Source organism: Citrobacter sp. VF227 (assembly GCF_052950715.1).
This window is the reverse complement of record NZ_JBRFVF010000001.1, coordinates 1,029,081-1,259,766: the sequence shown is the minus strand read 5'-3', so window position 1 is coordinate 1,259,766 and position 230,686 is coordinate 1,029,081. Positions and strand designations below refer to the sequence as shown.

Genomic DNA, 230,686 nt, shown 5'->3' with positions numbered 1-230,686 from the left:
AGCAAATGCTGGCTGGATGTACCCACGCTTCACTGGTTCCCACACAGCTGTGGCGCTTGCTGGTCAACAACACGCCGGTATCGCTTAAAGCTGTACTATTAGGTGGCGCGGCAATTCCTGTGGAATTGACCGAACAAGCGCGCAAACAGGGGATTCGTTGCTGGTGCGGTTACGGCCTGACGGAGTTTGCTTCTACGGTCTGTGCGAAAGAAGCGGATGGCCGGGCGGATGTGGGCTCTGCTTTACCGGGGCGGGAAGTCAGGATCGTTAACGACGAGGTCTGGTTGCGAGCCGCCAGCATGGCGCAAGGTTACTGGCGTAATGAGCAGCTTATTCCATTAGTGAACGCGGAAGGCTGGTTTGCCACCCGCGATCGCGGTGTGTTAATGGACGGCAAGTTAACGATTGTCGGTCGTATGGACAATCTGTTCTTTAGCGGTGGGGAAGGCATCCAGCCGGAAGAAGTGGAACGCGTGATTGCAGCGCATCCGCATGTTCTGCAAGCTTTTATTGTGCCGATAGAAGATAAAGAGTTTGGGCATCGTCCGGTAGCAGTCGTTGAATATGACGCCAGCGCAGGTGATACCAATCTGGCTGAGTGGGTTAAAGATAAGTTGGCCCGCTTTCAACAACCGGTGTGCTGGCTGACATTACCACCCGAACTCAAAGCCGGAGGGATTAAAATCTCCCGTCGCGCACTGTCGGATTGGGTAGGTGCTTCGTCGTTAACATTAAGAAAACATTAATTACATTTCTCATTTTTGCCATTCCGTCGCTATTGTCGTTTTGTTTATCAGCTAAAGTGTAACCTGATGTGAAATTTATTAACAAAAGGTGCGTTATGGAATGGCATGTGAAGAAGTCTTGCTGTCTCAAAAAAGCAAGGAGGCTTTATATCGTACTTTGCGATAGCGGCGGTTCGCTGAAGATGCTGGCCGAGGCGCAATCTACCGAGTCGCTTAAGCCCGGAGACCTCCTTTCACCCCTGAAAGATGCCCAATATTGTATTAATCGCGATAAGGCCCGAATGATTAAAATCATTGATGCCAGACAGTATATTTGTGACGAATGGGAACGCCTGTTACGACAGTCCGAAGATAAATAATTAGGGCTGACACTTGCGTGAAGGCAGAAAAATCGTCATTAGCCCTGCCATGATGCATAGCACTCCAGCGAGCGCCTTTACTGAAAATGATCCCTGCCAGCCGGGCAGGATCATGGATGCAACCCACACTAACACATAGCTCAGGCTGAGCAGGGCATAGGCCTTGCTGAGCGCAAGCTGGTGCAGGGCTTTATGCCAGCAAATAACCGATAGTAAATAGCCTGCCAGCCCGGCATACAGGGAAAACGCGCCGATGCTAAGAGAAAATACGGCAGAGATGAATGCCAGCGGTTGCAGCATTGGCGGCAGATTATCCATCGCAAAGCCGAGGCTCAACTGGGCGACTGAAGTGATAATCACGCTACATAATCCCCAAAATAGGCCCATTACACCGCACTCCCAAGAATAAAGATGCCGGTGATGATTAGCCCAACCCCCAGCCAGTGACGCGTGGTGACTGGTTCGCGCCAGATTTTCCATGCGGCCAGTGTCACCCATACAAAGTTAAGACTAAGCATGGGATAGGCGATACCGACAGGAATGTTCTGCAGTACCGCCAGCCACAGCAGCATGGCCAGACCGAGGCTTGCCAGAGCAAGCCCTATCCATTGCGTAACATGGCGTTTCCGCACACGAACGGAGACGGGGCGGGTCGCCTGCTTCTGGCATAACTGACCGCAGACGCTGAGCAGACTGGCGAGAACTAAGGCTATCCAGATCATTTAGGCCGATACTGAATCAGAACCAAACGCCCCTGATTATCAATGTAGTCAGCGGGAGGGATGGCAAATTGATTAATATCTTCATCCTTATCAATTGTGAGCACGAGCGTAATATTTCCTTGCTGACGATGTTGCGCTAACCAGTCGGCAAAGTCTTCCCGACTGACAAAGCGCCCCTGCGCATCCGGGTAGTTGAGGCCATATTTTAACTCGCCCGTTTGGCTGTACATCATGATGTCGTCACGCTTCAGGCTCCAGGCCAGCCCTGCGGCAACACCAACGTTGTCGGCGAGAATGTAACGGCTCGACTCCAGCGACTCTTTGGTCATCTCGACAAAAAACTGCGGCTGTTTAGACTCCATCACCCGGTCAGGGACTGAGAAGCCAAACAGCAGCGCGAGTCCCAGCGGGCACAGCGCGGCAAATTCCCAGTTCTTCTCGCTGTTATTTAGCGTATACCAGCCGAACAGTGCCCAGGTGATAAAAATGCCCCACGCGCAAAACACCTTATACGTTTCGATATACGACCAGACCGGCGTCTTTAACGGACCCAATGTGGACACAATAAATGTGGCAACAATACCGATCACACCGAACAGCACGTTGATCCAACTATTCACGCGCAGCGCGGCTGAGCCTTTTTCCGCGGCCTGCAGGCCGAAACGCGCCGTTAATATCGCCAGCGGCGCGAAGCAGGAAAGAATATAGGTCGGAAGTTTTCCTTTGGCGATGCTGAAAAACAGGATTGGCATAATAATCCAGCTTAACAGGTACAGTGCGCTGCGCGGAACATCCCGCTCACGCCAGCCCGTACGCAGCGCGCCGGGGAGCAGTCCGAGCCATGGTAGTGCACCAACCACAAATACCGGAATGTAGTACCAGATGGGGGCCTTGTGTTGGGCATCATCCTGCGCGAAGCGTTGAATATGTTCAACCCAGAAGAAGTAATGCCAGAAATCCGGCTCACGCTGGGCAATCGCTATTCCCCAGGGCAGCACAATCATGACGCAGCCGACCACTGCCAGCAGACCGTAGATAATGAGGTCTTTCCAACGCTTTTGCATGAAAACCCACGGCAGTACGCTGAGCACAGGAACAGCTAGCGCCAGGAAGCCCTTGGTCATCACGCCCATGCCGCAGGTTAACCCTAGCAACAAAAAGGCGATAATTTTGCGCGTTCGGGTGGTGGCCTGCATCCCCTCCCAAAAGCAGCACATGCCAGCCATTAGCCAGAGAGCAATGATGGGATCAAGTACCGCGTAGGTGCCGATGCTGTAAACCGAGAAAAACGTTAAAAAGATTACTGAAGAGAGTACGGCGGTCCGCTTATCCTGCCATAACCGCATGGCAAGCCAGGCAACCAGTAGTGCCGTCAGCAGGGTGGCAAAAATGGCCCCCGCTCTGACGCCAAAATTATTGGTGCCAAACACCCATTGCCCGATGCTGTTTAACCAGTATCCGGCAATGGGTTTTTCGAAGTAACGGAGTCCTAAAAAGTGCGGCACGATCCAGTCGCCGGACGTCAGCATTTCCCGGCTGATTTCGGCATAGCGCGTTTCATCAGGTTGCCAGAGCAGGCGGCTGTTAATGGGGAGAATGAAATACAGCGCAATAAACGCGATAAAGGCCAGAGTGTAGCGGGCAGCAGGTTTCATTGTGTTGCACTCACCGATTGTTGGCAGCCGAGCCATCCCTCTCTGCCGGGTATTTTTCCACGTACGATCTGCCCTGTTGGCAGCGAACTGACATCGTCAGGTAACAGATCGCCGAGCGGGCAAAATGTAATCCCCATGTCGGCGGCTCGAGTCAGCAGCTCGTCAAAATTCTGATGAAAAGCGATGCCTTCAACTTCCGCATGAATGGTATACACCGGAGTTCCTCTGCTCATCTGGATGTGGGAGAGAATATAAGCGTTGAAGTCCACCGCCTGGACCTCCTGACCAACCACTTCATCCCATGTTGGTAACGTGACAGGAATTTGCGGTGTACCTGCTTTCCCTGACGCCAGTACAGGACGAAATAACGACGTTCCCCGACAGTCGCTGTTATAGCGCAGATGGAACGTTTCTTTTGCGTCGACGACGCGGTTGTCGGCACGCCATCCGGCAACGGCAGAACAGGTAACAGGTTGTCCGATGATGGTTTCAAGAGCGGTGATGCCTCGTGAAATATCATCAATCAGCTGTTTATCATTCCAGGTTCCGCTACGCGCCTGCCAGGCATGATGATCCCAGGCATGCAAACCGGTTTCATGAATCAGGGCGGTTTGCGCGATGATTGCCGCATTGGCCTGGCCGATCTCTTTTCCCGGCCACGCGGTTCCCGCGAGCAATATATCCCAGCCGTAGAGTGATGCTGCGTTTGAGCGCAGCATCTTCCACAGAAATTTCGGCTTCACAAGACGCCAGAGATGGCGTCCCATGTTGTCCGGTCCAACGCTAAAGAAAAAACTTGCCCGAATGTTATGTCGGTTCAATGTCTCTAACAGGCGGGGCACGCCTTCGCGCGTCCCCCTGAACGTATCGACATCAATGCGCAAGCCTACTTTGGTCATGATGTGTGTTCCGTGATATCCACACTGCGTAAGAAGAAGTCCAGCGTCTCTTCTACTGTTTCCTGCATCTCAATGGTGGGCTCCCAGTTCAGGCAGCGTTTTGCATTACGAATGTTGGGCTTACGATGCTCAACGTCCTGATAACCTTTACCATAGTAGCTGCTGCTTTCGACGTTACGGAAACCGGCAAACGGCGGGAAGTGGTTGCGTAATGGATGTTTTTCAAAACAGGTAAGCAGCATTTCTGCCAATTCCTGAATACTGGCTTCGTTCTCCGGGTTACCGATGTTGATAATTTCGCCGTCACAGCGTCCGTCTTCGTTTTCAATGATGCGGTACAGAGCTTCAATACCATCGCGAATATCAGTAAAGCAGCGTTTTTGCTTGCCGCCTTCAATCAGCTTAATCGGTGAACCTTCCACCAGATTGAGAATAAGTTGGGTAATGGCGCGTGAGCTGCCGATACGTGCGGCGTTAAGGCTGTCCAGACGCGGCCCCATCCAGTTAAATGGACGGAACAGGGTGAAGCGCAATCCCTCTTTTTCGCCGTATGCCCAGATTACGCGGTCCAGTAACTGCTTGGAAACGGAGTAGATCCAGCGTGGTTTATTCACCGGGCCGACGATCAGATTCGAGCTGTCCTCATCGAAGACTTTGTCGGTACACATGCCGTAGACTTCAGATGTTGACGGGAAAATGATGCGCTTACGGTATTTCACACAGTAGCGAATGATTTTCAGGTTCTCTTCAAAATCGAGCTCAAACACGCGCAGCGGGTTGCGGGTATATTCGATTGGTGTGGCGATTGCTACCAGCGGTAGTACGACGTCGCATTTTTTCACATGATATTCAATCCATTCGGAGTGAATGCTGATGTCACCCTCGACGAAGTGGAATCGCGGGTGCTGCAGAAAACGACTAATGGCGTCGCTGCCAATGTCAAGTCCATACACTTCGTAATTGTCTTCTTGTAACAGGCGTTCAGTCAGATGGTTACCAATGAAGCCATTGACGCCAAGGATCAGCACGCGAGTACGGCGTTTAGTGGTGGTAACTGACTGGCTGTTCAGGCGGGAACCCGGCACCAGACCCAGAACCTGCGCCAGCTGTGATCCCTGCATGGCAATACCATCGCCAGCTTGTCCGGTGATAATTTCTAGTGCGCCATCGACACAGGCGATCAGCAAAGGCGAAATGGAGATGACGGTTCCTGGTTGGGCAGCGAGGTCATTTGTGCAAACGCGTGACGACCAAACGGTGAATTTTTGCGTACCAACATAGCTAAACGCGCCCGGCCAAGGATCGCTGACGGCGCGTACCTGGTTATGCAACTCTGCAGCTGGCTTGTTCCAGTCGAGGAAGCTATCTTCTGGCGCACGGCGACCAAAACAGGTCGCTTCTTCTTCCTGTTGGGGACGTTCTGCATAATCTCCCGTTTTAATTGCGGGTAGTGTTTGTTCCAGTAACTGACGCGCAGCCTGGCATAATTTATGGTGCAGCGTTAATGCCACATCATCCGGCGAAATAGCAACCCGTTGCTGGGCGATAATGGCACCTGCATCCGCACGTTTGACCATCCGATGAAGCGTGACGCCGGTTTCGGTTTCGCCATTGACCAATACCCAGTTCAGCGGCGCGCGACCGCGATATTTCGGCAGCAGCGAGCCGTGCAGATTAAATGCACCCTTAGGGGCAAGGCTGAGGATCTCGTCACTCAGCAAATGACGATAGTAGAACGAGAAAATAACATCCGGTGCCAGTTGGCTGATGCGCTCAATCCATAAGGGATGGTTGACCTCGTCCGGGGCGTAAACCGGAATACCAGCGCTGGCGGCGAGGCGGGAAACAGATCCAAAAAACGCTTTTTCACCTGGGTTATCGGTGTGCGTAAAAATTGCAGCGATTTCATAACCTGCATCCAACAAGGCCTGGACACCCTGACATCCCATATCGTGATAGGCAAATACGACGGCTTTCATGCGTGGTTTTCCTCGGTTGACTGCGTGGTTTGTGGGCGTATAACGTGTTGAACAAAATAGCGGGGGCGGGCACGGACATCGTTATAGATGCGACCGATATATTCCCCGAGTAAACCCATGCCAATAAACTGTGCGCCGATAAAGGTAAACAGAACGGCAAACAGCATGAATACCCCTTCTGCAGCCCACTGCGGACCGAGCGTCAGGCGCAGAACAACAAGCAGAACGGATATGGTAAAGCCCGTGGCTGCAATTACGCTGCCCAACAGGCTCAACATACGAAGCGGCGTTGTGGTCAGACAGGTCACCAGGTCATACATCAGGTTGATCAGACGCATGAAGCTGTATTTGGAGTCACCAAATTCACGTTCTGCATGGTGTACCGGGATTTCCGTAGCGCGACGGGCAAAAATATTGGCCAGAATCGGGATAAAAGTGCTGCGCTCCTGGCAATGCAGCATGGCATCGACGATGTGGCGGCGATAGGCGCGTAACATACAACCGTAGTCACCCATCGCTTTACCGGTGGTGCGCTGAATCAGATGGTTGATCATGCGTGAGGCGGTCTTACGAAATACGCTGTCCTGACGATTCTGACGTACCGTTCCTACCACATCGAACCCCTCATCTGCGGTGGCGACCAGCCGTGGGATCTCCTCCGGCGGGTTCTGCAAATCGGCATCCAGTGTGATGATCAAGTCGCCAGTGACATGGCTGAAACCGGCCATAATCGCCGAGTGTTGCCCGTAATTGCGATTCAGCAAAATAGAAACAATATGGCTGTTTGGTGCCTGGGAGGCGTTCATCATCAACTGAGCGGAATTGTCACTGCTGCCGTCATCGATCAGCAGGATTTCATAGTCCTTGCCCAACTTTTCGCAGGCGGCGCTGGTACGTCTGATTAGTTCAGGCAGGCTTTCCTGTTCATTAAAAACGGGAATGACCACCGAGACTTTTTTGATCGGTGCTGCTTCAAACATATTTATTGTCCTGCAATCTCGCGAAGTGCCGTTATGACCCGCTGGGTGTCAGCGGCGGTCATATCGGGGAATAACGGCAGCGAGCAGATGCGTGCGCTATTCCATTCTGTATTTGGGAGCGAAAGGGTAGTGAAGCGTTCGCGGTAGTATTTTTGCGTGTGGGCTGCACGAAAATGCAGACCAGTGCCGATATCTTTAGCCTTCAGTGCTTCCATCAGAGCATCTCTGCTCAGGCCACAGCGCGCTTCGTCAACGCGAATGATGAACAGATGCCAGGCATGAACATGCGACCACTGAGGCAGGCTCAGCGGTTGAAATGGCGTATCGGCTAGCGCCTGTTGATATTCATGGGCAATTTGCGCCCGCCGTGAGTTCAGCTGTTGTAGTTTATTCAGCTGTACCAGCGCGATGGCAGCATTGATATCGGTAAGGTTGTATTTGTAGCCTGGCGCAAGCACTTCGGCCTGCGGCGCCCGGCCATAGGTTTGTCGATCGTAAGCATCAACGCCCAGACCGTGAAACTTCAGACTGCGAAGCCGCTGAGCAAGCTGACTATCGTCAGTAACAATCAGCCCACCTTCTGCGCAGGTGATATTTTTGATGGCGTGAAATGAGAAGATTGCCGTGCCGCGCGCGCCGACATGGCGGCCTTTATACTGCGTTCCTACGGCATGGGCTGCATCTTCTATGACCGGAATACCATACCGCTCGCCAATCGCATAAATCGCGTCAAGGTCGGCTGGAGCGCCAGCGTAATGTACCGGAATAATGGCCTTGGTGCGTGGCGTGATAGCGGCTTCAATTTGCTCTGGTGTGACCATCAGCGTATCGCGGTCGACATCGATCATCACGGGGGTCGCACCCAGCAGGACAATCATGTTGAGGGTAGAAACCCACGTCATTGACGGCGTAATGACCTCATCGCCTGCACCTATGTTCAGCGCCATTAGCGTGATATGCATACCTGCCGTGGCGGAACAGACAGCGACGGCGTGTTGATTTCCTGTCAACTGGCAGAAGGCTTCTTCCAGCTGTTGATTCTTCGGGCCAGTGGTTATCCATCCAGAGTCCAGCACTGCTTTCACGGCTGCAAGCTCTTCAGCACCCATTGCCGGGCGAGAGAAAGGCAAAAAGTCAGGCATCATTATTCCTTCAAGCCATTTAACGCTACCGAAGTTTTATTTTTAGGACTAAACAGGGGCGTCGTTAATTATTTCATCAGGCTACAAAGGTTAATGGCCAAAGGTTAATTTATCCTTAAGAGTTTAAGGTTTGGGATGTCAAGATAAAGACAAGAGGGAGGTGATTTATTTGTTTGAATATAAAATATTTTTATACAACGTGGCGGCATTGGCTTCTGTGCTGAATGTTGAAAACAATACCGCTATTGTGAACATTGTTTATATTACGTTTAAACTCGTTAGACTTACAGTAGTCCTTTCAAGGTTAACGTTTTTCGCGTGGCGATATTTAAGTCGTAGGTACCAAGATCTTCCGCTTTAACCCACGCGAAATCTTGAAACTCTTCGTTAATGTTCACTTCACGATTAGCTGCCACGCAATCGAAGATGAGATAAATCATATAAATCTCTTCCCGACTGCCATCGGCATAGGTTTTGGTGCGAATATCATCGCTGAAGGTCCACGGAGTAATTTCTGATAATACCAGTTGTTCACCCAGCTCCTCCCTCACTTCCCGACGCAAAGCCTCTTCGATGCGCTCACCCGGCTCAACGCCACCACCAGAAAGCGCCCACTGACCGGGAAACACGCCGCGGTCATCTGCCATTTTACACAGTAAATAGCAGCCATCGTTTTGAATTAAGGGGCAAACAATTGTTCTTTGGCGCATAGGTCAAGTCCTTCCAGGGGATTGATAATTCCATCATTCACCTATCTTACCTTTTGCTGGCTGGAGAAAAAACGCTTCATCGACGATTAAGTCCGTGTGACCGGGGAAAAATTGATAGTTGTTGAAAATGGCATTCAGGGGTACACAACGATACGTTTCATACAAAAATTTAACATTATCTCGTCTCATTAAGTAGTATTTAGTTACAATATGGCAGTGCATCGCTTTTTTAGTTCATTGATTCCTCGCCATCTGGCAGTACAATCCCTCGGTTTTGGGGCTATGTTTTGATTTTTGCTTGAAAGGATAGAAAATGAAAAAAAGTTTAATGTTGGGTTTTGCCGGCATGCTGTTTGTTTCTGCGTCGGCGAGCGCAATTAGCATTAGTGGCCAGGCTGGCGAAGATTACACCAACCTTGGGTTCGGTATGGGCACCGAGACTACGGGGCTGGCCGTCAGTGGTAACTGGATGCATAACGATGACGACGGCGATGCAGCTGGTCTGGGGTTAGGTTTGAATGTTCCACTCGGTCCGCTGTTGGCAACGGTGGGTGGGAAAGGCATTTATACTAACCCGAATGATGGTGATGAGGGTTACGCGGCGGCGGTCGGTGGTGGTTTACAGTGGCCGATTGGCGACAGCATCCGCCTGTTTGGCGAGTATTATTATTCTCCCGATTCGCTTTCCAGCGGTATCGACAGCTATGAAGAGGCTAATGCCGGTGCACGTCTGACCATTATGCGTCCGCTGAGTATTGAAGCCGGTTATCGCTACCTGAACCTTGCTGGCAAAGACGGCAACCGCGATAACGCGATTGCTGATGGCCCGTACGTTGGGGTTAACGCGAGTTTCTGATTTTTCCGGCGCGGCGTTCAGTCGCGCCTTCCCCCCTCCATGCGTTATAGTGTTTTCATCATAAAAGCAGGAGAACACGATGTTAAACGTGGAGATGCTATCCACCGGGGATGAGGTGTTGCACGGACAAATTGTCGACACCAATGCCGCCTGGCTGGCCGATTTTTTCTTTCATCAGGGTTTACCGTTAACACGTCGCAACACAGTAGGTGACAATCTTGACGATTTGGTCGCCGTTTTGCGTGAGCGTAGCGAACACGCCGACGTACTGATCGTTAACGGCGGTCTGGGGCCGACCAGCGATGATTTGAGCGCGCTGGCGGCGGCAACGGCAAAAGGCGAAGGGCTGGTGTTGCATGAAGCCTGGCTCGCCGAGATGGAACGTTATTTCCGTGAACGCGGCCGCGTGATGGCACCAAGCAACCGCAAACAGGCTGAGCTTCCCGCCAGCGCGGAGTTTATCAATAATCCAGTAGGTACTGCATGCGGGTTTGCCCTGAGGCTTAACCGCTGCCTGATGTTCTTTACGCCGGGCGTACCATCAGAATTTAAAGTCATGGTTGAGCATGAGATCCTGCCGCGTTTGCGTGAGCGCTTTTCACTGTCTCAACCCCCGCTATGCCTGCGATTAACCACCTTTGGCCGCTCTGAAAGCGAGTTGGCACAAAGCCTGGATCTGCTGACTTTGCCACCGGGCGTAACAATGGGGTATCGCTCGTCGATGCCGATTATTGAGCTGAAACTGACCGGTCCGGATTCCCAACGTGAAGCGATGCTGGCGCTGTGGCCTGAGGTGAAAAAGGTTGCCGGGCAAAACATGATTTTCGAAGGCACGGAAGGCTTGCCTGCGCAAATTGCCCGCACGTTACAGGAACGGCAATACAGCCTGACGCTGAGCGAACAATTCACCAGTGGTCTGGTGGCGCTGCAGCTTTCGCGCGCAAATGCTCCGCTGCTCGCGAGCGAAGTGGTTCCGCCCCAGGAAGAAACGCTGGCGCAAACAGCGCACTGGGTAACCGAGCGACGCGGCAACCATTATGCGGGGCTGGCACTGGCGATATCCGCGTTCGAAAACGAACATATTAACTTTGCGCTGGCAACACCTGATGGAACGCATGCCTTACGCGTCCGGCTGAATGCTAATCGCTACAGCTTGGCGATTCACCAGGAAGTGTGCGCGATGATGGCACTGAATATGCTGCGCCGTTGGCTTAACGGACAGGATATTGCCAACGAACATGGCTGGATCGACGTGGTGGAATCCCTGACGCTGCCTGCCTGATTTATTCTCTCTCTTCTTTTTGTTATGGGAAGGTGCCCTGGCCTTCCCATTATCAGTCCAACCTGTTGTACTCCCAACAAAAAAATCTGTGCGTTAGTTCACAGTTGTACTCGATTTTTCTCCAGCCTACTGGAAGAACGAGAGGATTTGATGCGCTTCACAATTTTAACCACTTTAACCTACCACACTGATTCCAGTATCTCAGACTGGAGTCCAGTATGTTGGAATCAAGTAAAGTTCCCGCGCTCACCAGGGCGATCGAAATTCTCAATCTCATTGCGCGTATCGGCCCATGCAGTGCTGCTACGATCATAGAGACGCTGGGTATACCAAAAAGTACCGCTTACCTGTTACTCAACGAACTTAAACGTCAGCGTTTTATCAGCATTGATCATCAGGAGAATTACTGCCTGTGGACCAAGTTGGTTGAGCTGTCGGGGCACGCTCTGAGTAAGATGGATTTACGTGAACTGGCGCGTCCACGGTTGACACAACTGATGGATGAGACCGGGTTACTTTGCCATCTGGGGATCATTGACCACGAAAGCGCGTATTACATCCTGAAAGTGGAGTCGTCATCCACTATTAGCGTGCGCTCCCACGAGGGGAAAAGTCTTTCGCTCTATCGCTCTGGGATCGGCAAGTGTCTGCTAGCCTGGCAACCTGCCGCCGTACGTAAAGCCATTATTGAACAACTGATATGGGAACAGGCAACGCCAACCACTATCACCAGACCACAGCAGTTGAATGACGAGCTTGAGCGTATTCGTCAGCGTGGATGGAGCTTTGATAATGGCGAAGATTACCCCGATGTTCGCTGCGTCGCAGCGCCTGTTTTTAACGCTAACAATGAACTGACCGCAGCAATTTCGGTGGTCGGCACGCGTCTGCAAATTAACGAAGAGAATCGTGACTATCTGGCCGGGAAAGCAATTGCCTGCGCCAGGGATATTTCGCGCCTGCTGGGATGGAAAAGTCCCTTCGACTCACTCGCTTCATAAAAAGGAGAACATCATGACCCTACCTAAAATTAAACATGTCCGTGCCTGGTTTACCGGTGGCGCTACAGCAGATAAAGGCGCAGGCGGTGGTGATTATCACGATCAGGGCGCTAACCACTGGATTGACGATCATATCGCCACGCCAATGAGTAAATATCGTGAATACGAGCAATCACGTCAGTCTTTTGGCATCAACGTGTTAGGAACGTTGATTGTTGAAGTAGAGGCTGAGAGCGGGCAGACCGGTTTTGCCGTTTCGACGGCAGGGGAGATGGGCTGCTTTATTGTGGAAAAGCATCTCAATCGTTTTATCGAAGGTAAATGCGTTAGCGATATCAAACTCATTCATGACCAGATGCTCGGTGCAACAATGTATTACTTCGGCTCTGGTGGTCTGGTAATGAACACCATCTCGTGCGTAGATCTGGCGTTGTGGGATCTGTTTGGCAAAGTGGTGGGGTTACCGGTCTATAAGTTGCTGGGTGGTGCGGTACGAGACGAAATTCAATTCTACGCGACGGGCGCGCGTCCGGATCTGGCGAAGGAGATGGGTTTTATTGGCGGTAAAATGCCAACCCACTGGGGACCGCATGACGGGGATGCCGGGATCCGCAAAGATTCGGCAATGGTTGCTGATATGCGCGAGAAATGCGGTCCTGATTTCTGGCTGATGCTCGACTGCTGGATGAGTCAGGACGTGAACTATGCCACCAAACTGGCTCATGCCTGTGCGCCACACAATCTGAAGTGGATCGAAGAGTGTCTGCCTCCGCAACAGTATGAAGGCTATCGCGAACTGAAACGCAACGCTCCGGCGGGGATGATGGTCACCAGCGGTGAACATCACGGAACGCTGCAATCCTTCCGCACGCTGTCTGAAACTGGCATCGATATTATGCAGCCGGATGTAGGCTGGTGCGGTGGGTTAACCACGTTAGTAGAAATTGCCGCTATTGCGAAATCGCGTGGCCAACTGGTGGTGCCACATGGCTCATCAGTTTACTCACACCATGCGGTGATCACGTTCACCAACACCCCGTTCAGCGAATTCCTGATGACCAGCCCGGATTGCTCAACGATGCGTCCGCAGTTTGACCCTATCCTTCTTGACGAACCCGTGCCCGTCAATGGCCGCATTCATAAGTCAGTGCTGGATAAACCGGGATTTGGCGTCGAGCTTAACCGCGACTGCAATCTGAAGCGCCCTTATAGCCACTAATGACCTGTGCGTTGCCTTTTTCACGGCAACGCCCTCATTTTTTTGAGGATTTTGCTATGAGTACCACGTTACTTGACGGTGTGGTGAAGAAAAACCGTGCCCGTTTGATTCCCTTTATGCTGGCGCTGTATGTGCTGGCGTTTCTTGACCGCTCGAACATCGGGTTTGCCAAAGAGACCTATCAGATTGATACCGGCCTGAGCAATGAAGCTTATGCATTGGGAGCAGGAATTTTCTTTGTGGTTTACGCCTTTCTGGGCGTTCCTGCCAACTTGTTGATGCGTAAATTTGGCGCCAGAACCTGGATTGGTACCACCACGTTGCTGTGGGGATTTCTCTCTGCGGCGATGGCATGGGCGGATACGGAAGCGAAGTTTCTGATTATCCGTACTCTGCTGGGTGCGGCAGAGGCGGGCTTCTTCCCCGGTATGATTTACCTGACATCGCAGTGGTTCCCCCAGCGCAATCGCGCCAGCATTATGGGCCTGTTCTATATGGGGGCGCCGCTGGCATTAACCCTGGGATCGCCGCTGTCTGGCGCGCTGCTTGAGATGCACGGTTTTATGGGACATCCGGGGTGGTTTTGGATGTTTGTTATCGAAGGTTTATTGGCGGTAGGCGCAGGGGTTTTCACCTTCTTCTGGCTTGACGACACGCCGCAGCAGGCGCGTTTCCTGAGCGCTGAGGAAAAGGCTGCGCTCATTAGCCAACTGGCGAGTGAAGAGGAGAAAAAGGTTACGTCGCGACTGTCGGATGCACTGCGTAATGGTCGTGTCTGGCAACTGGCGATTATCTATCTGACGATTCAGGTCGCAGTGTATGGCTTGATCTTCTTCTTGCCCACTCAGGTTGCGGCATTGTTAGGGACAAAAGTTGGCTTTACGGCTTCAGTCGTGACGGCGATACCGTGGGTCGCGGCGCTGTTTGGCACCTGGCTTATTCCCCGCTACTCCGATCGCACTGGCGACCGACGTAACGTTGCTGCGCTTACGCTGCTGGCGGCCGGGATTGGCATTGGCCTGTCCGGGCTGGTTTCACCAATACTGGCGATCGTGGCGCTCTGCGTCGCGGCGGTCGGTTTCATCGCCGTACAGCCGGTGTTCTGGACGATGCCAACGCAACTTCTTTCCGGCACAGCGCTGGCGGCAGGGATTGGTTTCGTCAACCTGTTTGGTGCCGTAGGCGGTTTTATTGCTCCAATTTTGCGCGTCAAAGCCGAAACGTTGTTTGCCAGCGATGCGGCTGGTCTGTTGGTCCTGGCGGGCGTTGCAATGATTGGCTCGCTTATCATCTTTACGCTGAGTGTGAACCGTTCGGTTTCACAAACCGGCGCTGCGCATCATTAATCTTATCTACGTTGTAAGGATCGTTATGAACGCATTGTTATCAAACTCTTTCAAAGAAGGATTGTTGAGAGGAGAGGTCCAGGTTGGCCTGTGGCTCAGTTCGACCACCTCCTATATGGCGGAGATTGCCGCTACATCAGGCTATGACTGGTTATTGATTGATGGTGAACATGCGCCGAATACGGTGCAAGATCTCTACCACCAACTCCAGGCGATTGCGCCTTATTCCAGTCAACCGGTGGTACGTCCCGTTGAGGGCAGTAAAGCGTTGATTAAGCAGGTACTGGATATTGGTGCGCAGACGCTGCTGATCCCAATGGTCGACAGTGCAGAGCAGGCGCGTCAGGTGGTTTCCGCCACTCGTTATCCTCCGCTCGGCGAGCGTGGCGTTGGTGCCAGCGTGGCGCGAGCGGCGCGCTGGGGGCGTATCGACAAGTATATGGAACGGGCCAATGAATCACTCTGTCTGCTGGTGCAGGTCGAGAGTAAAGCAGCCCTGGATGATCTGGATGCGATTCTGGACGTTGAAGGTATTGACGGTGTCTTTATTGGTCCGGCGGATCTTTCTGCATCACTGGGCTATCCGGATAACGCCGGACACCCAGTGGTGCAGCGGATCATTGAGCAGTGCATCCGCCGTATCCGCGCAGCCGGTAAAGCCGCAGGATTCCTCGCGGTTGACCCGGCAATGGCGCAAAAATGTCTGCACTGGGGCGCGAACTTTGTCGCTGTAGGCGTTGATACCATGCTTTATACCGAAGCGCTGGATCGCCGGTTGGCAATATTTAAGCCGGAGAAGCCTGCACAAACGTTAAAAAGCAGTTACTAATATCAGGCCCGATGGTGTAAGGCTATCGGGCCTGATACAGCGCTTAACTTAGCGCTTTTGCTAACAGGGTAATGGGATGCTCACAACGAAGGCTTGTCGACATCTCAATCTGCCATTTACAGGTTTCGCAGTCGGTGACGACGATATCCGCGCCGCTTTCTTCAATCTGACGGAATAACGGTGCGCCAATAGACTGTGAAGTCGGGTAGTTTTCCTTTTTAAAGCCGTAAGTCCCGGCAATCCCGCAGCATTGAGAATCCAGCACCGTCAGCTCCAGCCCCGGAATTTTTCGCAGCAGTTCCAACGTGTAGAGTGTCCAGCCCATTTTCTCCATGTGGCATGGCGTGTGGTAGACCACTTTCAGCGGCAGTGTTTTCAGCGGTAGCGTTTTGCCTTCATCCAGCTTGCGCCACAGCCAGCGGGTTGCCAGCTCAATGTGTTCGCGTAGGCCTGCGTTATCGACGTCCAGCACTTCCGGATATTCATCGCGTAGCGCAAAGGTGCAGGTTGATGAAGTGGCGATCACTGGAATGCCTTTGCCGTCAATCGCTTCCCGGAGCGAGGCCACGTTGCTCACCGCCTGTTTACGTGCTTTATCGGTAAAGCCGTTGGCAATCAGCGGTACGCCGCAGCACTTCTCTTTGCTCAGCAGTTGAACGCCGGTTCCCATGGCGTTGAGCACCTTGATCAGATCTTTACCGAGCTGCGGATGGTTGTAATTTACAAAACAGCCGTGGAAAAAGGCGACCTGATCCTGATACTGCGCTTGCTGGGCGGCAACGCTGCGATACCAGCGGCGGAAGGTGCCAAAAGAGTATTTCGGTAGCGTACGGCGATGATCGATTTTTAGCGCGTAATCCAGCAGCTGGCGTACCGGTTTCAGTGACGTAGCCGTGTTCACTATCGGGGCGAAGGGTGTGGATACGCTACCCATTAAATCGGTATGGCTTAAGACAAAGTTACGTATAGACGGACGCGTCGCGTCGTATTTGGCGCGTGCGCGTTGGATGATATCGCCAATTTTCACATCTGACGGACAAGCCACTTCGCAGCGCTTACAGTTGATACAGTATTTCAGCGCATCGTCATATAACGCGCCATCTTTCAGACGCAGACGTTCTCCGTCCGGGCCAGCCTGTTTAGGGCCAGGGTAGTTTGGATTGACGCGACTAACCGGGCAGGCGGTGGTGCACACCGTACATTTGATACAACTTTCAAAACGTGTGTCGCTCATTGCTCACCTCCTGCACGTTTCGCAATATGATGTGCGGCATGTAAGGCGCTTACTGCGCACACGCCGCCTCCGCAACCCTGGGCGATGGGATCGAATCCGCCAAGAACGGAGCCGATGGCATACATATTATCTATCGTTTTTCCCGCCAGTGACGGGCGTAGGGCGGCATCGGTTGTGACGCCAAACTGTTGCCATGGCTGTGGGTCGAAGACATCACGTTGATACCATTCGGCGCGGGTGGCAGTTTGCTGCACATCCAGTCCGAGGATCGGTTCGTAGATAGCCTCTCGGGTGGCGACCAGTCCGCTGCTGAAGAAACTGCCGCTGGCGAGCACGGCAAAACGTGGTCGCAAGGGAATATCGGCATGGTTACGGGTCCAGATTTCGCTGACTACGCCATCCTGACAGGTTATTTTTTTCACTTCATCGCCTGGCATCCAGACGCCGCCCTGACGCACAAACTGGCGCTGTAATTTGTTGTGCAAACGCATGCCCAGTACCGAAGGTGGTAGGGTCGGTAACAGCGACAGCGAGCAGGGAAGGCGTTCATTCAGCCACTGCCAGAGCCGCTCATCTGCCAGACCGAAGCAGGCTGGCATGATTATCATGTCGCAGGTTTTTGCTATTGGCAGCAGTGCGTCATAGAGTAGCGACCATTTATCGTCGTTATCCAGCAGACGCGCAATGTTGACGGCGCGAAACTCGGTCGGGTTATCACGCAGGACATCCAGCTCAGGGAGATCGATTTCTGCCGTTTCGACGCTGAGATTGCGTTGGCGCAGTGAGGCTGCGGCGAGATGCGCCTGAAAATCCAGTAAACCGCTAATACCCACAACGCAGATACGATCTGCGGACAGTGGCCAGACCGGAACTTCTGGTGAGCTTAACCAGGTTGAGCGCAGGGTTCCCAACGGGGTTACGCGCTGATGTGACTGAAGTACCTTGCCCTGCAAATGCGTGCCGCAATCTTCCAGCAGATTTTGCGCCTGCTGGGCCAGGTCCAGGACATTGTTCGTGCCGATGATGCTATATGGATGCGCGGGTGCCTGAGTGCGCAGCGTATTCAGACCCACTTCTATGTCGGTCACGGGTTGGCCATCGGGCAAGTTGCTGAGCAAATCCAGTGAGCCGGAGGAAAAATGCAGGGCGCTTTGGCCGCGAGTGACGATCGTGCAGCGCAAACCGCTTTTTTGCAGTTGCAGGCCGCACAGCAGGCCGGCCAGGCCGCCGCCGATAATGACGGAATCAAATTTCATCCTGGTGCTCCTTTTCCAGACCGCACAATCCCTGATAGACCCAGCGCGTGAATTCGCTTTCGCGCAGCGCATCTCCCCAGGCAATAGGTTGCACGCCTTTCCAGCGTTCGTTGAGGAAATCGGAAAGCTGGGTAATAGATTGTGCAGCGGTGGTGACATTAAAACGTTGCAGCAAACCTGCGGCGCGGCAGGCACACAATTCGCCCTGGCAGGTCCCCATTCCTACACGGGTACGGCGACGCAAATCCAGCAGGCTGTTGACGGTTAAATTTTCGACGGCGTATTGCACTTCGCCCGCGGTGACCGCTTCACATTCACAAACCAGGCTGCGGTGTTGGCGACCTTCGCTTAGCCACGCCGGGGTACGATCGCCATGACGATAGACCGCCGATCCGCGCAGTGGTGCTGGTAACGAAATGACGCGTTTAAGCGTATGCTCGGTAGATTCCTGTGAGCCAGGTAACGCGGTGGCTGCCGTTGTGCAAGGTTCGGTATTACCCAGCTTGCGGCAAACGGCATCTGTAGCCCACTCCGCCATCAGGCGGTAGGTCATCAGTTTGCCGCCGGTAATGGTGATAAACCCCTCCAGTCCGTCACGCTGTGCGTGATCGAACAGGACAATCCCACGGCTGACGTTACGACCGGTCGGATCGTCGTCACTTGCCACCAGCGGACGCACGCCGGAGTAGGCGCGTAAAATGCGCGTTTTCGCCATAATCGGCGCCAGTTTCTCGCCTTCACGCAGCAGAATGTCGACTTCTTCTGCGGTAACGCGGTTGCTGTCGATATCGTCGTAATCAATGTGCTGTGAGGTGGTACCGATCAATGAGATGGTATCGCCTGGCACCAGAATATCGGCGTCAGAGGGTTTACGACAGCGGTTGATGACATGCTGGTTAATCCGATGATCCATAATCAGCAGCGAACCTTTCGCCGGGAACATACGGATACTCAGATCGGCATATTCCGCAATGCGCTGACCCCAGATCCCGGCAGCGTTCACTACAACTGGCGCATGCAGAGACTGCATCTCACCCGTCAGATGATTGCGCACGTTAACGCCGCACACCGTCGTGCCTTCGCGAATCAGTCCTGTCACTTCATGCGCTGTCAAGATAACCGCACCATGCTCGCGCGCATCCAGCATATTGGCAGCGGTTAAGCGGAAAGGATCGACTGTGCCGTCCGGTACTTTTACTGCACCAATCAGCTGTGGATTGACTGAAGGTTCGATAATGCGCGCCTGTTTAGGGTCGATCGCTTCGGCGCGGATACCGGCCTCTTCACAGGCGCGAATAAAGGTTGCCTGAAAGGAGAGTTCATCTTCCGGCAGGGTAATAAACAGACCGTCCGTCGGCTCAACGCAATGGCGGGCGATACGTTTCAGGATTTGGTTTTCGCTGATGCACTCACGGGCAGATTCAGCGTCGGTGACGGCATAACGCGCACCGCTGTGCAGCAGGCCGTGATTACGTCCGGTCGCACCTGTGGCGATATCGTGGCGCTCCACTAAGATGACGCGCAACCCGCGCAGCGCACAATCGCGTGCGATCCCTGCACCTGTTGCTCCTCCACCAATGATAATCACGTCACTTGTTTGCGAGTCGCGAGTTTTCATTGTTTTTCCTCACAGTTCGTTTTTTATCATTTAGCCACATAAAAAACATGGATTGTTTGATTTCGCGCATAATCGCTCATTATTCGAAAATGAAACGTGATTTCGTGCGCCTTTATGAACATTTGTCATAAATCTGTAACAATATGTGCTGCGTTTCACATTTTTGTTATGTATCTTTCCTTAACATCGCGGCCACACTGGGAGCGGTAGGGTAGTAATGACGAACTGCAGTGTTTACTTCGAATGAGAGACGGCCACGGAGGCTACACTATGTTGAGTATTTTTAAACCAGCGTCACACACGGCGCGTTTGCCTGCAGCGGAGATCGACCCGACATATCGTCGATTACGTTGGCAGATTTTTCTGGGGATTTTCTTTGGTTATGCCGCGTACTATCTGGTACGTAAGAACTTTGCCCTTGCGATGCCGTATCTGGTTGAGCAGGGGTTCTCGCGTGGCGATCTGGGTTTTGCATTGTCCGGTATCTCCATTGCTTACGGATTTTCGAAATTCATCATGGGGTCCGTTTCGGATCGCTCGAATCCGCGCGTTTTCCTGCCAGCGGGTCTGATACTGGCTGCGGCAGTGATGTTGTTTATGGGCTTTGTGCCGTGGGCGACATCGAGCATTGCGATTATGTTTGTGCTGCTGTTCCTCTGCGGATGGTTCCAGGGGATGGGGTGGCCGCCGTGTGGTCGTACCATGGTGCACTGGTGGTCGCAGAAAGAGCGTGGGAGCATTGTTTCCGTCTGGAACTGTGCGCACAACGTGGGCGGCGGTCTGCCTCCTCTGTTGTTCCTGCTCGGTATGGCCTGGTTCAATGACTGGAAAGCGGCGCTGTACATGCCTGCTTTCGGTGCGATCGTCGTCGCGCTGTTTGCTTTTGCTATGATGCGTGATACGCCGCAGTCCTGTGGCCTGCCGCCTATCGAAGAGTACAAGAACGACTACCCGGATGATTACAACGAGAAAGCGGAAGAAGAGCTGACTGCGAAGCAGATCTTCATGCAATACGTACTGCCGAACAAACTGTTGTGGTACATCGCTATCGCTAACGTGTTTGTTTATCTGCTGCGCTACGGCATCCTGGACTGGTCACCAACCTACCTGAAAGAAGTGAAACATTTCGCACTGGATAAATCATCCTGGGCGTACTTCCTGTATGAATATGCGGGGATTCCTGGCACGCTGCTGTGTGGCTGGATGTCGGATAAAGTCTTCCGTGGAAACCGTGGCGCGACCGGTGTGTTCTTTATGACGCTGGTAACGATTGCGACCATCGTCTACTGGATGAACCCGGCAGGTAATCCGAACGTGGATATGGCTTGTATGATTATCATCGGCTTCCTGATCTACGGCCCGGTCATGTTGATTGGTCTGCACGCGCTGGAACTGGCGCCGAAAAAAGCGGCGGGGACGGCGGCTGGCTTTACCGGTCTGTTCGGTTATCTCGGCGGTTCTGTGGCCGCGAGCGCCATTGTCGGCTACACCGTTGACTTCTTCGGTTGGGACGGCGGCTTTATGGTGATGATTGGCGGTAGCGTGCTGGCGGTTATTCTGCTGGTAGTCGTCATGATTGGCGAAAAACGCCACCACGAAGAGATGCAGCTCAAGCGTAACGGGGGCTAATAGATGAAAACCGCATTGAAAAGTCTCAGCGTGGCGCTGATGCTGGCAGGTATGGTTGTGAGCAGCGCGGCAGTTGCCGCAGATAAAATTGTGATTGCGCACCGTGGTGCCAGTGGTTATCTGCCAGAGCATACGTTACCTGCGAAAGCGATGGCCTATGCTCAGGGAGCGGATTACCTGGAGCAGGATTTGGTGATGACCAAGGACGACCATCTGGTCGTCCTGCATGACCACTATCTTGACCGTGTCACCGATGTTGCCGAGCGTTTCCCGGATCGTGCGCGTAAAGATGGGCGTTACTACGCTATCGACTTTACGCTGGATGAGATTAAATCGCTGAAATTTACCGAAGGCTTTGATATCGAAAATGGCAAAAAGGTCCAGACCTACCCAGGGCGTTTCCCGATGGGTAAATCTGATTTCCGTGTGCACACTTTCGAAGAAGAGATTGAGTTCGTTCAGGGATTAAATCATTCAACCGGTAAAAATATCGGCATTTACCCGGAAATGAAAGCGCCGTGGTTCCATCATCAGGAAGGGAAGGACATTGCGGCTAAGACGCTGGAAGTACTGAAAAAGTACGGATACACCAACAAGAACGACAAGGTTTATCTGCAGTGTTTTGATGTCGCAGAGTTAAAACGTATTAAGAATGAACTGGAACCGAAGATGGGGATGGATCTCAATCTGGTACAGTTAATTGCATATACAGACTGGAATGAAACTCAGGAGAAAAAGCCGGACGGCAGTTGGGTTAATTACAACTACGACTGGATGTTTAAACCGGGTGCCATGAAGCAGGTTGCACAGTATGCGGATGGCATTGGGCCGGACTACCATATGCTGGTTGATGAGAAGTCGAAGAAAGGCAATATCTCATTAACTGGCATGGTACAGGATGCGCATCAGAACAAGATGGTGGTGCATCCGTATACCGTTCGTGCCGATCAGTTGCCGGATTACACCACTGACGTAAACCAACTGTATGACATTCTGTATAACAAGGCGGGCGTTGACGGGCTGTTCACCGACTTTCCCGACAAAGCAGTGAAATTCCTGAATAAAGAGTAATGGCATAAGGCCTGTGATGCACCTCCGGTCACAGGCCTTATTGGACGAAACGTTATTAACTGCTAGATAAGGCCGTCTGCTGTTAACGTTTCCCTACATGCCTGCAGGAGAAATAAAGAGCTGCCGTTCATCGGCGGCTCTTTTGCCAGTAACAATTTTTACCCCGCCTTGCGTTACAGCTCTATTTCAATATCGCCTTTTGCCCGGCAACAACAGGGCAAAATTTCACCCGGTTGAATGAAGGCCAGAGGTTCGGCAATCCAGTCGACCTGTCCCGCCACCAGGCGGGTACGGCAGGAGCCGCAATAACCAGCGCGACATTGGTATTCAACTTCAACATTGTGCGATTCAAGCGCGGCAAGCAGGGAAGGATGTTCATCCTGGCACAGCAGTTGTGTGCCAGAGATGCGCAAAGTAACGCGGCCCATCAGAGCTGGAAATTACTCAGGTCGTCGGTATCGACTTCCGAATCGATCTGGCCGACCAGATAAGAGCTGACTTCTACTTCCTGCGGTGCGACCTGCACGTTATCAGACACCAGCCAGGTGTTGATCCACGGGATCGGGTTGGAGCGGGTCTGGAAAGGCAGATCGAGTCCGACAGCCTGCATACGGATGTTGGTGATGTACTCGACGTACTGGCACAGAATGTCTTTGTTCAGGCCGATCATTGAGCCGTCACGGAACAGATAATCCGCCCACTCTTTTTCCTGCAGCGCGGCCTGTACAAACAGGTCGTAGCACTCTTGTTTGCACTCTTCGGCGATTTCCGCCATTTCCGGATCGTCCACACCGCTGCGCAGCAAGTTCAGCATATGCTGGGTACCGGTCAGATGCAGGGCTTCATCGCGGGCAATCAGGCGAATGATTTTGGCGTTACCTTCCATCAGTTCACGTTCTGCAAACGCGAAAGAGCAGGCAAAGCTGACGTAAAAACGAATCGCTTCCAGCGCGTTAACGCTCATCAGGCACAGATATAGCTTTTTCTTCAGTTCACGCAGATTTACGACAACCGTTTTACCATTCACGGTATGCGTGCCTTCGCCGAGCAAGTGCCAGTAGCTGGTTATCTCGATCAACTCGTCGTAGTAGCTGGAAATACCTTCGGCGCGTTTCTGGATCTGTTCGTTAGTGACAATATCGTCAAACACTACCGCCGGATCGTTCACGATGTTACGAATGATGTGGGTGTAGGAACGCGAGTGGATCGTTTCAGAAAACGCCCACGTTTCTACCCAGGTTTCCAGCTCAGGGATCGAGATTAACGGCAGCAGCGCCACGTTCGGGCTGCGTCCCTGAATGGAGTCCAGCAGCGTCTGATACTTCAGGTTGCTGATGAAGATATGTTTTTCATGTTCCGGCAGTGCCTGGAAGTCGATGCGATCGCGAGAAACATCGACCTCTTCCGGACGCCAGAAGAAAGAGAGCTGCTTTTCGATCAACTTTTCGAAGATGTCATATTTTTGCTGATCGTAGCGGGCGACGTTCACCGGCTGGCCGAAGAACATCGGTTCCAGAAGTTGGTTATTTTTCGTCTGTGAAAAAGTGGTGTATGCCATTGATGTGTCCTGTTTGGAGTTTTATGCCGGATAGCGCCGCGCTAATCCGGCCTACAACACCGATGCTTTTGTAGGCCGGATAAGGCTTTTACACCGCCATCCGGCATCACAATATCAGATCTTACATGCGCCGCTTTCGCAACCGTCATCCTGAATAGACGGCGCCAGATCGTCCTGAGAATCTTCTGCACCATCGCGGGTGTTCTGATAATACAGCGTCTTGACACCAAATTTGTAGGCGGTGAGCAGGTCTTTCAGCAACTGCTGCATCGGGACTTTTCCGGATGGGAAGCGCGATGGATCGTAGTTGGTGTTGGCAGAAATCGACTGATCGATAAATTTCTGCATGATGCCTACCAACTGCAGATAGCCGTCATTGTTCGGCATTTCCCACAGCAGTTCATACGCGTCGTGCAGGTGTTCGTAGTCCGGTACGACCTGGCGCAGAATACCGTCTTTCGACGCTTTGATACTCACGTAGCCGCGCGGTGGTTCAATGCCGTTGGTGGCGTTGGAAATCTGCGAAGAGGTTTCCGATGGCATCAGGGCAGACAGCGTGGAGTTACGCAGGCCGTGCGTCTTGATGGATTCACGCAGTTGTTCCCAATCCAGATGCAGCGGCTCGTTGGCGATCGCATCGAGATCTTTTTTATAGGTATCGATCGGCAGAATACCCTGTGAGTAGGTCGTTTCGTTAAACCACGGGCACGCGCCTTGCTCTTTTGCCAGCTCGTTAGACGCTTTCAGCAGGTAATACTGAATAGCTTCAAAGGTCTTGTGAGTCAGGTTATTCGCGCTGCCGTCAGAATAACGCTTACCGTTTTTCGCCAGCCAGTAGGCGTAGTTGATCACGCCAATACCCAGCGTACGACGGCCCATTGCGCCGCGTTTGGCGGCTGGAATCGGATAATCCTGGTAGTCGAGCAATGCATCCAGCGCACGTACCGCCAGTACGGCCAGCTCTTCCAGCTCGCTCAGATCTTTGATTGCACCCAGGTTGAAGGCGGATAGCGTACACAGCGCGATTTCACCGTTTTCGTCGTTAACGTCGGTCAGCGGTTTGGTCGGCAGAGCGATTTCCAGGCACAGGTTGGACTGGCGCACCGGGGCAACAACCGGATCGAAGGGGCTGTGAGTGTTGCAGTGATCCACGTTCTGAATGTAAATACGGCCGGTAGAGGCACGTTCCTGCATCATCAGTGAGAACAGCTCAACCGCTTTCACGCGCTGTTTGCGGATGCTATCGTCGTTTTCATATTGGGTATACAGACGTTCGAATTCGTCCTGATCGGCGAAGAACGCATCATACAGCCCCGGAACGTCGGACGGACTGAACAGCGTGATGTCGCCGCCTTTCAGTAGACGGGTGTACATCAGTTTGTTGATCTGTACACCGTAGTCCATGTGACGCACGCGGTTGCCTTCGACGCCGCGGTTGTTTTTCAGCACCAGCAGGCTTTCAACTTCCAGATGCCACATTGGGTAGAACAGGGTCGCAGCACCGCCGCGCACGCCGCCCTGGGAGCAGGATTTCACCGCCGTCTGGAAGTGCTTATAGAACGGGATACAGCCGGTGTGGAAGGCTTCACCGCCGCGAATCGGGCTGCCCAGCGCGCGAATACGACCGGCGTTAATGCCGATACCGGCACGCTGGGAAACGTATTTCACAATCGCGCTGGAGGTGGCGTTGATAGAATCCAGGCTGTCGCCACACTCGATCAGTACGCAGGAGCTGAACTGACGGGTAGGGGTACGTACGCCGGACATAATCGGCGTCGGCAGCGAAATTTTAAACGTAGAAACGGCGTCGTAAAAACGCTTTACATATTGCAGACGCGTTTCGCGTGGATAGTTGGAGAACAGGCAGGCAGCGACCAGAATGTAAAGGAACTGCGCGCTTTCATAAATCTCACCGGTAACACGGTTTTGCACCAGGTATTTACCTTCCAGCTGCTTCACGGCAGCGTAGGAGAAGGTCATGTCACGGTCGTGAACGATAAACGAGTCCATCTGCTTGAACTCTTCTTCCGTATAGTCTTCCAGCAGATGATTGTCGTATTTGCCCATTTCAACCATTTTCACCACATGGTCGAACAGTTTCGGCGGCTCAAACTCGCCGTAGGCTTTTTTGCGCAGATGGAAAATCGCCAGGCGAGCAGCCAGATATTGATAATCCGGCGCTTCACTGGAGATCAGGTCGGCGGCAGCTTTGATGATTGTTTCATGGATATCGGAGGTCTTGATACCGTCATAAAACTGAATGTGGGAGCGTAGCTCGACCTGAGAAATCGATACGTTATTCAGTCCTTCTGCCGCCCAATCCAGAACTCGGTGGATTTTGTCGAGATTGATGCGCTCTGTACTACCATCACGCTTTGTCACCAGCAGACTCTGATTCATGTGGTTTTTTACCTGTCCGTGAAAGAAAAAATATCCCCCATATTATCCACAAAGTCATGTTGTGACTAAGTCTGTGGATAAATACTATATGTAGGGGTTGTTTGATAAAATAGACGCTATATGGTGAGTATTCTAGTAGGGATTCTTTTCAGCACAAGAGTTGATTTTGAGGTTAAATTGAGGTTGCAAAAGGGTAAGAATCGCTAAGTGCGCGTCTTATAAGGCCTGGCGGGGATGTCAATAATTGAGAAAAAAAATAGAAATTTTGATCGAGTGCTGATTTCTTCATCTAAGGTAAGGAAAGTTCTTATGATCTGGCGCAAAAATTGCTGTGTCGGTACTACTCAGGATTGGTAGGCCTGATAAGCGAAGCGCCATCAGGCATTGTTCCCATTAGCATGCCGGATGGCGGCGTTGAACGCCTGATCCGGCCTACTGAAGCGCTTAATCAATCCTGGCGGTGGTATGCACCATATAGTTCACATCTACGCCCGGGCCGAGTTTGAAGGTGTTGGTGATGGGGTTGTAGTGCAGGCCAGTCATATGACGCTCTTTCAGCACGGTCTGGTCAACCCACTCTAATAGTTCAGCAGGCTTAATAAATTTTTTCACATCATGCGTGCCTTTCGGCACCATCCGCAGAATATATTCCGCGCCGACCACCGCCATCAGCCAGGATTTGCCGTTGCGGTTAAGCGTGGAGAAAAACACTTCGCCGCCTGGTTTAACCAGTCTGGCGCAGGCTCTGACCACCGACTGCGGGTCCGGTACGTGCTCCAGCATTTCCATGCAGGTCACAACGTCATACTGATGCGCATGCTTATCCGCATGTTCTTCGACAGTTTCTTGTATGTACTCCACCTGGATGCCGCTTTCTAATGCATGCAGTTTTGCTACCTGTAACGGTTCAAAGCCCATGTCCAGCCCGGTGACGGTTGCGCCTTCGCGCGCCATGCTTTCCGCCAGAATGCCGCCGCCGCAGCCGACGTCGAGTACTTTTTTACCAAACAGGCCGCCTGAGCGTTCAGTAATGTAGCCCAGGCGCAGTGGGTTTATACGGTGTAGTGGCTTAAATTCACCCTCAAGATCCCACCAGCGCGACGCGACTGCTTCAAATTTGGCAATTTCTTCATGGTCAACGTTGTGAGTAACCGGGGGTTTTTCGGCATTCATTGGGGCTTCTACTCCTAAATTTGCGATGCAAATGAGTATATCAGCCTGACAGGATGAATAAAGCCTCTGTCAGGGGGAATCCATTTACCTGAATCTTCACGTATGTGTTATAATTTGCGACCTTTGAATCCGGGATACAGTAGAGGGATAGCGGTTAGATGAGCGACCTTGCGAGAGAAATTACACCGGTCAACATTGAGGAAGAGCTGAAGAGCTCCTATCTGGATTATGCGATGTCGGTCATTGTTGGCCGTGCGCTGCCAGACGTCCGAGATGGCCTGAAGCCGGTTCACCGTCGCGTACTTTACGCCATGAACGTATTGGGCAACGACTGGAATAAAGCCTATAAAAAATCTGCCCGTGTCGTTGGTGATGTAATCGGTAAATACCACCCTCATGGTGATACCGCCGTTTACGACACCATTGTTCGTATGGCGCAGCCATTCTCCTTGCGTTACATGCTGGTAGATGGTCAGGGTAACTTTGGTTCTGTCGATGGCGACTCCGCAGCGGCGATGCGTTATACGGAAATCCGTATGTCGAAAATCGCCCATGAGCTGATGGCTGACCTGGAAAAAGAAACGGTTGATTTCGTCGATAACTACGACGGCACCGAACAAATTCCTGATGTCATGCCGACCAAAATTCCTAACCTGCTGGTGAACGGTTCGTCCGGTATCGCGGTAGGTATGGCCACCAACATTCCGCCGCACAACCTGACGGAAGTGATCAACGGCTGTCTGGCATACATTGACGATGAAGACATCAGCATTGAAGGGCTGATGGAACATATTCCGGGTCCGGACTTCCCGACCGCCGCTATCATCAACGGTCGTCGTGGTATTGAAGAAGCCTACCGTACCGGTCGTGGCAAAGTGTACATTCGCGCCCGTGCGGAAGTCGAAGTGGATGCCAAAACAGGCCGTGAAACCATCATCGTTCATGAAATTCCGTATCAGGTGAACAAAGCGCGCCTGATCGAGAAAATCGCTGAGCTGGTAAAAGACAAACGCGTTGAGGGTATCAGCGCGCTGCGTGATGAGTCTGACAAAGACGGTATGCGCATCGTGATTGAAGTCAAACGCGACGCGGTCGGGGAAGTGGTTCTGAACAACCTTTACTCCCAGACCCAGCTGCAGGTTTCCTTTGGTATCAACATGGTTGCATTGCATCATGGCCAGCCGAAGATCATGAACCTGAAAGATATTATTGCTGCGTTTGTACGTCACCGCCGTGAAGTCGTAACTCGCCGTACTATCTTTGAACTGCGTAAAGCCCGCGACCGTGCCCACATCCTTGAAGCGCTGGCGATTGCGCTGGCGAACATCGATCCGATCATCGAGCTGATCCGCCGTGCGCCAACCCCGGCAGAAGCGAAAGCCGCGCTGGTCGCGCGTTCGTGGGAGCTGGGCAACGTTTCTGCCATGCTGGAACGTGCCGGTGATGACGCCGCGCGTCCTGAGTGGCTGGAGCCAGAATTTGGTGTGCGTGACGGTCAGTACTACCTGACTGAACAGCAGGCTCAGGCCATTCTGGATCTGCGTTTGCAGAAACTGACCGGCCTTGAGCACGAAAAACTGCTCGACGAATACAAAGAGCTGCTGGAGCAGATCGCTGAACTGCTGCATATTCTGGGCAGTGCCGATCGTCTGATGGAAGTCATCCGTGAAGAGATGGAGCTGATTCGTGAACAGTTCGGTGACGCTCGTCGTACCGAAATCACCGCGAACAGCGCTGACATCAACATCGAAGATCTGATTAGCCAGGAAGATGTTGTCGTGACCTTGTCTCATCAGGGCTACGTGAAATATCAGCCGTTAACCGATTACGAAGCACAGCGTCGTGGGGGTAAAGGCAAATCTGCAGCACGAATTAAAGAAGAAGACTTTATTGACCGCCTGCTGGTGGCCAACACCCATGACACAATCCTCTGCTTCTCCAGCCGCGGTCGTTTGTACTGGATGAAGGTTTATCAGTTGCCAGAAGCCAGTCGTGGCGCGCGTGGACGTCCAATCGTCAACCTGCTGCCGCTGGAAGCTAACGAGCGTATTACCGCGATTCTGCCGGTACGTGAGTACGAAGAGGGCGTAAACGTCTTCATGGCAACTGCCAGCGGTACCGTGAAGAAAACGGCGCTGACCGAGTTCAGCCGTCCGCGTTCAGCCGGTATCATTGCGGTTAACCTGAACGAAGGCGATGAACTGATTGGCGTTGATCTGACGTCTGGCTCCGACGAAGTCATGTTGTTCTCTGCTGCCGGTAAAGTGGTGCGCTTTAAAGAAGATGCCGTTCGTGCGATGGGGCGTACCGCGACCGGCGTACGCGGTATCAAACTGGCGGAAAGCGATAGCGTTGTCTCGCTGATCGTTCCGCGCGGTGAAGGCGCTATCCTGACCGTGACCCAGAACGGCTACGGCAAACGTACGGCGGCGGAAGAATATCCGACCAAGTCTCGTGCGACCCAGGGCGTTATCTCCATCAAAGTCACCGAGCGCAACGGTTCCGTTGTGGGCGCAGTGCAGGTTGAGGATACCGACCAGATCATGATGATCACCGATGCAGGTACGCTGGTGCGTACACGCGTGTCGGAAATCAGCGTGGTAGGGCGTAACACTCAGGGCGTGATCCTCATCCGTACTGCGGAAGATGAAAACGTTGTGGGTCTGCAACGCGTTGCTGAGCCGGTTGATGATGAAGAGCTCGACTCCATCGACGGCAGCGCTGCTGAAGGGGACGATGATATCGCACCTGAAGCGGAAAGCGATGACGATGCAGCGGACGACGCTGAAGAGTAATTAAAACGTTATAAAAAGGGCCGGAGAAATCCGGCCCTTTTTTTAGTTCATACGTTCCACAATCATCGCGATTCCTTGACCGCCGCCAATGCACAGCGTGGCAAGTCCAAGCGTTTGATCCCGTGCCTGTAGCGCATGCAGCAGCGTCACCAGAATTCGCGCACCGCTGGCACCAATGGGATGTCCTAGCGCAATTGCCCCGCCGTTGACGTTAACCTTTTGCGGATCGAACCCCAGCGTTTTGCCGACGGCAAGAAACTGCGCGGCAAAGGCTTCGTTGGCTTCAATAAGATCGATATCGGACAGTTGCAGTCCGCTCAGCTGTAACGTTTTTTGTGTGGCTGGAACCGGCCCCATTCCCATCATAGCCGGTGCCACGCCGCCGCTGGCCCAGGCTTTGATCCGCGCCAGCGGTTTTAGCCCAGCCGCCAGTGCCGCAGACTCTTCCATTACCACTAATGCCGCCGCGCCGTCGTTGATCCCTGAGGCGTTACCTGCGGTAACAGTTCCTGTTTTATCGAAGGCTGGCCGCAACGCGGCGAGACCTTCTGCCGTCGAGTCAGCTTTGGGGAATTCATCACGATCAAAAATGATGGTTTTCTTCCGTGATGACACGCTCACGGGCACGATTTCAGCCTGAAATGCGCCAGATTCAATTGCGGAAACGGCTTTACGCTGTGATTGCAGAGCCAGCTCATCCTGCATTTCGCGGCTGATACCATACTCTTTGGCGACATTTTCTGCAGTGATCCCCATATGGTAACCATGCTCGGCGCAGATCAGGCCATCGCGCAGAATGACGTCAGACAATTGCCCGTCACCGAGGCGATATCCCCAACGGGCTTTCGCGTCTAACAGGTAGGGAGCCAGGCTCATATTTTCCATACCCCCCGCGACGATCGCCTGGGCTTGTCCCGCTTTGATTGCCTGGGCGGCAAGTGCCACGCTTTTCAGGCCAGAGCCGCACACTTTGTTGACGGTAAAGCCGCAAACGGTGTCGGACAAGCCGCTTTTTAATAATGCCTGACGCGCCGGGTTTTGGCCGAGCCCTGACTGCAACACGTTGCCCATAATCACCTCGTCCACGCGCAGTGGGTCAAGGTGAGCGCGCTCAAGAGCGGCTCTAATGACGGTTGCTCCAAGCTCGACGGCTCCCGTAGTTGCCAGTGCGCCGTTAAAACTGCCGATTGCGGTACGAGCCGCGCTGACGATGACACAGTTTTTCATTTTTCAGTTCCTTTAAATAAGAGGTTGCCGTCAGAACAAGGTCAATCCAATAACAAAAATGATGCCGGAGAAGAGCAGGGCGGTGATGCAGTACCCCATGATGTCGCGTACCCCCAATCCGGCGATGGCCAGAGCAGGGAGTGCCCAGAACGGTTGTGCCATGTTCATCCATTGCTCACCGTAGGCGATGGCCATGACAGATTTGCCAAGATCGGCACCCAGCGCTTGAGCAGCAGGCATAACGAACGGTCCCTGAATAACCCAATGGCCACCGCCGGATGGCACGGCGAAGTTAATCAGTGCTGAACTGAAGAAGGTCATCAGCGGGAAGGTATCTTTGTTGGCAACGTTGATGAAAAACTCGGTAATGAGCCCACCGAGACCGGAGTGCTCCATCATCAGCTGAATGCCCGCGTAGAAGGGGAATTGCACCAGAATACCGGCTGTGCTCCGTGCGGCAGCGCTGACCGCGCGCATATAGGCCATCGGTGTTTTGTGCAGCAGTAAACCGGCAATCATAAACATCAGGTTGACGGTATTGATGGTGATGTTGAAACCCTTCTCGGCAAAATAGATGCCCAGATAGGTAATCCCTAATGCGCCGATAATCAGTGCCAGAATGCGGCTCTCTTCCAGTTTTTCAGATGGCGGCGCATCTGGCGGCAGTTTCTTCTGAAAATCAGCCTCTTCCAGTAACAGTTTCGGATCGATGCTCACCACATCTGAAGGTTTTGGCGTCATCATGCGTGTGATGAACGGCATCACCACAATCAGTGCCACGGTGATGAAGATATTGAAACCGGTGAACAAGGTATCCGCGACAGGAATCAGCCCCGCAATGTGCTCGACCGGGTTGCCAGGCGTTGCCGCCAGCAAAGGCATTGAGCCGGAGAAACCACCACCCCAGGTCAAGAACCCAATATAAGCGCAAGCAATCAGTAACGGATAATCGGAACCCGGTACCCGACGGGCGACTTCGCGGGCAAACATCGCCCCGACCACCAGACCAAATCCCCAGTTAATAACGCAGGCCACCGAACCAAAAAAAGTGACCAACATTACGCCCTGAGCAGGGGTTTTGGCGGCGGATGCCGCCGTACGCAGCAGGCTTTTCACCGGCCCGGAACTGGCTAATGCATGGCCGGTTACGATGATCAGCGCCATCTGCATACCAAACGCCAGCAGGTTCCAAAAACCGTCCCCCCAGAATTTCACCATGCTGATGGGCGTCTGAGGCGTTAACCATAATGCGATGCCAAAAGTCAGCAACGTTAATAACATGGCGAAAATGAGCGGGTCGGGCAGCCAGCGGCTGACCACCCGTGTCATAAAGCGAGCGATGCGGCCAATCATGCGTCACCTCGCTGGATGCGAAGATCGTCGGCAATATCAAAATGGGCTTCGGTTTTTTCACGCAGCGTAGCGATGTCGCAACCTTCGACGATTTCAGTCAGCCACATTTTGCCGTCAATAAAGCGAAATACGGCAAGCTCAGTGACCAGCATGTGCACAGCATGTTGCGCAGTAAGTGGCATGGTGCATTGGCGCAGGATTTTCGCAGAGCCGTCTTTCGCGCAATGTTCCATGGCGATAATGACTTTACGCGCACCGGTCACCAGATCCATCGCGCCACCCATGCCGGGCACCATTTTTCCGGGAACCACCCAGTTGGCGAGGTTGGCCTGCTCATCGACCTGCAACCCGCCAAGCACACAAGCATCAACGTGACCGCCGCGAATAAGCGCAAATGACATGGCGCTATCAAACATCGCCGCGCCCGGCAAAATACCGCACGGTTGGCCGCCCGCGTTAACCAGGTCAGGATGCGCGGCGGTCACCGGGCCCAGTCCCAGAAAACCGTTCTCGGATTGCAGCGTAATGTGAATATCAGCGGGCAAGTAATTGGCTACCATGGTTGGCAGGCCGATACCTAAGTTGACGATATCGCCATCGCGAAGCTCTTGCGCCACACGGCGCGCAATACGTTGTTTAGCATCCATGATTAGCTCTCCTGTGGAATGACGATATGGTCGATAACGGCGCCCGGGGTAACAATCTGGTCAGGCTGCAGCTCACCTGTTTCCACCATTTCATCCGGTTCAACCAGCGTGATGTCAGCGGCAAGGGCAATCAACGGGTTAAAGTTACGGGCGCTGAGCTGGTAGGTGAGGTTGCCAAGCATGTCAGCGCGGTGGGCACGAATAAGCGCTAAATCGGCGCGCAATGGACGTTCAAGCAGCCAGGTTTTACCCTCGAGCGTCATGGTCTGTTTGCCATCTTCCACGATGGTGCCGACGCCAGTGGGCGTCAGAAAGCCGCCAAGACCCGCGCCGCCGCAGCGGATTTGCTCGATCAGGGTACCTTGCGGAACCAGTTGAACGTCCATCTCGCCGGCGATCATGCGGCGACCCGTTTCCGGGTTGGTACCAATGTGCGAAGCGATCACTTTGCTTACCCGCCCATTGACGATCAGGGGGCCGATACCGGTATCGACAAAGGCGGTATCGTTAGCGATTAGCGTCAGATCTCTGACGCCGGATTCAAGCAGGGCTTCAACCAGACGAGGTGGTGTGCCAACCCCCATAAAACCACCGACCATGATGGTCATGCCGTCACGAAAGAAGCCCGCAGCGTCTTGTAAGGTAATCAGTTTTGTTTTCATTATGTTTCCCTTTTTGCATACTCCATTTTGGGTACGCTTAGGGAATTGCAAGCAGGGTGCCAGAATGAAAAAGGTGAAGTGAAATTAATTAACCTATTGAAATTATGCGGTTATTTATCTTGTGTTTTTGAAGGAAGGATGGAGAAACTATGCAGAGTTTTGCGCAGTGTGCAAAATTCTGCATAGCAAATTTACGTATCAGGAACCGGATGGATCGATGTCGTACTCTTGTAATTTATACATCAGAGCGCGGCGGCTAATGCCCAGCATCAACGCCGTGCGGGTGCGATTGCCGTCCTGACTATCGAGGACTTCAAGGATAATGCGTTTTTCCTCACGCTTAATCTCTTCTTTCAGATTGCGTTCCCCGGAATAAGTCGGTTTTGTCTCTGTCGTAGCGCTAACCAGGTTGCGGAACGGGTCGGGGAGATCGTCGGCAAAGATCACTGCGCCGGTATTCATTACGACTGCGCGTTCGATGACGTTTGACAGTTCGCGAATATTACCCGGCCAGGGCCAGGCGGTGAGGAGCGACAGCGCCGTTGAGTCGATCTCAATAATATCTCGCTGATTTTCAGAGCTAAATTTTTGTAAAAAATGGTTTGCTAATAAGGCAATATCTTCACGACGCTCGCGTAAGGGAGGCAAAGTCAAATGGATAACGTTGAGCCGGTAAAACAGGTCTTCGCGAAATGTTCCTTCTTTCACCATCGTTTGCAGACAGCGGTTGGTGGCAGCGACGATGCGAATATCAACGCGAATGGTCTGGTGTCCGCCGATGCGTTCAAACTCTCTCTCCTGCAAAATACGCAGCAGTTTAGCCTGCAGCACCAGCGGCATCTCACCAATTTCATCAAGCAATAACGTTCCCTGATGAGCGCGTTCGAACAACCCCTGGCGCAACGTCTGTGCCCCGGTAAACGCACCTTTTTCGTGACCAAATAGCTCGCTTTCCAGCAGCGACTCAGGCAGAGCCGCGCAGTTAACTTTAATAAACGGGCCGTTGGCGCGTGTGCTGTTGTAGTGAATGGCGCGCGCGATCAGCTCTTTTCCTGTACCACTTTCACCGCTTATCAGGACATTTGCTTGTGAGAGGGCGATTTTCGCCGTGTCTTTACAGATATCCATCATTCGTGGGCTGTTGGTCAGAATATGCCCCCACTGCCAACTGGTGCTCAACGCTTTATGCAGATTACGGATTTCCTGTTTCATTTCCTGCAATTGCAACGCGCGTTGAATCACCATGCTTAGCTCGTCGAGATCAAAGGGCTTAATCACGTAGTCGAATGCGCCGCTACGTAGAGCTTCTACTGCAGTTTCTACTTCGGCATAGGCGGTCATCAAAATGACGGGGATGCGTGGTTGCTGCGTGCGCATGACTTTCAGCGCGTCGATGCCATCCATCTCCGGCATGCGAATGTCCATCAGCACCACGTCGGGCTGAATTTCGCTAAACAGGCTCAGGGCGGCTTTCCCGTCGCTGGCGTCATGCGTTTCATGTCCCTGCAGGGAAAATGCGGTGGCAAGCATACGGCGAACATTTTCTTCATCATCTACGATGAGAATACGGTAGGTCGTTTTCATTCTGACGGATTTCCCTGCGGGTTAAGAGGTAAAATTAGGGTGAATATCGCCCCGCAGCCTGGCTGGCTGGTGACGCGGATATCCCCTTGATGCGCGTTAATGATGCGCTGGCTCAGCGCCAGTCCAAGGCCGGTGCCTGATGCTTTTGTAGTAAAAAAGGGACCGAATATTTTCTTCTGGATGGCGAGATCGATCCCGTTGCCATTATCTTCAATCGTCACGGCCTGTTGCGAGGCCGAGTATTGCCAGGTGCGAATGCGAATCTCGCCACGCGCAGCTATAGCCTGTACCGCATTGATTAAAATATTGAGGATCACCTGTTTGAGAAGTTCGCGATCGGCGACGATTGGCGGCAGTCTGGGATCTAATTCCGTGGTAAAGGCGATCCGAGCCTGAAGGCCAGCGGTTTGCACCAGGATTAGCGTTTCTTCAATTAGCGCATTGAGCTGAATCTGTTGCCATTGGCTTTGTCGGGGACGTGAGAAATCTAACAGCTGTTGAATAACTTTATTAATGGAATCAATTTCATTTAGCACAACAGATAAATATTCTTGATGCTCCGGTAGAGAGGTTTGCTGGCGGATGATTTGGACGTAGCCACGAATTGCGGTCAGCGGATTTCGCACTTCATGCGCGACTCCGGCCATCAGTTCACCTAAGGTGGCAAGCCTTTCGGTTTGCGCCAGCCGACGCTGGGCCTCTTTACGCGCGGTTAAATCGGAGAAAATAACCAGTGCGCCAATCAGCTCGCCGTGGGCGTTATGGATCCTGCTCGTGGTGACGCTGATTTCAATGGTGCGTTCACGTCCCGGAAAGCTAATCTCCTGGGCTACATGTTCTGTGCCGTGTTCAAGAGTGTCCAGTACCGGACTATAAAATTGTGTGTTGGCAAAGAGCGTCGCGTAGGACTGTCCAACCAGCTCATGCAGCGTATAGCCGGTTATCTGCTCTGCCGCAGGGTTCATGGTGGTGACGTCACCCTGCCTGTCGATGGCGATCACTCCATCGGCAGCATTTTCAATAATCAGATCGTTAAGGGTTTTGGTTTCTCGTAGCGTTTGCGCCAGCGCATTGACGCTATGGCTGATTTGTCCCAACTCACCGGGGAGTTCAGGCAATCTGGCGGGCGTTTTTTGTGCCAACGTTGAGAGTCCATCGGTGATAATGTCAATATTCGCACTGAGGCGGCGTGAAAAGTGTACGATGAGTAGCAGGCTACAGATAAGGCCGGCAACCAGGACAGCAATAATCCTGACGTCCATTTTCCAGGCCTGCTGGCGGATATCTTCAGTTAGCTCATTGGCCCAGATATAGCCAATAACCTTACCCTGGCGCTCTATGGGGATCATGGAGTTGAGTATATCGCCGCGTACCTGTCGTCCTGAATAGACCACAGGCAAGTTGCTACTCATCACTTCGCGTCCGGGATGATCTTCGGTGATAGTAATACCTACGTTGCTTTGGTAGAGCGCAGAGGGGGCGTAAGTGATAATGGCATCCAGTTCTTTGTTATAATACCCAGCACCAATGCCGGGAAACGCCTGCGTAATCCGTTCGGTGACGGGGGCTAACTCATGATTAAGTGCGCGAATACGCGCTTCACGCGGCAGATTTGGGTAGTGACTGAAGCTGTCGCCTAACGCATCGTTTAGCAGGGTTATCACCGATGACAGTTTTTTCTCTTTTTCAGATAAGACTGCTGAACGGCCTTCAGTTTCTACGATATAACCTATAGATATCGTCGGAATGATGACCATCAGAATTGCCATCATGATCATTTGGTTGCGTAATCGCCGTGGGTATAACCGACGAGCCAGCCATCTCAGGTCGCGCATTCTGACATCCGTGCAGTATTTTTCAGGCAAACGATGATTATCACGGGTTAAGACAATGGTTTCAGAGCGGTGTATCATATTCCCGTAAAGAGAGGGCATTGCGACGCCGGACATTTACCGCTACCTTAACCACACTCTATTAATGCCCTGAGGCGGAGCTTCGCCCCTTTGAAATACCTTGCTTCCGTTCATTCAACGCTAAAAGTCTCTCGCTATCTGTTCAGGGCGTTGGCGCTCCTGATTTGGTGTCTAATCGCGTTTGCCTCCGTTTTCTACATCGTGAATGCGTTGCACCAGAGAGAGTCTGAGATTCACCAGGAGCTTAATCTCAGCTCCGATCAGGCGCAACGTTACATTCAGCGCACCTCTGATGTGATTAAAGAACTGAAATATATCGCGGAGAATCGCTTAACGGCGGAAAACGGCGTGATGTCGTTGCGGGCGCGGGATGATAAAACCGTCGTGCCAAACTTTGAGCCGCTGTTTGCCGACTCTGACTGCTCGGTGATGGGCAATACCTGGCGAGGTTCGCTGGAATCACTGGCGTGGTTTATGCGCTACTGGCGTGACAACTTTTCCGCGGCCTATGATTTGAACCGCGTGTTTCTGATTGGCAGCGACAACCTTTGTATGGCTAATTTCGGCTTGCGTGATACGCCGGTTGAACGTGACGGGGCGCTGAAGGCGCTGCATGAGCGCATTATTAAGTATCGCAATGCGCCGCAGGACGAAAACGGTAACAACCTGTTCTGGATTAGCCAGGGGCCGCGGCCAGGAGTCGGCTATTTCTATGCGCTGACGCCGGTATATCTTGCCAACCGACTGCAGGCGCTATTGGGTGTGGAACAGCCTATTCGCATGGAGAACTTTTTCACGCCGGGCAGTTTGCCGATGGGAGTGACAATTCTTGATGAAAATGGTCATGCGCTAATTTCGCTTACCGGTCCCGAGAGTAATATTAAGGCTGAACCTCGCTGGATGCAGGAGCGTTCCTGGTTTGGCTATACGTCGGGTTTTCACGAACTGGTGCTGAAGAAAAATCTGCCGCCGTCAGCGCTGAGCATTGTGTATTCCGTGCCGGTCGACCTGGTGCTGGAGCGGATCCGCATGATGATCCTGAATGCTATCCTGCTGAATGTGCTGGTTGGCGCGGCGTTATTTATGCTCACGCGCATGTATGAGCGGCGCATTTTTATTCCTGCGGAAAGCGATGCTCAGCGGCTGGAAGAGCACGAGCAGTTTAACCGTAAAATCGTGGCTTCCGCGCCGGTTGGCATTTGTATTCTGCGCACGATGGATGGCATTAATATCCTGAGTAATGAGCTGGCGCATACCTATCTCAATATGCTGACCCATGAAGACCGGCAACGGTTAACGCAAATTATCTGCGGTCAGCAGGTCAATTTTGTTGATGTGCTGACCAGCAACAATACCAATCTGCAAATCAGCTTTGTACACTCGCGCTATCGTAATGAAAACGTAGCAATTTGCGTGCTGGTTGACGTCAGCGCGCGCGTTAAAATGGAAGAGTCATTGCAGGAGATGGCGCAAGCGGCGGAGCAGGCGAGCCAGTCCAAATCGATGTTCCTTGCGACCGTGAGCCACGAGCTACGCACGCCATTGTACGGTATTATTGGTAACCTTGATTTGTTGCAAACCAAAGAGTTACCCAACGGAGTGGATCGCCTGGTGACGGCGATGAACAACTCTTCCAGCCTGCTGTTGAAGATTATTAGCGATATTCTCGATTTCTCGAAAATTGAATCTGAACAGTTGAAAATTGAACCGCGCGAGTTTTCACCGCGTGAAGTAATGAATCATATTACGGCTAACTATCTGCCGCTGGTGGTTCGCAAACAACTGGGGTTGTACTGCTTTATCGACCCGAATGTCCCGGTTGCGCTTAATGGCGATCCGATGCGTTTACAGCAGGTGATTTCTAATCTGCTGAGTAATGCTATCAAGTTTACCGATACCGGCTGCATTGTGCTCCACGTGCAATGTAACGGCGACTATCTAAGTATTCGCGTACGTGATACCGGGGTCGGGATCCCAGCCAAGGAAGTCGTCCGGCTATTTGATCCTTTCTTCCAGGTAGGTACTGGCGTTCAGCGTAATTTCCAGGGAACCGGGCTCGGTTTGGCTATCTGTGAAAAACTGATCAGCATGATGGATGGGGATATTTCCGTCGATTCAGAACCGGGAATGGGTAGCCAGTTTATGCTGCGTATTCCGCTGTATGGCGCGCAGTATCCGCTGAACAAAGGTATCGATGGGCTTGTCGGCAAACGTTGCTGGCTGGCGGTGCGCAACGCGTCGCTGTATCAGTTTGTTGAATCCAGTCTGACACGTAACGGGATGACGGTGCTGCGTTATGAAGGGCAGCAACCGGATGCAGATGACCTGCTGATTGCCGACGATGTGCTGGACCAGGAGTGGCAGGGACGGGCTGCGGTAATTTTCTGCCGCCGTCATATCGGTATTCCGCTGGAAAGAGTGCCGGGGGAGTGGGTACACAGCGTGGCATCACCGCATGAACTGCCTGCGCTGCTGGCGCATATTTACAGCGTTGAGCTGAGCAGTGAAGAGCTTTCCACGGCGCTGCCAGTCCCGGATAAAGTGGGGGCGACCAACGATGACATGATGATCCTGGTGGTCGACGATCATCCTATCAATCGGCGTTTACTGGCCGATCAGTTGGGATCGTTGGGATATCAGTGTAAAACGGCGAATGACGGGGTGGACGCGCTTAATGTGCTGAGCAAAAACCATATCGACATTGTGTTGAGCGACGTCAACATGCCAAATATGGATGGTTATCGCCTGACGCAGCGTATCCGTCAGTTAGGGTTGACGCTGCCGGTTGTCGGGGTGACGGCAAACGCGCTGGCCGAAGAGAAGCAGCGTTGCCTGGAATCAGGTATGGATAGCTGTTTGTCTAAGCCAGTGACATTAGATGTATTAAAGCAAACGCTGACGGTTTACGCGGAAAGAGTGAGAAAGACGCGGGGATAAAAAAAACCTGATGGCGTTATGCACATCAGGCTTTTTTGGATACAGAGAATTACTCTTTGTCTGACGGGCTCAACGTGACAGAGGAGAGGTAATTCAACAGGGCGATATCGTTTTCCACACCGAGCTTCATCATTGCCGACTTTTTCTGGCTGCTGATGGTTTTAATACTGCGGTTGAGTTTTTTCGCGATTTCGGTGACCAGGAAACCTTCGGCAAACAGACGCAGAACTTCGCTCTCTTTCGGTGACAGACGTTTGTCGCCGTAGCCGCTGGCGCTGATTTTTTCCAGCAGGCGAGAAACGCTTTCCGGAGTGAATTTCTTACCCTTTTGCAGCGCGGCAAGCGCTTTCGGCAGATCGGTTGGCGCGCCTTGCTTCAGAACAATCCCTTCAATATCGAGATCCAGTACCGCGCTCAGGATAGCCGGGTTATTATTCATGGTCAGAACGATAATCGACAGGCTCGGGAAATGGCGCTTGATATACTTAATTAACGTGATCCCATCACCGTATTTATCTCCCGGCATAGAGAGGTCGGTAATCAACACATGAGCATCTAACTTAGGCAAATTGTTGATCAGTGCAGTGGAGTCTTCAAATTCGCCGACAACGTTTACCCACTCGATTTGTTCAAGTGATTTACGAATACCGAACAGTACAATCGGATGGTCATCGGCAATAATTACGTTCATAGTGTTCATGTAGTGGGCTACCTTGCTACAGCAAGCTCTTGACGTAATTGTCAATGTCGCTGATGTATTTTTCTATACCTGGAGCATCTTTCTCTTGGATAAGATGTTCCAGCGCTTCACATAACTGCTTGCCGGGTACCAGATTAAGCATGGCAAACACGCCTTTCAGGCGATGGGCCGTTTGGGCTAACGCAGCGAAATCACTGGTTGCTGCCTCAGTATACAACCTCTTAACATCATCCGGTACTGTGTCAACAAAGAGTGCATAGTAGCCGCTGGCATGAAGTTCGACGTTTTCATCTCCGCCAGGGGGAAGATCCTGGAGTTCTTCTTGTGCCAGTTGCTCTTCTATCAGCTCGAGGACAGCTTCCTGCATAGCATTGCTCATATTAAAGTTGACGCGCAGCTGACCAGGGCCAATTTTTCGCACGCCAGACTCATCATCGCTTAAAAGAAGGCCTGAGGCAGTAAGATTAGACGGATTATCCGTTAAAAAGAGATCATATTCTTGACTATTCAACCGCTCATCGGGCGTGATGCACGTTGCCCCCCAGTTCTCCAGCTGGCGCAATACAATGCTGCGTACGTCATTAGAGGTGACATCAACCATTACGCAGACGTCATCTAACAAACGTTCTTCACTTTCAGTATGCTGATCGTGAAGGGGCATTTTAACATGGACTATATAACGTGTTCCAAGTTCTTCCCGCGCTTTAATATTCAGATGTCCACCCAACTTGCGGGCGAGCTGATCGCATAACCAGAACGTTAGCGGATTGGCTTTGCCATACCGATCGCCTTGCGTATCATTGATGAACGGGAAATGCAGGTTATCTACTTCATTCAGCGTGACGCCTTCCCCGGTATCCAGAATACGGAAGGTCAGGCGCTCAGCTTCCGACTCATCCTGGTCGACTTCCAGCGTGATTTTGCCAATTTGCGTGGTGGTTACCGCATATTGGATCAGTAACAGCAAAATACGGCGCAGAGCATCCCGGTCGCCACGGCGTTCATCCTGCGCGCTAAGGTGATTTTTAATCAATAGCTGCAGCCCTTTACGTTTAATGGCTGGCAGAAGCTCCGGAACCACGTCATCAATTAACGCCTGTATAGAAAACAGCGTCGATTCACCCTTCCAGTTGTCGCTTTCCAGCAAGTTGGCCAACTGGATTTCGTCTATCATACGCACCAGCACGTCTGCCTGATTTGCCAGTTTCTGGCTGTCAGGGGTATCGAGCGCGGCGGCATTAGCTGCCAGTGTTTTAGCCGGATCTTTCAGCGCGCTGCCAATATTCTGCATAAAGGCCGCGCGGGCCTGCTGGTTTTTTTCATACAGTCGTTGCGCCTGCTTCAGCTTCTTATTCACCAGCACTTCGCGGTCCTGGTCACGAATGATAAAGATCTGCGTTCTCGATGAGATCTGGCTGCGGAATAGTCTGATTTCATACAGCTCATTGTTGATGGTGGCCTGAATGACTCCCTGATGCTGTTCCGCCATACTGGTAATATTTTGCAGATTTAAATGCGGCAGCAGGTGGTCGGCAATTTTATTGCTGATAACCGTGCGGTTTGCTTCCTGATCGTGTACCAGCAAGCCCAGCGGGAGCAAAGACACAATCTCTTCATTGATGGCGCGCAGAACACGCAGTTCATTATTTGCCGTAAGGTTTGGCGCCACTTCGGTGGAACGGGCGGGGAGGTGGCGAAAGGTGGTATAGCCAAACAGTGCCAGGGCCAGCAACGCAATGTTCAGTAACAGCGGTAGCAGAATACTTTGCAGCGTGTCGACCAGCAATGAGCCAAACGGTACTTGCCACACCAGCCGCATACCCGTTGAATTTAACGCCGAAGAGATCTCAATTTTACTGTTGTTGAAATTAATACTGACGCTGTCAGGCGACTCTTTTTCATTCAGGTGTTCGGTCGTGGAGGCGGCGTCAGGTTCCAGATGGAAACTGTCAAGTTGCATGCCGGGTGGGATCAAGTCATTAATCGGCAGGTCAAAAGCGACGACCGTTGCCAGATGTCCAGGCTGATTAAAGGTCGTGCGTAGCGTGAAGTAATGCCCGTTTTGCCAGGCCAGACGGCGCAGTGAAGAGAAGCTTTCACGTTCATCCAACGCATTGGCTTGTTGCAGCATTTCCGCACGTCGTGAATCGACAATATTACCGATGGTCGATTCTTTAAAACCGGAGGTGAGATCTTTTAGCGGCAACGTTGAGATAAGGATCAGGCTATTGTCCTGACCATTCAGGTAATACATTGACCACGGAACATTTTCCGCGCCCCACAGCGTATCGAGATAGGTGGAGATGCGCTGGGTCATCTCCAGTGTCGAACTGTCATGAGAACCGAAAATCAGCGCCTCGGTCTTTCTGCGGGGTTTCTCAAGATAATAGACGTCTTGTTTCAGACGCGTTTCCTGTAGCCCTTCTGCACCGGACGAACTGGTCGCGGCGGCAATATTGTCATAGATTTGCCAGGTCACGTATCGCCAGGTATCGACTCTTTTATGAATCGCATGGGTGATATCGACAATCTGATAACTCTTATCCTTTAACCAGGTATTGACGGCGCTCTGAACCATCACGCCCATCATCACTAACAGCACAACGATCAGTAATAAGAAGAAACGGGTAATACTTCCCGGTAGCAGGGAGAATCGGGTAGAAACCGTTGTGTCAGACTGACTCATTCGTGTTTATGACCTGTTAAACGACGCGAAAGATGAAGGGGCAGTATAAAGGGTAATGTATGAATTGCCACACTTACACCATACTGCATAGCCCGTATTTTTTATGCTTCATATCGTTGCAGCCATTACGCTGCAAAGGTGTACAGTGGATAACGGTCGGTACATATATTTGTACGGAATGCATACGTTTAGCATTAAATAACAAGAAATTATTTATCAATCTTATATCTGTACACGTTGCGATGAGATAGTTAATAGTCGTTATAGTTTTGCATTGGTAGCACAGAATGGTAAGTTTTGTGTAAAGAAGGGTAAAAAAAAACCGAACGCGAAGCATTCGGTTGAAATAGGGGTAAACAGACATTCATAAATGAATGACGGTAATAAATAAAGTTAATGATGATAGCGGGTCTATTTTAGTTGCGAGTGAAGATTTTGTTTTGTCATTCAGTGCTATAGGTTTTTATAATGTAATTGCATGTTTTATATGAATAAATTAATAATTCTTGATTATTTGTGCTTATTCTGCGCTATTTTTGAATTAAAAAAAGTTCCCGGCTATTAACATCTGGAAACATGTATGTGGACAAATGAAACATCTTTAAAGTATTAGTATCATATTCGTGTTGGATTATTCTGTGTTTTTGCGGAGAATGAAGTTGCCGACTGGTTAATCACCTTAATCAGTATGCAGTGGCATAAAAAAGCAATAAAGGCATATAACAGAGGGTTAATAACATGAAAGTTAAAGTACTGTCCCTCCTGGTACCAGCACTGCTGGTAGCAGGCGCAGCGAATGCGGCTGAAATTTATAACAAAGACGGCAACAAATTAGACCTGTACGGCAAAGTCGACGGTCTGCACTATTTCTCCGATGATAAAAGCGCTGACGGTGACCAAACCTATATGCGTATCGGCTTCAAAGGCGAAACCCAGGTTAACGACCAACTGACCGGTTACGGCCAGTGGGAATACCAGATTCAGGGTAACTCCGCAGAAAATGAAAACAACGCCTGGACCCGTGTGGCGTTTGCTGGTCTGAAATTTGCAGACGTGGGTTCATTCGACTACGGTCGTAACTACGGCGTAGTTTACGACGTAACGTCCTGGACCGACGTTCTGCCGGAATTCGGCGGCGACACCTACGGTTCTGACAACTTCATGCAGCAGCGTGGTAACGGCTTCGCGACCTACCGTAACACCGACTTCTTCGGTCTGGTTGATGGCCTGAACTTTGCCATTCAGTACCAGGGTAAAAACGGTAGCGTGAGTGGCGAAGACGATACCGGCAGAACTTTCACTGGCGTAACCAACAACGGTCGTGACGCGCTGCGCCAAAACGGCGACGGCGTTGGCGGATCTATCACTTATGATATCGGCGAAGGCTTCTCTCTGGGTACTGCAGTCACCAGTTCCAAACGTACCGACGAACAGAACCGTTTGAACTTCGGTACCGGCGACCGTGCTGAAACCTATACCGGTGGTATTAAATACGACGCCAACAACTTCTACTTTGCAACTCAGTACACTCAGACCTACAACGCAACGCGTGCAGGCTCCCTGGGTTGGGCTAACAAAGCACAGAACTTCGAAGCTGTTGCTCAGTACCAGTTCGACTTCGGTCTGCGTCCGTCCGTGGCTTACCTGCAGTCGAAAGGCAAAGACCTGGGCCGTGGCTATGGCGACCAGGACATCGTGAAATATGTTGATGTTGGCGCGACTTACTACTTCAACAAAAACATGTCCACCTATGTTGATTACAAAATCAACCTGCTGGATGACAATCAGTTCACCCGTGACGCAGGTATCGGTACCGATGATATCGTAGCGCTGGGTCTGGTTTACCAGTTCTAATCTGCATTTATTGTTATCAAAGGCCCTGCGGGGCCTTTTTTAATGCCGTTTTTCCGCCGTACAAACAATGATTTTTGGTGTACTCTTGCGCCCGTTCGCATGAGGATAATTACGTATGGAAATGAAATTTTATCGCGCAGCGCTGCTGACGGTGACGATTTTTTTTGTCGGGTGCGATGAAGCCCCGAAACCTGCTCAGACCACAGTACCTGCCACCGTTCTGGAAGGTAAAACCATGGGCACTTTCTGGCGGGTCAGTGCCGTTGGCGTCGATGCAAAACGCGCTGCAGAACTACAGGTGAAGATCCAGACTCAGCTCGATGCTGACGATCAGCTTCTCTCAACCTATAAAAACGACTCTGCGTTGATGCGCTTTAACTTATCGAATAGTTTGTCACCATGGCCGGTTAATGACGCGATGGCGGATATTGTGACCTTGGCGTTACGCATTGGCGCAAAAACTGATGGGGCCATGGATATCACCGTAGGACCGTTGGTTAATCTGTGGGGGTTTGGCCCGGATCAGCAACCGTTGCATATTCCCACTCAGGCGCAAATTGACGCCGCAAAAGCACAAACCGGACTTTCACATCTGAAGGTTGTTAATGAGGCACACCGGAACTACTTGCAGAAAGATCTGCCGGAGCTGTACGTGGATCTCTCAACCGTCGGTGAAGGTTATGCCGCCGATCATCTGGCCCGTTTGATGGAGCAGGAAGGGGTCGCCCGTTATCTGGTTTCCGTTGGCGGTGCGCTCAACAGCCGCGGTATGAATGCAGAAGGGCATCCGTGGCGAGTCGCGATTCAGAAACCGACCGATCGTGAAAACGCGGTACAGGCAATTGTCGACATTAACGGGCATGGCATTAGTACCTCCGGCAGCTACCGTAACTATTATGAGCTGAATGGCAAGCGTCTTTCCCATGTTATCGATCCGCAAACCGGTCGTCCGATTGAACACAACCTGGTGTCCGTGACAGTCATTGCGCCAACCGCGCTGGAAGCTGACGGCTGGGATACCGGATTGATGGTACTCGGTCCGGAAAAGGCCCAGGAGGTAGTGCGTCGGGAAGGGCTTGCGGTCTATATGATTATGAAAGAAGGTGAGGGATTTAAAACCTGGATGTCGCCGCAGTTTAAAAGCTTCCTGGTCAGCGAAAATAATTAAAAAGCAAGATTGCAGGTTTTTGTATCCAGCTATGGGGACACACTGACGCTAAGCGCTATGCTTAACAAAGGAGTCCATAATGAAAAATCGTTTACAGATAACTGATGATGACCGCTGGCAGTCCGTCGTGAATCGCGATGTCGATGCCGACGGTCAGTTTGTTTTCGCCGTTCAGACTACCGGCATTTTTTGCCGTCCGTCCTGTCGTGCAAAACATGCACTGCGCAAAAATGTCCGTTTCTTTGCCGATGCTCGTCAGGCGCTGGCTGCGGGTTTTCGCCCCTGTAAACGCTGCCAACCGGATAAAGACAGCGCGCAGCAGCATCGCATGGAGAAAATAGCCCATGCCTGCCAGTTACTGGAGCAAGAGTTACCACTTACGCTCGAGGAACTGTCGCGGCAGGTGGCGATGAGCCCGTATCACTTCCATCGCTTGTTCAAAGCCACGACGGGCATGACCCCGAAAGCGTGGCAGCAGTCCTGGCGCGCTCGCCGTCTGCGTGATGCCCTGGCGAAAGGCGTTCCGGTAACGCAGGCGATCCTCAACGCCGGATTCCCCGACAGTAGCAGCTACTACCGCAAAGCGGATGAGACTTTGGGCATGACCGCAAAGCAGTTTCGCAAAGGTGGCGACAACGTTTCTGTGCGCTATACCCTGGCAGATTGCGACCTGGGCCGTTGCCTGGTGGCGGAAAGCGAACGCGGGATCTGTGCGATCTTGCTTGGCGATGATGATGCCAGATTGGCTGCGGATCTGCATGAGCTGTTTCCCGCCGCTCAGGACGTACCTGCAGATGCCGAGTTTCAGCAGCGTGTGCGCGAAGTGATCGCCGCGATCAACTCGCGCGATACGCCGCTATCGTTACCACTGGATATCCGGGGAACTGCATTTCAGCAGCAGGTGTGGCAGGCGCTGCGGGCAATTCCGTGTGGTGAAACAGTCAGCTATCAACAACTGGCCAACGCCATCGGCAAACCGAAAGCGGTGCGTGCAGTGGCCAGTGCTTGTGGAGCCAATAAACTGGCGATAGTCATCCCGTGTCACCGCGTAATCCGTGGCGATGGCGCGCTTTCTGGCTATCGGTGGGGGATTGGGCGCAAGGCACAGTTACTACAGCGTGAAACGACGCGCGAGGAACCATAATGCTCGATCTCTTTGCGGATACGAAACCCTGGCAAGAACCGCTGGCGTCCGGTGCGGTTATTTTGCGACGTTTTGCTTTTGACCGCACACCGTCTTTACTGCAAGCAATAGCCGCTGTCGCCAGGCACTCGCCATTTCGCCAGATGGTGACGCCGGGCGGCTACACGATGTCGGTGGCAATGACCAACTGCGGCTATCTGGGCTGGACGACGGATCAACATGGCTACTTGTATTCACCCTGCGACCCGTTAACCGGCGTACACTGGCCGCCACTACCGGACGTCTTTGCTGACCTTTGCCAACAGGCGGCAACGGCGGCGGGCTATGCTGACTTTCAACCCGATGCCTGCCTTATCAACCGTTACACGCCAGGGTCAAAACTGTCATTACATCAGGATAAAGACGAGTCTGATCTGCGGGCACCGATTGTCTCGGTGTCGCTGGGGTTACCGGCTATCTTTCAATTTGGCGGCTTGCGCCGTAATGACCCCTTAAAGCGTTTGTTGCTTGAACATGGTGATGTGGTGGTATGGGGCGGCAATTCGCGGCTGTTTTATCATGGGATCCAGCCGCTTAAGACGGGGTATCATCCGTTGACCGGAGACTGTCGCTATAACCTGACGTTTCGCCAGGCAGGTAAAAAAGAATAAAAATAAGAATTATTATTGCTGTCAGCGAAGAGATGTTTAAACTGCGGGCTGTTATTACTTGCCCGGGTTGTTCGCATGGAACTTTTACTTCTTGTCTGGCGGCAGTATCGCTGGCCATTTATCAGCGTCATGGCGCTCAGCCTCGCCAGCGCCGCGTTGGGGATTGGGCTGATTGCGTTTATCAACCAGCGTCTGATTGAAACGGTCGACACCACGCTGATGGTGCTACCGGAGTTTCTTGGCCTGCTGCTGTTACTGATGGTCGTCACCCTCGGTTCACAGTTGGCACTCACCACGCTGGGCCACCACTTTGTCTATCGTCTGCGCAGTGAATTTATCAAACGTATTCTTGATACCCACGTCGAACGCATCGAACAACTTGGCAGCGCCTCGCTGCTGGCCGGATTAACCAGCGACATCCGCAACATCACCATTGCCTTTGTCCGCCTGCCTGAACTGGTGCAGGGGATTATCCTGACCGTCGGGTCTGCGGCGTATCTGGCGATGTTGTCGACTAAAATGTTGCTGGTGACGGCTATCTGGATGGCACTCACCATCTGGGGCGGATTTGTGCTGGTGGCGCGAGTGTATAAACACATGGCGACCCTGCGTGAAACCGAAGACAAACTGTACAACGATTATCAGACGGTACTGGAAGGGCGCAAGGAGCTGACGCTCAACCGTGAGCGTGCCGAGCATATCTTTAATCAGATGTACGTCCCGGATGCCAAAGAGTACCGTCACCATATTATTCGTGCCGATACTTTCCACCTGAGCGCGGTCAACTGGTCGAACATTATGATGCTGGGCGCCATTGGCCTGGTGTTCTGGATGGCCAACAGTCTGGGCTGGGCGGATACCGCCGTGGCGGCGACCTATTCTCTGACGCTGTTATTCCTGCGCACGCCGCTGCTCTCTGCCGTTGGCGCGCTACCGACGCTGCTCACTGCGCAGGTGGCCTTCAACAAGTTGAATAAGTTCGACCTGGCACCCTTTAAGGCCGAATTCCCGCGACCAAATGCGTTTCCGAACTGGCAAACGCTGGAGTTGCGTAACGTGGTTTTCCACTATCAGGATAACGCCTTCTCCGTTGGACCAGTGAATCTGACGATTCATCGCGGTGAACTGATCTTTCTTATTGGCGGTAATGGTAGCGGGAAGTCTACGCTGGCGATGTTACTGACCGGGCTTTACCAGCCGCAGTCAGGCGAGATATTGCTTGATGGCAAAACGGTTGCCGTTGAAAAGCCGGAAGACTATCGCAAGCTGTTCTCCGCCGTATTTACCGACGTCTGGCTATTCGACAAACTGCTGGGGCCGGAAGGTAAAGAAGCCAATCCGCAGCTGGTGGCGAAGTGGCTGGAATATCTGAAAATGGGACACAAGCTGGAGCTGAGCGAGGGGCGCATCCTCAATCTGAAGCTGTCGAAGGGGCAGAAGAAACGCGTGGCGCTACTGCTGGCTCTGGCGGAGGAGCGCGATATCATTTTGCTGGATGAATGGGCTGCGGATCAGGATCCCCATTTCCGTCGTGACTTCTATCAGGTCCTGTTACCTTTGATGCAAGAAATGGGCAAAACTATTTTCGCCATCAGCCACGACGATCACTATTTTATTCATGCCGACAGGCTGCTGGAAATGCGTAATGGACAGCTCAATGAACTGCTGGGCGATGAGCGTGATGCCGCCTCGCGTGATGCTGTGGCTCGCACCGCATAATCTCACGTGCCGCCGGTTTTTTATCCGTCTGGCGGCGCTGTTTGTTGTTATTTATATAAATCAGCATCATGATTAATGATATTTCATATCATGGATTTATGATTAATGTCCGTTACAAACAAAAATAGCGCCAGACTGCGTGATGAAGAGCGTGCGCGTCTTATCTGGTTGCTGACCACTGATAAAGCCATTGTTTCAACACTGTTGGGCAAGCTTACCCTGGCTGAGCAATATGACGTCGGTACGTTAGCCGACGATATTGCTGAGGTAGGGGCGCTGGTTGCCCATCTGCCGCCGCCCGATTTAGCCGATACCCTCGAAGCATTACCTTCAGAAGAGCGTCACGCCTTGTGGCGACTGGTCGAAAGTGAAAAGCGTGGTAACGTCTTGCTTGAGGCGTCAGAAAACGTCTGGGACGACCTGATCGATGAGATGAGCGACCGCGAAATACTGGACGCGCTGCAATATCTCGATATCGACGAACAGATTTATCTGGTGCAGCATCTCCCGCGTAACCTCACTGGACGACTGCTGGCGACGTTACCGGCCGAAGAGCGGGCGCGTGTCCGCCAGGTAATGCATTACGAGAAGAATCGCGTCGGCGCGATTATGGAGTTCGAAGTCATCACCGTGCGTCCGGACGTGACGCTGGAAGTGGTGCAACGCTACCTGCGACGGTTGGGCAAAATGCCGGAGAACACCGATAAACTCTTCGTGACCGATCGCAATAAAGTGCTGGTTGGCGAACTGACGTTAACCTGCATTCTGCTTAATGATGTGCAACGCAAAGTCAGCGAGGTGATGGAAGATGACCCGCTCACCTTTTCTCCGGACGATATCGCTGAAAACGCTGCACGTACCTTCGAACGTGACGACCTGGTCAGTGCCGCGGTCGTTGACCCTTCAGGCAAGCTGATGGGCCGCTTAACCATCGATGAGATCGTCGATGTGGTCTATGAAGAAACTGATACCGATTTGCGTCGAATGGGGGGCTTAAGCGCCGGAGAGGACGTGTTTGCGCCCGTTACCAAAGCGGTAAAAACGCGTTGGGCGTGGCTGGCCGTTAACCTCTGTACCGCCTTCATCGCCTCGCGGGTGATCGACGGTTTTGAACACACGATTTCGCAACTGGTGGCGCTGGCCTCACTGATGCCAATTGTGGCGGGAATTGGCGGCAATACCGGGAATCAAACCATCACCATGATCGTTCGTGCGCTGGCGCTACAAAATATTCAACCGGGGAACCTGACGTTTTTGATCCTGCGTGAAATGGGCGTGGCGGTGATTAATGGCCTCGTATGGGGCGGAATTATGGGCGGTATTACCTGGTGGCTGTATGATGACATGGCGCTCGGCGGCGTGATGACCCTGGCGATGATGCTTAATTTGTTGATGGCAGCATTAATGGGGGTCATCATTCCGATGACGATGGTGAAGCTCGGGCGTGACCCGGCGGTCGGCTCGAGCGTGATGATTACGGCTATCACCGATACCGGGGGATTCTTTATTTTTCTCGGTCTGGCAACGCTGTTTCTGATGTAGCCGCGCGTTTGCCTCTGACGATACGCGGCAGAATGAGCATTGCCATTACGCCGGCAACCACGCCAATAGCCAGGTTGCCGGTCGACACCGTCGCGGCGACGGTCAGTAGCATCACCAGCGTTTCAGTCACAGGGAGTTTCGCCAGTGTGGTGGGTTGAATGCTATGCCAGCTGAAGGTTTTCACCGCCACAATCACCATAATCCCCGCCAGCACCGACATGGGTATTTTCGCCATCACTTCGCTTAACGCGGTAACCAACAGCAGCAAGACCAGCCCGGCGGCAAACGTCGAGACGCGACTGCGTCCTTTGCCCATCTCGACGTTAACGATGGTTTGACCAATCATCGCGCACCCGGCAATGCCGCCATAACATCCGGCCAGAATATTGGCGATCCCAAGCCCGGCGCTCTCGCGATTCTTATTCGACGGCGTAACCGTCAGGTCATCCACCAGGCGGGCGGTTAACAGCGACTCCATCAAACCAACAAAAGCGATGCTTAGCGCACAGGGCCAGATAATCGCCAGCGTTTGCAGGTTGAGCGGTACGAGTAACTGCGTTAATCCCGGCAGTCCGCCGCTCATTGAACCTTCGTCACCGACGGTCGGCAACAGTTGCCCGCTGGTGACAGTGAACACCGTCAGCAGCACGATGGCGATAAGCGGCGCGGGAATGGCTTTAATAAAACGCGGAACCCACAGCACAATCAGCAGGGTCAGAATAAACAGCCCCCAGATTAGCGGGCTTTTGCCCCAGAAATGCGGGACCTGAGCAAAGAAAATCAAAATTCCCAGCGCGTTGACGAACCCGGTCATGACGGCCCCAGGGATGAAACGCATCAGACGCGCCATGCCCAGCACGCCAAACAGGATCTGAATAATTCCGGCCAGCACTACCGCAGGCAGGATGTACTGCACTCCGTGTTGATGCACCATCGGGCCAATGACCAGCGCAACCGATCCTGCAGCGGCGGTAACCATTGCCGGACGCCCACCTAAAAATGACATTGCCAGGCACAATACAACCGAGGCGATCAGACTGACTTTCGGATCGACGCCAGCAATAACGGAAAAAGAGATCACTTCCGGGATCAGTGCCAGGGCGGTGACCACACCAGCCAGCGTTTCGCGAACCAGCAGACGGGGTTGGCGCAGCACACCGCGCGTCGTGTGTTCTGCCACTGTTGCAGAGGAGGTGTGAGATGCAGACATAATTACTCTGAGATCAAAATGGCCTGATACAGCAGACCGACAGGCATCCATGCGGTGAATAGCAAAGCGCAGCATAGTACCCGTCTGAGGGGGCGGTTTCCAGAAATGATTGTCAATAACCCTATAAAATACCAACGTATTGATAACATTTTTAAAAATTAAATATAATTTATAAACAATATTTAATTATTTTTACTTAAGTGTTACCGTTGATGCCGCTCGATTTTCACCTGCATAAAAAGCAAAAAGCGATACTAAAAGTAAGGCATTAACATTATGAAAAAAGTGACTGCCATGCTCTTCACCATGGCCGTAGGACTGAATGTTGTCTCAATGGCGGCAAAAGCGAAAGCGGCGGAAGAGCAGGAAACGGACGTGCTGTTGATTGGCGGCGGCATCATGAGCGCCACGCTGGGAACCTATTTACAGGAGCTGGAGCCGCAATGGTCAATGACCATGGTTGAGCGACTGGACGGGGTAGCGCAGGAAAGCTCAAACGGCTGGAATAACGCCGGAACGGGCCACTCGGCACTGATGGAGCTGAACTACACACCGAAAAAGGCCGACGGTAGCATCAGCATTGAAAAGGCAGTCGAAATTAACGAAGCCTTCCAGATTTCCCGCCAGTTTTGGGCTCATCAGGTCAATAATGGCGTAATGCATGAACCTCGCTCATTTATCACCACCGTTCCGCATATGAGTTTTGTCTGGGGTGACGAGAACGTCAACTTCCTGCGTGCCCGTTACGCTGCACTGCAACAGAGCACGTTATTCCGCGGTATGCGTTATTCTGAAGATCACGCGCAGATTAAAGAGTGGGCGCCGCTGGTCATGGAAGGTCGCGATCCAAAACAAAAAGTTGCGGCAACGCGTACCGAGATTGGTACTGACGTGAACTACGGCGAAATCACGCGCCAGCTGATTGCCTCGTTACAGAAAAAACCTAACTTCGCGTTGCAGCTAAGCACTGAGGTGCGTGGCTTTAAGCGTAATGCTGACAATAGCTGGACCGTGACGGTCGCCGATCTGAAAAATAACGAAGCGGAACACGATATTAAGGCGAAGTTTGTCTTTATCGGTGCCGGTGGTGCTGCCCTGAAGCTGTTGCAGGAAACCGACATTCCGGAAGCGAAAGGCTATGCCGGATTCCCGGTGGGCGGGCAGTTCCTGGTTGCGGATAATCCGGACGTGGTCAATCGCCATCTGGCGAAAGTGTACGGTCAGGCCTCCGTTGGTGCGCCGCCGATGTCCGTGCCGCACATCGATACTCGTATCCTCGATGGTAAACGTGTGGTGCTGTTTGGGCCATTCGCAACATTCTCCACCAAGTTCCTGAAAAACGGTTCCTTGTGGGATCTGCTTAGCTCGACGACTACTTCGAACTTTATGCCGATGGTTAACGTGGGTCTGGATAACTTCGATCTGGTGAAATATCTGCTAAGCCAGGTGATGCTCAGCGACGATGACCGTTTTGCCGCGCTGCAAGAGTACTATCCGCAGGCGAAAAAAGAAGACTGGCGTTTATGGCAGGCAGGCCAGCGTGTGCAGATTATCAAAAGTGATGCGGAGAAGGGCGGCGTTCTGCGCCTGGGTACCGAAGTGGTCAGCGATAAAGAGGGCACCATTGCTGCGCTGCTGGGGGCTTCTCCGGGGGCGTCAACCGCCGCGCCGATCATGCTGCATCTGATGGAAAAAGTGTTTAAAGATAAAGTGGCCAGTCCCGAGTGGCAGGCGAAGCTGAAAACCATTATTCCGTCCTATGGCACGAAGCTGAACGGTAATGTTGAGGCTACGGAACAAGAGCTGCAGTACACCAGTGACGTTCTGGGGCTGAAGTATGATAAGCCGCAGGTCGCTGACGAAGCGCCGAAACCACAGCTCAAACCTCAGGCACAACAGCAGCCTGAGCAAAAAGCTGTCGCGGATATCGCGCTGTAAATAAAATGCCGGATGAGGCGCTACGCCGCCATCCGGCATATTCTCACTTATCGCGCGACTGCGTCCTGAATTTTATCTTCCGCTTTCCAGATGCGGTATTTCACGTCCACGTTTTCCGGGGTGTAGACCACAATCGGCAACTTGCTGTTGTAACGCAGCATACCGTCATCACCCAGATACGCGGTGATGAATTTCTTCTCTTTCTTACCGTCCGGGCAAGCCATCATGGTTGAGACCGGAGACGTAACTTTGTCAAAGACATAGTAGTCATATCCCCAACCTTCCAGCGTTTTGCTGTCCAGTTCTCCGCCCAGGCGGTGTTGGTTGCAGTCAACTTCCAGTGTTTGTCCGATCAGTAGTTCTACTTTGAGAGTAGATTCATCTTTCTCAGGAGTAAGTTGGATAACCTGGCGTTTCATACCCTTTTCCGCTTTAGGATAGGGGGCGACTTTTTCCAGCGGCTGAGCGCTGGTATCGTTACTGGCAGCCCACGCAGAGGTACTGGCAAATGCGGCGAAAAGTACGGCAGGGACAATTGTCTTCATCTTATTGTTCACAGTGTTTCCTTTCTTCTGTCTTATGAACGAGTCTGGATCAGGTTAACATATTTACATAATCTATTAATCTGTATTTACTTATATTTAAGGTGAATTAAATAGTATTTACCTGTCTCTATAGCGATATATTCCAGGATTTATCCTAATGTTGAGATTTTCAGCTTTTTGCGAAATTCGTTATATATGTGTTTATATAACTCATTGAAATGTGAGCAAAAGCGCATTTTTTCCCGCCAACTCAACACTCCTTTGATCCGGCAACAGCATTTACCCCGATTGGGGTATGCTCCTCTAACACATCCTGAAATATCTTACGGCTAAAAATAATTACTCATAAATAGTGCAGTTTTTTATGTCGTTCAACCCGTCGAGGGAGAGCGTCATTATGGAAGGACAATGTCATGGTTGATTTATCCCGTCGAGGTATGTTGACAGGCAGTTGGCGAAATGCCAACGCGGGGATCCGTCCGCCATGGAGCAAGGAAGACTCCCACTTTCTGGCCCATTGCCTCCGTTGTGACGCCTGCATCCAGGCGTGTGAAACCGACATCCTGCAGCGAGGCCAGGGTGGTTACCCGAGCGTAAATTTCAAACACGGCGAGTGCAGCTTTTGTTATGCCTGCGCAGAAGCCTGTCCCGAATCACTTTTTCTTCCGCGCCACACCAGGGCATGGGATCTGAATTTTACTATCGGGGAAAACTGTCTCGCACACCAGTCCGTTGAATGTCATCGCTGTCAGGATAGCTGTGAACCCATGGCCATAACCTTTCGTCCCACGCTGTCCGGCATTTATCAGCCGCAGCTCGACAATCAGGACTGTAACGGATGTGGCGCATGTGTCGCTATCTGCCCGGTATCAGCCATTAACGCGGAGTACAACCATGGACAATAACTGGCAGGTCTGCAGCCTGGTCGTTCAGGCCAAAAGCCAGCATATCAATGATATCGCCTCACAGTTACGTTCCTTTCCCGGTTGCGAAGTTGCCCTCAGCGATATGGAAAGCGGTCAACTGATCGTGGTGGTGGAAGCTGAACACAGCGAAACGTTAATGAAAACTATTGAGTCAGTGCGCAACGTTGCGGGCGTACTGGCGGTGTCGCTGGTTTATCACCAGCAGGATGAGCAAGGTGAGGAAACACCATGAAACTCAGTCGTCGTAGCTTTATGAAAGCTAACGCCGTTGCGGCCGCTGCGGCGGCTGCCGGGTTAAGCGTGCCGGGCGTAGCCCGTGCGGTAGCCGGTCAGCAAGAGGCCATTAAATGGGATAAAGCCCCGTGCCGTTTTTGCGGGACGGGCTGTGGCGTATTGGTCGGGACGCAGCAAGGGCGTGTTGTGGCATGCCAGGGCGACCCGGATGCGCCGGTTAACCGTGGGCTTAATTGTATCAAAGGTTACTTCCTGCCGAAAATCATGTACGGAAAAGACCGTTTAACGCAGCCGATGCTGCGCATGAAGGACGGGAAGTATCACAAAGAGGGCGAGTTCACCCCGATTAGCTGGGACCAGGCTTTTGACGTGATGGAAGAGAAATTCAAAACGTCCATGAAAGAGAAAGGCCCGGAGTCTATCGGTATGTTCGGCTCTGGTCAGTGGACGATTTGGGAAGGTTATGCTGCGGCTAAATTGTTCAAAGCGGGTTTCCGTTCCAATAACATTGACCCGAACGCGCGTCACTGCATGGCGTCAGCGGTAGTCGGCTTTATGCGTACCTTCGGTATGGATGAGCCGATGGGCTGCTATGACGATATCGAGCATGCTGACGCTTTCGTCCTGTGGGGCGCGAATATGGCGGAAATGCATCCGATCCTGTGGTCGCGCATCACCAACCGTCGTTTGTCCGACCCTAACGTTAACGTCGCGGTTCTTTCCACCTTCCAGCACCGCAGCTTTGAGCTGGCGGACAACGGTATGGTCTTCACGCCGCAAACCGATCTGGTGATCCTCAACTACATCGCGAACTACATTATTCAAAACAATGCGATAAATCAGGATTTCTTTAGTAAGCACGTTAACGTGCGTAAAGGCGTAACGGATATCGGCTACGGTCTGCGTCCTACCCATCCGCTGGAAAAAGCGGCGAAAAATCCGGGTTCCGATGCCTCTGAACCGATGAGCTTTGAGGACTACAAAGCTTTCGTTGCCGAGTACACACTCGATAAAACCGCCGAAATGACCGGCGTCCCGAAAGATCAACTGGAACAGTTAGCTCAGCTGTATGCCGATCCGAAGAAAAAAGTCATCTCCTACTGGACGATGGGCTTCAACCAGCATACCCGCGGCGTGTGGGCCAACAACCTGGTCTACAACCTGCACCTGCTGACCGGCAAAATCTCCCAGCCAGGCTGTGGTCCGTTCTCGTTGACCGGCCAGCCTTCCGCCTGCGGTACTGCGCGTGAAGTCGGTACGTTCTCTCACCGTTTGCCTGCGGACATGGTGGTAACGAATGAAAAACACCGCGATATCTGCGAGAAGCACTGGAATATACCGGCGGGGACAATTCCGGCGAAAGTCGGCCTGCATGCCGTGGCGCAAGACCGTGCGCTGAAAGACGGCAAGCTCAATGTCTACTGGACGATGTGTACCAACAACATGCAGGCTGGTCCGAACATCAACGAAGAACGTATGCCGGGCTGGCGCGATCCGCGCAACTTCATCATTGTCTCCGATCCGTATCCGACGGTCAGCGCCCTGTCTGCTGACCTGATCCTGCCGACCGCAATGTGGGTAGAAAAAGAAGGCGCCTACGGTAACGCGGAACGCCGTACACAATTCTGGCGTCAGCAGATTAAAGCGCCGGGCGAATCGAAATCGGATCTGTGGCAACTGGTGCAGTTCTCTCGTCGCTTCAAAACAGAAGAAGTGTGGCCGGAAGAGCTGCTGGCGCAGAAACCGGAACTCCGCGGCAAAACGCTGTATGACGTTCTGTTTGCCACGCCTGCAGTGACGAAATTCCCGGTGGCTGAACTGGCTGACGATCAGCTCAACGATGAGTCCCGTGAGCTGGGCTTCTATCTGCAAAAAGGACTGTTCGAAGAGTACGCATGGTTTGGTCGCGGTCATGGGCACGACCTTGCGCCATTTGACGATTATCACAAAGCGCGCGGCTTACGCTGGCCGGTCGTTGAGGGTAAAGAAACCCAGTGGCGTTACAGCGAGGGCAACGACCCTTATGTAAAAGCGGGCGAAAGCTATAAGTTCTACGGTAAGCCGGACGGCAAAGCGGTCATCTTCGCGCTGCCGTTTGAACCTGCTGCTGAAGCGCCGGATAAAGAATACGACCTGTGGCTGTCTACCGGACGTGTGCTGGAACACTGGCATACCGGCAGCATGACACGCCGTGTGCCTGAACTGCACCGCGCTTTCCCGGAAGCCGTGCTGTTTATCCACCCGCTGGATGCAAAAGCGCGCGATCTGCGCCGTGGCGATAAAGTCAAAGTGGTTTCCCGTCGTGGCGAAGTGATTTCGATAGTTGAAACACGCGGTCGTAACCGTCCGCCGCAGGGGCTGGTGTACATGCCGTTCTTCGATGCCGCACAGCTGGTGAACAACCTGACGCTGGATGCGACAGATCCGCTCTCCAAAGAGACGGATTTCAAGAAGTGCGCCGTGAAACTGGCGAAGGTGTAACGCGTTATGTCCCGGTCAGCTAAACCCCAAAATGGCCGCCGCCGCTTTCTGCGCGATATGGTTCGTGCTGCGGGTGGGCTGGCCGTCGTTGGCGTGGCGCTGGGGTTGCAACAGCAAACCGCACGAGCAACCGGCGTGCGGTTGCGCCCGCCCGGCGCACTGAGCGAGGAGGCGTTCGCCAGCGCCTGCGTGCGCTGCGGACAGTGCGTTCAGGCCTGCCCGTATGACACGTTGAAGTTGGCGACGCTGGCCTCCGGGCTGGCAGCGGGTACGCCGTATTTTGTCGCTCGTGAGATTCCCTGCGAAATGTGTGAGGACATTCCGTGCGCCAAAGTCTGCCCCAGCGGCGCATTGGACAGGGAAATTGCATCCATAGACGATTCACGTATGGGGCTGGCAGTTCTGCTGGATCACGAAAACTGCCTCAACTATCAGGGGTTACGCTGTGACGTTTGTTATCGCGAGTGCCCGAAAATTGATGAGGCTATCACCCTTGAGCTGGACCGCAACATGCGTACCGGCAAGCACGCGCGGTTTATTCCTACCGTGCACAGCGATGCCTGTACCGGCTGCGGGAAATGCGAAAAAGTCTGCGTACTGGAGCAGCCTGCAATAAAAGTGTTGCCGCTGTCGCTGGCGAAAGGGGAGTTAGGACACCATTACCGCTTCGGTTGGCTGGAGGGGAACAATGGCAAATCGTAAACGTGATGCCGGGCGTGAAGCGCAGGCGAAAAAAGGATGGTGGATGAGCCACCGCTGGCTGGTGCTGCGTCGTCTGAGCCAGTTTTTGATCCTGGCGATGTTCCTCAGCGGCCCGTGGCTTGGCGTGTGGATTCTGCATGGCAATTACAGTAGCAGCCTGTTGCTGGATTCCATTCCGTTCACCGACCCACTGATCACCCTGCAAAGCCTGGCCAGCGGACATCTGCCGGCGACGGTGGCGTTAACGGGCGCCATCATCATCACGGTGCTGTATGCCCTGGCGGGTAAGCGACTGTTTTGCAGTTGGGTTTGCCCAATGAACCCGGTTACCGATTTAGCCAGTTGGCTGCGCAGAAGGTTTGACCTGAATCAGTCCGCGACCCTACCGCGCCATATACGGTACGTCCTGCTGGTGGTCATTCTGGTCGGTTCAGCGCTGACTGGTACGCTGCTGTGGGAGTGGATAAACCCGGTTTCTCTGCTGGGACGCAGCCTGGTAATGGGATTCGGTAGCGGAGCGTTGCTGATCCTCGCGCTGTTTTTATTTGATTTACTGGTCGTTGAACACGGCTGGTGCGGGCATCTCTGCCCACTGGGTGCGCTGTATAGCGTAGTGGGAAGTAAAGGTGCATTAACCGTCTCAGCAAAAGAACGTAACAGATGTAACCGCTGTATGGATTGTTTTCATGTTTGCCCGGAACCGCATGTGCTACGTGCGCCGGTGCTGGATGAGCAAAGTCCGGTGCAGGTAACCAGTCGCGATTGCATGGCCTGCGGTCGCTGTGTGGATGTCTGTTCTGAGGATGTTTTTACAATAACAACACGATGGAGTTCGGGAGCGAAATCATGAAAAGCCATGACCTGATTAAAGCGCTGAGTCAATGGATGGCCGCGCTGGCCTTGCTAGTCAGTGGGGCAGTTTGGGCTGCAAATGGAGTGGATCTGAGCCAGTCACCGGAAGTCTCAGGAACGCAGGAAGGGGCGATTCGCATGCCGAAAGAGCAAGTGCGTATGCCGCTGAACTATGTGAATCAGCCGCCGATGATTCCGCACAGCGTTGAAGGATATCAGGTGACGACTAACACTAACCGCTGCCTGCAATGCCACGGTGTGGAAAGCTATCGCACCACCGGTGCGCTGCGCGTCAGTCCTACGCACTTTATGGATAGCGACGGCAAGGTATTGGCTGAAGTCGCGCCGCGTCGTTATTTCTGTCTGCAATGTCACGTTCCGCAGGCTGACGCTGCGCCGATTGTTGAAAATACCTTCACCCCCTCGAAAGGTTACGGGAAATAAGAGGTCATTATGGAAAATTCTAACCGTAAACCAGGCTGGATTAAGCGCGTCTGGCAATGGTGGCGTCGCCCCAGCCGTCTGGCGCTCGGCACGCTGTTGTTAATCGGCTTTGTGGGCGGCATTATTTTCTGGGGCGGCTTTAATACCGGTATGGAAAAGGCCAATACAGAAGAGTTCTGCATTAGCTGTCACGAAATGCGCAATACGGTGTACCAGGAATACATGGAAACCGTACACTACAACAACCGTAGTGGTGTGCGAGCGACTTGCCCTGATTGCCATGTCCCACACGAGTGGGGTCCAAAAATGATCCGTAAGATCAAGGCCAGTAAAGAGCTGTACGCGAAAGCACTGGGGTTAATAGATACACCGCAGAAATTTGAAGATCATCGTTTAACGATGGCGCAAAATGAGTGGCGGCGTATGAAAGATAACAATTCGCAAGAGTGTCGAAACTGTCACAACTTCGAGTTTATGGATTTAACCGCCCAGAAAGGCGTAGCGGCCAAAATGCACGACCAGGCCGTGAAAGACGGGCAAACCTGTATTGACTGCCATAAAGGGATAGCGCACAAACTGCCTGATATGCGCGAAGTCAAACCGGGCTTTTAACAGGATGTAGATAACCAGGTATGCTTGAAGCCAGAGAATTACTTTGCGAGCGGGATGACAGAATACTTTTCAGTGAGTTGTCATTTCGCGTCAACGCAGGGGAATGGGTACAAATTACCGGCAGCAACGGCGCAGGGAAAACCACTCTTCTGCGGTTGCTTACCGGGCTGGCGCGTCCCGATGCAGGGGAGGTTTGCTGGCAAGAGCAACCGTTGCATCATGTGCGGGATAGCTACCACCAACAATTGTTGTGGATCGGACATCAGCCGGGGATAAAAACCCGGCTTTCGGCGTTGGAGAACCTGCGTTTCTTCCACCACGACGGCGACATCGCACAGTGTCTGGCGGCGCTGGCGCAGGCGGGGCTTGCCGGATATGAAGATATTCCGGTGAACCAACTCTCCGCCGGACAACAGCGGCGCGTGGCGCTGGCCCGTTTGTGGCTGACTCGCGCCCGGTTGTGGATCCTCGATGAGCCCTTTACCGCCATTGATGTGAACGGCGTTGAGCGACTGACTCAGCGTATGGCGCAGCATACGGAGCAGGGGGGTATTGTTATTCTCACTACCCACCAACCGCTCAATGTCGAAACCGATAAAGTGCGACGTATTGCGCTGACCAGCGAGAGGACAACGCAATGATGTGGCGAATCTTCCGTTTAGAACTGCAAGTTGCGTTTCGTCATAGTGCGGAAATCGCCAATCCTTTATGGTTCTTCCTGATTGTTATCACGTTGTTCCCTTTGAGCATCGGTCCGGAGCCGCAGCTGCTGGCGCGCATTGCGCCGGGCATCATCTGGGTTGCGGCACTGCTGGCGTCGTTGCTGGCGCTGGAACGGTTGTTTCGTGATGACTTACAGGATGGCAGCCTTGAGCAACTGATGCTGCTGCCGCTGCCGCTGCCGGCAGTAGTTCTGGCGAAGGTGATGGCGCACTGGGTTGTGACCGGTTTGCCGTTGCTCATCCTCTCGCCGTTAGTCGCTCTGTTGCTGGGCATGGATATGTACGGCTGGAAAATTATGGCGTTGACCTTATTACTTGGGACGCCAACGCTGGGCTTTCTCGGCGCACCGGGTGTGGGGTTGACGGTAGGCTTAAAGCGCGGCGGTGTGTTGTTGAGCGTGCTGGTTCTCCCGCTCACCATCCCCTTACTGATTTTTGCGACCGCCGCGATGGATGCGGCTTCCATGCACTTACCGGTTGAAGGGTACATGGCGATTTTGGGCGCGTTGCTGGTAGGCAGCGCCACGCTAAGCCCGTTTGCCACGGCTGCGGCGTTACGGATAAGCGTGCAATAGCGCAGATTAGATGTGCAGGCCGGGCAAGACGCTCAGGCAAAACGGATATTAATTATGGAGTCTGGTGACTGAACTATGTGGAAAACACTTCATCAATTGGCGATGCCCCCTCGGCTCTATCAGATCTGTGGCTGGTTTATTCCGTGGCTGGCGATTGCCAGCGCGGTGGTACTGATTACAGGCTTGATCTGGGGCTTTGGTTTCGCGCCTGCAGATTATCAACAGGGGCAGAGCTATCGCATTATTTATCTGCACGTTCCGGCGGCAATATGGTCGATGGGAATTTACGCATCAATGGCTGTTGCCGCGTTTGTCGGCCTGGTCTGGCAGATGAAAATGGCCAATCTGGCGTTGGCTGCGATGGCGCCCATTGGTGCAGTGTTCACCTTTATTGCGCTGGTGACGGGTTCCGCATGGGGCAAACCGATGTGGGGAACCTGGTGGGTCTGGGATGCCCGACTCACCTCTGAACTGGTACTGCTGTTTCTCTACGTTGGCGCCATTGCGCTGTGGCATGCGTTTGATGACCGCCGCCTGGCGGGGCGTGCTGCCGGCATTCTGGTGCTGATTGGCGTGGTCAACTTACCGATAATTCACTACTCGGTTGAGTGGTGGAATACGCTGCATCAGGGGTCAACCCGCATGCAGCAGAGCATCGATCCGGCAATGCGCGCGCCGCTGCGTCTGGCTATCGTCGGCTACCTGTTACTGTTTGTCACGCTGGCGCTGATGCGCATGCGTAACCTGATTTTGATGATGGAAAAACGCCGCCCCTGGGTGAGCGAACTGATCTTAAAAAGAGGCCGCCAATGACCCCTGCATTTGCATCATGGAGTGATTTTTTCGCGATGGGCGGTTACGCCTTGTATGTCTGGCTGGCTGTCGCCATGACCCTTATTCCTCTGGTGGCGCTGGTGCTGCATTCTGCATTACAGCATCGCGCAATCTTACGCGGTGTGGCGCAGCAGCGGGCGAGAGAAGCGCGTATGCGTGCGGCGCAAGTGCAACGGGAGGCGGCGTGAATATTCGACGTAAAAATCGGCTATGGATAGCCTGTGCGGTGCTTGCTGGTCTGGCTTTGACCATTTCGCTGGTGCTCTATGCGCTGCGTTCCAATATCGATCTGTTCTATACGCCGGGAGAGATACTCTACGGTAAGCGTGAAACCCAGCAGATGCCTGAAGTCGGTCAGCGCCTGCGCGTGGGCGGTATGGTTATGCCCGGCAGCGTAAAGCGCGATCCGCAGTCATTGAAAGTGAATTTCAGCATCTATGACGCCGAAGGTGTGGTGGATGTAACCTATGAAGGTATTCTGCCGGACCTGTTCCGTGAAGGGCAGGGCGTCGTCGTTCAGGGCGAGCTGGACGGGGGAAATCATGTGCAGGCCAAAGAGGTTCTGGCCAAACATGATGAAAACTACACCCCGCCGGAAGTCGAAAAAGCGATGCAGGAAAACCATCGTCGTCCGGAAAGTGTTTATAAGGATAAAACGTCATGATGCCTGAAATTGGCAACGCGCTGTTATGCCTTGCGCTTGGCGTTGCATTACTGCTGTCGGTCTATCCGCTTTGGGGCGTAGCGCGCGGCGATGTACGGATGATGGCTTCCGCGCGGCCCTTTGCCTGGGTGTTATTTATCTGTGTGATGGGGGCGTTCCTGATTCTGGTCAACGCCTTCGTGGTTAATGACTTTACCGTCACCTACGTCGCAAGCAACTCCAATACCCAGCTTCCGGTCTGGTATCGGGTGGCGGCGACGTGGGGCGCGCATGAGGGCTCGCTGCTGCTGTGGGTGCTGCTGATGAGTGGCTGGACGTTCGCCGTCGCGGCGTTCAGCCAGCGCATGCCGCTGGATATCGTCGCCCGCGTGTTGGCGGTGATGGGGATGGTCAGCGTCGGCTTCCTGTTGTTTATCCTGTTTACCTCCAACCCGTTTGCCCGTACGCTGCCTAACTTTCCTATTGAAGGGCGCGATCTGAACCCGCTGTTGCAGGATCCGGGGCTTATTTTCCACCCGCCGTTGCTGTACATGGGGTATGTCGGTTTCTCCGTGGCATTTGCTTTTGCCATTGCCGCGTTGATGAGTGGACGACTGGACAGCACCTTCGCCCGTTTTTCGCGTCCGTGGACGCTGGCGGCGTGGGTCTTTTTGACGCTGGGCATTGTGCTCGGTTCTGCCTGGGCCTATTACGAGCTGGGTTGGGGCGGCTGGTGGTTCTGGGATCCGGTCGAAAACGCCTCGTTTATGCCATGGCTGGTGGGAACGGCGCTGATGCACTCGTTGTCGGTGACAGAACAGCGCGCCAGCTTTAAAGCATGGACACTGCTGCTGTCAATCTGCGCCTTCTCGCTTTGCCTGTTAGGAACTTTCCTTGTGCGCTCTGGCGTGTTGGTGTCGGTGCATGCCTTCGCCTCCGATCCGTCGCGCGGTATGTTCATTCTGGCCTTCATGGTGCTGGTGATTGGTGGCTCCCTGCTGCTGTTTGCCGTGCGCGGTCACAAGGTTCGCTCGCGGGTTAATAACGCACTGTGGTCACGTGAATCGCTGCTGCTGGGGAATAACGTTCTGCTGATTGCCGCCATGCTGGTGGTGCTACTGGGCACATTGCTGCCGCTGGTGCACAAACAGCTCGGGTTGGGCAGTATTTCGATTGGCGAGCCGTTCTTCAACACAATGTTCACCTGGCTAATGGCGCCGTTCGCGCTGTTGCTGGGGATTGGACCATTAGTGCGCTGGGGGCGTGACCGACCGCGTAAGCTGAAAACACTATTGCTTGTCGCGTTTGTCACCACGCTTGTCCTGTCGCTGCTGCTGCCGTGGCTGTTTGAGGATCGCATTGCGGCGATGACCGTCGTGGGCCTGGCGATGGCGTGCTGGATTTTTGTACTGGCGATGGCCGAAGCGTTCCTGCGTATTTCCCGCGGAACGAAGTTAACACCAAGCTATTGGGGCATGGTGTTGGGTCACGTAGGGTTGGCGATCACCATTGTCGGTATTGCCTTTAGCCAGAACTACAGCGTTGAACGTGATGTGCGTATGAAGGCGGGTGATAGCGTCAGTATCCATAACTATCAGTTTACGTTCCGCGAAGTGAGAGATATTACCGGACCAAACTACCGGGGGGGCGTTGCCATTATTGGCGTCACTCGTGATGGTAAACCGGAAGCCACGCTGCATGCGGAAAAACGCTTCTATAACAGCACCAGTTCGATGATGACTGAAGCGGCAATTGACGGCGGATTCACACGTGACCTTTACGCTGCGTTGGGCGAAGAACTGGATAACGGCGCCTGGGCTGTACGTCTGTATTATAAACCGTTTATTCGCTGGATTTGGGCCGGAGGATTGCTGATGGCGCTGGGTGGGTTGTTCTGCCTGTTTGATCCACGCTATCGCCAGCGCACGCGTCCTCGCGCTGCGGTGCAAAAAAATGCGTCGGAGGCTGTATGAAGCGCAACGCACTGTTAATCCCGTTTATTATTTTTCTCATTATTGCTGCGGCGCTGCTGTGGCAGTTAGCGCGCAACGCGCAAGGGGACGACCCCACGAATCTGGAATCGGCGCTGATTGGCAAACCGGTTCCAACATTCCGCCTCGAATCGCTGGAAAATCCGGGCCAGCATTATCAGGCCGATGTGCTGACGCAGGGCAAACCGGTATTGCTGAACGTCTGGGCGACCTGGTGTCCGACCTGTCGCGCAGAGCATCAGTATCTGAATCAGCTGTCTGCGCAGGGCGTGCGGGTGGTGGGTCTGAACTATAAAGACGATCGCCAGAAAGCTATTGTCTGGCTGAAAGAGCTGGGCAATCCATATGCGCTGAGCCTGTTTGACGGCGATGGGATGCTTGGCCTGGATCTTGGTGTGTACGGCGCGCCGGAGACGTTTCTGATCGACGGGAAAGGCATTATTCGCTACCGCCATGCTGGTGATTTAAACGCCAGGGTATGGGAAAGCGAGATCAAACCGTTGTGGGATAAGTACAGTAAGGAGGCTGCGCAATGAGAGTTTTACTGGGCCTGCTAATGCTGGTTATCTCGGGATCCGCTCTGGCGACTATTGACGTGATGCAGTTTAAGGACGAAGCGCAGGAGCAGCAGTTCCGTCAGCTTACCGAACAACTGCGTTGTCCTAAATGTCAGAACAACAGCATTGCTGATTCTAACTCAATGATTGCCACTGACCTGCGCCAGAAAGTGTACGAACTGATGCAGGAAGGAAAAAGCCAGAAAGAAATTGTTGATTACATGGTGGCGCGTTACGGCAACTTCGTCACTTACGATCCGCCATTGACGCCGCTTACCGTGCTGCTGTGGGTAATGCCGGTGGTAGCCATTGGTCTGGGAGGCTGGATTATTTTCGCTCGTACCCGCCGACGCGTTCGGGTGAAACAGGAGGCGTTTCCTGACGACGTTATCCCGGATGGCAAGCGCGGTGGATTCGGGTTGTTTGTGCCTGGCATCGTGGTGGCGCTGGGGGTTGGCGCAGTGAGCTATTACGAAACCGGCAACTATAAGCAGGTTCAGGTCTGGCAACAGTCCACCGCTCAGGCTCCGGCGCTGCTGGAGCGGGCGTTGGATCCAAAAGCTGATCCGCTCAATGAAGAAGATATGACACGTCTGGCGCTGGGTCTGCGCACTCGCTTACAAGCCGATCCTGCCAACGTTGAAGGTTGGATCATGCTTGGGCGCATTGGCATGGTACTTGGTAACGCCAGTACGGCCACTGAAGCCTATGCCAATGCTTATCGACTGGATCCGAAAAACAGCGATGCTGCGCTGGGCTATGCGGAAGCGCTGACCCGTTCTTCCGATCCTGACGATAACCGTCGGGGAGGGGAGCTGCTACGCCAGTTGGTACGCGGCGAACATGCCAACGTGCGGGTTCTCAGCATGTACGCGTTTAACGCTTTTGAACAGCAGCGCTTTGGCGAGGCGGTTGCGGCGTGGGAGATGATGCTGAAATTATTACCCGCCAACGATACTCGTCGGGCGGTGATAGAACGCAGCATTAAGCAGGCGATGGAACAGCTAACGCCGCAGGAGAAGTAAGATTGGAAGATGCCGGATGGCGACGCAAAGCGTCTTATCCGGCCTACTAATGCACGTGACTTGTAGACCCGATAAGCGTAGCGCCATCGGGCAATATCTGATTACTGCATGCCGCGCGTTTGTAAAAACAGGATGGTGGCAGCGACACGAGAACGCACGTTGAGTTTGCGCAGCAGATTGCGAATATGCACCTTCACCGTCTGTTCAGAAATATTCAGCACTGATGCAATCTGTTTGTTCGACAGCCCCTGAGCCAGTTCATGTAACACATCCAGTTCGCGTTCGGTGAGAATGCTGAATGGATCTTCCTGGGCGCCAAACAGGTCGCGCTCACGCAAATATTCGCTAACGCGGGTACTAAAGGCTTTACCGCCTTTGGCGCCGCTGCGAATGGCCTCCAGCAGAACTTCAGGATCGCTGTCTTTAAGCAAATAACCATCCGCGCCGGCATCAATTAAGGCATACACATCGCTGGCGGCATCCGAAACGGTTAGAATAATAATTTGCGCGGTGACGCCGTCCCGACGCAGCGCATTCAGGGTATCCAGCCCGCTCATCCCTTTCATATTGAGATCCAGCAGGATCACATCAAGGTCAAGGCGATTTGCCAGATCGATAGCACTGGCACCGTCACCCGCTTCCGCGACTACGTTAAAGGCGGGATCAAGTTGCAATAATTGACTAATTCCCCGCCGCATCAGTGGGTGGTCGTCGACAATCAGCACCCGAAAAGGCGTTGCTTCAGGCATACTATTCTCCTGAGTTTTTATTAGTATCATTATTGTTTTCAGCGCATCAATCGTCCAGATTCATCGCGCTGATAAGAGGATAAATTTTACCCCAATTTGTGCATGGGTAAGTAGTAAAACCTGTGCAGAAAAGGGTGGGAATGCTGAATAATGGACATAAAAAAACCAACCCGAGGGTTGGTTTTTTTGGGGATTTTTGGTCGGCACGAGAGGATTTGAACCTCCGACCCCCGACACCCCATGACGGTGCGCTACCAGGCTGCGCTACGTGCCGACGCTATGGCTGCTAATACTACTGCTTTCCGCTACGAATGCAAGAGGATGTCTCGCTAACTGATTTATAATTAATCAGTTAGCAATAAATCGCTTCTCATCCGTCAGAACCTGTAACAGCAGACTTAGCTGCGGTTTCTGATCTTTTATTTTCTCGCCGCGTAAATTATAGGTCTGATAATTACCGTTGTTATTCAGCACCAGCGTCATCTCCGGTGTGGTAACGGCCATCGTGCTGCCGTCGGCGGCAGTAACCCAGTAATGGCGGCGGGTTGCATTGAACAGATCCTGCCCCTGTGAGTATTCGTTAGCAGGTGTACTGACGTGCAACAGGCGCTGCATTAGCGTTGTCATCAGGTCTGTATGATCGGTCAGACTATTGATGCGCTGGGCAGGCGTTCCCGGCCAGTGAATAACCAGAGGAACCTGCAGATGACCGCGTGACCAGGCAAAGTTGTTCTCTTCCTGCGTCAGCGGTACGCCCCGACCTGCGGTAATAATCACCACCGTGTTATCCAGTTTACCTGAGTCGCGCAGGGCGCTAATAACGCGGTTGATGTTGGCATCCACATCCTGAGCGGCGCTGGCATAGCGTTTGGCAAAATTCTTCTGGTTGCTGTCATCAAGGTTCGTCCCGTTAAAGGAGACCCACGAGAACCAGCGGTTATCTTCCTGCGCGTAGCGTCCCAGCCAGTTAATCCACTGGCTTGCGGTTTGTTCGTCAGATTGCGTTTGCACGCTTGGCATGGAGAAATCTGACAGCAGCGCCTGGCGATATAGCGGGCTGGTAAAGCCGTCCGAGGAGAATAGCCCTAACTGATAACCCTGCTGGTTCAGCGCGGATATCAACGCCGCAGGCGTTCGGGTCGATAAAATGCCGTCCATGTAGCTTGGCGATACACCATAGAACAGGCCAAAAATCCCGTTATCCGTGGTGTTGCCAGTGCTCATGTGACGCGTAAAGGAGATATTCTGCCCGGCGAATTCAGCCAGCGCAGGCATCTGCTTTTCAAAGCGTGAATAGTTCAGGCCGTCGACGGTGATCAGCAGGACGTTCTGGCCGGTGCCCATATCACGATAGCGCAGTTCGCTGAGCGGGTATTGTACGGATACTGCTTCCGGATTCCCCTGCTCGATCAGGCGACGCTGGTACTCTTGCGCATCCAGCAGACCATGTTTTTCCAGGAACTTACGCGCCGTCATCGGGTAGGAGAGCGGCAAGTTTGCGCGCTGCATGGTAATCGGGCGATAGAAATTGGCATCCGCCCAGATATACACCACGTGCGAGGCGATAAAGCAAATGAAGAAAAATGCGGCTAACGGTTTGGCAAAATGGCGGCGACGCGTCAAGCTACGTAGCTTTTGCCAGCTCCAGGTCGCAAAGAGCATTTCAATTAACAGAATCACTGGCACACTGATAAACATCAGTTGCCAGTCACGCGCAGCTTCATTCTGGTCAGGGTTGATGACCAGTTCCCAGACGATCGGGTTGAGGTGCAGATGGAAGCGGGTGAAAACTTCGCTGTCGATGAGCAACAGCGTCATGCCAGCCGTCGCCAGAATCGCTGACAAGAATCGCATCAGCCTCTGGGACATGACGATAAACGTCAGGGGAAACAGAATCAACAGATAGGCGGCAAAGACCAGAAAACTAAAATGTCCGACCAGGCTTACATAGGAATAAATGCGACCTGCAAGCGTTGTCGGCCAGTCGGCGACAAACAGGTAACGGCTACCGAGTACCACGGCCAACAGAATGTTGAACAAGGCAAACCAGTGCCCCCAGCTAACCATCTGGGAGACTTTCTCACGGTAGCGCTGACGATGAGTTACCATAAACTGTTGTTCGTTTCCCCGGAGCAGGCTCTTAATGCGCTTGGTCGTCGTTTACCGAAGACTGCAATGCGCGGGCAAAAGAGTTGGCAATCGCCTGGCGCTGGGCCGGTGCGATGCTTGTATTGATAAGGTTAGTTACCATATTTCCCAATACCATCAGGGAAAGATCGGTCGGCGCCTTATGTTTTTCCAGTACGTTGAGCATCTCATTCAGCAGTTGTTCAACGTGTTCGTCACTATAGCGGGAAATTTGTGGCATAAATCGAAATCAGTCTGTTCATGAAAGGGCAACATATTACCGTACAGACAGTTTTTTTTCTGCTTTTTTATCTTCTATTGCGTCACTGCCCGGCAGGTGGTTGAATACCGCCCGGTCTAAAAGGAGAGTTTATCATGAGTCTGGATATCAACCAGATTGCCCTGCACCAGCTTATCAAACGTGACGAGCAGAATCTTGAGCTGGTCTTGCGCGATTCATTACTGGAACCGACAGCGACTGTTGTCGAGATGATGGCTGAGCTGCATCGGGTATATAGCGCCAAGAATAAAGCCTATGGCCTGTTTAGCGAAGAGAGTGAACTGGCGCAAACGCTGCGTTTACAGCGTCAGGGCGAAGAGGATTTTCTGGCTTTCAGTCGTGCCGCGACCGGACGCTTGCGGGACGAGCTGGCGAAATATCCTTTTGCCGACGGCGGCATTGTCCTGTTCTGCCATTACCGATATCTGGCGGTAGAGTATCTGTTGGTCGCCGTGCTGAACAATTTAAGCAGCATGCGCGTCAATGAAAATCTGGATATCAATCCGACGCACTATCTGGATATCAATCATGCGGATATCGTGGCGCGCATTGATTTAACCGAGTGGGAAACTAACCCGGAGTCCACGCGCTATCTGACGTTCCTGAAAGGGCGGGTAGGGCGCAAAGTCGCCGATTTCTTTATGGATTTCCTCGGTGCCAGCGAAGGTCTGAACGCCAAAGCGCAAAACCGTGGTCTGCTGCAGGCTGTCGATGACTTTACCAATGAGGCGCAGCTCGATAAAGCTGAACGCCAGAACGTGCGTCAGCAGGTGTACAGCTACTGCAACGAGCAGTTACAAGCCGGTGAAGAGATCGAGCTGGAGTCGCTGTCTAAAGAACTTTCCGGTGTCAGTGAAGTTAGCTTCAGCGAATTTACCGCTGATAAAGGTTACGAGCTGGAAGAGAGCTTCCCTGCGGATCGCAGTACGCTGCGTCAGTTAACCAAATTTGCTGGCAGCGGCGGTGGGTTAACTATTAACTTCGACGCCATGTTACTGGGTGAACGTATTTTCTGGGATCCGGCGACGGACACCTTGACCATCAAAGGTACGCCACCGAACCTGCGCGACCAGCTGCAGCGCCGCACGTCGGGTGGGAAGTAAAATGTTAATGCCGGATGGCGGCGTAAAGCCATATCCGGCCAACCGATAAGCCCCATAAAAAAACCCCGCCGAGGCGGGGTTTTTTTTCAACTTGTAGGCGATTACGCGCGAACGAAGTCGATGTGAGTCAGCTTCGGCTTGAACGCATGACGCTGTACAGCCTGAGCTTTAACTTTAACTTCTTTACCGTCAACAACGATGGTCAGAACTTCGCTGTAGAATTCAGCTTTAGCTTGCATGTTCATAACTGCATCGTGATCCAGTTCGATAGCAATCGGGGCTTCTGCGCCACCGTAGATGATTGCCGGGAACTTGTTAGCGGCACGCAGGCGGCGGCTCGCACCCTTACCCTGCTCTTTACGTACTTCAGCGTTGATAGTAAACATTTAAATCTCTCTTTAATAATTCCTGCTACAGGCGACCCAGCAACAGGTATGTGATCTGCTTTGCGTATGCAAAAGCGGGCGAGATTCTATACTCAAACGCCTGGCACATCAATCAAAAGTACGATTAACCGCGTAATTCATGTGCCCGACGAAAGCGTCCTTCATAATCGAAGACCTTTTCACGTACCTGCCAGTACTGACCTTTCATGCGCGCCACCACGAAATCAGGATGACGTAACAGCGCCTGCTGGGCGAGGATATCGGCGGCGGTTATCCAGCGTAAGGGAATGCCGGGCGTTCGGGTATGCGGGCGAATAAACAGTTGTTCGAAGGCCGTTCGCTGCGCGGGAGTGTGCAGGCGAAAGCGTTCGCTGACGTCGGCGCCATCTTCATCGTAATAGGTTATTTTCAGCCATTCGCCTTTTTCATCCTGCCCATTTTGTAGCGCCATCCCGCTGCAGCGCAAAACCAGCGCATCTTTAAGCCTGAGCGCGGCTTTCAACATGTCATCCGGGTCAACCAGCACCGTGTCGCACTCCCGGCAACGGCGGGCGGCGATGTCATTTTCCGCATTGCACTGTGGGCAGTTTTTAAAACGGAAACGAAAATCGCACTGTTCGCGATGGCCATCATCATCTTCAAACCATCCCTGACAGCGGCGGCCAAAGTGCTCAATCAGCGTGCCGTCGGCCGTTGTTTTGCCCCAGAAGGTGTTGGCAAAGCCGCAGGCAGGGCAGAACACCTGTACCGGAACGTTGTCGCTTTTCCCTTTCGGCGCACCGACTTCCGGCGCGTACAGGTCGTGCGGGTTGCCAGCGTAATCGAGGATCAGACAGTCGGTTTTACCCGGCGCCAGGCGCAGCCCACGGCCGACAATTTGTTGGTAAAGGCTAACTGACTCGGTCGGGCGCAGAATGGCGATAAGGTCGACGTGCGGGGCATCGAAGCCGGTGGTCAGGACCGACACATTCACCAGATAGCGAAAGTGTTGGGCTTTGAACTCTTCAATTAACACGTCGCGTTCAACGCCAGGCGTGTCCCCGGTGATTAGCGCGGCATCGTCAGCAGGTAGCAAACCCAGAATTTCCTTGGCATGCTCAACGGTGGCGGCGAAAATCATCACCCCTTTACGCGTCTGGGCAAACTCGACAATCTGGCTGATGATATGCGGCGTTATTCGCTGCTGTTTTTTCAGTTCCTGATTCAGGTCCGCTTCGCTAAACAGGCCGTTAATCTGCGCCTGCAGGCGGCTGAAATCATATTGCACGACCGGCATGTCAAGGCGTTCTGGTGGCGTCAGATAACCGTGTTTAATCATGTAGCGCAGTGGTAATTCGTAAATGCAGTCGCGAAACAGCGCTTTTTCATCGCCGCGCACCATTCCGTGATAATGAAAATGGTAAATCCAGCCTTTGCCCAAACGAAAAGGTGTGGCGGTAAGCCCGAGCAGGCGTAAGTGGGGATTTACTTTGGTCAGGTGAGTGAGGATTTGCTGATACTGACTCTCTTCATCATCGCCAATACGGTGACATTCATCGACGATAAGCAGAGAGAATTCTCCCTGAAAGGCATCCAGATTACGTGCCACCGACTGTACGCTGCCAAATACCACTTTCCCGTGGCTCTCTTTACGCTTCAGACCTGCGGCAAAAATATCGGCTTCCAGCCCCAGCGCGCAATATTTGGCGTGGTTTTGCGCGACCAGTTCTTTGACGTGCGCCAGTACCAGTACGCGACCGCGCGCCACGCGGGCCAACTCGGCAATCACCAGGCTTTTGCCCGCACCGGTTGGCAGGACGATCACCGCCGGCGTGCGGTGATGGCGAAAATGGTTGAGCGTGGCGTCAACAGCTTCTTTTTGGTACGGGCGAAGAGTAAAAATCATGGGCTCACTAAAATAAACAATAACAAGGAGTAGTATGCCATGAATCATTTCTCTTGAGGGATGGTGTAACGCCGCTATACTGGGCGGATAACGGTCCCACTTTTCGGGCGTAAACCCGATTCTCGTATTTTTACAGGCAAAATCACACTCATGCGACTTGATAAATTTATCGCTCAGCAACTCGGCGTCAGCCGCGCTATTGCCGGGCGTGAGATCCGTGCTAACCGCGTTACCGTCGACGGTGAAATCGTCAGAAATAGCGCTTTTAAGCTGCTGCCAGAACACGACGTAGAATATGACGGTAATTCCCTGGTTCAACAAAATGGCCCACGCTATTTTATGCTGAATAAGCCCCAGGGTTATGTATGCTCAACGGATGACCCGGATCACCCGACGGTGCTCTATTTCCTTGATGAACCGGTGGCCTACAAACTGCATGCGGCAGGGCGTCTTGATATCGACACCACCGGACTGGTGCTGATGACCGATGACGGACAGTGGTCGCATCGCATCACTTCGCCGCGTCACCATTGCGAGAAAACCTATCTGGTGACGCTGGAGTCGCCAGTGGCAGATGATACCGCCGAACAGTTTGCCCATGGTGTACAGTTGCATAATGAGAAAGACCTGACCAAGCCAGCCTTGCTGGAAGTCATTACGCCAACTCAGGTGCGCTTGACCATCAGCGAAGGGCGCTATCATCAGGTTAAACGTATGTTTGCCGCCGTGGGTAACCACGTTGTGGAACTGCACCGTGAACGGATTGGTGACATCAGGCTTGATGATGATCTGGCGCCGGGTGAATATCGTCCTTTGACCGAAGAAGAAATTGCCAGCGTTAACTTAACCCCGCGTTAATTTCAGGAGCTAAATGTGACCACCCGGCAGAACTCGTCAATTGCCATTGTCTTTATCCTTGGCTTGCTAGCCATGTTGATGCCGTTGTCGATTGATATGTATCTTCCGGCGCTGCCTGTTATCTCTGAACAGTTTGGTGTGCCAGCTGGTAGCGCGCAGATGACCCTCAGTACCTATATTCTGGGGTTTGCAGTGGGTCAACTGTTCTATGGTCCAATGGCAGACAGTCTTGGACGCAAGCCAGTGATTCTGGGCGGGACGCTGGTGTTTGCGGCTGCGGCAGTGGCCTGCGCACTGGCGCAAACCATCGATCAGCTGATCGTGATGCGTTTTTTCCACGGCCTCGCTGCTGCAGCAGCGAGCGTGGTTATCAACGCCCTGATGCGTGATATCTATCCGAAAGAAGAGTTTTCGCGCATGATGTCATTCGTCATGCTGGTCACGACTATCGCGCCATTAATGGCGCCGATTATCGGTGGCTGGGTGCTGGTATGGCTGAGCTGGCACTACATCTTTTGGATCCTCGCCGTGGCCGCTATTCTGGCGTCGGTGATGATCCTTACTCTGATCAAAGAGACTTTGCCGGTAGAGCGTCGCCAGCCGTTTCGCCTGCGTACCACTATTGGTAACTTTGCCTCGCTGTTTCGCCATAAACGCGTGCTGAGCTATATGCTGGCCAGTGGGTTCAGCTTTGCCGGGATGTTCTCGTTCCTGAGCGCCGGCCCCTTCGTCTACATTGAGATCAACCACGTTTCACCGCAGCATTTCGGCTATTACTTCGCGCTGAACATTGTGTTTCTGTTCGTGATGACCATCATCAACAGCCGCTTTGTTCGGCGGGTTGGTGCATTGAATATGTTCCGTATTGGCCTGTGGATCCAGTTCGTGATGGCAGGCTGGATGGTCTTTAGTGCATTGTTCGGGGTTGGCTTCTGGGCGCTGGTGGTAGGCGTTGCGGCGTTTGTTGGCTGCGTGTCGATGGTGTCATCCAACGCCATGGCGGTGATTCTCGATGAATTTCCACATATGGCGGGAACGGCGTCATCGCTGGCAGGGACGTTCCGCTTTGGCATTGGCGCTATCGTTGGGGCGCTGTTATCTCTGGCTACCTTTAACTCGGCCTGGCCAATGATATGGTCGATAGCATTTTGCGCCACCAGCTCAATTCTCTTCTATCTCTACGCCAGTCGCGCCAAAAAACGGTGATCTATTACACAACCTGGGGGCCATAAGGCCTCCAGAGTTGATGTACATCAACCGCAAATCTATCATTTTCCCCGCGTATGTTTATTTTATGTAAAATCAATTTATGTAAAAAGTCACATCATTGTAGTTAAAAAGGTTGAGTTAGATCGCAGAAACGAGTACATATAGCGCGGAAACATGCCTGAACCGTTGAATAAATTTAAATAGTGGGTTCGGAAAGCGTCGTAAAGACTGGGTGTAAACGTTTACCAACTGTCTAAAGACGTATTGTCAATAATGTGTTAATATTGATGTAAAATAATTGTGAAGTGATTGTACTTCCAGGGAAAGAAAGTGATGACATTACAACTCTCAATCGTTCATCGTCTGCCGCAGTGCTATCGTTGGTCGGTGGGTTTCGCAGGTTCAAAGGTTGAACCGATTCCGCACAACGGTCAGAGCAATGAAAACAGCCTGGTGGCTCTCAAATTGCTTAGCCCTGATGGTGACAGCGCATGGTCAGTCATGCACAAACTTAGTCAAGCCCTCAGCGACATTGAGGTACCTTGTTCCGTGCTGGAATGCGAAGGGGAGCCGTGTCTGTTTGTGAATCGTCAGGATGAATTTGCCGCGACCTGCAGACTGAAAAATTTCGGCGTGGCCATCGCAGAACCATTTTCAAACAACAATCCGTTTTGAGCGTCAGCTTAGCGCAAGTAGCTGACGCGTATACGCCTGCTGTGGCGCGTTAAATACGTGCTCGCATTGCCCTTGTTCCACGACCTCTCCCTGACGTAACACAATAACCTGATGGCATAACGCGCGTACGACGTGCAGATCATGGCTGATAAAGATATAAGCCAGCCGATGCTTTTCCTGTAAAGACTTTAACAACGTCAGGATTTGCGCTTGTACGGTTCTGTCGAGCGACGATGTTGGTTCATCCAGAACGATCAGGGAGGGCTTGAGAATCAATGCCCTGGCAATAGCTATACGTTGACGCTGGCCGCCAGAGAACTCCGCCGGGTAACGATGTCGCGTTTCACTATCCAGTCCCACTTCCTTCATTACCGCCTTCACCTGCGCTTCGCGCTGTTCGGCTGAAAGGGTAGGCTGATGAACGCGCAACCCCTCCTCAATAATCTGTAGCACGCTCAGGCGCGGGTTCAGCGAGGAGTTGGGATCCTGAAAGACCACCTGTATGCGGTGACGGATCGGCAACAGCTGGCGACGATTTAAGGTATGCAGCGCCTGACCATCGAACACAATGCTTCCCTGTGAGGTGATTAACCTCAGGAGCGCGAGTCCGGTAGTGCTTTTCCCCGACCCTGACTCACCGACCAGCCCCAGCGTTTCACCGGGTCGCAGAGAAAAACTGATATTGTTAACCACGACGTTGTGGTCCACCACACGCTTCAGGATACCTTTGCGGATGGGGAATGCGACGCACAGTTTTTCCACTTCCAGCAGCGGGGCTTGCCCGGCTGGTAAAGGTATCGGGTCGCCGGAAGGTTCGCTGTTTAACAATTTCTGCGTATAGGGATGCGTTGGCGCACTGAGCAACTGTGCGGCATGATTTTGCTCAACACACTGGCCGTTTTGCATGACTGCTACTGTATCGGCCAGTTTTTTCACAATGCTGAGGTTATGGGTAATGAACAGCAATCCCATGTTCAGCTCACGCTGCAATTCCCGCAGCAGCTGCAGGATCTGCGCCTGGACGGAAACGTCCAGCGCGGTGGTGGGTTCATCGGCAATCAGCAGCTCCGGTCGCGTTAGCAGCGCCATGGCGATCATCACGCGCTGGCGTTCACCGCCGGACAGCTGGTGCGGGTAGTCTGCGAGTCGTTTGGCCGCCTGACGAATACCGACACGATCAAGACAGGTCAGTATTTCTGCACGCGCGGCCTCCCGACGCATTCCTCGATGCAGCGACAGCACTTCATAAAGCTGTTTTTCCAGGTTGTGAAGTGGGTTTAGTGACACCATTGGTTCCTGGAAAATCATGGCGATCTTATTCCCCCGCACGCCGCGAAGCACTTGCTCATCGGCGTGAAGTAATGATTCGCCATGAAAACGGATATCGCCGGAAAGGTAGACTACCGGAGGGGAGGGTAACAACCGTAAAATAGACAGCGCGGTCACGCTTTTACCTGAGCCGGATTCACCCACCAGTGCCAGCGTTTGCCCGGCATCAACGCGCAGTGACAGACTGTTGACCACGGTGCGCACGGTGTTCTGTTGGCGAAAACCTACCGATAAATTGTCAATAGCTAACAGAGGTTGTGTCATCTTAAATCGCCTTGTTGGGATCGAACGCGTCGCGTACCGCTTCACCAATAAAGATCAGTAGCGATAAGAGCAGGGCAACGGAGATGAACGCGGTAATGCCAAGCCACGGTGCCTGCAGGTTGTTTTTACCCTGCAACAGGAGTTCTCCCAGCGATGGCGAGCCAAGCGGTAAGCCAAACCCAAGAAAATCCAGCGAGGTCAGGGTCGTTATCGAGGCGCATAAAATAAACGGTAAAAAGGTCAGAGAGGCAACCATCGCATTGGGTAGCATATGGCGCAGAATAATACTGCGATCGCTCACGCCGAGCGCCTGAGCGGCACGAATGTAATCAAAGTTTCGGGTGCGTAAAAACTCCGCGCGCACCACGCCCACCAGGCTCATCCAGCCAAACAGCACCGTTATGCCCAGCAGCCACCAGAAGTTAGGCTGGACCACGCTCGACAACAAAATGATCAGAAACAGCGTTGGCATACCTGACCAAACTTCAATGAAGCGCTGCCCCCACAGGTCCACCTTGCCGCCATAATAGCCCTGGATTGCGCCAGCCATTATCCCCATCACGCTGGAGCACAGAGTTAGCATTAAACCAAACAGAACAGAAATACGTGTGCCGTACAGGATCCGCGCCAGCACGTCACCGCCGTTGGCATCCGTTCCCAGCCAGTTTTGTGCCGAAGGCGGGGAAGGGAAGGGCTTATCGGTGGCAAAGTTAATGCTGGTAGCACCAAAGCGTATTGGCGCCCACAGGATCCAGCCCTGGTCTTCCAGGCGCTGCTGTAGCCAAGGATCCTGATAATCAGCCTGGGTCGCCAGCGGTCCGCCGAAGTCGCTTTCACTGTAGTTTTTGAACAAGGGGAAATACCAACTGTTGTCGTAGCGCACCAGCAGCGGCTTATCATTGGCAATCAGTTCTGAACACAGGCTAAGGCCGAACAGCACCAGAAAAATCCACAGCGACCAATAACCGCGACGGTTATGGCGAAAACGCGCCCAGCGGGCCTGATTGACGGGGCTTAATCGCGACATTAACGTCCCTCAAAATCAATACGGGGATCGACCAGCGTATAGCTGATGTCACTGAGGATATTCAGCAGCAGGCCGATCAGGGTGAAGATATAGAGCGTGCCAAACATGACCGGATAGTCGCGTGATACGGTGGATTCATATCCCAGTAGCCCCAGACCATTAAGCGAGAACATCACTTCAATCAGCAGCGAGCCGGTAAAAAACATACTGATAAACGTCGCCGGGAAGCCCGCGATTACCAGCAGCATGGCGTTGCGAAACACATGTTTCCAGAGAATATTCTTCTCGCTGACCCCTTTGGCGCGTGCGGTGACGACATACTGTTTGCGTACCTCATCCAGAAATGAGTTTTTGGTCAGCATGGTCAGTGCGGCAAACCCGCCAACCACCGTTGCAAGCACGGGTAAGGTAATATGCCAAAGGTAGTCGGTCACTTTCTGATACCAGGGCAGGGAGTCAAAATTGGCGGAAACCAGGCCGCGCAGCGGGAACAGGTCGTAGTAGCTACCCCCGGCAAAAAAGACGATCAGCAAAATGGCAAACAGAAAGGCCGGTATGGCATAGCCAATAATAATAAATGCGCTGCTCCAGACATCAAATCGGCTGCCGTTATGAACTGCTTTGCGGATCCCAAGCGGTATCGACACCAGATAGATGATGAGCGTACTCCATAGACCCAGCGTAACGGAAACTGGCAGGCTGTCTTTGATAAGTGTCAGCACTGAGGCGCTACGAAACAAACTGTCGCCGAAATCGAAACGAATATAGTCCCAAAGCATTTTGAAATAGCGCTCATGAATGGGCTTATCGAACCCGTAACGCCGAGTGATTTCGGCGATGACTTCCGGGTCAAGACCCCGGCCGCCGCGATAATTACTGTCGCTAATGTTACCAACACCGGTTTGCGCGTGGCTGGCGCGAACGCCTTCACTGCCCGCACCAGGTAATGCCCCGCTTTGCCCGAACTCAATAGCGGCGACGGCCTGCTCAACTGGGCCGCCGGGGGCAATCTGCACGATAAAAAAATTGATCGTAATGATCGCCCAAAGCGTTGGGATCACCAGCAGCAGGCGTCGAATCAGATAAGCGCCCATTTATTCTCCCTGCCGTCTGGCAGCGGGCAGTTTCGCCGCTTTGTTGACGTCATACCACCAGTTGTCGAGGCCAATGGTATAAATTGGGCGAATAGCCGGATGCGAAAATTTATCCCACCAGGCGATACGATCCTCTGCCATAAACCACATCGGCAACATGTAGTAATTCCAGGTTAAAACCCTGTCCAGTGCCCGACCGAGTGGGATAAGTTTGGCTTTATTACCTTGCGCGGCAATGATTTGGCCAATCAGGTTATCGATTACCGGGCTTTGCACGCCGGGAGCGTTGTAGCTGGAGTCAATATAATCAGAAGCCCACAGAATTTGCAGGTCAGAACTCGGCCATGGCATCGCGCGATACAACCTTGGCATCATGTCATAGTCGCGACTGCGCAAGCGGTTGGTGATTTGCGAGTTATCAACCTGACGGATGTTCATCGTAATGCCTAAGCGTTGCAGGTTGTGTTGGAACGGCAACACCCACTGACTGTTGCTACCCGCCGGGAGCAACAGCTCAAAGCTCAGGGGTTTACCGCTGACGCTGTTTACGCGTTGCTGCCCCTTGAGTACCCATCCGGATTGTTCCAGTAAGGTATCAGCTTTCAACAAGTTCTCACGATCGTAGCCATCGCCTTTTGATTTTGGCGGCTGATAGATTTGGCTGAAGACCTCAGGAGGGAGATCTTTTTTCAAAGGGGCGAGAATCACCAGTTCATCTGCATCGGGGTATTTTGTAGCAGCATATTCGGTATTCTGAAAATAGCTGTTGGTCCGGCTCCAGGCGTTATAGAACAGTGCTTTATTCATCCATTCAAAATCAAAGGCCAGGGTGATGGCTTCCCGCACCCGTCGGTCACTGAACACCGGACGCTGAATATTAAATGCCAGCCAGCGCGTATCCTGGGCGGATTCATTTTTTTGTTCATCTTTAATGATGTAATGATTCGCGAAATTTTTCCCGGTATAACGCGTCGCCCAGTTTTTGGCATCGTTCTCAAGACGCAGGTCAAACGCCCCGGCCTTAAACGCCTCAAAAGCGACGTTATCATCCAGGTAGTAGTCGTAGCGGATAGTATCAAAGTTCCAGCGTCCGCGATTGACGGGCAGATTAGCGGCCCAATAATCTTTGACGCGCGAATAGACAATATACTGGCCCATTTTCCATTTCGTGATGCGATAAGGACCGCTGGCGAGCGGAGGTGATGATAGGGGGTCGCTGAGCTTATGATCTTTCCAGTACTTCTCTGGCATCACGGGTAATGAAAACAGGCTGAGCATGTCCTCTTTACCCGGTTTGGCTAATTCAATGCGTACGGTTAATGGCGCGATGGCTTTTACCGTTGTTCCCTTGTAGACCAGACGAAACTGCGGCACGCCTTCGGTCATAAATTTGTGGAAGGTGAATGCGACATCGCTGGCAGTAATGGGAGAACCATCATGAAAACGCGCTCGTGGATTAATGGCGATTTCCACCCAGGAATAGTCGTCAGCATAGCGTGCGCTGTCGGCGATGAGTGGATAATAACTGCCAGGTTCATCGTCAGAGGTAGTAAACAGCGTATCGTAGAGGGTTTCGGTACGCGCACCGGGGTTACCGCGCATTGCATAGCGGTTGAAGTTATCAAAAGTGCCGATGGCGGAGAGAGTGATTTGCCCGCCTTTGGGGGCCGCAGGGTTTACGTAATCAAAATGATTAAAGTTGAACGCGTACTTCGGTTCACCCAGTACGGCAAAAGCATAGCTTTCTTTGATGGACTGCGCCTCGGCGCTAAACCCGATGAGGGCGATAAACAGCAGCAATACGCGAGGGATCATTAAAAGCGATTTCCTTTTCCTGCCACAACCCGACAGGCATCATGCCTGAGAGATAAGAGATGCGGCGGCGAGTGAGAGTCTATGATTCGCATACTGCGATCACCACGTCGGCTTATTGGGCTGCGCCATCCAACGCACGAAATCAGCAAGCTTTAATGGTCGGCTAATCCAGTATCCCTGGAAAAAATGTACTCCACGCTCGCGCAGCCAACGGGCTTGCTCAGGTGTTTCAACCCCTTCAGCAACTGTCAGCATATTAAGACGTTTAGAGAGTGTCAACACGGCGTCCAGAACCGGAGAGGTCAGGGTTTCCGTCCCAATGGCGTTAATAAAGCCGCGATCGATTTTCAGGTAGTCAACGGTAAAGCGCTCCAGATAGATAAGTGCGCTATGACCTGTGCCAAAATCATCAATGGCAATTTCAAAACCTGCTGAATGCAACCATTCAAATAGCTCGATTGCCTTGTGTTGATGCAGCATATCCCGCTCGGTGATTTCCAGCACCAGTTGAAAAAAGTGCGCGGGAAGACAAGTGTACAGGCGTTGAATATCATCTTTAAACGTCTCGCCGTGTAAGTGCGTTGGCGCGATATTGATCCCCAGTTTTGCGCCCGCGGGCAATGCTTTTTGTAGCATCGGCGCGTCCTGGGCTATCAGCTTAAAGAGGTGCTGGGTTAGCGGCACAATCATTTTCTGTGATTCTGCGTAGTGAATAAAGGCATCCGGAGGGATCTCACCGGTGGTCGGGTGATGCCAGCGTAATAGTACCTCGACACCTTTCACCTCCAGCGTTTGCACCTCTACGACGGGCTGGTACACCACATAAAACTGATTGTGTTTGATGGCGTTAAGGATATCTTTCCCCGGGCGTAAACGGACGGCATAGATGTAGTACCAGAGAAGGAGGGCGGTCATGATCCCGGCCAAGCATCCGAGCATGATGGCGTATCCCACATCTTTATACGTCCACCGATCCGCGTAAAAACGCACCTCCAACGGGAATGTAGACAACCGTGCATTATAGGATGGGATGGCAGGGAGTTTGGACGCAGGGATTAATTGTTCGGAAAACGTGGTGATAGCCGTCTTCCCGACGATGAGTGCTACGCCGTTGAAATCATCTTGCCTGGCGTTATAGAGAAGATAGGGGGCCAGGTTAACATTCAGAGTGGCAAAAACGCCGCTGTTCTGTAATGAATGATTGCGATACCAAATGAGTATTGCCGGTTTATTCGGCATCATTGGCGTACCGGGCTGGAGATCCATATCGATATCTTTCGTCATGTCCAGAACGGGAACCAACTGCTGAAGAGGAGTATTCATTGGACCGGTTGCTGAAGAGCAGAAAGCGATACCGTCTTTTACCAGTAAAAAGGCCCGAACATTCAGGCTAAACGCAGCGCTGGAAGTGAGTTGAGCTGAAGCTTGCGAGCAGGTGTCTTTTACCAGAGGCTGTAGCGTGTTGGTGGTGGTTTCAAGGTCAACGAAGAAACTTTCTATATAACTTTGTATGTTAGACGTTAGCGTGTCGTACTTTGCGTTTCGTTGATGCCATGACATAAAAAACTGCAGTGAGCTGACGAGTAACGCGACGACTATCCCCGTTATAACGCAGGTGAGCAGGAGTTTACGTTCGGAAGAAGAGGAGCGTCTTAACATAGTTCCTTATGTTTACCTGAAGTAACCATTTGTCCTGTATGAATATAACCTGAAATGATTCATGTTGTGAGATTTTTCTTAGTCACAAAAGCAACGCAAAAAAAAGCACTGCCGTAGCAGTGCTTTTTTATATGTCTCATCAGGATAGCCAAGGGATAGCTGCCAAACGAAATTAACTGCGGCTCAGGACCCGGCGAGCTTCGTTGTAACGCTTTTTCCAGTAAGGTTCGTTCATGCTGGAAATGATAACGCCACTGCTGGTCGAGGCATGTACGAACTGGTTGTTGCCGATATAAATACCGACGTGTCGGCCAGTAGAGCCAGCACGGAACAGAACCAGATCGCCTGTGCGCAGATTAGTGCGCGAAACGGATTTACCCGTTTCCTGTTGTTCGTAGGTTGAGCGAGGAAGCTCTAAACCAAATTGCTCGCGAAACGTACGCTGTACGAAGCTTGAACAATCAATACCTTTTTTAGTGCTGCCGCCAAGGCGGTAACGCACGCCTTTCCAGTCAGCATACTGGTCCATAATACGTGATTTAACATCAATATTACGCACCATATTTTCAAATTCATCCTGAGAGGCTTGCAGTGAAGAGTTATCTCCATTGCCCACAGCATGCGTCTCAGAATGCATATTCCTGGCGGTGTTCGTTGTGCTACATGCAGAAAGCAGAACCGCAACTGCTATCGCGGGTATGCCCCGCAAGATATATCTCAAAATCGGTTGAGATTTGACCATTTTGTTTGTTTTCCCTTGAAGTCCTTAACGATAAATATCGTTATAAAAAATGCCAAACGTGACGAGACTAATTACCATCGCACGATGAGACAATTCTTTAAGGTCAAATCTGTGGCAGAACGCACAAATTTATTCGTAAAGAGAATAATTACCCTGCGAGGCAAAACGAGTTCGAGATTACCCGATCGCTCCGGTCATTGCGAGTGATTTTACGTGATTTCTTATAAGAAAAATTGATACAGAAAGTGAATAAACGGCATTGTATAAAATAAGAACAATCAGAGGAAAAAACAGGCAACTCATTCATTTGCAACATGAATAATGTGACAGGAGAATGACAATCAGAATGATGAAATATCGGCAAGCATCATCAGGGAATCAGAAGTATCCCTGATGATGTTAATTACTCTGTGTTATTTGTTTGAAAATTGTTTGTTTTTACCAGGCAGATAATTCACGAACAGCGTGACTAATCGGTCGCTTAATGGCGTCATTAACCACCAGGGAAGTCCAATCAAGACGACCGTCATGGAACCGACCACGATATCGGTGAGCCAGTGAGCGCCAATCATTACGCGCGGGAAGGCAAAAACCACAGTGATAATAAGGCCGATTATGCCTGCGATTTTTCCGAAATAACGCAGCATAAATGCGGAAAAAATAAGCAGCATCATACCGTGGTCGCCGGGGAAACTGTCTCTGGACGCATCTTTGGTTGGAATATGCAGCAGCTCGCTGACACGATAAATATTATCCAGCATCAGAGTAGGGCTGGCCCGTTTAACGGGAATTAGCGCCTGACCCAATTGATTTAATACCACGGCGGTGAGCAGCATTACCAGGCCAATAGCCACAATGCGTCGGCGACCTTCCGACGCCTCTTTCAGCCAAAAGTGCAGCATCAATGCGCCCATTGCCAGCAATGAGCAGCCATCAAAGGCCCGATTATTGGTGATAGCAACAATCCATAAAAACAACGGGTTTTCCACCAGCTTCTGATTAAAGAAGCGGAAAACATCCGTATCCAGTGAGGACCAGACCCCATGCCCGGTTGGAATATACCAGGACAGAAATAGCGCCAGACCCGCAATATTAAGCAGGAGAATAAGAGGATATCGGGTTTTCATCGTCGTTTACCATTGCTATAAAACGAAGGCAACCTTACGCGCCACCATCTAAACGAAGTCTCAACAACGCGCCCTGTAACGCATTCCAGTCGGTCTCGGTATCGGAAATAAGTTCAATACGGCTATCCGGTGGCGCAACATTTTGCGTTTCAATATGCCAGTCATCTCCCTGGCGGTTAATGCGTACCAGTCCTTCTTTAATACGCATTACCCCCTTCACGCGCCCTACGGGGGCAAGGCGTGACCATTCCAGCAGGCCGATGGTATCGAAGACTGTGTCAGCGTCAAAAATCCAACCGCAGGCCTGATGGCCCTGTCCGCTGTTCAGGCTGCGCCGCCAGCGCTGTTGGGCAGGCAGACTCAATGCCGCCAGCCCCTTTTTATCGGCATGACTATGGGTATGCTCAGCGCTTGCAGGAAGCTCCGCCAGGTTTAGTCGGGGCAAGTCCAGTAGTTGACCGTCAATTTGCCCATGGTCGGCGTGAACTAACTGGCGATTGCCGCCGTAGAGTTGCCACCAGCTTTGCAGGGCATTTTCGCTTTCCGCTGTGGCGCGGTCGGCTTTGTTGGCCACTATGATATCCGCGGCGGCCAACTGGTCGCGGAAATTGTCATTGGCGACGCTTTTTTCATCCAGTAACAGCCGCGGGTCAAGAATACAGAGGGTCGCACGCAGATCGATCCACGGTTCGTAAACCGGTGCGGTGAGTAAATCCAAAATCTGTTTTGGGTGGCCGAGGCCAGTGGGTTCAATCAGCAGACGGTCAGGTTTTCCCTGACGTAGCAGCGTATTGAGGCCAACCTGCATCGGCAGACCGTTAACGCAGCACATACAGCCGCCGGGGATCTCTTTTAGCAGTGCGCCGCTGTCGGCCAGCAGCGCGCCATCGATGCCTACTTCGCCAAACTCATTGACCAGCACGGCCCACTTCTCTGCGGGATTTTTGTTCGCCAATAGATGAAGAATAGAGGTGGTTTTGCCACTGCCAAGGAAACCAGTGATGAGATTGGTTTTAGTCACATTTACTCCAGAATCATAAATAACCGTAATGGCATTTAACAATCCTGGCGAAAAACGGCGAAAAAGAGAAGGGGTGAGAGGACGAAGACGCACTTCGTCCGGTTTAATGGCAGAAATCGTTAATTATTTAACGTGGTAATGACAGCCTGATGTGCTCCGTATTGAGTAATACGTTGCCAGGCTTTTTCAATCGCTGCGACAAACTGCGGATTCTGGACGAGATCGGGAGCGAAAATTTCGCGCAGCGAAAGCAGGGCGCTGACACGTTCTGATTCAGTGCTCTGTTTAACCAGAGCGGTAATCTTCTCACTTAGCGGGTCACGAATATCAATTGCGGCGCCTGAGTCATCCACGCCGCTCACGTAACGCATCCAGCCGGCGACGCCGAGCGCCAGCAGCGGCCACTCGCTTTGACGTGCTAAATGTACGCGGATCCCTTCCAGCATTCGCTGGGGTAATTTCTGACTACCATCCATCGCGATTTGCCAGGTTTTATGCTTCAGCGCCGGGTTGGCAAAGCGCTCAAGCAGACTTAGTGCATATTGGTCCAAATCCACATCGGTAATTTGTAGTGTGGGGGCCTGTTCCTTGAGCATCAGCCGGTAAGCGGCTTCACGAAATGCGCGGTCCTGCATACATTCGCTAATATGCTGGAATCCGGCCAGATAGCCGAGATAAGCGAGAAATGAATGACTGCCGTTCAGCATCCGCAGTTTCATTTGTTCCCATGGCAAGACGTTTTCGACCATCTGCACACCCGCTGCTTCCCATTGTGGGCGGCCAGAGACAAAGTTGTCTTCAATCACCCACTGGATAAACGGTTCGCAGCTGATTGCGCAAGGATCGGCCACGCCCAGTTCGTGGGTAATTTCAGCCAGTGATGCTTCGGTAGCGGCAGGAACGATCCTGTCCACCATAGTGCCCGGAAAACTGACATGCGCCAGGATCCACTGCGCCAGTTCAGGTGAGCGTTTTTTCGCCATTCCCAGCACGGCGTTCTTTACTACGTGACCATTGTCCGGGATGTTATCGCAGGAGAGGACGGTAAACGGTTGCAGTCCACGTTCACGTCGACGGTGCAGTGCTTCAACAATAATTCCGGGCGCGGAGTGCGGTTCAGCCGGTGTCTGCAGATCGTGAATAATACGCGGATTAGAGAGATCCAGCGAACCTGTTGCCGGATCGATACAGTAGCCTTTTTCAGTAATGGTCAATGAGACAATCGCCACCTGAGGCTCGCAGAATTTTTCAATAATGGCTGTCAGCGAATCCAGCGTGGCGTTCAGACATTCGTTGACGGCGCCGATAACAATCGGCTGGTTGCCGTTAGCCCCTTTTTCTAACACCGTAAATAAATGATCCTGTTCGCGCAGCTGACGCATCAGCCGATCGCCGCTAAACAGGCTGATTTCGCAAATTCCCCAATCTCCGCCTTGCGCATTCAGCACCCTGTCGGTCAATAACGCCTGATGGGCGCGGTGAAAAGCACCGAAACCAAAATGCACAATCCGCGTTTTTAATTGCTGGCGGTCGTACTGCGGCATCATGACATTTTCCGCCAGTGGCGCTGAGGCAATAGTTTTCATTAAATACACCTGATTAACCATTAATTAACAATGCCAGTATAAAGTTATATGACAGCAAATTAAATTGGTGTGCCTCATTTATCAGGGGAATGTGAGCTGGATCAATCAATGACCGGCCATCTGTTGATCATCTATGGGATGCCTGTATGGTAGTCATCATTCAGTTAGCTTAATTTGGTATAACAACTTGTGAGGTGAAACAATGGAACAAACCTGGCGTTGGTACGGACCTAACGATCCAGTATCACTTGATGATGTGCGTCAGGCTGGCGCAACGGGTGTTGTGACCGCCTTGCACCATATTCCCAACGGTGAAGTGTGGCCGGTAGAAGAGATTCAAAAACGTCAGGCTATTCTGGCAGAAAAAGACCTGACCTGGTCGGTGGTGGAAAGTATTCCTGTTCACGAAGATATCAAAACACGTTCAGGTCAATATCAAACGTGGATTGCCAACTATCAACAGAGTATCCGTAATCTGGCGACCTGTGGCATCGATACCGTGTGCTATAACTTCATGCCGATCCTTGACTGGACGCGTACCGACCTCGAATATCAGCTGCCCGACGGCTCCAAAGCGCTGCGATTTGATCAGATTGCTTTTGCGGCCTTTGAACTGCACATTTTGCAACGCCCGGGAGCTGAAGCGGATTACACCGAAGAAGAACAACGTCAGGCGCTCGACTACTTCAATGCCATGAGCGATGCCGATATTGAAAAGCTGACCCGTAACATCATTGCCGGCCTGCCGGGTGCGGAGGAGGGTTATACGCTGGATCAGTTCCGTGCGCGCCTTGCCGAATATGACGGCATCAGCAAAGACGATCTGCGCGATAACATGGCGGTATTCCTGCGGGCGATTGTGCCAGTGGCAGAAGAAGTCGGCGTGCGCCTGGCCGTGCACCCTGACGATCCGCCGCGTCCGATCCTCGGCCTGCCGCGCATCGTTTCGACTATCGAAGATATGCAGTGGCTGAAAGAAACTGTCGACAGCATTAATAACGGTTTCACTATGTGTACCGGCTCTTACGGCGTACGCGCTGACAATGACCTGGTGAAAATGATCGAAACCTTTGGCGATCGCATCCACTTTACACACCTGCGCTCAACCTGCCGTGAAGAGAACCCAAAAACCTTCCACGAAGGTGCGCATCTGCAGGGCGATGTGGATATGGTATCGGTGGTGGCTGCCATCCTTAACGAAGAGCAGCGACGTAAAAAAGCGGGTGATTTGCGGCCTATCCCTATGCGTCCTGATCATGGACACCAGATGCTTGACGATCTGCACAAGAAAACCAATCCGGGCTACTCTGCGATCGGCCGCCTGAAAGGACTGGCGGAAGTTCGCGGCGTTGAGCTGGCGCTGAAACAAACGCAGTTCCGCGATCTGCTGTAAGGCTAACAACAGGGATTGTGCCACAGGTACAATCCCCGCTGTTTATCAAGGCTGTGTTAGCGCCAGCTCCAGCACCGACAACACCTTATTGATCTGCTGTATCTGCAACCCGCCAAACCCAAAAAACATTACTGCGTCTCTGTTTTCCTTACGCCACACTGCTTCTGACCCATTTTCTATATCCGGCAGCGTGTCAAAGCGGATCCCTGCCAGCAGGCAACGCTGCTGCAGCCTCGCTATCGTATCGGGGTGTCTGTCAATGCGTAAAGAGAGGTGCAGACCCGCCGTTGCGCCAGCGATTTTCCCTGCCGAAAACAGACTGGAAAGGCCATCGCGTAACAAGATAAGGCGCGCGGCGTAACTGCAGGCCAGTTTACTGATGTGCGTATAAAACACCTGATTTTGCATTAATTCGGCTAAGAATTGCTGTAATAACCACTGACTCCCGTTGTTGTTAAGCGCTTTCATATTCTGTACCGCCGGGAGCAGTTCATCTGGGCAAATGAGATAGCCAAGACGTGCCCCCGGTCCCAGCGTTTTAGAAAATGTTCCCATGTAGATAACCCGATTGTGATAATCCATGGCTTTCAGCGCAGGGAGGGGATTCTCGCCATAGGTAAACACAGCATCATAATCATCTTCAATGATATAAGCGCCGACGCGCTGCGCCCACGTCAATAACGACTGACGACGCTCCAGCGAAAGTACGCTTCCCATCGGATATTGATGAGCTGGGGTTACATAGCAAAGCTGGGTTTCCGCTTCGGGTAAATTATCTGTTTGCAGTCCGTGGTTATCTACCGCAATTGACGTAATATCTGCGCCATAATAATTAAACAGATGCCATGCGCCAGAATAACAAGGGGACTCGGTCACAACGTGGCACTTTTTTTGCTGACTGACAGCATGATGAATAATAAATATTTGACTAAGCAGTGACAATCCTTCCTGAATCCCGTTGGTAATAATGATGTTCTCTGCCCGGGTATTAATGCCGCGAGTTAAATTAAGGTATCTGACTAATTGCTCACGCAGTGAAAATAATCCGTTTGGTGAATGATATCGGGTAAATAATTGTTCTTTAAACACGCTCGGGGCATTATTCCATTTTCTCCAGCTTGCCCAGGGAAAAGCATTGGGGGCGGGGACGCCTATCCGGCAGTAGCATTCCCGCCCGGGTTCTGCGTAAACATCGGTAGAGACCCCGGCAGCTTTAGGTTTTACCGGTGGGGAGCCCTGAGTCACGGGCGCATGCACTGGGGTTACACGTACAGGCCTGGTGAATATCACCTCATAGCCAATGCCGTGTCGGCTCTTAATTAACCCAGCCGCCATCAGCTTGTCATAGGCCATCACTACCGTTATTTTAGCAACGTGCAATACCTGAGCCTGCTCGCGAATAGAGGGGAGTTTGTCTCCACAAAGCAAATCACCCTGCTGAATGGCCTGGAAATAAAATTGAAATATCTGCAGTTGCAGTGGAGTACGGCTTTCTCTATTGAGCGTCAGTGTTAGCATAAGAAATTCCTTATTTACAGATGGTCACTATATTACGAATTTCTGATCTTTACTATTTGACTCACCTCATAGAGTGGATGCTGTTCCTATAATCTGCTTTCGCTGTCTCTATTTTTGATTTTTATTATCCCTTAGCGTGTCGCTATTAAAAAATGGAGGCAAGCATGTCGTGGATAAGAAAAAGCGCACTGTGGTGTGTATTCGCCGGAGCGGTAGTCATGGCCCTGGCTATTTGGGGAGCGTGGCAAGGCGTTCATTACACCAGTACGACCGAGTTTTGTTTATCGTGTCACTCAATGCGTACGGCAGGAGAGGAGTATAAAACCAGCGTGCATTTTCGCAATGCTTCTGGCGTGCGTGCGGAGTGTAAGGATTGTCATATTCCACCTGGCATCGTCCCAACGTTGGTTCTTAAAACGCAGGCCTTAAACGATCTCTACCACACCTTTATTTCCCCTTCGATTGATACCCCAGAAAAATTTACCGCAAAACGGGCGGAGCTGGCCCAGAGGGAATGGGCACGCATGAGCGCGAATAATTCAGCGGCGTGTCAATCTTGCCACAGCTACGAGGCGATGGATCACGGCAAGCAATCAGCCAATGCGGCGGCGCAAATGACCGCGGCGGCGGCAAAAAACAGTAACTGTATCGATTGCCACAAAGGCATTGCTCATCACAAACCCGATATGAGCAGCGGTTTTCGCGATCGCTATAAGCAGCTACAGCATCAGGGGGCGTCGTTGTCACAGGTGAGCACGCTGTTCTCGCTAAGCGAAAAAGCCCTGACGGCTACGGCAGGGAGCGCGGCAGGTAAAGCGCTTTTGTTTCCTGCCACCGAGGTCAAGGTGCTGCAAAAAGAGGGCAACAACCTACAACTTGAAGTAACAGGTTGGCGTGAAAGTAAAGGGCGTGGGCGGGTGATTACCCAGTATATGGGGAAGCGCGTTTTCTCCGCTGTGCTCGATGACGCCCTGATGGCTAACGTAAACGTGCTGCAAACTCAGGTCGATCCTGACTCACATCAGCAATGGCAACAAGTGAGCGTCACCGCCTGGACCTCCGCGCAGGACTTTATCAACACGCTGGATCCCATCTGGGAATACTCGGATCAAATGCTGCAATCCACTTGTAGCGCCTGTCACAGCACGCCCCCAACCACACGCTATACCGCCAACGGCTGGATCGCCGGATTGAAAGCGATGTCGACCTACTACCGGCTTAACCCGGTGGAAGAACGCACGTTGTTGAAATATCTCCAGACCCACGCCAGCGATGTGTCCGACCCTAATAACAATTAAGGATAATGTATGGATATTCATGACGTTAATTCGTCCCGCCGCCGTTTTCTGAGCGGTATGCTGGCGGTAGGTGTTGCCAGCGCACTGGCGCCCAATCCGCTGATATCAAAAGTGTGGGCCGCGGGAGAAAACCCCGAGCAGTGGATCCAGTCCGGTTCACATTATGGTGCTTTTGAAGCCAAAGTGGTCAACGGCGAATGGACAGAAACACGCCCGTTCAAACATGACAAATGGCCCTGCGATATGCTAAACGCGGTGCGCGAGGTGGTCTATAACCCTTCGCGGGTACGCTACCCGATGGTGCGTCTGGACTGGCTGCGCAAGCGGGAAAAGTCTGACCGCAGCCAGCGCGGAGATAACCATTTTGTACGGGTGAGCTGGAGTCGGGCGCTGGATCTGTTTTACGAAGAGCTGGAGCGGGTGCAAAAAACCTACGGCTCATCGGGCGTATTTACCGGGCTTGCCGACTGGCAAATGGTGGGCAAATACCATAAAGCGGGCGGGGCAATGGACCGGGCACTTGGTCTGCATGGTAGCTATGTGACAACTGTCGGTGACTACTCTGCGGCAGCGGCACAGGTTATTTTGCCGCATGTGATGGGGTCGCTGGAGGTTTATGAGCAGCAAACGTCACTGCCGCTGGTTATTCAGAGCAGTAATACCATTGTGCTGTGGGGCTGCGATCCGATCAAGAATCTACAGATCGAGTTTTTGGTTCCCGATCACGACGCGTTTGGCTATTGGCAGCAGATTAAAGAAGCGGTTGCGCAGGGTAAGCTGCGCGTTGTCAGCGTTGATCCGGTGCGTAGCAAGTCGCAAAACTATCTTGGCTGTGAACAACTGGCGTTGCGACCACAAACGGATGTCGCGTTAATGCTGGCGCTGGCGCATACCCTGTATGAAGAAAAACTGTATGACACGGCATTCATTAACGATTACACCGTGGGTTTTGAACAGTTTTTGCCCTATCTGCTTGGGGAGAGTGACAAGCAGCCGAAAAGTGCCGAATGGGCGGCCGAAATCTGTGGTCTGACGGCGGAGCAGATCCGTGACTTCGCCCGCCTGCTGGTCAAGGGACGGACACAGTTTATGGGGGGCTGGTGCGTACAGCGTATGCATCATGGCGAGCAGTATCCGTGGATGCTGGTGGTACTGGCCAGCATGGTTGGACAAATTGGCTTGCCGGGCGGCGGGGTCGGATTTGGCTGGCACTATAACGGCGGTGGGACGGTGACATCGACCGGGCCAGTGCTCACCGGGCTGGGGAGTATTAATAATCCGCCGGAGGCGAAGTACAAAGCGGATTTTCGCGGTGCTTCTGAGCATATTCCCACCTCGCGTATCGTTGATTGCCTGCTTGCGCCAGGCAACAAGATTGCCTTCAACGGTGAGACGTTAACGTATCCTGACATCAAAATGGCGATCTACAGTGCGGCCAATCCCTTCCATGCGCAGCAGGACAGGAACCGCATGATCGACGCGTGGAAAAAGCTGGAAACCGTGGTGGTGTTAGATCACCAATGGACCGCGTCGTGCCGTTTTGCCGATATCGTCCTGCCTGTGACCACCCGCTTTGAACGTAACGATATTGAGCAGTTTGGTACGCATTCGAATAAAGGGTTGATGGCGCTGCATCAGATTGTTAAACCGCAATACGAAGCGCGGCATGACTTTGATATCTTTGCCGGGTTGTGTAAGCGCTTTGATAAGGAAACGATGTACCGTGAAAACCGGGATGAAATGCAGTGGATACAGGCGCTTTATGACGAAGGCGTGAAGATGGGGGCGTCGCTCGGCGTCACCTTACTGGACTTCACTACATTCTGGCAGGGGGAAGGCTACATTGAGTATCCGGCGGGGCAACCGTGGGTGCGTCACGGTGAGTTTCGCGACCAGCCTGATCTTAATCCGTTGGGAACGCCGTCTGGTTTGATTGAAATCTACAGCAAAACCATCGCAGGCTTCGCCTACAAGGACTGTCCGGGGCATCCGGTGTGGATGGAGCCATTTGAGCGTACCTATAGCGGCAAAACAGATAAATACCCGCTGCATCTGCAATCCTGCCACCCGGATAAACGTCTGCACTCCCAGTTGTGCTCCAGCGAGGCGTTTCGCAACACCTACGCGGTTGCCGGGAGAGAGCCGCTTTACATCAGCGAACAGGACGCCGCCGCGCGTGGTTTAAAAGCCGGTGATATCGCCCGTGTCTTTAACGCTCGTGGCCAGGTGTTGGCTGGTGTGGTGGTCAGTCCGGATTTTACCCCAGGCGTGATCCGCATTCATGAAGGGGCGTGGTACTCCCCGCAGGAAGGGGGGAAAGCCGGAACGTTATGCACCTATGGTGATCCGAACGTACTGAGCGCGGATATGGGTACTTCGCAACTGGCTCAGGGGCCGTCGGCGCATACCGTGCTGGTGGAGGTCGAACGTTATCAGCAGAAAGCTCCGCAGGTGACGGCATTTGGTGGACCGCAGACGGTGCAAGAGGAGGGGGCAAGTGCAGCATAATCAAATTCATCTACAACGTGCGGCGATCTACCAATGGTTTTCACAATTGTTATTTCGTGAGCTGGACGAAAAACAGCTCACCAGTCTGGAAAGCGGCGAGCATCGGGCGTGGATTGCATCACTGGCGGCGATCCCCGGATTGTCTGCCGAGGTAAAACAATTTGAGCGTAGCCTGGCTCGGGCTTTGCGGCGGGACTCCCGACAGTTGGAACTGGCTGCAGATTTTGCCTCGCTGTTTCTGCTGGCACCGCCTGCGAGTGTTTCTCCCTACGCAGGACACTATCCGCACACGACAGCTGCAGCAGAACGCCGGCAAATGAATGTTCTGTTGGTCGAACAAGGGCTGGCGGCGCGGGAAAATGAACCTTCCGATCATATTGCCGTACAACTGGCATTGATGGCGAGGATGGTTGCTAAAGAGGAGCCGTTCTCAACACAGTATTACTTTTTACATCATCATATTCTGTGCTGGGCACCGTTATTTCGCGACGCTTGTCTGGTGCGGGATAACGAGGGGTTTTATCCTCAGGCGGTTAATCTGATAGTGCGTTTTATGCGCGAGGATGAACAGTATCTGGAAACGCTGTTGATGGATGATTTTTATTTCAGCAGTCAGTGCTGAAAATGACAAAGGGACAGCCTGCGCTGTCCCTTGTCGTCGATGAGCGGCAGAAAATTAATCCGCGCGACCCATATAGCGACGTTCTTCGATATGAATTCGGATTTTCTCACCCGCACTCAGATACTCAGGAACAAGAATAACCAGACCGGTGCTCAGGGTCGCCGGTTTGTTACGCGCACTTGCTGAGGCGCCTTTAATGCCCGGTGCCGTTTCAACGATCTCCAGGTCTACCGTTTGCGGCAGTTCAAGCGCCAACAACTGACCGTCCCAGGTCAGTACCTGCATATCTGGCATTCCACCTTCCGGCATGAACAGCAGCTCTTCTTCAATCTGGTCTTTGGTGAAGGTATACGGGGTATAGTCTTCTTTATCCATAAAGACGTATTCGTTGCCATCGACGTAGGAGAAATCAACGCCACGACGGCTCAGGGTGACGGTATCAACAATATCATCGCCTTTGAAGCGCTCTTCAACTTTCAGACCGGTACGAACATCAGAAAAACGCATTTTGTACAGCGTTGCAGCGCCGCGTGCGGTGGGTGACTGAATGTCAATATCTTTTACAATCAACAGTTTGCCGTTGTAATTCAGTACCATACCTTTTTTAATTTCGTTCGCTCTTGGCATCGAAAAAATCCTGTAATGAGGGGTGTCTAAAATATCGCGTAAAACTACTCGCGCTGGGGCATTCAGGCAAGCGGAATTCATGCTTTTGCTGGTGCAAAAAAGGTGTTACTGTGCGCTTCCCGCACAATCCGATGGTTTACGCTTAAGAGAGTACTTGTATGGAATGCCGTCCGGATTGTGGTGCATGCTGCACCGCACCTTCAATCTCCAGCCCCATCCCCGGCATGCCACAAGGCAAGCCCGCTAATACGCCATGTGTTCAGCTTGATGAATCCCTGCGCTGTAAAATTTTTGGCTCGCCGCTGCGACCAAAAGTGTGCGCCGGTTTACAGCCCAGTGCGGAAATGTGCGGACAGACGACGCACCAGGCCATGGTGTATCTTATTGAGCTCGAAACACTGACCGCACCTTAAACATCTTTTATGCGCGCCAGGCACACGACGGTGGCGACTATCATCACCAGCGCAAACCAGAACACTGCGTGATAGTTCCAGATTTCTGCGGCAATACCCGCCAGCGAACCGGCAATAATCCAGCCCACGCGAATAGTATTCGTATAAAGGGTCGTGGCTGAACCCGCCTGTCCCGGCATCAGGTCCTGGAAATAGAGCATGCCAATCCCGCCGAGAATACCGATGTAAATTGCGTTCAGCAGCTGTAAGCCAAGCAATATCGCGGGAGAGTGAGCCAACAACATACCGGCATAAAAGAAAAATCCAGCGACGACGGCAATTCGCATCAACAGGCGTTTACCTAAACGCTTAGCGAAGTATCCGGCAATCAGCATGGTTGGGATCTCCAGTCCTGCTGCGGTTCCCATCATGATGCCCGCCAGTTTTTCCGGCAGATGCAGTTCGTTGATAATAAACAGTGGCATATTAATGATATAGAGACTATTGGTTCCCCACATTAATGTGCATATAACAAACAACAGCAGTGTATCGCGTCGATTGCGCCTTGGGGCCTCCACCGCGCCTGTCGCGAGCGGCACGTTTTTACTCATTGAGGGTAAGAACAACCAGACCATTATGCCGCAGACAATAAATGCCACTGCCGCACTGAGGTACATGACCGTAAAGCTGAACCCCATGGCCAGCGCGTAGGCCAGCGGCGGGCCAATCACCCAGGCCAGCGAAACCTGCGCACGTAATATTGAACTGAACATGACGGCTTCCCGTCCCGTACGGTCGGCATGCTCGCGAGCGAGGGCAAACATTTGCGGGTTGGCGGTCGAACCAAAGCTGCTGAGGAATACCCCGACAAACAACAAGATAAAATAGTTACGGTTCCAGGCGAAAAGCACGCAGGCCAGCATCCCCAGCACGCAGCAAAATACGATCAAGTTTTTGCGATCGCCCTTTTTATCTGAACGTCCGGCCAGAAACTGACTCACCAAAATGCCGATTACGGCGCTACCGGTAAAAAAGAACCCGACCATGCCGGGACGGGCATGGACTTCATCCGTCAGAAAAAGACTAAGCGTTGGCGTCTGCAACGCACCGGCGATACCCGTCAGAAATGCGACAAGCAGGAACGCCGCAGACGTTAAATCAAACGCCCGGGGTGAGGCGGCTACGGGGGTGTTATGCATGTTTTGATATCAATGATGTGAAGAGACGCGGAGTTTACGCTGCTTGTCAGAAAATAAACAGGGAGCCAAATCAAAATCGGCATTAAAAATCAAAATAGCATTTCAGTCAGAGAATGCAGTTTGCTGACGTAGCTGAATTTGACAAGCTGACGCCGTTTTTGCGTCAGCAATTTGATCTCTGGCGAAGAGAAAATGTGCGTTATCTCTAAATTCAGCAAGTAATTTGTTAACTTTACTTGTGTGCTGCAGAAAAAAGAGCAAGACTTCTTGAAACGTTTCAGCGTCATCTCGCCATAACTGATGGAGTCAGGTGACGCCATTTTTCTCATGTTGGCTGAATCGTTTCAATTCAGCGGGAGAGGAGAACCATGTTCCAGTTATCTGTTCAGGATATTCACCCGGGCGAACAGGCCGGGAATAAAGAAGAGGCTATTCGCCAGGTTGCCGCAGCCTTAGTGCAGGCGGGTAACGTCGCGGAAGGCTACGTCAATGGCATGCTGGCGCGTGAACAACAGACGTCCACGTTCCTCGGCAACGGTATTGCTATTCCTCACGGTACGACGGACACGCGCGATCAAGTGTTGAAAACCGGCGTGCAGGTGTTTCAGTTTCCGCAGGGTGTGACCTGGGGAGAGGGGCAGGTTGCATATGTGGCGATCGGTATTGCCGCCAGCTCGGATGAGCACCTCGGTTTGCTGCGTCAGCTGACGCACGTACTGAGTGATGACTCCGTCGCTGAACAGCTGAAATCTGCGACCACGGCGGAAGAGCTGCGCGCGTTGCTGATGGGTGAAAAGCAAAGCGAACAGCTAAAGCTTGATAACGAAACGCTGTCGCTGGACGTCGTTGCCAACTCGCTGGTAACGCTGCAGGCGCTCAACGCGGCGCGGCTGAAAGAGGTCGGTGCGGTTGACACCGCCTTTGTCGCCAGAGCGATAAATGAGCATCCGATGAATCTCGGCCAGGGTATCTGGCTGAATGACTGTGCTGAAGGTAACGTGCGTAGCGCCGTTGCGGTCAGCCGCGTAGCGACAGCGTTTGATGTACAAGGTGAAGCTGCGGCCCTGCTGGTGACTGTCGCCATGAATGACGATCAACCGGTTGCGGTGCTGAAGCGTCTTGGCGATCTGCTGCTGAATAATAAAGCTGACCGTTTGTTGAAAGCCGATGCGGCAACGTTGCTGGCGCTGCTGACCAGCGATGACGCCTTAACTGATGATGTACTGAGCGCCGAATTTATTGTGCGCAATGAGCATGGCTTACACGCCCGTCCGGGCACCATGCTGGTGAATACGATCAAACAATTTAACAGTGAAATTACCGTGACAAATCTTGATGGAACCGGCAAACCGGCGAATGGACGCAGTCTGATGAAAGTTGTGGCATTAGGCGTGAAGAAAGGACATCACCTGCGCTTTACCGCCCAGGGCGAGGATGCTGAACAGGCGCTGAAAGCGATTGGCGAAGCCATCGCGGCAGGTCTTGGGGAGGGCGCGTAATGAGCAGACGTGTTGCTACTATCACCCTCAACCCGGCATACGACCTGGTGGGTTTCTGCCCGGAAATTGAACGCGGTGAAGTGAACCTGGTTAAAACAACCGGTCTGCACGCGGCAGGGAAAGGGATTAACGTCGCTAAAGTTCTGAAAGATTTAGGTATTGATGTCACGGTAGGCGGTTTCCTGGGTAAAGACAACCAGGATGGTTTCCAGCAGTTGTTTAGCGAGCTGGGCATTGCCAACCGTTTTCAGGTTGTACAAGGGCGTACCCGTATCAACGTCAAGCTGACCGAAAAAGACGGCGAAGTGACCGATTTCAATTTCTCCGGCTTTGACGTCACCCCGGCTGACTGGGAACGGTTTGTGAATGACTCCCTGAGCTGGCTGGGCCAGTTCGACATGGTGTGCGTCAGCGGCAGTTTGCCGACTGGCGTGAGCCCGGAAGCCTTCACCGACTGGATGACTCGCCTGCGCAGTCAGTGTCCTTGCATTATCTTTGATAGTAGTCGTGAAGCGCTGGTGGCGGGTCTGAAAGCAGCACCGTGGCTGGTGAAACCAAACCGTCGGGAGCTGGAAATCTGGGCGGGCCGTAAGCTACCGGAAATGAAAGATGTGATTGAAGCGGCGCATGCGCTGCGCGAGCAGGGGATTGCTCACGTGGTGATTTCACTTGGCGCAGAAGGTGCGCTGTGGGTTAACGCTTCAGGTGAATGGATTGCTAAACCACCGTCAGTTGACGTGGTTAGCACCGTAGGCGCGGGCGATTCAATGGTTGGCGGTCTGATTTACGGGCTGCTGATGCGTGAGTCCAGCGAACATACCCTGCGTCTGGCGACAGCTGTTGCCGCCCTGGCGGTAAGCCAAAGCAATGTGGGCATTACCGATCGTCCTCAGTTGGCCGCAATGATGGCGCGTGTCGACTTAAAACCGTTTAACTGACAGCAGGAGAGGCATAATGAAAACGCTGCTGATTATTGACGCTAATCTCGGCCAGGCTCGCGCTTACATGGCGAAAACCCTGCTTGGAGCGGCGGCGCAGAAAGCACATCTTGAAATTATTGATAATCCGAATGATGCAGAACTGGCAATTGTTCTGGGCGACACGCTTCCTGCCGACAGTTCGCTGAACGGCAAAAAAGTCTGGCTGGGCGATATAGGTCGTGCAGTTGCGCATCCTGAACTGTTCCTCAGCGAAGCAAAAGGTCATGCAAAACCATACAGCGCTCCGGTTGCAACAGCGCCTGTGACCAGTAGTGGTCCAAAACGCGTTGTGGCGGTGACGGCTTGTCCGACCGGCGTTGCGCATACGTTTATGGCTGCTGAAGCTATTGAAACAGAAGCGAAAAAACGTGGCTGGTGGGTGAAGGTTGAAACCCGTGGTTCTGTTGGCGCAGGCAATGCTATTACGCCGGAAGAGGTGGCTCAGGCGGACCTGGTGATTGTGGCGGCTGACATTGAAGTTGATCTGGCGAAGTTTGCCGGGAAACCAATGTACCGTACGTCTACTGGTCTCGCACTGAAGAAAACCAAGCAGGAGCTGGACAAAGCGCTGGAAGAAGCAACGCCGTATCAGCCAACCGGCAAAGCGCAGACTTCAGCAACCGAAGGTAAGAAAGAGAGTGCGGGTGCATATCGTCACCTGCTGACGGGCGTGTCCTATATGCTGCCGATGGTGGTTGCTGGCGGTCTGTGTATTGCACTCTCATTCGCTTTTGGCATTGAAGCATTTAAAGAGCAGGGTACGCTGGCGGCGGCATTGATGCAGATTGGCGGTGGTTCAGCCTTTGCGTTGATGGTGCCGGTTCTGGCGGGTTATATCGCGTTTTCCATCGCTGACCGTCCGGGTCTGACGCCGGGTCTTATCGGCGGTATGCTGGCGGTGAGTACGGGGTCCGGCTTTATTGGCGGGATTATTGCCGGTTTCCTTGCGGGTTATGTGGCAAAACTCATCAGTACGAAGCTGAAACTCCCACAGAGTATGGAAGCGCTGAAACCGATCCTGATCATTCCGCTGCTTTCAAGTCTGGTGGTGGGCCTGGCCATGATCTACCTGATCGGTAAACCAGTAGCCGGTATTCTGGAAGGTCTGACCCACTGGCTGCAAACCATGGGCACAGCGAATGCGGTACTGCTTGGGGCAATTCTTGGCGGCATGATGTGTACCGACATGGGCGGTCCGGTTAACAAAGCGGCGTATGCTTTCGGTGTGGGTCTGCTCAGTACGCAAACCTATGCGCCGATGGCTGCCATCATGGCGGCAGGTATGGTGCCTCCGTTGGCGCTGGGTCTGGCAACGCTGGTTGCGCGTCGTAAGTTCGACAAAGCGCAGCAGGAAGGCGGTAAAGCAGCGCTGGTGCTGGGCCTGTGCTTTATCACCGAAGGGGCTATCCCATTCGCTGCCCGTGACCCGATGCGTGTTCTGCCTTGCTGTATCGTGGGCGGCGCGATTACCGGTGCTATCTCGATGGCGGTAGGTGCGAAGCTGATGGCACCGCACGGTGGTCTGTTCGTGCTGTTGATTCCTGGCGCAATTACACCGGTACTGGGATACCTGCTGGCCATTATCGCCGGTACGCTGGTAGCCGGGCTTTCCTACGCGGTACTGAAACGCCCGGAAGCAGAGGTTGTGGCAAAAGCGGCATGATTGAATGCTGATATCGGGGGCAGAGATTTCTCTGCCCCTTTTTTTTATCTATTAACCGCCGCCCGGAGAGGTGTAAAACGGTTCAGGCAATCATTGGCGCGATGATAAAATCAAAGGCAACGCCTGCGATGATCCCCCCCAGTCCTGGCAGCATAAACGGATGGTTTAAGACATACTTACCCACGCGCGTTGTCCCGGTGGTGTCGAACTCCATTGCTGCCAGCGAAGTGGGATACGTGGGTAGAACAAATACCCCGGTGACTGCCACATAGGAAGCCAGAATCGCCCAGGTGGGTACACCGAGCGCAACGGCAAGCGGGATAATCAGCGGCGTGGTGGCTCCCTGCGAATAGAGAAGCGCGCAGGTACCAAACAGCACCAGTGCCAACAGCATCGGATAAGCCCGTAGAATGTCGCCCGCGATATCCTTTATCCCTGTTAAGTGGGCGTCAATGAAGGTTGTGCCCAGCGTAACAATCCCCAGAATCACCGCCAACGAACTCATTCCCGCACGGAACGTGGATGTCAGGACAATGGCGTCAGTTGATGTTTTGCATAACACCACCATCAGACACGCGGCAGCCAGCATGCAGATAATGATAATGTCCCTTGTATTCATTGGGTTACCTGCATCGAATCCGGGGCGTAGTTGAGGGCATGCGGCAAGAATAACGATGACGACCGTTGCCAACATAAACAGGGCTACTGACAGTCTGGCACCCGGCGTAGTGCTGTTTTGCCCTTCGTATTTACGCACCAACCCTTTTTGCAGACGTTCCAGATAGACTTCATCATCCTGTTGTTCACATCCCTGACGGGAAGCGATAAACGCTGCGACCATCGCGGCGACAAACGAGGCTGGCAGACACACCGCCATGACCTGGATAAAGCTGATACCGTTGCCTTCCATTATGGTCAGCATAGCCGCCATTGCGGCACTGATCGGCGAGCCGGATATTGCCACCTGAGAGGCCACGACGGATCCTGCGAGGGTACGAGAAGGGCGGATACCTGATTCTTTGGCAACTTCGGCAATCACCGGTAAAGTGGAAAAGACAATGAATCCTGTTCCCGCCATAATGGTCATTGACCAGGTGATTATTGGCGCAATTATATTGATATATTTAGGGTTGCGACGCATAAAATTGCCGGCGACACGAACCAGATAATCCATACCACCGGCGGCTTGTAGTGCAGAGGCAGCCACTACCACCGTCATAATAATGAGAATCACGTCAACGGGTGGCGAACCAATTTGTAACCCAAATCCCAGTGTTAAAATAGCCAGCCCCAATCCACCACATAAACCAATACCAATACCGCCGAGGCGGATACCAAAAAATATTGCGCCCAACACTACGATAATTTCCAGCCAAATCATAATGGCCTCCGCCAGAGAGTGATTCGTTATTAATGTGAGTGTTTATTTGATGCGATAATTAACCTGAATTTTATTTTCATTGCGCTAAAAGATGATTTTTTCCAACACGTTTCTCGTACCATTTAATACCGGCGCGAACCAACGAACCGGTTGAGTCAATATATTTTTCGGGTGACATTTTGACTGCCTCAGCAAGAATGACGGGAACTTCAGTACATCCCAGCACGATGACCTGTGCGCCGCGTGAGAAGAGTGCTTCTGCCTGTTCATTCATCAGCGTTTGCGCCCGCTTAACCTCACCGGCTTTTAAGCAATAGATACTTTCCATCACCTTTTCCTGACTGGCCGAGTCAGGGCTGACGCAGGTTAACCCAAGGGATTCTATGCCCTTTTGATAGAGACCCATGTACAATGTGGCGTTGGTAGCGAGTAATCCGATACGCGATTTTCCACAGTTCCTGACCTCGTTGATGGTCGTTTCAACAATGCTCAGCAGCTCTGTGTGACAGCACTTTTTTAATTCGTCAAACCAAAAGTGGGCGGTATTACAGGGGATCACAATACATTCGGCACCAGCATCTTCAAGTTTATGCATATAATCGCGCATTGCCGGGAGTGGGGAATTACCATGATGCATTAACGCGTCGGTTCGGTCAGGAATATCTGGAATAGAGGAAATAATTAATGGGATATGTTCCTGGTCACGTTGTGCTACGGTAAAGGTGACAAACTTATTAAACAGATCGACGGTTGCAGCTGGTCCCATACCACCCAGTACGCCAATTAAACCTTTCACGATATATACCTCGACTGACCGATAATTAATATTCAGATCTGGATTGTGTCTGCTGATCATGTTTAACAGCAGTGAGACGCGAGGAGAAATGCAATAATGTTGGGTTCAATGCAAAAACTGCATAGCTGCGGTTTCTTTTGCATTCTCGGTAGGCCAGTATTTAGCCAGGGACCTGACGTTCCAGCGCCGCTAAGCGGTCGTAGCCGTTGAGCAAAGGAACCTGTTAATGTTAAAAACGAACGTTTGATGCAAAAAACAAATCATCAGGTGTTGATGATGAATATCATCTGCGGAAATATTCAGGCATGATGTTTCAGGTTAATCGGCATATTTCAAAATCCGTGTGATACGCATGAAAAATATTGAGACAAAATGGTTATATGACTTTCTGACGCTGGAAGCGTGCCGTCATTTTTCCCAGGCGGCTGAGGAACGCAACATTTCCCAACCAGCATTTAGCCGACGGATCAAAGCACTCGAATCCGCCGTAGGCGTGTTACTTTTTGATCGTACAACGAGCCCCCTGCAACTCACGGAGGAGGGCAAGCTATTCCATTCGCAAACCCGTAGCCTGCTGCAACAGCTGGAATGTAATCTGGATGAGCTAAGTGGCCACAACTTGCTTGGGGTACCCAATATTAAAATTGCGGCGGCACATTCTCTGTCGCTGACGATGTTGCCCAGATTAGTGCACGCAATGGCAGCCTGGGGTGAGGAATTTGTCTGGCACGTCGAAGCTATCGATGTTGTTCAGGCGGTGAATACTCTGCGCGAGGGGAAAAGTGATTTTATTATCTCTTTTCGGGATGAAGACTTAATGCAGTCACCATTCTGCGGCTTGAAGGTTTTTGAGTCTGAGCTGTATCCCGTCTGTGCGGCTGATGCGCAGGGAAAACCGTTGTTTGATCTCTATCAGCCGCAGGCGCCAATTTTGAACTATACCAGCACATCCTACATGGGGAGACTGGTAAACCGCCATTTGGCAGAAGTAGGCGGTATTTCAGCACGAACGCTGTTTATGTCTTCGATGAGTGAGTTATTGAAAAATATGGCCTTGGATGGGCATGGTATCGCCTGGTTACCGGCGTGGACTATCGTAAACGAACTGCGCGATAAGCGGCTGGTTTGCCTGCAGACACCGGAACTGATGGTGCCTATTCAGGCCTATATTTACCGGATGGACACTCGCCTGAATAAAACGGCTGAGCACTTTTGGCGGATTTTGTACAACCATATGCCAGAGGATCTGGTTTCGCTTAGTTGATACGCGCCAGTTCGTTTGGCGTGTCTGAAAATCTCCGGTTATGACCAAGGATACCTTTTGATTTGATCAATTTGTGTACTACCTCTCATTTCCTCTCTCCCTGATAAACTGTATCTATAAAAAATTGTGATTCTGTTCATATCTATCGACTTTATAGCTTGTGGATAGATTTACTTTGTCAAAAACACGCTTACTATGAACACGTGTTTGATGATGAACAAGTGCTCTAATAACCTAATATGTGGCGTTGGTTATTTTTAACGAACTCATTTGTGGCAAGTTAATTGCCAGGGGACGTGCTATGCGTGAAAAGGAATACATCGTAACGATTGGCTCAGCCAATATGGATGTTGCTGGGTATTCGCATGCCTCACTAAATTATGCGGATTCTAACCCAGGTAAAATTAAATTCACCCCCGGCGGCGTAGGACGCAATATTGCTCATAATCTCGCGCTGCTGGGTAAAAATTCGTGGTTGCTAACAGCGGTTGGTAACGATTTTTATGGTCAATCATTGTTGGCACAAACCAATCAATCTGGAGTACATGTTGATAAGTGTCTTATCGTTCCCGGAGAAAATACATCAAGTTATTTATCGTTGCTTGATAACACCGGTGAAATGTTAGTTGCTATTAATGATATGAGTATTACCGAACATATTTCAGCAGAATTTTTATCGCAGCATTTTGATTTTATTCGGCAGGCAAAAGTCATTATCGCCGATTGCAATATCAATGAAGACGCTCTGGCATGGGTACTGGAAAATGCCGGAGATGTTCCGGTGTTTGTTGACCCGGTATCGGCCTGGAAGTGTGTGAAAATTCGCAGGCGTCTTGCAAAAATTCACACCCTCAAACCAAATCGCCTTGAAGCCGAAACGCTTAGCGGTATTGCGCTTTCCGGGCGCGATGACGTTGGAAAAGTCGCTGCGTGGTTTCATGATCGTGGCTTAAACCGGCTGGTGCTTAGCATGGGGGGCGACGGTGTTTATTACAGCGATATTACGGGGAATTGCGGTTGGTCGCTCCCCATTAAAACTCGCGTCATTAATGTTACAGGGGCTGGCGATGCGATGATGGCTGGACTGGCTTCCTGCTGGGTAGACGGTATGCCCTTTATTGATTCTGTCCGATTTGCGCAGGCGTGTTCATCAATGGCATTAGCCTGTGAATATACCAATAACCCTGATTTGTCTGTTGCGAATGTTAGCTTAATAGTGGAGAACACAGAATGTCTGAATTAACTCTTTCCTCTGAATTATTACAAATATCACCAGAAGTTCAGCAAGCATTAAACAGTAAAAAACCGATTGTTGCGCTTGAATCAACCATTATTTCTCATGGTATGCCATTTCCGCAGAATGCTCAGACAGCGATTGAAGTAGAAGAAACTATTCGTAAGCACGGCGCTGTTCCTGCGACCATTGCCATTATCGGCGGAATAATGAAAGTAGGTTTAAGTAAAGATGAAATTGAGTTGCTTGGACGAGAAGGACATAATGTTACTAAAGTCAGCCGTCGTGATTTGCCATTTGTGGTCGCGGCAGGGAAAAATGGTGCCACCACCGTTGCCTCTACGATGATTATTGCCGCGTTGGCCGGAATTAAAGTATTTGCGACCGGGGGAATTGGCGGCGTTCATCGTGGTGCTGAACATACGTTTGATATTTCCGCAGATCTACAGGAACTGGCACATACCAATGTCACGGTAATTTGTGCCGGGGCGAAATCTATTTTGGATCTCGGTTTAACGACTGAATATTTAGAAACCTTTGGCGTACCGTTAATTGGTTATCAGACAACATCGCTCCCGGCATTTTTCTGTCGTACCAGTCCTTTTGAAGTCAGTATCCGTCTGGACAGCGCGAAAGAGATTGCCCGCGCCATGGCGGTGAAATGGCAAACGGGTCTCAATGGAGGCCTGGTTGTCGCCAATCCAATCCCGGAGCAGTTTGCTATGGCCGAAGAGAAAATTAATGCGGCTATCGATCGGGCGGTAAAAGAAGCGGAAGAGCAGGGCGTCGTGGGTAAAGAAAGTACGCCGTTCCTGTTGGCGCGAGTTGCGGAGCTGACCGGCGGCGACAGTCTGAAATCAAATATTCAGCTGGTGTTCAACAACGCAGTGCTGGCCTGTGAAATTGCGAAGGAGTATCAACGCCTCGCCTGACAGAATTTCCCGGGCAGAATGCGGTCGCCCGCGAATATCAAACCTACCAAAACCTGGCGATAACGCTGGGTTTCCTGGCATGAAGGGAATTTCATTATGGATATAATGAGAAGTGTTGTGGGTATGGTGGTATTACTGGCCATCGCGTTTCTGCTGTCAGTAAATAAAAAACGTATTAGTCTGCGCACTGTTGGGGCTGCGCTGGTACTGCAAATAGCCATCGGCGGCATTATGCTCTATTTCCCGCCGGGAAAATGGCTGGTTGAACAGGCCGCGCTCGGCGTGCACAAGGTGATGTCATATAGTGATGCAGGTAGCGCATTTATCTTCGGCTCTCTGGTTGGGCCAAAAATGGATGTGCTGTTTGACGGGGCCGGGTTTATTTTCGCCTTCCGGGTGCTCCCGGCCATCATTTTTGTGACCGCACTCATCAGTCTGCTCTACTACATTGGCGTGATGGGGCTGTTGATCCGCATCCTCGGCGGTATTTTCCAGAAGGCGCTGAATATCAGTAAGATCGAGTCATTTGTCGCCGTAACCACGATTTTCCTCGGGCAAAACGAGATCCCGGCAATCGTGAAACCGTTTATTGATCGCCTGAATCGCAATGAGTTGTTTACCGCTATCTGTAGCGGGATGGCCTCGATTGCTGGCTCAATGATGATTGGTTACGCCGGAATGGGCGTCCCGATTGATTATTTGTTGGCGGCATCCTTGATGGCAATCCCTGGCGGTATTTTGTTCGCGCGTATGCTGAGTCCGGCAACGGAAGAATCTCGCGTCACCTTTGAAAACCTGTCATTTACTGAAACACCACCGAAAAGCATCATCGAGGCGGCGGCGAGTGGGGCGATGACCGGGCTGAAGATCGCCGCAGGTGTGGCGACAGTAGTTATGGCATTTGTCGCCATTATCGCGCTGATTAACGGTATTATCGGCGGAATTGGTGGTTGGTTTGGTTATGGGCATGCCACTCTGGAAGGGATCTTTGGCTATGTGTTAGCCCCGCTGGCATGGATTATGGGCGTGGACTGGAGTGATGCAACGCTGGCAGGTAGCTTGATTGGACAGAAGCTGGCGATCAACGAATTTGTCGCTTATCTCAACTTCTCGCCGTATCTGCAAACGGGCGGGACGCTGGACGTGAAGACCATCGCGATTATCTCGTTTGCGCTGTGTGGTTTCGCGAACTTCGGTTCGATTGGCGTCGTGGTCGGGGCATTTTCGGCGATTGCGCCACAGCGTGCACCGGAAATCGCGCAGCTTGGAATGCGTGCGCTGGCAGCAGCAACGCTGTCGAACCTGATGAGCGCCACTATCGCCGGTTTCTTTATCGGACTGGCATAAAATAAAGTTTGTAGGCCGGATAAGCGTAGCGCTATCCGGCAGACATTCAAGCTGTTTGCAGCAAATACAGAGCGTTATCCGCAGAGAGCGTTGGGTTGTTGATACTGACGCTGGCCCGCGATAATGCCGCGCAGGCCATGGCAAAGCGCGCGCTTTCACGAAACTCACTGCCTTCCAGAAAGCTGTACAGTAATCCCGCCATAAAAGCGTCATCGGCACCAAAACTGTCTACCACCGTATGCTCAGGCGGCGTCAATAAAAACTGTTCGCCGTCCTTTTCGCTGCAAAAAACGGATTCATCTTCCAGGCAGACAAAAATGCGTTTTACCCCTTGCTGATGCAGGCTATTGACGGCCTGTACGCGATCCGCATCAGTATGAATAGGTTGGCCCCATAAAATCGCAAGCTCTTTCTGCGTGGGTTTAAGCGTATGAATACGCGTAAACCAGGTCTTCATTTTTGCCGCTTTGAACTCTGAAACGGTGTCAATAAATACCGGAATGTCATCGGCAATAGTAAAGACCCACTCAATGGCTTCGGCGGTCAGATTGCAATCGGCCAGTACGACACCGGAATGGCGGATCAAATCTCGCGAACTGTTCAGCAACTGCGGCGTCAATTGTTGCAGGATATGGGTATCGTTAATGGCCAGGACGGTCTCTTCCCGCTGATTAGCGATCGACAGGTAGGTTGAGGTATTGTGTCCATGCAGACGAATGCAGCTGGAAACGTTAACACCAGCCTGACGCGTTTGTTCCAGCAATGTTTCGCCATAGAAGTCACTGCCAACAGCGGAAATTAAATGTACGTCGCGCCCCAGCAGCGCCAGGTTGTGGGCGATGTTACGTCCTACACCGCCCGCTGAGCAATGAATGCTACCAGGGTTAGAGGCTGCCTGAGGATAATGGATGTCTGCAACACCCCGGATATCCATGTTGATAGCCCCTACAACCACGCAATAATCCTGTTCGGTAAGGATATAACCTTTACCTTTGATCATGCCTTTACGCATTAAATCCATAATATGCGCAGCGACGCGTGAACGGCTGATCTGCAAAATATCGGCGATTTCATTCTGCTGAATCAACGGATTGCGGCGCAGGATCTTAAGGATCTGCTTTTCCCTGTCGTTCATGATTAGGCCACCGCTTTTTCTGTTTGCTGGGCTTTCAGCCAGGCAATCTCTTCTGCCCAGATATCTGGATTAATGGTTTCCAGCACCAGCGGAATGCCGTCAAAACGATTGTCCTGCATAATCCATCGGAATGCGTCGTGGCCAATATTGCCTTCACCCAAGCTGTGGTGACGGTCAACGCGGCTGCCAAACGTGCTCTTTGCGTCGTTCAGGTGCATACCGCGCAGATATTTGAAGCCGACAATACGTTCGAATTCCGCAAACGTCTTTTCGCATTCCTCAACGGAACGCAAATCGTAACCGGCCGCGAAGGCGTGGCAGGTATCAATACAGACGCCGACACGGGATTTATCTTCTACGCCGTCGATAATGGCGGCCAGGTGCTCAAACTTAAAGCCAAGGTTGCTGCCCTGTCCGGCGGTATTTTCAATTACCGCTGTAACGCCCTGGGTCTGGGCGAGGGCGATGTTGATGGATTCGGCAATGCGCGCCAGACATTCATCTTCCGGGATCTGCATCAAATGGCTGCCCGGGTGAAAGTTCAACAGGGATAGGCCAAGCTGTTCGCAGCGCTGCATTTCATCGATAAACGCCTCGCGTGATTTTTCCAGCGCATCGCTGACCGGATGCCCGAGATTTATCAGGTAGCTGTCGTGAGGCAGGATTTGCGCGGAAGTATAGTGATACTTCTCGCAGGCAGATTTGAAACCATCAATGATTTCGGTGGTCAGCGGCGCGGCACGCCACTGACGCTGATTCTTGGTGAACAGGGCGAATGCGGTCGCTTCGATTTCTGCGGCTCGAATAGCGGCGTTAGCCAGACCGCCAGCGGCGCTTACGTGCGCTCCAATATATTTCATAAATTAAACCCGCCATACTCAAAAGGGGAGAGTATAGCGGGTTAATGGGGGGGAGTCGTGCTCGTTTATGCCATCAGTGCGTGGATAGCGAGGTTAATCGCGCCACCGCCCACAATCAGCCAGACAAACAGCAGCAGGGCCATCAGTAATGGTTTAGCGCCGGCTTTTTTCAGGGCGCTAACGTGAGTGGTCAGCCCCAGTGCAGCCATCGCCATTGCCAGCAAAATGGTATCCAGTGTTACCAGCATATTCACTACCGACTGCGGCAGAAAGTGGAACGAGTTAAAAATCGCGACCACAATGAACAGGATGGCAAACCACGGAATGGTGATTTTGCTCTTCTCACCACCGGTGGCCGGAGAAAGCTGTTTAACGCGAGCGGCCAACAGGATAAGGAACGGTGCCAGCATCATGACGCGCAGCATTTTGGCAATAACCGCGGCGTTTTCCGCATCCGGGTTAATGGCGTGACCGGCAGCCACAACCTGAGCGACTTCATGCATGGTGGAACCAATGTAAATGCCGTAGGTTTCCGGGCTAAACCAGTGCGCCAGTAGCGGGTACATCGCCGGATACAGGAAGATAGCGATGGTACCGAAGATGACCACTGTGGCGACAGCGACGGTCACCTTACTGGCTTCCGCTTTCACCACCGGTTCAGTTGCCAGCACGGCGGCGGCACCACAAATGCTGCTCCCCGCGCCAATCAGCCAACTGGTATGGCGGTCCAGACCAAACACTTTCTGCCCAAGGAAGCAGGCAATCATAAAGGTACTGCTTAGCGTTAACACATCAATCACGATACCGCTGACGCCAACGTCAGCAATTTGCGCGAAGGTGAGGCGAAACCCGTAGAGGATAATCCCCAGACGCAATAAATGTTGTTTAGCAAACAGCACACCGCCGTCACAGCTTTTCCAGATGTGCGGATAGACGGTATTGCCGAGAACCATCCCCAGTAAAATTGCCAGGGTGAGGGCGCTGAACCCGGCACCTGCGACGGCGGGAATGGAGCCACCCCATAAGGCGACCCCAGTGATAACTGCACTCAGGGCGAGCCCCGGAATAAAATGCCACGTTGTACGACGATGAGTCTGCAAGGTGAGTTCTGTCATATCCTTCTCCTTTATCTGGGTAAAAGAGTACGGCGAAGTGGTTTAAAAATAAAATTGATTATATATTTATAATTAATCTCTATAAGTGGTAAGTGACGGATATCCGGTGGAAAACGACTATGCATATCACCCTGCGACAACTTGAAGTGTTTGCTGAGGTATTAAAAAGCGGCTCAACGACCCAGGCGTCTGTCATGCTGGCATTGTCGCAGTCGGCGGTGAGTGCCGCGCTTACCGATCTGGAAGGACAGCTTGGCGTACAGCTCTTTGACCGGGTAGGCAAACGACTGGTAGTCAACGAGCACGGGCGCTTGCTCTACCCACGGGCGCTGGCACTACTCGAGCAAACGACCGAAATCGAACAGCTTTTCCGCGAAGATAATGGTGCCATTCGGGTTTATGCCAGTAGCACCATTGGCAACTATATTCTGCCTGCCATGATTGCCCGCTATCGGCATGATTTCCCCGATTTGCCGCTGGAGCTTAGCGTGGGCAACAGCCAGGATGTGATCAATGCGGTACTGGATTTCCGGGTAGATATCGGGCTGATTGAAGGGCCGTGTCATAGTACGGAAATAATCTCTGAACCGTGGCTTGAAGACGAGCTGGTAGTGTTCGCGGCACCGTCGTCACCGCTGACAAAGGGACCCGTTACGCTGGAACAGCTGGCTGCTTCGCCGTGGATCCTGCGTGAACGAGGATCAGGTACGCGTGAACTGGTGGATTACCTGCTGTTGTCTCATTTACCGAGATTTCAGATGGCAATGGAGTTGGGTAACTCCGAGGCCATTAAGCATGCGGTGCGCCATGGTCTCGGGATCAGCTGTTTGTCGCGGCGGGTCATTGCCGAGCAGTTACAGGCGGGAACGCTGAGCGAAGTTCCCGTGCCGCTTCCGCATTTGGTCCGCACGCTATGGCGTGTTCATCATCGACAAAAACATATCTCCAATGCCATTACGCGCTTTTTGCACTACAGCGACCAGGTAGAGCAGGGGGAATAAGACGTTCACTGTCGTGATGACTCCTTTTTGCATAATGGCGGTTACGTTTTAACCGCCTTGCACCCTCTGTTTTCTGCTTTACTTATAATCCGCGGCCAGTCATGAAGGTCTCTTATAACAGCGCATTTGTGCCGGAAGAATGCCGTTTCGTCTGCTACAATCGCGCCTCATTTTTTGGATGGATAGCATTTTCACATGGTTTCCGAAACTAAAACCACAGAAGCGCCCACGCTACGTCGTGAACTGAAGGCGCGTCACCTGACGATGATCGCCATTGGTGGTTCCATCGGTACGGGTCTTTTCGTTGCATCTGGTGCAACCATTTCTGCGGCGGGTCCTGGCGGCGCGCTGTTTTCCTATATTCTGATTGGCCTGATGGTGTACTTCCTGATGACCAGTCTCGGTGAACTGGCTGCCTACATGCCGGTTTCCGGCTCGTTCTCCACCTACGGTCAGAACTATGTAGAAGAAGGCTTTGGTTTCGCGCTGGGGTGGAACTACTGGTACAACTGGGCAGTAACGATTGCCGTTGACCTGGTGGCCGCACAGTTGGTAATGAGCTGGTGGTTCCCGGACACGCCGGGCTGGATCTGGAGCGCGCTGTTCCTCGGCGTTATTTTCCTGCTGAACTACATTTCCGTTCGCGGATTCGGTGAGGCGGAATACTGGTTCTCACTGATCAAAGTGACCACCGTCATTATCTTCATCGTGGTTGGCGTGATGATGATTTTCGGTATCTTCAAAGGCGCTCAGCCAGTGGGCTGGAGCAACTGGACGACCGGTGATGCACCGTTTGCCGGTGGTTTTGCTGCGATGATTGGCGTGGCGATGATCGTTGGCTTCTCCTTCCAGGGAACTGAGCTGATCGGTATCGCGGCAGGCGAATCTGAAGATCCTGAGAAGAATATCCCACGTGCGGTCCGTCAGGTGTTCTGGCGAATCCTGCTGTTCTATGTGTTCGCGATTTTGATTATCAGCCTGATCATTCCGTACACCGATCCGAGCCTGCTGCGTAACGATGTGAAAGACATCAGCGTTAGCCCGTTCACGCTGGTATTCCAGCATGCGGGTCTGCTGTCTGCGGCGGCGGTGATGAACGCAGTTATCCTGACGGCAGTGCTATCTGCGGGTAACTCCGGGATGTATGCCTCCACGCGTATGCTTTACACCCTGGCATGTGACGGCAAAGCGCCACGTATTTTCGGCAAACTGTCCCGTGGCGGTGTACCGCGTAACGCGCTGTATGCGACCACCGTGGTGGCGGGGCTGTGCTTCCTGACCTCGATGTTTGGCAACCAGACCGTATACCTGTGGTTGCTGAATACCTCCGGGATGACGGGCTTTATCGCCTGGCTGGGGATCGCCATTAGCCACTATCGCTTCCGTCGCGGTTATGTGCTGCAAGGTCATGATGTGAAAGATCTGCCGTATCGTTCTGGCTTCTTCCCGCTGGGGCCGATCTTCGCCTTTGTGCTGTGCCTGATTATTACCCTCGGTCAGAACTACGAAGCGTTCCTGAAAGACAGCATTGACTGGGGCGGCGTGATGGCTACCTATATCGGTATCCCACTGTTCCTGATTATCTGGTTTGGCTATAAGCTGACGAAAGGAACCCATTTTGTTCGCTATAGCGAAATGAAATTCCCGGGCCGCGTGAAGAAATAACAGTATAAAAAGCATAACAAAACCCCGGCATGGTGAGTGCCGGGGTTTTTTATTGCGCCAGACTTAGAAGCTGTAAGTCAGGCCAACCGTGTAACGACGACCATCGAGGACGGTGTCGTAGGTATCGTAATCGATTTGCTTATCCAGCACGTTATACACGCCGGCAGTCATCAACAGATCCTTGGTGGCATAGTAGCGTAAACCCACATCGACCTGGGTATAGGACGGCGTGCCCTGCGCCATAGAAGTACGGCTCAGGTATTCAGACGTTTTCCCGCGCAGATTCAGGCGGCTCCAGAAACCGAGATCCTGCGTGGCCTGCCAGTCCAGCGTGGTGTTGAACATATGCTTTGGCATTTTGTTCAATGGCTGGCCGGAGAACTGACCGCTTTTCTGCTCAGATTCCGTGTAGGTGTAGTTCGCCGTCCAGTTGACGTCGGAGGTTATTTTCCAGCCGAAGGTGGATTCTACGCCGCGCATATTAGCTTTATCGACGTTAACGCGATCGCTGACGAAGTCATAAGTGGTATTGCCGATAGTACAGGCCGGGTCGGAACTGCTGTTACAGCGACGCACCTCGGTGATTTTGTTTTTGAAGTCGGTATTGAACAGGGTGACGCCTGCGTTGAGGTTGTCGCCGTTATCCCACAGTAAGCCGATTTCTTCGCTGAGGCTTTTCTCCGGCTTCAGGTCTGGATTGCCGACAATGATTCCGTTCAGACGTCCGCCGCCGGTGACCTGTCCCCAGTTTGCTGATGACTGGCGCAGGTCTGGCGCACGGTAGCCCGCCGAAACGCCGCCTTTTAAGGTCCATTGATCGCTCAGATGCCATACGCCATAGCCGCGCGGCGTCCAGTTGTCACCGTAGTTTTCATCTTTATCCATACGCAGACCACCGGTCAACGTAAAGGTATCGGTAACGGCCCATTCATCTTCAGCAAACAACGCCCAGCTCCAGCGGGTCAGTTTGTTCAGCCCATCAGCAGCTTGTAGCTGATTCCCGTTATCACGCAATTTCTCATAACGGTATTGCCCGCCTAACGTCAGGGTGTGCGCCCCGAGGAAGACCTGATTCTGGTTATTGAAAATCGTGTTGTAAGACTTCATCTGGCGACCCGGGTTTTCGCTCTCTTCCTGCTGGACATAGCTGGTGGAGTTGAAGTCGTCGTAATAACCACTGTGGGTTAAGGAATAGGTCGTGTGTACATACTTGCTTTCGCTTTTACTGTTGGGCTTACAGCTTCCGTTGCGGCAGTTTTCCTCAGCCATAGATTTGCCCGGCGTACTGTCGCGGTCTTGCAATTCACGAGCGTAATCGAAGTCGACGTCATTTTTATCATCTGGCGTAAAGTTCAGGGTTAACCCTCCGTTACGCATACGCTGTTCATTGTAGCCATTGAGGATTTTATCTTCCGCCCGATGGGAGAATAACCCGGTCACCTTCGCACCAAGTAATCCGTCAATCAGTGGCCCGGACGCATAGGCGTTGGTCTGGTAAATATCGCCGGAGTCTCTGTCCTCCTGGAACGTGGCGTCGCCGTGCAGAGAGCCGGTCCAGGCTTTGGTATTCGAGACTTTCTTGGTGATGACGTTAATGACGCCGCCCATCGCATCGGAACCATACAGGGACGACATCGGGCCACGGATGACTTCAATACGCTCGATGGATTCCAGCGGCGGCAGCCAACCTTGCTCAATACCTGAATTGTCGCTGTTCGGGCGTGTGCCGCGGGTGCTGATGCGTTTACCGTTGACCAGGAAGAGCGTGTATTGCGAAGCCATACCGCGAATACTGATGTCGCTGCTGCTCCCCCCGCCGGTGACGACGACGCCAGGGACATCTTTTAGCGCATCGGTGACATCGCGATAGGCTTTATCTTCGATCTGCTGCTTGGTAATAACAGATATCGACGCCGGAGCATCCTGTATTTTCTGCTCAAAGCCGGTAGCTGTTACTACCACGGTGTCTTGTTCTGCGGCATGGCCGAGTGATGGGAGACTGGCGACGCATACTGCGGCAGCTACAGCCTTAACGTGAGGTATAGTCATTTGTATCATTCCATTTAAATGAATCAAACTGCGCGTCATGTGAAAGGCCATGACAATTGTATGTATTTGTCTTTTAAGGACTCTTTTCAGTAAAGAAGCGGGGTGATTGTACAAAATCATTAATTTTTGTAAACACAAATGATAATAGAAATCATTTGTGTTTGATTTTATTTCGAGGGAAATGCTTTTTAATCAATAAGATAATGGAGTGAGAAAAAAGGAGAAAAAGTAATGAAAGCGAGACGAATGAAGAGGGGAAACCTTTTTGATGCTGAAGAATGGCTTACGTTTTTGACTTAAGGACAGCGGCTATAACACCGCTGTCCTGTTTTGGCTGGCTTATAGCCGATGGAATTTGGCGAGTAAGGCCAGTGACAGGGTTGTTAACAGGATGGCGATCACGGCATACAGATAAACACCAGACCACTCCCAGCTATTCTTCACTAATATCACCGGTACGCCTGCTAATGCCGCGCCGACATAGCTAAATAATCCCCGGAAGCCGGTTATCGATCCCGCTGCATCTTTATGAGTAACATCCAGACAACCGACGGCAAAAAGCATATGCGGGCCGTACAGGGCGAACCCCATTATGGTGAAGAGTATCGCCGTAATGGTATATGAAGTATCCTGTACCACTGGGATTAAGGTAATACACACGCACAGCATTAAGGCGAATATTAGTCCTGTCATCCAGCGATTACTTTTAAACATAAAGTCCGATAAGTAACCCGCCAGTAGTCCTCCGGCAAGTCCACCGCCTTCAAACCACGAGATAATGGAGTTGGCCTTAATCAGGCTCCAGCCATGTACCTGCGAATAGTAAATTTGCGGCCAGTCGTTGAGAATGGTGCGGGCAATATAAACAGACATATCGCCGATGATAATAATCCATACCAGCGGGTTAATCAGGATATATTTAACGAAAATCTGCCAAAAGGAGAGGTTAACTGGACTGGCCTTAACCTGGGCAAGTTCTGTCGGATCATTGCGCCATTCTCCAACGTTAGGCAAACCTAAGGTCCCGGGACGGTCTTTAATCGTAAAGAGTGCAACAATCCCCATCAGCAGGGAGATCGCGCCCGGCACATAAAAACCCATTTTCCAGCTGCCGCTCCAGACAATCGCAAAACTGGTCAACAGTGGGGCGAGACTGCCGCCGATATTATGCGCCGCCTCAACGACCGCCCACCAACGCCCACGTTCATTTTTGGAAAACCAGGATGCCATGATCTTTGCCATTGGCGGAAAACTGGTGCCCTGGAGAATGGCGTTGAGGCTGTACAGCACATAAAACGCAGCGACGCTGTCGGAAAAACCAAAAAGAATATTGACGATCCCAACGCCAATGAGCACCGGGCCGGTCATGGCTTTCGGATTGATTTTATCAACCAGCATGCCGCCAACAAACTTCATTGACCCATACAGGATGTAAAACAGTGAAGACATGATGGCAAAATCTTCTGCAGTCAGAGCGGTATCAGACAACATTGCCGGCATGGCCGCTGAAAAGTTTTTACGCGTTAAATAAAAGACAGCGTAAGAGATAAAAACCGAGGTAATGATCTCTATCCTGAATTTTTTGTAAGTATGGTCAATCTCTTGTTTTTCTTTTACAACCGGCTTATCAGTCTGGCTGAATATAAACGATTTTAAGCTCATATGAGTTTCCCTTCAGGCAGTGCTCGTGGGTTATAATCCATTTTCGATCAAGAACAAAAGTGACTCGAATCCGTGAAAGTTAATTTGATTTGTTATTAACTCTCTGACCGCCGGTTTAGCTTTCCAAGCAATCCCCGTGCCTGCATATGTCAGCATGGGAATATCGTTAGCGCCATCACCGCAGGCGATAATATTATGCTGCGGTATCTGCAATGTATTGGCGAGTCGCTCCAATGTTTTTTGTTTATTATCTGCATTCATGATAGGCGCAGCGATATTATCTGTCAGTTTACCGTCCCTGATTTCAACGGTATTAGAAAAAACATAATCCAGATGATATTTTTCCTGTAACCTGCGAGTAAAAATGTCTAAACCACCAGAAATGATCGCCGATTTAAATCCTTTCTGTTTGAGAATGGGCAAAATAGTGGTAATGCCGGGAGAAGCGGTCATTTGATCGCATACGGCATTAATCACATCGATATGGGTTCCTTTTAACATCCCGATGCGCCGGGTAAAGCTGCTATTGAAATCCAGCTTTCCTTCCATCGCCTGCTTCGTCAGCTCTGCTATCTGTGCGGAGATGCCGAGCACGCGCGCAATTTCATCGACACCTTCTTCTTCGATAAATGTCGAGTCCATGTCGAATGCAATAATTCCTTTCGCTGGAATGATTTGCGGTTTAATGAAAAAATCAAACTGCTGAGCGAATGACGTGATTCGCAGTTTTTTATATATTTCATTTGTGAATGATTTATCTGGTATTGACAATTTAAAATATGATTTATTGATGTGCGTTATATGTGATTGTTCCAGTGTGCACTGATTTTCTTTTGTATCGCGATTTAGAAACGTTTCATGCAACTATGCCTGCAGTTTTTCAGGTTCTTTTGCACTAATAAAATAAATAATTGCCATTATGTCACTCCTGTAAATTAAGGTTATTGTAATAGTAGGGGGTGGCGATTGAATCCTGCTTTATCACAGATGTGAATGTTAAAAAAAAGAAAAAATAGTATTGTTTTTTATACCAATAAATAAACAAAGTCTGAAAGGTATCATTTTTGATATACACGTCACGGTCTGTTGCTACTGGCGGTATATTCTATTTTGACTAACAGGATGGGTCTAAAATGGAAAGTTGTATTGATATTTTTAAAGTCGTCATTGGGCCTTCCAGTTCAAGAACAGTAGGGCCAATGCGTGCCGCGTTTAACTTCATTTCACAATTAAAGCTACAGGAGATCTTACCGCTAACGCGAGAAATCGAGGTTGAGCTATACGGTGCGCTCTCATTAAGCCGCAAGTGTCATAACGTTGATATCGCTCTTTATCTGGGGCTGTTGGGTAACCAGCCGGATGATGTTGATTTACGTCAGCAAATGGAGGCCATTAAACGTGCTGAACAGAACGGTATTTTGCTGCTCTCTCCTTCAGTTGCCGTGACGGTGACGATTCTGGCTAATCAGCAACCGCATGCCGGTCATCCCTATGCGATGACGTTTCGCGCCCGGGATGATTATTTTACGTTGTATGAAGAAACATGGTTTTCAACCGGCGCCGGACAGGTTCGTAAACCCGGCGCGTCGACGCCCGAGACAGCGGCGCAAGAAAACGTATATCCTTTTGCTTTTCAGCATGCGGCGCAACTGCAGGATCTGTGTCAGCGCAATGGTTTATCCGTTGCGGCATTAATGATGAAAAATGAGTTACAGGTGCATTCCCAGGCGGCGTTGCATGACTATTTTTCGTACGTTTGGGCGATTATGCAGCAGGCAGTCCAGCGCGGTCTGCATACTGAGGGGCTGTTGCCGGGGCCGTATCAGGTACCGCGCAGAGCTTGCGCATTGCATAAATCACTGGCAATGAGACCCTCTGCTAACGACTTTCTCACCAACCTCAACTGGGTCAATGCCTTTGCGATTGCCGTCAGTGAGGAGAATGCCGCCGGTGGGCGGGTGGTGACCGCGCCGACTAATGGCGCGAGCGGTATCATCCCGGCGGTCCTTAGTTGGTACGATAAGTTTATCTGTGAACTGGATAACGCATCGGTTACCCGCTTTTTTCTTACCGCTGGCGCCATCGCGTTACTGTTCAAACAAAATGCCTCTATTTTAGGTTCTGAGGTCGGGTGTCAGGGGGAGATCGGCGTGGCAAGTTCGATGGCGGCAGCCGGCTTAGCAGAACTGATGGGGGCCTCAGTCGGTCAGGTGCTGAGCGCCGCAGAAATTGCCATGGAACATCATCTGGGGCTTACCTGCGATCCGGTTGGCGGGCAGGTACAAATTCCCTGTGTTGAACGCAACGCGATTTCGTCAGTAAAAGCAATTAACGCCGCAACGATGGCGATAAGCCGCATCAGTGAGCCATGCGTTTCGCTCGATGAGGTAATTGCAGCTATGTATGAAACGGGTAAAGACATGAGCGCGAAATACCGTGAAACGTATCATGGCTGTCTGGGAAAAATTCAGCCCAGAAAACGGAGAGAGTGGCATGAAATATCACACCATGAATAATGATGAAATCATCTTGTCATTATGCGCGCGTATCCGGGAAACGCGGATTTCCTTGGCCCTGACCCAGCAGCAGTTTGCCGACAGTGCTCAGGTGGGGATTGCAACCATTAAACGAATTGAGAAAGGTGGGGGATTGAATCTTGATACGCTTATCTCCCTGTTGCGTGCACTGAATAAGTTGCATCACCTGGATGCAATCTTATTCGAGTCTGAAGTGCGTAATTTTAACGAAGGTCATGAAGGCGGTGAGAGCGTGGGGCGATTACAGGTACGCCAACAGGCGGCCGATCTAAATCGTAAAGCGTCCGCGCCGCAGTCAGAAGAGATGAGCTACAGCGCGGCAATAGAAAATACCCTTTACTGGTGATCACTTCAGCAAATACTGGGCGTGGAATCGCAGGTGATCCTCGATAAACGACGCAATAAAGTAATAGCTGTGATCGTAACCCGGCTGGATGCGTAAGGTCATTGGCCATGCGGTCTGACGTGCTGTTTCGGCCAGTACCGCGGGCTGCAACTGATCGGCAAGAAACTGATCGCTATCACCCTGATCAATCAGCGTTGGAATCGCATCTGCGGGCTTGCTGGCCAACATTAACGCGCAGCTATCCCATTCGGCCCACAGCGATTTATCTTCACCCAGATAAGCACTGAAGGCTTTCTCGCCCCAGGGAACGCGGCAAGGATTTACGATCGGCGCAAAGGCGGAAACACTGGTGTATTTCCCGGGATTTTTCAGCGCCATAATTAATGCGCCGTGACCGCCCATAGAATGCCCGCTGATCGCGCAGCGATCGCTGACGTTAAACTGCGATTGGATCAGGGCCGGAAGCTCATCACGCAGATAGTCATACATGCGAAAATGGCTTGCCCACGGCTGCTGGGTGGCATTAAGGTAAAAACCGGCTCCCTGACCTAAATCGTAACCCTCATCGTTGGCAACCTGCTCGCCACGCGGGCTGGTGTCCGGCATCACCAGGACTATACCCAGCTCAGCCGCGATGCGTTGCGCCCCGGCTTTCGTCGTGAAGTTTTCATCATTGCAGGTCAAACCTGACAGCCAGTACAGCACCGGAGGCGGAGCGTTATCGCGGGGTGGGGGAAGAAAAATACTGAAGGTCATAGCGCAATTTAGCGTGGCGGAGTCGTGACGCCAGCGTTGCTGCCAACCTTCAAAACAGCGGTGCTCTTCAAGCATTTCCATGCGTGGCTCCTTGTTGTGTTGAACCTGAATGTGTTTGCGAACTCACCATAATACAGATTATTCATTGCACCGTGAGTAACTTTCACTTCCGCATTGAGCAAACATACTTCATCATCTATATAACTTTACATTAACACTCGATATCACCGGGCTAAACAGTAAGTGAAATTGCTACGCTGAAAGGCTGTGCCAATTTCAATAATTATCGCGGTGAATACTGGATTATGTGCGCCGCCTCACGCACAATGTTCTGGCTGTGACACAGCCTAAAAACTTTGCCCCATGCAGGGCAGAGGCGCCCCACCTGCAGGAGAAGAAGAAATGTCATCACTCAGTAAAGAAGCGGCCCTGGTTCATGAAGCGCTGGTGGCGCGTGGTCTTGAAACACCACTACGCCCGCCCGTGCAAGAGATGGATAACGAAACGCGCAAACGTCTGATCTCAGGTCATATGACCGAGATTATGCAATTGCTCAACCTTGATTTGAGCGATGACAGTTTGATGGAAACTCCGCATCGCATTGCGAAAATGTATGTTGATGAGATTTTCTCCGGCCTCGATTACGCCAACTTCCCGAAAATCACCGTCATTGAAAACAAAATGAAGGTGGATGAGATGGTCACGGTCCGCGATATCACGCTGACCAGCACCTGCGAACACCACTTTGTCACTATCGATGGCAAGGCGACAGTGGCGTACATCCCGAAAGATTCGGTCATTGGTCTGTCGAAGATTAACCGCATTGTGCAGTTCTTCGCTCAGCGTCCGCAGGTACAGGAACGCCTGACTCAGCAAATTCTCACCGCGCTGCAAACGCTGCTCGGGACGAACAATGTAGCAGTGTCGATTGATGCGGTGCATTACTGTGTGAAAGCGCGCGGCATTCATGATGCGACCAGCGCGACCACGACCACGTCTCTTGGCGGATTGTTTAAGTCCAGCCAGAACACGCGTCAGGAATTCCTGCGCGCAGTACGCCACCACAACTGATCGGGGCAGGGACCATGGAGCGTAATGTCACGCTGGATTTTATTCGTGGCGTCGCCATCCTTGGTATCCTGCTTCTCAATATTAGCGCCTTTGGCCTGCCAAAGGCGGCATACCTCAATCCCGCGTGGTATGGCAACATCACCTTATCCGACGCCTGGACCTGGGCGCTGCTCGATCTCTTTGCGCAGGTAAAATTCCTCACGCTTTTTGCGCTGCTGTTCGGTGCTGGTCTGCAAATGCTGCTCCCACGCGGTAAACGCTGGATCCAGTCGCGGCTTACGCTGATGGTGCTATTGGGTTTTATTCACGGTTTACTCTTCTGGGATGGCGATATTCTGCTGGCATATGGCTTAATCGGCCTGATTTGTTGGCGGTTGATCCGTGATGCGCCGTCGGTAAAAAGTTTATTTAATACCGGCGTGCTGCTTTATTTGGTGGGCGTTGGCGTACTGCTGCTGCTGGGCGTGATCTCCGGGAGTGAGACCAGTCGCGCCTGGACACCGGATGCTTCAGCGTTGCTGTATGAAAAATACTGGAAGGTGAACGGCGGAATGGAAGCAGTCAGCAATCGCGTGGATATGATGTCCAATAGCTTGCTGGCGTTGGGTGCGCAGTACGGCTGGCAACTGGCGGGGATGATGCTGCTCGGCGCAGCATTAATGCGCAGCGGCTGGCTAAAAGGACAGTATAGTTTGCAGCACTATAGACGTACCGGCGTGCTGCTGATCATTACAGGGATGGCGATTAACCTGCCTGCTATCATCGCTCAGTGGCAACTGGACTGGGCCTACCGCTGGTGTGCTTTCCTGTTACAAGCCCCGCGAGAGTTGGGCGCGCCGTTGCATACCCTTGGTTACGCAGCGCTGATGTTCGGTTTCTGGCCGCAGCTTAGCCGCTTAAAATGGGTCATTGCCATCGCCTGCGTGGGGCGCATGGCGCTAACCAACTATCTGTTACAGACCTTAATCTGTACCACGCTGTTTTACCAGGCGGGCTTGTTTATGAAATTCGACCGGCTGGAGCTGCTGTATTTCGTCATTCCGGTCTGGGCCGTAAATCTGCTGTTCTCCGTCATATGGCTACGTTTTTACCGGCAGGGCCCGGTGGAGTGGTTGTGGCGCCAATTAACTCTGCGTGCGGCGGGGACGTCATTGCCTCGTACATCCAGATAACGATCTGGATCACATTCATTAACAAAATGGATGTAAGCGCTTTCATTCCTGTGACCTCACTCACGCAGCCCATTTCATTGTGCTGACAAAATATCCAGCCTGGGGTGTCTGCGGTTAACCGCAATCTAAAACAGGGCAGTGAATATGGTAACCATCCGTGATGTGGCACGGCAGTCTGGCGTTTCGGTCGCGACTGTTTCCCGCGTACTGAATAACAGCGCGCTGGTGAGTCCCGATACGCGTGAAGCGGTAATGAAGGCGGTCACTCAGTTGGGCTATCGACCGAATGCCAACGCGCAAGCGCTGGCGACGCAGGTGAGCGACACAATTGGCGTTGTGGTCATGGATGTTTCAGACGCATTTTTTGGCGCGCTGGTAAAAGCCGTGGATATGGTTGCCCAACAGCATCAGAAGTACGTCCTGATTGGCAACAGCTACCATGAGGCTGAAAAAGAACGCCACGCCATTGAAGTGTTGATTCGTCAACGCTGTAACGCACTGATTGTTCACTCTAAAGCACTGAGCGATCGGGAGCTGGCTGAGTTTATGGATCAGATCCCTGGCATGGTGCTGATCAACCGCCTGGTGCCGGGTTACGCCCATCGTTGCGTCTGCCTGGATAACATCAGCGGTGCCAAAATGGCGACCCGCATGTTGCTTAATAATGGTCATCAACGCATCGGGTATCTGGCATCAAGCCACCGCATTGAAGATGATGCCATGCGTAAAGAGGGATGGTTAAGCGCCCTGAATGAGCAGGGGATAGTGGCGGCAGAAAGCTGGGTCGGCACCGGTTCGCCCGATATGCAGGGCGGAGAATCTGCGATGGTGGAACTGCTGGGGCGCAATTTACAACTGACGGCGGTGTTCGCCTACAACGACAATATGGCTGCCGGCGCGCTGACCGCGCTAAAAGATAACGGTATTGCTATTCCATTACACCTTTCAATCATTGGCTTCGATGATATTCCCATCGCACGTTACACCGATCCGCAACTGACCACCGTGCGTTATCCCATTGCCTCAATGGCAAAAATGGCGACGGAGCTCGCGTTACAAGGGGCGGCAGGTACGTTAGATCCGCAGGCGACGCATTGCTTTATGCCGACGCTGGTACGTCGCCATTCAGTGGCGCTGCGGCAGAATGCGGCATCGATCACTAACTAATAACTCAGCGCGATGTAACCGCTTTCAATATGTGAGTAAATTCACAGTATATTAACAATGCGATAGCTATGATGACACTGTTTGTTGCGCTGTAACTACTATGTAACGGTGAATAATCACTTTCATCGAGGTATAGCTGCCTTAAACAACTAATAAAGCCTGTTTTTGGAGCGTTGCCAGACACGGAAGAAATATTTTTAAAAGTGAGCTTCGGCGTTCAGTAACACTTCAGTAACGTTCTGCCTGCCGAGCATTTATCTCAAGTACTACCCTGCATATTAAAACCGGAGATACCATGAATAAGAAGGTGTTGACCCTGTCTGCTGTAATGGCAAGCATGTTATTCGGCGCGGCTGCGCACGCTGCTGATACCCGCATTGGTGTGACTATCTATAAGTATGACGATAACTTTATGTCAGTAGTACGTAAGGCTATTGAAAAAGATGCCAAAGCGGCGCCAGATGTACAGCTGCTGATGAACGACTCGCAGAACGACCAGTCCAAACAAAACGATCAGATCGACGTGCTGCTGGCAAAAGGCGTTAAAGCACTGGCGATTAACCTGGTTGACCCGGCAGCGGCAGGCACGGTCATTGAAAAAGCACGCGGGCAGAACGTACCGATCGTGTTCTTCAACAAAGAACCTTCTCGCAAGGCGCTGGACAGCTATGACAAAGCGTATTATGTCGGTACTGACTCTAAAGAGTCCGGTATTATTCAGGGTGATTTGATTGCTAAACACTGGGCAGCTAACCCGAACTGGGACCTGAACAAAGACGGCAAAATTCAGTTTGTTCTGCTGAAAGGCGAACCGGGACACCCGGATGCTGAAGCACGTACTACTTACGTGATTAAAGAGCTGAACGACAAAGGCATTAAAACTGAGCAACTGCAGTTAGATACTGCAATGTGGGATACCGCTCAGGCGAAAGATAAGATGGATGCGTGGATGTCCGGTCCGAACGCGAACAAAATCGAAGTGGTTATCGCCAACAACGATGCGATGGCAATGGGCGCAGTTGAAGCGCTGAAGGCACATAACAAAACCAGCGTACCGGTATTTGGCGTGGATGCCCTGCCTGAAGCACTGGCGCTGGTGAAATCTGGTGCTATGGCCGGTACCGTGCTGAACGATGCTAACAACCAGGCGAAAGCTACCTTTGATCTGGCGAAAAACCTTGCTGATGGCAAAGGTGCGGCTGATGGCACCAACTGGAAAATTGAGAACAAAATTGTTCGTGTTCCGTACGTAGGTGTTGATAAAGATAATCTGGCAGAGTTTACCAATAAGTAAATACTCCGTCTGTGGGCGCAATATCATTGCGCCCTTAATAACGCACTCTGCAAGGCCAACAAGGTATAATTATGGTCAGCACACATACTCAGTCGTCAGGCGAATACTTGTTGGAAATGACCGGCATCAACAAGTCCTTCCCCGGCGTTAAGGCTCTTGATAATGTCAATTTAAAAGTCCGCCCACATTCGATCCACGCCTTAATGGGGGAGAATGGTGCGGGGAAATCCACATTATTGAAATGTCTTTTCGGCATCTATCAAAAAGATTCCGGTAGTATTTTATTTCAGGGTAAAGAAATCGATTTTCATTCTGCTAAAGAAGCGCTTGAGAATGGTATTTCGATGGTACATCAGGAATTAAACCTGGTATTACAACGTTCTGTGATGGACAACATGTGGTTGGGACGCTATCCCACCAAAGGTATGTTTGTCGATCAGGAAAAAATGTACCGTGATACCAAAGCGATATTTGATGAGCTGGATATTGATATCGATCCGCGCGCACGCGTCGGCACATTATCCGTTTCACAAATGCAGATGATTGAAATTGCGAAAGCGTTCTCCTATGACGCCAAAATCGTCATCATGGATGAACCAACGTCATCGTTAACCGAGAAAGAAGTTAATCATCTGTTCACCATCATCCGTAAGCTGAAAGAACGTGGATGCGGTATTGTTTATATTTCTCACAAAATGGAAGAAATTTTCCAACTGTGTGATGAAATCACCGTGCTGCGCGACGGCCAGTGGATTGCGACCCAGCCGCTGGAAGGGCTGGATATGGATAAGATCATCGCCATGATGGTAGGGCGTTCACTGAACCAACGTTTTCCGGACAAAGAAAACAAGCCCGGTGAAGTGATTCTGCAAGTGCGTAACCTGACCTCGCTGCGTCAGCCGTCAATTCGTGATGTCTCGTTTGATTTGCACAAAGGGGAAATTCTCGGGATTGCTGGTCTGGTCGGCGCTAAACGTACTGATATCGTTGAAACGCTGTTTGGTATTCGTGAGAAATCATCGGGTACAATTACGCTACATGGCAAAAAAATTAATAACCACAGCGCAAATGAGGCCATCAATCATGGTTTTGCGCTGGTCACGGAAGAACGCCGCTCAACCGGTATTTACGCGTACCTGGATATTGGTTTTAACTCGTTAATCTCCAATATCCAAAACTATAAAAATAAAGTCGGTCTGCTGGATAATTCCCGCATGAAGAGTGATACCCAATGGGTAATTGACTCCATGAGGGTGAAAACGCCGGGCCATCGTACACAAATCGGTTCACTGTCTGGTGGTAATCAGCAAAAGGTGGTTATTGGCCGTTGGCTATTAACGCAGCCAGAAATTCTGATGCTGGATGAACCTACACGTGGTATCGATGTCGGCGCGAAATTTGAAATTTATCAGCTGATTGCCGAACTCGCGAAAAAGGATAAGGGGATTATTATTATTTCCTCTGAAATGCCGGAGCTATTGGGTATTACAGATCGTATCCTGGTGATGAGTAATGGTCTCGTTGCCGGGATTGTTGACACTAAAACGACAACGCAAAACGAAATCCTCCGTCTTGCGTCTTTGCACCTTTAAGATTAGGGGCTCCTCATGAGTGCGTTAAATAAGAAAAGTTTTCTTACTTATCTGAAAGAAGGCGGAATTTACGTTGTTCTTTTGGTTTTGCTGGCGATTATTATTTTCCAGGATCCCACTTTCTTAAGCTTACTGAACCTGAGTAATATTCTGACGCAATCTTCGGTGCGTATTATTATCGCATTGGGTGTGGCAGGGCTGATTGTTACCCAGGGGACCGACCTGTCTGCGGGACGTCAGGTTGGCCTTGCGGCGGTCGTGGCGGCAACCTTGCTGCAGTCGATGGAGAACGCCAACAAGGTGTTCCCGGAAATGGCGACGATGCCAATTATCGTGGTGGTGCTGATTGTCTGCGTGATTGGCGCCATTATCGGTCTGGTGAACGGTATCATCATCGCTTATCTGAACGTGACGCCGTTTATTACCACCCTGGGTACGATGATTATCGTTTACGGGATCAACTCCCTGTACTACGACTTCGTCGGCGCATCGCCAATTTCTGGCTTCGACAGCGGATTCTCAACCTTTGCGCAGGGCTTTATTGCGCTGGGCAGTTTCCGACTCTCCTACATCACCTTCTACGCGCTGATTGCCGTGGCCTTTGTATGGGTGCTGTGGAATAAAACCCGCTTCGGTAAGAATATTTTTGCTATCGGCGGAAACCCGGAAGCGGCGAAAGTGTCCGGGGTAAACGTTGCGCTGAACCTGCTGATCATCTATGCGTTGTCTGGCGTGTTCTATGCGTTTGGTGGTTTGCTCGAAGCCGGGCGTATCGGTTCGGCAACCAACAACCTCGGCTTTATGTATGAGCTGGATGCGATTGCCGCGTGCGTGGTTGGCGGCGTGTCGTTCAGCGGCGGGGTAGGGACCGTGTTTGGCGTGGTGACCGGTGTGATTATCTTCACCGTTATCAACTATGGTCTGACCTACATTGGTGTGAACCCTTACTGGCAGTATATTATCAAGGGCGGCATTATTATCTTCGCGGTCGCGCTGGACTCACTGAAGTACGCGCGTAAGAAGTAATCGTATAACGCAAAAATCCCGGCACAGCGCAATCTGTACCGGGCTTTTTTGTCAGTATTACAACGTTAACTCGTGCGCTTTCTCACCAGGTTTAAATTTCACCTCACCCAGTTCGATACAGGCTACCGGGCAAACGTGACCGCACAGCAAGCATCCGACACATTTTTCCGTGTTGCAGTGCGGCGTGCGGGTTTCTTCGTTCCATTCCATTGCCTGATGCCCACCGTCGTAACAGGAGATGTAGCAGCGACCGCAGCCAACGCATTTATCCAGATGGATATTCGGATAGACGATGTAGCTACGGTCAAGTTCCTCAGCGGGGATAATATTGGCATTGGCTAGACCCACCATCTCCTCCAGTGAGTCAAACCCTTGATCGGCGAGGTAATGTGACAATCCGCTGATCATGTCCTCCACAATCCGATATCCATACTGCATGATCCCGGTGGTCACCTGCAGCGTGGCCGCGCCTAACAGTAAAAACTCGGCTGCATCTTCCCAGGTTTCAATTCCTCCGATGCCGCTAATTGGGAAATCCCGCAGTTCAGGGTGCATCCGCAGTTGTTGGATAAATCGCAGGGCGATAGGCTTAACGGCCTTGCCGGAGTAGCCGGAAATACTGGATTTGCCGTTGACGACCGGCATCCCGATTTTCCTGTTCAGGTCGATGTTAGTGATGGATTTAACTGTATTGATGGTCGCGATACCATCCGCACCTCCACGTTTTGCCGCCAGCGCCACCTCACACATATCACCAATGTTCGGCGTCATTTTTGCCAGCATTGGCAGGGACGATCCGCGTTTCACTGCCCAACAATATTTTTCAACCAGCTCAGGGCTTTGTCCTACATCGCTGCCCATAGCATGCGAGGTCATTTGCGGGCACGAGAAGTTACACTCGATCATGTCGGCACCGGCCTCTTCAACCAGGCGGGCCAGTTCCTGCCATTGCTGTTCATTTTCCCCCATGATCGACGCAATCAGAACCTTGTTCGGATAGTCCTGTTTCAGTCGGCGGATTGCGGCCAGATTCTCCTCCAGCGGATGCTCGGCAATTTGCTCCATGTTTTTGAAGCCAATAAAGCCGGTATCTTCTTTGCTGAGATGATCAAAGCGCGGAGAGACCTCATTCGCAATAAAGAACCCGATCGTTTTAAAAACAATACCGCCCCAGCCACTTTCATAGGCTTTGGCGCACATTTCATAGCAATTGCCCACCGGAGAGGAAGAGAGGCAGAATGGGTTGGGGAATTTGACGCCGCAAAAGGTAATAGAAAGATCTTTCGTTAACATGAGCAAGCTCCCTCTAAATAGTGATGAATGGCCTGAGCTGCTTCTTTACCGGTTTTCACGGCGTAAACAACCGTTTTATCGCCCTCAACAATATCACCAGCAGCAAACAGGACAGGATCGGTGGTTTGGTAGTTTTGCGTATCGATAAGATTGTGCTGGGGCTTTAACGCGGCAAAATTATCAAGCTGAGCGTGTTGGCCGACGGCAAGAATAATGTGCTCGGCTTCAAGCGAGAGTTCACCTGGCAAGCGTACGTGTTTAAAGGAAACCCGATTTCCGTTAACCGCCACAGGCGTGAAACCGTCAATAATCGATACCCCTAATGCCTGGGTGCTGTTGAATTCTTTGTCGCTGGCCGGGAAATCAGCCAGTTCTTCACGCGCTACACAGGTGACTGACGGACAGCCCAGCAACTTTAAGGTACTGGCGACATCCATCGCCACGTCGCCACCGCCGATGATTAATGCACTTTGCGCGACGGTAATATCGCCGCTGGCTTGCCGGGCGCGTTGCAGGAAATCGACGGCAATTTCAACGTTATTCGCTCTCTCAAACAGAGGTAACGTTGAACCGTAAGACATCCCCACGGTAACCAGTACGGCGCGATAATTCGCTTTGAGTTGCTCAACGGAAAGGGCATTGCCGACTTCGCAATTGCACGTGATGGTCACGCCCATTTCAACGATACGGGCAATTTCAAGATCCAAAACCGATTGCGGCAGACGAAACTCAGGGATGCCATAGCGCAACCAGCCACCTGGCTGAGCCTGTTTTTCGAAGATGGTGACGTCATAACCAAGATTACTTAGCGTTACGCTGGCCTGTAACCCTGCCGGGCCCGCACCGATGACGGCAACCTTGCCCAGCTTTTCTGTCGCTGGCTGATAGATTTTCATTGCCGTTTGCTGTTCAAAATCGGTAATAAAGCGCTGCAGACGTGCAATATCGATCGGTTTATCAATACCTGAACGTGTACATCCGCGCTGACATAATTTTTCGGTTGGGCAAACCCTGGCGCATACTGCACCGAGCGCATTATTTTCCCGGATAGTTTCGGCAGCGCCTTTAAAATTGCGAAAATAAATGGATCGAATAAATTTTCCGGGATCGGTTTGCGCCGGGCAATCCTGACTACAGGGGGCATCGTGACATAATAAACAGCGGGAAGCCTCTTTTATTGCTAATAATGGGGTAAAAGCAGGCGTGAGCTCATCGAGATAATTTTGTTGTGGCATATTTTATTCCTTAATGCTTGAGTAAATTAAGGCAAGCTGTTAATAACAAAATATAAAAATAGAAAGGCTATTCTTAAGGCTAAGCACTGCAGGAAGAGTATTCTGTGAAAAGATTCACAAATAGAAGATAGTTTGAGGGAAATGCTGGCGCGCAGCATTAATCCCTTATATTGAAATGTTAACCATTATCATAATGTTAGCTATTCTCAAGCGCTAATATAACGGTAATCTCTTTAGCGATAAAAGACTAAATAAATAACCATACCGAAAGATAAACATCCGCATCCGGCATAAACCAATACATAAGACCAGAACTGTAATGGGGCTTCATTCCGGTAGGCATAAACCGGCTCACGCGCATTCTTCTTAATTTTATCTACCGCGCCAGTACGCCAGCCTTTCCAGGCTTCACGGAAACAAAACACAGGGATGAGCAGAAAGGCCAATACGACAAAAAGGGTTTGTACATCCATGCTTATTTTCCTTGTTTCTTTTGTAATTCGAGTAATTGTTCGGCTGTGACCGCCGGATATCCCTGTGCATCGTCCGGTACCTGATGCATAGTAGGAATTGGCACCAGGGGGCCTAAAAAGCGCGGTTCACGTTTGAAAATGTAGAGATCAGCAAGTGCGCCAAAACGAGCACCAAATTCACGTACTCGCACGGTGAGCATATCTTTTGGCGAAGGTACCGCATAACACTGGGCCTGAATCCCCATATGTAGCGCAATAAATAAGGCGCGTTCACAGTGGAATCGCTGAGTAATAATGATGAAATCGTTGGTATCAAATACCTTGCGGGTACGCACGATGGAGTCGAGCGTACGGAACCCGGCGTAATCAAGCACAATATCAGCCGGATCAACGCCTGCAGCAATCAGATCCTTACGCATCGTCATCGGTTCGTTGTAGCTTTGCTGCGCGTTGTCGCCGCTCAGCAGCAGATAGTTTACCTTCCCGCTGTTATAGGCGTTCAATGCACCCTGAATGCGGTAGCGGTAATACTGATTGATGACGCCGGTGCGGTAATACTTCGCCGTGCCCAGAACCACACCTACCTGGCGGTAGGGTAAATCCTGCAGTTCGTCGTAAATGTAGGGAGCAGTCTTCCAGCTCATCCATCTGTCGAGTCCAAGCACAGTCAACAGCAGCAAGCCAGACAAGACTAACAGGCTGTAAAACACGCGCTTTAACATGCAGAAAACTCGTTATTTGGATGGAATTTCAATCAGGCTACTGTACCCGAAGACGTAGCGCAAGAAACAGCAATCTGATTGAGGGGATTTTAGACATTCTGCATATTGCCGGATAACGGTGTAAACACTTTATCCGGCCTACGAACTGGCGTTATTGAGACGATTAACTCAGGAGAACGCGCTCAATATTATTACAGCCCAGCGCTTTCAGGGTGGCGGAGGTCGCATCCCACTGAATCAATGGCGCATCGGCTTTTTCAGCCAGCACGGCGCGTTGGATATCCGGGTAGTCATAGCCGTTGAGATTCAACAGGTTTAACGCGCCCTGCAGCGGCGGAAGAGTTGGGTTGAAGGCGGCGTTTTCAGCATAGCTGCCGCTAAAAATTTGGCCATCTTTACACTCCAGCGCAACACCGCTTGGGGATTTGCTGTACGGCATATGGCATCTGTTGGCGGCGGTGATTGCTGCCTGGGTCAACGCATCGCCCTGCAGCACGAAGCCGTGATCCTGATCGTCCATTAGCAGCGTTTTAATTTCCAGATCTTTCGGGCCGAAGGCATCTGGCAGGTAATCGCGCAGCGCGTGTGGCGCACGACCTGGCAGATGAATACGTAAATCCAGTCCGCTATTTAGTTCGTTCATAAACTGACGGCAGTGCCCGCAAGGGGTGTAGTTGACGGTAATCGCGGCGAGTCCTTTTTCGCCACGTAACCAGGCATGGCTAATAGCGCTCTGCTCGGCATGAACGGTTTGCTGCATTGTTGCGCCCAGGAACTCCATGTTCCCACCGAAGTACCAGGTTCCGCTGATGCCGCGAGAGATTGCACCGACGTTAAAGTTGGACAGCGGGGTACGCGCGCAGGCCGCAGCCAGCGGCAGCAGAGCGAATGCCAGCGCGTCTTCGTCCAGTCCCGATTCGCGTTTCAGCAAAGAGACCTGTTCAGCAGTCAGCATAGCGGGGAAGTGCACATCCGCCAGAACAGGGGCCAGGGCTGTTTGCAAGTTATCCGCGAGTTGGGCAAAAGCAGTTTGAAAACGTGGATGCATGGCGATGCCTCATAACAATGTAATGGAATCGTAGTTTACGGGCCTGTTACGGCTTTATATGTGATCCAAATCCCATTGTGTGTGCAACTTATGAAACTTAAATTAAAAATGTGCAACGCATCGCAAATAAATCAGCAAAAAGTAAAGGTTAACCGACCACTGCCAGAATAATTGGGAACAGGAATGGGGCAACCAACGAGGTGATAATGCCGCAAATAACCAGCGCCAGTGAGCTAAACGCGCCTTCCTGATAGTCCAGTTCTGCGCAGCGTGCAGTGCCCAGGGCGTGCGAAGCGGTACCCATGGCCAGCCCACGAGCGGCCTTAGTACGAATACGCATGGCGTTGAGCAATGTATGACCAAACACCGCCCCGAGGATACCGACAAAAATGACGCATACGGCGCTGATAGCCGGAATACCGCCAATGCTGCCTCCCACCGCCATAGCAATAGGCGTAGTGACCGATTTCGGCATAATAGATGCGGCAATTTGCGGCGATGCGCCCATCAATAAGGCGATTGTTGTACCTGTCACCATCGCCACGACGCTCCCCGCAAAACAAATGGCAATGATTGATTTCCAGCGGGCGCGAATCTGGTGCAACTGTTCGTATAACGGATAGGCCAGTGCGACCACGGCAGGCTGTAGCAAATCGTTCAGCACCTCGCTGCCTTTGAAATAGTGATCGTAGGGAATACCGGTCAACATCAGTATCGGAATAATCACCACCATGGCGACCAGCAACGGATTCAATAGTGGCATTTTAAATCGTGCTGCCAGCTTACGTGCGGCAAAAAACACCGCCAGGGTAAGCGGTAACGACCACCAGATATACGACATCATTCTTTAGACCCTTTTTGCCCAACGATTTTGCGCTCACCGTGCACAATATGTGAACTCCAGCTCACCACCAGGAAAACGACCAGCGTACTGATGGTACAGGACACCACCACCGGACCAAATTGCGCGCGGAGCAGATCAAAGTACTGCATGATCCCTACGCCAATTGGGACAAACAATAGGGCCATATAGCGAATCAGGACGTAGCAGCCGGGATTAACCCATTTTGCCGGTAACACCTGCAAAGCCAGTAAGACAAACAGAATCAGCATGCCGATAATACTGCCCGGAATGGTGATAGGAAGTAGCGATGCAAGAAAAATACCTGCATAGAGGCAGGCATAAATCAGGACGAATGCGCGCAAATATTGCCAGATAATATTCAGTGCTTTGCTCATAATTGGAACCCTTGACGAGACTGATTCATCATACAATTAAACTTTAAAACGTGCTACCGATCACATCATGAATTCTAAGCATAGGAGAAATAGACATTGGGAACATTAGGCGATGCCCCTAAATCAGCGCGTTAAACCTGTGCCAGGTAATACAGAAAACGACTCAGGGCCGTGGAGGGCGTTTCATTGTTGCGCCAGAATACGCCCACGCTGCCTTTTTGTTCAATCTTCGGCAAATTCAGAATAGCCAGCTGTCCCTGGGTGGCATAACGCTGCGCCAGACGCAGAGAAAGAATAGAGATCATATCGCTACTTTGCAGCAGGTTGGTGCTGACGTTCATTGATGCAGATTCAATCGTGTTTTCCGGCAGCATCACACCGTTGTCAACCAGCGCGTTGTCAATGCTGATGCGAATGGGCGTTCCTGTCGGCCAGACAATCCAGCGCCAGTCAGCGAGATCATTCCAGGTGAGCAGGGGAGAGTTTGCCAGCGGATGGTCAGGGCGGGCGACGAAACAAACCGGCTCGGTATACAGCACCTGATAATTGAGCGGCAGTTGTAGCGCCCGGCCCCCGACGCGCCCGACGACCACATCCACCGAACCCGCGAGCAGATCGTGCAGCAGCGGGGTCATCACCTTCTCTTCAATATTAAGATGCAGGGTCGGCAGTTCTTTAAGCAAACCCAGTATCGCTTGTGAGACGCAGTCGGTCGCCACTGGCGAGCAGCCGATCTTCAGACTTCCTACCAGACCGCCCTGTTTAAAACGGGCGATTTCAACCTGAGAACGTTCCATATCATTGATCAGGCGTTGCGCGTGCTGCAGTAGCAGCTTGCCGCCTTCGGAGGGACGTAAGCCTTTACTGTGGCGTTCAAAGAGCGTGATGCCAATCTCATCTTCGAGCTGTGATAACCATTTTGACAGCGCCGGCTGGGTGATATTCATCATTCGGGCGACGTGAGTCAAATTTCCCTGTTCCCCCAGTGCGATAAGCGTTTGCAGGTGATGCAACTTAAGTTTCTGCGCCCAGTTAGCCATTTGCTATAACCTCCAGGTTATGCCTCTGCATGAAAAGCCATTGTACATTTCATCTCCAAACATACAAAGTCGCAACATACCTAAAACAAAACAGACATCTACTTATACCTGCACTGAGGCATTCACTATGACTCAACAACGTGATCTACAAGCACTGATCGATTCCGCTCCTGTCGGTAAGACGCAATGGCGCGTCATCATTTGCTGTTTTTTGGTCGTCATGCTCGACGGATTTGATACCGCAGCTATCGGCTTCATCGCTCCAGACATCCGGACTCACTGGCAGCTGACTGCCGGCGATCTGGCACCATTGTTTGGCGCAGGCCTGTTGGGACTAACCGCTGGCGCACTGCTCTGCGGCCCGCTGTCAGACCGTTTTGGCCGCAAACGGGTGATAGAACTCTGCGTGGCGCTGTTCGGCGCCCTGAGCCTGATTTCGGCTTTTTCTCCCGATCTACAAACGCTGGTTATTTTGCGCTTTCTTACCGGATTAGGTCTGGGCGGTGCGATGCCGAATACCATCACCATGACGTCAGAATACCTGCCAGCGCGGCGGCGTGGCGCGCTGGTGACCATGATGTTTTGTGGATTTACCCTGGGATCGGCGATGGGCGGGATTGTGAGTGCGCAACTGGTGCCGGTTATTGGCTGGCACGGCATTCTGGTGCTGGGAGGCGTTCTACCGCTGATGCTGTTTGTCGCTCTGCTGTTTGCACTACCGGAATCTCCGCGCTGGCAGGTTCGTCGTCAGTTGCCGCCTAACGTGATTGCCAGAACCGTTAGCGCCATCACCCGGGAACGTTATGACAATACCCATTTTTATCTCAACGAAGGCACCGCAATTGCTAAAGGCAGCATCCGCCAACTGTTCGTCGGGCGACAGTTGCCCATTACCCTGATGTTATGGGTAGTGTTCTTTATGAGCCTGCTGATTATTTATCTGCTCTCCAGTTGGATGCCAACGCTGTTAAACCATCGTGGAATTGACCTGCAGCACGCCTCATGGGTGACCGCCGCCTTCCAGATTGGCGGCACGCTCGGGGCGCTGGCGCTCGGGGTACTGATGGATAAATACAATCCTTTCCGCGTGCTGGCAGTGAGCTATGCGCTGGGGGCGGTGTGTATCGTCATGATTGGCTTAAGCGAAAACGGCCTGTGGCTGATGGCGCTGGCCATTTTTGGCACCGGTATCGGGATCAGCGGATCGCAGGTGGGTCTCAATGCGTTAACCGCCACGCTGTATCCGACACAGAGCCGGGCCACGGGCGTCAGCTGGTCTAATGCGATTGGCCGCTGCGGCGCGATTGTCGGCTCGCTTTCCGGCGGCGTGATGATGGCAATGAATTTCTCTTTCGATAATTTGTTTTTCATCATTGCCGTTCCGGCGGCCATCAGTGCGGTGATGCTTACGCTACTGACGGTTGTTATCCGCCAGTCGGCCTCTGCCTCAAATACCCTGCCACGTGCAAGCGTTGTGAATGAATAAGGAGAATCCCTATGTCTGAACTGAATCAGGATGTTAAGAACAGCCGTCAGCAGTTTTACCAGCATATTTCCGGGCAGAATCTGACCCCACTGTGGGAGTCGCTGCACCGTCTGGTGCCGCCAACGCCGAACGCGAACTGCGCGCCTGCGTACTGGAATTATCAGGAGATCCGTCCGTTACTGCTGGAAAGCGGCGATCTGATTGGCGCGAAAGAGGCGATTCGGCGCGTACTGGTGCTGGAAAACCCCATGCTGCGCGGTCAGTCTTCAATCACCCCAACCCTGTATGCCGGATTGCAGTTAATCATGCCGGGCGAGGTTGCGCCGAGTCACCGCCATAATCAGTCTGCACTGCGTTTTATTGTCGAAGGGAAAGGGGCATTTACCGCCGTAGACGGTGAGCGAACCCAGATGCATGAAGGCGATTTTATTCTGACGCCGCAGTGGCGCTGGCACGATCACGGCAATCCGGGCAGTGAACCGGTGGTGTGGCTGGACGGTCTGGATCTGCCGCTGGTGAATCTGCTGGGCTGCGGCTTTGCGGAAGACTACCCGGAGGATCAGCAGCCGGTCACGCGCAAGGAAGGAGATTATTTACCGCGCTATGCAGCCAATATGTTGCCGCTGCGTCATCAGAAAGGTAACTCATCGCCAATTTTTAATTATCGCTACGATCGCAGTCGTGAAGCGCTGGATGACCTGACTCGCCTAGGCGATGCCGACGAGTGGGATGGCTACAAGATGCGCTACGTCAACCCGGTAACCGGCGGCTATCCCATGCCTTCAATGGGGACCTTCCTGCAACTGTTGCCGAAGGGCTTTACTTCGCGGATGGCGCGAACCACCGACAGCACTATCTACCATGTTGTGGAAGGCCACGGACAAGTCACCATCGGTAATGAGACTTTCAATTTTTCGCCAAAAGATATCTTTGTGGTCCCAACCTGGCACGGCGTGTCGTTCCAGACCGGCGAAGACACCGTTTTATTTAGTTTTTCGGACAGACCGGTTCAGGAAGCGCTGGGGTTGTTCCGTGAAGCACGTTATTAATTTGGGAGAGAAAAAATGACGCAATACGTATTCGAACCGCAAGCGCCTGTTACCGTTCCGGTGGTTGGTAGTGATGAACTATTTCCTGTGCACCGTGTTTACTGTGTGGGCCGTAACTATGCCGCTCATGCGCGTGAAATGGGTTTTGACCCGGATCGCGAACCGCCGTTCTTCTTCTGTAAACCCGCTGACGCGGTGGTCCCGGTAGCAGCCGGTCAAATCCTGGCGCTGCCATACCCGGCGCAGACCGATAACTATCACTATGAGATAGAGCTGGTGGTGGCGATCGGTAAAAAGGGCAGTGATATACCGCTGGAAAAAGCGCACGAGTATATCTGGGGCTATGCCACTGGTCTGGATATGACCCGTCGCGACAGGCAGATGGAAATGCGCCAGATGGGGCGTCCGTGGGAAATTGGCAAAGCGTTTGATCTCTCTGCCCCTATCGCGCCGCTGCATAGAGCCAGTGAAAGCGCGGATGTTAACAGTGCGCCTATCTGGTTGCAGGTTAATGGCGATGATCATCAGCGGAGCGATATTCGTCATCTCATCTGGTCAGTCAATGAAACCATTAGCTATCTGTCCGGCTTTTTCGAACTGCAGCCGGGCGATCTGATTTACACCGGTACACCGGAAGGCGTGGGTGCGGTGGTGAAAGGCGATGTGATCACCGGCAACGTAGACGGTTTAACCCCCATCGCCGTGAAGATTGTCTGAGGTGGATGATGAAGCTGTACAGTTTCTTTAATAGCTCCGCGTCATATCGCGTGCGTATTGCGCTGGCGCTGAAGGGGCTCGATTACCAGACGGTGGGTGTCAACATTCGTATCGGTCAGCAGAACGCGCTGGCCTACCGGCGGATGAACCCGGTGGGGCTGGTGCCAACGTTGGTCACCGATGATGGCGAATCGCTCGGACAGTCGCTGGCGATAACCGACTGGCTGGATCATCACTTTCCACAGTCGCCGCTGCTGCCTGTTAACTACCCGGCGCGCAGTAAGGTGCTGGAAATTGTTTATGCCATCGCCTGTGATATCCACCCCGTGAATAACATGCGGGTGCTGCGCTACCTGAGCGAAGAGCTAAAGGTCAGTGAAGAAGATAAAAAACGCTGGTATGCCCACTGGATCCAGCAAGGGTTAAGCGCGGTGGAACAGATGCTACGCCAGAGTCACTCGGGGACGTTCTGCGTGGGAGACGCGCCGACGCTAGCGGATTGCTGTCTGATCCCGCAGTGGGCAAACGCCTTACGGATGGGTTGCGATCTGAGCGGATATCCGCGCTGTCAGGCGGTATATGATGCCTGTACCCAGCTTCCGGCGTTTATCGCCGCCGCGCCTGAGAATCAACAAGACAAAATTCCAGCCTGATAAGGAGAACGACAATGGCTAAAGTGACACGCGCAATTATCGTGGGTGGTGGGATTGGCGGCGCGGCGACCGCGCTATCGCTGGCCCGTCAGGGCATTAAAGTGATGTTGCTGGAGAAAGCGCACGAGATTGGTGAAATTGGCGCGGGTATTCAGCTCGGGCCGAACGCCTTCTCTGCTCTGGATAGCCTCGGCGTAGGGGAAGCCGCCCGTCAGCGTGCCGTTTTTACCGATCACATCACCATGATGGATGCGGTAAACGCCAAAGAGGTGGTACGCATTGAAACCGGGCAGGCGTTTCGCGATCACTTTGGCGGTCCTTATGCGGTTATCCATCGGGTGGATATTCACGCCAGCGTCTGGGAAGCGGCGCTGGTTCATCCCAACGTTGAGTATCGCACGTCAACTAACGTGGTGGATATTCGCCAGACAGAAGATGACGTAACGGTCTTTGACGAGCAGGGCAACAGCTGGACGGCGGATATCCTGGTGGGCTGTGACGGCGTGAAATCGGTTGTTCGTCAGTATCTGATTGGCGATGCGCCACGCGTGACCGGGCACGTCGTTTATCGTGCCGTGATTGATTGTGATGATATGCCGGAAGATTTGCGCATTAACGCGCCGGTGCTGTGGGCCGGACCGCATTGTCACCTGGTGCACTATCCACTGCGTGGCGGTAAACAATATAACCTGGTGGTGACCTTCCACAGTCGTCAGCAGGAAGAGTGGGGCGTGAAGGATGGCAGTAAAGAGGAAGTGCTCTCCTATTTTGCCGGGATCCATGCGCGTCCGCGTCAGATGCTGGATAAACCAACGTCATGGCGTCGCTGGTCAACCGCTGACCGCGAACCGGTAGATAAATGGGGTAGTGACCGAATTACCCTGGTAGGGGACGCCGCGCATCCGGTGGCGCAATATATGGCGCAGGGGGCCTGTATGGCGCTGGAAGATGCCGTCACCCTCGGTAGGGCGATACACCAGTGTGACGGTGATGCGGCTGATGCCTTTGCTTTGTATGAGTCGGTGCGTATTCCACGCACGGCACGCATTGTCTGGTCAACACGCGAAATGGGGCGTGTTTACCACGCCGCAGGCGTCGAGCGTCAGGTGCGTAATCTGTTATGGAAAGACAAATCGCAGGCGGAATTTTATCGCGCAATGGAATGGTTATACGGCTGGAAAGAAGATAACTGCCTGCTGCCACGTTGAGCCTCTTTAATCTCCCGAACGGAGGCGCTACCATAGCGCCTCTTTTTTTACGGGTGACGATATGCGTGTTTTACTGGCGCCGATGGAAGGCGTGCTCGACTCACTGGTGCGCGAGCTGCTGACTGAAGTGAATGATTACGATCTGTGCATCACCGAGTTTGTGCGCGTGGTGGATCAGCTCCTGCCGGCAAAAGTATTCCATCGACTCTGCCCGGAACTGCATAACAATAGCCGCACGTCATCCGGTACGCAGGTTCGCATACAGCTGTTGGGGCAATACCCGCAGTGGCTGGCGGAGAATGCGGCGCGTGCGGTAGAACTGGGATCATACGGTGTCGATCTGAACTGCGGTTGTCCGTCAAAACTGGTCAACGGCAGCGGCGGTGGCGCAACGTTGCTGAAGGATCCTGAGCTTATTTACCGCGGTGCAAAAGCCATGCGCGAGGCGGTTCCTGATCACCTGCCCGTGACGGTGAAAGTGCGTCTGGGCTGGGACAACAGCGATCGACAGTTTGAAATTGCTGATGCCGTCCAGCAGGCTGGCGCCAGCGAGCTGGCGGTGCATGGCCGAACCAAGGAGCAGGGTTACAAGGCCGAACATATCAACTGGCAGGCGATCGGTGAGATTCGCCAGCGGCTTACCATTCCGGTTATCGCGAATGGCGAAATCTGGAACTGGCAAAGTGCTCAGGATTGCATGGCTATCACCGGCTGCGATGCGGTGATGATCGGTCGGGGAGCATTAAATATTCCTAACCTGAGCCGGGTAGTGAAGTATAACGAGCCGCGTATGCCGTGGCCTGATGTCGTAACACTATTGCAAAAATATACCCGTCTTGAAAAGCAGGGGGATACCGGGCTGTATCACGTGGCGCGGATTAAGCAATGGTTAGGGTATTTGCGCAAAGAATATTCAGAGGCAACCGCGCTGTTTCAGGAAATTCGCGCGCTAAACAATTCCCCGGATATCGCCCGCGCGATTCAGGCCATTGATATAGCTAAATTGCATTAACAAATTAAGCGGCCACCGGAGTGGCCTGTTTCTTTAAAAAATCATCTTAAACACGCCAGTTACCACCAATAACCCAATCAGAAAAATAATTAAAATAATCCACAATAAGATTTTCATCAGCGTTCCTTTTTGGTGAGTTCAGGTTAAGTATAGGAAAACATCTGAAATCTTCCTGTAATGACCTTACCCAGGTTTACGTGCGCTGAGCAGAAACACCATTGGCCGCTCTTTTTCTTCATCCAGCGCCGGGTTTTCAGCAATCTGTTCTGCAGACGGCCCCCATTCATCGACACAGACGATTTCGAATCCGGCGGCAATCAGCGCATTAATCCAGGTCGCCAGCTTACGGTGCTGCTTTATGACGCCATCCGCGAACCAGTTACTGATGCGCTCACCTTCCTGCTGATAATGATTGACCGGCCAGGATTGTTGCCCGGTTTTGTCTTTTATCCAGCCCTGATTAAGCGGCGCGGTATAAATGGGATGCTCGGCAGAGAAAACCAACATACCTCCCGGTGTTAACGACTGGTAAATCGTTACTAATAATCGCTCTATATCGCGCAAATAGTGCAAGGCAAGCGAGCTGTAAACCAGGTCAAAGGAATTCGGTGACAGGGTAAGCGTTTCAAGATCTTCACGCTGATAGATGATGCCATCACCCTGTGTCATACTCTGCGCCTGGGTTAACATCTTTTGTGAAATATCCAGCCCCACTACGCTGGCTGCATGGTTATCGCGCGCGTAGCGGCAAAACCAGCCATATCCACAGCCCAAATCGAGTATATTTTTTCCCTGCAGAGCGGGGAGCATCGCTTGTATTGTCGGCCATTCTGGCGCGCCGTCGAGTCCTTTTACTGAACGATCCAGTGTGGCATATCCGGCAAAGAACTCGGGGTTGTCATAGATATTCTGTGACATGATATCTCCATCTATAAATTATTAAAATTAATTAATCTATCTTATTTGTTTGGCCTATATTTTTCTGATTATATATTTTTATTGCCAAAGGTGTATTGCCACGCGTAACTAAAAAAGCAATAGCGACACGTCGTAATCTCTGCACATCTTTTCTTACCAGTATCTCTCCATGAATCGCAATTCCATTTTTATTACTACGGCATTATTGCCGCTTTTTATTTTTATGTCAGGCTGCGCGCCCATGCATGATGATCGCCAGTCTCTTTCACAGCAGACCCCAGCAACGAATGCCGATACTACATTGCCTGCTGCGTTAAAAAATGGCTGGCCGGACAGCCAATGGTGGAAGGCATATCACGATCCCCAGCTTAATGCGTTGATTGACAGCACGTTGCGAAATTCTCCAGATATGCAGGTAGCGGAACAACGTATTCAACTGGCGGAGGCACAGGCTAAGGCCGTAGAGGCGCAGGATGGCCCGGAAATTGATTTCTCTGCGGACGTAGAACGTCAGAGAATGTCCGCGGAAGGGTTGATGGGGCCGTTTGCGCTTACCGATCCGGCTGCCGGGACGACAGGGCCGTGGTACACCAACGGCACCTTTGGATTAACTGCAGGCTGGAATCTGGATCTGTGGGGGAAAAACAGGGCCGAAGTGACGGCGCGTATTGGGGTCGTTAAGGCGCGTGAAGCCGAGCGCGAACAAACCCGACAACTGTTGGCGAGCGGCGTCTCTCGTCTGTACTGGGAATGGCAAACGCAGGCAGCCCTGAAAACCGTTTTGACGCAAATCGAAACCGAGCAGAAGAATATCATTGCCGTCGATCGTCAGCTGTACCAAAACGGTATTACGTCTTCGGTGGAAGGCGTTGAAACCGATATTGATTCCAGCAAGACGGAACAACAGCTGAACGATGTCAGCGGTAAAATGAAGGTAATTGAAGCGCGGCTGAGCGCGCTAACCAACGCGCAGTCCACTGCCCTGAAGCTGCATTCAACTACGCTGCCCGCCGTTGAAAGTCAGCTCCCGCCCCGGTTAGGTTATTCGTTGCTGGCTCGCCGAGCGGATTTACAGGCGGCGCACTGGTACATTGAATCATCCCTGAGCAGCATTGATGCCGCGAAAGCAGCGTTTTATCCCGATGTGAATCTGATGGCATTTTTACAACAGGATGCGTTGCATCTGAGTGATCTTTTCCGTCATTCCGCGCAGCAACTGGGCGTAACGGCCGGGCTGACGCTGCCTATCTTTGACAGCGGCAGGCTGAACGCGAATCTCGACATAACGAAAGCGCAAAGTAACCTGACGGTGGCGAATTACAACAAAGCCGTGGTGGATGCGGTGAATGACGTGGCGCGTGCAGTATCGCAAGTGGCAACCCTGGCGCAGAAGAATCAGCATCAGCAGCAGATTGAGCATGATGCGCAGCGCGTAGTGGGGCTGGCGCAGGCGCGCTTTAATGCCGGAATTATTGCCGGTTCCCGGGTCAGTCAGGCAAAGATCCCAGCACTACGCGAACATTGTAATGCTCTGATTTTACAGGGACAGTGGCTGGATGCTTCCATCCAGTTGACCAGCGCGTTGGGGGGCGGTTACCACGCGTCGTAACGCACCGGCCCGGTAGATATCACCCTACCGGGCTGTACTTTTGCTGCTGCGTTTTTTTAACCACCACCGAGCGCCCACTACCAGCGCAATTACCAGAACCAGCCATATCCAATGCTTAATGTGTTGGTCGAGATTGTGTAGCCACGGCGCGATGACTTCTCCTCCCACATAGCCCAGCGTGGTAAATATCAGCGCCCACGCCAGCGCTCCCAGAATATTCAACGGCAGGAAAATTTTAGGCGGCAGATGGCTTGCGCCAATCAGCAATGGGCCGATCACGCGAAAACCGTACATAAAACGGGTACCAATCACGAACAAATAGGGACGGCGCTGGATCATTTTCTGTGCCCGGCGGATTTTGTCGCGATGTTTTGAGAAACGACGCAAAATTTTGCCACCGTAACGACGCCCCAGCAGATACAGCAATTGATCGCCAATCATCCCGCCCAGGGCCACCGAGATAACCACCAAAGGAAATTTAAGTAACCCCTGATGTGCCGCTACGCCGCCCAGCAGGGTAATGGTTTCGCCTTCGGCCAAACTGCCAATGACCAACGCGGCGTAACCGTAATGTGCAATAAGATTGTTTATATCCATACGTCTGGATGACCTCCTGACATCAAGCATACACCCTGTGAATCATCGTTGGGTTTAAAAGCGTGGAATTAGCAGTTCGTCATTTTTGTTGTTGTACAAAAATTAATCCAAAGCTGAATTATACTTGAACTGTTGAGGTCCGGAGCTGGCAAGAAGGGGGCGGTATGAACCATGTCTGGGGGCTGTTTTCCCATCCCGATCGTGAAATGCATGTGATCAACAGCGAAAACGAAAGCGTTTCGCATCACTATACCCATCATGTACTGCTGATGGCGGCAATCCCGGTTATTTGCGCGTTTATTGGTACCACACAAATTGGCTGGAGTTTCGGCGATGGCAATGTCCTGAAATTATCCCTGTTGACCGGATTTGCAATGGCAATTCTGTTTTACGGGGTGATGCTGGCAGGCGTCGCCGTTATGGGCCGGGTAATCTGGTGGATGGCGCGTAATTACTCGCAACGTCCGTCGCTGGCACATTGTATGGTCTTTGCTGGATATGTCGCGACGCCGCTATTTTTAAGCGGACTGGTCGCACTTTATCCGCTGGTCTGGCTGTGCGCATTGGTCGGAACTATCGCGCTGTTTTACACCGGTTATCTACTTTATCTCGGCATTCCGACATTCCTGAATATCACCCGCGAGGAAGGGTTAAGCTTTTCCAGCTCGACGCTGGCGATTGGTGTACTGGTACTGGAGGTTCTGCTGGCTATTACGGTGATCCTGTGGGGTTATGGCTATCGGTTATTCTGACGGATAAACCTGTCTGCGCTGCGTTGTTGCCGTAAAAGTCAGCAACGCAGCATTTCGAGACGATTCTCCTGTGGCGGCAAACCTGCCGGATCGCTATGATGCCTGAGCTAGCTTGAGATAATACTTAATCTCTGGCGGTGTGCGTTGTGACGTGCGTAAACCATTATCAGAAATCTCATCATGCTGAAATTCCGAGTTTCATTATTAAGCCTTGCCCTGGTGCTGGCTGTTCCTTTTGCACCCCAAGCCGTGGCGAAAACGGCAACTACCGCAGCGGCTTCTCAACCAGAGATAGCGTCCGGTAGCGCGATGATTGTTGATCTGAATACCAACAAAGTTATCTATTCGAACCACCCGGACCTGGTGCGTCCGATTGCGTCGATTACCAAATTAATGACGGCGATGGTGGTGCTTGACGCGCGACTGCCGCTGAATGAAAAGTTGAAAGTGGATATCAGCCAGACGCCGGAGATGAAAGGCATTTACTCTCGCGTACGACTGAACAGTGAAATCAGCCGCAAAGACATGCTGCTGCTGGCGCTGATGTCATCAGAAAACCGTGCAGCGGCGAGCCTGGCGCATCATTACCCGGGCGGGTATAACGCGTTTATCAAGGCCATGAATGCCAAAGCGAAAGCGCTGGGCATGACCCAGACACGCTTTGTGGAACCCACCGGGTTATCGATCCATAACGTCTCGACCGCCCGTGATTTAACCAAACTGCTGATTGCCAGCAAACAGTATCCGCTGATTGGCCAGCTAAGTACGACGCGTGAAGATATGGCGACATTTGCCAACCCGGCGTATACGCTGCCGTTTCGTAACACCAACCATCTGGTATACCGCGATAACTGGAATATTCAGTTAACCAAAACCGGGTTTACCAATGCGGCGGGCCACTGTCTGGTGATGCGCACGGTGATTAACAACAAACCGGTTGCACTGGTGGTGATGGATGCCTTTGGCAAATATACCCACTTTGCCGATGCCAGCCGTTTACGTACCTGGATCGAAACGGGCAAGGTAATGCCGGTTCCGGCGGCGGCGCTGAGCTATAAAAAGCAAAAAGCGGCTCAGATGGCGTCGGCAGGTACTGCGACGGGTGAGCAAACCGCGCAAAACGATTAAATAAGACGCTATCTGGCCTACATGGCACTCATGTTGCTGTAGGTCAGGCAAGCAAAGCGCCTCCGGCAACATGTCCGGGGGCGCTTATCTTTTCCCGGTTTACGACTCTTTCCAGTATTTCAGCTTACTCGTTTTACCGATACCCGGATTCATACTGTTGGTCGGGTCATTCTCACGGTAAAAACGGGTCAGGGTTTCCGGTGCCTGATACAGATGCCCGACGTTATGCTCTGCCGGGTACTGCGCCCCGCGCTCGCGCAGGAGTTCCAGCATCTGCTCTTTCAGCGCATGCGCATCCACGCCTTTTTTCACGATGTAATCCTGATGGAAGACGTAACACATAAAGTGACCGTAATAGAGTTTGTGCACCAGCTGACTGTCGATCTCTGGCGGCAGATGCTCGTACCATTCGGTGTCGTTACGGCGTAGCGCGATATCCAGCGCCAGAATATCTTCCACTTCATCTGCATGCACGGCCTGATAACGTATCGCCGCGCCAGCCGCCGCAAAACGATGCAAAAATGCCTTGCTGCCTTCTTCCGGCGTACAGGCAAAGAAGTCACCTTCAGCGGTTTTGAAATACTCGCTGAGCCAGTTTTGTGCTTCAGCCACGCCGCCACCGGCCATTTTTAACAGCAGGTGATGTTCGTATTTATCGCGCCAGCTTTTCATGCGTGCCGGTAAGTGGCTGGGGAACAAATGGCCAAACTTCTGCATGGCGCGATCGGTAAAGTGCGGACGGAAAATTTTCACTTTTTCCAGCATCGCATCGGTGCGGCCTTTCAGGGTGAAGAAGAACGGCATTTTGTCGGTGCCGAGCTTGTCGATCATCAGAAACGTATCTTTGCCGTATTGCTCTGCGATATCGTAAATGTCGCGGTGCATGTATTCACCAGCGACCGGCAGATGCTCAAATTTTGCCAGAATATGACGGCGAATTTCCGTTAGCACCTCAGGCTGATTGGTGCCGATGTAAAAGACCTGCTGATTTTTTTCGGCCTCGAAGGTGTCCAGACGCACGGCGAAAACCGCGAGCTTACCTGCACAACCGGATGATTCAAACAAGCGATCCGGGTCGGCGTTATAGCGGGCTGGCGTGTCCGCCTCAATATCTCTGACGCGGGTGACGTAGTCGTGATCGTGCGCGTGTCGCCCGTCGTGGCGGACATCGTCATCTTTAATCCGTTCGTCATCAAGTTTGCTCAGGATCTGCTCCGGGGTCTGGCCCAGCTCGATACCCAGATGGTTGACCAACTGCAATTTGCCCTGTTCGTCAATACGTGCAAACAGCGACATCTCGGTGTATGCCGGGCCGCGTTGTACCAGCGAGCCGCCGGAGTTGTTGCAAATGCCGCCAATTACCGAAGCGCCAATACAGGAGGATCCGATCACTGAATGCGGCTCACGGCCAAACGGTTTGAGCGCCTTTTCCAGCGAATACAGCGTTGTACCGGGATAAGCCAGCACCTGTTCGCCTTTGCCGATGACGTGCAGTTTATCCAGACGCAGGGTGCTGATAATGACAATCTCGCGGTCGTAATCATTACCGCTCGGCGTAGATCCTTCGGTCAGGCCGGTATTGGCAGCCTGCATGAGGACAATTTTATCTGCGGTGACGCAAGCGTTGAGGACGCGCCACAGTTCTAAAAGCGAGCCCGGGAATACAACGGCGAGCGCCTCGCCCTGACCGGAGCGAAATCCCTTGCGATAGCGGGCAGTTTTAGCAGGTTCAGTGAGCAGGTGAGAATGACCCACCAGACGGGTCAGTTCATTAAGGAAAGCTTTATTATCGGTTGTAATGGAAGACATTCTCCACTCCTTGTGGTGGGACTCAATATCAGGAACAAGCATAGCGCTTTGTATGACAATACGCTTTCTCATTCATATTGTCTCTGGTTCGTCTTCTAATGATTTGCGCTGGTTTTGAAAATTAGGAGAATAACCTTAGCTTTCTTTATCACTCCCGTTTAGTCTTACGGCAAACTGCGGTTTTTGTTATATTTTCGCTGCTCCGTCGGGAAAAAATAAAGAGAGAATCAACATGAAATGGCTATGTTCTGTAGGTGTCGCGGTGAGTCTGGCGTTGCAGCCCGCGTTGGCGGACACTCTGTTTGGTAACCATCCACTGACGCCAGAAGCGCGGGATGCCTTCGTTACCGATTTACTTAAGCAGATGACCGTGGATGAGAAAATTGGGCAACTTCGTTTGATAAGCGTCGGGCCTGATAACCCGAAAGAAGCCATCCGCGCGATGATCAAAGACGGGCAGGTTGGGGCAATTTTTAACACCGTCACGCGCCAGGATATCCGCAAAATGCAGGATCAGGTGATGGAACTTAGCCGCCTGAAAATTCCTCTCTTTTTTGCCTACGACGTATTACACGGCCAGCGTACCGTGTTCCCGATAAGCCTCGGTCTGGCATCCTCCTTTAATCTCGATGCGGTCAGAACCGTGGGGCGGGTTTCCGCCTATGAAGCTGCCGATGATGGTCTGAATATGACCTGGGCGCCGATGGTCGATGTCTCACGCGATCCTCGCTGGGGGCGCGCCTCGGAAGGGTTTGGTGAAGATACCTATTTGACCGCCACGATGGGCAAAACCATGGTGGAAGCGATGCAGGGGAAAAGCCCGGCAGACAGGTATTCGGTAATGACCAGCGTCAAGCACTTCGCCGCATATGGCGCGGTTGAAGGTGGGAAGGAATACAACACCGTCGATATGAGCCCGCAGCGTCTGTTCAATGATTATATGCCACCGTACAAAGCCGGGCTGGACGCCGGTAGCGGTGCGGTAATGGTGGGTCTTAATTCGCTGAACGGTACACCGGCGACGTCGGATGCCTGGCTGTTAAAAGACGTGCTGCGCGATGAGTGGGGCTTTAAGGGCATCACCGTTTCCGATCACGGTGCGATTAAGGAACTGATTAAGCACGGTGCCGCTGCCGATCCTGAGGACGCGGTGCGCGTGGCGATCAAGTCCGGTATCAACATGAGTATGAGCGATGAGTATTACAGCAAATACCTGCCGGGGTTGATTAAGTCAGGCAAAGTGACGATGGCGGAGCTGGACGACGCCGCGCGTCATGTGCTGAACGTAAAATATGATATGGGGCTGTTTAACGATCCGTACAGCCATCTGGGGGCTAAAGAGTCTGACCCGCAGGACACCAACGCGGAAAGCCGTTTGCATCGCAAAGAGGCGCGTGAAGTGGCGCGTGAAAGTCTGGTGTTGCTGAAAAACCGTTTGGAAACCTTGCCGCTGAAAAAATCCGCCACCGTAGCAGTCGTCGGTCCACTGGCCGATAGCAAGCGTGATGTTATGGGCAGTTGGTCCGCTGCCGGTGTTGCCGATCAGTCAGTAACAGTGCTGACGGGAATTAAAAATGCCCTCGGCGAGCAGGGGAAAGTGGTGTACGCCAAAGGGGCGAATATCACCAACGACAAAGGCATTGTCGATTTCCTCAACCTGTATGAAGAGGCAGTGAAGGTTGATCCTCGCTCGCCGCAGGCGATGATCGATGAAGCCGTGAACGCCGCGAAGCAGTCTGACGTGGTGGTTGCGGTGGTCGGCGAAGCGCAGGGCATGGCGCATGAAGCCTCCAGCCGCACCGATATCACTATTCCACAGAGTCAGCGTGACCTGATTGCCGCCCTCAAAGCAACGGGTAAACCGCTGGTTCTGGTGCTGATGAACGGACGTCCGTTGGCGTTGGTTAAAGAAGATCAACAGGCCGATGCGATCCTCGAAACCTGGTTTGCCGGGACTGAAGGCGGTAACGCCATCGCCGATGTGCTGTTTGGCGATTACAACCCGTCAGGTAAGCTGCCGATGTCTTTCCCGCGCTCTGTCGGACAGATCCCGGTCTATTACAGCCATCTTAATACTGGACGCCCGTATAATGCGGACAAGCCGAACAAGTACACATCGCGCTACTTTGATGAAGCGAATGGTCCGTTGTATCCCTTTGGCTATGGCCTGAGCTACACCACGTTCACGGTTTCTGATGTGAAGCTTTCTTCTCCAACGATGAAACGTGACGGGACCGTGACGGCCAGCGTGCAGGTGACCAACACCGGGAAGCGCGAAGGTGCGACGGTGATTCAGATGTATTTACAGGACGTGACCGCCTCCATGAGTCGTCCGGTAAAACAGCTGAAAGGTTTTGAGAAAGTGAATCTTAAGCCGGGCGAAACCCAGACAGTCAGCTTCCCGATCGACATTGAAGCGCTGAAGTTCTGGAATCAGCGTATGCAATACGATGCAGAACCGGGCAAGTTTAACGTCTTTATCGGCGTGGATTCCGCCAGAGTGAAGCAGGGCGAGTTTGAACTGCTGTAATTAATAACGCCACGCATCATGCCAGATGGATACACTTATCGGGCCTGCAAAATCAGATCATCCGGCAAATTCACTTTGGGTTTGCCGGATTTTTTTATTTTATGATCGCCTTACCGAGAATATCTCTCAGCGTTATTACCCAATTGCCAGGTTAATGCCTGATTTTTCGACTATGCTTTTTCCTCAAGTCTCTGAAAGGAGCCGTAAAAGAATGAGGAGAGCTGCATGATAATCTCAAAAGTTTGGGTGGGTTCGCTGGCGTTGTTAGCGGTGGTGAGCATGCCCTTACAGGCCGCGTCACCCGTCACGGTCGGTTCAAAAATAGATACCGAAGGCGCGCTGCTCGGCAATATTATTTTGCAGGTGCTCGAAAGCCATGGCGTGAAAACCGTCAATAAAGTGCAGCTGGGGACTACTCCGGTGGTGCGTGGGGCAATTACCTCTGGTGAGCTGGATATTTATCCGGAATACACCGGCAATGGGGCATTCTTTTTTAAAGATGAAAATGATCCGGCGTGGAAAAATGCCAGCGCTGGTTATGAAAAAGTGAAAAAGCTGGACGCTGAGAAAAATAAGCTGGTCTGGCTAACGCCTGCCCCCGCCAACAACACCTGGACCATTGCGGTACGTCAGGATGTCGCGCAAAAGAACAAACTTGAGTCCCTTGCTGATTTAGGCCGCTACCTGAAAGAGGGAGGGACGTTCAAACTTGCCGCCTCTGCGGAATTCATCGAGCGGGCTGACGCGCTGCCTGCGTTTGAAAAAGCCTATGATTTTAAACTGAATCAGAATCAGCTGCTGTCGCTGGCGGGAGGGGATACCGCGGTGACGATTAAAGCAGCGGCGCAGCAGACCTCAGGGGTCAATGCGGCGATGGCCTATGGCACCGATGGTCCGGTTGCGGCGTTGGGTTTGCAAACATTGAGCGATCCAAAAGGCGTCCAGCCCATTTATGCGCCAGCGCCCGTCGTGCGTGAATCGGTGCTGAAGGACTACCCGCAAATGGGAGAATGGCTGCAACCGGTATTTGCCAGCCTGGATGAAAAAACGTTGCAACAGCTGAATGCCAGCATTGCCGTGGAGGGACTGGATGCGAAAAAAGTCGCAGCAGATTACCTGAAGCAAAAAGGATGGGTTAAGTAACGGCGTCTGCAGCGGGTGGGTGTTTTGTCGAATTTTTCAGTCAATCGGGTGCTGTTGCTGCTGGTGCTTCTTACTTTCGCGGCGGCAGCGCTTCCTTTTATTAGCTATGCTCCCAATCGCCTGGTGTCCGGCGAAGGTCGTCAACTCTGGGATATCAGCTCCTACACGACATGGGGATTGGCGGTGGCCTGTTTGCTGCTGTGTGTGTTGAGCGTTGTACCGGGAAGGTCCGGCAATATATTGGCGCTTATCGTTTGCCAACTGTTGGTGATTGCCGCGCTGGTAACCGCAGGTACAACGGCAACGTATCTGGCGAAGACGGGTAGTCCGCTGGCCAGAACCAGCCTGGGCAGCGGGTTCTGGTTAGGCGTGGGGCTGATGCTGCTGGCCGCCAGTGACGCTATTCGTCGCATCACCGCTAAGGCGCTGTGGCGTTGGGTGCTGCATGCGCAAATATTCATTGTGCCGCTGGTGCTTTTGTTCTCCGGCACGCTTAACGATCTTTCTCTGCTTAAAGAGTATGCCAATCGTCAGGACGTCTTTAACGATGCGCTGGCGCAACATTTGACGATTCTGTTCGCAACCGTGGTGCCCGCGTTGCTTATTGGCGTGCCGCTGGGCGTCTGGTGTGCTTTTTCCGTCGCCCGCCAGGGGCCAGTTTTCGCACTACTGAACATCATCCAGACCATTCCCTCCGTCGCGCTGTTTGGCCTGTTAATTGCGCCGCTGGCCGGGCTGGTGAAGCACTTTCCCGTGTTGGGCTCGCTCGGTGTTGCCGGAACCGGTCTGACGCCTGCGCTTATTGCGTTGGTGTTGTATGCGCTGTTACCGCTGGTTCGTGGCGTCGTTGCTGGCCTGAATCAGGTTCCGCACGATGTGCTGGAAAGCGCCCGGGCGATGGGGATGAGCACGCGTCAGCGGTTTATCTCAGTGCAATTTCCCCTGGCGCTGCCGGTCTTCTTACGCAGTTTGCGCGTGGTGATGGTCCAGACGGTGGGGATGGCCGTGATAGCCGCGCTGATTGGCGCAGGGGGATTTGGCACCCTGGTCTTTCAGGGATTGCTCAGTAGCGCCGTTGATTTAGTGCTGTTGGGTGTGATCCCGGTTGTTGTCTTGGCAGTGTTGATTGATGCGCTGTTTGATTTAGGGCTCGCGCTGCTAAAGGTATCGAATAATGATTGAATTTCGTCACGTCAGTAAAATCTATGGTCAGCAAAAAGCCGTCGATGACCTTAACCTGCAGTTAGGGGAGGGCAGCTTTTCGGTGTTAATCGGTACGTCAGGTTCGGGGAAGTCCACCACGCTGAAGATGATTAACCGACTGGTTGAGCACGACAGTGGGCAGATCCGTTTTGCCGGAGAAGAAATTCGTAGCCTGCCGGTGCTGGAGCTAAGGCGGCGCATGGGGTACGCGATTCAGTCTATTGGTTTGTTTCCCCATTGGACCGTCGCGCAGAACATCGCCACCGTACCGCAGCTGCAAAAGTGGTCGCGCTCACGTATTGATGACCGCACAGATGAACTGATGGCCCTGCTGGGCCTTGAGGCGAATTTGCGTCACCGTTATCCGCATCAGCTTTCCGGCGGACAGCAGCAACGGGTCGGGGTTGCGCGCGCGTTGGCGGCAGATCCGCAGGTACTACTGATGGATGAGCCTTTTGGCGCGCTGGATCCTGTCACCCGTGGTGCGCTACAGCAGGAGATGACGCGTATTCACCGTTTGCTGGGGCGTACTATTGTGTTAGTGACGCATGATATCGACGAGGCGCTAAGGCTGGCTGAGCATCTGGTCCTGATGGATGCTGGAAAGGTTGTCCAGCAAGGTATACCGCTGTCGATGCTGACCGCGCCAGCGAATGATTTCGTGCAAACTTTTTTTGGCCGCAGTGAACTGGGCGTACGGCTGTTGTCGTTGCGTACGGTAGGTGATTTTATCCGTCGCGGCGAACACTCGGACGGCGAGCCGCTGGTGGATGAAATGACGCTTCGTGATGCGTTGTCGGTGTTTGTGGCGCGTGGCTGCGACGTATTGCCGGTCGTGACCACGCAGGGATTGTCCTGCGGTACGCTTCATTTTCGCGATTTGCTTTCGGAGATGCCGACCCGTGAAACGTCTTGCTGATCCGCTGCTATGGCTTATTGTCGTGTTCCTGATCCTGTTGGTGGGGTTGCCTCATAGTCAGGCCCTGTTTAGTTCGCTGTTCCCTGCGTTGCCGCGCCCCGTGTATCAGCAGGAAAGTTTTATGGCGTTGGCGCTGGCCCATTTTTCTCTGGTGGGGATCTCAAGCCTTATCGCCGTATTGATTGGCGTTGGGGCGGGTATTGCGGTAACCCGACCCTGGGGCACGGAATTCAGACCGATAGTGGAAACCATTGCCGCCGTGGGGCAGACATTTCCTCCGGTCGCTGTGCTGGCTATTGCCGTACCGGTGATGGGGTTTGGTCCTGAGCCTGCAATTATTGCGCTGATCCTGTATGGGGTATTACCGATCTTACAGGCAACTCTGGCGGGACTTGGCGGCATTTCTTCCAGCGTGATGGATATCGCCAGTGGAATGGGCATGAGTCAGGGGCAGCGGCTGCGTAAAGTGGAGTTGCCGCTGGCGGCACCGGTTATTCTGGCGGGCATTCGCACGTCGGTCATTATTAATATTGGCACCGCAACGATAGCTTCAACCGTCGGGGCAAATACGCTGGGCACGCCGATTATCATCGGGCTTAGCGGGTTCAATACCGCCTATGTGATTCAGGGAGCCCTGCTGGTCGCGCTGGCGGCGGTAATTGTCGACCGCGGATTTGAACGATTAGCGAGCTGCCTTACCCTGCACGTAAAATGAATGTGTAACCTGCCAGCATGACACCGCCGATACCGCCGATGGCCATCAGCAGGAAGAGGGTGATGACACCGATTTTAGCTGCGTTCATTATGCACTCCTTATGTGAATCTAAGGATTGTACACTTTTGTTAATAAAATATTAAGAGCTTATCCCAGTAGGCTCTAAATACCGAGTGGATAAATATCGTGACCTAACGCGCGCCATTCGCTTAACTGTTGCTCCTGAGCGGGCGTTTGGCTTTCGCCGCACCAGATAAGTAAGGTGCGGCCTGCAAACAGCTCTGGTCGCAATTGGTTCAGTGAGTGGGCGAGGACGTCAACGCGCCATCCCTGCTGGCTGGCGACCCACCCCTCCAACCATAAGCGGGTGGTATCATGAATATTCCAGCCGACAACCAGGGCATCTTTGCCCTGTTTCTTGCGTGCCGAAGCCAGACAAATCGCGATGTAATTAATGAGGACGCCGTCGAGGATCCCCAGTAACGCCTGGAGGATCGGCTGCTGACATTGCAGACGTCGGCGTAACGGAATGAATAAATGGGTGTTGAGCGTTTGTGCGGGATAATCCTGACCACGCTCTTTGATCCACATTCTGAGGCTGTGCAGATTACTACTTTGCAAATAGCTCAACAGCGTCTCTTGTTGTTCGCGCCAGCCGTTATGCACATCAATATTTTCATTGCTGAGCAACGTTTTTACCTTACTGACCTGAACGCCATTGTTGATCCAGCGTTTTATCTCACGGATCCGGTCGATATCCGCGTCGTTGAACAGGCGATGCCCGCCATCTGTCCGCTGCGGTTTCAGTAATCCGTAACGCCTCTGCCACGCGCGTAAAGTGACAGGGTTGATATCACAAAGCAAAGCCACTTCACCTATTGTGTAAAGCGCCATCGTTGTCTCACTTATGCTTGCGAGGTCCCAGTTTTACTTTAGACGCTCTTTTGCGAACCAGGTAGTTTTGGCTGTTTTTTGATCAATAAATGGGTGGGTTTGTAGCCATGCTCGCGCTTTCGAGTGATCGTTCTCACAAATTCCTTTTTTTTTGCAACACTTCAAAGAAAGTTACGCGCAGCCCATGTATGTTACGCGCTTTTAAGTGATGTGTGGTTGGCGGGTATGTACGAGTTTAATCTGGTGTTGCTGCTGCTTCAGCAGATGTGCGTGTTTCTCGTTATCGCGTGGCTCATGAGCAAAACGCGTTTGTTTATTCCGCTGATGCAGGTGACTATCCGGTTGCCGCACAAACTGCTTTGCTACGTTACCTTTTCCATTTTCTGCATTTTGGGCACCTATTTCGGGCTGCACATTGATGACTCCATTGCGAACACTCGCGCTATTGGCGCTGTAATGGGCGGGTTGCTTGGCGGCCCGGTGGTCGGAGGTTTAGTTGGCCTGACCGGCGGTTTGCATCGTTATTCGATGGGCGGAATGACGGCACTTAGCTGCATGATTTCGACCATTGTGGAAGGTTTGCTTGGCGGGCTGGTGCATAGCGTGCTTACCCGCCGTGGCCGTACCGATAAAGTCTTCAGCCCGTTGACGGCGGGTGCCATAACTTTTGTCGCCGAACTGGTGCAGATGTTGATCATCTTATTAATCGCCCGGCCGTTTGATGATGCCTATCGACTGGTCAGCAATATCGCCGCGCCGATGATGGTGACGAATACCGTGGGCGCGGCCTTGTTTATGCGTATTTTGCTCGATAAACGAGCGATGTTTGAAAAATATACTTCGGCTTTTTCCGCCACCGCGCTCAAAGTTGCCGCCTCAACGGAAGGGATTTTGCGCCAGGGCTTCAACGAGGTTAACAGCATGAAAGTCGCTCAGGTGCTGTATGAAGAGCTGGACATCGGTGCCGTGGCGATTACCGACCGCGAGAAGCTGCTGGCGTTTACCGGTATCGGTGACGACCATCATCTGCCGGGTAAACCTATCTCTTCCTCGTACACTCAGAGGGCGATTGAAACCGGAGAGGTGGTTTATGCCGACGGCAATGAAGTCCCTTATCGCTGCTCTTTGCATCCGCAATGCAAATTAGGCTCGACGCTAGTGATCCCTTTGCGGGGAGAGAACCAGAGGGTGATGGGGACCATCAAATTGTATGAGGCCAAAAACCGTCTCTTTAGCTCGATCAACCGCACGTTGGGGGAAGGGATCGCCCAACTGCTTTCGGCGCAGATACTGGCCGGGCAGTATGAGCGGCAAAAAGCGATGCTCACGCAGTCGGAAATCAAACTACTGCATGCGCAGGTGAATCCCCATTTTCTGTTTAATGCGCTCAACACGATCAAAGCCGTGATCCGACGTGATAGCGAGCAGGCCAGCCAACTGGTGCAGTATCTGTCGACGTTCTTTCGCAAAAACTTAAAACGCCCATCGGAGATTGTGACGCTGGCCGATGAAATTGAACACGTTAACGCTTATTTGCAAATTGAAAAGGCACGGTTTCAGTCGCGCCTGCAGGTAACTTTGACGGTGCCGGATGCGCTTTCGTATCAGCAATTACCCGCCTTTACCCTACAACCTATTGTGGAGAATGCTATCAAGCACGGTACCTCTCAGCTGCTGGATACCGGGGAAGTGTCGATTACCGCCCGTCGCGAAGGACAGTATCTGATGCTGGATATTGAAGATAATGCCGGGTTGTATCAGCCAACGTCTGAGGCCAGCGGATTGGGTATGAGTCTGGTTGATAAACGACTGCGCGAGCGGTTTGGCGATGATTTTGGCATCAGCGTAGCGTGTGAACCTGACCGCTTTACCCGAATCACTTTACGACTTCCTCTGGAGGAACTGGCATGATCAAAGTGCTGATTGTCGATGACGAACCGTTAGCGCGGGAGAATCTGCGGATCCTGTTGCAAGAGCAAAGCGACATCGAGATTGTTGGCGAATGTTCGAATGCGGTGGAAGCCATCGGCGCGGTACATAAACTGCGTCCGGATGTCCTGTTCCTTGATATTCAGATGCCGCGTATCAGCGGTCTGGAAATGGTTGGCATGCTTGATCCCGAGCATCGCCCGTACATTGTTTTCCTGACCGCTTTTGATGAATATGCGGTGAAAGCATTTGAAGAACACGCGTTTGATTATCTTCTCAAGCCGATTGAAGAGGCGCGGCTGGAAAAAACGCTGAGCCGTTTGCGTCAGGAACGCACGAAACAGGATGTTTCGCTACTGCCAGAGAATCAACAGGCGCTGAAATTTATTCCGTGCAGCGGCCACAGCCGAATTTATTTACTGCAAATGGATGACGTGGCGTTTATCAGCAGCCGTATGAGTGGCGTGTATGTGACCAGCAGCGACGGCAAAGAAGGCTTTACCGAGCTTACACTCAGAACGCTGGAGAGTCGCACGCCGCTTTTGCGCTGTCATCGACAATACCTGGTGAATATGGCGCAATTACAGGAGATACGTCTGGAAGACAACGGCCAGGCCGAGTTGATTTTACGTAACGGTCTGACGGTTCCGGTAAGTCGTCGTTATCTTAAAAGTCTAAAAGAGGCGATTGGACTGTAAAACTGATACACTGCGCGCCATTGCATCACCGACAGTTGAAGGCTCTATGCTAAGTAACGATATTCTTCGTAGCCTGCGCTACACCCTGAAAGCGAACAATAACGACATGGTGCGTATTCTTGCGCTTGCTGACATGGAATCCATCTCCGCAAATTTCGATACCTGGACGACAAAAGAAGATGAAGACGGGTTTGTTCGCTGCCCGGATATCATTCTTTCCGGTTTTTTAAACGGTCTGATTTATCATCTGCGCGGCAAAGATGATTCTGCGCCGGAACTGGCGCTTGAGCGTCGTGTTAATAACAATACGGTGCTGAAAAAGCTGCGTATCGCCTTTTCGCTGAAAACCGATGATATTCTGGCGATTATGACCGAGCAGAAATTCCGTGTGTCGATGCCGGAAATTACCGCTATGATGCGCGCACCGGACCATAAGAATTATCGCGAATGCGGCGATCAGTTCCTGCGTTATTTCCTGCGTGGTTTAACGTCGCGAGAGCATAAAAAGAAAGCGTAAAGCAGCGCTGGCGACCACGATCAAAATCGGGTCGCCGATGCTTTACTTCACTTCTTTAAAACCCGCCGATTCCATTACCGTTTGCATTTGCTTCATGCTGATGTTTTTATCGGCGTTTTCAGATAGTTTAATCCCTGAAATGGCCTGCAACGCTTTTATATCAACTTTTTCCATATCGATAGTGACATTTTCTTGCGCGTAGGTATCTGAATAGGTAAGTTTTTCTTCTATACCAGTAATGTTTTGATATTTGGTGCTTAACGCGTTGAATACTATTGCTGCTTCTTCTTTATTGCTGGCACCGACTGACGCATAGCTGATTTTACTTTCAGAGATTTGCTTCAGGACCTTATCACCTTTATACGTGTAAGAAACGGTGATATCAGAACCGTTAAGATTGGCATTGAATGTTTTCGTTTCTTCTTTATCACCACATCCAGCCAGGAAAAAAACAACAATCGACGCAACAGCGAGAGAAACAAATTTTTGCAACGCTTTCATGTAAAACTCCATTTTATGAATATCGAATACCAGTGAGAGATAGAATAAGGCGAATAGCAGTGGCTGAGCAGTCCGGAAATGGAGCAGGGGAGAATTTCAGATTAGGGGAAGAATTGATGCAATAAAAAAAGCGCTGCGGTTGCAGCGCTTGTTGTTTCTAACTTACTTCACCTGTTGGCCTGGTTTTGCACCTTCATCCGGGCTTAACAGGAAGATATCTTTCCCACCAGGACCTGCTGCCATCACCATCCCTTCAGAAATGCCGAAGCGCATCTTACGAGGAGCCAGGTTGGCAACCATAATGGTCTGACGCCCAATCAGGGTCTGCGGATCCGGATAAGCAGAACGAATACCAGAGAAAACGTTGCGCTTCTCGCCGCCGAGATCCAGCGTCAGGCGCAGCAGTTTATCGGAACCTTCCACGAACTCTGCGTTTTCAATCAGCGCCACGCGCAGATCAACTTTGGCGAAATCGTCAAAAGTGATGGTTTCCTGAATTGGATCATCCGCCAGTGGGCCGGTTACCGGTGCGGCAGCGGCTTTCACTTCTTCTTTCGACGCCTCAACCAGCGCTTCAACTTGTTTCATGTCGATGCGGTTGTAGAGCGCCTTAAAGGTGTTGACTTTATGACCGAGCAGCGGTTGTTCGATGCCATCCCAGGTCAGTTCGCTGTTGAGGAATGCTTCGACACGTTCAGCAAGCGTCGGCAGTACCGGCTTCAGCCAGGTCATCAGGACGCGGAACAGGTTAATGCCCATGGAGCAAATTGCCTGCAGGTCGGCGTCACGGCCTTCCTGTTTAGCCACGACCCACGGAGCCTGTTCGTCAACGTAGCGGTTAGCTACGTCGGCCAGCGCCATGATTTCGCGGATTGCTTTACCGAATTCACGGTTTTCCCACGCTTCACCAATCACCACTGCAGCGTCTGTAAAGGTTTTATACAGCGCAGGATCGGCCAGTTCAGCCGCCAGCACGCCGTCAAAGCGCTTACTGATAAAGCCCGCGTTACGGGACGCCAGGTTGACCACTTTGTTGACGATATCAGCGTTGACGCGCTGGACAAAATCTTCCAGGTTCAGGTCGATATCATCAATACGTGAAGAAAGCTTCGCCGTGTAGTAGTAGCGCAGGCTGTCGGCGTCAAAGTGCTTCAGCCAGGTGCTGGCCTTAATGAAAGTGCCGCGAGATTTAGACATCTTCGCGCCGTTTACCGTCACATACCCGTGAACGAACAGGTTAGTCGGCTTACGGAAGTTACTGCCTTCCAGCATGGCAGGCCAGAACAGGCTGTGGAAGTAGACGATATCCTTACCGATGAAGTGATACAGCTCGGCGTCGGAATCTTTCTTCCAGTACTCATCAAAGCTGGTTGTGTCGCCGCGCTTGTCGCACAGGTTTTTGAACGAGCCCATATAGCCGATTGGCGCATCCAGCCAGACGTAGAAGTACTTGCCGGGCGCGTTCGGGATTTCAAAACCGAAGTATGGGGAATCGCGGGAAATATCCCACTGCTGCAGGCCGGATTCGAACCATTCCTGCATTTTGTTCGCCACTTGCTCCTGCAACGCACCGCTGCGTGTCCACGCCTGCAACATTTCGCTGAATGACGGCAGGTCAAAGAAGAAGTGTTCGGAGTCACGCATTTCCGGCGTCGCGCCAGAAACCACAGATTTCGGCTCGATAAGCTCGGTAGGGCTGTAGGTTGCGCCGCACACTTCACAGTTATCGCCGTACTGATCCGGAGATTTACATTTCGGGCAGGTGCCTTTAACGAAACGATCCGGTAGGAACATGCCTTTTTCTGGATCGTAAAGCTGGGAGATAGTACGGTTCTTAATAAAACCGTTCTCCTTCAGACGTGTGTAAATCAGCTCAGACAATTCACGGTTCTCTTCGCTGTGCGTAGAGTGGTAGTTGTCATAGCTGATGTCAAAACCCGCAAAATCAGTCTGATGCTCCTGACTCATTTCACCGATCATCTGCTCTGGCGTGACCCCAAGCTGCTGCGCTTTCAGCATGATTGGCGTACCGTGTGCGTCGTCTGCGCAGATGAAGTTAACCTGGTGGCCGCGCATTCGCTGGTAACGGACCCAGACATCAGCCTGGATGTGCTCCAGCATATGGCCGAGGTGGATAGAGCCGTTGGCGTACGGCAGCGCGCACGTTACCAGAATTTTCTTCGCGACTTGAGTCATAGTAGGCAATTACTTCTTTTGTAGTGAAAAGGGCTTTGATAGTACCAAAATGGTAATTACTGCGCCAAGCGATAAGGGCATTTATCCGTAAATGAATAATTGTTGCCGTTGGAGTAAACTAGCGGTGACTATTGTATATTCAGAACAACAAAAAGGAGTCGGGATGAACGCACAATCCCAGGCCAAATCACCAGAGACCCTGCGCGCCATGGTTGCCGGGACGCTGGCGAATTTTCAGCATTCAACCCTGAAGCATAATCTGACGACGCTTAAAGCGTTGCATCACGTCGCCTGGATGGATGACACGTTGCACGTTGAGCTGGTCATGCCGTTCGTCTGGCATAGCGCGTTTGAGGACTTAAAAGAGCAATGTAGTGCCGACCTGCTGCGCATTACCGGTGCGAAAGCGATCGACTGGAAACTGTCGCATAACATCGCGACGTTAAAACGCGTGAAAAACCAGCCGGGCATAAATGGTGTAAAAAACATCATCGCAGTCAGCTCGGGTAAAGGTGGTGTAGGTAAATCCTCTACCGCCGTGAACCTGGCGCTGGCGCTGGCTGCGGAAGGCGCGAAGGTTGGGATTCTGGACGCCGATATTTATGGCCCGTCTATTCCGACCATGCTCGGCGCGGAAAACCAGCGTCCAACCTCACCTGACGGTACGCACATGGCGCCGATCATGTCTCACGGTCTGGCGACGAACTCCATTGGTTATCTGGTCACTGATGATAACGCGATGGTGTGGCGTGGCCCGATGGCCAGCAAAGCGTTGCTGCAGATGCTGCAGGAAACCTTATGGCCGGATCTTGATTACCTGGTACTGGATATGCCGCCGGGTACGGGTGACATCCAGTTGACGCTGGCGCAGAACATTCCGGTAACGGGAGCTGTTGTGGTGACCACTCCGCAGGACATTGCACTAATCGATGCCAAAAAAGGCATTGTGATGTTCGAAAAAGTCGAAGTACCGGTGCTGGGTATTGTTGAGAATATGAGTATGCATATTTGCAGCAACTGCGGTCATCACGAGCCAATCTTTGGCACCGGCGGGGCGCAGAAGCTGGCAGAGCAGTATCACACTCAACTGCTGGGACAGATGCCGCTGCATATTTCCCTGCGTGAGGACCTCGATCGTGGTATGCCGACGGTCATCAGCCGTCCTGACAGCGAATTTACTGCCATTTACCGCAGCCTGGCAGGGCGTGTCGCTGCCCAGCTCTACTGGCAGGGAGAAGTTATCCCTGGTGAGATCGCCTTCCGCGCAGTGTAATTTTAGCTGTAGCCGTGGTTTTTAATCCATTCGCCGTATCAATAATATATTGATGCGGTGAATGTATTTAGTGAAAAGTTGAACCCTGATATTTATCCAGCCTGTATAATTCATGTCTTTTTCTGAATAATCCTCTTTAATGCATCATTTAAATTGATCAATCTGATCCCATCAATCTACAATTCCGATTGGATTGAGCGGTGTATTTCGCCCATACTGTCACTTAACAGGCCATCTGCATGTTATTTGATGTTAACCACAGGAGTTATGATCAAATGAAAAAACATTGGCTGATGGGAATTATAATTCTGACTTATGGAATGAGTGTTTTTGCTTCCGATACTGCCTCTTTAACCATCGACGGCAGGGTAGTCGAACCGACTTGTAGTACTGATGTTGTAAATAATGAAATACATCAACGATGTGGAGAAACTCTTCATCTTTCAACTATCAACAATGTGACGTCTTCGCCTGCGCGAGGCGTGGTGACTGATATTGTTATTGTTCATGGTGATAGTTCGCGCCAGATCGTGCTAAATAGCTATGATTAAAAAAGTTTCTTTTTATTCATGGCTAGATATAGTTTTGAAGAATGATGCCTAGTTTTATATTTGTTTGAAGAATCTCGCCCCAGCTAGTTAATGCCATTAAGTTATTAATTCTAATAATAACTTAAACTGTCACTTATTTGTTGTGATTATATTGCAATGATTAATTTGAGTTAAGTCAATAAAACAACGCGTTTACATTGCGGTAACTTTTTTCCTGTGAGAATTTAATTTCAAGAAATACCACCTCTTAATAATAGAAATTAATTCATTAAGGAAGATATTATGAAAGCTTCAATCATTTCTGCTACTGTTCTTTCTGCTGTATTTATGAGCGCAGGGGCTTTTGCTGCTGATACCGATCAGGGTGAACTGATTATTACTGGTAAGGTGGTGGGAACTACCTGTAAATTTACGGGCGATAGTACGGCGACCATTGGTATGAACCAAATTGGTGCTGACAGATTAAATACCTTAAGCGCTGGTGGTGTTTATGATGGATACTCAAATAAAACCACCGTTCCCTTAACCGTTGAATGTACTGGTACTGCAGCGCCGAAAATAACTTTCTCCAGCTCGCAATTTGACAGTAATAATAAACACATTACACGAAATACCGCATCAAATAATGGTGCTGGTTTTGCGGTCTATTATGGTGATAAACAGGTTAATCCTGATTCAAGTATTAATTTAACGAAAACCGCAGACAATAAATATGTTCTGGACTTTAGCGCGCGCTACGCGAAAGTGGGTTCAACTGACGTCACCGCTGGTGATGTGGCCTCTTCGCTGACGATGACTGTAGTTACTGATTAAGATTACAATCCTGTTTGTCGGCGGCTGTGGCCGCCGGTTTTTGCTGTAGTAAGGATAATTATAATGAAAAAGTTATTAATATTATTTTTTGCTGGCTCGGTAATGCCGGCGTGGGGAGGTATTTATATTTACGGCACTCGTGTCATTTATCCGGCGCAGAAAAAAGAAATTACCGTGCAAATCATGAACGAAGGCAGTCGTGGTGCTCTGGTTCAGTCGTGGATTGACGATGGTGATACCAGCCTGCCGCCAGAGAAAATTCAGGTACCGTTTGTGATGACTCCGCCAGTAGCAAAGGTTAGCGGTGGTTCCGGCCAGCAGCTGAAAATTAAGCAGTTAGCAAATACGTTACCGAAAGATCGTGAAAGCCTTTTTTTTCTTAATGTGCTCGATATACCTCCTAATTCAGCGGAATCAGAAGGTAAAAATATAATTAAATTTGCCATGCAGAACCGCATCAAATTTATTTATCGCCCACCGGGTGTTTCTGGTGTCGATAAAAAAAGTTTTACCCATCTGAATGTCAGTCATGCTAGTGGTGGGATAAGAATTAAAAATAATTCTGCTAACTGGATTACTATTCCTGAATTGATAGGTAGTTCAAAAATTAATAAAGAGACGTTACTGTTAGCACCGTGGTCAGAGAAAATGTTAAGTACTACCGCTGTTGTTAGTGACTACAAGGTTACACTTATTGACGATTACGGTAATTATTTGAGTGAAAGAATAAAAACTGAAAAATAGCTCAAGGACTGGCTATGTTAAAGATCAATTCGATTACACTGGCCATCCTGTCGGTGCTGACGGCCTCATCATCTGCATGGGCTGAAGAAGAAACCTTTGATACCCACTTTATGATCGGTGGTTTAAATGGTGAAAAAATATCCCGCTATCAAATTGATGGCGATAAGCCAATGCCCGGAATGTATGAAATGGATGTTTATGTAAATAATCATTGGCGGGGTCATTATAATATTGATATTGAATCCGATCCGGATGCGGCATGCTTATCCTGGGCGCAGTTGCAGAAAATTGGTATTCGTACTGAGGGGATTAAAGCAGATAAAACTGTAGAGTGTGTACCACTGCGCGCGGCAGTTCAGGGCGGCAGTGTCGGTTATGACATAGGGCAATTTATTCTGAATCTAAGCGTGCCGCATGCGTATGTGCTTGAACATGAGTCAGGATATATGTCGCCTGAAACCTGGGAACGCGGGGTTAACGCTTTTTATACATCTTATTACGCCAGCCAGTATTACAGTAATTATAAACACGGCGGCGATGATAAAAGTAGCTATGTGAACCTGAATAGCGGGTTGAACCTGCTTGGATGGCAGTTGCACTCAAATGCCAACTATATAAAAGGCAACGAGAACAGCGGTAATTGGAAAAGTAACACGTTATATATGGAGCGCGGTATCCCGCAAATACTTGGCACGCTACGTACCGGAGATATGTACACCGGTTCAGATATCTTTGACGCGGTACGTTTTCGCGGTGTGCGTATCTGGCGTGATATGCAAATGTTACCGAACTCAAAACAGAATTTTACCCCAGTAGTACATGGGATTGCCCAGAGCAACGCGTTGGTAACCATCGAACAAAACGGCTTTGTTATTTATCAGAAAGAAGTTCCACCAGGCCCATTTGCTATTGATGATCTGCAACTTGCTGGCGGCGGCGCGGATTTAGATGTGAGCGTGAAAGAGGCCGACGGCTCAGTATCCCATTACCTGGTGCCTTATTCATCTGTGCCGAATATGCTGCAGTCAGGCGTATCAAAATATGATTTTGCTGCCGGGCGTAGCCATATTGAGGGGGCTGGCAATCAGTATGATTTCCTACAGGGCAGTTATCAGTATGGTATGAACAATTTGCTAACGGTCTATGGCGGTACAATGCTGTCGCAGAATTATTCTTCATTTGTGCTCGGGACCGGCTGGAATACACCTATTGGCTCGGTATTGGTAGATGCCACGCGATCACATAGCGAACAGGATAATGGTGATGTTTTTGATGGTCAGAGCTATCAGGTTGCGTGGAACAAGTATGTCGCCCAGACCAGCACGCAGTTTGCGCTGGCAGCTTATCGTTATTCATCGCGGGATTATCGTAGCTTTAATGACTACGTGTGGGCGAATAATAAAAATCACTATCACCGCGATGAAAATGATGTTTATGACCTTGCGGACTACTATCAGAACGACTTTGGCCGTAAGAACAGTTTTTCTCTGAACATCAACCAGGTACTGGCTGCTGATTGGGGATTTCTGGCCGTCAGCGGTTTGTGGCGTGACTACTGGCAACGTAGTGGAACGGGTAAAGATTATCAGTTGAGTTATTCGAACACGTGGCAGCGAGTTAGCTATACCTTTGCCGTTAGCCAAACGTACGATCAGGATAATCACGAGGATAAGCGTTTTAACCTGTACATTTCCATCCCGTTTTCGTGGGGGGACGGTATTTCCGCTCCTCGGCGCGATCTGTTCGTTTCTAACTCAACAACGTTTGATGATGATGGTTATCAGTCGAATAACGCCAGCTTAAGCGGGGTGGCGGGTAATCGCGATCAATTCAGCTATGGCGCCAACCTCAGTCACCAACGACAAGAGAACGAGACAACGGCGGGCGGTAGCATGGTCTGGCGCGCGGCAATGGCGACTGTGGGCGGCAGCTACAGCCAGTCGAATAAGTATCAACAGGCCAGCGGTAATATTCAGGGCGGTGTTGTGGTGTGGTCTGACGGTGTGGCGCTGACGTCCCGGCTTTCCGATACTTTCGCCATTGTTAAAGCGCCGGGGTTACAGGGGGCGGCGGTGCAGGGACAGCGTTACTTAACGACGAACAGCAAAGGTTACGCGGTTTATGACGGCCTGACCCCGTATCGCGAAAATATGCTGATGCTGGATCTTTCTGACAGCCACAGCGATGTTGCCTTACTTGGCAACCGCAAAGGTGCGGTACCTTATCGCGGTGCGGTTGTACTGGCGGAGTATGAAACTGACAGGCGTAAACCCTGGTATTTTCTTGCCCAGCGTCCGGACGGCTCTCCGTTATCGTTTGGCTATGAGGTTGAAGATAGTGCGGGTAATAACATTGGTCTGGTCGGCCAGGGCAGTCGGTTATTTATTCGCACCAACGACATTCCTGCGTCGGTGCGCGTCGCGGTTAATAAACAGCTGGGACAATTCTGCACGATTACCTTCGATAAGGCGATTGATGAGAATGAAGTCTATATTTGCCGATAAGGATGCGAAATATGAAAGAGTATCTGTATTTACTATTTTTGCTATTGTCATCCTTTGGGGTACAGGCGGGATGTACGTTTCAGTCATTAAACGGGGGAACATCGACAATCAATCTGGATATGACATCCGGTAAGGCGACAGCAAAAGTAAATCTCAATGCCAGTGGCAATATAACATGTACTGCTAATACCGATAGTTTATATTATGCAACACCCCTCAAGGATTATATTGTTGCTATCCAGGGGAGCAGCGGTAAGAAGGTATTAATTAGTATTAATTTAACGAGTAATGATTTTCCTGTCAGTATTGGTCGAACAACTGTAAGTGCCGGTGAAACACTAAATACCAAGAATTTCACCATTACAGCAAGTTATTTGAGTTCAGGTACCGCAAAACAGACGGTATCTGGCGATGCGTTTAGTTTGAGCGATTCAGCGGTCAGTATTACTGCTGAAAATGACTGCACAGCAAACTGGTTAGCTTATCTTTTTTGTTGGGCTACAAAGCGGTTGTCGAATACTTCAACCTTTACCCAGAATATGAACTTCACTGTAACGCACAAACCAACAACCTGTCGTTTCTCAAAAACTACATATGAGATAAAAATGCCGGATACGACTCTAAAAGAAATATTAAGTGCAAACAATACTAAATCAGGTTCTACAGATCTCACACTGAGTTGCGAAGGTATCAACGGCGTCACTACCAATCCAGTCAGTTTTAAAGTTGCGCGTGGCGACTGGAATGATAGTGGGACAATATTGATAAATACTTTAACGGGTGGTGCAAAGGGCGTAGGTTTCCAGATTTACAACGGCAGTGCGACCTCGCCGTTGAAATTGGGGGATACGCTGATGAACAAAATACCTAAACTGACTGAAATCAAAAGTGGCTACACGTTCCCCATCACCGCGAAATATGTTCGCGTAACAGGAGAATCACTACAGCCTGGTGAGGTACAAAGTAAAGTGATCTTTGCGGTATCTTACGACTGATTGATTGGTGGTTATTTCACGTACTTTCTTGCTGAAAGTACGTGTTTTTATTCTATTAACGATGATAAAAAATCTCGCCGTCGTAGGCTTTAATGATCTTAGCATCGGCATCATTGACCAGCACATACGCGCCGCCCATGTAGGTCCAGTGGGTGCCTGCCGTCGGTGCGGGCAGGTTGCGCAGATTCCACTGCTTTATGGTGTATTCGTCGGTGAGATACAGTGGTGGAACCTTGTCACCGGGTTTGAAATGGGTGAAGTCAGCAATAAAGCTGCTCAGCTCATACTTATCAATTCCGGTGGGGGCAGCTTTTGTGGCCGGTGCGGCCCAGACGACACTGCTCGCAAGCAGAAGTGCGCTCAGCAACATTTTATTTTTCATACCCATCCTCTCTACTTATTCGGGTCGTCAAAATCAGTCGTGTATCATTTCTGGCTTACAGGATATCTGACAAGCACTATTTTGTGAGTACTCCAGTTATTTCGTAAAAAGTGTAAATGAAGTGCAGATATGCGGCAATGTTGGCCCGCAATTTACAACATGGCGTGCAGACAGTATCCTGTCGCTGAAACCGGTGTAACATGTTTCGGTTTCAACGACTCGGGGTGCCCTTCCTGGTGAAGGCTGAGAAATACCCGTACCACCTGATCTGGATAATGCCAGCGTAGGTTGCCAATATTCCGATTAGTATTCATGTGGTTACATTTCTTTTTGTCCGTGTGTAATGCACCTAAGGTACAAAAAGAGAGTGATCATGAGGTACAAAACTCTGCCATACACGTTTCAACGAAATGGTAATTACTATCTACAAATCCGGCTTTCAAATGGCAGGATGTATAAAAAATCACTCCTTACTGATAGCTATCACCAAGCCTCAGCTTTGATGGTTAACATCACTCCGCACATCCCATTTGTTAAATCATTAGCAACTCCGACTCCGATGTTTGACGCGTTTATCTCAAACCTGATCGTGTCAGAACGTAGGACTGTGACACTTCCGCTGCTATCCAGTCTACCGCTTGTTGTATCCCCTAAAATTGAGGAACCATCGGCACAAGTTGAACCGGAAAACGTATTAACTATCACTGATGCTTGGGCTATGTACAAAGTCGAAAAGGGGAAGAATTGGACTAAATCGATCTCAATGGCGAATGAGCGTTACATTGAAGTATTGCTTGTAGTGTTGGGGGGAAATATGGATGTAACTGCGATCACCAAACAGGACATTAGACAGGTGATGGAGGTTGTTGAGAATTTACCTAAGCGTGTTATTCAGCCGTATCGTTCGATGAATGTTCAGCAGTTGATAGATTGTGATGACGTGCCTCCTGATGAGCTTGTGGGTGTTGAGGCTATCCATAAGCATCTCAAGCTCTATAAATCCTTGTTCAAAACATTTCTCACCGATAGCAAAGATATATTACCTAAATCGCCAACTGATGGCGTAGTGGCAGCACCATCAAAAGCCAGATTTGGTGCATACAGTCCGGCGGAGATGAAGAAGATTGTAGAGTGGGCACTTAAGCAGCCGGATGGCTGGTTGAAATGGATTACGTTGTTGTTGGCACACACTGGAGCTAGGAGAGGAGAAATTGCCAAACTGGAAAAATCACAAATCAAATATGATGAGGATAGTCAACGGTATTACTTCTTGATCGCAGAAGGAGGGCAGGGGAAAACCGAAAACGCCACCAGGCAAGTGGTAATACATCCTAAGCTTATCGAATGGGGGTTTATGGATTATGTTGATCGGCAATGGAAAGAGCGGATTTTTTCAGAAGTGGCGGGTACGAACATGACTAAAATTGGCAAAGAATTTGCTAACGTGCGTGATCAGCTTGGAATTTCATACTTAGATGACTTTGGACAGCGTAGGCTTTTGCATAGCATTCGTCATTCTGTTTGCTCTACCGCAATGGCCGGATGGGTTAAGAACATCTTGCATTTGCAACAAACGGTAGGCCATGAGAAAAGTGGTGGGATTACAAAACGCTATTTGCACACGTTTCCTCTTTCCTCCATAAATTATGTGATTGATGGAATCTGTTGGGCTTAAATTACATTAATAATTCATTCTTTATATTATGCCATCATCGTTTACAGGTTGGTGGCGAAATAGTAATTTAGGTAGTATTAAAAATATCATTAACTGATGGTTGTGTTGAATAATTGATGAGGTCTGTTTATATACTTTTTTTGCTATAAAACACCTGCATACGTTAAAATGCAGGTGTTTGTTTGATTTATAAACTTTATAACTAAGCCAAAGCATTGTTTTTATATTTAATGACTTGTTGGTTTACTCTAACTGGGTGGTTATTAAACAATTTGCTAACACGCTCCTCGACTCTTTTAATTCTAAGCCTGATATGAGCATCTGATTGGACTTTAGAACCTGTAATTTTAAAAATTGATTTGACAGTTAAAAACTGCTCTTCATAGTCGTCGCAAACGAACAATAGTAAATCCAAATTCTTGGATTCGATGAATTTTTTAGTTTCATTGACGAACCTGCCGTAACGTTTCTCATAATCTATCTTTTCACGAATTTCATTAGTATAATATCTTAACTTAGGCGTCGGCAATTCAGAAATATCAATTTTTTTAAATTCCTCAACAATTCCAATCAGGAATTTAACCTTTGTGATTAAGCTAATAATCTCTCGTGTAGTACTTATAGATTTAAGAGAGGTCAATGCGTGTACTTGCCATGTGGACTTTTGATCGTCGTTCTTCGCAGGATAAAGTACATCTACATTAACTGCCCAGTTGTTAGTACGTTGCCCTGACTCAAGAAATCGCAGGACACTATTTGGCATAGTTTTATACACAACATCAACTATCTTTCTAACAGTGATTAGGTTAGCTCTTAAATTAGAAAGCTCTTCTAAAATCACATCAGCATTAATTTTATAATTTTGTAATTCGGTAACATAATCCCTTCGCTCTAATTCAGTTTTAATACGTTTCGTTTCCATACTAAATCGCATATCTGCTTTAAAGTAAGTTTTTGCACAATGCCCTCCAATGAGAGCTTCAACACCATCAACTGTAACCCCTAACCAACCAGTTTTATGATTCTTACGACAGAAACCTCTTTTAGTTTTCACTTGACAAGAAACATCCTCGTCGAGTTCATAGTAGCCAATTAGCTCCTTGAAATTCTCAGGACTAATCTCTTGTTTAGATGAGAACGATTTTCGATTTCCAATTTCAAAATATTTTGAAAAATACTCAGTTTTGTCAGACATCAACTTCTCCCTACGATGAAGAAACTGGTTGGATGAACAGCACTGAGTAAATATACAACTCAATAACCTCGGAATCAATGCTATTAATGTCCATTTAGTGCACAAATCACCAACATATAGTACCAAGGTATATATAAACATCTATATGTGGTATAGCAGATTTGAAATCCTATCTATTCTAAGTAAGAAAACGCCAAGCATCGATTAGCTGATCATAGACAAGAATATCAATCATCATACTGATTTTAAAAGAAAAATTAAATTTCATTAAACCAAGATATCGAAAGAATTCTTTTGGCACTAAACTATCGACGGCTCTTCTTCATCCTCTGCCGCTATATCAGCGTTCGAAATAGCCAGTACTGGCAAGCAGTTCTTTCTTCACGCGAAACACTGTAGCCCTGCCGCAATCACATAACTTTGCTATCTCGTCTGGTGTATTCTTCCCGGCCTGTAACATATCGATAATCTTGTTATGTAGCTCTTTGTTCTTTTGCTTGCCCTTGTACTTCTTAGCCTCTTTAGCAAGGGCAATCCCCTCATTGCGACGAGATGCGATCATACCCCGCTCAAATTCTGCAACAGCTCCCATCATGGTTAGGATAAGGCGTGATTGTGGGGAATTATCAAAACTCATAGAGTTTGCAAGGAACTGAACAGTGATCCCACGAGCCACTAGGTTATCAATCATTTCCAGCAAATCGCGGGTATTACGTGCAAGGCGATCAATCGAGTGAGTAACGAGCGTGTCACCTTCGCGGAGGTGTGAAAGCAGGTTCAACAATTCAGGTCTTTCGCTGGTGGACTTACCAGATTCTTTCTCAGTCACAATTTTGTCACAAACAGGTTCCAGCACTGCCAACTGACGCTCAAGATTTTGATCCTTTGTTGAGACTCTCGCGTAACCAAAAATCATTTTCCTGCCCTCACTTGCGTGAAAAGTATCATTTGAATTTACTTAATGATACAGTATCATTTAAATTCATTCAACATCTAAATGATACTAAACGAGACGAGAAAAGCGAGTATCGTTAGGGAGTACCCAAAAGAGATTTTTGATCGTGCGTTCTTTAGTCAATATAGGGTTAGTGAAAAGTTCAGTACTGAGTACTGAGTACTGAGTACTGAGTTCTGAGTACACAGCATTTGGTCGGCGGGGTTGAACCTGATCAGACGAGCGAGATTTTAAATCGTGCAGAAAAATTCTAACTGTACTTTTATCTGAGTAAACGATCCCTTTAGATTTTTTGCCAAAAATCGGGAGGCCTGGCTTTTAATTATTTTGCGACCTAAAGGCCAGTAATTCTAATGTAATAACACAACAGCAATGAAAAGCATAACCTATTGATATATTGATGGTTTTGTAATATTTTAAAATGTTACTGCGTTAAGAGATTTCTGATGCAGTTACACTTTTTTTATAATAAGATATGGGGTTACATACGAGGAGTGCCATTGTTAGGAACAAACATGAAACTTCCCAAAGATAGCATTATCAACAAGTTTCCAGACCTACATATCCACCAAACTATTGATGAAATTAGAAATCTATTGATTAATGGATTTGATGATTCCCAAAAAACAATCTTCTTGTGTGGGAAAGATAAATCTGACAAAAAAAGCCTTCGATATAAATTCTCAACCTTTCTTTCTCAAGAGAAAGGTATCACTCTCACTTATCCAGAGGATTTGTTTGAAGACCTCCTCGAAGGTCAGGGAAAGAACAGTTTGCTATCGCTAGAAACTCAACTTGCAAACTCTGTTGATCTGATAGTTCTTATACCTGAAAGCCCTGGGTCTTTCGCTGAACTAGGTGCCTTTTCCATGGATAAAACCCTAGCAAGCAAAATGCTTGTGATGAGAATGGGGGAATTCAAATCAGGGAAAAGCTTTATAAATCATTGGCCTATACGTTTAGTAAGAACCTATGGTGGAGAAATATATGATATCCCAAAAAACTTCGATGAAAAGAACCCCGAACATGTAAAATTAGCACTTGGAAAAATTAAGGAAACTCTTCCTAGTGGCAGAAAGAAGAAAAAGTTGGACAATATCTTATTATATTCAAAACACGTCCTTCTTTTAATCTATCTATTTGATGATTTAAATTTACGATCAGTGTACAAAACTATGGAACTGATTATGGAGAGAAAATTTGACACTCGGGATAATGTTGCTTGTAAAGCTGCAACACATTCTCTCATAAGGGCAGGAATGATTAATCAGCAAGAGGGATTATTTACTATCACTAAAGCTGGTTATGATTCAATAATAAATAGTTTTCACATGAAATCATCACTTTCTGAATTAAGAGCAAATATTATGAATAAACAATATGCTAGACACTGATTAAGATTCATCATAAAATTTTCGTGTGTGCTAGTTTTTAAGCTGGTGACTTAACTAGTTCGTTAGTTAGGTTCACAGAGGATGGAGAGTCTCTCCGTTCCCGCATTACATCACAGAGATAGCTTGATGATCGAGTCCCCCAACTCCCGCCCACCGTGACTTGGGGGACTCGTACATCAAGCCTTGCAGCTTTAGCCGTTAAAAACTAGCACACACTTTTCAAAGCAAAATAATGCACCTTTACAATGATGAAACGAAAATGAATGCTCATCAAGGAAAGTACACACAGCAACTTTTATCCCTTCCAATTCTTGAGAATGTAGATGATTTATCTCAATTCATCAGACTTCCGAAAGAAGTAATTTCAAAATTTAGCTTTAATAATCATAGATACTACCACCGTATTGAAATGGAAAAAAAATCTGGTGGTATCCGTTACATAGAAAGTCCTGTAAAAGAATTAAAAGCAATACAACGTTGGGTACTCAGATGTATTTTAGATAAATTATCACCTTCAGTTTACGCCAAAGGTTTTGTACGAAAAAAATCGATACTTGATAATGTAAAACCTCATGAAGGAAATCAATATATACTGAATCTCGATTTTCAAAACTTCTTTACCAATGTACAGGCATCTCACGTATATACTTTATTTAAAAACATTGGTTACAATAACAAGATAGCATTTATTCTAACATCATTTTGCACTAAAGAAGGGTATTTACCCCAAGGTGCTCCAACGTCACCTGCCCTATCTAACCTCGTTTGCTTAAGGCTTGATCATCGCCTATCTACGTATTGTAAAAAACGTGCATTGACATATACACGGTATGCTGATGATCTTTGTATATCTGGTAACAAAATACTAATCTTGCAAAAGGCATCTTATTTAATAAAAGAAATAATTAATGATGAAGGTTTCCCCATAAACTCAAAAAAAGAAAAACTCTTGGGCCCGAGAGTTCGAAGAGAAATTACAGGGTTAACCGTCACGCCTAAAATCACGATTAGTAAAAAAGATTATTGTGTCTATAGAAAAAGAATTTACGATTTAGTACGAAATGAAGTTTCAAATAAACATGAAATCATACGAGGTATATTATCATTTGTTAAAAGCATCGATAGAAATAAAGAAATTAAACTTTCTGCATTCTACCATAAACAGCTATCTGTCATTGGTGAAAATTAGCATTAACTGAGGCCAAATTAATGGCCTCTAAAATCACATTCAAATAAAGCGGTCAAGTACCATGTACGCTGGCTGACACATGCTGCCCCGCTCCTGTAGCCAGTAGTAATCAAGATCGGCAACACGCACGTCCAATCCAGAATCTACACGGTTGATCTGTAACCGTAGCCCTACAGTATCCTTGTACGATAAACTAGATTTAACATTGTATTTGTACTTAACACCGTTTTCCTGCTCAAACTGTTTAAGGAAAGGCGTCATTTGTTTCTGAATTTCTTTCAAACAAATAACCTCATTATCAATAGCAAAGGGGGTTTCTGTTTTTCCATCAGGTACAGCAGCCTGTAAATGAAAGGAAGTACTCAACAATAACAGCATTGCAACAGAAGTCTTTTTCACTTTAATTCCTTATTAAAGAACAGTACATTATATTTCAATGGTCTTAATAACAAGATTTTATATTTCCTTCGGGTTTTCTCATGCATTTAATACCTTTAGGAATATAATCAGTTACGGGAGCAGGTCTGGCATCAGGTCTTGAAAGACGATTGGGTATAGAAGACAACAGACTGAAAACACACTCATTAAATGATTTTTGATATTTATTTTTTTCATAAAAGTACTGCATGGTGATTTTATCTCTTTCGTATTGCAATTCTTTGCCAAGCTGAATCCTATCCATATCAACACCATTTCTCATAGCATTAAATCTTTCGTTCAATAAATTAAATTGAGATTTATTCCATTCATTTAAAGGAAATAAAGAATTGTTAAGCCTTTGCCTACAATTAGATTGCTCGATAGCTGACATGTATTCTTTCATACTAACGCCAATATCTAAGTATGTGCGTTGTCCTACAGTTCTATCAACTGAGTTATTGGGGTAGGATTTAATTTCAGTAAGTATTGACTCTGTTAATACTGAATTTTCTTCTAAATCTCTGCTAATCGTTTTTTTAGCTTGTTCTCTTTTATCCTCATCAAATATTGAAATGTATTTCTTTACTATATCCTGATTAGCTTTCTCGGCTGCTACTAACGCATCTTGAACCTTCTTTTCCGCCGCTTTAACTCGTTGTTCTTCTACAAATTTCGCATAGTCATCAGTATTTGTAATGTGATTTTCACGAGCGATAGAAAACTCTTTACTATCTTTAAAACCAAGTTTTTGTGCTCTGGCTCCATCGCTTGAAGATCGGGCAGAACTTGCCACGAATGCAAGCACAATGATCACTACAGGAACCGTATAATTATTAACGAGTTTATAGGGTAAGTACTTCGCTTTAAGCGTACCAGAACCCAAAACAGCCCAGCCTATCGCGGCAGTACTTGCCAGTAGCTGACACACTCCAGCGACCATAAGCATTATCACTGACCAAAAGTCATTACCGACTGCGAAAAGATCACCAAATTTATCCATTGACGCAAGGAATAAAAACACTCCCCAAATGCCATAAATTCCTATTTTTAAATATTTACTCACCGCAATTATCCTTTAATAATTTTCCAAATCGATGGTTCGTTCTATTTGTATTATCGACAATAATTCGTTTGCCTTTAGGTAGATCCCTTAAAAAGAAATCCCCCCAAAATTTATAGATTAGCAGTTGTACCACTCTCACCGTTTTGTCACTCCCATTATCTTCTCTCAGGCCAAAAGTACGGACTTAAAACCGTCCGTGTTCAGATGTTCAAGAGTAGCACGCACATCAACGCATGATCGATTATAACGATCAATTATTGAGTTATCGATCGTTATAATCTATCAAAAACTATTAATTCAATACAAATCAATAGGTAAAATCGATCAAGCGGATTCGCCATCCATGAAAGGGGTTATGTAGCTGATTTCAATACAGGGAGTACTGACGATTCCATCTCGCAAACGCACTTAAAGCGTCGCTACGACGTTTTGTAGGGTTTTGGACATTCATGTGTGTCAGTAATGAACATCGCATTCAGAGGCTTCCTGTGCGTTTTGTCCGAAACACCATCATGAAGGGGGACAGCTCGGATCGGGGTCGCTTCGCTCTGGTCAGTACTGACAGGGCTTTTACAGTAGCTGAAACAGCAGATACCCCACTAAGTACTCAAAGGAATTATTAGTACAATAAGTAATTAAATAACAATCAGTTATGTACTTACTGACAGAACAAAAAACGCGATTGGTTCGCTCTGCCAGTGACTGAAAGGAACGAAGCAGTAGAACCGAATCCAGCGAACAGTACACGCAAAGCGGGTGCTGTTTAAATGTTTTATCTATATAAACAATGGGATAACTATCAAGCACTCACTGCGTGAGCACTCTCACTAACTACCCGAAACAGTTCGCTTGCTTCGCCGCTCCTGCTTTCAGGTAGTTAATTCGCTTTTGCTCGTTGTGATGTCGGAAATTTATTACCTATAGATATTATAAGGTATTATTTTTCAGACATTTATTGGTTTTATGATGGTGTTTCTGACAGGGAAGCAGAGCTATTTCTCTTTCTTTTTTGCTGCTTTTTCGTACTTCTCGTACATAGCTGCCCTTTCCTCAGTACTGAGATCTGCGTTGGTAGAACTGGTAAGAAACGCCCTGAACGCTTCTAACTCAAGTCCTGGGTTGTTGTCTTTCCAGCGTCTGAAACGTGTTGCTTTAGTGTCATCAAGAGTGAAACGCTTTTCCTTGTTCATTGAGCCTTGCGGTCTGCCTCTCTGCCCTTGTTCGTCATCATCAATACCGAGATCTATGTACTCAATATTGTCTGTAAGAGATCTGGCTTGCCATTCATCAAAAACATAAACAGTCTGTGTTTCAGTACTGTCAAAATCCCTTGAAATTCCTCGTAGTACGAACTGGTGTAAACTTTCGTACTCCCTTGCGATGTGTATCGCCTCGCCGTCAATCTCAAAGAACAATTCACACTGTTTAGCTTCTGTTTCAGAGGGACGCATACAGGCCAACCAAACGCACGTATCAAGGTGCCTGTACTGGTTAAATCCTCTGGCATCCGGGCTTATCTCTGTGCCGTTCTTAAGGCTCTGAGAATCGCTTTTGTTCTTAGTCCAGTAGAAATCCTGTCCCTCAAGTTTTTCATCAATATATGAGTATATTCTTTGTACTTTATCAGGGTTGTTAGTTTTCCATGTCCTTGATAGTTTGTGATTTTTTGAAAAGTAATAAACCTTTAACCTGTCTTCGAGAGCTGTTTTTCGTGTTAATAATCCTTCAAGTTCAGTACGTTCAAAGAGTTCTTTATTGCCTTTATAGATCAGTGAGTTTTCGAAATTAGCACCAAGAAAGGTAATTGATATATATTTGTACTTATTGAGATCTTTCCATGCTGTGATATTAAGCTGTTCCTTTTCCGCATCGGTAAAGTACTCATTATTCATTATAAAAAGATCATTATCATTCAATGCTGAAAGTTTATTTAAAATGTTCTTTACTATATCGCCCTTTACTTCTGGATTTCTTTCGGCCGCAATATACATATTTTTATCATCTAATGACTGTACTTTGTAGATTAAATCATTACGGATAAAATCTTTTATTTTAGCACTACTTTCATTTATGTTCTGAAAAGAGTGAAAATTAGTAACGTCGTCAATATAAATATTCCAGTTAGCTAACAATTCACGAGGGATTTTGAAAAATGTTTTATCTGTTATGATTAATGTTTTATTACTTCCAGATGAAAGAAATTCAATGACTGAACTAATAACACTTTCATCTTTTTGTACCGTATCAGTAATAATATACTCGCAATTATTGATTTGTTTTGCCGTCTGCTTAATAAGCTCTTGAGTGTTCTGTACTAAAATATATTTTTCAGTACTATTATTGATATTCTCACATAATTGATATGTTTTACCAGAGCCACAAGGGGCGTCGATATACTTAAACTTGTTATAAATAGGTGTAGAATTAATCATTTGTACACGCTCCATATTGATTAATGTAGAAAGGTCAGCCATTCCAGTGTCTGGCCTTTCGTTGTTTTAGTTATTAGTGTTTTTGAGTTGCGACAACTGAAAAAGAATGTTTAAAAACAAGTGAAATAAGCAGTTTTACCGCCTCAAAAACTACAGTCAGTATCGTAATTACTTTCGAAAGCATCGTAAATTTCACTTTGCTATCTTCTATGCAAAAATTAGCTGGCTGAGGTATTTAATGATTGAGATGTGACCTGTTGATAAGAGGGTTTGTATTGCTTGTTCTGCTCTTTGTTAATTTGAAACTTATTCCTTTCACAATGATCGGCTATGTTTGATAACTCTGTTAGGAAATCACCTGTGGCTACCATATAATCATGTTCATCTTCTAATTCTTTAAATTTTAATAGAGAAATCTCTTCATAATATTCTTTCATTTTCATATAAATCACCTTGTATTTTTTTTTGTTGTTAACATAGAGTTTTTTTCTGCACTACACATTGTAGCACATAGAATTAATTCGTTTCATTTTCTGTCAATGAAATAGAGTAAAGATAAGTGCTTTTATAAATCACTTATCACATCCGTTGCCTTGCTATATATAAAAAGTTCTCCAAACTATACTGGTTTATATTTTCCCCATCAGATACAGTTGTTTTTAAACATTACAATGTTGGATTCTTGGTTCCAAATAAATCGAGCAACTATTAGTGTTTCAAAATGAAGTTGGGAGCTATTCCTTAATTGGTATGAGGTACAAAATGGGGTACTCGGTGGGGTACAGCGTGTATAAGTGACGTCACCACCGGTAAACTTGCATCGGCGAGCAACTTAACCTAAGCTGACAAAAATTAAGAGAAATGTAACCAAACGACTCGGGGTGCCCTTCCTGGTGAAGGCTGAGAAATACCCGTACCACCTGATCTGGATAATGCCAGCGTAGGGAAGTCTGACACTGCTCGTGTCCCTTCTTCGCGCGGGCAGGAGCTGAACCATGCAGCCTGACCTGCACTGCCGCGCGCTTGCGGCCCACACCTTACATCAATTTAGAACGCTTTCCCCACTCACACACTGTATGACCAACGAGGTTGTGCAAAGCTTTACGGCCAATACGTTACTCGCACTTGGCGCATCACCAGCGATGGTGATCGAACCTGAAGAAGCCAGCCAGTTTGCGGCTATCGCCAGTGCGCTGCTAATTAACGTGGGTACGCTGACCGAGAGCCGCGCCATTGCCATGCGCGCGGCGGTCGAACAGGCGCTGCGGGCTAATACTCCCTGGACGCTCGATCCCGTTGCCGTAGGCGCACTGGCGTTTCGTCGTCGCTTCTGTCTGGATTTACTGGCGCTACAGCCCGCCGCTATTCGCGGTAATGCCTCGGAAATCCTTGCGCTGGCGGGGATGAACGGTGGAGGGCGCGGTGTAGACACGACTGATACACCAGCGGTAGCCCTCCCGGCTGCGCAGGCGCTGGCGCGTCAGGTTGGGACCGTTGTCGTGGTTACCGGCGAAGTTGACTACGTTACCGATGGTCAGCGTACCGTCTGCGTGAACGGCGGTGACCCGTTGATGACCCGAGTGGTGGGTACCGGATGTGCGCTGTCGGCGGTTGTTGCGGCCAGTTGTGCTTTGCGTGGTGACAGACTTGATAACGTCGCTTCAGCCTGCAGCTGGATGAAACAGGCCGGACAAATAGCTACAGAACAATCAACCGGACCGGGAAGTTTTGTTCCGGCATTTATCGACGCCCTCTATAACCTGACCGCCCAGGAGCAAGCATGAAACGGATTAACGCATTAACGATCGCAGGAACCGATCCAAGCGGTGGCGCAGGTATTCAGGCCGATTTAAAAACCTTCTCGGCGCTTGGCGCTTACGGCTGCTCGGTTATTACCGCGTTGGTGGCACAAAATACGCGCGGGGTGCAGTCGGTGTATCGCATTGAACCTGACTTTGTTGCTGCACAACTGGACTCGGTGTTTAGTGATGTACGTATCGACACAACCAAAATTGGTATGCTGGCGGAGACTGATATTGTTGAAGCGGTTGCCGAACGTTTGCGTCGTCATCGAGTGCGAAATGTGGTGCTGGATACGGTGATGCTGGCGAAAAGCGGCGATCCGCTGTTATCTCCTTCTGCGGTAGAAACGCTGCGTACCCGTTTGCTGCCACAGGTCTCGATTATCACACCAAATTTACCCGAAGCCGCGGCACTTCTCGGGGCATCGCATGCGCAAACTGAGCAGGAGATGTTAGAGCAGGGAAGGGCGCTACGGGCGCTGGGCTGTGAGGCGGTGTTAATGAAAGGGGGACATCTCGATGATGTGCAAAGCCCGGACTGGCTCTTTACCCGTGAGGGTGAACAGCGTTTTACCGCGCCAAGGGTGATGACCAAAAATACTCATGGCACCGGTTGTACGCTCTCGGCGGCGCTGGCGGCGCTGCGCCCACGTCATGATAACTGGGCAGAAACAGTACAGGAGGCAAAGCTGTGGCTTTCAGCTGCGCTGGCGCAAGCCGACACCCTGGAAGTTGGCGAGGGAATAGGTCCGGTACATCATTTCCACGCGTGGTGGTAATCGGTATACTGGCTGCAGAAACGGCTGCAGGAAAAGATAAATGGAACAAGCGCATACCCAGCTTATCGCGCAACTGAATGAGCGCATTTCAGCGGCTGATAACACACCGCTGTATCTGAAGTTTGCCCAAACGGTGAAAAACGCTGTGCGCAGCGGGGTTCTGGAGCATGGGAATATCCTGCCGGGCGAGCGCGATCTCAGTCAGTTGACCGGCGTTTCGCGAATTACGGTGCGTAAGGCGATGCAGGCCCTGGAAGAAGAAGGCGTAGTGACGCGTGCCCGTGGTTATGGGACACAGATCAACAACATTTTCGAGTATTCGCTCAAAGAGGCGCGTGGTTTTTCCCAGCAGGTGGTGTTGCGCGGTAAAAAACCAGATACGTTGTGGGTCAACAAGCGCATTGTGCCCTGCCCGGAAGAGGTGGCCCAGCATCTGGCGGTTGCCGTAGGGAGTGACGTCTTTCTGCTCAAGCGCATTCGCTATGTAGATGAAGACGCGGTTTCTATTGAAGAATCATGGGTTCCTGTCCATCTAATCCATGATGTCGATGCCATCGGCGTTTCACTGTATGACTATTTTCGCAGCCAGCATATCTTCCCGCAGCGCACGCGCTCACGCGTCAGCGCCCGAATGCCTGACGCAGAGTTCCAGGCACATATCCAAATGGACAGCAAAGTGCCGGTACTGGTGATCAAGCAGGTAGCGCTTGACCAACAGCAACGGCCCATTGAATACAGCATCAGCTACTGTCGAAGCGATCTATACGTCTTTGTGTGCGAGGAGTAGCGCCTCGCGCGAGGGTGCGCAATCGCCGCCGCGATGCCCGACTACCCAGGACGCTACCGCGTTACCCAGCAGTACGGCTTCCGCCAGCGTCCAGCCAGATGCCAGCCCGGCCAGCATGCCGCCAGCATGGCTGTCACCTGCACCAATGGTATCAACAACCGTCGTCGCAAATGCCGGTACGCAACCGGATGTCTGCGCGCTGAAATACCACGCACCGTCTTTATCGTGACGGACCACCACCGGCGCGGCGAAACGTCGTACCCACTCTGCGCCAAAACCTTCTACATCCTGACTCAATGCAAACCGCTCGGCGGCAATCTCCGCCTCCTGACGATTGAGTGATACCAGCGGGCGGCAGGCCATAATGCGGGTCATCAAGGCCTCGGAAATGTCACCTATACGTGGTCCAAAATCGATAAATGGCATCACTTCATCCAGACCTTCCAGCCACTGCACCAGCAGTTCACCGCATCCAGAGGCTAACTGATAGCCCGAAAGATAAACCAGGCTGTGGCGAGGGATATCAAGCTGCGCCAGCCAGTCTGCATTCCATTGATTCTCAACGCCGCTAAAGGACATAAAGGTACGTTCACCATCAGGCTCCACTAGTGCCAGGCACCAGCCGTTATCGCCTTCAGCATTGTCGATTAAACTTTGCAGTCCCTCTTTTGCCATCCGGTTGCGGATAATATCGGCCCATACCCCCTGACCCAGCGGTAACGCATTACTGGCGTCGATACCTAAACGTTTGAGCGCTACGGCAATATTGAGCGCACAGCCGCCAACGTTCACCCCTTGCTGTTTGAGTTCAATGTCACATCCGCGCCAGGGAAGGGCATACGCATCGGCAATGACATCAATCACCGCCGCGCCTACCACCGTCACCGGCCGCTGTGTGCGTAACTGTGGGAGAAGTTGTTGCAGACGCGTGGTGCTCATAGCGCCTCCCGTTGCTCGCGCAGTCGCAGTAATCCGCTGGCGTAGCGCATAAAGTCCAGCTGATTTACCGCATCGAGCTCATGTTTCAAGACCGGGTTAATCGCGTTTATGCCGTGCAGCGCGCCACAAATGGCGGTTGCCATCGCCCCGATGGTGTCAGTATCGCCCCCCAGATTCGCACACAGAATGGCGCAGCGGTTGGGATCGGTCTGCGCCAGTTCGACCATGGCGATGGCGCAAGGCACGGATTCAATGGTGCTGGTTCCGGCTCCCACCACCTGATACAGCTGCTCGCAGGCGGACTCAATGCCGTCGGCATTACGGACGATTTTCAGTGCCAGCTCAAGGCGTGCCGAGAGCGAGGCGCTAAAGGTGGTGATCCTTTTTTGCTGGGCATGCCGGGCAATGGCAGGCAGCGCGTCGACAATCTCTGACCATTTTTCGCCATCAATGGCGCGTGATACCGCCCATGCGACCACGACCGCACCGGCCACCGCCAGATCCGATTTATGCGTCGGGCTGGAGGCCAATGCTACATCATCAATAAACGCATCAAGACAGCGGGCGGGCAGCAGGCAACCCAGCGGTGAAACGCGCATTGCCGCCCCGTTGGTCACACCATTATTCTCCAGTTCGGCGACAAGTTTGCCGTCGCGAATGGCTTTGAGTGCAATTTTTGAGGTCGGGCCGAGCACGTTTTTATTAAAGGCATCAAAACGCTCTGCCCAGGCCAGAATATTGCGGCCAATAACATCGGGTACAATCTCTCCATCGCACTCAAGCAGGGCATCTGCCAGGCACAGTGCCATAGACGTATCATCAGTAAACTCTGCCTGGTTAAAGTAGCAGGCGGCATTATTTTCAGCCGGACCAGGCAAAAAAATGTCGATCCAACCGAAATGGGCTTTAACCCGGGTTCTTGGCCACAGTTCCGATGGCATGCCCATCGCATCCCCTAACGCCTGCCCATAAAGAGCTCCGAGAATACGTTCTGCTTTCATTTTACTTCCCCTTGTTTCAATGCTACATCGCGATCATCCACCGTAATGGCGGTGATTTCTCCATCTGATTCGCGAAAGAAAATCATAAACAGCACGGCAATAATGGCGATCATGATCGCGCCAAATCCCCACATGCCGGCCCAGTTAAAGGTAAGACCATTAACTGGCTCCTTGTAAGCAAACATTTTTTCCATCATTACGCCGCCCAGACGGTATCCGAGCAGGCTGCCGAATCCCTGACAGCAGAGGGTGATAAGCCCTTGCGCTGCGGTGCGCATATGTACCGGCGCTTTTTTGTCGACATAGATGTAGGCCGTGACATAGTAGAAGTCGTAACTGACGCCATGAAGCAGAATGCCGAGAAATAGCAGGGCATAAGTGAAATATTCTTCCGCGCCGCCGTAAACGAAAAATCCGTAGCGGATAGCCGCAGTAATAAGACCAAGCAGCAATACCTTTTTAATGCCAAAACGTTTGGTGAAAAACGGCAGCGCCAGCATAAAGAAGATTTCAGAGAATTGGCCCAGTGTCATCCAACCGGTGGCGTTTTTCATCCCGACTTCCGTCAGGTAACCGTTGGCGAAGATGTAATAGAACGCCAGCGGCATCGCAAACAGGAAAGAGCAAAAGAAAAAGACGAGGAAGTTCTTATCCCGCAGCAGGATCAGCGCATCCAGACCCAACATGACTTTGAAATCCATTTTGCCGGTGCTTTTCGGCGGCGTATCCGGCAAAAAGAACGCAAAGACGCCCAACAGTGCTGAGCTTCCGGCAGTAATAAGCAGAGGAATATTGGTGGGTGAGATGTCGCTATAGCCAAGCATTTGCGGTAAGAAACCGCAGGCTAAACCTGAAGCAATCCAGCCAATGGTGCCCATCACGCGGATACGCGGGAAATCACGTTCAACGTCCGGGACGTTGGCAAAAGCAATGCTGTTGGTCAGCGCAATCGTCGGCATATAGGTCAGCGAATAGGCAAGTAACAGCGGGAAAAAACCGGCGAAGGTGGTTTGTTGTGCGGCGAAGTACATCAAAACAGCGCCGACGAACATCAACACCGCAAGGACTTTTTGTGCGGAGAAAAAACGGTCAGTGACAGAGCCGACCAGGATGGGTGACAGGATCGCGGCTATCGCGGTACAGGCGTAAGACCAGCCGATCTCCCCGGCGCTAAAGCCACTTTTACTCAGCCATAGCCACAGCGGTACAAACCAGGCGCCCCAGATAAACCACTCTACAAACATCATGAACGACAGCTTAACTGTAGTTTTCATCTTTAAATCCTTCATGACAGGTAAGGTACTCATTGATAGTACCATTTGATAATACCTTTAAAATACCTTTGTGGTCTAAATTTGACCGCCTTAACATTATTTCCTCCTGAATCGAGCCAGCAGAAGTTGCTGAAAAGTGCGCTAAAGATGGAAAAAAAGGGCAGTCGGTACCAAGCTTATTGCTGCCCGCAACAAAGCGGGTCAGGACAATCCACATTCCGGTTTCAAATCGGAAATTACGGGAGCATAGCTATGACTGATATTGCGCAGTTGCTTGGCAAAGACGCCGACAACCTTTTACAGCATCGTTGTATGACCATTCCTTCTGACCAACTTTACCTGCCCGGACATGATTACGTCGATCGCGTGATGGTGGATAACAACCGTCCGCCAGCCGTGCTGCGTAATATGCAGACGCTGTATAACACGGGGCGACTGGCCGGGACAGGTTATCTGTCGATTCTACCGGTGGACCAGGGCGTGGAGCACTCCGCTGGGGCATCATTTGCGGCTAACCCGCTGTACTTTGATCCGAAGAATATTGTGGAGCTGGCTATTGAAGCAGGGTGTAACTGTGTGGCGTCGACCTATGGCGTGCTGGCTTCTGTTTCCCGTCGCTACGCGCACCGCATTCCGTTCCTCGTGAAGATTAACCACAACGAAACGCTGAGCTACCCTAATACGTTCGATCAGACGCTGTATGCCAGCGTAGAACAGGCGTTCAATATGGGCGCGGTAGCGGTAGGGGCAACCATCTATTTCGGTTCAGAAGAGTCCCGTCGTCAGATTGAGGAGATTTCTGCCGCGTTCGAGCGTGCTCATGAGCTGGGGATGGTCACCGTACTGTGGGCGTACCTGCGTAACTCAGCGTTTAAGAAAGACGGCGTGGATTACCATGTTTCTGCCGATCTCACCGGGCAGGCTAACCATCTGGCGGCCACTATTGGGGCGGATATTGTTAAGCAGAAAATGGCGGAAAACAACGGCGGGTATAAAGCGGTTAACTTTGGCTACACCGACGATCGCGTCTACAGTAAGCTGACCAGCGACAACCCAATTGACCTGGTGCGTTATCAACTGGCGAACTGCTATATGGGGCGTGCCGGGTTGATTAACTCCGGCGGCGCGGCTGGCGGCGAAACCGATCTCAGTGATGCGGTACGTACGGCAGTGATTAACAAACGAGCAGGCGGCATGGGGCTGATTCTTGGACGCAAAGCATTCAAGAAAACCATGGCCGACGGCGTTAAGCTGATTAACGCCGTGCAGGATGTTTATCTGGACAGCAAAGTCACTATCGCCTGATTCCAGCCGGGATGTTGTCGTGTTAGCGCAACAGTGGACAACCCGGCGGCAGTCTGCAACGTAACGCCGCGGGCAGGATTTCAATATGAAACTCCTGTCCGCTGAGCGGTTCGCCATCGAGATTAAAGGTAATTTCGTGTGGGGCGCGGATATCAAACCATGATGATGCGCCCTCGATGATGTTAGGGTTGTCTTCGGATTGTGTTAACGCCGAAAGCAGCCCTGGCAACAGTTCTTCGCCGGTAAAAATGCGCAGTTGCAGCAGACCATCGTTGATCAGCGCCGTCGGGCAAAGCTGTTGCCCACCACCAGCCTGACGACCATTACCGATACCAATCACCAGCGCCTTACCCTGCCAGTGAAAATCTTCTCCACGAATATCGCAGACGTCGGGTTTGAGCGTATCCATGCGCATTAATCCGTGGATAAAGTATGATACGCCACCCAACGCAGCCTTGAGTTTTTCTGGTGTCTCGGTAGTGATGCGTGTGCCGAAGCCGCCGGTCGCCATGTTGATAAAACAGGTTTTATCATTGACCTGCACCATATCGATCGCCGTCGCATTTGCGGCGATAGCCAGCTTTAATGCCTTATCAATGTCGTCGGGTATACCTACGCTGGTGGCAAAGTCATTTGCCGTTCCCAACGGTAAAATACCCAGCGCCGGTATATTGCCGCCCTGCGACTGGATAAGCGCCGTCGAGACTTCGTTTATTGTGCCGTCGCCGCCGCCGGCAATCACCGTTTCAACGCCCAACTGACGAGCTTCATCAACGTAGCGTTGGGCGTCACCTTTTTCCCAGGTAACGCGAACATGGATTTCCACGCCCTCATCACGCAACTGTGTAATAGCGTTACGCAGGGGAAGATTATCAGCACTTTTTCCATTGAGGATCAGTAAACTGGCAGGGAATGCTATCATCCTTTTGCCTCACTTTTTTTCGTTTTAACAAGTGTATGCCAGGAATGCATTTATGGCGTAAGAACTGACTGAAAGCGCAGGCGAAGAGATAAAAAAAGCCGCAGAGAGCGGCTTTTCAGATTGGGCAGACGTTACTGGGGGAACCACTGATCGCTGATTTTCTGGTAGGTGCCGTCCGCTTTGATGGCCGCCAGCGCGCTGTTTAGTTTTTCCAGCAGGGCTTTGTTATCCGGGCGAACCGCGATGCCAAGGCCTGTTCCGAAGTATTGTGGGTCGGTCACTTTGTCAGTGGCTACGCCTAACTGCGGATTGGTTTTCAGCCACTCGTTAACCACGGCGGTATCGCCAAATACGCCATCAATACGACCATTTTTCAGGTCGATAATCGCATTCTGATAGCTATCGTAGGCCACGGTTTTCACCTCAGGATGCTTGTCCTGCAGGTATTTCTGGTGTGTGGTGCCGTTTTCCATACCGATGCGTTTACCTTTCAGGTCGGCAAAGGTTTTATAGGTGTCTTTTTTCGCAATCACCAGCGCGGAGTTGGCATAGTAAGGCTGAGTAAATGCAACCTGCTTGCTACGCTCAGGCGTAATATCCATTCCGGAAATTACCGCATCATATTTCTTAAATTTCAGCGCGGGAATCAGGCTGTCGAAAGCGTGATTGGTGAAAGTACAGTCAGCCTGCATTTGTTTGCACAGCGCCGTTGCCAGGTCGATGTCAAAACCGACAATTTTATTGCTGGCGTCCAGCGACTCAAATGGCGGGTAAGTCGCTGATACACCGAAATTAATTTTATCAGCAGCTGAGGCGCCAGCGGCGAAAGTAGCAAGTAATGCAGCCAGTACTAACTTTTTCATGGTGGAACTCCCGTCTGTCTATCTTATGATTATTTACCGTGTCTGCGGCGTGGGCTAACAATGCCATTTAATGAATTTATATGCAATAAAAATGATTAAATATTTTTATTGGCGTAAAAAAAGACGGGCTGTTTTGAGACTTGCCCGTCTTGTGTTTTTAGGTTTATGCAGTTATTTCGCTTAATTACGATGTTCAAAGGCCAGTGCTTTACGTTCAATTAAGCGCATCATCAGCGTCAGCAAGCCGTTAACGATCAGATAAATCACGCCAGCCGCGCCGAAAACCATCACGTCATAAGTACGACCGTACAGCAGCTGGCTATAGCCCATCACTTCCATCAGCGTGATGGTGTATGCCAGTGAAGTACTTTTAAACACCAGCACCACTTCGTTGGAATACGAAGATAGGGCGCGTTTAAAGGCGTACGGCAGCAGAATCGCCAGCGTATCCTTCTTGCTCATCCCCAACGCACTGCAGGATTGCCACTGGCCTTCCGGGATTGCACGGATAGCGCCATAGAACAGCTGGGTGGTATAGGCCGCACTGTTTAACGACAGGGCAATTAAAGCGCACAGCCACGGTTCAGAGAGCAGATGCCATAGAACCGGATACTCCTGCAACGTCGGAAACTGCCCTGGCCCGTAGTAGATCAGGAATATTTGCACCAGCAGCGGTGTACCGGTAAACAACGTGATATAGGCGCGAACCAGCCAGACCACGATCGGCGTCTTAAGCGTCAGGATGACAGTGAAAATCAGCGCCAGCACCAGAGCAACTACGATGGAGGCGACCGTCAGCGTCAGACTGGTATGCAGCCCTTTCAACAATTCAGGTAAATACTCAAGCATCAGCCCGGTCTCCGCTCAAAACGTGTCGCGCGCAGGTCAATGCGTTTGAGAATGTACTGACTCACCAGCGTAATCACCAGGTAAATAGCCGCCGCCACAATGTACCAGGTAAATGGCTCCTGGGTACGCGTGGCGATACTCTTGGTTTGCAGCATCAGATCGTTGACGCTGATAAGGCTGACCAGCGCAGTATCTTTGAGCAATACCAGCCACTGGTTTCCCAGTCCCGGCAGCGCGTGACGCCACATCTGCGGCATCACCAGACGAAAGAAGATCGCAGCTTTAGACAAACCTAACGCCTGACCTGACTCCCATTGCCCGAGTGGTACGGCCTTGAGCGCGCCACGCAGCGTTTGCGACGCGTAAGCGGCATACAGCAATGACAGTGCAATGACACCGCACAGGAATGGACTGACGTCGAAGTTTTCGATCTGCATCTGCACCGGGATTTGTACAAAACCGAGATTGATCGTAAAGCCATCGGCCAGCGTCAGCAGCAGCTGTGAGGAGCCGAAATAGATAAACAGGACCACCAGAATTTCCGGCAGACCGCGCAGGATGGTGACCAGGGCAGAACCCGTCCATGCCACCGGGCGCCATTTTACTGACTCCCAGACGGCAAAAAACATGGCGAGCGCGAGGCCGATGATCAGCGCACAAACGGCAAGGCCGACGGTCATCCCGGCGGCGCTTGCTAAAGGAAAAAATTCATTCATCAAATATTACTTCTGGAACCATTTGTTGTAGATGGTCTCGTAAGTCCCATCTTTTTTCACTTTTTCCAGCGCAGCGTTAAATTTCTGCTGCAGCTCGGTATTGCCCTGGCGCACAGCGATGCCCAGACCGGTGCCGAAGTAATCTTTATCCGTGACTTTGTCGCCAACCGCGGCCAGTTTTGGATTGTCTTTCAGCCATTCAGTCACTACAGCGGTATCACCAAAGACGCCGTCAATACGCCCGTTTTGCAGATCGAGTTTGGCATTCTGGTAGCTGTCATACGGCACGGTGGTCACTTCCGGATGTTTATCCATGATGAATTTCTGGTGCGTAGTACCGTTTTGAACACCAACTTTTTTGCCTTTCAGCTGATCAATGCTGGTGTATTTACCCTGTTGGCCAACAAACAGTGCAGAGTTGTCGTAATACGGAGTGGTGAACAAAACCTGTTTTTCACGTTCAGGCGTGATGTCCATGCCGGCCATTACCGCGTCAAAACGGCGGAATTTCAGGCTCGGGATCAGGCTGTCGAAGGCCTGATTGGTGAAGGTACAGGTAGCGTCAATCTCTTTACACAGCGCATTCGCCAGATCAACGTCAAACCCTACGATCTTGTTGTTAGCATCGATCGATTCAAACGGAGGATAAGACGCTTCGGTGGCGAAACGAATGGTTTGGGCTGCGGTAGCGGAAAGGCTAAAACTTGCGATTAGCGCGGCAATCAGAACTTTTTTCATTGTATTGTCCCGAATCTTAGTGAGAAAGATAGTTTTTAAACGCTTCGGTTTGCGGGTTGGCAAAGCAGCTCGCATCCCCAAACTCGACGATATGACCGTTTTCCATGTACACCACACGGCTGGCCGTTTTACGAGCAACTTCCACTTCGTGGGTGACGATCACCTGAGTAATATTGGTTTCCGCCAGTTCACGAATGATGCTGACGATTTGGGCGGTAATTTCCGGATCAAGCGCTGCGGTAGGCTCATCAAACAGCAGCACCTGCGGTTCCATCATCAACGCGCGGGCAATGGCGACACGCTGTTGCTGACCACCGGAGAGATGCAGCGGATAGCGATCGCTGTATGGCTTAAGGCGCAGACGTTCCAGCAGTTTCTCGGCACGCGCCATCGCTTGCTCTTTTGTCAGACCCAGTACGCGGCAGGGCGCTTCAATCAGGTTCTGCACCACCGTGAGATGCGGCCAAAGATTATATTGCTGAAAGACCATGCCGACGTTTTGACGCAGATCCCGAATGGCTTTATCTGACGGGGTTTTTGTGAAGTCGAAACGGTTACCTGCAATAGAGAGCGTGCCCGAGCGCGGCATCTCAAGCAGGTTGAGTACGCGCAGTAGCGAGCTTTTCCCGGCTCCACTTGGGCCAAGTAACACCAGTGTTTCACCCTGAGGGCAATCCAGCGTGATATCGAACAGCGCCTGATGTGCGCCGTAGAAGCAGTTAATGCCGTTTAATTGAATACTCATTGACACTCGATACTGGCAGTCTGATAGCTATTGAAGCCGCAGATACTACCTTTGACAGAATAGTTATGCAATATTTATGCGTTAAAAGTTAAATGCAAACCGCATTCTTATCTAAACATAGCACAAAATAGCGGGGCTACCACCGGGCAAGAATAATTGTCGGCATTCTATGCAGAATGCCAGACAATTAATGGGGGTTATGATTTGGGTGAGTAAATGGGGCGATTAACGGTTTTCGACAGACTGGCGCAGCGTCCCGGCTGGCGCGTGTACGCTGCCGCCCAAATAGCGGACATCATCAATGACCCAGCACTGGCCCTCACGGATCATCAGCACTTCATCACGCCAGCTTTGATCGCCTTGTTTAAGCTCTACGCGTAGCGGGATGTTGCGTGCATCACTATTCGGAATAGTTGATGCGCTGGCGACGCTGGCACTGTCCGGAAGTGTGGCGCGGCTGGAGAACGGATCGCTGTTAAACAGAGCGCTATGCGCGTTATCGCGACTGGCATCGTTCAGCAGTTTAGCCAGGTTGTCACTAAGGTATGGACGAAGTGGGGTAAGATCATTGTTTCGATGCTGAATACGGTAATCATAGAATTGTTGAGCCACGCTGTCTGGCCCACCTTCTACGCATGAACCACTACGTGCGCCGTTATCTTTATAAACCGGCGTCACGGTAGTACAGGCGCTGAGAAGGAGTGCACAGGGGACCAGCAGAGAGAGTTTCGAGTAGCGCATAATGATTTCCTTATTAGCTTTCTACTATTAGTGTTCTACGTTGATAGAATATATCCTTTCAATGATAGTGGATCGGTTCGATAATGCTTTTGAGATCGTGCTCTTAGCGCAAAAAGGAGATTAAACATGCAGTTTTCGACTACCCCTACGCTGGAAGGGCAAAGCATCGTGGAATACTGCGGTGTTGTTACCGGTGAAGCCATTCTAGGCGCGAATATCTTCCGCGATTTCTTTGCTGGCATCCGCGATATTGTCGGCGGTCGCTCCGGCGCGTATGAAAAAGAGCTGCGAAAAGCGCGCGAAATTGCTTTTCAGGAGCTTGGTGAACAGGCTAAAGCGCTGGGTGCTGATGCCGTTGTCGGTATCGATATCGATTACGAAACCGTGGGCAAAGACGGCAGTATGCTGATGGTGAGCGTCAGCGGCACTGCGGTGAAAACCCGCCGATGAAGCGTCTGCTGTATCTACTGGCATTTACGCTGCTGCTGGTGGGATGCGCTGGCGAAAAAGGCATTGTCGACAAAGAAGGGTATCAGTTAGACACCCGCCGTAAGGCGCAGGCTGCTTACCCGCGCATTAAAGTGCTGGTTATCCATTACACGGCGGATGATTTTGATTCTTCTCTGGCTACGCTGACGGATAAAAACGTCAGTTCGCACTATCTGATCCCGGCTGTGCCGCCGCTCTACCACGGCAAACCGCGCATCTGGCAACTGGTCCCCGAACAAGATCTGGCCTGGCATGCGGGGATTAGCTTCTGGCGCGGCGCTACGCGCATCAACGATACCTCAATTGGCATTGAGCTGGAAAACCGCGGCTGGCAAAAATCGGCAGGGATAAAATATTTTGCGCCGTTTGAGCCTGCGCAGATTCAGGCGCTGATCCTATTAGCGAAAGATATTATCGCCCGCTACGACATCAAACCGCAGAACGTGGTAGCCCATGCGGACATCGCCCCGCAACGAAAGGACGATCCCGGACCGCTTTTCCCATGGAAAGTGCTGGCCGAACAGGGCATTGGCGCGTGGCCGGACCCTCAGCGTGTGGCATTTTATCTTGCCGGGCGAGCGCCTCACACGCCGGTAGCAACCGAATCTTTACTCGATCTGCTGTCGCGTTACGGCTATGAGATAAAATCTGATATGACGCCGCGTGAACAGCAGCGGGTGATTATGGCCTTCCAGATGCACTTCCGCCCGACGTTGTGGAACGGCGTGGCGGATGCAGAAACTCAGGCGATTGCCGAAGCGTTACTGGAGAAATACGGGCAGGGCTAACGCGGCAGCTTACCGTGGTCACGTAACCAGGCCGCGGTACGTTCAATTCCTGCATCCAGCGTCACAATGGGCTGATAACCCAACTCTTCCTGAGCGCGGGTAGTATCCAGGGTAAAATCAAAATTTAGCTTCGAGACGCCGTAATGCGTCAGTTTTGGCTCTTTTGCCGATTTATTGCCTAAACGTTCCATGCTGCGGGCAATCATGTCCAGCATCGGGTAGGGAACGGAGCGGATCCGACAATCAATATTCAGCTCGTCGATGAGCTTCTGCACAATGCTGCGCAGAGTGCGATGCTCGCCGTTGGTAATGTTGTACGCGCGACCTGACGGCAGCTTATCGCAGGCTTGCTGACTTGCCAGCCACATCGCGTGCACCGCATTTTCGTAGTAGGTCATATCCACCAGTGCACTTCCGCCGTGCGGCAACAGGATGCTGCCATAGTGGTACATCATATGGGCCAGACGGGGAATGAATACTTTATCGTGAGGTCCGAACAGACTTTGCGGACGCAATACCGTAAAACGGGTCTGCGGGTTGGCCTGTGCCAGCAACGCGATCACGTCTTCGCCAGCCGCTTTGCTGCGGGCAAATTCATTGGCGAAGCGGTGGGGACGAAAGTCCTCTTTGATATCACGATGGTGGTGATAATCAAAATAGAGCGACGGCGAGGAGATATGAATGAAGTTACGAACGCCCCAGGCCACTGCCCACTCGCCCAGACGGCGAGTTGCGCGGACGTTGGCCAGATCGAAGGCTTCCTGAGTTCCCCACGGTGAGGTAAAACTGGAGCAGTGCCACAGCGTGTCAATGCCGGCAAGCATCACTTTTGCCTGCGAGGAAACCAGCTCGGTCAAATCGGCATGCACAAATTCTGCGCCCATTTTCTCCAGCAGCTTGCCCATCGCTTCGTTGCGACCGGTCGCTCTGACGCTGACGCCTCTGCTACATAAGAACTCAACCGCGTTTCGGCCTAAGCCGCTGGTGGCTCCGGTAACCAGTACCTTCATATCAATCCACTGTGTTTAAAAAACGTCGTGCGCATTCTTCCGTGAATTACGTCTGTATGCAATGGGAAACATGAAAGAATACAGTCTCTTTTTCGCATTAGTCTGTGATTTGTTCTGCAAGTTTGGCAATACGCTTCGCCATACCTCTGAAAATAAACAGATGGGCTGGAATCATCAACAACCAGTAGAAGAGACCTGGCATGCCGTGTGGATGCCACCAGGCGCGTACATCAATGCGTCGGTGATCGCCTTTATCTTCCAGCGTGAAGCTCAGGCGACCCAAACCTGGCGCTTTCATTCCAAACAGCAGCGTCAGCTGTTTCTCGGGTTCAACAATGATAACTTTCCAGCTATCGACAGTATCGCCAACTTGTAACAGCGGGTGTTGCGGTCGGCCTTTAGCGAGCTTATGGCCGACCAACAGATCTAACGCCGCACGCGTTTTCCATAAAATATTGCCAAAGAAGTAGCCTTCTTTGCCGCCAAGTCGATTCACGACCTGCCACAGCGCTTTTTTGCTGGCGGAGGTTTCGACGCTAAAGCCAGCCTGTTTGGCGAAATAGCCATATTCAGGACGCCAGCGGGCAAACGCCTGTGCGTCGTAACCCCAGTCGCTGGAGTTGACCAGCTTTTCCTCTTCCTTCAACGTGCTGCGTACCGCGTCATCAAAAGCAATGAGCTTTTGCGGGATCAACGCACGTAATTCGGTGTCATCGGCCAACAGGTCGTGTTTTAAGCCCTGGATCAGTGCTTTTGCCGTGGTCGGCGGCACCGACGTAATGACGTTTAAAAACCAGACCGAAATCCAGCGGGTAGGAAAGGGAATGGGGATCAGCAGGCGATGTTTACCGCTGACCGCCATAAAATGTTCGAACTGCTCCTGATAGCTCAACACCTGCGGTCCGGCGGCTTCGAGTACGCGGTTATGTTGTGTGGGATGATCCAACAGCGCCACCAGGTAGTACATCAAATTCTCCAGCGCGATAGGTGTTGTTCGCGAACGCACCCAACGTGGAGGAGTGAGTACCGGCAGGTTGTAGACCATGTCGCGCATCACTTCAAAGGCAGCGGAACCTGCCCCGACGATGATGCCAGCACGCAATTCCGTCATCGGTACGCCTGATTCACGCAGGGTATCGGCGGTTATTTGCCGCGCACGCAGATGATCGGATTGTTCATGCCGGGGAGCTTGCAATGAGCTCAGGAAAATAAGCTGTTTGACTGGGGTATTACGTAGCGCATCGCGTACGTTCATCGCCACCTGGCGTTCGTGGGCGATAAAATCACCGCCTTCACCCATACCGTGGACCAGATAATAGACCGTATCAACACCGATCAGCAGCGGCGCAAGATTATCTGGCCAGTTTAAATCGATCTTATGGCAACTGACGTTGGCCAGTTGCTGCTTTTCCAGCCGTTCAATGCGGCGTGCCGCAGCCAGCACCTGATGCCCTTGTTGGCTGAGTGCCTTTACCAGATGCTGACCAATGTAGCCACTGGCGCCAAGAACCAAAATCCGTTGCGGCACACCTATCTCCTTAGCGGGTTAAAAAAGCGCGCCAGTGGGCGACGACTTCAGCAAGTTGTTCACGCGATACGTCCAGATGCATCACCAGGCGCACAATCGGCGAGGCGTTAATCAGCACGCCTTGTGCTTTCATGTATTCGCCCAGCGCGGCAGCGTGCTCTTCGCCAACGCGAACAAACAGCATGTTGGTGTCGTGGCGCATGACGTCCGCACCTGCTTCGCGCAGCTGTTCAGCCATCCAGGCAGCGTTGTCATGGTCTTCCTGCAAACGCGCCACGTTATTTTTCAACGCATACAGCCCGGCCGCCGCCAGAATACCAGCCTGGCGCATTCCGCCGCCGGTCATTTTTCGCCAGCGAATGGCACGCTTGATGTACTCGTGGCTGCCGACCAGCAGCGAGCCTACCGGCGTTCCCAGACCTTTGGAAAGACAAATGGTGAACGAGTCGCAGTATTGTGTGACATCTTTAAGCTCACAGCCATAGGCGACGATGGCGTTAAAAATACGCGCGCCGTCGACGTGCAGGGCAAGGTTGCGCTCCCGGGTGAATTCCCAGGCCTCTTTCAGATATTCACGCGGCAGTACTTTGCCGTTATGTGTGTTTTCCAGACTGAGCAGACGGGTGCGGGCAAAATGGATATCGTCTGCTTTGATTTTTGCTGCCACTTTGTCCAGCGGCAGGGAGCCATCCGGCGCGGCATCGATAGGTTGCGGTTGAATGCTGCCGAGCACCGCTGCGCCACCCGCTTCGTAGAGATAGTTATGCGCGCCCTGACCGGCGATATACTCTTCGCCGCGCTGACAATGGCTGAGCAGGGCCACCAGGTTCGCCTGAGTGCCGGTAGGTAAGAAAATTGCGGCTTCTTTACCAGAAAGCTCGGCTGCGTATTGCTGGAGGGCATTGACGGTAGGGTCATCACCGTAGACGTCGTCCCCGACCGGGGCGGCCATCATCTCTTCGAGCATGGCGCGACTGGGTCGGGTGACAGTATCACTGCGTAAATCAATCATGGTATCTCCTTATTACACTTCATCCTTCAAGCTGCCTCGCCGTTGGCCGCACCCTCAAACCCCAGTCACATAGTATTCCTATGCTCCTGGGATTTTCGGGCTTGCCGCCTTGATGCATCATGAATGATTTTGTGTGTGGTTTAATAAGGATGTTTTACCTGAGCCAGTTAGTTTTCGCCAGTTCGATCACTTCATCACCGCGTCCGCTGATGATAGCGCGCAGCATATACAGGCTAAAACCTTTGGCTTGTTCGAGCTTGATCTGCGGCGGGATCGCCAGCTCTTCTTTTGCCACCACCACATCGACCAGCACCGGACCGTCAATTGACATCGCCCTTTGCAGCGCCTCATCAACCTCTGAAGATTTCTCCACGCGAATGCCCGTGATACCACAGGCCTCGGCAATCCGCGCGAAATTCGTGTCGTGCAGTTCGGTGCCGTCGGTCAGATAACCACCAGCCTTCATCTCCATCGCTACAAATCCCAGCACGCTGTTGTTGAAGACAATAATTTTCACCGGCAATTTCATTTGTACCACCGACAGAAAATCGCCCATCAGCATGCTAAAGCCGCCGTCACCACACATGGCGATGACCTGACGTCCCGGTTCAGTCGCTTGTGCGCCGAGTGCCTGCGGCATGGCATTGGCCATCGACCCGTGGTTAAAGGAGCCGATCAGGCGGCGTTTGCCGTTCATTTTCAGATAGCGCGCCGCCCAAACCGTTGGTGTGCCCACGTCGCAAGTGAAGATGGCGTCGTCAGCGGCGAAGTGGCTGATTTGTTGTGCCAAATATTGCGGATGAATGGCTTTATCACTGGGTTTGGCTAAATCATCCAGCCCTTTGCGTGCTTCGCGATAATGTTCCAGCGCTTTATCCAGGAACTGCCGCTCGGTTTTTTCTTCCACCAAAGGCAGCAGGGCGCGGAGGGTGGATTTAATATCGCCTACCAGCGCCATATCAACTTTACTGTGCGCACCAATGCTTGCAGGGTTGATATCAATCTGAATAATCTTGGCGTCGGTGGGATAGAACGGGCGATAGGGGAACTGGGTGCCGAGCAAAATCAGCGTGTCGGCATTCATCATGGTATGGAAGCCGGATGAAAAGCCAATTAACCCGGTCATACCCACGTCGTAAGGGTTGTCGTACTCAACATGCTCTTTCCCGCGCAGAGCGTGCACGATCGGGGCTTTGATCTTAGCCGCAAACTCAACCAGCTCTTTATGCGCACCGGCGCAGCCGCTGCCGCACATCAGGGCGATATTGCTGGAGTAGCGCAGCAGTTGCGCCAGTTTTCTCAGCTCTTCCTCTTCCGGGGTGACTACCGGGAGCGGCGCATGGTACCAGTGCGTGGTGGCGCTTTCAGGGGCGGGCTTCAGCGCCACGTCGCCGGGTAATACCACCACGGAGACGCCACGGTTGAGCACCGCTTTACGCATAGCTATAGCTAACACCTGGGGGATCTGCTCAGGGCTGGACACCAGCTCGCAATAGTGGCTACATTCACGGAACAACTCTTGCGGGTGGGTCTCCTGAAAATAACCGCTGCCTATTTCACTGGATGGAATATGCGCGGCAATCGCCAGCACCGGGACGTGGTTGCGGTGGCAATCAAACAGGCCGTTGATCAGGTGCAAGTTTCCGGGTCCACACGAGCCTGCGCAGACAGCCAGCTCGCCTGATAACTGTGCTTCAGCGCCCGCGGCGAAGGCCGCAACCTCTTCATGACGGGTTGGCATCCAGTCAATTGTTCCCATACGATTAAGGCTGTCACTAAGGCCATTGAGTGAGTCACCCGTTACACCCCAAATGCGTTTTACGCCAGCTTGTTCGAGTGTTTTAGCAATAAAAGCGGCAACCGTTTGTTTCATGGTTTTCCTTCTCCTCTGATGTGATACCGGTTACAAGTTTAGATGAAGATAATCGTTATGCTTCTCATTACCCCTTATTTCCGGCAGGTTTCATTTAATCTGTATTAACTGTAGTTTGTTAATTGCACATAGTGAAACAAGTAATAAATTCAAATGGTTATAAAACTATTAAATACAGTTAACTGGATGCGGGATCATGCGGGTTTTGGCAAGTTTTTGTTACGCCTTGCTGTCGGTGGACTGATGCTGTTTCATGGGCTGCATAAACTGTTCGCGGGTATTGATGGCATCAGCGGCATGCTGATAGCGAAAGGTTTCCCGGGCTTTTTTCCATTGCCGGGAATTCGACCTGGCGGTAGTTTGCTATCTGAGCGTCAATACTGAGGCAGCAACGCGTTAACATTTTGCCCGCCTCGCCATTAAATCCATTTACTCATCCAGCTCGCCAGTGTCCCACAGATTGTGCCGACGCCTTTGCGCACGTTGCGTCAGTGCCTTTGCCATCGCGGCGCCTATCTCAGCGCTGACCACCAGACCCTGAATAAAGGGACGATCGTGCATCAACCACGGCAGCCCGCCAAAGGCAATGCGATTGCGGGCATTTTCCGGCGCTTGCAGCGTGTAATCTTCACCGATATCCGGGATCTTATCGCCACAGGCCAGCAACTGAGCGCGTAACGTTGGGAAAGGGATATCTTTGCTCTGCAATGCCCGCTGCCCTCGGGCGTCAATAAACACATCAAATTCGCTGCGTCGACCGTGGTGATAAATTACCGTCATTTCCTGTTCATTCGTGCGCTCATAATCCGCACCAAGTGTGAGGATCTCAATCAGTCCGGCGTCGTGGAGCGCCAGCAGTCGGCGTACTGATTCAGAAGGGATTGCCGCATAGTTATCAATAAATACGCGCGCCAGTCCTCGCTTAAAGCGTTTTTCATCAAGCGGATCAAGATGTGGGACGATCTCTTCGATAACCTCGTGTAGTCGTAGCAGGGTATAGCGCCACGCGACGGTACGCTGTTCTTGTTTGTTGCGTTCCACTTCAATCAGGTTGCGCTTCGCCCATTCAAAAGGATCGTGCTCGAGCCTGTCGGCAAAGTAGGCCTCTGGGAATGTATCGGCATTAAGTTCCTCAAGTGCTATCTCTCGACTCCACTGTGGAGCGGCATCTTGTAATTGTTGCGCAATAATCCGGAAAATACGGTCCAGTAATCCTTTTTGCCCACGGGCAATGGCGTCTTCAATTGCTTCTGGCGTTGCGATATTCAACGATTCATAGGGCAGAGGGCAGTAAAAATCCGCTTCAGGCAGCACGCCGCTGCGCGACATCAGGGTCAGCTTCAGGCTTTGGCTGTCGGATTTACAGATAAACTTGAGTGCGTTATCAGCCCCGGTAGTGAAGGCTCCGTGTTGGCAGGCCACGGCCATCGCCGCGTCAATCGCGCTGAGCGAGGTGCCAAGAATTCCCACCCGGCAAGCGCTAATCTGTACATCCATCAGACCGGTCCACGGACAGGGGAAAAACTTCCGCGTCTGTACATCCGTTTCAGGCCACAGATGACCGGTGGCAATGGCGGCGAAATCCACCTCGACTGGCTGTGAAGCATGATTGATCCACAGCGAGACGCCATTCGGGTTTGCGCGCAGGTCGGTGACTTCGCTTGATTCGTTTATGCTAATCGTGAAGCCTGAGCCTCGCGCTTTCTCGACGATAGCGAATAAACGATCGCGATAATAGTCACCGAGGATCACGCGGGGTAAAAATTGCCGTTCATGCAGAGACGTCCGTTCAATCCTAAACTGCGCCAGATAGTCATCACTTTGATTCTGTAGCCACGTCAGATAACTGATATAAATCGGTGGGATCTCAATGCTGGCTATATTTGCCAGCATGAAGTCTGCGTTGTTGTCGCTGTTGTAAGGCATGCCGACGCCTGCTTCCTCAGCTTGCTCATAAAGCTCTATTTCCAGCGGTTCACCACGTTCCACCAGGGCATGAAGCGTATAGATTCCGGTGGGACCGACGCCGACGATGGCCACTTTTTTCATGGGGGTCCTTGTAGAAAGTTCGACGTGGTAGTCGGGAATATTGCTTAATCAGTGCAGAGTAAGTGTGGTCGATAAATTGTGGGATGAAGGAAGAATTTTGTCGAAGCGGGGGAAAATCGGAATTTTGCAGCGCCTGTCAGCATAAAAAAAGGCTACCCGGTTGAGCCTGGCAGCCTTTTGTACATCAGAGGTCAGCGAATTACGCCAGCACTAAATCACCCTGCGGATGACAGGAGCAGGCCAGCACATACCCTTCAGCGATTTCCGCGTCGGTCAGCGTCATGGTGCTGCTGACCGTGTAGTTACCGTCAAGCACTTTGGTTTTGCAGCAGCCGCAAACGCCCGCACGACAGGCAGCGACAACCGGGACTTTATTGCTTTCCAGTGCTTCCAGCAGCGTGCTACCCACCGGCGCGAAAAACGCTTTCGCCGGCTGCAGTTTGGTGAACTTCAGACCACTGGTGGCAGCTTCTGCCACTGGGGTGAAGAACTGCTCTTTAAAGAAGCGCGTCACGCCCAGCGCTTTCACTTCTTTTTCGACCAGATCCATATACGGCGCCGGGCCGCAGGTCATTACCGTACGCGAAGTCAGATCTGGCACGCTTTGCAGCAGTTCGGTAGTCAGTCGACCAGAAACAAAGCCGTGAGTGGCGTTGTTTTCAGCGACTATCGTCACCGGATATTCATGCCATTCGTCAGCAAAAATGACATCCTGCGGCGAACGAACGTTAAAGATCACCTGCACATCAACCTGCGGGCGGTATTTTGCCAACCAGCGACGCATTGACATGATTGGCGTAACGCCGCAGCCGGCTGCCAGCATCAGGAACTTGTCTTCTGCTTTATCTTCACAGGTGAATTCACCCATGGCATCGGACAGCCAGATATAGTCGCCGCGCTTCACGTCGCGGGTCAGCCACTGTGAACCTGCACCCTCGTCAATCCGGCGGATAGTCAGCGTAATATATTCGCTAACGCCCGGCGTCGAAGAAAGAGTGTAAGCACGCAGCGTGTCCGCTGAATTACGTACGCTGACCAGTGCATACTGCCCGGCGCGGTACGGATAATAGTCGTGGCACAGCAACGAAATTGTCCATACATCCGGCGTTTCCTGATGGATGTGATGAACCTGCATCCGCCATGGGCACTGATGAGTTGGCATTGTCATTCTTTACTCCTTACGCGCTCAGCAGTTGCTTCATGTCTTCTTCAACAGTGGTTACGGAACGCAGACCAAACTTCTCGTTGAGCACTGCCAGCAGGTCTGGCGTGAAGAAACCAGGTGCAGTCGGGCCAGTAACGATATTTTTCACGCCAAGCGACAGTAGGGTCAGCAGAATAACAATCGCTTTCTGTTCGAACCAGGAGAGCACCAGAGACAGCGGCAGATCGTTCACGCCACAACCCAGTTTCTCAGCCAGGGTTACCGCCAGGATGATGGCAGAGTAAGCATCGTTACACTGACCGGCATCCACCAGACGCGGCAGACCTTCAATATCACCGAAATCCAGTTTGTTGAAACGGTATTTACCACAGGCCAGGGTCAGGATTAGGCAGTCGTCTGGCACGCTGGTCGCGAAGTCGGTGAAGTAGTTACGTTCGCCGCGTGCGCCGTCACAACCGCCCACCAGGAAGATATGACGCAGTTTTTCACGGCTGACCAGGTCAATCAGCGTATCAGCAGCACCCAGCAGGGTCTGGCGACCGAAACCAACGGTGATCAGGTGCGGAATTTCGCTATACGGGAAGCCAGCCATCTGTTGCGCCTGAGCAATAACCGGACCGAAATCGTCACCTTCAAGGTGGCTCACACCTGGCCAGCCGACGATGCTACGCGTCCAGATACGGTCATCGTAAGCGCCAACGGTTGGGTCGATGATGCAGTTAGAGGTCATCACGATTGGACCTGGGAAGCGGGCGAATTCAACCTGCTGATTCTGCCAGCCGCTGCCGTAGTTACCGATCAGGTGTTTGAACTTACGCAGTTCCGGGTAGCCGTGCGCCGGCAGCATTTCACCGTGGGTATAGACGTTCACGCCGGTCCCTTCGGTTTGCTCAAGCAGGTTGTACAGATCTTTCAGGTCGTGGCCGGAGATCAGAATACATTTACCTTCGGTTGCTTTAACGTTGACCTGAGTCGGGGTCGGGTGGCCATATTTCGTGGTTTCACCAGCATCCAGGATGCTCATCACTTTGAAGTTCATCTGGCCGATTTCCATTGAGCACTCCAGCAGAGCGTTCATATCGGAAGGCCAGGTACCCAACCACGCCATGATTTTGTGGTACTGCGCGTAAATAGCGTTGTCGTATTGGCCGAGAACGTGCGCATGTTCCATATAGGCAGCGGCACCTTTCAGGCCGTACAAGCACAGCAGACGCAGGCCGAGAATGTTCTCGCCAATGGCTGCTTTATCTTTATTTGGGGTAAATTCAGCCGCCTGACGTTGCAGGTCGCCCAGATCGTCGCTGACCAGTTGTAGATCGGCCATCGGGTTAGCGACCGCTGCGTTCGCGTCGATATTCAGGCATTGTGCTTTCAGGGCATCGCGCATGGCGATAGCTTCACGGGCATAGCCAACAATACGCGGGGAATCGAAGTTTACGTTAGTCAGCGTGGAGAAGAATGCACGCGGCGCAAAGTTATCAACCTCATGGTCGATGATGCCGTATTCACGTGCTTTAACAGCCCATGCAGACAGACCTTGTAGGGCAGCAATCAGCAGATCCTGCAAATCGGAGGTTTCGGCCGTTTTACCGCACATACCCTGCGCGTAAGAGCAGCCGTTTCCTGCCGGAGTACGGATGGTTTGTTCACATTGCACACAAAACATGGTCACACCTTTTAAAGTTATATTTGATATACATGTTTGAGGTTATGCCTGTGCGCGAAGGGATAAAAGAGATTTCTGCTACAACTTGCAGGGAGATTGATTTAGCGCAATTTTGGCGGTAGCTGACTACCGCCAGAGAGGTATTTGTCTGTGTATCAGGCGGAGAAAAAGGCCATCAACAGAGGCACTAACAGACTCAGGATAAAGCCGTGAACGATGGCTGCGGGAACCATTTCCAGACCGCCGCTACGTTGTAATACGGGCAGGGTGAAATCCATTGATGTCGCGCCACATAGCCCTAACGCGGTAGAGCGGCTGCGACCGACCAGGCCTGGAATCAACATAATAGCGATCAGTTCTCGACCCAGATCGTTAAAGAAAGCGGCGCTACCAATCACCGGTCCGAACGATTCGGTCAACAGAATACCGGACAGGGAGTACCAACCAAAACCTGATGCCATCGCCAGCGCGGTTTTCATCGGCAGGTCGAGAATCAACGCATTGATAACCCCCGCCAACATCGAACTGGCAACGACGACCACCGCCACAATCATCCCCCGGCGATTCAGCACGATTTGCTTTAAGGTCATGCCGCTGTTGCGCAGTTGAATACCCACGAGGAACAGTAAAAATATGAGCGTATATTCGCTGGCTTCGGTGGCGTGCTGCAGAATGGAAATACCGGTGAGGCCGAGCAGGAAACCCACGACGACAACGCCACACAGCTGGAGAGACTCCAACGCCATTGCGATTCGCGAAGGTAGCTTTTCTTGCTTATGATTGTGTCGCCAGGGCAGCGAGCGCTCCAGCCAGAACAGTGCGGCAATATTACACAGCAAAATGACCGTCACGCTGACGGCAGAATAATGAAGAATGGCTAACAGATTGCTGGCGAGATTATCCAGAAACGCCAGACTGATACCCATAAAAAAGAGAATAAGGTAAACGATCCAGCTTAACAGGCGATTGATGAGTTTTAATGCAGCCCTGTGCCGAAGCGGAATAAGGTAGCCCACAATAAGGGGAACCAGAATGATTAACAGCCCTGAAAACATGAAAATCAGATCCTTGCTGAGAAGTAAGACGAAATGCGCCAGCACACACTACTCAAAGCAAAGAGGGGAGTAAAGTTGCAAATAAAAGGAAATATAGAGAGGATAAAAAAGACCTGACTTGCGCCAGGCCTTTTTTGTTAGCGATTAATCGCGTTTTTCCAGCAGAGTGCGGTAAATAAGACCGCCGAGGACCCCACCGATAATCGGCATAACCCAGAAGAACCACAATTGTTGTAATGCCCAGCCGCCCTGGAAGATGGCGACAGCGGTACTACGCGCCGGGTTCACCGACGTGTTGGTAACCGGAATACTGATCAAGTGGATCAAGGTTAACGCCAGACCAATTGCAATGGGGGCAAAACCTGCCGGAGCATGTTTATCGGTCGCGCCGTGGATCACTAATAAGAAACCAGCAGTCAGAATAATTTCAATCACTACGGCAGAAAGCATGGAATAGCCGCCCGGAGAATGTTCACCAAAGCCGTTCGAGGCAAAACCACTGGTTGTTGCATCAAAACCCGCTTTACCGCTGGCAATAAGATACAGAGCCGCAGCGGCAACAATACCGCCAACAACCTGAGCAATAACGTAACCAATAACGTCTTTTGCCGGGAATCGGCCGCCAGCCCATAAACCGAAGGTTACCGCTGGGTTAAAGTGTCCACCAGAAATATGTCCTACCGCGAATGCCATAGTCAGTACGGTCAGACCAAACGCCAATGCCACACCGACAAACCCAATACCCAACTCCGGGAATGCGGCTGCCAAAACTGCACTGCCGCACCCACCAAAGACGAGCCAAAACGTACCGAAGAATTCGGCTGCTAATTTCCTGAACATAACCACCTCAATTAAAAGTTCCGGGTTCGTGTTTCTCGCCCGGTAATTCATCGCTAAAAGGGACGATGATGAAAGAGCGGGTATTTTAGAAAAAAACATCATCCCTTCGCCAGTTAAATTGATGAAAAAATTTGATTTAAGGCAATATGTTGTGATTCCTTTTTGAATATTGGATGAATGAAGCATAGTTCAATTAACAAAAGACGATGATTGAGTCCGGAAATAATATTCAAGGGAAAACATAAGAAGAATATTCTTATATTATGGGGTCCTACGATTAACCTCCTGATGATATCGGGTGTCCTGAGCGCCGCTTGCCGTTATACTCCTGATAACTTGAAGGAAAAAGTTAGCATTTCCGGAGGCTATATGATTCTCGAACGCGTTGAGATTGTTGGATTTCGTGGTATTAACCGTCTGTCACTGATGCTGGAGCAGAGCAACGTGCTGATTGGTGAGAACGCGTGGGGTAAGTCCAGTCTGCTGGATGCCTTAACCTTGTTGCTGTCGCCGGAAACTGATTTGTACCACTTTGACCGCGAAGATTTCTGGTTCCCACCGGGCGATATACAGGGCCGGGAACATCATTTGCATATTATCCTGACGTTTCGTGAGTCTCAGCCGGGCCGTCATCGGGTGCGTCGCTATCGTCCTCTGGAAGCCTGCTGGACGCCGTGCCAGGATGGCTATCACCGTATTTTCTATCGTCTGGAAGGTGAGTGTGCTGATGACGGTAGCGTTCTGACGTTACGCAGTTTTCTTGACGGCGAGGGCCATCCGCTAACCCTCGACGATATTAACGATCAGGCGCGACACCTCGTGCGTTTGATGCCGGTATTGCGCTTGCGCGATGCCCGTTTTATGCGACGGATCCGCAACGGTACGGTGCCGGATTCAGCGGAAATCGAAGTGACAGCGCGGCAACTGGATTTTCTGGCGCGCGAATTGGCTACCCGACCGCAAAACCTGACCGATGGGCAAATACGTCAGGGGCTATCGGCCATGGTACAACTGCTGGAACATTACTTTTCTGAGCAGGGTTCTGGCCAGGCACGCTATCGGCTGATGCGTCGTCGTTCCAATAACGAACAACGTAGCTGGCGCTATCTGGATATTATTAACCGTATGATTGATAAACCTGGCGGACGCACACACCGGGTGATCCTGTTGGGACTGTTTTCGACGCTGTTGCAAGCTAAAGGAACGCTGAGACTGGATAAAGACGCCCGGCCTTTACTGCTGGTTGAAGACCCGGAAACACGTTTACATCCTATTATGCTGTCGGTCGCCTGGCACCTGCTGAATCTACTCCCTCTGCAGCGGGTGGCAACCACTAACTCCGGCGAACTACTGTCCCTGACGCCCGTGGAACACGTTGTCCGTCTGGTGCGTGAGTCCTCTCGCGTCGCCGCCTGGCGGCTGGGGCCGGGTGGGATCAGCGCTGAAGACGGTCGGCGTATTGCCTTTCATATTCGTTTTAATCGTGCATCGTCATTGTTTGCCCGCTGTTGGCTGCTGGTGGAAGGTGAAACGGAAACCTGGGTTATCAATGAACTGGCTCGCCAGTGCGGGCACCATTTTGATGCGGAAGGTATTAAAGTTATTGAATTTGCCCAGTCCGGCCTGAAGCCGCTGGTGAAGTTTGCCCGTCGGATGGGTATTGAGTGGCATGTGCTGGTCGACGGTGATGAGGCCGGGAAAAAGTATGCGGCTACCGTGCGCGGTTTGTTGAATAACGACAGAGAAGAAGAGCGCGATCATTTAACCATGCTTCCCGCGCTGGACATGGAACACTTTATGTATCGCCAGGGGTTTGCAGACGTCTTTCACAGAGTGGCGCAAATTCCGGAAAACGTGCCCATGAATATGCGCAAAATTATCTCGAAGGCGATTCACCGTTCATCAAAACCGGATTTGGCTATTGAGGTGGCGATGGAAGCCGGAAGGCGCGGCGTTGACGCGGTGCCCACGCTGCTGCGGAAAATGTTTTCCCGCGTGCTGTGGCTGGCACGCGGCAGAGCGGATTAGTGGCGAAATAGTTGGGATAGCTGGGCGTGTATTGCATCCAGTAATTGATAGCGACGGCGGTATTCCGCGCGTTTTTTACTGGCAATTTCCGCCTCGCTTTTCCGCGCGATTGTGCGTGGAATATGGTAGTAACCGAGATTGTCGCACTCGCCGCCAACTGATTCCCAAAATGCGTTGTAGTCGGAATGAATGACCTTATTTTTATCGTGGTAGCGTTGGCTGCGAAAGATATGCTGTTCATTGCTGACAGCCATAACATTATCAATATTCAATCGTTCTGCTAACCGGCAAATGGCTTCCATCACAATACGTTTTGGAAATATCCCGTGACAGGACTTGGTCGCTTTTTGTATTGCTTCGTGAGGAAGTTGCGCATTGCCCTGCACACCGCCAATAAATAATGTCCTTTTGCCATTATATTCGCAGAACGTAAACGTCATTTTAGTCAGTACGTCTCCGTCGCCATTTTGTACCTGAATGGTACTTTCTCCCTCTTTATCCAGTACCGGCAACATCATCATGGTGACGTTAAATACGTCGTCATCTTTGCCTTCAATTTGCGCCAGCTGTAAGCCATCATTGCTTAATAAGGCGTTAAATTCTGCGGGTAAAAATGCGTGGCGGATAACATGATAATGAAAACGCACCGCGTCTAAACGCATTTTACGGGTGAAGTTTGCGGCAAGGTAAGGACGATGTAAACGCACCGGCAGTCGGGGTTGGCGGGATAGCAGGTTTTCAAGATCCGGCCATTGGGCGAGTTCTGTCATCCATTCCTGAGTAAGATGAGGTATCAACAATGAGCGCCAGATAAACTTACGACGAAAGCTCCTTTTATCCCAGCAATGGGCGGGGCGTAAATGACCGCTACTAAGCCGGTAAAAAAGGCCAAAGCTGGTAATGGGTTTAGTGGAAAGAAAAGTGCCTTCAGTTAGCTGACTCATAATTAAAATCCGATTGATACCTTAGTACTAATTTCAGCACAGCGGATCTTAACCATTCATCAATAACTCTGTTATTCTTTGCACTTTTCAACGCCTGTTAATTTAGTGTTGATGTTTATCAGTCCACTCTGGTGGGCGTATTGGGGGAACCAGGACATTTATGAAGCTCAAGGGAAAAATCAAAAAGCGCTATTTTCTCTTCGCCATCATCATTATTGTGGCAGTAATTGCACTTTGGAGAACGCTCAATGCGCCTTTACCTCAGTATCAAACCTTAATTGTTCGTCCGGGCGATCTGCAGCAAAGCGTTCTGGCTACCGGGAAACTGGATGCGTTGCGTAAAGTAGATGTCGGGGCGCAGGTCAGTGGGCAGTTAAAAACGCTGTCGGTTGCGATCGGTGATAAAGTAAAAAAAGATCAGCTGCTCGGTGTTATCGATCCTGAACAGGCGCAAAACCAGATCAAAGAGGTTGAAGCGACGCTGATGGAATTACGTGCTCAGCGTTTACAGGCTGAAGCTGAGTGGAAACTGGCGCGGGTGACGCTTTCCCGTCAGCAACAGCTGGCAAAAACCCAGGCGGTCTCGCAGCAGGATCTCGATACGGCAGCGACCGAGATGGCGGTGAAACAGGCACAAATCGGTACCATCGACGCGCAGATTAAACGTAATCAGGCTTCTCTCGATACCGCCAAAACCAACCTTGACTACACCCGCATCGTCGCGCCAATGGCTGGCGAAGTAACGCAAATTACCACTCTGCAGGGGCAAACCGTTATTGCCGCCCAACAGGCGCCTAATATTTTGACGCTGGCAGATATGAGCACCATGCTGGTGAAAGCGCAGGTTTCCGAGGCGGATGTGATTCATCTGCATGCCGGGCAAAAGGCCTGGTTTACCGTCCTCGGCGATCCGCAGACGCGCTACGAAGGTACGCTCAAAGATGTTCTTCCGACGCCAGAGAAAGTGAATGATGCGATCTTCTACTATGCTCGCTTCGAAGTTCCTAACCCGAAAGGGATCCTGCGTTTGGATATGACTGCGCAGGTTCATATTCAACTCACGGATATCAAAAATGTTCTGACGATCCCACTGTCGGCGCTGGGCGATCCTATTGGCAATAACCGTTATAACGTCAGGCTGCTGCGTAATGGCGAAACCCGCGAACGTGAAGTGGTTATCGGTGCGCGTAATGACACCGATGTGGAGATCGTGAAAGGGCTGGAAGAGGGGGATGAAGTCATCACCGGCGAGGGCAACGCAGGAGTTGCAAAATGACGGCATTGCTTGAACTAAGCAATATCCGCCGCAGCTACCCGTCCGGCGAAGGGCTGGTCGAGGTGTTGAAGGACGTATCCTTGCGCATTCAGGCCGGGGAAATGGTGGCGATTGTCGGGGCATCGGGATCGGGAAAATCGACGCTGATGAACATTCTTGGCTGTCTGGACAAGCCCACCAGCGGTACGTATCGGGTTGCAGGACGCGATGTCTCCACGCTGGATAGCGATGCGTTAGCGCAACTGCGTCGCGAGCATTTCGGGTTTATCTTCCAGCGTTATCATTTGCTGTCACATTTGACCGCCGCGCAAAACGTTGAGGTGCCTGCGGTCTACGCAGGCACCGAACGTAAGCAGCGTATGGCGCGTGCGCAGGAATTACTCCAGCGACTGGGTCTGGGCGACAGGGTTGATTATCAGCCTTCTCAACTTTCCGGTGGACAGCAGCAGCGAGTCAGTATTGCGCGTGCGCTGATGAACGGGGGGCAGGTGATCCTCGCCGACGAACCTACCGGCGCGCTGGATAGCCATTCTGGCGAAGAGGTGATGGCGATTTTGCATCAGCTGCGCGATCGCGGGCACACGGTGATTATCGTCACGCACGATCCGCAGGTTGCCGCACAGGCCGAACGCGTCATTGAAATTCGTGACGGCGAAATTGTGCGCAATCCACCGTCGCATAAGCCTGCTGTCGGAGCCGATATAACTGAACCACCAGTGAAAACGGCGTCCGGCTGGAGTCAGTTTGTCAGCGGTTTTCGTGAAGCGCTGACCATGGCCTGGCTGGCAATGGCTGCGAATAAAATGCGTACGCTGTTGACCATGCTTGGCATCATCATCGGTATTGCTTCCGTGGTCTCCATAGTGGTAGTAGGCGATGCGGCGAAGCAACTGGTGCTGGCTGATATTCGCGCAATTGGCACTAACACCATCGATATTTATCCTGGCAAAGATTTCGGCGACGACGATCCACAATATCAACAGTCGCTGAAATATGACGATTTAACGGCATTACAGAAACAGCCCTGGGTCAGTTCGGTTACGCCAGCGGTGTCGAAGAACCTGCGGCTCCGTTATGGCAATATTGACGTGGCAGCCAGCGCGAACGGCGTTAGCGGCGACTATTTCAACGTCTATGGCATGACGTTTAGCGAAGGAACGACTTTTAACGCGGAGCAACTGGCAGGGCGCGCTCAGGTGGTTGTGCTTGACAGTAATACCCGGCGCCAGTTGTTCCCCAATAAAGCGAAAGTTGTCGGCGAAGTCGTGCTGGTGGGAAATATGCCGGCCACGGTCATTGGCGTTGCAGAAGAGAAACAGTCGATGTTCGGCAGCAGCAAGATCCTGCGGGTCTGGCTGCCCTACAGCACTATGTCCGGGCGAATTATGGGGCAGTCGTGGCTGAACTCGATCACCGTGCGGGTGAAGGATGGATATGATAGTGCCCAGGCCGAGCAGCAGCTCACCCGGCTGCTGACGTTGCGTCACGGTAAAAAGGATTTCTTCACCTGGAATATGGACGGTGTCTTGAAAACCGCCGAAAAGACCACACGTACATTACAACTCTTCCTGACACTGGTGGCTGTGATTTCACTGGTCGTCGGTGGGATTGGCGTGATGAACATCATGCTGGTTTCGGTGACCGAGCGAACGCGCGAGATTGGCATTCGTATGGCGGTTGGCGCACGTGCCAGCGACGTGCTGCAACAGTTCTTAATTGAGGCGGTGCTGGTGTGTCTGGTTGGCGGCGCGTTGGGCATTAGCTTGTCGATGCTGATCGCCTTTACGCTTCAGCTATTCCTGCCCGGCTGGGAAATCGGTTTCTCACCCGTAGCTTTGTTGACGGCGTTCCTGTGCTCGACCGCGACCGGGATTTTGTTTGGCTGGCTTCCGGCGCGAAATGCCGCGCGGCTGGATCCAGTAGATGCTCTGGCGCGGGAATAATGCCACAGAGATAAAAATGCCAGCCGCAAGGGCTGGCATTTTGACTGCAGGATGTACACAATGAAACAGAAGAGTTATTTATGCGACAGCTTCTGCTTCAATGACAGGCACGATGACACTGGCATGATTGCCTTTTGGCCCCTGGTGGACATCAAACTGGACAGACTGTCCGGCTTTTAGCGTTCTGTAACCATCCATCTGAATGGTGGAGTAATGGGCGAAAATATCTTCGCCGCCGCCTTCGGGGCAGATGAAACCAAACCCTTTGGCGTTGTTGAACCACTTAACAGTACCCGTTTCCATACTTCGACATCCTTCGTAAATCTTATATAAGTAAGATGGAATGAACCGGTGGCGGAGTGGGGGCTGTTCAAAACCTCGCCAACTCTCGAAATTACAATTTAGAGAAATCAGGCGGGGCGTCAAGCGCCAGGCAGCCGGAATAGGGTAAAAATGCATCAAAATTTGAAGCAGTTAACGCTATTGTCGGTTATGTGACAGATGTCGCGAATGGCACTAATAGATGATAGTTATCTAATACTTGAGGTAGATTGATTGTGCGCATAGGCTGCTGGTCAGCGGCAAGATTTTCTGCCGGAAACCGTAACTGAAGATGACAACTGACCATGGGTAAGACGAACGACTGGCTGGATTTCGATCTGCTGGCGGAAGATAAATTGCGTGACGCGCTAAAACCGCCATCTATGTATAAAGTGATATTAATCAATGATGATTACACTCCGATGGAGTTTGTTATTGACGTGTTACAAAAATTCTTTTCTTATGATGTAGAACGTGCAACGCAACTGATGCTTGCAGTTCACTATCAAGGTAAAGCGATTTGCGGCGTATTCACTGCCGAAGTGGCTGAAACCAAAGTTGCGATGGTGAACAAGTATGCGAGGGAGAACGAGCATCCGTTGCTGTGTACGCTGGAAAAAGCCTGAATGCAGGCATAAATATTGGGGGAGGTGCCTATGCTCAATCAAGAACTGGAACTCAGTTTAAACATGGCTTTCGCCAGAGCGCGCGAGCACCGACATGAGTTTATGACCGTCGAGCACTTGTTACTGGCTTTGCTCAGTAACCCGTCGGCCCGCGAAGCGCTGGAAGCGTGTTCTGTGGATCTGGTGGCGCTGCGTCAGGAACTTGAAGCCTTCATTGAACAAACCACACCCGTATTGCCTGCCAGTGAAGAAGAGCGCGACACGCAGCCAACGTTGAGTTTTCAGCGCGTGTTGCAACGTGCGGTCTTCCATGTTCAGTCCTCCGGGCGCAATGAAGTTACTGGCGCGAATGTGCTGGTCGCCATCTTCAGCGAGCAGGAATCTCAGGCGGCTTATCTGCTGCGTAAGCATGAAGTGAGTCGCCTTGATGTGGTGAATTTTATTTCTCATGGCACGCGCAAAGACGAACCAAGTCAGTCTTCTGACTCTGGTAATCAGCCGAATAATGAAGAGCAAGCTGGCGGGGAGGACCGTATGGAGAACTTCACGACTAACCTTAACCAGCTTGCCCGTGTGGGCGGAATTGATCCGCTCATTGGCCGGGACAAAGAGCTGGAGCGCGCCATTCAGGTCCTGTGCCGTCGTAGAAAAAACAACCCGTTGCTGGTGGGAGAGTCTGGTGTCGGTAAAACCGCCATTGCCGAAGGTCTCGCCTGGCGTATCGTCCAGGGAGATGTGCCAGAAGTCATGGCTGATTGCACCCTTTACTCTCTGGATATCGGTTCGCTGCTGGCAGGCACCAAATACCGCGGCGATTTTGAAAAACGCTTTAAGGCGCTGTTAAAACAGCTGGAACAGGATACTAACAGCATTCTGTTTATTGATGAGATCCACACCATCATTGGTGCGGGGGCGGCATCGGGCGGCCAGGTGGATGCGGCTAACCTGATCAAACCGTTGCTCTCCAGCGGCAAAATCCGCGTGATAGGCTCAACCACCTATCAGGAGTTCAGCAATATCTTTGAAAAGGACCGTGCGTTAGCGCGTCGTTTCCAGAAAATCGATATCACTGAGCCGTCGGTAGAAGAGACCGTGCAGATCATCAACGGCCTGAAACCGAAATACGAAGCACACCATGACGTTCGTTACACTGCCAAAGCGGTGCGTGCAGCGGTCGAACTGGCGGTGAAATATATTAACGATCGTCATCTGCCGGATAAAGCAATTGACGTAATTGACGAAGCGGGCGCGCGGGCGCGTTTAGTGCCGGTTAGCAAACGCAAGAAAACCGTCAACGTAGCGGATATCGAGTCCGTGGTGGCCCGCATTGCGCGGATCCCGGAGAAGAGCGTTTCGCAAAGCGATCGTGATACGCTGAAAACTTTGGGCAACCGCCTGAAAATGCTGGTATTCGGACAAGACAAAGCCATTGAGGCACTGACGGAAGCGATCAAAATGAGCCGTGCCGGTCTGGGACACGAGCATAAACCGGTCGGGTCGTTCCTGTTTGCTGGGCCGACTGGCGTCGGTAAGACCGAGGTCACGGTACAACTGTCCAAAGCACTCGGCATTGAGCTGCTGCGTTTTGATATGTCCGAGTATATGGAGCGCCATACCGTCAGCCGCCTGATTGGTGCGCCTCCGGGCTATGTCGGTTTCGATCAGGGCGGTTTGCTGACAGATGCAGTTATTAAGCATCCGCATGCGGTACTGCTGCTGGATGAGATTGAAAAAGCACACCCGGACGTCTTTAACCTGCTGCTGCAGGTGATGGATAACGGTACGCTGACCGACAATAACGGGCGTAAAGCGGATTTCCGCAACGTGGTGCTGGTCATGACCACTAACGCAGGCGTGCGTGAAACCGAGCGTAAATCGATTGGGCTGATTCATCAGGACAACAGTACTGATGCGATGGGCGAAATCAAAAAAGTGTTTACGCCGGAGTTCCGTAACCGTCTCGATAACATTATCTGGTTCGATCATCTCTCAACTGAGGTGATTCATCAGGTTGTTGACAAGTTTATCGTCGAGCTTCAGGTTCAGCTGGATCAGAAAGGTGTCTCTCTGGAAGTGAGTCAGGAAGCCCGAGACTGGCTGGCTGAGAAGGGCTATGACCGCGCAATGGGCGCACGTCCGATGACGCGTGTGGTCCAGGATAACCTGAAAAAACCACTGGCTAACGAATTGCTGTTCGGTTCGCTGGTTGATGGCGGTCAGGTAACCGTTGCGCTGGATAAAGAGAAAAATGAGCTGACCTATGGCTTCCAGAGTGCACAAAAGCACAAGCCCGAAGCAGCACATTAATTTCTAATCACCGATGAGCCGGGCGTAATGCCCGGTTTTTTTTCGCCTGAAAGTAGTGATTTGAATTGGGGATACTCGGAGAATTTAAACGGCAGGCAAAAAATAAGCCTGCGTAAGGGAGATTACGCAGGCTAAGGAGGTGGTTCCTGGTACAGCTAGCATTTATGGGTTATGTTTTTCAGCGGAGGAGATAATACCCTTAATGAACGAAACGGTATGTGATCGATTTCTAAGAATCTTCCGTACGCTGAAAAATAACCGTAATTAACTACTTAGCATGCGGGTTGCGTGTGGACTCACCAGCAAAATTACGCATCAACAATGCATAATTCAGATCGATATCCTCCGGTACCGGCATCCAGACGGTGTAGCCGTCACCCGGTGCAACCGGCATTGCTTCGCCTTTCGCGTTTTCCATCTGCTCGAGAGTAAAGTTGATGTTGCCTTGTGGGGTCATCAGCTCCAGGCTGTCGCCGACGGTGAATTTGTTTTTCACCAGTACTGCCGCCAGTTCACCTTTACGTTCACCAGTGAATTCACCGACAAACTGCTGGCGCTCGGAAACAGAGAAGCCGTATTCATAGTTCTGATAGTCGTCATGCGTATGGCGGCGCAGGAAGCCTTCGGTGTAACCACGATGTGCCAGACCCTCCAGCGTTTCCAGCAGTTGCGGGTCGAACGGTTTACCGGCTGCGGCATCATCAATCGCTTTGCGATATACCTGTGCGGTGCGCGCGCAGTAGTAATAGGACTTGGTGCGACCTTCAATTTTCAGCGAATGCACGCCCATTTGAGTCAGTCGTTCAACGTGGGCAATAGCTCGCAAATCCTTCGAGTTCATGATGTAAGTACCGTGTTCGTCTTCAAACGCGGTCATATACTCACCCGGACGCTGGGCTTCTTCGATCATAAATACTTTGTCTGTCGGCGCGCCAATCCCCAGCGTCGGCTCAACGTTTTGTACCGGGATAGGCTCGTATTTATGCACGATATTGCCCACCACGTCTTCTTTGCCTTCCTGCACGTTGTATTCCCAGCGGCAGGCATTGGTACAGGTGCCTTGGTTCGGGTCACGCTTATTGATGTAGCCAGAGAGCAGGCAACGGCCGGAGTAGGCCATGCACAGCGCACCGTGCACGAAGATCTCAAGCTCCATATCCGGCACCTGGGTGCGGATCTCTTCAATTTCTTCCAGCGATAGCTCGCGGGAGAGGATCACGCGGGTCAGCCCCATCTGTTTCCAGAACTTCACCGTTGCCCAGTTTACGGCGTTAGCCTGTACTGAAAGGTGAATGTCCATCTCCGGGAAGTTTTCGCGCACCAGCATGATAAGCCCCGGGTCTGACATGATCAGGGCATCCGGCCCCATTTCCACCACCGGTTTCAGATCACGAATGAAGGTTTTCAGCTTGGCGTTGTGAGGGGCAATGTTCACCACCACGTAGAATTTTTTACCCAGTTCATGGGCTTCATTAATGCCGAGCTGCAGGTTTTCGTGGTTGAATTCGTTGTTGCGTACGCGCAATGAATAACGCGGTTGGCCCGCATACACGGCGTCTGCGCCATAGGCGAAAGCGTAACGCATGTTTTTCAGCGTTCCCGCCGGGGAAAGGAGTTCCGGTTTAAACATAATTTTCTCGTTCTGATGACAGGTCAGACTCGCCACACTCGGTGAGGCGGTTAGGGGAGTGCCCCCATATTAAGGGCGGGCATTGTAGCGCTGAGGGGCGGGCAGGTAAAGTCATTGTACCTGGTGGTCGCTCCGTCTTATCTGACATCGGTTGGGCTATCTCTGATTACACAATTCGGCACGCATCGGCTTCCCAACGATACCCTACGCCATAGACCGCGCGGATAAATGACTGCTCCGCATCCAGCGACTCCAGCTTGCGTCGCAAGTTCTTAATATGGCTGTCGATAGTGCGATCGGTAACCACGCGGTAATCGTCGTAGAGATGATTGAGTAACTGTTCGCGGGAGAAGACTTTTCCCGGTTCATGTGACAGCGTTTTGAGTAAGCGGAATTCGGCGGGCGTTAAGTCGAGCATTTTCCCACGCCAGGACGCCTGAAAACGACCTTCATCGACAATCAGCGGGCTGGCTGCATCCATTTGTTGCAGTTCGCGCTGCGGTTTGCAACGGCGCAGAATCGTCTTCACGCGAGCGACAACTTCGCGCGGGCTGTAAGGTTTGCAAATGTAGTCATCTGCACCGATCTCCAGCCCCAACAGGCGATCTATTTCTTCAATTTTGGCGGTTACCATCATGATGGGGATTTCCGAGAAACGACGAATCTCCCGACACAGAGTCAGACCGTCGGTACCGGGCAGCATCAGATCTAACAAGATCATATCGGGCGGTGTCTGCCGCACAAAAGGCAGAACCAAATCACCGTGGCTGATAAGCGTAGGGGCGTAGCCTGCCGCTCGCAGGTAGTCGATAAGTAGTTGCCCCAGCTTGGGCTCGTCTTCCACGATCAGAATACGCGGCGTGTTTTCATCAATGGGTAACTCAGTCATACATCTCTCTGTAAATCGCGTTCCAGCGGAAACTCTACTGTAATGCTAACCCCGCCAAAAGGCGAATGGGCGGCGCGGATCAGACCATTATGCGCCTGTACGATATTGACGCAAATCGCCAGCCCCAGTCCGGAACCTCCGCTGGCGCGGTTACGCGAGCCTTCGGTGCGATAAAATCGCTCGAACAGCCTCTGCAACTGGTCGTCACTGACGCCAGGAGCGGAATCAGCGAAGGTTAATAAAACCATACGCTCACGTTGTTCGGCGCTGATGTGCAGTCCACCGCCGCTGTCGGTGTAGCGCAGGCTGTTTTCCAGCAGATTGTTGAACAACTGCATCAAACGATCTCTGTCACCGAAAACCGCCATACTGTCCGGGAGCGAAAGCTGTATCGTCAGTCCACGGCTGGCAAAGCGTTCACGAAATGCGCCGCTTGCCACTTCCAGTAACGGGATAAGATCCAGCGATGTTTTCTGATAGGCCAGAGCGCCCTCATCTGACATGGAGAGCTGATGAAGATCGTTAACCAGCTTGGTGAGTGTACCGACTTCAGCCTGTAAAGAGGCCACCGACTCGGGCGTAAACTGGCGTACGCCATCCTGAATAGCCTCCAGTTCACCGCGCAATACTGCCAACGGCGTGCGCAGTTCGTGAGAAATATCGGCCATAAAATCACGGCGCATCTGCTGGTTTTTTTCCAGCGTACTGGCGAGCTGGTTAAAGTCCAGCGCCAGTTTACCTAGCTCATCCGTACTGGTCGGCGCAACGCGAGTGGTGAAATCGCCAGCCGCCAGTTTGTGTGTGCCTTCCACCAGCCGTTTGACCGGTGCCAGCAGGCTGCGCGCCAGCGTAAACGTTGCCAGCGCCGCCAGGATCGTGGAGAGCGCGACGATAAGCCAACTGGAACGTCTTTGCTGCTTGTCGAAATTGATATCCGTATTACGCGTTAAGCGCTCCACGGGTGAGGCAATCACGGCACCCACTTCGCTACCGTTAACGCGGATGGGATGGCGCATACCGTCACGGGGGACCGGGGCCCGCGGGCCGACCAGCACGCGGGCATTTTGATCGACAACCCAAAACTGCGTACGCCAGCCGTGTGGCGGCATGGCTGGACCCGGTTTATCATCGTCATTGTCGTGTTCAAAAGAACGCAGGATCTGAAAAACAAACCGATCGTTATTGCGCAAGAATCGCCAGTTGCCATGTTGCTCATACTGTTCGCCGAGCGCATCGCTGAGCATTTGCAGCCGCTGTTCGTTACCGTTCTTAATATAATCGATAAAACCGCGTTCGAAGCTTATGCGTACGGCCCAGTGCATGCTGATCAGCAACACAATGCAGGTGGCGAAAATCGCCAGAAACAGTTTGCCGGTGATACCGGGCCGCCAGAACTTCATCAGGTGCTCCTTTTGCGCCGTGAAATCACCGCGTTGGTTTGCGTGTCATTCGGCACGCGGGAAAAAATGATAGCGGGCAGCGCAATAATGAGTGCAATGCACAGCCAGGTATACATAAAGACGTTATGCGTACTATTGCTGTCAACGGTGATATGTTGTTGGCCAAACATGCCTAACAGCAGACCCGCGATAGTTACCCCGATACTCATCGACAGCTGCATGATCATCGACAGCAGGCTGTTGCCGCTGCTGGCGAGATCGTCAGGCAGATCTTTTAGCGTCAGGGTGTTCATGGATGAAAAGCGCGTTGAGTTGACCATTCCCTGTAAGAACAGCACGAAGGGCAGGGCGTAATACCAGCCGAGTAGCGCGGTGGTCATCAACAGCACACAGACCAGCGACAGGCCAAGCGTAGTAGCGACCAGTACGCGACGGTAGCCAAACCGGTTAACGACCTGCACCACAATGCGCTTCATGCCCATACTGCCCAGCACCATCGGGATCATCATTAACCCGGCATGAAACGGTGAAAAACCGAGGCCAATCTGTAAAAACACCGGCGTCATAAACGGCAGCATACCGCTGCCGATGCGTCCGGCAAAACTACCAAACAGACCTAGTGAGAAGGTCGATGTGCGAAACAGATTTAAGCTGAATAGCGCGCGGGGATTTCGATGAGCGTGTTTCAGATACAGCGTAATTGCCAACACCCCACAGATAACCAGCGCCGCCAGCGTGATACCGGAGAGGCCGGTTCCTTTGCTACCATCGAGCGCCAGCGTCAGAACTGCCATACCGACCGCCAGCATCGCGAATCCGGAGAGGTCGAAGCGTCGGGTTTGCATGGTGTAGTTGGGCATCAGCATCAACGTTGCTATCGCGCCGACAATACCTACCGGAATGTTAATCAAAAATATCCAGTGCCAGGAGGCGTACTCAACCAGAATACCGCCTAATGCCGGTCCCAGTAATGGACCAATCTGACCGGGCAGTGTGACAAACGTCATTGCCGCCATATATTGCTCGCGCGGGACGATTTTCATCACCGTTAGCCTGCCGACCGGCACCATCATCGCACCGCCAACGCCTTGTAAGACGCGTGCCATCACCAGCTCGTTGAGCGTGCTCGACCAGGCGCAAAACAGCGAACCAAGTGTAAACAGAATGATGGCGCTGAAGAAGATATTACGCACGCCGACTTTGTCTGCCAGCCATCCGCTGGCGGGCAGCATGACGGCAACGGTTAATACATATGACACAATGACCATATGCATATGTAACGGGCTTTCCCCGAGGCTTGCCGCCATCGAGGGAAGCGCGGTATTAACGATGGTGGTATCCAGCGATTGCATAAAAAAGCCGAATGCCACAATCCAAAGCTGCCAGCGGGTGCTGTCGGGAAGTTCTGTCATAACTCTGCTACCGGTTTGCTGTTTTTACGCGAAAAACGCAGACGCAGACGGTCGAAAAAGAGATACACCACGGGCGTGGTATACAGCGTCAGGAGTTGGCTCACGACCAGGCCGCCGACTATGGTTATCCCCAACGGCTGGCGCAGTTCAGAGCCATCTCCTGCGGATAACACCAGCGGCAGCGCGCCAAACAACGCTGCCAGCGTGGTCATCATGATTGGGCGAAAGCGCAACAGGCAGGCCTGGAAAATGGCTTCCTCCGGCTGCAGCTTGCCGTTTCTCTGTGCTTCCAGCGCAAAATCGACCATCATGATGGCGTTTTTCTTCACAATGCCAATTAATAGCATGATCCCTATCAGGGCGATTAGGCTGAACGGGGCATTGAACAGCTCCAGCGCCAGCAAAGCCCCAACGCCAGCGGAAGGTAGCGTGGAGAGAATGGTCAGAGGGTGAACATAGCTTTCATACAACATGCCCAGCACGATGTAGACCGTGGCGATAGCGGCGATAATCAGGATCACCTGTGACTTCATGGTGTCCTGAAATACTTGTGCTGTACCGGCAAAGCTGCCGCGCACCGTGGAGGGAACGCCGAGTTGGGTCATTGTTCTGTTGATGGCCTCTGTCGCCTCAGATAAAGAAGAGCCTGTCGGCAGGTTAAACGACACGGTTGAGGCGGCAGATAAGCCCTGATGGTTAACCGACAGCGGGGCATTCGCCGGTTGCCATTTGGCAAAGTACGATAACGGGATCGCCTTACCGTCATTGTTGATGACGAACATTTTGTCCAGCGCGCTAATGTCCTGGGTGTAACGTCGATCGACCTCCATCACCACTTTGTACTGGTTCATCGGCTGATAAATAGTCGAAATTTGCCGTTGGCCAAACGCGTTGTTCAACAGGCTGTTAGCGGCTGCGACGTCGATCCCCAGACGCGACATGGTGTCACGATCGTAGGAAAGGTTCATCTCCGCACCATTATCCTGCTGATCGGAATTGACGTCCGCCAGTTGGGGCAGGGCGGCAAGCGCCTTACGGATTTTCGGTTCCCACTCACGAAGCGCTGCGAGATCGTCGGACAGCAATGTGTATTGATAGCTGGCGTTGGCCTGGCGTCCACCGACGCGAATATCCTGGACTGCCATCAAAAACAGATTCGCGCCCGGCTCTTTTGCCAACTTCACTCGTAGGCGGTCGATCACCTGCTGAGCGGTTTCGCGGCGTTCATCGCGCGGCTTGAGGGTAATAAACATCATCCCACTGTTAACCCGGGAACCTCCTATAAAACCAGTGACGTTATTTACTGCCGGGTCGTCGCGGATGATCTTCATAAAGTCCTGCAGTTTGCCGCGCATAGCCTGGAAAGAGATGCTCTGGTCGGCCTGGATCCCTCCCATCAATACGCCCGTATCCTGCTCCGGGAAGAAGGTTTTGGGAATGGAAATATAAAGCCAGATATTCAGCGCAATAGTGCCGAGCAACACCACACCCACCATTCGCGTGTGGCGCAACACCCATTTAAGCGAAGTGCCGTAACTCTGCTGCAGTGCTACCAACACACGACCAAATCCCCGTTTACGCGACTGTTCACGTGGGGCGCTGGATTTGAGCATCCAGCCGCACATCATTGGCGTTAATGTGAGTGACACCAGCAGCGAGATACCGATGGCAACCGACAGCGTGACGGCAAATTCGCGCAGCAGGCGCCCAGGCAATCCCTCCATTAACAGCAGTGGCAGGAATACCGCCACCAGCGACAGGCTCATAGAGAGCACGGTGAATCCCACTTCGCGCGTGCCCTGTAATGCCGCCTGCAGTGGCTTCATGCCCGCTTCCAGATGGCGAGCAATATTTTCCAGTACCACGATGGCGTCATCCACGACAAATCCCGTCGCAATGGTCAGCGCCATCAACGACAGGTTATTCAGGCTGAATCCGCACAGATACATGGCGGCAAAGGTACCAATCAGCGAGACCGGAACCGCTACTGCGGGGATCAGGGTCGCGCGCCCGGAACGCAGGAAAACAAAGACCACCAGGATAACCAGTGCTACAGAGATAATCAGCGTCTGTTCGACTTCCTCCAGTGAGGCGCGAATAGTCGGCGAACGGTCCTGGGCAATTTGCAGGTCGATGGCGGCCGGGACTAGTGTTTGTAACTCCGGTAATTTGGCGCGAATGCTGTCTACCGTCTGAATAATATTGGCTTCCGGCAGTTTGCGGATCATCAGCAGGATGGCGGGTTTGGCGTTGGTCATCCCCGCGTTACGAACGTCCTGTACCGAGTCGGTTACAGACGCAACGTCACCAAGCCGCACCGCCGCGCCGTTGTTATAGTGGATGATAATCGGTTGGTATTCGGCGGCGGTTTTCAGCTCATCGTTAGTTTGTACCTGCCAGCGATGGGTATCATTCTCGATTGCTCCCTGCGGCTTACGCACGTTGGCGTTGTCGATCGCGCTACGCACGTCGTCCAGTGACACCCCCTGGTTAAACAGCGCTTGCGGGTTGAGTCCGACCCGTACGGCAGGCAGAGAACTCCCGCCGACGTCCACGTCACCCACTCCGTCGATTTGCGCGATGGTTTGTGCCAGTTGGGTCGATGCGAAATCGTACAGTTCACCCTGCGAGTAAGTGTCTGACGTGAGCGTCAGGATCATTATTGGCGCATCGGAAGGGTTGGCTTTGCGGTACGTTGGTCGGCTTGGCATCCCGCTGGGTAACAGGCTTTGCGCCGCGTTAATCGCGGCCTGAACGTCCCGCGCTGCACCATTGATGTCACGGTCGAATTTGAATTCGAGAATAATGCGCGTACTGCCAAGCGAACTGCTTGAGGTCATTTCGTTCACACCCGCGATGCGCCCCAGCGAGCGCTCCAGCGGGGTCGCGACCGAGGAGGCCATTGTTTCAGGGGAGGCACCGGGTAATGATGCGCTGACCATTATCACCGGAAAATCCACCTGCGGCAGCGGAGCGACCGGCAGCAGTCGAAAACCCAGAATACCGCACAGGGTGATAGCCACCGAAATGAGAATGGTCGCCACCGGACGATGAATGAAAAGCGCGAAAAATTTCATTTACGCTTCCTCTTCCTGGCGCGGGAAGCGGTTTTTCACGTACAGCGACAGGCGGTCAAACAGCAGGTAAATCACCGGCGTAGTAAACAGAGTTAACACCTGACTTACCAGCAGCCCGCCAACCATGCCAATCCCTAATGGGCGGCGTAACTCTGCGCCCACACCGGTACTTAACATCAGCGGCAACGCGCCGAGCAGCGCTGCCAGCGTCGTCATCAGGATTGGACGAAAACGCAGTAAACACGCCTGGAAAATGGCATCGCGCGGCGCCATACCCTGTTCGCGCTCCGCAGCAAGGGCAAAGTCGATCATCATGATGGCGTTTTTCTTGACGATACCGATCAACAAAATAATGCCGATGATCGCGATGACGTCCAGTTCGCTGCCTGCAATCATTAACGCCAGCAGTGCTCCGACACCCGCTGTAGGCAGCGTGGAGAGAATGGTAATCGGGTGAATAAAGCTCTCGTACAACACGCCGAGCACGATATACATCGCCACAACCGCGGCCACAATCAACCAGATAGTGTTGCCCAACGCGGCCTGGAAGGCGAGGGTACTGCCCTGGAACTGGGTGGTAATATTCGCGGGCAGGTTAAGCGTTTTTTCGGCATCCAGAATTGCCTGTACCGCATCGCCCAGCGAATGATCTTCCGGCACGTTGAATGAGATGGTGGTGACCGGGAACTGATCGAGGTGGTTAATCGACAGAGGGGCGAAACGCTGTTCAATGCTGGCGATCGCGCTGAGCGGTACCATGCCGCCGTCACTACTGGTCAGACGGATAGTGTCCAGCGCGGCAATGCCTGGCGTATTATTGGTGTCATGTTCTAACACGACGCGATACTGGTTGGCCTGGGTGTAGATGGTTGAAATCAGTCGCTGGCCGAAGGCGTTATACAGGGCATTATCGACATCCGCCATGCTAATGCCTAAACGGCTGGCGCTGTCGCGATTGACATTCACATACGCCACCAGTCCTTTATCCTGCCAGTCGCTGCTGACGTCGGACAGTTGCGGTAGCTGCTGTAGTTTTGCTAACAGTTGTGGAACCCAGGTGCTGAGGGCATCCAGGGAAGTTGCTTGCAGCGTAAACTGATATTGCGTCCGGCTAACCTGAGTATCAATCGTCAGGTCTTGGGTCGGCTGAAGGTAGAGGTCAACGCCGGGGACTCTGTCAACCGCGTCCTGTAACCGGGCGATCACTTTCTGTACGCGATCGTCACGTTCATCCAGCGGTTTAAGGTTGATTTGCAAACGCGCGCTGTTTAATGCCGGATTCGTACCATCCACGCCAACAAACGCGGTCAGGCTCTCTACCGCCGGATCTTTAAGGATGACATCTGAAACCTGTTGCTGGCGCTGGGCCATGCTGGCAAACGAACTGGACTGCGGTGCCTGTAGCGTACCCTGGATAATACCGTTGTCCTGGATCGGGAAGAAACCTTTTGGGATGAAAACCCATAGCATGACGCTCAGTGCCAGCGTGCCGAGTGCCACGCTCAGCGTCAGCCAAGGGTGGTTTAGTACTTTTGCCAGCCAGTGACCGTACCCGGCAATGACGCGATCGAACATGCGCTCCGAGGCTCGGGAGAAGCGGTTTTGCTTGCGCAACGAGGCTTGACTAAGCATACGCGCGCACATCATCGGCGTGAGGGTAAGTGAGACGACGGCGGAAATCAGAATTGCCACGGCCAGCGTAACGGCAAATTCACGGAATAATCGGCCAACGATATCACCCATAAACAACAGTGGAATCAGGACGGCGATCAGCGAAAATGTTAGCGAGATGATGGTAAAACCAATCTCGCCTGCACCTTTCAGGGCGGCAGTCAGCGGTTTCTCGCCTTTTTCAAGGTAGCGTGAAATATTCTCAATAACCACGATAGCGTCATCCACCACAAAGCCCGTTGCGATGGTGAGCGCCATTAAAGTCAGGTTGTTGATGGAGAAATCAAGAAATACCATCACCGCGAAAGTGCCGACTAGCGATAGCGGTACGGCGACGGCGGGAATAATCGTCGCCGGAATATTGCGCAGAAACAGGTAGATAATCATCACCACCAGTGCTATTGCCAGCATCAGCTCAAACTGGGTGTCTGCAACAGAGGCACGAATATTGGTTGTACGATCTGAAAGCACGCTGACATTGACTGATTTGGGCAGACTTTCGGTGAGCTGCGGCAACATTTGACGGATACTGTCTGCCGTGGAGATGATGTTCGCCCCAGGTTGGCGCTGCACATTCATCACAATCGCTTGTTGCTTATTGGCCCACGCGCCCAGCCAGCTATTTTCTGCCCCTTGTTCGACGGTAGCGACATCGCCCAGGCGCACCGGCGCGCCGTTTTTATAGGCCACAATCAGTTGACGATATTCGTCCGCGGACTGCATCTGGTCATTGGCTGAAAGCGTGACGGCACGCGTTGGGCCATCAAGACTCCCTTTCGCTGAATTAACGTTGGCTCCGGTGATGGCCGTACGGATAGTTTCGCTGGTCAGACCGAGGGCGGCAATGGCCTGAGCGTTAAGCTTCACGCGGACCGCCGGACGTTGTCCACCGGAAAGGGTTACCAGACCAACGCCGGAAACCTGAGAGATTTTCTGCGCGACGCGGGTTTCGACCATATCTTCCACCTGCGTCATCGGCATGGCGCTGGAAGTGACCGCCAGCGTCATGATTGGTGGATCTGCCGGGTTTACCTTGCTGTAAACCGGTGGGTTGGGCAGGTCGTTTGGCAGTAAATTAGTGGCGGCGTTAATCGCAGCCTGAACTTCCTGCTCGGCAACATCTAACGGGAGCGTCAGTTGAAACTGCAACGTGACGACCGATGCGCCGCCGGAGCTTTGCGAGGACATCTGCTTCAAGCCAGACATCTGTCCGAACTGACGTTCAAGCGGTGCGGTGACCGCCGAGGTCATGACGTCCGGGCTGGCGCCGGGGTAGAGCGTAACGACCTGAATTGTTGGGTAATCAACTTCCGGCAAGGCGGCGATCGGCAGGAAGCGATAACCGATAATACCGGCCAGTAAAATCGCGACCATCAGCAACGTGGTGGCGACGGGGCGCAGAATGAACAGGCGCGATGGTCCGCCTGTATTGTCCGGAGGTAACGCCTGCATCAGGAATCGGCTCCTTTTTTGCCGTATCCGCGTGGCGCAGTTTTCTCGTCCGTCGCTAAGGCGTCATGCGCCTCAACGACTTCGACTTTTGCGCCTTCCGTCAGGCGGTCAATACCGTCAGTTACGACCCGATCGCCTGCGGACAACCCCGCGGCGATTACCACTTTTTGGCTATCCTGAATACCCGGTTTAACCAGATGTTTGCTCACTTTATTATCGCTGTTCAGCACCCAGACAAAGTGGCCTTCGTTGCCCATCTGCAGGGCGGCTGTTGGGATCACCACGGCATTTTGCTGCGTGTCGACCAGCATGCGGGCGTTGACGAACTGGTTAGGGAATAACGCATCATCCTGATTGTTAAAACGGGCTTTAACTTTGATGGTTCCTGTAGTGGCATCAATCTGATTGTCGAGACTGAGCAGGACGCCTTCACTCAGTTTTTGTGAATTGGTTCGGTCCCAGGCTTCGACTTTGAGCGGCTCCCCCGATTTTTGTGCCCGCAACACGGTGGCGATGTCGTTTTCAGGCAAGGTGAATATCAGGTCGATGGGATGCGTTTGCGTAATGACGACAATCCCGGTGGTATCGCCGCTGGATATTTGGTTACCCACATCGACCTGTTTCAGACCGACGCGACCATCGACAGGGGCGGTTATCCGGCTCCAGTCGAGCTGCAGTTGGGCGCTGGCGACGCTGGCCTCATCCGCTTTAATCGTCCCTAACGTCTCATTGACCAGCGCCTGCTGGGCGTCCAGCTCCTGGCGGGAGACCAGATTGGTTTTAACCAACTGTTGATAGCGGGCAAGATCGCGACGGGCATTCGCCAGCGTGGCTTTATCTTTTGCCAGTTGCCCCTGCGCCTGAGCCAGAGCGACTTTGAACTGACTGGGGTCTATCTCAGCCAGCAGATCGCCAGCTTTTACCTGCTGCCCTTCTTCGAAATGTAAGGCGATGAGCTGTCCGTCCACCCGGCTACGTACCGTGGCGGTATTGGCGGCAGTAATGGTTCCCAGCCCTGTCAGGTAACGCGGAACGGCTTCCTCGGTGGCGGTGGCAGCCTGAACGGGAGCTAACGGTCCGGAACGCATTCCACGCCGTCCTGACCCTGGCGTTTGCTGCGCTGGTTTGGTCGCGCCCGGTGCGGTTTCCTGGGAAGCGCTGCGGCTTTGCCAGAACCAGATTGCGGCGATGGAAGCCACGACGATCGCGATTGCTATCACCCAGCGGGATTTATTACTGCCTTTCATTCTTATGAGTTTCTCATCCTGAAACGATTCGCGGAATGATACTAGTTTAGCCAGTGAACAAGGGTGAAAGATGGAGGAATTATGAAACACTGTCTGGATTCGTCTGAATGCCGATGCGGCTTTGCGAGGCGTTACG

199 protein-coding genes, 1 tRNA gene, 1 pseudogene and 2 riboswitches (1 of these 203 running past the window's edge) are annotated in these 230,686 nt (G+C 51.4%); of the genes and pseudogenes, 98 read left to right on the top strand and 103 right to left on the bottom strand.

The annotated features are described in order from the left end of the window. Together menE and pmrD are read left to right on the top strand one after the other, a co-directional pair. Positions 1-746, top strand: the 3' portion of a protein-coding gene (menE, locus tag ACU8YC_RS06165; RefSeq protein WP_446895122.1) for an o-succinylbenzoate--CoA ligase. 679 nt of this gene lie to the left of the window's left edge; the window shows 746 of its 1,425 coding nt (coding positions 680-1,425); its start codon lies beyond the left edge, outside the window; it ends in the stop codon at positions 744-746. Positions 747-841: 95 nt separating this feature from the next. After that, entirely contained in the window at positions 842-1,105 is a 264-nt protein-coding gene (gene pmrD, locus ACU8YC_RS06160; RefSeq protein WP_151219915.1) for a signal transduction protein PmrD, read from the top strand. Here the strand turns inward: pmrD and arnF are convergent, their stop codons facing one another. From arnF to nudI, 8 genes are all read right to left on the bottom strand, one after another. Continuing rightward, positions 1,106-1,492 (bottom strand): 4-amino-4-deoxy-L-arabinose-phosphoundecaprenol flippase subunit ArnF, encoded by a 387-nt coding sequence (gene arnF / locus ACU8YC_RS06155; protein WP_151219914.1) that lies wholly within the window; start codon positions 1,490-1,492, stop codon positions 1,106-1,108. Then, positions 1,492-1,827: a 4-amino-4-deoxy-L-arabinose-phosphoundecaprenol flippase subunit ArnE gene (arnE, locus tag ACU8YC_RS06150; protein ID WP_151219913.1), complete on the bottom strand. Its 336-nt coding sequence runs from the start codon at positions 1,825-1,827 to the stop codon at positions 1,492-1,494. Before arnE ends, arnF begins: the two co-directional genes overlap by 1 nt. Beyond that, positions 1,824-3,482: a lipid IV(A) 4-amino-4-deoxy-L-arabinosyltransferase gene (gene arnT, locus ACU8YC_RS06145; RefSeq protein WP_151219912.1), complete on the bottom strand. Its 1,659-nt coding sequence runs from the start codon at positions 3,480-3,482 to the stop codon at positions 1,824-1,826. The genes arnE and arnT overlap by 4 nt, the downstream gene beginning before the upstream one ends. Then, on the bottom strand, positions 3,479-4,381 hold the full coding sequence (gene arnD, locus ACU8YC_RS06140) for a 4-deoxy-4-formamido-L-arabinose-phosphoundecaprenol deformylase (RefSeq protein WP_151219911.1): 903 nt from the start codon (positions 4,379-4,381) through the stop codon (positions 3,479-3,481). Before arnD ends, arnT begins: the two co-directional genes overlap by 4 nt. After that, positions 4,378-6,360, bottom strand: coding sequence for a bifunctional UDP-4-amino-4-deoxy-L-arabinose formyltransferase/UDP-glucuronic acid oxidase ArnA (arnA, locus tag ACU8YC_RS06135; RefSeq protein ID WP_187253453.1), 1,983 nt, complete (start codon positions 6,358-6,360; stop codon positions 4,378-4,380). The genes arnD and arnA overlap by 4 nt, the downstream gene beginning before the upstream one ends. Further along, positions 6,357-7,340 carry an undecaprenyl-phosphate 4-deoxy-4-formamido-L-arabinose transferase gene (arnC, locus tag ACU8YC_RS06130; RefSeq protein WP_187253452.1) on the bottom strand — a complete coding sequence of 328 codons (984 nt, stop codon included), beginning with the start codon at positions 7,338-7,340 and terminating at the stop codon, positions 6,357-6,359. The genes arnA and arnC overlap by 4 nt, the downstream gene beginning before the upstream one ends. A gap of 2 nt (positions 7,341-7,342) precedes the next feature. Beyond that, positions 7,343-8,482, bottom strand: coding sequence for a UDP-4-amino-4-deoxy-L-arabinose aminotransferase (arnB, locus tag ACU8YC_RS06125; RefSeq protein ID WP_151219967.1), 1,140 nt, complete (start codon positions 8,480-8,482; stop codon positions 7,343-7,345). Positions 8,483-8,766: 284 nt separating this feature from the next. Continuing rightward, the gene (nudI, locus tag ACU8YC_RS06120; RefSeq protein ID WP_151219909.1) at positions 8,767-9,192 is read right to left on the bottom strand and encodes a nucleoside triphosphatase NudI; all 426 of its coding nucleotides are present in this window, start codon (positions 9,190-9,192) and stop codon (positions 8,767-8,769) included. A 313-nt stretch (positions 9,193-9,505) separates the two neighbouring features. On the opposite strand from nudI, the gene ACU8YC_RS06115 reads away from it, so the two are divergent. From ACU8YC_RS06115 to yfaU, 6 genes are all read left to right on the top strand, one after another. Next, positions 9,506-10,048 (top strand): YfaZ family outer membrane protein, encoded by a 543-nt coding sequence (locus ACU8YC_RS06115; RefSeq protein ID WP_151219908.1) that lies wholly within the window; start codon positions 9,506-9,508, stop codon positions 10,046-10,048. 79 nt (positions 10,049-10,127) lie between these two features. Beyond that, the gene (locus tag ACU8YC_RS06110; protein ID WP_151219907.1) at positions 10,128-11,330 is read left to right on the top strand and encodes a nicotinamide mononucleotide deamidase-related protein YfaY; all 1,203 of its coding nucleotides are present in this window, start codon (positions 10,128-10,130) and stop codon (positions 11,328-11,330) included. Positions 11,331-11,548: 218 nt separating this feature from the next. Next, the gene (locus ACU8YC_RS06105) at positions 11,549-12,331 is read left to right on the top strand and encodes an IclR family transcriptional regulator (protein ID WP_151219906.1); all 783 of its coding nucleotides are present in this window, start codon (positions 11,549-11,551) and stop codon (positions 12,329-12,331) included. A 13-nt stretch (positions 12,332-12,344) separates the two neighbouring features. Next, positions 12,345-13,550: an L-rhamnonate dehydratase gene (rhmD, locus tag ACU8YC_RS06100; protein WP_446895121.1), complete on the top strand. Its 1,206-nt coding sequence runs from the start codon at positions 12,345-12,347 to the stop codon at positions 13,548-13,550. A gap of 56 nt (positions 13,551-13,606) precedes the next feature. Continuing rightward, positions 13,607-14,896 carry an MFS transporter gene (locus tag ACU8YC_RS06095; RefSeq protein WP_252837784.1) on the top strand — a complete coding sequence of 430 codons (1,290 nt, stop codon included), beginning with the start codon at positions 13,607-13,609 and terminating at the stop codon, positions 14,894-14,896. A 25-nt stretch (positions 14,897-14,921) separates the two neighbouring features. Further along, positions 14,922-15,725, top strand: a complete 804-nt coding sequence (yfaU, locus tag ACU8YC_RS06090; protein ID WP_370619982.1) for a 2-keto-3-deoxy-L-rhamnonate aldolase — start codon at positions 14,922-14,924, stop codon at positions 15,723-15,725. Between the two features lie 43 nt (positions 15,726-15,768). On the opposite strand, the gene glpC is transcribed toward yfaU, so the two are convergent. Genes glpC through glpA form a run of 3 tightly spaced genes read right to left on the bottom strand, consistent with a single transcriptional unit; the run spans position 15,769 to position 19,833 of the window. Beyond that, positions 15,769-16,959: an anaerobic glycerol-3-phosphate dehydrogenase subunit GlpC gene (glpC, locus tag ACU8YC_RS06085; protein WP_446895120.1), complete on the bottom strand. Its 1,191-nt coding sequence runs from the start codon at positions 16,957-16,959 to the stop codon at positions 15,769-15,771. Then, positions 16,956-18,215: a glycerol-3-phosphate dehydrogenase subunit GlpB gene (gene glpB, locus ACU8YC_RS06080; RefSeq protein ID WP_151219901.1), complete on the bottom strand. Its 1,260-nt coding sequence runs from the start codon at positions 18,213-18,215 to the stop codon at positions 16,956-16,958. Before glpB ends, glpC begins: the two co-directional genes overlap by 4 nt. Beyond that, positions 18,205-19,833, bottom strand: coding sequence for an anaerobic glycerol-3-phosphate dehydrogenase subunit A (glpA, locus tag ACU8YC_RS06075; protein ID WP_370619984.1), 1,629 nt, complete (start codon positions 19,831-19,833; stop codon positions 18,205-18,207). Before glpA ends, glpB begins: the two co-directional genes overlap by 11 nt. Positions 19,834-20,103: 270 nt before the next feature. Here glpA and glpT point away from each other — a divergent pair, with 270 nt between their 5' ends. Both glpT and glpQ read left to right on the top strand, forming a co-directional pair. Further along, positions 20,104-21,462 (top strand): glycerol-3-phosphate transporter, encoded by a 1,359-nt coding sequence (glpT, locus tag ACU8YC_RS06070; protein WP_151219899.1) that lies wholly within the window; start codon positions 20,104-20,106, stop codon positions 21,460-21,462. Between the two features lie 3 nt (positions 21,463-21,465). Beyond that, the gene (glpQ, locus tag ACU8YC_RS06065) at positions 21,466-22,533 is read left to right on the top strand and encodes a glycerophosphodiester phosphodiesterase (RefSeq protein ID WP_151219898.1); all 1,068 of its coding nucleotides are present in this window, start codon (positions 21,466-21,468) and stop codon (positions 22,531-22,533) included. 173 nt (positions 22,534-22,706) lie between these two features. Here glpQ and yfaE read toward each other — a convergent pair whose 3' ends face one another. The 4 genes from yfaE to ubiG form a co-directional block, all read right to left on the bottom strand. Then, on the bottom strand, positions 22,707-22,961 hold the full coding sequence (gene yfaE / locus ACU8YC_RS06060; RefSeq protein WP_016153800.1) for a ferredoxin-like diferric-tyrosyl radical cofactor maintenance protein YfaE: 255 nt from the start codon (positions 22,959-22,961) through the stop codon (positions 22,707-22,709). Further along, the gene (gene nrdB, locus ACU8YC_RS06055; RefSeq protein ID WP_446895119.1) at positions 22,961-24,091 is read right to left on the bottom strand and encodes a class Ia ribonucleoside-diphosphate reductase subunit beta; all 1,131 of its coding nucleotides are present in this window, start codon (positions 24,089-24,091) and stop codon (positions 22,961-22,963) included. The genes yfaE and nrdB overlap by 1 nt, the downstream gene beginning before the upstream one ends. A gap of 114 nt (positions 24,092-24,205) precedes the next feature. Beyond that, on the bottom strand, positions 24,206-26,491 hold the full coding sequence (nrdA, locus tag ACU8YC_RS06050; RefSeq protein WP_151219896.1) for a class 1a ribonucleoside-diphosphate reductase subunit alpha: 2,286 nt from the start codon (positions 26,489-26,491) through the stop codon (positions 24,206-24,208). 444 nt (positions 26,492-26,935) lie between these two features. Continuing rightward, complete coding sequence (gene ubiG, locus ACU8YC_RS06045) at positions 26,936-27,664, bottom strand: bifunctional 2-polyprenyl-6-hydroxyphenol methylase/3-demethylubiquinol 3-O-methyltransferase UbiG (protein ID WP_151224749.1); 729 nt, start codon at positions 27,662-27,664, stop codon at positions 26,936-26,938. Between the two features lie 158 nt (positions 27,665-27,822). Between ubiG and gyrA the strand changes: the two genes are divergently transcribed. Continuing rightward, on the top strand, positions 27,823-30,459 hold the full coding sequence (gyrA, locus tag ACU8YC_RS06040; protein WP_151224748.1) for a DNA topoisomerase (ATP-hydrolyzing) subunit A: 2,637 nt from the start codon (positions 27,823-27,825) through the stop codon (positions 30,457-30,459). Between the two features lie 42 nt (positions 30,460-30,501). Here the strand turns inward: gyrA and ACU8YC_RS06035 are convergent, their stop codons facing one another. The 6 genes from ACU8YC_RS06035 to atoS form a co-directional block, all read right to left on the bottom strand. Beyond that, complete coding sequence (locus ACU8YC_RS06035) at positions 30,502-31,686, bottom strand: acetyl-CoA C-acetyltransferase (RefSeq protein ID WP_286538922.1); 1,185 nt, start codon at positions 31,684-31,686, stop codon at positions 30,502-30,504. Between the two features lie 30 nt (positions 31,687-31,716). Beyond that, positions 31,717-33,039 carry a TIGR00366 family protein gene (locus ACU8YC_RS06030; protein WP_187253443.1) on the bottom strand — a complete coding sequence of 441 codons (1,323 nt, stop codon included), beginning with the start codon at positions 33,037-33,039 and terminating at the stop codon, positions 31,717-31,719. Beyond that, positions 33,036-33,686: a 3-oxoacid CoA-transferase subunit B gene (locus ACU8YC_RS06025; protein WP_151219893.1), complete on the bottom strand. Its 651-nt coding sequence runs from the start codon at positions 33,684-33,686 to the stop codon at positions 33,036-33,038. Before ACU8YC_RS06025 ends, ACU8YC_RS06030 begins: the two co-directional genes overlap by 4 nt. Positions 33,687-33,688: 2 nt before the next feature. Further along, the gene (gene atoD / locus ACU8YC_RS06020) at positions 33,689-34,348 is read right to left on the bottom strand and encodes an acetate CoA-transferase subunit alpha (protein WP_003845129.1); all 660 of its coding nucleotides are present in this window, start codon (positions 34,346-34,348) and stop codon (positions 33,689-33,691) included. Between the two features lie 198 nt (positions 34,349-34,546). Then, the gene (gene atoC, locus ACU8YC_RS06015) at positions 34,547-35,932 is read right to left on the bottom strand and encodes an acetoacetate metabolism transcriptional regulator AtoC (protein WP_151219891.1); all 1,386 of its coding nucleotides are present in this window, start codon (positions 35,930-35,932) and stop codon (positions 34,547-34,549) included. Continuing rightward, a complete protein-coding gene (gene atoS / locus ACU8YC_RS06010) occupies positions 35,929-37,767 on the bottom strand; it encodes a two-component system sensor histidine kinase AtoS (RefSeq protein ID WP_446895118.1) in 1,839 nt (612 codons plus the stop codon). The genes atoC and atoS overlap by 4 nt, the downstream gene beginning before the upstream one ends. Positions 37,768-37,935: 168 nt before the next feature. Between atoS and rcsC the strand changes: the two genes are divergently transcribed. Beyond that, positions 37,936-40,782, top strand: a complete 2,847-nt coding sequence (gene rcsC, locus ACU8YC_RS06005; protein WP_151219889.1) for a two-component system sensor histidine kinase RcsC — start codon at positions 37,936-37,938, stop codon at positions 40,780-40,782. A 49-nt stretch (positions 40,783-40,831) separates the two neighbouring features. Here the strand turns inward: rcsC and rcsB are convergent, their stop codons facing one another. Then, positions 40,832-41,482 carry a response regulator transcription factor RcsB gene (gene rcsB, locus ACU8YC_RS06000; RefSeq protein ID WP_003027592.1) on the bottom strand — a complete coding sequence of 217 codons (651 nt, stop codon included), beginning with the start codon at positions 41,480-41,482 and terminating at the stop codon, positions 40,832-40,834. A gap of 16 nt (positions 41,483-41,498) precedes the next feature. Then, complete coding sequence (gene rcsD / locus ACU8YC_RS05995; RefSeq protein WP_187253441.1) at positions 41,499-44,168, bottom strand: phosphotransferase RcsD; 2,670 nt, start codon at positions 44,166-44,168, stop codon at positions 41,499-41,501. Between the two features lie 738 nt (positions 44,169-44,906). On the opposite strand from rcsD, the gene ACU8YC_RS05990 reads away from it, so the two are divergent. The 6 genes from ACU8YC_RS05990 (at position 44,907) to mgtE (ending at position 52,245) form a co-directional block, all read left to right on the top strand. Next, positions 44,907-46,022, top strand: a complete 1,116-nt coding sequence (locus ACU8YC_RS05990) for a porin OmpC (RefSeq protein ID WP_151219887.1) — start codon at positions 44,907-44,909, stop codon at positions 46,020-46,022. Between the two features lie 115 nt (positions 46,023-46,137). Continuing rightward, a complete protein-coding gene (apbE, locus tag ACU8YC_RS05985) occupies positions 46,138-47,190 on the top strand; it encodes an FAD:protein FMN transferase ApbE (protein ID WP_187253439.1) in 1,053 nt (350 codons plus the stop codon). Between the two features lie 79 nt (positions 47,191-47,269). Continuing rightward, entirely contained in the window at positions 47,270-48,334 is a 1,065-nt protein-coding gene (gene ada / locus ACU8YC_RS05980; protein ID WP_286538927.1) for a bifunctional DNA-binding transcriptional regulator/O6-methylguanine-DNA methyltransferase Ada, read from the top strand. Beyond that, positions 48,334-48,984 (top strand): DNA oxidative demethylase AlkB, encoded by a 651-nt coding sequence (gene alkB / locus ACU8YC_RS05975; RefSeq protein ID WP_446895117.1) that lies wholly within the window; start codon positions 48,334-48,336, stop codon positions 48,982-48,984. Before ada ends, alkB begins: the two co-directional genes overlap by 1 nt. Before the next feature lie 75 nt (positions 48,985-49,059). Further along, the gene (locus tag ACU8YC_RS05970) at positions 49,060-50,703 is read left to right on the top strand and encodes a multidrug ABC transporter permease/ATP-binding protein (RefSeq protein WP_446895116.1); all 1,644 of its coding nucleotides are present in this window, start codon (positions 49,060-49,062) and stop codon (positions 50,701-50,703) included. A gap of 105 nt (positions 50,704-50,808) precedes the next feature. Then, positions 50,809-52,245: a magnesium transporter gene (mgtE, locus tag ACU8YC_RS05965; protein WP_187253435.1), complete on the top strand. Its 1,437-nt coding sequence runs from the start codon at positions 50,809-50,811 to the stop codon at positions 52,243-52,245. Here the strand turns inward: mgtE and ACU8YC_RS05960 are convergent. Next, positions 52,208-53,455: a SulP family inorganic anion transporter gene (locus tag ACU8YC_RS05960; protein ID WP_151219882.1), complete on the bottom strand. Its 1,248-nt coding sequence runs from the start codon at positions 53,453-53,455 to the stop codon at positions 52,208-52,210. The genes mgtE and ACU8YC_RS05960 overlap by 38 nt on opposite strands. Positions 53,456-53,731: 276 nt before the next feature. Here ACU8YC_RS05960 and mqo point away from each other — a divergent pair, with 276 nt between their 5' ends. Then, positions 53,732-55,393: a malate dehydrogenase (quinone) gene (gene mqo / locus ACU8YC_RS05955; protein WP_151219881.1), complete on the top strand. Its 1,662-nt coding sequence runs from the start codon at positions 53,732-53,734 to the stop codon at positions 55,391-55,393. Positions 55,394-55,440: 47 nt separating this feature from the next. Here mqo and eco read toward each other — a convergent pair whose 3' ends face one another. After that, on the bottom strand, positions 55,441-55,938 hold the full coding sequence (eco, locus tag ACU8YC_RS05950; protein WP_151219966.1) for a serine protease inhibitor ecotin: 498 nt from the start codon (positions 55,936-55,938) through the stop codon (positions 55,441-55,443). Positions 55,939-56,351: 413 nt separating this feature from the next. Between eco and napF the strand changes: the two genes are divergently transcribed. From napF to ACU8YC_RS05875, 15 genes are all read left to right on the top strand, one after another. Then, entirely contained in the window at positions 56,352-56,843 is a 492-nt protein-coding gene (gene napF / locus ACU8YC_RS05945; protein WP_187253433.1) for a ferredoxin-type protein NapF, read from the top strand. Next, the gene (napD, locus tag ACU8YC_RS05940; protein WP_446895115.1) at positions 56,833-57,096 is read left to right on the top strand and encodes a chaperone NapD; all 264 of its coding nucleotides are present in this window, start codon (positions 56,833-56,835) and stop codon (positions 57,094-57,096) included. Before napF ends, napD begins: the two co-directional genes overlap by 11 nt. Next, on the top strand, positions 57,093-59,579 hold the full coding sequence (gene napA / locus ACU8YC_RS05935; protein ID WP_151219878.1) for a nitrate reductase catalytic subunit NapA: 2,487 nt from the start codon (positions 57,093-57,095) through the stop codon (positions 59,577-59,579). Before napD ends, napA begins: the two co-directional genes overlap by 4 nt. A gap of 6 nt (positions 59,580-59,585) precedes the next feature. Next, positions 59,586-60,281, top strand: coding sequence for a ferredoxin-type protein NapG (gene napG, locus ACU8YC_RS05930; RefSeq protein ID WP_151219877.1), 696 nt, complete (start codon positions 59,586-59,588; stop codon positions 60,279-60,281). Further along, positions 60,268-61,131 carry a quinol dehydrogenase ferredoxin subunit NapH gene (napH, locus tag ACU8YC_RS05925; RefSeq protein WP_210904549.1) on the top strand — a complete coding sequence of 288 codons (864 nt, stop codon included), beginning with the start codon at positions 60,268-60,270 and terminating at the stop codon, positions 61,129-61,131. Before napG ends, napH begins: the two co-directional genes overlap by 14 nt. Continuing rightward, positions 61,128-61,577: a nitrate reductase cytochrome c-type subunit gene (gene napB / locus ACU8YC_RS05920; RefSeq protein ID WP_151219875.1), complete on the top strand. Its 450-nt coding sequence runs from the start codon at positions 61,128-61,130 to the stop codon at positions 61,575-61,577. The genes napH and napB overlap by 4 nt, the downstream gene beginning before the upstream one ends. 9 nt (positions 61,578-61,586) lie before the next feature. Continuing rightward, on the top strand, positions 61,587-62,189 hold the full coding sequence (napC, locus tag ACU8YC_RS05915; RefSeq protein ID WP_003027548.1) for a cytochrome c-type protein NapC: 603 nt from the start codon (positions 61,587-61,589) through the stop codon (positions 62,187-62,189). Positions 62,190-62,209: 20 nt separating this feature from the next. Further along, the gene (gene ccmA, locus ACU8YC_RS05910) at positions 62,210-62,830 is read left to right on the top strand and encodes a cytochrome c biogenesis heme-transporting ATPase CcmA (protein WP_151219874.1); all 621 of its coding nucleotides are present in this window, start codon (positions 62,210-62,212) and stop codon (positions 62,828-62,830) included. Next, positions 62,827-63,486, top strand: a complete 660-nt coding sequence (gene ccmB, locus ACU8YC_RS05905; protein WP_151219873.1) for a heme exporter protein CcmB — start codon at positions 62,827-62,829, stop codon at positions 63,484-63,486. The genes ccmA and ccmB overlap by 4 nt, the downstream gene beginning before the upstream one ends. Before the next feature lie 75 nt (positions 63,487-63,561). Next, on the top strand, positions 63,562-64,299 hold the full coding sequence (locus ACU8YC_RS05900) for a heme ABC transporter permease (RefSeq protein WP_151224740.1): 738 nt from the start codon (positions 63,562-63,564) through the stop codon (positions 64,297-64,299). Then, positions 64,296-64,508 carry a heme exporter protein CcmD gene (ccmD, locus tag ACU8YC_RS05895; RefSeq protein WP_151219871.1) on the top strand — a complete coding sequence of 71 codons (213 nt, stop codon included), beginning with the start codon at positions 64,296-64,298 and terminating at the stop codon, positions 64,506-64,508. Before ACU8YC_RS05900 ends, ccmD begins: the two co-directional genes overlap by 4 nt. After that, positions 64,505-64,984: a cytochrome c maturation protein CcmE gene (ccmE, locus tag ACU8YC_RS05890; RefSeq protein WP_016153767.1), complete on the top strand. Its 480-nt coding sequence runs from the start codon at positions 64,505-64,507 to the stop codon at positions 64,982-64,984. The genes ccmD and ccmE overlap by 4 nt, the downstream gene beginning before the upstream one ends. Beyond that, a complete protein-coding gene (locus ACU8YC_RS05885; RefSeq protein ID WP_187253428.1) occupies positions 64,981-66,936 on the top strand; it encodes a heme lyase CcmF/NrfE family subunit in 1,956 nt (651 codons plus the stop codon). The genes ccmE and ACU8YC_RS05885 overlap by 4 nt, the downstream gene beginning before the upstream one ends. After that, positions 66,933-67,490, top strand: coding sequence for a thiol:disulfide interchange protein DsbE (dsbE, locus tag ACU8YC_RS05880; protein ID WP_005129316.1), 558 nt, complete (start codon positions 66,933-66,935; stop codon positions 67,488-67,490). The genes ACU8YC_RS05885 and dsbE overlap by 4 nt, the downstream gene beginning before the upstream one ends. Further along, positions 67,487-68,536 (top strand): cytochrome c-type biogenesis protein CcmH, encoded by a 1,050-nt coding sequence (locus ACU8YC_RS05875; protein WP_252837776.1) that lies wholly within the window; start codon positions 67,487-67,489, stop codon positions 68,534-68,536. The genes dsbE and ACU8YC_RS05875 overlap by 4 nt, the downstream gene beginning before the upstream one ends. 101 nt (positions 68,537-68,637) lie before the next feature. On the opposite strand, the gene narP is transcribed toward ACU8YC_RS05875, so the two are convergent. From narP to ACU8YC_RS05855, 4 genes are all read right to left on the bottom strand, one after another. Continuing rightward, a complete protein-coding gene (gene narP / locus ACU8YC_RS05870; protein ID WP_016153764.1) occupies positions 68,638-69,285 on the bottom strand; it encodes a nitrate/nitrite response regulator protein NarP in 648 nt (215 codons plus the stop codon). 197 nt (positions 69,286-69,482) lie between these two features. Next, positions 69,483-69,559: transfer RNA gene (locus tag ACU8YC_RS05865), tRNA-Pro, on the bottom strand. Positions 69,560-69,633: 74 nt separating this feature from the next. Further along, entirely contained in the window at positions 69,634-71,394 is a 1,761-nt protein-coding gene (gene yejM, locus ACU8YC_RS05860; RefSeq protein ID WP_151219868.1) for an LPS biosynthesis-modulating metalloenzyme YejM, read from the bottom strand. A gap of 31 nt (positions 71,395-71,425) precedes the next feature. Then, positions 71,426-71,653, bottom strand: a complete 228-nt coding sequence (locus tag ACU8YC_RS05855; RefSeq protein ID WP_003027506.1) for a YejL family protein — start codon at positions 71,651-71,653, stop codon at positions 71,426-71,428. Between the two features lie 134 nt (positions 71,654-71,787). Between ACU8YC_RS05855 and yejK the strand changes: the two genes are divergently transcribed. Further along, positions 71,788-72,795, top strand: coding sequence for a nucleoid-associated protein YejK (gene yejK / locus ACU8YC_RS05850; RefSeq protein WP_151219867.1), 1,008 nt, complete (start codon positions 71,788-71,790; stop codon positions 72,793-72,795). 101 nt (positions 72,796-72,896) lie between these two features. On the opposite strand, the gene rplY is transcribed toward yejK, so the two are convergent. Next, on the bottom strand, positions 72,897-73,181 hold the full coding sequence (gene rplY, locus ACU8YC_RS05845; RefSeq protein WP_006683755.1) for a 50S ribosomal protein L25: 285 nt from the start codon (positions 73,179-73,181) through the stop codon (positions 72,897-72,899). A 124-nt stretch (positions 73,182-73,305) separates the two neighbouring features. Beyond that, the gene (locus tag ACU8YC_RS05840) at positions 73,306-75,066 is read right to left on the bottom strand and encodes a DEAD/DEAH box helicase (protein WP_446895114.1); all 1,761 of its coding nucleotides are present in this window, start codon (positions 75,064-75,066) and stop codon (positions 73,306-73,308) included. 150 nt (positions 75,067-75,216) lie between these two features. Between ACU8YC_RS05840 and rsuA the strand changes: the two genes are divergently transcribed. From rsuA to ACU8YC_RS05825, 3 genes are all read left to right on the top strand, one after another. Further along, positions 75,217-75,924 carry a 16S rRNA pseudouridine(516) synthase RsuA gene (gene rsuA, locus ACU8YC_RS05835; protein ID WP_151219865.1) on the top strand — a complete coding sequence of 236 codons (708 nt, stop codon included), beginning with the start codon at positions 75,217-75,219 and terminating at the stop codon, positions 75,922-75,924. A 15-nt stretch (positions 75,925-75,939) separates the two neighbouring features. After that, the gene (locus ACU8YC_RS05830; RefSeq protein WP_151219864.1) at positions 75,940-77,130 is read left to right on the top strand and encodes a Bcr/CflA family multidrug efflux MFS transporter; all 1,191 of its coding nucleotides are present in this window, start codon (positions 75,940-75,942) and stop codon (positions 77,128-77,130) included. Between the two features lie 333 nt (positions 77,131-77,463). Beyond that, positions 77,464-77,808: a YejG family protein gene (locus ACU8YC_RS05825; protein WP_087051313.1), complete on the top strand. Its 345-nt coding sequence runs from the start codon at positions 77,464-77,466 to the stop codon at positions 77,806-77,808. Between the two features lie 3 nt (positions 77,809-77,811). On the opposite strand, the gene yejF is transcribed toward ACU8YC_RS05825, so the two are convergent. The 9 genes from yejF to ACU8YC_RS05780 form a co-directional block, all read right to left on the bottom strand. Further along, the gene (gene yejF, locus ACU8YC_RS05820) at positions 77,812-79,401 is read right to left on the bottom strand and encodes a microcin C ABC transporter ATP-binding protein YejF (protein ID WP_151219863.1); all 1,590 of its coding nucleotides are present in this window, start codon (positions 79,399-79,401) and stop codon (positions 77,812-77,814) included. 1 nt (position 79,402) lies between these two features. Continuing rightward, complete coding sequence (locus ACU8YC_RS05815) at positions 79,403-80,428, bottom strand: ABC transporter permease (RefSeq protein WP_151219862.1); 1,026 nt, start codon at positions 80,426-80,428, stop codon at positions 79,403-79,405. Continuing rightward, entirely contained in the window at positions 80,428-81,522 is a 1,095-nt protein-coding gene (locus tag ACU8YC_RS05810) for a microcin C ABC transporter permease YejB (RefSeq protein ID WP_003834575.1), read from the bottom strand. The genes ACU8YC_RS05815 and ACU8YC_RS05810 overlap by 1 nt, the downstream gene beginning before the upstream one ends. Then, positions 81,523-83,337 carry an extracellular solute-binding protein gene (locus ACU8YC_RS05805; RefSeq protein WP_151219860.1) on the bottom strand — a complete coding sequence of 605 codons (1,815 nt, stop codon included), beginning with the start codon at positions 83,335-83,337 and terminating at the stop codon, positions 81,523-81,525. A 99-nt stretch (positions 83,338-83,436) separates the two neighbouring features. Next, complete coding sequence (locus tag ACU8YC_RS05800) at positions 83,437-84,996, bottom strand: cyclic di-GMP phosphodiesterase (RefSeq protein ID WP_210904553.1); 1,560 nt, start codon at positions 84,994-84,996, stop codon at positions 83,437-83,439. 172 nt (positions 84,997-85,168) lie between these two features. Further along, entirely contained in the window at positions 85,169-85,738 is a 570-nt protein-coding gene (gene mepS, locus ACU8YC_RS05795) for a bifunctional murein DD-endopeptidase/murein LD-carboxypeptidase (protein ID WP_003027474.1), read from the bottom strand. Between the two features lie 413 nt (positions 85,739-86,151). Beyond that, complete coding sequence (locus tag ACU8YC_RS05790; protein WP_151219859.1) at positions 86,152-86,865, bottom strand: phosphatase PAP2 family protein; 714 nt, start codon at positions 86,863-86,865, stop codon at positions 86,152-86,154. A 34-nt stretch (positions 86,866-86,899) separates the two neighbouring features. Then, positions 86,900-87,886 carry a CobW family GTP-binding protein gene (locus tag ACU8YC_RS05785; protein ID WP_210904554.1) on the bottom strand — a complete coding sequence of 329 codons (987 nt, stop codon included), beginning with the start codon at positions 87,884-87,886 and terminating at the stop codon, positions 86,900-86,902. Positions 87,887-88,005: 119 nt separating this feature from the next. Next, positions 88,006-89,472 carry a mannitol dehydrogenase family protein gene (locus tag ACU8YC_RS05780; RefSeq protein ID WP_151219857.1) on the bottom strand — a complete coding sequence of 489 codons (1,467 nt, stop codon included), beginning with the start codon at positions 89,470-89,472 and terminating at the stop codon, positions 88,006-88,008. A 202-nt stretch (positions 89,473-89,674) separates the two neighbouring features. Between ACU8YC_RS05780 and uxuA the strand changes: the two genes are divergently transcribed. Next, complete coding sequence (uxuA, locus tag ACU8YC_RS05775) at positions 89,675-90,865, top strand: mannonate dehydratase (RefSeq protein WP_187253422.1); 1,191 nt, start codon at positions 89,675-89,677, stop codon at positions 90,863-90,865. A 45-nt stretch (positions 90,866-90,910) separates the two neighbouring features. Here the strand turns inward: uxuA and pdxR are convergent, their stop codons facing one another. Then, on the bottom strand, positions 90,911-92,383 hold the full coding sequence (gene pdxR, locus ACU8YC_RS05770) for a MocR-like pyridoxine biosynthesis transcription factor PdxR (RefSeq protein ID WP_446895113.1): 1,473 nt from the start codon (positions 92,381-92,383) through the stop codon (positions 90,911-90,913). Positions 92,384-92,547: 164 nt separating this feature from the next. On the opposite strand from pdxR, the gene torC reads away from it, so the two are divergent. The 3 genes from torC to torD are packed head-to-tail and all read left to right on the top strand — an operon-like array spanning position 92,548 to position 96,811. Then, positions 92,548-93,681: a pentaheme c-type cytochrome TorC gene (torC, locus tag ACU8YC_RS05765; protein ID WP_446895112.1), complete on the top strand. Its 1,134-nt coding sequence runs from the start codon at positions 92,548-92,550 to the stop codon at positions 93,679-93,681. A gap of 9 nt (positions 93,682-93,690) precedes the next feature. After that, positions 93,691-96,189 carry a trimethylamine-N-oxide reductase TorA gene (gene torA, locus ACU8YC_RS05760; RefSeq protein WP_446895111.1) on the top strand — a complete coding sequence of 833 codons (2,499 nt, stop codon included), beginning with the start codon at positions 93,691-93,693 and terminating at the stop codon, positions 96,187-96,189. Next, positions 96,179-96,811 (top strand): molecular chaperone TorD, encoded by a 633-nt coding sequence (gene torD, locus ACU8YC_RS05755; RefSeq protein WP_187253418.1) that lies wholly within the window; start codon positions 96,179-96,181, stop codon positions 96,809-96,811. The genes torA and torD overlap by 11 nt, the downstream gene beginning before the upstream one ends. Positions 96,812-96,865: 54 nt before the next feature. Here torD and yeiP read toward each other — a convergent pair whose 3' ends face one another. Continuing rightward, the gene (yeiP, locus tag ACU8YC_RS05750) at positions 96,866-97,438 is read right to left on the bottom strand and encodes an elongation factor P-like protein YeiP (RefSeq protein ID WP_151219854.1); all 573 of its coding nucleotides are present in this window, start codon (positions 97,436-97,438) and stop codon (positions 96,866-96,868) included. A 158-nt stretch (positions 97,439-97,596) separates the two neighbouring features. Here yeiP and ACU8YC_RS05745 point away from each other — a divergent pair, with 158 nt between their 5' ends. After that, positions 97,597-97,851 (top strand): YkgJ family cysteine cluster protein, encoded by a 255-nt coding sequence (locus ACU8YC_RS05745; protein ID WP_151219853.1) that lies wholly within the window; start codon positions 97,597-97,599, stop codon positions 97,849-97,851. Here ACU8YC_RS05745 and setB read toward each other — a convergent pair. Then, positions 97,848-99,029 carry a sugar efflux transporter SetB gene (gene setB, locus ACU8YC_RS05740; RefSeq protein ID WP_187253417.1) on the bottom strand — a complete coding sequence of 394 codons (1,182 nt, stop codon included), beginning with the start codon at positions 99,027-99,029 and terminating at the stop codon, positions 97,848-97,850. The genes ACU8YC_RS05745 and setB overlap by 4 nt on opposite strands. 368 nt (positions 99,030-99,397) lie before the next feature. Between setB and fruB the strand changes: the two genes are divergently transcribed. Genes fruB through fruA form a run of 3 tightly spaced genes read left to right on the top strand, consistent with a single transcriptional unit; the run spans position 99,398 to position 103,171 of the window. Further along, positions 99,398-100,528 (top strand): fused PTS fructose transporter subunit IIA/HPr protein, encoded by a 1,131-nt coding sequence (gene fruB, locus ACU8YC_RS05735; RefSeq protein WP_151224734.1) that lies wholly within the window; start codon positions 99,398-99,400, stop codon positions 100,526-100,528. After that, a complete protein-coding gene (fruK, locus tag ACU8YC_RS05730) occupies positions 100,528-101,466 on the top strand; it encodes a 1-phosphofructokinase (RefSeq protein ID WP_151219850.1) in 939 nt (312 codons plus the stop codon). The genes fruB and fruK overlap by 1 nt, the downstream gene beginning before the upstream one ends. 16 nt (positions 101,467-101,482) lie before the next feature. Next, on the top strand, positions 101,483-103,171 hold the full coding sequence (gene fruA / locus ACU8YC_RS05725; RefSeq protein WP_151219849.1) for a PTS fructose transporter subunit IIBC: 1,689 nt from the start codon (positions 101,483-101,485) through the stop codon (positions 103,169-103,171). A gap of 82 nt (positions 103,172-103,253) precedes the next feature. Here the strand turns inward: fruA and ACU8YC_RS05720 are convergent, their stop codons facing one another. Continuing rightward, positions 103,254-104,552, bottom strand: a complete 1,299-nt coding sequence (locus tag ACU8YC_RS05720) for an anaerobic C4-dicarboxylate transporter (RefSeq protein WP_446895110.1) — start codon at positions 104,550-104,552, stop codon at positions 103,254-103,256. A gap of 76 nt (positions 104,553-104,628) precedes the next feature. Then, the gene (locus ACU8YC_RS05715) at positions 104,629-105,348 is read right to left on the bottom strand and encodes an aspartate/glutamate racemase family protein (RefSeq protein ID WP_187253416.1); all 720 of its coding nucleotides are present in this window, start codon (positions 105,346-105,348) and stop codon (positions 104,629-104,631) included. A 352-nt stretch (positions 105,349-105,700) separates the two neighbouring features. Between ACU8YC_RS05715 and hypT the strand changes: the two genes are divergently transcribed. The 4 genes from hypT (at position 105,701) to ACU8YC_RS05695 (ending at position 110,125) form a co-directional block, all read left to right on the top strand. After that, positions 105,701-106,612, top strand: coding sequence for a hypochlorite stress DNA-binding transcriptional regulator HypT (hypT, locus tag ACU8YC_RS05710; RefSeq protein ID WP_151219846.1), 912 nt, complete (start codon positions 105,701-105,703; stop codon positions 106,610-106,612). Between the two features lie 301 nt (positions 106,613-106,913). Then, positions 106,914-107,855, top strand: a complete 942-nt coding sequence (locus ACU8YC_RS05705) for a pseudouridine kinase (RefSeq protein WP_151224733.1) — start codon at positions 106,914-106,916, stop codon at positions 107,853-107,855. After that, positions 107,843-108,778: a pseudouridine-5'-phosphate glycosidase gene (locus ACU8YC_RS05700; RefSeq protein WP_187253415.1), complete on the top strand. Its 936-nt coding sequence runs from the start codon at positions 107,843-107,845 to the stop codon at positions 108,776-108,778. The genes ACU8YC_RS05705 and ACU8YC_RS05700 overlap by 13 nt, the downstream gene beginning before the upstream one ends. Before the next feature lie 96 nt (positions 108,779-108,874). Beyond that, positions 108,875-110,125, top strand: a complete 1,251-nt coding sequence (locus ACU8YC_RS05695; RefSeq protein WP_187258698.1) for a NupC/NupG family nucleoside CNT transporter — start codon at positions 108,875-108,877, stop codon at positions 110,123-110,125. Between the two features lie 46 nt (positions 110,126-110,171). Here the strand turns inward: ACU8YC_RS05695 and ACU8YC_RS05690 are convergent, their stop codons facing one another. From ACU8YC_RS05690 to ACU8YC_RS05680, 3 genes are all read right to left on the bottom strand, one after another. Beyond that, on the bottom strand, positions 110,172-111,260 hold the full coding sequence (locus tag ACU8YC_RS05690) for a sugar kinase (protein ID WP_151219843.1): 1,089 nt from the start codon (positions 111,258-111,260) through the stop codon (positions 110,172-110,174). A 2-nt stretch (positions 111,261-111,262) separates the two neighbouring features. After that, on the bottom strand, positions 111,263-112,120 hold the full coding sequence (gene nfo, locus ACU8YC_RS05685; protein WP_151224731.1) for a deoxyribonuclease IV: 858 nt from the start codon (positions 112,118-112,120) through the stop codon (positions 111,263-111,265). A gap of 65 nt (positions 112,121-112,185) precedes the next feature. Next, on the bottom strand, positions 112,186-113,235 hold the full coding sequence (locus ACU8YC_RS05680; protein WP_446895109.1) for a YeiH family protein: 1,050 nt from the start codon (positions 113,233-113,235) through the stop codon (positions 112,186-112,188). 119 nt (positions 113,236-113,354) lie between these two features. Between ACU8YC_RS05680 and yieE the strand changes: the two genes are divergently transcribed. Both yieE and lysP read left to right on the top strand, forming a co-directional pair. Then, positions 113,355-114,236, top strand: a complete 882-nt coding sequence (yieE, locus tag ACU8YC_RS05675) for a DNA-binding transcriptional regulator YeiE (RefSeq protein WP_151219840.1) — start codon at positions 113,355-113,357, stop codon at positions 114,234-114,236. Positions 114,237-114,431: 195 nt separating this feature from the next. Next, on the top strand, positions 114,432-115,901 hold the full coding sequence (lysP, locus tag ACU8YC_RS05670) for a lysine-specific permease (RefSeq protein WP_003027419.1): 1,470 nt from the start codon (positions 114,432-114,434) through the stop codon (positions 115,899-115,901). A gap of 63 nt (positions 115,902-115,964) precedes the next feature. Here the strand turns inward: lysP and ACU8YC_RS05665 are convergent, their stop codons facing one another. The 3 genes from ACU8YC_RS05665 to serB all read right to left on the bottom strand — a co-directional run bounded on the left by ACU8YC_RS05665 (position 115,965) and on the right by serB (position 120,476). Then, positions 115,965-117,950: a ligand-gated channel protein gene (locus ACU8YC_RS05665; protein ID WP_151219839.1), complete on the bottom strand. Its 1,986-nt coding sequence runs from the start codon at positions 117,948-117,950 to the stop codon at positions 115,965-115,967. Between the two features lie 339 nt (positions 117,951-118,289). Beyond that, positions 118,290-119,612, bottom strand: a complete 1,323-nt coding sequence (locus ACU8YC_RS05660; protein ID WP_151219838.1) for an MFS transporter — start codon at positions 119,610-119,612, stop codon at positions 118,290-118,292. 30 nt (positions 119,613-119,642) lie between these two features. Beyond that, entirely contained in the window at positions 119,643-120,476 is an 834-nt protein-coding gene (gene serB / locus ACU8YC_RS05655; protein ID WP_446895108.1) for a phosphoserine phosphatase SerB, read from the bottom strand. Positions 120,477-120,745: 269 nt separating this feature from the next. Here serB and ACU8YC_RS05650 point away from each other — a divergent pair, with 269 nt between their 5' ends. Together ACU8YC_RS05650 and ACU8YC_RS05645 are read left to right on the top strand one after the other, a co-directional pair. After that, positions 120,746-122,128 carry an L-serine ammonia-lyase gene (locus ACU8YC_RS05650; RefSeq protein ID WP_446895107.1) on the top strand — a complete coding sequence of 461 codons (1,383 nt, stop codon included), beginning with the start codon at positions 120,746-120,748 and terminating at the stop codon, positions 122,126-122,128. Continuing rightward, on the top strand, positions 122,106-122,495 hold the full coding sequence (locus ACU8YC_RS05645) for a helix-turn-helix domain-containing protein (RefSeq protein WP_151219835.1): 390 nt from the start codon (positions 122,106-122,108) through the stop codon (positions 122,493-122,495). Before ACU8YC_RS05650 ends, ACU8YC_RS05645 begins: the two co-directional genes overlap by 23 nt. Here ACU8YC_RS05645 and fghA read toward each other — a convergent pair whose 3' ends face one another. Next, positions 122,496-123,332, bottom strand: coding sequence for an S-formylglutathione hydrolase (fghA, locus tag ACU8YC_RS05640; protein ID WP_370620008.1), 837 nt, complete (start codon positions 123,330-123,332; stop codon positions 122,496-122,498). A 321-nt stretch (positions 123,333-123,653) separates the two neighbouring features. Here fghA and folE point away from each other — a divergent pair, with 321 nt between their 5' ends. The 6 genes from folE (at position 123,654) to mglC (ending at position 130,573) form a co-directional block, all read left to right on the top strand. Then, a complete protein-coding gene (folE, locus tag ACU8YC_RS05635) occupies positions 123,654-124,322 on the top strand; it encodes a GTP cyclohydrolase I FolE (protein ID WP_446895106.1) in 669 nt (222 codons plus the stop codon). A gap of 14 nt (positions 124,323-124,336) precedes the next feature. Further along, the gene (gene yeiB / locus ACU8YC_RS05630) at positions 124,337-125,494 is read left to right on the top strand and encodes a DUF418 domain-containing protein YeiB (protein WP_446895105.1); all 1,158 of its coding nucleotides are present in this window, start codon (positions 124,337-124,339) and stop codon (positions 125,492-125,494) included. 144 nt (positions 125,495-125,638) lie between these two features. Further along, entirely contained in the window at positions 125,639-126,661 is a 1,023-nt protein-coding gene (gene galS / locus ACU8YC_RS05625) for an HTH-type transcriptional regulator GalS (RefSeq protein WP_151219832.1), read from the top strand. Between the two features lie 295 nt (positions 126,662-126,956). Next, positions 126,957-127,955 (top strand): galactose/glucose ABC transporter substrate-binding protein MglB, encoded by a 999-nt coding sequence (gene mglB / locus ACU8YC_RS05620; protein ID WP_003027399.1) that lies wholly within the window; start codon positions 126,957-126,959, stop codon positions 127,953-127,955. 71 nt (positions 127,956-128,026) lie between these two features. Next, positions 128,027-129,547, top strand: coding sequence for a galactose/methyl galactoside ABC transporter ATP-binding protein MglA (gene mglA / locus ACU8YC_RS05615; RefSeq protein ID WP_005129207.1), 1,521 nt, complete (start codon positions 128,027-128,029; stop codon positions 129,545-129,547). Between the two features lie 15 nt (positions 129,548-129,562). Further along, the gene (mglC, locus tag ACU8YC_RS05610) at positions 129,563-130,573 is read left to right on the top strand and encodes a galactose/methyl galactoside ABC transporter permease MglC (RefSeq protein WP_003027393.1); all 1,011 of its coding nucleotides are present in this window, start codon (positions 129,563-129,565) and stop codon (positions 130,571-130,573) included. Between the two features lie 57 nt (positions 130,574-130,630). Here the strand turns inward: mglC and preA are convergent, their stop codons facing one another. The 8 genes from preA to ACU8YC_RS05570 form a co-directional block, all read right to left on the bottom strand. Further along, positions 130,631-131,866: an NAD-dependent dihydropyrimidine dehydrogenase subunit PreA gene (gene preA, locus ACU8YC_RS05605; RefSeq protein ID WP_423390394.1), complete on the bottom strand. Its 1,236-nt coding sequence runs from the start codon at positions 131,864-131,866 to the stop codon at positions 130,631-130,633. Next, on the bottom strand, positions 131,860-133,101 hold the full coding sequence (locus ACU8YC_RS05600; protein WP_446895104.1) for an NAD(P)-dependent oxidoreductase: 1,242 nt from the start codon (positions 133,099-133,101) through the stop codon (positions 131,860-131,862). Before ACU8YC_RS05600 ends, preA begins: the two co-directional genes overlap by 7 nt. Positions 133,102-133,334: 233 nt before the next feature. Further along, positions 133,335-133,574 carry a DUF2542 family protein gene (locus ACU8YC_RS05595; RefSeq protein ID WP_005129200.1) on the bottom strand — a complete coding sequence of 80 codons (240 nt, stop codon included), beginning with the start codon at positions 133,572-133,574 and terminating at the stop codon, positions 133,335-133,337. A gap of 2 nt (positions 133,575-133,576) precedes the next feature. Beyond that, positions 133,577-134,296 (bottom strand): outer membrane permeability protein SanA, encoded by a 720-nt coding sequence (gene sanA, locus ACU8YC_RS05590; RefSeq protein WP_151219829.1) that lies wholly within the window; start codon positions 134,294-134,296, stop codon positions 133,577-133,579. Between the two features lie 163 nt (positions 134,297-134,459). After that, positions 134,460-135,344, bottom strand: coding sequence for a cytidine deaminase (gene cdd, locus ACU8YC_RS05585; RefSeq protein WP_187253409.1), 885 nt, complete (start codon positions 135,342-135,344; stop codon positions 134,460-134,462). Between the two features lie 148 nt (positions 135,345-135,492). Continuing rightward, positions 135,493-136,188 carry a CidB/LrgB family autolysis modulator gene (locus tag ACU8YC_RS05580; RefSeq protein ID WP_151219827.1) on the bottom strand — a complete coding sequence of 232 codons (696 nt, stop codon included), beginning with the start codon at positions 136,186-136,188 and terminating at the stop codon, positions 135,493-135,495. Then, a complete protein-coding gene (locus ACU8YC_RS05575) occupies positions 136,185-136,583 on the bottom strand; it encodes a CidA/LrgA family protein (RefSeq protein ID WP_016153711.1) in 399 nt (132 codons plus the stop codon). The genes ACU8YC_RS05580 and ACU8YC_RS05575 overlap by 4 nt, the downstream gene beginning before the upstream one ends. 131 nt (positions 136,584-136,714) lie before the next feature. Next, positions 136,715-137,623 (bottom strand): LysR substrate-binding domain-containing protein, encoded by a 909-nt coding sequence (locus tag ACU8YC_RS05570; protein ID WP_151219826.1) that lies wholly within the window; start codon positions 137,621-137,623, stop codon positions 136,715-136,717. 127 nt (positions 137,624-137,750) lie between these two features. Between ACU8YC_RS05570 and mhbT the strand changes: the two genes are divergently transcribed. The 6 genes from mhbT (at position 137,751) to dusC (ending at position 143,748) form a co-directional block, all read left to right on the top strand. After that, the gene (gene mhbT, locus ACU8YC_RS05565) at positions 137,751-139,109 is read left to right on the top strand and encodes a 3-hydroxybenzoate transporter MhbT (protein ID WP_286538944.1); all 1,359 of its coding nucleotides are present in this window, start codon (positions 137,751-137,753) and stop codon (positions 139,107-139,109) included. An 11-nt stretch (positions 139,110-139,120) separates the two neighbouring features. Beyond that, positions 139,121-140,158, top strand: a complete 1,038-nt coding sequence (gene gtdA, locus ACU8YC_RS05560) for a gentisate 1,2-dioxygenase (RefSeq protein ID WP_446895103.1) — start codon at positions 139,121-139,123, stop codon at positions 140,156-140,158. 15 nt (positions 140,159-140,173) lie between these two features. Further along, positions 140,174-140,875 carry a fumarylacetoacetate hydrolase family protein gene (locus tag ACU8YC_RS05555; RefSeq protein WP_151219823.1) on the top strand — a complete coding sequence of 234 codons (702 nt, stop codon included), beginning with the start codon at positions 140,174-140,176 and terminating at the stop codon, positions 140,873-140,875. Between the two features lie 8 nt (positions 140,876-140,883). After that, positions 140,884-141,528, top strand: a complete 645-nt coding sequence (maiA, locus tag ACU8YC_RS05550) for a maleylacetoacetate isomerase (protein ID WP_187253407.1) — start codon at positions 140,884-140,886, stop codon at positions 141,526-141,528. A 14-nt stretch (positions 141,529-141,542) separates the two neighbouring features. Continuing rightward, positions 141,543-142,736 carry a 3-hydroxybenzoate 6-monooxygenase gene (locus tag ACU8YC_RS05545; protein WP_151219822.1) on the top strand — a complete coding sequence of 398 codons (1,194 nt, stop codon included), beginning with the start codon at positions 141,543-141,545 and terminating at the stop codon, positions 142,734-142,736. A gap of 61 nt (positions 142,737-142,797) precedes the next feature. Continuing rightward, on the top strand, positions 142,798-143,748 hold the full coding sequence (gene dusC / locus ACU8YC_RS05540) for a tRNA dihydrouridine(16) synthase DusC (protein ID WP_151219821.1): 951 nt from the start codon (positions 142,798-142,800) through the stop codon (positions 143,746-143,748). Between the two features lie 33 nt (positions 143,749-143,781). Here the strand turns inward: dusC and yohP are convergent, their stop codons facing one another. After that, a complete protein-coding gene (yohP, locus tag ACU8YC_RS05535; protein ID WP_087855921.1) occupies positions 143,782-143,865 on the bottom strand; it encodes a small membrane protein YohP in 84 nt (27 codons plus the stop codon). A 66-nt stretch (positions 143,866-143,931) separates the two neighbouring features. Continuing rightward, entirely contained in the window at positions 143,932-144,666 is a 735-nt protein-coding gene (locus tag ACU8YC_RS05530) for a class I SAM-dependent methyltransferase (RefSeq protein WP_151219820.1), read from the bottom strand. A 169-nt stretch (positions 144,667-144,835) separates the two neighbouring features. Here ACU8YC_RS05530 and mdtQ point away from each other — a divergent pair, with 169 nt between their 5' ends. Beyond that, positions 144,836-146,275, top strand: coding sequence for a multidrug resistance outer membrane protein MdtQ (gene mdtQ, locus ACU8YC_RS05525; RefSeq protein WP_278237812.1), 1,440 nt, complete (start codon positions 144,836-144,838; stop codon positions 146,273-146,275). 24 nt (positions 146,276-146,299) lie between these two features. On the opposite strand, the gene ACU8YC_RS05520 is transcribed toward mdtQ, so the two are convergent. Continuing rightward, the gene (locus ACU8YC_RS05520) at positions 146,300-146,872 is read right to left on the bottom strand and encodes a DedA family protein (RefSeq protein WP_151219819.1); all 573 of its coding nucleotides are present in this window, start codon (positions 146,870-146,872) and stop codon (positions 146,300-146,302) included. A 164-nt stretch (positions 146,873-147,036) separates the two neighbouring features. Here ACU8YC_RS05520 and ACU8YC_RS05515 point away from each other — a divergent pair, with 164 nt between their 5' ends. Further along, entirely contained in the window at positions 147,037-147,624 is a 588-nt protein-coding gene (locus tag ACU8YC_RS05515) for a Yip1 family protein (protein WP_151219818.1), read from the top strand. 180 nt (positions 147,625-147,804) lie between these two features. Then, entirely contained in the window at positions 147,805-148,752 is a 948-nt protein-coding gene (pbpG, locus tag ACU8YC_RS05510; RefSeq protein ID WP_151219817.1) for a D-alanyl-D-alanine endopeptidase, read from the top strand. Between the two features lie 99 nt (positions 148,753-148,851). Here the strand turns inward: pbpG and dld are convergent, their stop codons facing one another. Next, a complete protein-coding gene (dld, locus tag ACU8YC_RS05505) occupies positions 148,852-150,561 on the bottom strand; it encodes a D-lactate dehydrogenase (protein WP_151219816.1) in 1,710 nt (569 codons plus the stop codon). 232 nt (positions 150,562-150,793) lie between these two features. Between dld and bglX the strand changes: the two genes are divergently transcribed. The 5 genes from bglX to ACU8YC_RS05480 all read left to right on the top strand — a co-directional run bounded on the left by bglX (position 150,794) and on the right by ACU8YC_RS05480 (position 157,071). After that, on the top strand, positions 150,794-153,091 hold the full coding sequence (gene bglX, locus ACU8YC_RS05500) for a beta-glucosidase BglX (protein ID WP_151224722.1): 2,298 nt from the start codon (positions 150,794-150,796) through the stop codon (positions 153,089-153,091). A gap of 225 nt (positions 153,092-153,316) precedes the next feature. Then, the gene (gene osmF / locus ACU8YC_RS05495; RefSeq protein WP_252837763.1) at positions 153,317-154,234 is read left to right on the top strand and encodes a glycine betaine ABC transporter substrate-binding protein OsmF; all 918 of its coding nucleotides are present in this window, start codon (positions 153,317-153,319) and stop codon (positions 154,232-154,234) included. Positions 154,235-154,249: 15 nt separating this feature from the next. Continuing rightward, positions 154,250-155,416, top strand: a complete 1,167-nt coding sequence (locus ACU8YC_RS05490) for an ABC transporter permease (protein WP_446895102.1) — start codon at positions 154,250-154,252, stop codon at positions 155,414-155,416. Next, positions 155,409-156,356 (top strand): ABC transporter ATP-binding protein, encoded by a 948-nt coding sequence (locus ACU8YC_RS05485; protein ID WP_446895101.1) that lies wholly within the window; start codon positions 155,409-155,411, stop codon positions 156,354-156,356. The genes ACU8YC_RS05490 and ACU8YC_RS05485 overlap by 8 nt, the downstream gene beginning before the upstream one ends. Then, the gene (locus tag ACU8YC_RS05480; protein WP_187258709.1) at positions 156,340-157,071 is read left to right on the top strand and encodes an ABC transporter permease; all 732 of its coding nucleotides are present in this window, start codon (positions 156,340-156,342) and stop codon (positions 157,069-157,071) included. Before ACU8YC_RS05485 ends, ACU8YC_RS05480 begins: the two co-directional genes overlap by 17 nt. Here the strand turns inward: ACU8YC_RS05480 and ACU8YC_RS05475 are convergent. Together ACU8YC_RS05475 and mlrA are read right to left on the bottom strand one after the other, a co-directional pair. Then, a complete protein-coding gene (locus ACU8YC_RS05475; protein WP_151219811.1) occupies positions 157,052-157,159 on the bottom strand; it encodes a protein YohO in 108 nt (35 codons plus the stop codon). The genes ACU8YC_RS05480 and ACU8YC_RS05475 overlap by 20 nt on opposite strands. Before the next feature lie 74 nt (positions 157,160-157,233). Continuing rightward, on the bottom strand, positions 157,234-157,965 hold the full coding sequence (mlrA, locus tag ACU8YC_RS05470; protein WP_151219810.1) for an HTH-type transcriptional regulator MlrA: 732 nt from the start codon (positions 157,963-157,965) through the stop codon (positions 157,234-157,236). A 225-nt stretch (positions 157,966-158,190) separates the two neighbouring features. On the opposite strand from mlrA, the gene ACU8YC_RS05465 reads away from it, so the two are divergent. The 3 genes from ACU8YC_RS05465 to ACU8YC_RS05455 are packed head-to-tail and all read left to right on the top strand — an operon-like array spanning position 158,191 to position 161,109. After that, positions 158,191-159,876, top strand: a complete 1,686-nt coding sequence (locus tag ACU8YC_RS05465) for a sensor histidine kinase (protein ID WP_151219809.1) — start codon at positions 158,191-158,193, stop codon at positions 159,874-159,876. After that, the gene (gene btsR / locus ACU8YC_RS05460) at positions 159,873-160,592 is read left to right on the top strand and encodes a two-component system response regulator BtsR (protein WP_103770480.1); all 720 of its coding nucleotides are present in this window, start codon (positions 159,873-159,875) and stop codon (positions 160,590-160,592) included. The genes ACU8YC_RS05465 and btsR overlap by 4 nt, the downstream gene beginning before the upstream one ends. Before the next feature lie 46 nt (positions 160,593-160,638). After that, the gene (locus ACU8YC_RS05455) at positions 160,639-161,109 is read left to right on the top strand and encodes a YehS family protein (RefSeq protein ID WP_003027346.1); all 471 of its coding nucleotides are present in this window, start codon (positions 160,639-160,641) and stop codon (positions 161,107-161,109) included. 42 nt (positions 161,110-161,151) lie between these two features. Here ACU8YC_RS05455 and ACU8YC_RS05450 read toward each other — a convergent pair whose 3' ends face one another. Both ACU8YC_RS05450 and metG read right to left on the bottom strand, forming a co-directional pair. Further along, complete coding sequence (locus tag ACU8YC_RS05450) at positions 161,152-161,610, bottom strand: YehR family lipoprotein (RefSeq protein ID WP_187253397.1); 459 nt, start codon at positions 161,608-161,610, stop codon at positions 161,152-161,154. Between the two features lie 162 nt (positions 161,611-161,772). Continuing rightward, the gene (gene metG / locus ACU8YC_RS05445) at positions 161,773-163,806 is read right to left on the bottom strand and encodes a methionine--tRNA ligase (protein WP_151224718.1); all 2,034 of its coding nucleotides are present in this window, start codon (positions 163,804-163,806) and stop codon (positions 161,773-161,775) included. Positions 163,807-163,969: 163 nt separating this feature from the next. Between metG and apbC the strand changes: the two genes are divergently transcribed. The 6 genes from apbC to ACU8YC_RS05415 all read left to right on the top strand — a co-directional run bounded on the left by apbC (position 163,970) and on the right by ACU8YC_RS05415 (position 170,686). Beyond that, positions 163,970-165,079, top strand: a complete 1,110-nt coding sequence (gene apbC, locus ACU8YC_RS05440) for an iron-sulfur cluster carrier protein ApbC (protein WP_048211189.1) — start codon at positions 163,970-163,972, stop codon at positions 165,077-165,079. Positions 165,080-165,354: 275 nt separating this feature from the next. Beyond that, positions 165,355-165,630: a DUF2574 family protein gene (locus ACU8YC_RS05435; RefSeq protein ID WP_151224717.1), complete on the top strand. Its 276-nt coding sequence runs from the start codon at positions 165,355-165,357 to the stop codon at positions 165,628-165,630. 282 nt (positions 165,631-165,912) lie between these two features. Continuing rightward, the gene (gene yehD, locus ACU8YC_RS05430; protein ID WP_151219803.1) at positions 165,913-166,443 is read left to right on the top strand and encodes a fimbrial protein YehD; all 531 of its coding nucleotides are present in this window, start codon (positions 165,913-165,915) and stop codon (positions 166,441-166,443) included. A gap of 63 nt (positions 166,444-166,506) precedes the next feature. Next, on the top strand, positions 166,507-167,187 hold the full coding sequence (locus ACU8YC_RS05425; RefSeq protein ID WP_252837759.1) for a fimbrial assembly chaperone: 681 nt from the start codon (positions 166,507-166,509) through the stop codon (positions 167,185-167,187). Between the two features lie 14 nt (positions 167,188-167,201). Beyond that, positions 167,202-169,691, top strand: a complete 2,490-nt coding sequence (locus ACU8YC_RS05420) for a fimbrial biogenesis outer membrane usher protein (protein ID WP_446895100.1) — start codon at positions 167,202-167,204, stop codon at positions 169,689-169,691. Positions 169,692-169,702: 11 nt separating this feature from the next. Next, the gene (locus ACU8YC_RS05415; RefSeq protein ID WP_151219801.1) at positions 169,703-170,686 is read left to right on the top strand and encodes a fimbrial protein; all 984 of its coding nucleotides are present in this window, start codon (positions 169,703-169,705) and stop codon (positions 170,684-170,686) included. Positions 170,687-170,741: 55 nt separating this feature from the next. Here the strand turns inward: ACU8YC_RS05415 and ACU8YC_RS05410 are convergent, their stop codons facing one another. Next, the gene (locus ACU8YC_RS05410; RefSeq protein ID WP_187253394.1) at positions 170,742-171,074 is read right to left on the bottom strand and encodes an RcnB family protein; all 333 of its coding nucleotides are present in this window, start codon (positions 171,072-171,074) and stop codon (positions 170,742-170,744) included. 204 nt (positions 171,075-171,278) lie between these two features. After that, positions 171,279-171,374: riboswitch (TPP riboswitch) on the top strand. A 67-nt stretch (positions 171,375-171,441) separates the two neighbouring features. Between ACU8YC_RS05410 and ACU8YC_RS05405 the strand changes: the two genes are divergently transcribed. Further along, positions 171,442-172,743 carry a tyrosine-type recombinase/integrase gene (locus ACU8YC_RS05405; protein WP_446895099.1) on the top strand — a complete coding sequence of 434 codons (1,302 nt, stop codon included), beginning with the start codon at positions 171,442-171,444 and terminating at the stop codon, positions 172,741-172,743. A 202-nt stretch (positions 172,744-172,945) separates the two neighbouring features. On the opposite strand, the gene ACU8YC_RS05400 is transcribed toward ACU8YC_RS05405, so the two are convergent. Both ACU8YC_RS05400 and ACU8YC_RS05395 read right to left on the bottom strand, forming a co-directional pair. Continuing rightward, entirely contained in the window at positions 172,946-173,938 is a 993-nt protein-coding gene (locus ACU8YC_RS05400; RefSeq protein WP_446895098.1) for a hypothetical protein, read from the bottom strand. Positions 173,939-174,278: 340 nt separating this feature from the next. Beyond that, positions 174,279-174,854 (bottom strand): recombinase family protein, encoded by a 576-nt coding sequence (locus ACU8YC_RS05395; RefSeq protein WP_061068147.1) that lies wholly within the window; start codon positions 174,852-174,854, stop codon positions 174,279-174,281. A 554-nt stretch (positions 174,855-175,408) separates the two neighbouring features. Here ACU8YC_RS05395 and ACU8YC_RS05390 point away from each other — a divergent pair. Together ACU8YC_RS05390 and ACU8YC_RS05385 are read left to right on the top strand one after the other, a co-directional pair. Further along, complete coding sequence (locus ACU8YC_RS05390; protein ID WP_446895097.1) at positions 175,409-176,287, top strand: retron St85 family effector protein; 879 nt, start codon at positions 175,409-175,411, stop codon at positions 176,285-176,287. 259 nt (positions 176,288-176,546) lie between these two features. Further along, a complete protein-coding gene (locus ACU8YC_RS05385) occupies positions 176,547-177,476 on the top strand; it encodes a retron St85 family RNA-directed DNA polymerase (protein ID WP_446895096.1) in 930 nt (309 codons plus the stop codon). Between the two features lie 39 nt (positions 177,477-177,515). On the opposite strand, the gene ACU8YC_RS05380 is transcribed toward ACU8YC_RS05385, so the two are convergent. The 4 genes from ACU8YC_RS05380 to ACU8YC_RS05365 form a co-directional block, all read right to left on the bottom strand. Continuing rightward, entirely contained in the window at positions 177,516-177,875 is a 360-nt protein-coding gene (locus ACU8YC_RS05380; protein WP_446895095.1) for a hypothetical protein, read from the bottom strand. Positions 177,876-177,918: 43 nt separating this feature from the next. Next, positions 177,919-178,959, bottom strand: a complete 1,041-nt coding sequence (locus tag ACU8YC_RS05375; RefSeq protein WP_446895094.1) for a hypothetical protein — start codon at positions 178,957-178,959, stop codon at positions 177,919-177,921. Positions 178,960-179,951: 992 nt separating this feature from the next. Beyond that, on the bottom strand, positions 179,952-181,391 hold the full coding sequence (locus ACU8YC_RS05370) for a type III restriction endonuclease subunit R (RefSeq protein WP_446895168.1): 1,440 nt from the start codon (positions 181,389-181,391) through the stop codon (positions 179,952-179,954). A gap of 218 nt (positions 181,392-181,609) precedes the next feature. Next, positions 181,610-181,834: a hypothetical protein gene (locus ACU8YC_RS05365; RefSeq protein ID WP_446895093.1), complete on the bottom strand. Its 225-nt coding sequence runs from the start codon at positions 181,832-181,834 to the stop codon at positions 181,610-181,612. 424 nt (positions 181,835-182,258) lie between these two features. Next, positions 182,259-182,355: riboswitch (TPP riboswitch) on the top strand. A 31-nt stretch (positions 182,356-182,386) separates the two neighbouring features. Here ACU8YC_RS05365 and thiM point away from each other — a divergent pair. The 3 genes from thiM to ACU8YC_RS05350 are packed head-to-tail and all read left to right on the top strand — an operon-like array spanning position 182,387 to position 184,759. Beyond that, the gene (thiM, locus tag ACU8YC_RS05360; RefSeq protein ID WP_151224715.1) at positions 182,387-183,175 is read left to right on the top strand and encodes a hydroxyethylthiazole kinase; all 789 of its coding nucleotides are present in this window, start codon (positions 182,387-182,389) and stop codon (positions 183,173-183,175) included. Continuing rightward, positions 183,172-183,972, top strand: a complete 801-nt coding sequence (thiD, locus tag ACU8YC_RS05355; RefSeq protein ID WP_187258714.1) for a bifunctional hydroxymethylpyrimidine kinase/phosphomethylpyrimidine kinase — start codon at positions 183,172-183,174, stop codon at positions 183,970-183,972. The genes thiM and thiD overlap by 4 nt, the downstream gene beginning before the upstream one ends. Positions 183,973-184,012: 40 nt before the next feature. Then, entirely contained in the window at positions 184,013-184,759 is a 747-nt protein-coding gene (locus ACU8YC_RS05350; RefSeq protein WP_151219797.1) for a GntR family transcriptional regulator, read from the top strand. On the opposite strand, the gene ACU8YC_RS05345 is transcribed toward ACU8YC_RS05350, so the two are convergent. From ACU8YC_RS05345 to ACU8YC_RS05335, 3 genes are read right to left on the bottom strand one after another with little or no spacing between them, the layout of a single operon-like run. Then, positions 184,733-185,698, bottom strand: coding sequence for a PfkB family carbohydrate kinase (locus ACU8YC_RS05345; RefSeq protein ID WP_151219796.1), 966 nt, complete (start codon positions 185,696-185,698; stop codon positions 184,733-184,735). The genes ACU8YC_RS05350 and ACU8YC_RS05345 overlap by 27 nt on opposite strands. Then, positions 185,695-186,699 (bottom strand): ADP-ribosylglycohydrolase family protein, encoded by a 1,005-nt coding sequence (locus tag ACU8YC_RS05340; RefSeq protein ID WP_446895092.1) that lies wholly within the window; start codon positions 186,697-186,699, stop codon positions 185,695-185,697. Before ACU8YC_RS05340 ends, ACU8YC_RS05345 begins: the two co-directional genes overlap by 4 nt. Beyond that, the gene (locus tag ACU8YC_RS05335) at positions 186,696-187,973 is read right to left on the bottom strand and encodes a nucleoside permease (protein WP_187253390.1); all 1,278 of its coding nucleotides are present in this window, start codon (positions 187,971-187,973) and stop codon (positions 186,696-186,698) included. Before ACU8YC_RS05335 ends, ACU8YC_RS05340 begins: the two co-directional genes overlap by 4 nt. Before the next feature lie 252 nt (positions 187,974-188,225). Here ACU8YC_RS05335 and fbaB point away from each other — a divergent pair, with 252 nt between their 5' ends. Further along, on the top strand, positions 188,226-189,278 hold the full coding sequence (gene fbaB / locus ACU8YC_RS05330; protein WP_016153672.1) for a class I fructose-bisphosphate aldolase: 1,053 nt from the start codon (positions 188,226-188,228) through the stop codon (positions 189,276-189,278). Positions 189,279-189,300: 22 nt separating this feature from the next. On the opposite strand, the gene yegS is transcribed toward fbaB, so the two are convergent. The 7 genes from yegS to ACU8YC_RS05295 form a co-directional block, all read right to left on the bottom strand. After that, positions 189,301-190,200, bottom strand: coding sequence for a lipid kinase YegS (gene yegS / locus ACU8YC_RS05325; RefSeq protein WP_151219794.1), 900 nt, complete (start codon positions 190,198-190,200; stop codon positions 189,301-189,303). A 131-nt stretch (positions 190,201-190,331) separates the two neighbouring features. Next, the gene (gene artJ / locus ACU8YC_RS05320) at positions 190,332-191,063 is read right to left on the bottom strand and encodes an arginine ABC transporter substrate-binding protein ArtJ (RefSeq protein ID WP_151219793.1); all 732 of its coding nucleotides are present in this window, start codon (positions 191,061-191,063) and stop codon (positions 190,332-190,334) included. A 180-nt stretch (positions 191,064-191,243) separates the two neighbouring features. Continuing rightward, positions 191,244-191,912 carry an arginine ABC transporter permease ArtM gene (gene artM / locus ACU8YC_RS05315; protein ID WP_151219792.1) on the bottom strand — a complete coding sequence of 223 codons (669 nt, stop codon included), beginning with the start codon at positions 191,910-191,912 and terminating at the stop codon, positions 191,244-191,246. Next, a complete protein-coding gene (gene artQ / locus ACU8YC_RS05310; protein ID WP_016153668.1) occupies positions 191,912-192,628 on the bottom strand; it encodes an arginine ABC transporter permease ArtQ in 717 nt (238 codons plus the stop codon). The genes artM and artQ overlap by 1 nt, the downstream gene beginning before the upstream one ends. A gap of 6 nt (positions 192,629-192,634) precedes the next feature. Beyond that, positions 192,635-193,366 (bottom strand): arginine ABC transporter substrate-binding protein ArtI, encoded by a 732-nt coding sequence (gene artI / locus ACU8YC_RS05305; protein WP_187253389.1) that lies wholly within the window; start codon positions 193,364-193,366, stop codon positions 192,635-192,637. 16 nt (positions 193,367-193,382) lie between these two features. Next, on the bottom strand, positions 193,383-194,111 hold the full coding sequence (gene artP / locus ACU8YC_RS05300; RefSeq protein WP_003027295.1) for an arginine ABC transporter ATP-binding protein ArtP: 729 nt from the start codon (positions 194,109-194,111) through the stop codon (positions 193,383-193,385). Between the two features lie 225 nt (positions 194,112-194,336). Continuing rightward, a complete protein-coding gene (locus ACU8YC_RS05295) occupies positions 194,337-194,852 on the bottom strand; it encodes a lipoprotein (RefSeq protein WP_370620025.1) in 516 nt (171 codons plus the stop codon). Positions 194,853-194,978: 126 nt separating this feature from the next. On the opposite strand from ACU8YC_RS05295, the gene ACU8YC_RS05290 reads away from it, so the two are divergent. Both ACU8YC_RS05290 and ACU8YC_RS05285 read left to right on the top strand, forming a co-directional pair. Next, on the top strand, positions 194,979-195,302 hold the full coding sequence (locus tag ACU8YC_RS05290; protein WP_001160725.1) for a heavy metal-binding domain-containing protein: 324 nt from the start codon (positions 194,979-194,981) through the stop codon (positions 195,300-195,302). Next, positions 195,299-196,129, top strand: coding sequence for an N-acetylmuramoyl-L-alanine amidase (locus ACU8YC_RS05285; protein WP_446895091.1), 831 nt, complete (start codon positions 195,299-195,301; stop codon positions 196,127-196,129). The genes ACU8YC_RS05290 and ACU8YC_RS05285 overlap by 4 nt, the downstream gene beginning before the upstream one ends. On the opposite strand, the gene ACU8YC_RS05280 is transcribed toward ACU8YC_RS05285, so the two are convergent. The 4 genes from ACU8YC_RS05280 to poxB form a co-directional block, all read right to left on the bottom strand. Next, positions 196,126-197,139 (bottom strand): NAD-dependent epimerase/dehydratase family protein, encoded by a 1,014-nt coding sequence (locus ACU8YC_RS05280; protein WP_115643591.1) that lies wholly within the window; start codon positions 197,137-197,139, stop codon positions 196,126-196,128. The genes ACU8YC_RS05285 and ACU8YC_RS05280 overlap by 4 nt on opposite strands. Before the next feature lie 97 nt (positions 197,140-197,236). Continuing rightward, positions 197,237-198,667, bottom strand: coding sequence for an SDR family oxidoreductase (locus ACU8YC_RS05275; protein ID WP_187253386.1), 1,431 nt, complete (start codon positions 198,665-198,667; stop codon positions 197,237-197,239). Positions 198,668-198,677: 10 nt separating this feature from the next. Next, positions 198,678-199,679 carry a low-specificity L-threonine aldolase gene (gene ltaE, locus ACU8YC_RS05270; protein WP_061067664.1) on the bottom strand — a complete coding sequence of 334 codons (1,002 nt, stop codon included), beginning with the start codon at positions 199,677-199,679 and terminating at the stop codon, positions 198,678-198,680. 154 nt (positions 199,680-199,833) lie between these two features. After that, entirely contained in the window at positions 199,834-201,552 is a 1,719-nt protein-coding gene (poxB, locus tag ACU8YC_RS05265; RefSeq protein WP_151219788.1) for a ubiquinone-dependent pyruvate dehydrogenase, read from the bottom strand. A gap of 153 nt (positions 201,553-201,705) precedes the next feature. Between poxB and ACU8YC_RS05260 the strand changes: the two are divergent. Beyond that, positions 201,706-201,879, top strand: a pseudogene (locus tag ACU8YC_RS05260) (DoxX family membrane protein); the annotation flags it as partial. 102 nt (positions 201,880-201,981) lie between these two features. Here ACU8YC_RS05260 and ACU8YC_RS05255 read toward each other — a convergent pair. The 5 genes from ACU8YC_RS05255 to aqpZ all read right to left on the bottom strand — a co-directional run bounded on the left by ACU8YC_RS05255 (position 201,982) and on the right by aqpZ (position 208,327). Next, complete coding sequence (locus ACU8YC_RS05255; RefSeq protein WP_446895090.1) at positions 201,982-203,601, bottom strand: FAD-NAD(P)-binding protein; 1,620 nt, start codon at positions 203,599-203,601, stop codon at positions 201,982-201,984. 199 nt (positions 203,602-203,800) lie between these two features. Next, positions 203,801-204,769: an NADH oxidoreductase gene (hcr, locus tag ACU8YC_RS05250; protein WP_446895089.1), complete on the bottom strand. Its 969-nt coding sequence runs from the start codon at positions 204,767-204,769 to the stop codon at positions 203,801-203,803. 10 nt (positions 204,770-204,779) lie between these two features. Beyond that, on the bottom strand, positions 204,780-206,432 hold the full coding sequence (gene hcp / locus ACU8YC_RS05245) for a hydroxylamine reductase (RefSeq protein WP_151224706.1): 1,653 nt from the start codon (positions 206,430-206,432) through the stop codon (positions 204,780-204,782). Between the two features lie 155 nt (positions 206,433-206,587). Continuing rightward, positions 206,588-207,487, bottom strand: a complete 900-nt coding sequence (locus ACU8YC_RS05240) for a lysine exporter LysO family protein (RefSeq protein WP_151219784.1) — start codon at positions 207,485-207,487, stop codon at positions 206,588-206,590. 144 nt (positions 207,488-207,631) lie between these two features. Then, positions 207,632-208,327, bottom strand: a complete 696-nt coding sequence (gene aqpZ / locus ACU8YC_RS05235) for an aquaporin Z (RefSeq protein ID WP_151219783.1) — start codon at positions 208,325-208,327, stop codon at positions 207,632-207,634. A 369-nt stretch (positions 208,328-208,696) separates the two neighbouring features. Here aqpZ and ACU8YC_RS05230 point away from each other — a divergent pair, with 369 nt between their 5' ends. Continuing rightward, positions 208,697-210,355: an ATP-dependent endonuclease gene (locus tag ACU8YC_RS05230; protein ID WP_151224705.1), complete on the top strand. Its 1,659-nt coding sequence runs from the start codon at positions 208,697-208,699 to the stop codon at positions 210,353-210,355. Here ACU8YC_RS05230 and ACU8YC_RS05225 read toward each other — a convergent pair. Next, positions 210,352-211,299 (bottom strand): VirK/YbjX family protein, encoded by a 948-nt coding sequence (locus ACU8YC_RS05225; protein WP_187253380.1) that lies wholly within the window; start codon positions 211,297-211,299, stop codon positions 210,352-210,354. The two genes, ACU8YC_RS05230 and ACU8YC_RS05225, sit on opposite strands and share 4 nt — an antisense overlap. A 160-nt stretch (positions 211,300-211,459) precedes the next feature. Between ACU8YC_RS05225 and macA the strand changes: the two genes are divergently transcribed. Further along, the gene (macA, locus tag ACU8YC_RS05220) at positions 211,460-212,575 is read left to right on the top strand and encodes a macrolide transporter subunit MacA (protein WP_187253379.1); all 1,116 of its coding nucleotides are present in this window, start codon (positions 211,460-211,462) and stop codon (positions 212,573-212,575) included. Next, the gene (gene macB / locus ACU8YC_RS05215) at positions 212,572-214,518 is read left to right on the top strand and encodes a macrolide ABC transporter ATP-binding protein/permease MacB (protein ID WP_446895088.1); all 1,947 of its coding nucleotides are present in this window, start codon (positions 212,572-212,574) and stop codon (positions 214,516-214,518) included. The genes macA and macB overlap by 4 nt, the downstream gene beginning before the upstream one ends. Positions 214,519-214,596: 78 nt before the next feature. Here macB and cspD read toward each other — a convergent pair whose 3' ends face one another. Then, positions 214,597-214,821, bottom strand: coding sequence for a cold shock-like protein CspD (gene cspD, locus ACU8YC_RS05210; protein WP_003036813.1), 225 nt, complete (start codon positions 214,819-214,821; stop codon positions 214,597-214,599). A 323-nt stretch (positions 214,822-215,144) separates the two neighbouring features. On the opposite strand from cspD, the gene clpS reads away from it, so the two are divergent. Next, positions 215,145-215,465 carry an ATP-dependent Clp protease adapter ClpS gene (clpS, locus tag ACU8YC_RS05205; protein ID WP_151219778.1) on the top strand — a complete coding sequence of 107 codons (321 nt, stop codon included), beginning with the start codon at positions 215,145-215,147 and terminating at the stop codon, positions 215,463-215,465. Positions 215,466-215,495: 30 nt separating this feature from the next. After that, positions 215,496-217,772 (top strand): ATP-dependent Clp protease ATP-binding subunit ClpA, encoded by a 2,277-nt coding sequence (gene clpA, locus ACU8YC_RS05200; protein ID WP_187253378.1) that lies wholly within the window; start codon positions 215,496-215,498, stop codon positions 217,770-217,772. A gap of 268 nt (positions 217,773-218,040) precedes the next feature. Here the strand turns inward: clpA and trhP are convergent, their stop codons facing one another. From trhP to ACU8YC_RS05165, 7 genes are all read right to left on the bottom strand, one after another. Beyond that, complete coding sequence (gene trhP / locus ACU8YC_RS05195; RefSeq protein WP_151219777.1) at positions 218,041-219,402, bottom strand: prephenate-dependent tRNA uridine(34) hydroxylase TrhP; 1,362 nt, start codon at positions 219,400-219,402, stop codon at positions 218,041-218,043. Between the two features lie 166 nt (positions 219,403-219,568). Beyond that, positions 219,569-220,291, bottom strand: coding sequence for an envelope stress response regulator BaeR (gene baeR, locus ACU8YC_RS05190; RefSeq protein WP_187258726.1), 723 nt, complete (start codon positions 220,289-220,291; stop codon positions 219,569-219,571). Beyond that, entirely contained in the window at positions 220,288-221,691 is a 1,404-nt protein-coding gene (gene baeS, locus ACU8YC_RS05185) for an envelope stress sensor histidine kinase BaeS (RefSeq protein ID WP_187253375.1), read from the bottom strand. The genes baeR and baeS overlap by 4 nt, the downstream gene beginning before the upstream one ends. Next, a complete protein-coding gene (gene mdtD, locus ACU8YC_RS05180; protein ID WP_187253374.1) occupies positions 221,691-223,103 on the bottom strand; it encodes an MFS transporter in 1,413 nt (470 codons plus the stop codon). The genes baeS and mdtD overlap by 1 nt, the downstream gene beginning before the upstream one ends. Further along, on the bottom strand, positions 223,100-226,180 hold the full coding sequence (gene mdtC, locus ACU8YC_RS05175; protein WP_446895087.1) for a multidrug efflux RND transporter permease subunit MdtC: 3,081 nt from the start codon (positions 226,178-226,180) through the stop codon (positions 223,100-223,102). Before mdtC ends, mdtD begins: the two co-directional genes overlap by 4 nt. After that, entirely contained in the window at positions 226,181-229,303 is a 3,123-nt protein-coding gene (locus ACU8YC_RS05170; RefSeq protein WP_210904581.1) for an MdtB/MuxB family multidrug efflux RND transporter permease subunit, read from the bottom strand. It lies immediately after the preceding gene. After that, entirely contained in the window at positions 229,303-230,550 is a 1,248-nt protein-coding gene (locus ACU8YC_RS05165; RefSeq protein WP_187253371.1) for an MdtA/MuxA family multidrug efflux RND transporter periplasmic adaptor subunit, read from the bottom strand. The genes ACU8YC_RS05170 and ACU8YC_RS05165 overlap by 1 nt, the downstream gene beginning before the upstream one ends. Positions 230,551-230,686 lie beyond the last annotated feature (136 nt).

Excerpts from the sequence above, each read along its gene's own strand:
- artP (WP_003027295.1), bottom strand. The coding sequence starts at position 194,111 with ATGAGTATTCAATTAAACGGCATTAACTGCTTCTACGGCGCACATCAG.
- ACU8YC_RS05370 (WP_446895168.1), bottom strand. The coding sequence starts at position 181,391 with ATGATTAATTCTACACCTATTTATAACAAGTTTAAGTATATCGACGCC.
- glpB (WP_151219901.1), bottom strand. The coding sequence starts at position 18,215 with ATGAAATTTGATTCCGTCATTATCGGCGGCGGCCTGGCCGGCCTGCTG.
- hypT (WP_151219846.1), top strand. The coding sequence starts at position 105,701 with ATGAAAAATATTGAGACAAAATGGTTATATGACTTTCTGACGCTGGAA.
- ACU8YC_RS05520 (WP_151219819.1), bottom strand. The coding sequence starts at position 146,872 with ATGGATATAAACAATCTTATTGCACATTACGGTTACGCCGCGTTGGTC.
- ACU8YC_RS05855 (WP_003027506.1), bottom strand. The coding sequence starts at position 71,653 with ATGCCACAAATTTCCCGCTATAGTGACGAACACGTTGAACAACTGCTG.
- ubiG (WP_151224749.1), bottom strand. The coding sequence starts at position 27,664 with ATGAATGCCGAAAAACCCCCGGTTACTCACAACGTTGACCATGAAGAA.
- artQ (WP_016153668.1), bottom strand. The coding sequence starts at position 192,628 with ATGAATGAATTTTTTCCTTTAGCAAGCGCCGCCGGGATGACCGTCGGC.
- ACU8YC_RS05805 (WP_151219860.1), bottom strand. The coding sequence starts at position 83,337 with ATGATCCCTCGCGTATTGCTGCTGTTTATCGCCCTCATCGGGTTTAGC.
- preA (WP_423390394.1), bottom strand. The coding sequence starts at position 131,866 with ATGTTAACGAAAGATCTTTCTATTACCTTTTGCGGCGTCAAATTCCCC.
- thiM (WP_151224715.1), top strand. The coding sequence starts at position 182,387 with ATGCAGCCTGACCTGCACTGCCGCGCGCTTGCGGCCCACACCTTACAT.
- rhmD (WP_446895121.1), top strand. The coding sequence starts at position 12,345 with ATGACCCTACCTAAAATTAAACATGTCCGTGCCTGGTTTACCGGTGGC.
- ACU8YC_RS06025 (WP_151219893.1), bottom strand. The coding sequence starts at position 33,686 with ATGGATGCTAAACAACGTATTGCGCGCCGTGTGGCGCAAGAGCTTCGC.
- yeiB (WP_446895105.1), top strand. The coding sequence starts at position 124,337 with ATGGAGCGTAATGTCACGCTGGATTTTATTCGTGGCGTCGCCATCCTT.
- ACU8YC_RS05990 (WP_151219887.1), top strand. The coding sequence starts at position 44,907 with ATGAAAGTTAAAGTACTGTCCCTCCTGGTACCAGCACTGCTGGTAGCA.
- dusC (WP_151219821.1), top strand. The coding sequence starts at position 142,798 with ATGCGTGTTTTACTGGCGCCGATGGAAGGCGTGCTCGACTCACTGGTG.
- yohP (WP_087855921.1), bottom strand. The coding sequence starts at position 143,865 with ATGAAAATCTTATTGTGGATTATTTTAATTATTTTTCTGATTGGGTTA.
- fruK (WP_151219850.1), top strand. The coding sequence starts at position 100,528 with ATGAGCAGACGTGTTGCTACTATCACCCTCAACCCGGCATACGACCTG.
- artM (WP_151219792.1), bottom strand. The coding sequence starts at position 191,912 with ATGCTTGAGTATTTACCTGAATTGTTGAAAGGGCTGCATACCAGTCTG.
- fbaB (WP_016153672.1), top strand. The coding sequence starts at position 188,226 with ATGACTGATATTGCGCAGTTGCTTGGCAAAGACGCCGACAACCTTTTA.
- mepS (WP_003027474.1), bottom strand. The coding sequence starts at position 85,738 with ATGGTCAAATCTCAACCGATTTTGAGATATATCTTGCGGGGCATACCC.
- ACU8YC_RS05665 (WP_151219839.1), bottom strand. The coding sequence starts at position 117,950 with ATGACTATACCTCACGTTAAGGCTGTAGCTGCCGCAGTATGCGTCGCC.
- fruB (WP_151224734.1), top strand. The coding sequence starts at position 99,398 with ATGTTCCAGTTATCTGTTCAGGATATTCACCCGGGCGAACAGGCCGGG.
- ACU8YC_RS05340 (WP_446895092.1), bottom strand. The coding sequence starts at position 186,699 with ATGAAAGCAGAACGTATTCTCGGAGCTCTTTATGGGCAGGCGTTAGGG.
- ACU8YC_RS05575 (WP_016153711.1), bottom strand. The coding sequence starts at position 136,583 with ATGAGCAAAGCACTGAATATTATCTGGCAATATTTGCGCGCATTCGTC.
- galS (WP_151219832.1), top strand. The coding sequence starts at position 125,639 with ATGGTAACCATCCGTGATGTGGCACGGCAGTCTGGCGTTTCGGTCGCG.
- yejF (WP_151219863.1), bottom strand. The coding sequence starts at position 79,401 with ATGACACAACCTCTGTTAGCTATTGACAATTTATCGGTAGGTTTTCGC.
- napF (WP_187253433.1), top strand. The coding sequence starts at position 56,352 with ATGGTTGATTTATCCCGTCGAGGTATGTTGACAGGCAGTTGGCGAAAT.
- ACU8YC_RS05420 (WP_446895100.1), top strand. The coding sequence starts at position 167,202 with ATGTTAAAGATCAATTCGATTACACTGGCCATCCTGTCGGTGCTGACG.
- ACU8YC_RS05365 (WP_446895093.1), bottom strand. The coding sequence starts at position 181,834 with ATGAAAATGAAAGAATATTATGAAGAGATTTCTCTATTAAAATTTAAA.
- macB (WP_446895088.1), top strand. The coding sequence starts at position 212,572 with ATGACGGCATTGCTTGAACTAAGCAATATCCGCCGCAGCTACCCGTCC.
- ACU8YC_RS05875 (WP_252837776.1), top strand. The coding sequence starts at position 67,487 with ATGAGAGTTTTACTGGGCCTGCTAATGCTGGTTATCTCGGGATCCGCT.
- ACU8YC_RS05720 (WP_446895110.1), bottom strand. The coding sequence starts at position 104,552 with ATGATTTGGCTGGAAATTATCGTAGTGTTGGGCGCAATATTTTTTGGT.
- mglB (WP_003027399.1), top strand. The coding sequence starts at position 126,957 with ATGAATAAGAAGGTGTTGACCCTGTCTGCTGTAATGGCAAGCATGTTA.
- nudI (WP_151219909.1), bottom strand. The coding sequence starts at position 9,192 with ATGCGCCAAAGAACAATTGTTTGCCCCTTAATTCAAAACGATGGCTGC.
- trhP (WP_151219777.1), bottom strand. The coding sequence starts at position 219,402 with ATGTTTAAACCGGAACTCCTTTCCCCGGCGGGAACGCTGAAAAACATG.
- ACU8YC_RS05395 (WP_061068147.1), bottom strand. The coding sequence starts at position 174,854 with ATGATTTTTGGTTACGCGAGAGTCTCAACAAAGGATCAAAATCTTGAG.
- gtdA (WP_446895103.1), top strand. The coding sequence starts at position 139,121 with ATGTCTGAACTGAATCAGGATGTTAAGAACAGCCGTCAGCAGTTTTAC.
- ACU8YC_RS05285 (WP_446895091.1), top strand. The coding sequence starts at position 195,299 with ATGAAGCGTCTGCTGTATCTACTGGCATTTACGCTGCTGCTGGTGGGA.
- ACU8YC_RS05170 (WP_210904581.1), bottom strand. The coding sequence starts at position 229,303 with ATGCAGGCGTTACCTCCGGACAATACAGGCGGACCATCGCGCCTGTTC.
- ACU8YC_RS05595 (WP_005129200.1), bottom strand. The coding sequence starts at position 133,574 with ATGGATGTACAAACCCTTTTTGTCGTATTGGCCTTTCTGCTCATCCCT.
- ACU8YC_RS05690 (WP_151219843.1), bottom strand. The coding sequence starts at position 111,260 with ATGAACGACAGGGAAAAGCAGATCCTTAAGATCCTGCGCCGCAATCCG.
- ACU8YC_RS05335 (WP_187253390.1), bottom strand. The coding sequence starts at position 187,973 with ATGAAAACTACAGTTAAGCTGTCGTTCATGATGTTTGTAGAGTGGTTT.
- napC (WP_003027548.1), top strand. The coding sequence starts at position 61,587 with ATGGAAAATTCTAACCGTAAACCAGGCTGGATTAAGCGCGTCTGGCAA.
- dld (WP_151219816.1), bottom strand. The coding sequence starts at position 150,561 with ATGTCTTCCATTACAACCGATAATAAAGCTTTCCTTAATGAACTGACC.
- atoD (WP_003845129.1), bottom strand. The coding sequence starts at position 34,348 with ATGAAAACAAAACTGATTACCTTACAAGACGCTGCGGGCTTCTTTCGT.
- ACU8YC_RS05485 (WP_446895101.1), top strand. The coding sequence starts at position 155,409 with ATGATTGAATTTCGTCACGTCAGTAAAATCTATGGTCAGCAAAAAGCC.
- ACU8YC_RS06115 (WP_151219908.1), top strand. The coding sequence starts at position 9,506 with ATGAAAAAAAGTTTAATGTTGGGTTTTGCCGGCATGCTGTTTGTTTCT.
- ACU8YC_RS05545 (WP_151219822.1), top strand. The coding sequence starts at position 141,543 with ATGGCTAAAGTGACACGCGCAATTATCGTGGGTGGTGGGATTGGCGGC.
- mglC (WP_003027393.1), top strand. The coding sequence starts at position 129,563 with ATGAGTGCGTTAAATAAGAAAAGTTTTCTTACTTATCTGAAAGAAGGC.
- yfaE (WP_016153800.1), bottom strand. The coding sequence starts at position 22,961 with ATGGGCCGCGTTACTTTGCGCATCTCTGGCACACAACTGCTGTGCCAG.
- yegS (WP_151219794.1), bottom strand. The coding sequence starts at position 190,200 with ATGATAGCATTCCCTGCCAGTTTACTGATCCTCAATGGAAAAAGTGCT.
- mqo (WP_151219881.1), top strand. The coding sequence starts at position 53,732 with ATGAAAAAAGTGACTGCCATGCTCTTCACCATGGCCGTAGGACTGAAT.
- pmrD (WP_151219915.1), top strand. The coding sequence starts at position 842 with ATGGAATGGCATGTGAAGAAGTCTTGCTGTCTCAAAAAAGCAAGGAGG.
- rsuA (WP_151219865.1), top strand. The coding sequence starts at position 75,217 with ATGCGACTTGATAAATTTATCGCTCAGCAACTCGGCGTCAGCCGCGCT.
- poxB (WP_151219788.1), bottom strand. The coding sequence starts at position 201,552 with ATGAAACAAACGGTTGCCGCTTTTATTGCTAAAACACTCGAACAAGCT.
- dsbE (WP_005129316.1), top strand. The coding sequence starts at position 66,933 with ATGAAGCGCAACGCACTGTTAATCCCGTTTATTATTTTTCTCATTATT.
- pbpG (WP_151219817.1), top strand. The coding sequence starts at position 147,805 with ATGCTGAAATTCCGAGTTTCATTATTAAGCCTTGCCCTGGTGCTGGCT.
- folE (WP_446895106.1), top strand. The coding sequence starts at position 123,654 with ATGTCATCACTCAGTAAAGAAGCGGCCCTGGTTCATGAAGCGCTGGTG.
- aqpZ (WP_151219783.1), bottom strand. The coding sequence starts at position 208,327 with ATGTTCAGGAAATTAGCAGCCGAATTCTTCGGTACGTTTTGGCTCGTC.
- narP (WP_016153764.1), bottom strand. The coding sequence starts at position 69,285 with ATGCCTGAAGCAACGCCTTTTCGGGTGCTGATTGTCGACGACCACCCA.
- ACU8YC_RS05165 (WP_187253371.1), bottom strand. The coding sequence starts at position 230,550 with ATGAAAGGCAGTAATAAATCCCGCTGGGTGATAGCAATCGCGATCGTC.
- cspD (WP_003036813.1), bottom strand. The coding sequence starts at position 214,821 with ATGGAAACGGGTACTGTTAAGTGGTTCAACAACGCCAAAGGGTTTGGT.
- ACU8YC_RS05450 (WP_187253397.1), bottom strand. The coding sequence starts at position 161,610 with ATGAAAGCGTTGCAAAAATTTGTTTCTCTCGCTGTTGCGTCGATTGTT.
- mhbT (WP_286538944.1), top strand. The coding sequence starts at position 137,751 with ATGACTCAACAACGTGATCTACAAGCACTGATCGATTCCGCTCCTGTC.
- macA (WP_187253379.1), top strand. The coding sequence starts at position 211,460 with ATGAAGCTCAAGGGAAAAATCAAAAAGCGCTATTTTCTCTTCGCCATC.
- napG (WP_151219877.1), top strand. The coding sequence starts at position 59,586 with ATGTCCCGGTCAGCTAAACCCCAAAATGGCCGCCGCCGCTTTCTGCGC.
- bglX (WP_151224722.1), top strand. The coding sequence starts at position 150,794 with ATGAAATGGCTATGTTCTGTAGGTGTCGCGGTGAGTCTGGCGTTGCAG.
- setB (WP_187253417.1), bottom strand. The coding sequence starts at position 99,029 with ATGCATAACACCCCCGTAGCCGCCTCACCCCGGGCGTTTGATTTAACG.
- metG (WP_151224718.1), bottom strand. The coding sequence starts at position 163,806 with ATGACTCAAGTCGCGAAGAAAATTCTGGTAACGTGCGCGCTGCCGTAC.
- ACU8YC_RS05225 (WP_187253380.1), bottom strand. The coding sequence starts at position 211,299 with ATGAGTCAGCTAACTGAAGGCACTTTTCTTTCCACTAAACCCATTACC.
- ACU8YC_RS05660 (WP_151219838.1), bottom strand. The coding sequence starts at position 119,612 with ATGAGCTTAAAATCGTTTATATTCAGCCAGACTGATAAGCCGGTTGTA.
- ACU8YC_RS05230 (WP_151224705.1), top strand. The coding sequence starts at position 208,697 with ATGATTCTCGAACGCGTTGAGATTGTTGGATTTCGTGGTATTAACCGT.
- ACU8YC_RS05680 (WP_446895109.1), bottom strand. The coding sequence starts at position 113,235 with ATGACAGAACTCACCTTGCAGACTCATCGTCGTACAACGTGGCATTTT.
- arnE (WP_151219913.1), bottom strand. The coding sequence starts at position 1,827 with ATGATCTGGATAGCCTTAGTTCTCGCCAGTCTGCTCAGCGTCTGCGGT.
- ACU8YC_RS05410 (WP_187253394.1), bottom strand. The coding sequence starts at position 171,074 with ATGGGTATGAAAAATAAAATGTTGCTGAGCGCACTTCTGCTTGCGAGC.
- atoC (WP_151219891.1), bottom strand. The coding sequence starts at position 35,932 with ATGAAAACGACCTACCGTATTCTCATCGTAGATGATGAAGAAAATGTT.
- mdtC (WP_446895087.1), bottom strand. The coding sequence starts at position 226,180 with ATGAAATTTTTCGCGCTTTTCATTCATCGTCCGGTGGCGACCATTCTC.
- fghA (WP_370620008.1), bottom strand. The coding sequence starts at position 123,332 with ATGGAAATGCTTGAAGAGCACCGCTGTTTTGAAGGTTGGCAGCAACGC.
- baeS (WP_187253375.1), bottom strand. The coding sequence starts at position 221,691 with ATGAAGTTCTGGCGGCCCGGTATCACCGGCAAACTGTTTCTGGCGATT.
- atoS (WP_446895118.1), bottom strand. The coding sequence starts at position 37,767 with ATGCGCGACCTGAGATGGCTGGCTCGTCGGTTATACCCACGGCGATTA.
- glpQ (WP_151219898.1), top strand. The coding sequence starts at position 21,466 with ATGAAAACCGCATTGAAAAGTCTCAGCGTGGCGCTGATGCTGGCAGGT.
- ACU8YC_RS05970 (WP_446895116.1), top strand. The coding sequence starts at position 49,060 with ATGGAACTTTTACTTCTTGTCTGGCGGCAGTATCGCTGGCCATTTATC.
- napB (WP_151219875.1), top strand. The coding sequence starts at position 61,128 with ATGAAAAGCCATGACCTGATTAAAGCGCTGAGTCAATGGATGGCCGCG.
- ACU8YC_RS05350 (WP_151219797.1), top strand. The coding sequence starts at position 184,013 with ATGGAACAAGCGCATACCCAGCTTATCGCGCAACTGAATGAGCGCATT.
- maiA (WP_187253407.1), top strand. The coding sequence starts at position 140,884 with ATGAAGCTGTACAGTTTCTTTAATAGCTCCGCGTCATATCGCGTGCGT.
- ACU8YC_RS05255 (WP_446895090.1), bottom strand. The coding sequence starts at position 203,601 with ATGAAAAAAGTGGCCATCGTCGGCGTCGGTCCCACCGGAATCTATACG.
- ACU8YC_RS05455 (WP_003027346.1), top strand. The coding sequence starts at position 160,639 with ATGCTAAGTAACGATATTCTTCGTAGCCTGCGCTACACCCTGAAAGCG.
- ACU8YC_RS05475 (WP_151219811.1), bottom strand. The coding sequence starts at position 157,159 with ATGAACGCAGCTAAAATCGGTGTCATCACCCTCTTCCTGCTGATGGCC.
- mglA (WP_005129207.1), top strand. The coding sequence starts at position 128,027 with ATGGTCAGCACACATACTCAGTCGTCAGGCGAATACTTGTTGGAAATG.
- ccmA (WP_151219874.1), top strand. The coding sequence starts at position 62,210 with ATGCTTGAAGCCAGAGAATTACTTTGCGAGCGGGATGACAGAATACTT.
- ACU8YC_RS06105 (WP_151219906.1), top strand. The coding sequence starts at position 11,549 with ATGTTGGAATCAAGTAAAGTTCCCGCGCTCACCAGGGCGATCGAAATT.
- ACU8YC_RS05645 (WP_151219835.1), top strand. The coding sequence starts at position 122,106 with ATGAAATATCACACCATGAATAATGATGAAATCATCTTGTCATTATGC.
- ltaE (WP_061067664.1), bottom strand. The coding sequence starts at position 199,679 with ATGATTGATTTACGCAGTGATACTGTCACCCGACCCAGTCGCGCCATG.
- ACU8YC_RS05280 (WP_115643591.1), bottom strand. The coding sequence starts at position 197,139 with ATGAAGGTACTGGTTACCGGAGCCACCAGCGGCTTAGGCCGAAACGCG.
- ACU8YC_RS05345 (WP_151219796.1), bottom strand. The coding sequence starts at position 185,698 with ATGAGCACCACGCGTCTGCAACAACTTCTCCCACAGTTACGCACACAG.
- uxuA (WP_187253422.1), top strand. The coding sequence starts at position 89,675 with ATGGAACAAACCTGGCGTTGGTACGGACCTAACGATCCAGTATCACTT.
- nfo (WP_151224731.1), bottom strand. The coding sequence starts at position 112,120 with ATGAAATATATTGGAGCGCACGTAAGCGCCGCTGGCGGTCTGGCTAAC.
- ACU8YC_RS05555 (WP_151219823.1), top strand. The coding sequence starts at position 140,174 with ATGACGCAATACGTATTCGAACCGCAAGCGCCTGTTACCGTTCCGGTG.
- hcp (WP_151224706.1), bottom strand. The coding sequence starts at position 206,432 with ATGTTTTGTGTGCAATGTGAACAAACCATCCGTACTCCGGCAGGAAAC.
- rcsB (WP_003027592.1), bottom strand. The coding sequence starts at position 41,482 with ATGAACACTATGAACGTAATTATTGCCGATGACCATCCGATTGTACTG.
- ACU8YC_RS05290 (WP_001160725.1), top strand. The coding sequence starts at position 194,979 with ATGCAGTTTTCGACTACCCCTACGCTGGAAGGGCAAAGCATCGTGGAA.
- torA (WP_446895111.1), top strand. The coding sequence starts at position 93,691 with ATGGATATTCATGACGTTAATTCGTCCCGCCGCCGTTTTCTGAGCGGT.
- ACU8YC_RS05600 (WP_446895104.1), bottom strand. The coding sequence starts at position 133,101 with ATGCCACAACAAAATTATCTCGATGAGCTCACGCCTGCTTTTACCCCA.
- apbE (WP_187253439.1), top strand. The coding sequence starts at position 46,138 with ATGGAAATGAAATTTTATCGCGCAGCGCTGCTGACGGTGACGATTTTT.
- ACU8YC_RS05435 (WP_151224717.1), top strand. The coding sequence starts at position 165,355 with ATGAAAAAACATTGGCTGATGGGAATTATAATTCTGACTTATGGAATG.
- yieE (WP_151219840.1), top strand. The coding sequence starts at position 113,355 with ATGCATATCACCCTGCGACAACTTGAAGTGTTTGCTGAGGTATTAAAA.
- napD (WP_446895115.1), top strand. The coding sequence starts at position 56,833 with ATGGACAATAACTGGCAGGTCTGCAGCCTGGTCGTTCAGGCCAAAAGC.
- thiD (WP_187258714.1), top strand. The coding sequence starts at position 183,172 with ATGAAACGGATTAACGCATTAACGATCGCAGGAACCGATCCAAGCGGT.
- ACU8YC_RS05695 (WP_187258698.1), top strand. The coding sequence starts at position 108,875 with ATGGATATAATGAGAAGTGTTGTGGGTATGGTGGTATTACTGGCCATC.
- yehD (WP_151219803.1), top strand. The coding sequence starts at position 165,913 with ATGAAAGCTTCAATCATTTCTGCTACTGTTCTTTCTGCTGTATTTATG.
- ACU8YC_RS05405 (WP_446895099.1), top strand. The coding sequence starts at position 171,442 with ATGAGGTACAAAACTCTGCCATACACGTTTCAACGAAATGGTAATTAC.
- ACU8YC_RS05790 (WP_151219859.1), bottom strand. The coding sequence starts at position 86,865 with ATGAAAACCCGATATCCTCTTATTCTCCTGCTTAATATTGCGGGTCTG.
- fruA (WP_151219849.1), top strand. The coding sequence starts at position 101,483 with ATGAAAACGCTGCTGATTATTGACGCTAATCTCGGCCAGGCTCGCGCT.
- rcsD (WP_187253441.1), bottom strand. The coding sequence starts at position 44,168 with ATGAGTCAGTCTGACACAACGGTTTCTACCCGATTCTCCCTGCTACCG.
- ACU8YC_RS06030 (WP_187253443.1), bottom strand. The coding sequence starts at position 33,039 with ATGATTGGCCGCATCGCTCGCTTTATGACACGGGTGGTCAGCCGCTGG.
- ACU8YC_RS05885 (WP_187253428.1), top strand. The coding sequence starts at position 64,981 with ATGATGCCTGAAATTGGCAACGCGCTGTTATGCCTTGCGCTTGGCGTT.
- ACU8YC_RS05745 (WP_151219853.1), top strand. The coding sequence starts at position 97,597 with ATGGAATGCCGTCCGGATTGTGGTGCATGCTGCACCGCACCTTCAATC.
- ACU8YC_RS05650 (WP_446895107.1), top strand. The coding sequence starts at position 120,746 with ATGGAAAGTTGTATTGATATTTTTAAAGTCGTCATTGGGCCTTCCAGT.
- ACU8YC_RS05415 (WP_151219801.1), top strand. The coding sequence starts at position 169,703 with ATGAAAGAGTATCTGTATTTACTATTTTTGCTATTGTCATCCTTTGGG.
- ACU8YC_RS05840 (WP_446895114.1), bottom strand. The coding sequence starts at position 75,066 with ATGATTTTTACTCTTCGCCCGTACCAAAAAGAAGCTGTTGACGCCACG.
- ccmD (WP_151219871.1), top strand. The coding sequence starts at position 64,296 with ATGACCCCTGCATTTGCATCATGGAGTGATTTTTTCGCGATGGGCGGT.
- ACU8YC_RS05960 (WP_151219882.1), bottom strand. The coding sequence starts at position 53,455 with ATGTCTGCATCTCACACCTCCTCTGCAACAGTGGCAGAACACACGACG.
- ccmB (WP_151219873.1), top strand. The coding sequence starts at position 62,827 with ATGATGTGGCGAATCTTCCGTTTAGAACTGCAAGTTGCGTTTCGTCAT.
- glpA (WP_370619984.1), bottom strand. The coding sequence starts at position 19,833 with ATGAAAACTCGCGACTCGCAAACAAGTGACGTGATTATCATTGGTGGA.
- osmF (WP_252837763.1), top strand. The coding sequence starts at position 153,317 with ATGATAATCTCAAAAGTTTGGGTGGGTTCGCTGGCGTTGTTAGCGGTG.
- napH (WP_210904549.1), top strand. The coding sequence starts at position 60,268 with ATGGCAAATCGTAAACGTGATGCCGGGCGTGAAGCGCAGGCGAAAAAA.
- ACU8YC_RS05700 (WP_187253415.1), top strand. The coding sequence starts at position 107,843 with ATGTCTGAATTAACTCTTTCCTCTGAATTATTACAAATATCACCAGAA.
- yeiP (WP_151219854.1), bottom strand. The coding sequence starts at position 97,438 with ATGCCAAGAGCGAACGAAATTAAAAAAGGTATGGTACTGAATTACAAC.
- ACU8YC_RS05780 (WP_151219857.1), bottom strand. The coding sequence starts at position 89,472 with ATGAAAACTATTGCCTCAGCGCCACTGGCGGAAAATGTCATGATGCCG.
- ACU8YC_RS05570 (WP_151219826.1), bottom strand. The coding sequence starts at position 137,623 with ATGGCTAACTGGGCGCAGAAACTTAAGTTGCATCACCTGCAAACGCTT.
- baeR (WP_187258726.1), bottom strand. The coding sequence starts at position 220,291 with ATGACTGAGTTACCCATTGATGAAAACACGCCGCGTATTCTGATCGTG.
- apbC (WP_048211189.1), top strand. The coding sequence starts at position 163,970 with ATGAACGCACAATCCCAGGCCAAATCACCAGAGACCCTGCGCGCCATG.
- sanA (WP_151219829.1), bottom strand. The coding sequence starts at position 134,296 with ATGTTAAAGCGCGTGTTTTACAGCCTGTTAGTCTTGTCTGGCTTGCTG.
- arnT (WP_151219912.1), bottom strand. The coding sequence starts at position 3,482 with ATGAAACCTGCTGCCCGCTACACTCTGGCCTTTATCGCGTTTATTGCG.
- ACU8YC_RS05465 (WP_151219809.1), top strand. The coding sequence starts at position 158,191 with ATGTACGAGTTTAATCTGGTGTTGCTGCTGCTTCAGCAGATGTGCGTG.
- ACU8YC_RS05530 (WP_151219820.1), bottom strand. The coding sequence starts at position 144,666 with ATGTCACAGAATATCTATGACAACCCCGAGTTCTTTGCCGGATATGCC.
- artI (WP_187253389.1), bottom strand. The coding sequence starts at position 193,366 with ATGAAAAAAGTTCTGATTGCCGCGCTAATCGCAAGTTTTAGCCTTTCC.
- cdd (WP_187253409.1), bottom strand. The coding sequence starts at position 135,344 with ATGCATCCACGTTTTCAAACTGCTTTTGCCCAACTCGCGGATAACTTG.
- ACU8YC_RS05400 (WP_446895098.1), bottom strand. The coding sequence starts at position 173,938 with ATGTCTGACAAAACTGAGTATTTTTCAAAATATTTTGAAATTGGAAAT.
- mdtQ (WP_278237812.1), top strand. The coding sequence starts at position 144,836 with ATGAATCGCAATTCCATTTTTATTACTACGGCATTATTGCCGCTTTTT.
- eco (WP_151219966.1), bottom strand. The coding sequence starts at position 55,938 with ATGAAGACAATTGTCCCTGCCGTACTTTTCGCCGCATTTGCCAGTACC.
- ACU8YC_RS06110 (WP_151219907.1), top strand. The coding sequence starts at position 10,128 with ATGTTAAACGTGGAGATGCTATCCACCGGGGATGAGGTGTTGCACGGA.
- ACU8YC_RS05580 (WP_151219827.1), bottom strand. The coding sequence starts at position 136,188 with ATGATGTCGTATATCTGGTGGTCGTTACCGCTTACCCTGGCGGTGTTT.
- ACU8YC_RS05800 (WP_210904553.1), bottom strand. The coding sequence starts at position 84,996 with ATGTTAAGACGCTCCTCTTCTTCCGAACGTAAACTCCTGCTCACCTGC.
- nrdA (WP_151219896.1), bottom strand. The coding sequence starts at position 26,491 with ATGAATCAGAGTCTGCTGGTGACAAAGCGTGATGGTAGTACAGAGCGC.
- arnD (WP_151219911.1), bottom strand. The coding sequence starts at position 4,381 with ATGACCAAAGTAGGCTTGCGCATTGATGTCGATACGTTCAGGGGGACG.
- lysP (WP_003027419.1), top strand. The coding sequence starts at position 114,432 with ATGGTTTCCGAAACTAAAACCACAGAAGCGCCCACGCTACGTCGTGAA.
- nrdB (WP_446895119.1), bottom strand. The coding sequence starts at position 24,091 with ATGGCATACACCACTTTTTCACAGACGAAAAATAACCAACTTCTGGAA.
- pdxR (WP_446895113.1), bottom strand. The coding sequence starts at position 92,383 with ATGCTAACACTGACGCTCAATAGAGAAAGCCGTACTCCACTGCAACTG.
- ACU8YC_RS05295 (WP_370620025.1), bottom strand. The coding sequence starts at position 194,852 with ATGCGCTACTCGAAACTCTCTCTGCTGGTCCCCTGTGCACTCCTTCTC.
- ada (WP_286538927.1), top strand. The coding sequence starts at position 47,270 with ATGAAAAATCGTTTACAGATAACTGATGATGACCGCTGGCAGTCCGTC.
- napA (WP_151219878.1), top strand. The coding sequence starts at position 57,093 with ATGAAACTCAGTCGTCGTAGCTTTATGAAAGCTAACGCCGTTGCGGCC.
- arnB (WP_151219967.1), bottom strand. The coding sequence starts at position 8,482 with ATGCCTGACTTTTTGCCTTTCTCTCGCCCGGCAATGGGTGCTGAAGAG.
- gyrA (WP_151224748.1), top strand. The coding sequence starts at position 27,823 with ATGAGCGACCTTGCGAGAGAAATTACACCGGTCAACATTGAGGAAGAG.
- artJ (WP_151219793.1), bottom strand. The coding sequence starts at position 191,063 with ATGAAAAAGTTAGTACTGGCTGCATTACTTGCTACTTTCGCCGCTGGC.
- ACU8YC_RS05900 (WP_151224740.1), top strand. The coding sequence starts at position 63,562 with ATGTGGAAAACACTTCATCAATTGGCGATGCCCCCTCGGCTCTATCAG.
- glpT (WP_151219899.1), top strand. The coding sequence starts at position 20,104 with ATGTTGAGTATTTTTAAACCAGCGTCACACACGGCGCGTTTGCCTGCA.
- btsR (WP_103770480.1), top strand. The coding sequence starts at position 159,873 with ATGATCAAAGTGCTGATTGTCGATGACGAACCGTTAGCGCGGGAGAAT.
- ACU8YC_RS05515 (WP_151219818.1), top strand. The coding sequence starts at position 147,037 with ATGAACCATGTCTGGGGGCTGTTTTCCCATCCCGATCGTGAAATGCAT.
- arnF (WP_151219914.1), bottom strand. The coding sequence starts at position 1,492 with ATGGGCCTATTTTGGGGATTATGTAGCGTGATTATCACTTCAGTCGCC.
- mdtD (WP_187253374.1), bottom strand. The coding sequence starts at position 223,103 with ATGACAGAACTTCCCGACAGCACCCGCTGGCAGCTTTGGATTGTGGCA.
- yejK (WP_151219867.1), top strand. The coding sequence starts at position 71,788 with ATGAGTCTGGATATCAACCAGATTGCCCTGCACCAGCTTATCAAACGT.
- ACU8YC_RS05390 (WP_446895097.1), top strand. The coding sequence starts at position 175,409 with ATGAAACTTCCCAAAGATAGCATTATCAACAAGTTTCCAGACCTACAT.
- ACU8YC_RS05425 (WP_252837759.1), top strand. The coding sequence starts at position 166,507 with ATGAAAAAGTTATTAATATTATTTTTTGCTGGCTCGGTAATGCCGGCG.
- yejM (WP_151219868.1), bottom strand. The coding sequence starts at position 71,394 with ATGGTAACTCATCGTCAGCGCTACCGTGAGAAAGTCTCCCAGATGGTT.
- alkB (WP_446895117.1), top strand. The coding sequence starts at position 48,334 with ATGCTCGATCTCTTTGCGGATACGAAACCCTGGCAAGAACCGCTGGCG.
- yfaU (WP_370619982.1), top strand. The coding sequence starts at position 14,922 with ATGAACGCATTGTTATCAAACTCTTTCAAAGAAGGATTGTTGAGAGGA.
- ACU8YC_RS06095 (WP_252837784.1), top strand. The coding sequence starts at position 13,607 with ATGAGTACCACGTTACTTGACGGTGTGGTGAAGAAAAACCGTGCCCGT.
- mgtE (WP_187253435.1), top strand. The coding sequence starts at position 50,809 with ATGTCCGTTACAAACAAAAATAGCGCCAGACTGCGTGATGAAGAGCGT.
- glpC (WP_446895120.1), bottom strand. The coding sequence starts at position 16,959 with ATGAGCGACACACGTTTTGAAAGTTGTATCAAATGTACGGTGTGCACC.
- ACU8YC_RS05240 (WP_151219784.1), bottom strand. The coding sequence starts at position 207,487 with ATGTTTTCAGGGCTGTTAATCATTCTGGTTCCCCTTATTGTGGGCTAC.
- mlrA (WP_151219810.1), bottom strand. The coding sequence starts at position 157,965 with ATGGCGCTTTACACAATAGGTGAAGTGGCTTTGCTTTGTGATATCAAC.
- clpS (WP_151219778.1), top strand. The coding sequence starts at position 215,145 with ATGGGTAAGACGAACGACTGGCTGGATTTCGATCTGCTGGCGGAAGAT.
- hcr (WP_446895089.1), bottom strand. The coding sequence starts at position 204,769 with ATGACAATGCCAACTCATCAGTGCCCATGGCGGATGCAGGTTCATCAC.
- arnA (WP_187253453.1), bottom strand. The coding sequence starts at position 6,360 with ATGAAAGCCGTCGTATTTGCCTATCACGATATGGGATGTCAGGGTGTC.
- clpA (WP_187253378.1), top strand. The coding sequence starts at position 215,496 with ATGCTCAATCAAGAACTGGAACTCAGTTTAAACATGGCTTTCGCCAGA.
- ACU8YC_RS06035 (WP_286538922.1), bottom strand. The coding sequence starts at position 31,686 with ATGAAAAACTGTGTCATCGTCAGCGCGGCTCGTACCGCAATCGGCAGT.
- ACU8YC_RS05705 (WP_151224733.1), top strand. The coding sequence starts at position 106,914 with ATGCGTGAAAAGGAATACATCGTAACGATTGGCTCAGCCAATATGGAT.
- arnC (WP_187253452.1), bottom strand. The coding sequence starts at position 7,340 with ATGTTTGAAGCAGCACCGATCAAAAAAGTCTCGGTGGTCATTCCCGTT.
- ACU8YC_RS05810 (WP_003834575.1), bottom strand. The coding sequence starts at position 81,522 with ATGGGCGCTTATCTGATTCGACGCCTGCTGCTGGTGATCCCAACGCTT.
- torC (WP_446895112.1), top strand. The coding sequence starts at position 92,548 with ATGTCGTGGATAAGAAAAAGCGCACTGTGGTGTGTATTCGCCGGAGCG.
- rplY (WP_006683755.1), bottom strand. The coding sequence starts at position 73,181 with ATGTTTACTATCAACGCTGAAGTACGTAAAGAGCAGGGTAAGGGTGCG.
- ACU8YC_RS05815 (WP_151219862.1), bottom strand. The coding sequence starts at position 80,428 with ATGTCGCGATTAAGCCCCGTCAATCAGGCCCGCTGGGCGCGTTTTCGC.
- ACU8YC_RS05385 (WP_446895096.1), top strand. The coding sequence starts at position 176,547 with ATGAATGCTCATCAAGGAAAGTACACACAGCAACTTTTATCCCTTCCA.